The organism is Rhodoferax sp. LS1R11 (genome assembly GCF_056521395.1).
Window position 1 is genome coordinate 226263 of the sequence record NZ_JBWMAW010000001.1, and the last position, 229348, is coordinate 455610.

Below are 229348 nucleotides of genomic sequence, written 5' to 3' on the forward strand. Positions count from 1 at the left end.
TCGCCCGGATGATTTCTTCCGGGTCGCAGTCTTTGTTCAGATACCCGCTGGCACCCTGGCGCAACAGGGTGGTGGCGTAATGCTCTTCTGGAAAACCGCTCAAGATCAGCACCGGCAGATCAGGAGCCCGCGCCTTGATGGCCGCGAGTGCATCCACACCGCTGTGGTCGGGCATGGAGATGTCCATGAGGACGACATCCACCTCGCCTTTGCGCACAATATCAAGTGCATCGCGGCCGTTGGCAGCTTCCGCAACCACGACAAAGTCGATCTGGTCAGCGAAAAATTGGCGCAGACCGGCGCGAACCATCGCATGGTCGTCAACAATGGCAATTCTGATCATGAGGTGAAATCTCTGTGCATGCTGAATGATCCCACAATTTTTGATATGGGTAGAAGATGAAAATATTGGCAGTCATCAAGCACAGTCCGGGTGTTTTTGCCCTGGCGTTGGCGGCGACCCTGGCCACTTTGTTGATCAGCGAAGCCGCCTATCTCCGGTCTGCCAGCGAGCTCGATGAGTTGGATGCAAGCACCACGGCCCGCGTGAACATTCGCAACCTGTCCCGTGGCATCGTTGACGCCGAGACCGGCCAACGCGGCTATTTATTGACGGGTCGCCAGGAATACCTTCAGCCGTACAACGAAGCCGTCAAGACCATTGATCAGACCTTCCAAACGCTGGAGAACTACTACGCGGGAAAGCCTGAAAAAATGGCCATTCTTGACAAGTTGGAGCGTTTGAAAGATACCAAGATGTCGGAGATTACTCTCACGATCCAGCTATACAGGGACGGCAAGGTGGATGCGGCCAGGGAGTTGATTCTCAGCGATATCGGCAAGGAAAAGATGGAGGCGATACGTCTGCTCAGCGGTGAGTTGCTTGAGGAGGAGCGATTGAATTTTTCTGAGAATCGCAAACGTATGAACGCAACCCTCTCGATGCGGCGTACCGGCGTGGCGCTGTTCAGTGTTTTCAGTTTGCTGGCGTTGTTCATGTACATGCGACAGACCTATAAGCTGGAGAAACAGCAGGAGGAGGTCCAACGCCTGATTCAGGCCGAGCGTGACCGGCTGGAAATCGAAGTGAGACAACGCACGGCGCAGTTGTCGGAACTGACGCACCATTTGTTGACGGCGCGTGAAGACGAGCGCAGCCGGCTTGCCCGCAATTTACATGATGAGCTGGGTGCATTGCTGACCTCTGCCAAGCTGGATGCGGCCCGGATCAAGTCACGCCTGGCCGACAAGGCGCCCGAGGCCCTGGAGTTGCTTGCCCACCTGGTTGGAACGCTCAACAGTGGTATTGCCCTGGGCCGGGGCATCATCGAGAACCTGCGGCCGTCTGCATTGGGAAATCTGGGGCTGGTGGCAACGCTCGAAATTCTCACGCGCGAGTTTGCCGAGCAGTCCGGTGTTGAAGTGGACTGTGCCTTGGAGCCGGTGAAGTTGAACGCTGCGGCTGAGTTGATGGTGTACCGGCTGGTGCAGGAAGCCATCACCAACATCACCAAATATGCCCGCGCGAAGCATGTGTGGATCAGTCTGGCCACACGTGACGGCCAGGTTGAGGTCTCCGTACGCGACGACGGGGCTGGGTTTGACAGCACGGTTACGCCCAAGTCTGCCTATGGGCTTGCTGGCATGCGCTTTCGTGTGGAGGCGGAGGGGGGCACCTTGACCCTTCGGTCATCACCTGGCGCAGGCACGCTGATTCAAGCCAGGCTGCCAGAGTCCGTATTAGCGATTTCCGGCGCGGCCGTTCGTCTTTAAATTTGCGCGTCTCTTCTGTCAGTGACGTCCTACGCGGGATCACGGATTTTCCCGACATTTGTGCGCGCGTTTGACTGATCCCCGGTTTGAGCCTGCCAGCTCAAACTTGGGCCATTGCATCCACCGAGTTGCGATCAACCTAAATCCGGGCGGTCCGCCGCGAATCTCAACCAGGAGACTTGTCATGCTGCACTATGCTGTTGTATTTTTTGTTATCGCATTGATTGCTGCGCTGTTTGGTTTTGGCGGTATTGCTGCAAGCGCTGTCGAAATAGGCAAGATTTTGTTCATCGTTTTTGCCATTTTGGCTGTAGCAAGCTTCCTTTTTGGACTCATCAAAAGACGCTGAAATCCGGGTTTTTAAAACCTTGCGCGCGCACCTTTTCAACCCTGTTTTACTTCAAAGGAAATACCATGTTTTTAAAAACTTCGACTGACCAGGCCACCCATCTTGCCGAGCAGGCTGCGCAGTCAGCCGATGAGGCGATTCAGTCCACCCAGCGCGCCACCAATGAAGCATTGGACCGTTTGACGGCCACGGTTCAGGACATGCGCCACCAGGCTGTCCCCATGCTGGATCGGGCCTCTGAGCAAGTCAGTGCCTTCGCGCAGCGCGGTGTCGACAGTGTTCGCGAGACATCTCAAAATCTGCGCGACCGGGCTACCCGTGTTTCTGAAAGCACAACAAACTACATCAAGGAAGAGCCGGTCAAGTCGCTGCTGATTGCCGCGGCCACGGGTGCAGCCCTGATGGCACTGACCAGCCTGATCAGCCGTTCACGCGACCACCGCTAGGCACACGCTTCATTTGAGCCCAGCAGACCATCGCATTCTCAGAGAACGATCTCCATGATCTATCCATTCCTGCACTTGATCGCCGCCCGGCCCCAACTGTTGGTCGATCACGTTGAGGCCTATGCCGAACTCGTTTCAGACGAGATGGGTAGGGCATCGGCCGCCTGGCGAAAGCAGGCGATGCTGAATGCGGTGGCTTTGTGCTGTGTTGGCGTGGGGGTTGTTCTTGCCGGTGTGGCGCTCATGTTGTGGGCTGTGACCCCCGCCGCCAACATCCAGGCGCCTTGGGCACTGTTTGTTGCTCCATTGTTGCCGTTGATCGTCGCGATGGCGTGCCGCTTTGCGGCACAGTCCAAGGAGACGGGGCAAACTTTTGACAATGTCAGGATCCAGTTGAAGGCTGATATGGCCATGTTGCGCGAGGCGGGTCAAGCATGAGCACGGTTTTGTCACCCTCCGAGCGTCTGGCCATTTCCAGGGAAGGTTTGCGAGCCGCTCTGAAGTCCAATTCGTCATCGTCGGTTGGTGCGAAGATCCGGCCCGATGGCGCGTCTCTTCCTGCGTGGCTTGACACCCTGAAGTCAATTCCTGGCGCAGATGTCATGATCGATGCCGGGATGGCCTGGTGGGCCGAGCACCCATTTCGAACGGCCTGCCTGGTCGCCGCTGAGGCGGCAAAAACCATTGTGCAACCGATGGCAAAGCGTCATCCGTTGGGCCTGATTCTCGTTGCCGCACTGGTGGGGGGCGTGTTGGTCAAAGCCCGACCCTGGCGATGGCTCCTTACGCCCGCTTTGTTCGCCGGGTTGATGCCGCAACTGCTGTCTCGCGCCGTGGCGAAAATGCCGGTACGCTCATGGCTGGCCGTCTTGACCTCGCTGATTCAGGCGCAGCAGAAGTCGGGCAGGCCCGATGCACCGTAAAGGCCGGGCCGAACGCTGCGCCTAAAAATCTTCGGTTGATTCGACGCGAATCCACTCGCCGGTGACGGGGTGATTCAATTCAACGGAGCGAGCATGCAGTAACAGACGCTCGCTCATGGCGCACGCCCGAGCATCAGCGTAAAGCGCATCGCCAACAATCGCGTGCCCCATGGCCGCCAAGTGCACGCGCAATTGGTGTGACCGGCCGGTGACAGGTTCCAGTTCAAGTCGGCTGGTGTTGTCTGCCGCGTGTGAGATCACGCGCCAATTGGTCAGGCTTGGTTTGCCCAGCGTGTGGTCAATCATCCGCTTTGGCCGGTGGGGCCAGTCCACCATAATTGGCAGGTCAATCGTGCCCCAGGCGTCTGGCAATGACTCTACCCGGCCGTCGACTACAGCCACGTAGCGCTTGTGCACCATGCGGTTGGCAAATGCGTCGTTCAAGGTGCGCTGAACGACGGCGCCCCGCGCCAGAATCATGACGCCCGAGGTGGACATGTCAAGGCGATGAACAATCAATGCGTCCGGGTACTGCTGCTGTGCCCGGGTGCTCAGACAGTCCTGTTTGTCTTCGCCGCGACCGGGCACCGAGAGCAAGCCTGCGGGCTTGTCGAGCACCAGCATGAACTCGTCCACATAAAGAACCGCTAACTCAGTCCGGCGCATCGCCAGGCTGGAGGAGTTTTTGCAGGATTTCACACATCTCGTCCACGTCATTGGGTTTGTGTATCAAGGCACGGGCACCTTCGGCGAAAGCGCTGTGCTCGATCTCCGGCGTGACATAGCCTGACGCCAGTGCCACTGGCAGTCCGGGACGAATCAGTCGCGCTTCACGCAGCAGGTCGACGCCACAGTACCCCGGCATGTTGTAGTCTGTCACCAGCAGGTCGAAATCCATGGGGTGAGCCCGCAGTGCCTGTGCTGCCAAGCGGGGATCGGTGAAGGTACTGACCACAAAACCCCGGCGCTTGAGCGCACGATCAACCAGAAATACCAGGGCTTCATCGTCGTCAACGTACATGACGTGTTTGCCCATGCCATTGACTGCCTTGGGTTTGGGTAATTCCTGTACAACGGGTGCGGTCACCGCATCTGCGGCCGGAAAATACAGGGTGAAAACCGTCCCGTTGTCGGGCGTGCTTTGAACATCGACGGTTCCCAGGTGGGTGCGCATGATCCCATGCACGACCGCCAGACCCAGCCCGGTGCCTTGTCCCACGGGTTTGGTCGTAAAAAAAGGTTCAAAAACACGTTGCAGCGTATCAGGGTCGATGCCACTGCCCGTGTCGTGCACGGACAGCTTGACGTGTTTGCCGCGAACACCACTGCGACGTTCCACCTGAATCGCGCCACTGTTGATGTTGTGTCCCAAGTCAATGGTGATGGTGCCGCGCTGTGCCCCGATCGCATGAATGGCGTTGGTGCAGAGATTGAGCAGGGCTTGCTCCACCTGCGTGGCGTCGGCCATGACCGGCGGTGTGCCAGGGTCGATGTTGACCACCATGTCCACTGAGGGTGGCAGCGCGACCTTGAGGAGATGAACGGTTTCCTCCACCACATCAGCCAAATGAATAGGTACTCGTTTGGGAGATTCATTGCGGCTGAAGGTGAGGATTTGCCGCACCAGGTCGCGGGCACGTCGCCCCGCTTTATCAATCTCGTTGAGGCTGACAAGCGCAGGGGACATTTCACCTGCATCCTGTTTGGCAAGTTCTACATTGCCCAGAATGGCGCTGATGATGTTATTGAAATCGTGCGCGATGCCCCCGGCCATCGTACCGACGGCCTGCATCTTGTGGGATTCCCGGAGTTGGGATTCAAGGGCATTGCGATGCGCTTCAATTTTTTTTCGTGCGGTCAGGTCGCGGGCAAAAATCGTGGTGGTCTCGCCATCAGGATGGTGCTCAAAGGAGACGCTGGCCTCAATGGCAACATTTTTTCCGGAGGCTGTGACGCCGGTCATCTCGCCCAGCTGAGCGTGCGTGATCAACTGGGTGTAGCTGAGCGTTTGCGCTGCATCAGGCAGGAAGCGGGCTAGCTGGCTTCCCAGGGCCTCCGTGGCTGTGCACTGAAAAAGTGCCGCGGCAGTCGGATTGAAAATGGTGATGAAGTGGTCCTTGTCGACGCAAATGATGGCGTCAAGCGAGGAGTTGATGATGGACGCAAGCCGGTCCTGGCTGCGCTGGAGCTCTTCATTGCGTTCCTGTAGTGCGGCGGCACTGGCCTGCAACGCACGTCGCTGGGTAAGAAGCGGGCCCTGGTCAATGATGGCGCAAATAAAGTGGGCCAGTTCGTCTTGCGCATTTTCAATACGCGCAATATGCAGGTCGCCGGTAAACACGCCGCTGGAGCCGCTGGAGAAAACCACTTCGGTGGTTTCGCTGGTTCCGGTGTTCCTGGCCTGCAAAAAGGAATGGGCTACCCGGTCTACCTGTTCTGAGTGCACCAGGGGCAGCAAAAAATTCAGCGGGGAATCTTGCTCGGTGGGTCGAAAGAGGCGCAACGCCATGGCATTGCTCTCCAGAATCAGACCATTTTCGTCGACCACCATCAACGCCAGCGGAACGTTCGAAAACAGCGTAAGAAACCGCTCGGACGCACCTTCGGCTGCAACCTGGCTGTACCGCAGCGCCTTGTTTTGTATTTCCAGCTCAGCCTGGTAGTTGCGCAGGTCTTCCACCATCTGCGGCAAGGAATATCCGTCGGCGAGCATGGCTTGCCCGACGGCCCCGGCGCGTGCTGCGAGGGGCATTGCGATTTTCTTCAGGGGCGACTTTCTAAGCTTGGACAGGCTGCTCATGGCTGTAATCGTTTCCCCTGAGGTGTCTTAATCCGCAATGGATATGACGCAATGCCCTGGTATCAGCGGGTTGGTGCGTTTTTCAGCTTGCCGCGCACAGGCACAACGGTCGTGACGGTGGGGCGTACGGCGTCAGGAGACACGGGCTTGGGCGGGGAAGTGTCTTTTTTCGGCTTCTTCACCATCTTGTTGCTTTGTTGACCTTTTGCCATTTTCTTCTCCTAAGTTACATTTCCAGCCATTCGAATTGAGGCTGCAGTATTTGATTATCTACGCACGACGGCGTCGCCTGGCTCAAAATCCGCCGCGCGCAGAGGGCTATGGGCTGTGATGAAGCTGCGAAGTACATCGGCGTCTACAAAGCCGCTGTCGACCAGGCTGGGGTGTCCTGTCAATTTGGGGTAGCCGTCCCCACCAACCGCCTGAAAGTTGTTGATGGCCATGCGGTAGGTTCGCAACGGGTCGATGGGCTGTCCCTTGAGGCTGGCGCTCGTCACCGCGCCAGCCGTGATGACCAGCTGGATGCCGGAAAATTGTGCAAAGGCCCCCGAGCCCACTGACATTTTGGACACGGAATTGAGGTAATTCATGATCTCTGCACCGGTCAAGTCAACCGTGACGACGGTGTTGCCAAAGGGCTGTACCTTCAGGACGTCGCGGTAGGTGATCTTGCCGGCCTGAATGGAGTCACGCACCCCCCCTGCGTTGACCACGGCAAAGTCGGCAGCGGTGCGTTCCATCATGGCCCGGCCTACCAGGACGCCCATTGACGCCGGTTTGGCGCGCACGATGGCGCGATCGCCTTCCAGTCGCGCGTCCGTAGCCCCTATTTGCAGGCCCAGCTTTTGCTGGCCAAACTCCTGGTAAGGAGTCAGCAGCGCCAGCATGTCGGGATTTTCCGGAATTTCACTGGCGTAAGGCACGAGCTTGCTGGTGCCGTCGGCGGCCTTGACCGGGCGTTTCAGGTTCACGGGAATGAGGGCGTATTTCACCAGCTTGAACTCGCCATTGCGGTATTCAAAATCAGCGCGTCCCACGTACTTTCCCCATTCATGGGCTTGAACGATCCAGGTGCCGTTCTGGCGGTCGGGTCGACAGGCCGTGCCTGGAACATAAACGCGATCCAGCACGTTTTCGGCTTTCATGCAGGCCGGGTTTTGGGTATGCCCCCCCACCACGAGGTCAATGCCATTCACCGCCCGGGCCATTTCGACGTCACCGGCAGCCTGGGTTCCATGATTGCCATTTTCAAAATGCCCCATGTGCGTGGCCGCTATGACAATGTCTGCCTTGCCACGCAGCTCCGGCACGAGCTTGGCGGCTTCTGCAATCACGCTGCGAAACTCGATGTTCTTGACCGTCTCCGGGTTCACCATTTTGTAGGTGTCTTCGGTGGTCAACCCCATCACGCCCACCCGGACATCCCCGAGCCGGAACACCTTGTACGGTGCGAAAAGGCGCTCACCCCGTTCGTAAATGTTGGCGGACAACATGGGGAACTGGGCCAGGTCGCGTTGCATCTTGAGCACCGCCAGCGGTTTGTCAAACTCATGGTTGCCCACGGCCATGGCCTGGTAGCCCATCAGGTTCATGCCTTTGAAGTCGGGCACGGCGTCCTGCAAGTCGGACTCGGGCACCCCGGTATTCACGTCGCCACCGTCCAGCAGCAAGGTGTAGCCCCCCTGGGCCTGTACGTCGCTCCGAATCGCATCGATCACCGTTTTGCGTGCCGACATGCCGTATTCGCCATCACCGTTTTTCCAGAAACGACCGTGGTGGTCATTGGTGTGCATCACGGTGATGCTGTAGGTGGTGTCTTTTTGCGGCCCGGCGCCCGGGAAGGATGCGCATCCTGCAACGACGCAGACAGCCAATAAGACCGTGCTTGATCTGGCGAGGTTCATGGCATCTCCTGATGTACGCGGCGTGATGGACAGAAAAACAATTATGGCCGCTCCCGGGCGCGGTTGACTTCCAGTTCGGTCACCGGTGGGGCCTGGTTGCCCCAGGCATTGCGGATGTAAGTCAACAAGGCGGCCGTGTCCTTGTCGTTCATTTGAAGTACGTAGGGGGGCATGCCAAAGGGACGCGGGTTAGCCGCCGTGGCGGGGGCAAACCCGCCATACAGGACCATCTGGACCAGGTTGGAGGGGTTTGTCAACGTGACGTTGCGGTTCTGCATCAGGGGCGGGTAGGCGTTGCGCACCCCTTCGCCTTGCTTGCCGTGGCATTGGGCGCAATGGGCTTCATAAAGCTTGGAGCCGCTATCGGGTATCAGTGTCGTTTTTTCACCGGGGCGCTTCGGCGACGCCATTGGCGCTGGCGGGTTGGCGAGAGACTTCAAAAACACGCCCATGGCGCCGAGGTCACTGGTGGACAAATACTGTGTGCTGTGCTGGACGACCTCTGACATCGGACCCGTGACCGCGCCACCTGCATGCACCCCTGTTTTCAGCAGGGAGATGAAGTCTTGGGTGTTCGCATCAGTTACGCCAGCCTCGGCGCCGGACAGCAAGGACGGTGCATACCAGTTTTGCGTGGCAACCATGCCGCCTGTCAGTTCCATCGATGCTTTGTTGGCGCTCATCGCGTTGCGCGGGGTGTGGCAAGCACCGCAGTGGCCCAGTCCGCGAACCAGGTAAGCGCCGCGGTTCCATTCGGCGGTACGGGCTGTGTCGGGGCGGTAGTCAGCGGGCGAAAAATAAAGCGTGCGCCAGACAAAAAGGGCGGATTGCGTCCCAAAAGGCCAGCGCAACGCATGTGCCTGGTTGGGCTGGGCGCTGGGCGCCACAGTTTGCAGATAGGCAAAGAGTGCGTCCGAGTCGGCGCGCGTCACCTGGGTGAAGCTGGTGTAGGGGAAAGCGGGATTCAACAAGCGGCCGTCCTTGGAGCGCCCATGGTGCATGGCCTGCCAAAAATCCTGGCTGCTCCAGCGGCCAATACCCTGGGTGGCGTCTGAGGTGAGGTTGCTTGAAAACACCGGGCCAAAAGGCGTGCTGATAGCTCGACCGCCCGCAAAAGGTGTGCCGCCGCTGACGGTGTGGCAGCTCATGCAGTTGCCCGCCCTTGCAAGGTAGGCGCCTTTGCTGACCAGGTCTGAGGCAGTTGCCGATGTTTTTGAGGGCGCGGCCGGTGTGAGTGCGCTGCCGCAGCGCAGACGTTCCGTACCCGGCGCCACTGGCGGCAGAGTCGATGCCGGTTTGGTATTGGCCGGCAAGGGCTGCGATGACAGCCAGTGGGCCACGGCCACCACGTCCTGGTCCGTCATCTGCGTGGCGATATGCGCCATGCAATCGGGCGCCTGGGCGCGGCGCTGCCGGGTTTGCCAACCACCCAGCTGGGCGTTCAGGTAGTCCAGCGGCAGACCCAGCAGGCCTGGGATATGGGGTGCGACGCCCGTCAGCGCCTGGCCGTGGCACTGAATGCAGGCGGGTATTTTTTTCGCTGAATCGCCTTGCGTTACCAGCAGTCGGCCACGGTCAAGTACTGCCTTGGGCGCGGTGGTCGGCGTTGGCGTGGGGTAGGGCACCTCCAGTGCGGAAAAGTACTGGGCTATTTCCATCAGGTAAGCATCAGACAGCGGGGCCACCAAGCCTGTCATCAGCCCATAGTGGCGACGACCATCCCGGAAATTAAGCAACTGGTTATAAAGATAGCCAGCCGGCTTGCCGGCCAGTCGTGGGTAGTAGCCGTCAGGACCCGCGCGGCCTTCCTTGCCATGACAGGCCACGCAGGCCTGGGTTCTTTGGGCCATGCTGTCTTCAAACGCAATGGCGGCAGAGGCCTGGCTGACAGTAAACATTGCCAGGAGGGCGGCAATGAGGTTGAAAATGAATCGAAGCATGGCAAGCGGTTTGGCAAATGTTGGGGGCGGGGCTCGTCGTTGCTACGTTGCCCGTTGGGCTGTCATGCTACTACGCACCGCCTGTTTGGACTCTGACACGGCGCTGTCAAACCAGGCATATCGCTATAAAATAAATAGCGCACATCAATGGACGCAGTCTTGTCTGTTTTCAAACAACGCCAAGCCGGCCCGTTTTGGGCGGTTTGGCCACAATCACAGTGCCGCGCTTTTCAATTTTTCCCCGACGTCGATTCACCATGAAAACCATTCTTCCCTTGAGCCTGCTGGTCAAGCCTGACCTGAACGATCCTCAGCCACTTGTTATTTACCATGGGCACAACTGTCCGGATGGTTTTGCGGCGGCGCTTGCCGCATGGCTTTTTTATGAAGGCAAGGCCGAGTTCCTGGGCCTGGACCATGGCGTGATCAAGTCTGTGGATGACCTGCCGGCGCTGGCCGGGCGTGCGGTCTATATTCTTGATTTTTCGTTCTCACCCGAGATCATGAAGGGCATTGACGAGCGAGCGGCCAAGCTGGTCATGCTGGACCACCACAAAAGCGCTGCCGAAAAGTTGACCGGTTTTTCCTGCACTTGTGGCGTGGTGCACTTTGATATGCATAAATCGGGTTCACGGTTGGCGTGGGAGTTTTTCCTGCCCGAGCAGCCCATGCCCGATCTGGTGCGCCTGGTCGAAGACCGCGACATTTGGGTTTGGCAATATGCCGAGAGCGCAGGTTTCCTGGCCGCGCTGGACATGGAGCCCTTCGAGTTTGAGCGCTGGCAGGAAATTGCATCGTTCGATGCGGCGCATTTGGCGGCCTATGTGGACCGCGGGCGTGCCATGGACGAAAAGTTCAGCAAACTGGCCGAGGGCATTGCCGAGAGTGCCCAGCCTCTCACTTTCAATGGCGTGAGCGGACTGATGGTCAATGCACCGGGTGTTTTTCACAGCCTGGTGGGCGACATCCTGTCTAAAAAGAGCGGCACGTTTGCCTTGATGTGGAGCATCGACAAAAACGGGGGGGTCAAAGCCGGGCTGCGATCGCCACGCGATTTCAACTGTATTCCGCTGGCAGAAAGCATGCATGGCGGAGGCCACGCTCAAGCCTGTGGCTTCAAGATGAGTGCCGATCGCTTGCCCGCTTTGCTGAGCGGCACGTTTGAGGCGGGCGCGACACCGGCCTGAGCAGGACCGGGTGTCCGGTTTATTCCACCTTCACACCCTTCCAAAAAGCGACGCGACCCCGCACCATTTCGGCCTCCGGTTTGGGGTCGGGGTAGTACCAGACGGCGTCGGTATTGAGGTCGCCATCCACCACCAATGAGTAGTAGCTCGCCTGGCCCTTCCAGGCACAGCTGCTCTTGTGGTTGCTGAAGGTGATGAACTCGCGCTTGAGCGCGCTTTCCGGGAAGTAGTGATTGCCCTCGACCAGCACGGTGTCGGTGCTTTCGGCGATCAGGACGCCGTTCCAGGTGGCTTTCATGGGCTGCTTTCAGAGTGGTATCGGTTGACCATCCTAATACGGCTTGGCCTGTCCCGTGAGGCCGAGGTCTCAAAACCTATAATCAAAAGCGATGCCCGGCCCGGCGGTTTTCTGCCCCAGGCCTGGCGGTCTGCCTTTGCCAGAACCCAATTTCTCCAGAATATGAGCACACCTACTTCCACCACCCTGTCCACTGCCACGCCCGTTGCTTCTGTTGCGGATATCCGCAAGATTTTTCTGGACTTCTTTGAGTCCAAGGGACACACCGTGGTGGCCTCCAGCCCGCTGGTGCCCGGCAACGACCCGACGCTGATGTTCACCAACTCGGGCATGGTGCAGTTCAAGGATGTGTTTTTGGGCACCGACAAGCGCTCTTACGTGCGCGCCGCCTCCGTGCAAGCCTGCCTGCGCGCTGGCGGTAAACACAATGACCTGGAAAACGTGGGTTACACCGCGCGCCATCACACCTTCTTCGAGATGCTGGGCAACTGGAGCTTTGGCGACTACTTCAAGCGCGATTCGCTCAAATGGGGCTGGGAACTGCTGACGCAGGTGTACGGTTTGCCCGCCGAGAAGCTGCTGGTCACGGTCTACATTGACGACCAGGAAGCCTATGACATCTGGCACGACGAGATCGGATTGAGCGCGGACCGCATCGTGCGCATTGGCGACAACAAGGGCAAGAAATACGCCTCTGACAACTTCTGGATGATGGCCGACACCGGCCCCTGCGGTCCTTGCAGTGAAATTTTCTACGACCACGGCGACCATATCCCTGGTGGCCCTCCCGGCAGCCCGGGTGAAGACGGCGACCGTTTCATTGAAATCTGGAACCACGTGTTCATGCAGTTCGACATGCAGCCCGATGGCAGCCTGGTCAAGTTGCCCGCCCCGTGCGTGGACACCGGCATGGGCCTGGAGCGCCTGGCTGCCATCCTGCAGCACGTGCACAGCAACTACGAAATCGATATTTTTGCGGCGCTCATCAAGGCCGCCGCGCGTGAAACCGGCTGTGCTGACCTGGACAACAAGAGCCTGCGCGTGATTGCCGACCACATCCGCGCCACCGCGTTTTTGGTGAGCGACGGCGTGACGCCCAGCAATGAAGGCCGTGGCTATGTGCAGCGGCGCATCATTCGCCGTGCCATTCGCCATGGGTACAAGCTGGACAAGAAGACCCCGTTTTTCCACAAGCTGGTGCCTGACCTGGTGGCACTCATGGGCGACGCGTACCCCAAGCTCAAGTCGGACGAGAAACGCATCATTGAGGTGCTGAAAGCCGAAGAAGAGCGTTTCTTTGAAACGTTGGAGAACGGCATGCAGATTCTGGACGCAGCGCTGGAAGGCGGCGTTCAGGTGCTGCCGGGCGACGTGGCCTTCAAGCTGCACGATACCTTTGGTTTTCCGCTGGACTTGTCCGCCGATGTGTGCCGCGAACGTGGCCTGAGCGTGGACGAAGCCGGTTTTGCCGCCGCCATGGAGCAGCAAAAGGCCAAGGGCCGCGCCGCAGGCAAGTTCAAAATGGACCGCGCGTTGGAATACAGCGGCGAAGGCAATGAGTTTGTCGGCTATGACAGCCTGACGCAAGCTACTAAAGTTGTAGCGCTCTACGTAGACGGTACGCCGGCCAGCGAGCTAAAAGCCGGTCAAACCGGCGTCGTGGTGTTGGACACCACGCCGTTCTACAGCGAGAGCGGCGGCCAGGTGGGCGACGAGGGCGCGGTCTTCAACGACACCGCCCTGTTTGACGTGGGCGACACGCAAAAAATCAAGGCCGATGTGTTTGGCCACCACGGTGTGCTCCAGAGCGGTTCGCTCAAAGTGGGCGACGCGGTCACCGCCCATGTGAACGCCGCCTTGCGTGCGGCCAGCATGCGCAACCATTCGGCCACCCACCTCATGCACAAGGCGTTGCGCGAGGTGCTGGGCACCCACGTGCAGCAAAAGGGCAGTCTGGTGAACGCCGAACGCACGCGTTTTGACTTCACCCACAACGCACCCGTGACCGATGCTGAGATCCGTGAGATCGAGGCGATTGTCAACACCGAAATTCTGGCCAACGCGGCCACCCAGTCGCGCCTGATGGACATCGAGTCCGCCAAGGAAACCGGCGCCATGATGCTGTTTGGCGAAAAATACGGCGAGATTGTCCGCGTGCTCGACATCGGCAGCACCACCGAGTTGTGCGGCGGCACCCACGTGCAGCGCACGGGTGACATTGGCCTGTTCAAGATCGTGGCGGAAAGCGGCGTGGCTTCGGGTGTGCGGCGTATTGAGGCCGTCACGGGCCAGAATGCGCTGGTCTACCTGCAAGACCTGGAGGACAGCATGGCCAAAGTGGCTGGCGCACTGAAGGCCCCGGTCGTGGAAGTCAATGAGCGCCTGGTGCAGGTGCTGGACCACAGCCGTGCGCTGGAGAAGGAAATTGCCGCGCTCAAAGGCAAGCTGGCTTCCGCCCAGGGCGATGAACTGGTCACGCAGGCCGTGGAAGTGAATGGCGTCAAAGTGCTGATCGCCACGCTGGACGGCGCCGACACCAAGACCTTGCGCGACACCATGGACAAGCTCAAGGACAAGCTAAAGACCGCTGTCATCGTGCTCGGCGTGGTCGATGGCGACAAGGTGCAGATTGCTGCGGGCGTCACGCCGGACACCACCGGCAAGGTCAAGGCCGGTGAGTTGGTTAACTTTGTCGCGGCGCAAGTCGGTGGCAAGGGTGGCGGCAAGCCTGACATGGCCATGGCCGGTGGTACCGAACCCGCCAAGCTGGCGTCGGCCCTGGCCAGCGTGATGGCCTGGGTGTCGGCCAAGCTTTGAGTTGCTATTGAATTAGTAGCTACTCCCGCACGTTCCACCTGGGCTAGAGGTCGATTTGGCTTATAAAAGTGGTCGTGTGGCCGCTGCCCCGGTTGTGTTCCCGCGATAACCCAGGCGGGACAGCGGCACCTCGATCCAGCGTTCAAACACCACGGCCAGCCCCAGGCACGTGACCCAGCAGCCCAGCAAGACCAGCCAGGCCAGTCCGGCACTGTCCGGCTCAAGCCGTTCAAACAACGCATTGCCGATCATCAGAACCGGAAAATGCACCAGAAACAGGGCGTACGACGTTTGCCCCAGCACCCCGATCACGTGCGATAGCCCTGCCGGCAAGCGCGCTTCGGCCCGGGCTGGTGCCGTTTTTTGCCGCCATTGGAGCAGTCCCAGCAGCAGGGCAACCGTCAATGCCAGTGCAATGCGCTCGCGAAAATCAAAGTTCAGTGCGAGCAGCCCGACCCCAGCCAGCAGTCCGAGTAATCGTCCGGGACGACGTGCGTTACCCGCCCAGAAGGCGGCGGCGCCCATCCCGTAAGCACCAAAAAAATACAGGGCCCAGTCGTCCCAGTTCTCATCACGGTTGAAAAAGAAAAGTGATGCCAGCATCAGGCCAAGCAACATGGCTCGCTGCCAGTTGGGATGCCGACCCAGCCACAGCAGCAGCGTCATGAGGGCAAAAAGCTGAAAGTCGATGGCCACATACCAGACACCGGCAGACAGTGAGTCCTGGCCGAGCACGCCCTGCGATAGCGTGGCGTGCGCCAACACCTGACGCCAATCGGGGGCGTCGGGAATAAAGTCATCACTGAGCCATTGACGGGCCAACGCTGCACTGGCCACCGCGAGGAGCAAGGCGACCAGCAAGGGCAGGATCAGACGCTGGTAACGCTGGAGGATGACGCGCCAGGGCGAACCAACGCGAAACTCCTTTGAAGGTGCGAGGCTGCGCACAGCAAGGTAGCCGCCCAGCACCAGGAAGACCTGCACTGCCATGCGTGCGTAGTCATAAAACCAGTCAGTCAGCGCTGGGGCGGCTTCGCTCAGGGCATCGGCCAGCGGCCCATAGGTCGCGAAGTGATGCAACACAATCAACTGCGAGGCGAGCAGCTTGAAGGCGTCAATAGACTTTTGCCTTCCTGGCAGCGCGGACTTCATTGCGCCGGTAGCACCAGGTCTGCCGTGCCGGGGCGAACCCAGCGGGCAAATTCACGCGTGGTGTCGATGCAGCCACCCGCCCGGGTATACACGCCGCGCGGTTCACGGTAGCGCTCCATCACGGCCAAAATGCGTTGGCGCTCGACGGGGTTGTTCAATGAGGCTTCAACCAAAGGTGCGATGAGGGTTTCGTCGATGCGCTCATCGCCGTTCTGGTCCCGGTACAACCCGAGTCGCCAGTGGTAGATCTCCACGCATTTATGGGCCAGTGTGTAGGGTTGGTCATGCTTCCAGAAATTGCTGAACAGGCCGCCGCCCAGGTACATGACCCATGAACCCTCAAAGCCTGAGGCATCGGCAGAGGCTTCATCGGGATTGCGAAACCAGGTGCGGTCACCCGGCACGAAATATCTCGGCGGCAGGGGCTCATCCATCGATCCTTGTTCACGCAAAAAGACCTCGTGAAACTCGTTGGATGTGATCGGACGGGCGGTCCACATCGTCTGCAACTGCTGTAGCAAGGCCGGATTGTTGGTTTCCAGCTCCTGCGCGATGCCCAACAAGATAACGTACTCGGTGGCCCGATAGCAGGAGAATGAATACAGGTTGCCCGAGATGGCCGGTTGTGTGGCTTTGATCAGGGCGGTGATCAGCGGCACACCGGGCCGAATGGTGAAACCACGGTTTTCGTCATAGGTCCAGCAGTCCAGGGGCCTATCCAGCGCACACGTGTGAAAGGCCAATGTCGTTTGGCGTGCGGCCTGAACGATATTGCAGCGGATGCGAACCGCCGATGCCAGTTCATCCAGGCTGGGGAACTCAACGGCGACAGGGCCCGTCAGCAAAGCCACCGCAATCTCGCGCTTCAGGTCGGCGGGCTGATTCAGCGTGTCAAGGTGCAGCGTGTCGCAGAGTTGCAAGGTGTCATCGCCGGGCGCCCAGGCCTCGCGCTGATGGGCGTCAAGCCACAGATGCACAAAAATTCCGAAGGTGTCAGATCCGGTTTCAACGACCACATGCGGGGTCAGATCCAGTGCGTCGAGCTGCGTCAGCACGGTTTGCCGTGTCCCGTTGGCGTCGCCTGATGCAATGTTTCGAACCAGAATGCCGCGACCTGAGGGCTCGCCTGGGTTGTGCCTAAGGTTCATTGTGTTGCCTGTCTCCTGCCGGTAGCGCTTGATGTTTCGGGCCAATATACCCCAAGACAGCCGGGGTCTTTTGGACCTATTCGAGCGTGGGCGGCCGGGCCAGCAGGAAGTTTTTCTGACGGCCTGTCGTCAGTTGGTGCTCTCCGTTTGTTTCATCCTTGAGGTCGACGCCGGACAACTGCCGTTGGTGCGCCTGCGACAGCAGGTAGTGCAGCTTGAAGGCCGCTTCATCAAAGCCGAGTCCCGCAGGGCGCACATTCGAGATGCAGTTGCGGCTGGCGTCCGTCAGCCCGATGCGGGGCATCCACGTCAAGTACAGGCCCATGCTGTCGGGCGAACTCAGGCCCGGCCGCTCGCCAATGAGCACCACTACCGTTTTGGCGCCCAACAGTTCGGCGACTTCGTCGCCTACGGCAACGCGTCCTTGCTGCACGATGCACACGGGGGCGATGGACCACTGCTCTGCGGCGATTTTCGTCTGCAAAGCGCGCAGGAAGGGCAGGGCATTTTGTTCAATCGCAAGCGCCGACAGGCCGTCTGCCACCACCAGCGCCAGGTCGTAGGGTCGCGCCAGCGGGGGGGGTGCTACGGGTTTGAGTTGCGCCAGCACCTCCCGTGAAGCAGCGTCCAGTTGGCGCCCCAGGTCAGGGCGTTGCAGGTAAACAGGGCGGTCCGTCGCGGCGCTGTGCAGCGTGAGGCAGGGCGCAGGCAGGTTGGTGAAACAGGCGTCCAGCTTCTGCGCCAGCTGCGGTGCATCCAGCGCCAGATGCACGGCATCACGCGCTTGGGCGTGGGCCAGTTGAAAAGCCAGATGTGCGCTGGTGGGCAGGCTCACCCCCGCGCGGCCCAGCGCAATGCGGGCATCGGTGAACTGGCGCAGGGCTTCCCACGGGTTGGAGATCACAGGGGATGTTTGACGGGTCATGGCGTGGGCTAGAGCAGGCGCTTCAGGGCATTTTGAAATGCGGGCGGCAGCGCCGCGTGCAGCTTGAACGGAGCGTCACGGCTGAAAATTTCCATCTTCTGCAGCCACGCTTCGAACTCCGGCGCGGGGCGCAGCCCCAGCACTCGCCGCGCATACAGTACGTCGTGAAAAGACGTGGTCTGGTAGTTCAGCATGATGTCGTCCGAGCCCGGAATGCCCATCACAAAGCTGCAGCCGGCCACACCCAGCAGGGTCAGCAGCACGTCCATGTCGTTCTGGTCGGCCTCGGCGTGGTTGGTGTAGCACACGTCGCAGCCCATCGGCAGGCCCAGCAACTTGGCGCAAAAATGGTCTTCCAGTCCGGCGCGGATGATCTGTTTGCCGTCAAACAAATACTCCGGCCCGATGAAGCCGACCACGGTGTTGACCAGCAGCGGCTTGAAGTGCCGTGCCACGGCGTAGGCACGGGCCTCGCAGGTTTGCTGGTCCAGGCCGTGGTGCGCGTTGGCCGACAGGGCGCTGCCCTGGCCGGTTTCGAAATACATCACGTTGTCACCCACCGTGCCGCGCTGCAAGGACAGGGCCGCGCTGTGCGCTTCGGCCATCAGGTCCAGGCTGATGCCAAAGCTGCGGTTGGTGGCCTCGGTGCCGCCAACCGACTGGAACACCAGGTCCACCGGCGCACCACGGTTGATGGCCTCAATCGTGTTGGTCACATGGGTCAGCACGCAGGACTGGGTGGGTATCTCATATTGGCTGATGATGTCGTCCATCATCGTCACCAGTTTGATGACTTGCGGCACGTTGTCCGTGGCGGGGTTGATGCCAATCACGGCATCGCCGCTGCCGTACAACAAGCCGTCCAGCAGGCTGGCGGCAATGCCGGTGGCATCGTCCGTGGGGTGGTTGGGCTGCAGCCGGGTGGACAGGTGGCCGGGCAGACCGATGGTGTTGCGAAATTGGGTGACCACACGGCACTTTTTGGCAACCAAAATCAGGTCTTGGTTGCGCATGATCTTGCTCACGGCTGCGGCCATCTCCGGCGTGATGCCCGGGGCCAGTGCCGCCAATATGGCGTTGTCCACCTCGTCGCCCAGCAGCCAGTTGCGAAAGTCGCCCACGGTCAGGTGGCTGATGGGCGCAAACGCAGCGGCGTCGTGGCTGTCAATGATCAGGCGGGTGATCTCGTCCGTTTCATAAGGCACCAGCGCCTCGCTCAGGAAGGTGGTCAGCGGCACCTCGGCCAGCGCCATTTGCGCCGCCGCGCGCTCTTCGGCGCTGTGCGCGGCCACGCCCGCCAGCAGGTCGCCGGAGCGCGCTGGTGTGGCCTTGGCCATCAGGTCTTTCAGGTCGCAAAAACTGTAAGTCTTGTGGCCGACGGTGTGGGTGTACTGATGGCGTTGCACGGTGCGTTCAGGTCAAATCCGGCACGATAGCAGCTATTGCATCGGCGCGATGCTGGCTCGTCAACAGAAAGTAGACATAGCCCAGCACCATGAAGCCGACGAAGAGCGCAAACACCAGGGGGTTGTAATAAATCATCGTCACCATGCAGACGCAGGCGCCCGCCAGCGCAAACGCCGGAAAGTAGGGGTAGAACGGGGCGCGGAAGGGGCGCACCATGGTGGGTTCGGTGCGGCGCAACTGGAACAGGCTCAGCATGCTGATGATGTACATCAGGATAGCGCCAAACACCGCCATGGTGACGATGTTGGCGGTGAGCGTCAGCCCGCCGATCTTGATCAGTTCATCGCTGTAAATGGCGGCGATGCCCACCACGCCACCGGCCAGAATGGCACGATGGGGCGTTTTGAAGCGCGGATGCACCTTGGCGAAGTAGGCGGGCAGATAGGCTTCGCGTGACAGCGCGAAAATCTGGCGTGAGTAGCCCAGAATGATGCCGTGAAACGAGGCGACCAGCCCGAACAGGCCCAGCCACACCAGCATGTGCAGCCAGCCGCTGTTTTCGCCCACAATCATTTTCATGGCCTGGGGGAGCGGGTCGTTGATATTGGCCAGCTTGGTCCAGTCACCTGCGCCGCCCGCAAACACCATCACGCCAATGGCCAGAACCACCAGCGTCAGGATGCCGGTGATGTAGGCGATGGGAATGGAGCGCCGGGGGTCCTTGGCTTCTTCGGCGGCCATGGCCACCCCTTCAATGGCCAGAAAGAACCAGATGGCAAAGGGGATGGCGGCAAACATGCCTGGAATGGAGGCCATGCTGAAATCATCCATGCCTGACCAGCCGCCTTTGGTGAAGTTGAACATCGAGAAGCCAGGGGCCACCACGCCCATGAAGACCAGCAACTCAAAGATGGCCAGCAGTGTGACGGCCAGCTCAAAGGTGGCTGCAATCTGCACGCCCACAATGTTGAGCGTCATGAATACCAGATAGGCACCCACGGCGGCCACCTTGGGGTCCAGCGCCGGGAACTGCACGTTCAGGTAGGCGCCAATGGCCAGGGCAATGGCCGGTGGCGCAAACACAAATTCAATCAGCGTGGCCGCACCCGCCAGATAGCCGCCCGTGGGGCCAAAAGCGCGCTTGCTGTAGGCAAACGGCCCGCCCGCGTGCGGAATGGAGGTGGTCAGCTCGGTGAAGCTGAAGATGAAGGTGGTGTACATCGCCGCAATGAAAATGGACGTGATGGTGAAGCCCAGCGTGCCGGCAGATGCCCAGCCGTAGCTCCAGCCAAAGTATTCGCCGGAAATAACCAGCCCGACGGCAATACCCCACAGTTGCAGGGTGCCCAGGACCGGCTTGAGCACGTGTGTACCGTGCGAATGGGTGTTTGGATTCATCGGGATTTTCCTTTTCGGTTCAAGAACCTGATCAATGTAGTCATCCCTGTTTTTTGACGTTATCGAATTTCGGCAAAGTTTCATTCGGGGTTTTTCCTGTTGGCGAGGCATGAGTTGTGCTTAAGAATGAACTGTTATTTCATTCAACCGCAGACCCACAGCCGCAAAGCGGTGCCTTATGCCACTGACCTCTCACCACCTGCGCAACGACGGTGCCTCTGCGGCGCCCGCCGGGGTCAATTCGCACCAAATTCGAACAGTGCAAGCGTACGACGCCGATGACCACGCCCGTAACCTGACCGCGTGGGAGCAGAGTTATGACCAGATCAGTTGTGGCCCCTTTCAGGGCCGGTTGACCGAGTTGCAGCTGCCGCAGATGCAGGTTTTTCTGGAGCACACCAGCCAGGCGGTGCGCCAGTCCTGTTGCGTCTGGCCCAATGCCTTCTGGTTTGGCGTGCAGGGCGATGCCCGCAGCGAGGGCGGGCCTGGCCGGGCGCAGGCCCGCATCAATGGGCGTCAGGGTGCTGCCAGCACGATCATGGTGCGTCCTGGCAGTTGCGAGTTTGAGTTGCTGACCCCTGCTGATTACGCGGTCTACGGCATGGTGATCCAGCGCGAGGCCCTGCTGGAGGCCGCTGGCCAGATGAGGTGCCGTGTTGACTGGGCGCAACTGGCCCGTGCCGAGGTATTGCAGGTGAATGAATCCGCCCGGCAGACCTGCGTGCAAACACTGGCCCACCTGATGTCGCAAGATGAGAGCCGGGCGTCTGAGCCTGCGCGGTTGGCCAGCGTCATCCATGCCCGGCAGGCCGTGATGATGGTCCTGTTGTCCCTGCTGGACACCAGCGAGGTGGATGTCGCCGTGAGCAACAGCTTCATGCGACGCCAGCGCATGGTTGCGCGCGCGCGCGAGCATGTGCTGGAACACAGCGACCAGGCCCTGACCGTGCCCGACCTGTGTGAACGCCTGCATGTCAGCCGCCGGACCTTGCAATACTGTTTTGAGGACGTGCTGGGCATCAGCCCGATGCAGTACCTGCGCCTTATCCGGCTGAACGGCGCGCGCCGCCATTTGCGTGAACACTCCCCGACCGCACGTACCGTGCAGGATGTCGCTGCCGACTGGGGCTTCTGGCACTTCAGCCAGTTCTCCAGTGACTACCGCAAGCTGTTTGGGCAAAGCCCGTCGGAATCCCTGCGGCAGCGAACCCATTGACCCCGCTTTTAACGGTAGGCGTGGTTGCAGACCAGAAAGAAAAGAAAAAACTGGACGGGCGCGCTGACAGAGGGCGGCAGGTCAATCAGCAGTTCCCGTTTCAACATCAGACGAGCCTCGGACGCAATGGTGCCTGCCATGGCGCCATCTTCCCCGGTTTTGCCGACATCCGCGCTGGCCAGCGTGGTGTCGCCGTCCTTGAGTGAAAAGCGGATGCTGTTGACCCAGCCGCGAGTCAGATATGGTAGTTTGTCGGTTACCCTGACCGGCCGTGCCCGTGGTTCATTTAAAGGTTTCTGGTTGATATTTCAAATTGCCCTGCTGACATCCGTGCTGTTCAGCGGCCTGTCCTGGGGGCAGGCTGCAGGGACAGCGGGCGCCAGTTTCGAGCAGGCGCCGCCCGCCATCCGCGCACTGTTAGACCAGGCCCAAGGTCATGAGCGCAGCGCGGACGAGGTGGAGGGGGCGTGGCTGGCGGCCACACGCTACTGCGAGGCCGCAAGGCTGGGTAGTACGGAAGCCCAGTACCGCTTGGGCATGTTGTTCGCCTTCGGACGTGGCGTGGCGGAGAGCCGCGAGATGGCCGCTTCGCTGTTTTCTCTGGCGGCATCGCAGGGCCATGCCCAGGCGCAGGACATGCTGGAGACCATTCGCATCACCAGCACCTTGCTGCCTCCGTGTGTGCTGGACGCGGTGGCGCCAGACAAAGGCCCCCGGCTCATGCTGGCCGACACGGCGGGGGCGGGCTTGGACCGGCTGCTGGCCGGTTTGCCCAAAGACAGGCGTTGGGTGATTGACCTGGTGGGCACGCAGGCGCGCTGGAACGCCGTGGACCCGCGGCTGATCTTGAGCATCATCGCGGCTGAGTCCAATTTCCAGGTCCAGGCCACGTCACCCAAGGCGGCGATGGGTCTGATGCAACTGATTCCCGAAACCGCCGAGCGTTTCAACGTCAAGAATGCTTACAACGCGTCGCAAAATATCCGGGCCGGTTTGAGCTACGTGCGTTGGTTGCTGTCGTATTACCGGGGTGACGTCAGGCTGATGCTGGCGGCCTACAACGCGGGCGAGGGCACGGTAGACCGCTACAAGGGCATACCGCCGTACAAGGAAACGCGCCAGTACGTGCAGCGCATCATGGCGCTTTACGGACGGTCCACGCACCCCTTTGATGACAAGGCGGGCAAGGTGTCACCGGCGGCGAGCAGGCTCAACTGAAACGGATCGTTTGATTGCCGTCACCGGCACGGTGGTGACGGCAACATTACCTGCTTGCAGTTTGCGGCCTTTCGGGCGCGTGATGTCGGCCAGGGTGACCTTGTCCAGCTCGGTCAGGTAGCTTTGTAGCGCGGTTTTGAACACCTGCTTGAGCTGGCAATTGGCCGTGAGTGTGCAGGCGTTGTGATCCACGTCAAAACATTCCACCATCCTGAAATCTGTTTCCGTGTGGCGCACCACGTCGCCAATGCGGATCTCGGCCGCGGGCTTGAGCAACCGCAGGCCGCCGCCACGCCCCCGGGTGGTTTGCAGCAGCCCCTGGCGGGCCAGGTCGTTGACGATCTTCATCAAGTGGTTTTTGGAAACCGAGTGGCTCTCGGCCAGTTCAGCGATGGTGATGGGCCGCTCCGGGTTGAGGGCACAGAACATCAGGACCCGCAGGGTGTAGTCGGTGTAGTCGGTCAGTCTCATGGGCGTTCTGAAATGCGTGCGTCGAGGTTGGTTGTCAAGTCTATTGTGGTTCGGCCACAATGCTTTGGCGCTATTGCATCACAGGAGGCAAGCAAATTGAAAACATTGAACCTGGTGGGTTGTGGTCGCGTCGGGCAAACCCTGGCGCGGCGCTGGCACCTGCAAAACACCTTTGTCATTCAGGACGTGCTGACCACCTCGCTGGCCAGTGCGCACACGGCCTGTGTCTTCATTGGCGCGGGGCACGCGGTGGAAATGCTGCAGACCATGCGCCCGGCCGATCTCTGGATGATCGCTACGCCGGATGCGCAGGTGGCGCAGTCCGCCGCAGACTTGGCCCGGCATGCCAGCGCTTGGCCCCCTGCCATGGTGTTTCATGGCAGCGGGGCGCTAGGTGCTGCCCAGCTGGCGCCGCTGGCGGACTTGGGCTGGGTCACCGCCAGTGCCCATTGCATTTTGAGTTTTGCATCGGCCGCCACCGCCGTTGAGCAGTTCGTGGGAACCCCCTGCGCCCTGGAGGGGGAGGCTTCGGCGTGTGAGTTTCTGAGGGCGGCCTTCATTGACATCGGTGCGCGCTGCTTTGATGTTGCCAGCGAACAAAAGCTGCTCTACCACGCCGCTGCCGTGTTTGCGACCAACTTCTTGCCGGTTTTGCAGGCCGTGGCCGAAGACGCCTGGCGCAGCACTGGTGTGCCTGCCGACCTGATTGCGGACTTGCGGGTGTCGCTCTTGAACAATGCCGTGGCCAACATCACCCGCCTGGGGCCTGCGGGTGCCTTGACCGGCCCGGCTGCACGGGGTGACCGGGATGTGATTGCCCGCCAGGCCCAGGTTGTCAGGGCCTGGGACCCGGCCGCGGGCGCGGCCTACGAAGCCCTGAGTGTTTTGGCTTTGCGGATGCGGTCATAAGATGCATATAGAATGCATTTATTAAAAACACCTGATGCCTTGATCATCCCGCTGCCATGAAACCCACCTCATTGCCCCTTTTTGAGCAAGTCAGAGCCGCAGCTATTCCGCCCCAGGGCTGGCCGCTGTTGCGATTGGGATTTCGGCCTTTTTATATCGCTGGTGCCTTGCTGGCCGTGCTGATCGTGCCGCTGTGGGTGGCCCTGTTTCTGGGGCAGATGTCGTTCACGCCTAACGTGCCCTCGTTGTTGTGGCATGCCCACGAAATGTTGTTTGGTTTTGCCGTGGCCATCATCGTGGGCTTTCTGATGACTGCAGGCAAGGCCTGGACCGGGCTGGCCACGCCGCGCGGCCCTGCGTTGGGCGCGTTGGTTTTGTTGTGGCTGGCGGCGCGCGTGAGTTCGCTGGTCGGGCCTTATGGGGTGTACGCGGTATTGGACATGGCGCTGTTGCCGCTGGTGGCCCTGATTTTGGTGCGCTTGCTGCTGCGTGCGCGTAATCACCGCAACCTGCCTTTGGTCCTGATTCTGGTGCTGCTGGCTGGCGCCAACCTGGTGTTTCATCTGGCGGTGTCGGGCGTGCTGAACGTGTCCACCATCACGCCTTTGTACGCCGGTCTGGCGCTGATCGTGATGATTGAGTGTGTGATGGCGGGGCGGGTCATTCCGGCGTTCACCATGGCGGTTACGCCGGGCTTGAAGCTGGCGGCCACGGTCTGGGTGGAGCGGGTCACGCTGGGTGCCACCGGTCTGGGCCTGGCGCTGTGGGTGTTGGCGCCCCCGGGCGTGTGGGGCCTGCTGGTCCTCGCGCTGGCTGGTGGCTTGCACCTGCACCGTTTGCTGGGCTGGCGCCCTGCGGTGACGCGCAGTCGGCCTATTTTGTGGATTCTGCACGCGTCATACGCCTGGATCCCCGTCGGTTTGGGGTTGTTGGCGCTGAGCCAGATGGGTTGGATTCCTGTCTCGGCTGGCGTGCACGCGTTGGCGGTGGGGGCCACCGGCGGACTCATCATGGGCATGATCACCCGCACGGCGCGCGGCCACACCGGCAGGCCACTGGCAGTGTCCAAAGCCGAAGTGGCCGCTTACGGCCTGGTGATGACGGCGGCCGCCTTGCGCGTGTTGCTGCCTTTGTTGATGCCGTCGCTGTATGTGGTGTCGCTGGTTGCCGCTGCGTTGGCCTGGAGCGTGGCGTTTGCCATTTACCTGTGGCTCTTCACGCCGTGGCTGATGAGCACCCGGCTGGATGGCAAGGAAGGTTGAGGGCGTGCGCCGCGTCAGTTCTTGAACTCGGCGGCCCGCTTGCTCATGTTGGCCATCATGGCCTCCTGCAAGTCATCACTCATCAGCATGGCGGCGTTCCAGGTGGCAATGTAGTTCAGGCTGTCGGCCACCGAATGATCGCGAGCGTAGGTGATCATTTCCTTCGCCCCGCGAATCGACAGCGGCGACTTGGCCGCAATGGTGGTCGCAATCTCCAGCACCCCGGCACGCAGCGCCTCGCGCGACTCAAACACGCGGTTCACCAGTTGAATCTCGCGCGCTTCCACGGCGCCCAGTCGGCGCGCGGTGTAGGCCAGTTCACGTGCCATGCCTTCCCCAATCAGCTTGGGCAGGCGCTGCAGGGTGCCCACGTCCGCCGTCATGCCGATGTCGATTTCCTTGATGGTGAAGTAAGCGTCGCTGGAGCAGTAGCGCATGTCCGCGCAGGTGATCAGGTCAATACCTCCGCCCACGCAGCCGCCATGAATGGCGGCCAGCACAGGCTTGCGGCAACGCTCCAGGCTGGTCAGCGTGTCTTGCAAATCCAGAATCACACGGCGCAGGTTTTCACGCATGCGGCCTTCGCAGTCGTTCTGGATTTGCGGGCCAATGCCCATCATCATTTCCAGATCAATACCGGCGGTGAAGAGCTTGCCTTCGCCTTCCAGAATCGCCACACGCGCATCCGGCGTTTCGTCCACCCAGCGGAAGGCCTGGCGGATTTCCTGCCACATGACGGCATTCATCGCGTTGGCTTTTTCAGGGCGGTTCAGGCGCACGGTGGCCACGTGGTTCTCCAGGCTGACGCTGAGGGTCTGGTAAGTCATGTTGTGCTCTTTGGCCGTGGCCAGCGCGTTGGTGGTGATCGTGCTGATGGGGGCGGGCGTTGCTGCAGCCGTGGGCGATTGCAAGGCCACGGCCAGCTCAAAGCCTTGTTTGATGGCGCGCTTGGCGTCCAGCTCGGCGGCTTGGTCGGCGCCGCCAATCAGGTGCACGGTGCAGCCTGCGGCGATGAGTTCGGCTTGCAACTCGCGCTGCGGGTCTTGCCCGGCGCAGACCACGATGGTGTCGGCCGCAATGACCTTGTCCTGGTCCCCCACGGTGATGTGCAAACCGGCGTTGTCGATCTTGCGGTAGGTGACGCCCGCCAGCATCTCAACCTGGCGGTTTTTGAGCGAGGTTCGGTGAATCCAGCCGGTGGTCTTGCCCAGGCCCTCACCCACCTTGCTTGCCTTGCGTTGCAGCAACAAGACCTTGCGCGGGCTCTTCTCAAGGTGCGCCGGCATCAGGCCACCGCGCCCGGCGTAGGTCGTGTCCACACCCCACTCCGCAAAGAACTTGGCCGGGTCCTGGCTGGGGCTGGTGCCGCTGTGCAGCAGGTACTCGGCCGTGTCAAACCCAATGCCACCTGCGCCAATCAACGCCACGGTGTTGCCCACGGGGCACTTGTCGCGCAACACATCGAGGTAGCCACAGACCTTGGGATGGTTTATGCCCTCAATGGCGGGCAGACGGGGCGTCACACCCGTGGCCAGCACCACTTGGTCGAAGCCAGCAGCACGCAGTGATTGCGCGCTGACGCGGGTGTTCAGCGCCAGCTTGACGCCTGTGAGTTCAATCTGGCGGCCATAGAAGCGCAGCGTCTCGTAGAACTCTTCTTTGCCCGGCACCTGCTTGGCAATATTGAACTGCCCGCCAATCTCTGACGCGGCGTCGTACAGGGTCACGTCAAAGCCGCCCTTAGCGGCCGTGGTGGCAAAGCTCAACCCGGCCGGGCCCGCGCCCACCACCGCCATGCGGCCCTTGGACTTGGCCGGCACGATGTTGAGCAGCGTCTCGTGGCACGCGCGCGGGTTCACCAGGCAAGAGGTGATCTTGCCGCCAAAGGTGTGGTCCAGGCAGGCCTGGTTGCAGCCAATGCAGGTGTTGATCTCGTCGGCCTTGCCCTGCGCGGCCTTCTGCACAAACAGCGGGTCGGCCAGAAAAGGCCGCGCCATCGACACCATGTCGCAAAAACCGTCGGCCAGCAGTTGCTCTGCCACCTCGGGCGTGTTGATGCGGTTGGTGGCCACCAGCGGAATGCCGACCTTGCCCTTGAGCTTTTGGGTCACCCAGGCGAACGCCGCGCGCGGCACTTTGGTGGCAATGGTGGGAATTCGCGCCTCATGCCAGCCAATGCCTGTATTGATGATGGTGGCGCCTGCGGCCTCTACCGCTTGCGCCAGTTGCACCACCTCTTCAGCGGTGGAACCGCCTTCCACCAGGTCCAGCATGGATAGGCGAAAGATGATGATGAAGTTGGGGCCCACGCGCTCTCTCGTGCGGCGCACGATCTCGACCGGAAAGCGGATGCGGCTCTCATAGCTGCCGCCCCATTCGTCGTCCCGCTGGTTGGTGCGGGCGGCAATGAATTCATTGATCAGGTAGCCCTCGGAGCCCATGATTTCAACGCCGTCGTACCCCGCGTACTGCGCCAGCCCGGCGCAGCGCACAAAGTCGTCGATGGTCTGGTACACCTCGTCGGTGCTCAGGGCCTTGGGCTTCATTGGGTTGATGGGGGCTTGCAGCGCGCTGGGTGCCACCAGGTCCGAGTGGTAGGCGTAGCGGCCAAAGTGCAGGATCTGCATAGCAATCTTGCCGCCCGCCTGGTGCACGGCCTCGGTCACGGGCTTGTGTTTGTCGGCCTCGGCCTCGGTGGTCAGGCGCGCGCCACCGGGCATGGGGCGGCCGCGGTCATTGGGCGCAATGCCGCCGGTCACGATCAGGCCCACACCTCCGGCCGCGCGCTCGGCGTAGAAAGCGGCCATGCGCGCAAAACCGTCTTTCACCTCTTCCAGCCCCACGTGCATGGAGCCCATCAGCACCCGGTTGGGCAGGGTGGTAAAGCCCAGGTCGAGCGGGGCCAGGAGGTGGGGGTAGGTCGTCATGAAAAGAAAATCCTCAAAAAGCGGGGACCTCGATCATGCCAACAATGCAACCAGTTGCATAGAGGGTTTGCACCACGTAGGTTCAGGCTGCCACTGAGTGCGCCTGAAGGTTGACCTGCAGTCTTTCGCGCACTGCCCGAAAAATGGCCGCCAAGTTGTCCATGCTGGGGTTGCCCGTGGGCGACAACATCCGGTGCAAACTTTTGCTCGGTTTGGCAGTCAGCGTTGCGAGTTGCTCAAAGCCGATGGTCGCGTTGACCAGGTCACGCAGAATCAGACGAGCCGTCTCTGGTTCACCGTTGAGAAACAGTGTGGCGGCCTCGTCCAGCAACGCCTGCGCAAAAGATGAATCGTTCTGCACGCGCTGGATGACGGTTTCCTTGAAATTTCTGGTGAGTGCCATTGGTTTTACCCCTTGTGCTTGCTGGTTGATTTGGATGCTATGGCCTTTTTGCGAGCCTTGTATTCGGTCAGCAGTTCTTTGGCTCTGTCGATGTCTCGCTGCTGGCCCCGCTTAGTGCCGCCACCAAAGAGAACGATGAGGGTGTCTCCATCTTTGGCGAGGTAAATCCGATAACCGGGCCCCCAGTCAATGACGTATTCCCCCATTCCGTCGAACCACTTGATGCTTGACGTATTGCCCAACTCCATTCGAAGTTTGGCAACGGTCACCTTTGCCGCGGCCTGCGATGACAGGCCGTCAAACCATTGCTTGTAGGGGTTCGAGGCATCCTCACGTATGTACTCTTCTATTTTGATCGCCATGCTTAATGGTAACGCATATGTTACTTTCGAGTTCGCGGCGATATAGATGCCAGCACCGCAAGACGTTGTTCAGAGGGTTTGCACCACGTAGACTCAGGGCCATGTCCTTGTCCCACGCCGTGCTCACCTCTTTGTTGGAAAAATCGTCTTCGGGGTATGACCTGGCACGGCGGTTTGACAAGTCGATTGGCTACTTCTGGCACGCCACCCACCAGCAGATTTACCGTGAGTTGGCCCGCATGGAGGCCGCTGGCTGGGTCGAATCCAGCGCCGCGCTGGACGCGGGCAACACCCGCAAACGCAGCTACCGCGTGCTGCCCGCCGGACACGCCGAACTGCTGCGCTGGGCCGCCGCACCGTCCGCTCCCATGGACCTGCGCGACGAATTCACGGTGCGCCTGCGCGCTGATGCGGCCCTGGGCCCGCTGGGGCTGGAAGCCGAACTGCAACGCCGCATCGCCCAGCACCAGGAAAAACTACAAACCTACCGCGAGATCGAGACCCGCGACTTCCCGCCCGGTAAACCCCAAAGCCGCAACGCCCGCATCCAGCACATGATTTTGAAGAAGGGGATCTTGTTCGAAGAAGGCTCCATCGCTTGGGCGCTGGACATGCTGGCGGTGTTGGGGGAGGATTGAATGCTATTTAATTTATAGCTGCTCCCGCACGGTTGGCGTGGGCTAGAGGTTTATTTCATTTGAAATTTTGGTTGAGCGTGTTGTATGCGGGAAGTGTTGCCTTGTTGGCAGGGAAGGGCTTTCAGTAATTCGCGTTTTTGAAAGGTTTGAGGTAGCCAACTGCGGAATCTGATTGACTCCAACAGCACAGCGTTTGCAGTCATTCCCAAGAGGGCAGACGGGACTCAGGACGGCGTAGCACTCAGCGCCGTTCGTGTCCCCCGCCCCGCGGGCTCCTCCTTGACCTCACTGCGCTGAGCGCCACACCGTCCTGAGCCTGCAAGCGTTGCTGGCGTTCATGACCTGTTGAGTCATTGCGTATCAACATGGCTGGCTGCCGATGGCACCGGGGTGGATGGCGCAGCGAAGTCAAGGAGGCGGATCGGGCGCAGCCCGCTCCGGGGGACATGAGCGGAGCCATCCACCCCGGTGTCATCGGCCCTACACAAACCGTGCCGACAAGGTCCGCTTGCGCCGCACAGGAGCCGATCAGTCCGCGTCACTAAATAATTGCTTTTTGCAACCTAAGCGCAACACCTGATAGGGCGGCTTTATCCGCAACTCAAATCCAGCTCCCCTGTCCCAATAGCGATCCCCCAACCCCCGCCCGCCGACTAGACTGTGCGGCTACTTCTTTCCACAGGACTTTCATCATGAGCGAATTGGTTCAATACAGTCTGAATGACGGCGTGGCGACGCTGACCCTGGCCAACGGCAAGGTCAACGCGATTTCTCCTGCGGTACTTGCCGATTTCAACCACGCGCTGGACCAGGCCGAGGCGGCGGGTGCGGTGGTGATCGTCACCGGGCAGCCCGGTATCCTGAGTGGCGGTTATGACCTGAAGGTGATGACCTCGGGTCCGCAAGCGGCGCTTGACCTGGTGGCGGCGGGCTCCACACTGGCGCGGCGCATGCTGGCGCACCCGCAGCCCATCATCGTGGCCTGCTCCGGCCACGCGGTGGCCAAGGGGGCGTTCTTGTTGCTGTCGGCGGACTACCGCATTGGGGTGGAGGGCGCTTTCAGCATTGGTCTGAACGAGGTCAAGATTGGCATGACCATGCACCATGTGGGCATCGCCATCGCGCGTGACCGGTTGAGCAAGCCGGTGTTTCAGCGTGCGGTGATCAATGCCGAAATGTTCACCCCCCAAAGCGCCATTGCCGCGGGCTTTCTTGACAAGGTGGTGCCTGCCGACCAATTGCTGGCAACGGCCCATGCCGTGGCACAAGAGTTCAAGCAGCTCAACATGAAGGCCCACGCCAACACCAAGCTCAAGGTGCGCAAGGAGTTGCTGGACACGCTGGCTGCCGCCATTGAGAGCGACAGGCTGGTCAGCCTGCGCTAAGCGCCTGCCTTCGCTAGGCACCAGCCTTCGTTCAAGCGAGCGGCATCAAAGACCGGGCGCTCTCAAAGCGCCGGGCCTGCCCGCTGACCGGGTCCGTGAACTCCACGGATTTGGCCAGCAGTTGCAGCGGGTGCGCATAGTCCATCTGCCCCTCGGGTGTGAGCGTGGGGTACAAGCCGTCACCCAGAATGGGCAAGCCCAGCGCGGCCATGTGCACGCGCAACTGGTGGCGCTGCCCGGTGACCGGGCGCAAGCGGTAGCGGGCGAGCTGGCCTGACACTTCGACCACGTCCATGTGCGTCACGGCATTGGGCACGCCTGGCACCTCTTGCTGCAGCATGAAATGGCCCGCTTCCTGGATGCGGCTTTCACGGGTGAGTGGAAAAGCCACGTCCGCGCGCCAGGGCGCAACCGCCTCATAGGTTTTATGGATGTCGCGCTCCCGGAACAGTGCCGCGTAGGCTCCACGGCTGGCGGGCTGCACGGAGAACATCACCAGCCCGGCGGTGTCGCGGTCAATGCGGTGAATCGGCACCAGCGCGTCGATGCCCAGCTTGCGCTTGAGGCGCACCAGCACGGTTTCCTGCAGGTAGCCCCCCGAGGGCATCACGGGCAAAAAATGCGGCTTGTCCACCACGATCAGGTGCTCGTCCTGGAACAGGATGACCTCAAGAAACGGAATGCGCGGCTCGTGGGGCACGTCGCGGTAGTAGTACAGACGCAGGCGGCTCTGGAAAGGGCGTTCGGGCGTGACCAGCACGCCCAGCTCATCCACCACTTTGCCCTGCGCCATGCGGTCCAGCCAGACGGCTTCGGGCACGTTGGCAAAGTGGGTGGTCAAAAATGCCAGCAGGGTGGGCCAGGAACCCACCGGCAGCACCACGCAACTGGGGCCCACGCCGTCCCGGGCGGGCGGCACAACGGGCAGTGCCGCGGTCATGTCAGGGCGCGGGTGTCAGACCCGCTCAAACACCACGTCCCACACGCCATGGCCGAGCTTGATGCCGCGGTTTTCGAACTTGGTGAGCGGGCGGTAGTGGGGCTTGGCCGCGTAACCCGGCAGGTCCGCATCGCCGGGTGCCGCGGTGTTTTTCAACAGCGGCTCGGCGCTGAGCACTTCCAGAATCTGCTCGGCATAGGGCTGCCAGTCGGTGGCGCAATGCAGGTAGCCGCCTACTTTGAGGCGCGCGGCCAGCTTGGCAATGAGGGGGCTTTGGATCAGGCGGCGTTTGTTGTGTTTTTTCTTGTGCCAGGGATCGGGGAAGAAGATGTGCACGCCGTCCAGGCTGTGCAGCGGCAGCATGTGGTCAATCACCTCGACGGCGTCGTGCGCCACGATGCGGATGTTGGTCAGCTTGTGTTCGCCAATGCGCTTGAGCAAGGCGCCCACACCGGGTTCATGCACCTCGCAGCACAGGAAATTTTTCTCCGGCATGACACCGGCAATGTGGGCCGTAGCCTCGCCCATGCCAAAGCCGATTTCCAGGATGACGGGGCGGCCATTTAGATCATTTTGGCCTGTAGCCCCCGCTGCATGTGCGTAAGCAGCTACAAAATCAATAGCGCTAGCCTGGTAGGGCAGGAGGAATTTGGGGCCCAGGTCTTCAAACGCCTTGGTCTGGCCGGTGGTGGTGCGGCCTGCGCGGCGCACAAAACTCTTGATGGTTTTGGGGTAGGCCACGCCTTCAGGCATGCTGCCCCGGATGCGGAGCTTGCGCGTCTCGGACGGCAGGGCGTCGGAGTTGGGTTCGGTTGGTTTTGTATCGTTCACGGGTGGGGATTGTAGAGAGGCTGCCAGGTCTTGACCCACAGGGAGAGTGCGTCAGTCAGCTTGCCCAGGGCGGCGGGCAGGCCCAGCACGGCGGCTGCGTGGTTGAGGGCGGCCAGCGGGTTGGACGTGTCCAGGGCCTGCGCGCCGTTTTGTTTGGAGAGTTTTTCGCCGTTGGCGCCGCGCACCAGCGGTGTGTGCAGGTAGCGCGGTGTGGCGACGCCCAAGGCGTTTTGCAGCGTCATCTGGCGGGCGGTGTTGTCGGTCAGGTCTTCGCCGCGCACCACGTCGGTGATGCCCTGGGCGGCATCGTCCACCACCACGGCCAGTTGGTAGGCAAAGCAGTCGTCTGCGCGCTTGAGCACGAAGTCGCCCACGGCGGTGGGCACGTTTTGCTGTTGTGCGCCCAGGCGGCGGTCGGTCCAGTAGATGGGTTTTGATGCTATTAAATTCGTAGCTTCTCCCGCACGTTCTACCTGGGCTAGAGGCCTATTTGGCATTAAATCGGGGCATAAATCAGTTCGAAAACGCCAGGCCCGGCCTTCGCGGCCGTGAAGGCCGCTGCGGCAGGTGCCGGGGTAAATCAACTCGCCGTTGCGGGGGCGGCTGATGCCCTGTTGGATAAGCGCGGTCTCAATGTCTTTGCGGGAGCAGGCACAGGGGTAGGCCATGCCGCACGCCACCAGTTGCGCCAGTGCCTGCTGGTACAGCGCGGTGCGCTGCGATTGCCAGACCGGTGGTTCGTGGGGGTGCAGGCCGCAGGCTGCCAGTTGTTGCAGGATGACCTGGTCCATGCCGGGCAAGCAGCGCGGCGTGTCCACGTCTTCAATCCGAATGAGCCACTGGCCGCCGTGGGCCCGGGCATCCAGCCAGCTGGCCAGGGCCGCCACCAGAGAACCCGCATGCAGCGGGCCGGTGGGCGAGGGGGCAAAACGGCCCCGGTAACCTGTCATGCCACGGTTACGCCACCGTCAGCGCCAGTTCCAGACCCGAGATAAACGCGTTTTCCACCCGGTGGCCCAGGCACCAGTCGCCACACACTCCCACGCCGGTCTTGGCGTCCCACAGGTGGGACTTGCCCAGGGGTTTGACGGTTTGGGCATAGCGCCAGCGCTGCATGTCGACATAGGAAGGCTCTGCGCGGATGCCTGTTACCTCGGAAAAAGCTTTGAGCATCTTGGCCTGCACGCGCTTGGCGTCGTCTTCCAGGTGCTCCTGCGACCAGGCGGGGCTGGCCTGCACGGTCCAGCGCTCCACGATGCTGCGGCGCGGTTTGGACGACTCACGCGCCAGCCACGAAATGCGGTGGTGGGTGCTGCGCGCGGCGTTCCACTGGGGGCCGAGCGTGGTCAGGCCGGGTTGTACAGCCTGGGGGAACGCCACCATCAGCGTCCAGCACGGGGCGACCTGCACTTTGTTGATTTGCTTCACCAGCTTGTCAAACTTGGGCGACGATTTGAGCAGTTCAGCGGCCTGCACGGAAGGCAGGGCCAGCAGCACGGCGTCAAAGCCTGAAAAAACATGTTGTGCGCCACCAGGCTCCTGCGTTTGCAGTTGCCACTGGCGGGGCTGCAAGGCGTCGCGCTCAATTGCGGTGACGCGGGTTTCAAGTTCCACGCTTTGCTGCGCGGCCAGGGGGGCGGCCCATTGGGTGACCAGCGCGTTCATGCCGGGGTTGGGCACCCAGTGTGATTCGTTGGCGGGCAGGCCGGCCGCCGCCACACGGCCCAGTTCATCCAGCACGCGCACGGTGTTGGCACTCCAGGGTTTGCACAGGCCGGGCACGGTTTGCAGCGCCAGCGCAAATCGCGGATCGCGCACGGTGAAATACTGCGCGCCGTGGTCAAACGTGCCAAATGCACTGTTGCGTGTGGCCATGCGGCCACCCACGCTACGGCTTTTTTCGAACAGCGTGACCTTGTGTCCCGCCTGCACCAGGGTGCGCGCGCAGGCCACACCGGCCATGCCCGCGCCAATGATGGCAATGTTTTTTTGTACGGGCTGGGACTTGGATGTACTCATGAACGTTGTCTCCTGGTGTTGTTGTATGTGTTGCACTTTACACGCCCCGGTGGCGCTCAAGTAAAGCCGCCCGGGTTGTAGGGCTGGTCAGTTGTTGCAGCCACCACGCCAGCGCCCGGCCGGGGCTGGTGTTGGCGCGGGTGCGCCAGGCGTAGTTGATGCGGACCACCCGCTCCGGGCGGTCTGTTTTCTTGACCACCAGGCGACCCGTCTCGATGTAAGGCTGGGCCATGTATTCGGGTACAAAGCCGCTGCCCAGGCCGCGCAACTGGGCGTCCAGCTTGTCCTTCATGGTGGCCACCGTGAACACGTCTTGCCCCCCCAGCAGCCCCAGGGTCATGCCCGTGCCGCGGGTGATGGTGTCGGCCACCGCCACCGCGCGGTGCTGGCGAATGACCTCGTCCCTGAGTGGTTCCGGGGCATTGGCCAGTGGGTGGTGGGGCGCCACGGCGTAGACAAACGACATGTCGCCCAAGGGTTTGCCGTGAATGCCGGTGTTGTTGGTGGTGTCGGCCACACCCAGTGCCAGGTCGGCCTGGCCCGAGGTCAGCGCGCCCAGCGTGCCCGACAGGGTTTCGTCGCGCAGCTTGATGCGGGTGGGCGGGTTCAGGGCATAAAAACTCTCGCACAGCTCCAGCACCGTGGCTTTGGAGATGACGCCGTCGACCGCGATGGTCAGCTGCGGTTCCCAGCCGGTGGCCACGCGTTTGACGCGGTTGGCCACCGCGTCTATTTCCTCCAGCAGTCGCCCGCCCTCGCGCAGCAATTCAGCGCCCGCTTCGGTCAGGCGCGCCTGGCGCGAGCTGCGGTCGTAGAGCAGGACGTCCAGCGCGTCTTCAATCTGGCGCACCCGGTAGGTCAGGGCGCTGGGGACCAGACCCAGATCGCGGGCAGCGGCGGCAAAGCTGCCGGCCGAGGCAATGGCCTGCAGCATGGCGAGCGCATCGGGGGTCAACACATCGCGGGCAGTTTGCACGGACTTGTCCTTTTAATTCGAATTATTTGAATGATGCCATCAAACGCCATGGATGGCGAGTGCCGCCATTGGCCCCAAAATTCAGCGTAACCAAGGAGTGCTTTTTATGTTGACGGTGCGGAAATCTCAAGATCGCGGTTTTGCCGACCATGGTTGGCTGAAATCATTCCACAGTTTTTCATTTGCGGGTTACCACGACCCCCAATTCATGGGCTGGGGCAACCTGCGCGTCATCAACGAAGACAGCGTGGCTGCCGGCATGGGTTTTGGCACGCATGGCCACCGCGACATGGAGATCATCAGCTACGTGCTGTCCGGGGAACTGGCGCACAAAGACAGCATGGGCAACGTGAAAGGCATTCCGCCCGGCGACGTGCAGCGCATGAGTGCCGGCACCGGCGTGCAGCACAGCGAGTTCAACCATGCGCCCAACCAGACCACGCATTTTTTGCAAATCTGGATTCAGCCCAATGTGACGGGCATCGCCCCCAGCTATGAGCAAAAGACATTTACCGAGGCCGAGAAGCGCGGACAACTCCGCCTGGTGGCGTCCGGCGACGGCGCCGAGGGCTCGGTGTTGATTCATGCCGATGCCCGCCTGTATGCCGGTCTGCTGGACGGTGATGACAACGCCGAACTGGCTTTGGATGCGAGCCGCAAAAGCTACGTGCATTTGGTACGCGGCGACCTGATGGTCAACGGCTTGGCCCTGGCAAAGGGCGACGCCGTCTTGATTGAAGGCGAAAGCCAGCTCCGGCTGGACCACGCCCAGGACGCCGAGGTGCTGGTGTTTGACCTCAGCGCCTGATTTTTTCTAATTTTTTTCACCCCCTCAAGGAGTATTCACATGGCAAAAGTAGCAGTTGTTTTTCATTCCGGTTATGGTCACACCCTGCGCGTGGCGCAGTTCGTCAAAGACGGTGCGGATGCCCAGTTGATCACCATCGACGCCGACGGCAACATCACCGATGCGGACTGGGACGTGCTGGACGCCGCTGACGCGATCATTTTTGGATCGCCCACTTATATGGGCATGGCGTCCTGGCAGTTCAAGAAGTTTGCGGACGCCACCTCCAAGCGTTGGTTTACCGGTGCCTGGAAAGACAAAGTGGCCGGCGGTTTCACCATTTCGGCCAGCCCGAGCGGTGACAAGTTGTCCACCATCCAGTACTTCATTACCCTGGCCATGCAACAAGGCATGGTGTGGGTGGGGCAGCCTGCGATGAACGACGGCACCATCAACCGCATTGGTTCCAACTCCGGCCTGATGGCCCAGGTCGGCCCGACCAGCCCCGCCGAAGATATCCCGCAAGGCGATCTGGACACGGCCAAGGCCTATGGCCAGCGCGTTGCAGAAATCACGGCCAAACTGCGCGGCTAAAAAAAACAGCAGGTCAAGGCCTGCTGTTGTTTGACAAAAATCCCGGCTGGTCCGGGATTTTTTTATTCACGAGGGCTCCGTGCTGGTCACGGCCAGGTCCGGGCTCAAGGCCCGGCGTTCATCAAACACAAAGCAACTGCCCCGGTAGTGCGAGCCATCGGTTTCCTCAAAGTATTTGAGAATGCCGCCTTCGAGTTGGTAGACGTGCTCCAGTCCGGCTTCGCGCATCAGAATGGCGGCTTTTTCGCAGCGGATGCCGCCGGTGCAAAAACTCACCACGGTTTTGTCCTGCAGGTCGGTTTTGTGGTCCAGCAGGGCTTGGGGAAACTCGGTGAACTTGCTGATGCGCCAGTCAATGGCCCCGACAAACGTGCCGTGGTCCACCTCAAAGTCGTTGCGTGTGTCCAGGGTGACGACGGGGCGGCCATCGTCGTCATGGCCCTGGGTCAGCCAGCGCTGCACCGTTTGCGGGGCAACCGCCGGAGCTCGGCCGGTTGACGGCTGAATGGCCGGGTGGTCCATGCGGATGATTTCGCGCTTGACCTTGACGAGCATTTTCTTGAACGGCTGGTGGTCCGACCAGCTTTCTTTGGGTGACATGTCCGCGAACCGTGGGTCTTGCCAGAGCTGCGTCACAAAGCCCCGCACGTCGTCGGCTCGGCCGGCCAAAAACAGATTAATGCCTTCTTCTGCCAGCAGGATGGTGCCTTTGAGTGCCAGGCCCACGGCCCGCTCGAGCAGCAAGACGCGCAACTCCGCCGCGTCAGGCAGCGTGACAAATTTATAGGCAGAGATGTTGAGAGTTGTGTTCACAAAGGCATTTTAAGAGACAGCTCTTGCTGTTACGGCGTGGTGGGCAGCAGACAGGGCAAAATCCCACCATGCGACAAATAAAAATATGTATGCCGTTGGTCAAGCGTCAGGTGTGCCTGATTGTGTCACTGGGTTGGGCCCAACTGGCCTTTGCCCAAACCCCGGAGGGTGTGTCTGAAAAAGACTTTCTTGAAGACATGCCCATCGTTTTGTCCGTGTCGCGCCTGCCGCAGCGACTGGATGAAACCCCGGGCGCTGTCACGATTCTGGATCGCCACATGATTCGCCTCTCTGGTGCGCGCGATGTGGCTGATCTGCTGCGGCTGGTGCCCGGGTTCCAGAGCAGCATGTCGTTTGAGAACGTGGCGCCCCTGGCCAGCTACCACGGCGGGTTTGATGGTTATTCAAACCGGGTTCAGGTGCTGGTGGACGGGCGCTCCACTTTCTCCCCCTACTTCATTGGCAGCATTGGTCCTGGTTTGCAGACCATGGCGCTGGCCGATATCGAACGTATCGAGGTACTGCGAGGCTCCAATTCGGCGGCCTACGGCGCGCGGGCTTTTCTGGGTGTAATCAACATCGTCACCCGCGATACGCTGGACACGATGGGGCTGCAGGCCAGTCTGACGGGCGGTGAGATGGGTATTCGTGATGCGCAGGCGCGCATCGGCTGGGGCCAGCAAGACGCCCGTTTTCGGTTGACCGCGGACAGCCGTGGTGACGACGGACTGCAGGGCGCCAATGGCCACAATTTGATCAGCCGTGCCAACCTGCGCGCTGACTTGCGCACCGACGCCCGCACTGAAATACAGCTGCGTGCAGGGGGTTATTCCATTCATGCCGGCAAAGGTCAGGATGGCCGGGCTGACAACCCGTTGCGGGATGCGTCGTTTGATTCTGCTTACGTTCAGGCCGACTGGCGGCGTACGCTGGGTGCGGATGAGGACGTCGCTGTGAGCGTCTCCCACGCGCAGGAGTCCTACCGCGACACCTTTCCGTACTCACTGGTTCCACTGGGTCTTCCGGGCAGTGTTGACATTGATGGTTCCGGCCGTGCGAGCAATGACAACGTGTCTGTTCAGCACACGTTTCGCACAGGCCCGTCGCTGCGCGTGGTATGGGGCGGCGAATTCCGTCGTGAGAAAGTAACGTCAAAGCCCCTGTACAACACCGATGCCGCATTCGTGACGGATTTCACCCGTTTGTTTGGCAACGCGGAGTGGCGTCTGTCCCAAAGTCTGTTGCTCAATGCCGGTGCCATGGCCGAAAACAGCAATGTCGGCGGCGACAGCATTTCCCCTCGGCTGATGCTGAACTGGCACATGGCCGACGGACAAACATGGCGGGCAGGGGTGTCCAAAGCCTCTCGCCCGCCCAGTACCTACGAAAAAAGCAGCGACGTGCGTTATTTTTTTCAAGGCATTCAGATCGCCAATACAACAAAAGCCAGTGGCAACGTTGTGCCTGAAACTGTCTTGGTGCGTGAGCTGGGCTATCTGGGAGACTTTCCACGTTGGGGGCTCAACCTTGATGTCCGGGTTTTTCATGAGCAGATCGCGGGCTTCATTCGGCAACTCAATGCCAACCCCAGTGTGCCCAAGGACTACGCGAACAACGAGGATTTCCCGATTCAGGGGCTGGAATACCAGCTGAAGTTTCGGCCTTGGCGCGATGCACAGTTCATTGTCAATCAGTCTTACACAGGCATTGGCTCTGCTCAAATCAACGGGGTTGGGACGTCTCTGGCTGCGCCCAAGCTCGCCAGCACCATCACCTATCTCCAGAAGCTGCCCGGTGGCATGGATTTGAGTGTGATGCACCAGGACAGCGGAACCATGACTTTGCAAGGATCCGGTGAGGGGAGCCAGGTGGCCATGACGCGCACTGACGTGCGTCTGGCCATGCCGCTGCGCTTTGGCCGCAACCAGGGCGAACTGGCACTGGTGGTACAAAACCTGGGGGCGCCGTATGGAGACTTTGCGCCCAACTTCCAGTTCCAGCGCCGGGCTTTTGTGACCCTGCGCCTGGAAAACTGATCAGACCTGCATGCGCGTGTTGCTGCGTTCACTGATATTGGCGGTCGGGTTGGGCTTGTTTGCGGCGGCTTGTTCGTATGCAGCCGCCTCGGTCGTGCTTGTCAGCAGCGAGCGCAGTCCCGCCTATCTGGAGGCCGCAGAGGCCTTGGTCGGCGAACTGGAGCGCGGGGGCATGCAGCGCTCTGACGTGCTTCAACTCATGGCGTCTGAAGTGGCTACGGTGGGCGCACTGGCGCCCAAAATTTATGTGGCACTGGGGTCCGAGGCTGCGGATGTGCTGGCCAAAACCGAGTCCAAGTTGCCGGTGCTTTGCATTCTTTTGCCGCGCAGCAGTTTTGAGCGTGTGTTGCAAAGCAATGGCCGTAAAACATCGGCGCAGTTCTCAGCGCTTTTTCTGGATCAGCCGATCAGCCGCCAGCTGGACTTGATCCACCTGGCGTTGCCCGGCGCACAACGCTTGGGCGTCCTGTGGGGACCCGAATCGCGCTCGCAATCGGTCGCCCTGAAAGTGCTGGCCCAGGCGAGCGGGCTGGAGGTGGTTGATGCGACGGTTGGACGCGATCAACTGGCGTTTTCCAGTCTGAAGCAAGTGTTGGAAAATTCCGATGCGTTGTTGGCGGTGGCCGATCCACAGGTGTACAACAGCAGCAGTATCCAGAACATTTTGCTTGCCTCGTTTCGGGCCAGGGTGCCGCTGGTGGCGTTTTCTCCGGCCTATGCACGCGCTGGTGCCTTGCTGGCCCTGCATGTCACACCAAACCAGGTCGGACAGCAGGCGGCGGCCATTGTCCGGGGGGTGCTTCAGGGCAAAGCTTTGTCTGCCACACCGCTGTACTCCCAGGATTTCAGCATTTCCGTGAATGAGCATGTGGCGCGTTCGCTGGGGCTCAGTCTGGATGCTGAAAGCTTGCGCACGCGCTTGCGGCGTCGGGAGGGCGCACCATGAAAACAGTGGACCTGCGCACACGCATGCTGCTGGTGGCGATTCTTCCCGTGACCTTGTTGGCCGTTTTGCTGGCGGGTGTCTTTTTGGTGGCCCGTGTGGGGGATATTGACGAGGCGCACAGCCAGCGTGCCCGGTCGGTCGCCCGACAACTGGCCACGGCCAGCGAGTACGGTCTGTTTTCAGCCAACGTGAATCAATTGCAGACCATCGCGCGTGGCGCTCTGCGGGAGGCCGATGTGCGATCCATCGCGATCCTCGATGCGCGGGGCAACGTCCTCGCCAGCGCAGGCAAACCGTCTTATCAGATGTTGCCTGTGATGGAGGGACGCGAAAGCGAATCTCTCGATGCGGCGGCGCGTCTGGATCTGCTGGTGCAACCCATCACGGCGAGCCAGGTCAAGCTGGGGGATCTGTTTGAAACACCCGCCTCAACGCCAATCGTCGAGCCGCCTTTCCTGGGGCATGTGCTCATGGAATTTTCGCGCGAAGCGATGTTGCAGCGCGAACGCGACATGTTGCTGTTGGGCATTGCGATCACGCTGGGGGGACTCTTGTTTGGCGGATTCCTGGCGATGCGCCTGGGCCGTGGGGTGATTCGCCCGATTTTGCGCGTGTCGCTCATGATTGAGCGTATCGGGCGTGGTGACTTTTCGGTGCGCGGCGAGCTGTTGCGGGGCGATCCGCTGCGCGACTTGCAGGTCGGCCTGAACCAGATGGCCGAGCGGCTGGAGTCCGGGCGTGATGAGCTGGAGCAGCGAATTGCCACGGCCACACTGGCCCTGCGCCAGAAGAAGGAAGAGGCCGAGACGGCGACCTGGGCCAAATCCCGTTTTCTGGCTGCAGCCAGTCATGACTTGCGACAGCCCACGCATGCGCTGGGCATGTTTGTGGCGCGGCTGGCCCAATTGCCGCACGATGCCCAAACCCAGCATTTGATTGGTAACCTGGACGCCTCGGTTCGGGCCATGCAGGACTTGCTGGATGGCCTGCTTGACATTTCGCGGCTGGATGCCAATGCCGTGCAGGTTCAGCGGCGTCCGTTTCCGCTGGCCGAACTATTTGATCAATTGCGCAGTGGCTTGTCACTGAGCGCAGCCGAAAAAGGCGTTCGTCTGCGCGTGCGGCCAACCGACGTGTGGTTGATGAGCGACCCGGCGCTGCTTTATCGCATATTGCTCAATCTGGCGGGTAATGCCGTGCGGTACACCCGCAAAGGCAGTGTGCTGGTGGCCTGCCGCATGGTGGGTGATGGCCAGCGTGTATGCATCGAAGTGTGGGACAGCGGCATGGGCATTGCGCCAGAACACCAGCGGGCCATCTTCAAGGAGTTTTACCAGGTCGGCAACACCGAACGGGATCGCAACAAGGGCATGGGTCTGGGTCTGAGTATTGTGGACCGCACTGCGCATCTGCTGGGGCACAAGCTGCATGTGCGCTCCAAGCTGGGGGAGGGCAGCCGGTTCAGCATTGAGGTGCCGCGGGTGTCGCCCGATGCGGTTAAAGAGGTGCTCGTCCCCTTGGAGAACAGGGCCTTTGTGGACCTTGCCGGGCTGGTTGTGCTGGTGATTGAGGATGATGCGCTGGCGCGTGAAGGACTGGTCAGTTTGCTGGAGTCCTGGGGGTGCTTTGTGCACATCGCCGAATGTATCGAGGAGGCTTTATGGCATCTGCACCATGGCGTTGTCCTGGACGTGATTTTGAGCGATTACCGCTTGCGCGACGGTGAAAACGGCATTGACACCATCAGCCAGTTGCGAACTGCAGCCGGTCTGGCGATTCCGGCTGGCTTGATGAGTGGTGATACAGATACCTACTTGCAGCAGGCGGCCAGGCATGCCGAGTTGACGTTGCTGCACAAGCCGGTGCGCCCCGCCAAATTGCGCAGCCTGATTCGTCATCTGGCCACCGAGAGTGCGGCCGGCTTGCAGGCGGCGAGCCGAGAGAGCAGCCTTGAGCCCAGCCTCAAGCCGGACGGTGTGACTTGATATAGCCGTGTCGGCCCGCAGCCAGAACGGCCTGGATGCGGGTTTTGACGCCAAAAGCGCGCAACACGGCGGTCACGTGGTTCTTGGTGGTTTCATCCGCCAAATTCAGCGTCTGGCTGATTTCCTTGTTGGAGCGGCCATCCAGCAGCAAATAAAGAACCTCTTCCTGCCGCGGCGTGAACTTCGGGGATTCCAGCGCTGCTGAGGCATTCTCGTCGGACTCCAGGTCTGCCGCGCCAGCCAGCTCGGGGGGAACATACACGCCGCCCGCCAACACCAGACGCACTGCGGAAATCAATTCGTCGCTCAAGCCTGATTTGGTGAGAAAGCCGGCAGCCCCTTTTTGCAGCACCAGGCGCATGATTTTGGGGTTGACCGACCCGGAGAGCATCACGATGGGCAGTTCAGGGTGCTTTTTACCAAACACATCGAGCGCGTCCAGTCCATTCATGTCGGGCAGGTGATAGTCCAGCAACACGAGGTCCAGATCGGGGTGCTGGGCCGCCAATTCAAAGGCGCGGGAGCACTGCGGGGCATCCAGTACCTCAATCTGCTCGTCAAGCCCTTTCAGGACCTGGCGCAAGCCTTCACGCACCAGAGCATGGTCATCGACAACAAGAACTTTCAAAATCTTGACCCCGGCGCTTTCCTACAATAGAGGCTATGTTTGTTCACCTTCGACTCCACACTGAATTTTCCGTCGTTGACGGCACCAACCGTATCGATGATATCGTCAAGTCGGCCGCTTCTGATGGCCAGCCTGCCCTGGCGATCACTGACCTGAGTAATCTGTTTGGCGCGATCAAGTTTTACAAGGAAGCCCGCAAAAGAGGTGTCAAACCCCTCATTGGCTCGGAAATATGGCTCGAAGGCCTGGGCAAAGACGAAGCCGCCCTGTCCCGTCTTGTTGTTTTGGTTCAAAACAAACAGGGCTACCTGAATTTGTCGGAGTTGCTGGCGCGTGCCTGGACACAGAACGTGGGCAAGGCGCAGGCCTGCGTCAAGCTGGCGTGGCTCCAGGAGCTGAATGAAGGCTTGATCGCGCTGTCAGGCGCGCAGGCCGGCCCGGTGGGCCAGGCCTTGGTGCAGGGCGACGATGCCCGAGCTTTTGACGCGGCGCTTCAGCTGGGGGGCATTTTCCCCCACCGCTTTTACTTGGAGCTGCAACGCGCTGGCCGCACAGACGATGAAGCCCACGTCATCGCCACGGTGCAGCTGGCGGCCCGCATGAGCCTGCCGGTGGTGGCTACACACCCCATTCAGTTCACCCAGCCGGACGATTTTGAAGCCCATGAGGCTCGCGTTTGCATTGCCGATGGCGAAATTCTGGGCAACCAGCGCCGTGTGCGCAAGTTCACGCGTGAGCAGTATTTCAAGTCCAGCGCGCAGATGCAGGCGCTGTTTGCGGATGTCCCCTCGGCCATTGCCAATACGGTGGAGATTGCCAAACGCTGCAACCTGACGCTGGTCTTGGGCAAGCCCCAGTTGCCGGACTTCCCGACGCCCGAGGTCAATGGTCAGCGCATGACGCCCGAGGAGTACTTTCGTTACGCCTCGCACGAAGGATTGAAAGAGCGGCTGATTCACCTGTACCCGGATGAGGCCCAGCGCGCAAGCGAGCGGCCGCGCTATGTGGAGCGCCTGGAGTTTGAGATAAGCACCATTTTGAAAATGGGTTTCCCAGGTTACTTCCTGATCGTGGGTGACTTCATCAACTGGGCCAAGAACAACGGCTGCCCGGTCGGGCCGGGACGGGGTTCTGGTGCGGGCTCTTTGGTGGCGTATGTCATGAAGATTACCGACCTGGACCCGCTGCGCTACAACCTGCTGTTCGAGCGGTTTCTGAACCCCGAGCGGGTGTCCATGCCCGACTTTGACATCGACTTTTGCCAGACCAACCGCAATCTGGTGATTGACTACGTCAAGGACAAATACGGCAAGAACGCGGTGAGCCAGATCGTGACCTTCGGCACCATGGCCGCCCGGGCAGCCGTGCGCGACGTGGGCCGCGTGCTGGACATGAGCTACACCTTTTGCGATGGCATCAGCAAGCTCATTCCCAACAAACCGGGGGTCAGCGTCAGCCTGCAGTTGCCACCACCCGACCGCAAGAAAGACGACAAGACGGTGTACGCCACCGACGAGCCGATTCTGGCCGAACGCGAGGCCAAAGAAGAAGACGTCAAGACCCTGCTGGAACTCGCCCGCAAGCTGGAGGGCATGACCCGCAACGTGGGCATGCACGCCGGGGGCGTGCTGATTGCGCCCGGCAAGTTGACGGATTTTTGCCCGCTGTACCAGCAGCCCGGCAGTGACTCGGCCGTGAGCCAGTACGACAAGAACGACGTGGAGGCGATTGGCCTGGTGAAGTTCGACTTTTTGGGTCTGGCCACGCTCACGATTCTGGAGATTGCGCGCGAATTCATCATGAAGCGCCACAAGGGCCAGGAGAATTTCGCATTTGAGAATTTGCCGCTTGACGATGCGCGGGTTTACAAGCTGTTCTCGGACGGCAAGACCGAGGCCGTGTTCCAGTTTGAAAGCCGCGGCATGCAGGGCATGCTGAAAGACGCCAAGCCGACGCGCCTGGAAGATCTGATTGCGTTGAACGCCTTGTACCGCCCCGGTCCCATGGACCTGATCCCCAGCTTTGTGGCGCGTAAACATGGCCGCGAGGTGGTGGAGTACCCGCATCCGCTGGTGGCCAATATGCTCTCTGAGACCTACGGCATCATGGTCTACCAGGAGCAGGTGATGCAGACCGCCCAGATTCTGGGGGGCTACTCGCTCGGCGGCGCCGACATGCTGCGCCGCGCCATGGGTAAAAAAGACGCCGACGAGATGGCCAAGCACCGCCAGATCTTCCGGGACGGTGCGCTCAAGAACGACATCCAGGAGGCGCAGGCCGACGAGATTTTCGACTTGATGGAGAAGTTTGCCGGCTACGGCTTCAACAAGTCGCACGCTGCTGCCTATTCCCTGCTGGCCTACCACACGGGCTGGCTCAAGGTGCATTACACGGCCGAGTTCTTCTGCGCGAACATGACGGTGGAAATGGACGACACCGACAAGCTCAAGGTTTTGTTTGAAGATGCGCTCAAGATGGGCCTGACCTTTGAGCCGCCGGATGTGAACCGCGGAATGCCGCGTTTTGAGCCTATCTCGGACAAGATGATCCGTTATGGCCTGAGCGCCATCAAAGGCTCGGGCCAGCAGGCCATTGAGGCGATTGTGGCGGCGCGTGAAGGCCGGGGTGTGGGCCCCTCGGGCGATGTGGTCGGGCCGTTCAAGAGTCTGTTTGATTTTTGCGTGCGGGTGGACCGCAGCCGCATCAACAAGCGCACGGTGGAAGCCTTGATCAAGGCCGGTGCGTTTGACACGATCCAGCTCAACCGCGCCAGCCTGCTGGCCTCGGTGGACCGGGCGTTTGAGTTTGGTGCGGCGGCGGTGGCCAATGCCAACCAGTGCGGCCTGTTTGACATGGGTGGTGATGACGACCATGGCTCCAGCACACAGGAGCCTGATCTGGTGGAGGCGATGCCCTGGGGCATCAAGGAGCGCCTCGTTTATGAAAAAACGGCCGTCGGCTTTTACCTCTCAGGCCACTTGTTTGATGAGGTCGTGCTGGAAGTGCGGCGCTTCGCCAAACGTCAGATTGACGACCTGATCGACACCCGTGAGCCGCAGTTGCTGGCGGGCATCATCACGGATTTTCGGGTGATCAACGGCCAGCGCGGCAAGCTGGCACTGTTCAAGCTGGATGACAAAACCGGCGTCATTGAGGCCCGGGCCGATGAGGCGCTGATCAATGCCCACCGCAATCTGCTCAAGGACGATGAACTGGTGATTGTCATGGGCAAGCAACAAGTCGACCGCTTTTCAGGCGGCATGCAGTTGACGGTCACCCAAATTTGGGATCTCGACCAGGCGCGCTGCCGGTTTGGCAAATACCTGCGTGTGGCGGTCAGCTCGGATGCCGCAACCCGGGGCCCGGATGTGGCTCGCATGATCAAGGAGTACCCCGCCCAGCGCGAGGTGACGGAGCAGGGCGAGCTGGTGCGCGGTTTGGGTGTACGCCTGGCCGTGACACGCCGAAGCGAGACCGGGGCGGCTTCAGCGGACCTGCAACTGGGCGAAGACGCCAGATTCTTCCCCACCAATGAAGCGCTGGCCGGTTGGCGGGTACAGGCTGATCAGGGCAAGGCGGCTATCGTTTATGAATGAAATCAGGCTGTAGCCCAGGTGGATAGAGCGGGAGTAGCTATTAAATAGATAGCATCCTGAGGGCGCGGGCCAACAGGTGCGTCAGTCCTTGGGGCGGAAGCTGATGAGCAAGGAACTGGGCACCCGACCGTCAACGTCCCGCGGCAGGGTTTCGGTTTTTTCAATCGCTCTCAACACCGCGTCATCCCAGGCTTTGATGCCACTGGATTTGCTCAGTTTGCTGCCGACGATGGTGCCGTCAGGTGCCGCGCGAACTTCAACCTCGGCCACCGGATTGCCGGTGATGTCGTCAGAGAAAACGATGTTGGGTCTGATGCGGGCGCGAATTTTGCCTGCGTAACTGGGTGACGGTCCGGAGGATTGCTGTGCCGAGCCCTTGGATTCGGCGCCACCCGTAGCACCCGCGAGTCCCGCCATGCGTTTGAGGTTGGCGTCCCGCTGGGCTTCAATTTTTTTGGCGTCCGTTGCAGCCTTCTTCTTGTCTTCGACGGCCTGCTTGTCCTGCTCGCGTTTGTCTTGCAGGCGTTTGTCCAGAAGCCGCTTTTTCTCCAGCGCCTCTTTCTCAAGAAGTTCTTTCTCTTTCGCCTTTTCCTGGTCGAGTTTCTTCTGTTTCAGCTTGTCCAGGCGCTGTTGCTTCTCCAACTCTTGTTGCTTTTCTTTTTTCAGGCGCTGTTTTTCCTGCTTCAAGGCGATATCTGCCTCTGCTTGCAGTGGTTGGGCAACGGGTGGCGCAGGGGGTTCGGGGCGTATGACGACCGGTGGGGCCGGTTTTTCGACCGGCTCTGGTGGTACTTCAATCAGCCTGGGCGCCGCTTCCTGGGGCACGGCAGACCACAACTCGGCCTCGGCCGTGAGGTTCACCGGATCGCGCTTCCAGTTCACACCCAGGGTCAGCGCTGCCAACAAAAATGCATGGGCGACGACGGCGAGCCCCATGGCCCGGAGCATGCCCGGTGTGGGCGGCGGAGCAAACTCCAGACGATCGGCTGCGGCGTGCATGCGCTGTACCTAGTTCGCCAGTTGCACGGACAAGCCCACGCGCTGAACGCCCGCGCGTTGCAGCGCATCCATGACTTTGACCACCGTTTCGTACTTGATGTTTTTGTCAGCGCTGATGACCACGGCTGAGCTGGTGGCACCGTTTTGCGCCTTGAGCACGGCCGTGGCGATGTTCTTGAGGGTGGATGAAGTCGATTTTTCCTTGACCTTCATCTCGATGGCATCGTCCTGGCCGATGATGATCTGGATCACCTGGTCAGGCTGCTTGGCCGCTTTGCCCACACTGGGCAGATCAATCACGCTCGGCGTGATGAGCGGGGCGGTCACCATGAAGATGATCAGCAACACCAGCATCACGTCGATGAAGGGCACCATGTTGATCTCGTTGATGGTGCGTCGGCCGCGTCCGCGGCTCACCAGGGAAGGCATGGTCAAACTCCTTGGTTACCGGCCAGAGGCCGATTGCGCGCCGAGGTTGCGCTGCAGGATGTTGGTGAATTCTTCGGTAAAGGTTTCCAGCCGGATCGCGATACGGTCAATGTCCCGCGCAAACCGGTTGTAGGCCACCACGGCGGGAATCGCGGCAAACAGGCCAATGGCCGTCGATACCAAGGCTTCGGCAATGCCGGGCGCGACCGTGGCAAGCGTGACTTGTTGCAAAGAAGCCAGGCCAGTGAAGGAGTGCATGATGCCCCACACTGTGCCAAACAAGCCCACGTAAGGCGAGACCGAGCCGACAGACGCGAGAAACGACAGGTTGGTTTCCACCACGTCCATCTCACGCTGAAAGCTGGCCCGCATGGCGCGACGGGCGCCGTCCATCAAGGTGCCGGCATCTTCAATGCGGCGTTCACGCAGTTTCTGGTACTCGCGCATGCCGCTGGCGAAGATGCGTTCCATGGGGCCGGAGTCGCGGGCATTTTTGGCCGCGGCGGCAAACAGGTCGTTCAGGCTGGTGCCGGACCAGAACTCACGCTCAAACTCATCATTGAGTGCCTTCACGCGCTTGAGCGCAAACAGCTTGCGAAAGATCGCTGCCCAGCTGGACACGGAGATGACCACCAGTAACAGCATCACCAGTTGCACGACCACGCTGGCGTTCAGTACTAGGTGAAGGATTGACAGGTCTTGGTTCATTTCAAGGTTTCCAGAATTATTTGCGGGATTCTCGCCGGTTTGTAGGTCTGGGCATCGACCCAGCCAATGCGGATCGTGCCTTCGCACAGCAAGGTGCGACCGTCTTCGGCTTTCAGAAAGGCCTGCTGTTGTATTGTCATGGACGCACGCCCTGTTTCAAGAGGACGTGCTGTAACAAGAAGTTCGTCATCCAGGCGCGCTGGCTGGCGATAGCGGATCTGGGTATCGCTTACGACGAACATGCCGCCAGTGCTCTCACGCAAGGCACTTTGTTCAATGCCCAAAGAGCGCAACCATTCGGTGCGTGCCCGTTCAAAGAATTTCAGGTAGTTGGCGTAAAACACAATGCCGCCGGCATCGGTGTCTTCCCAATACACACGAACAGGCCAGGCAAAGTGGCCTACCGTGATCAAGTCGCTGTTCATGCGAGCAGTGCCTTGAGGCGTGCGATCGCTTCTTCCAACTGCGGCATGGAACTGGCCGTGGAAAAACGGATGAAGTTGTGTGTGTCGGCTGTGCCAAAGTCACGTCCTGGCGTGACCGCCACATGGGCTTTGTTCATGATCTCAAAGGACAGATCCCAGCTGTCTTTGACCCCCAGTTTTTGGCAGGCGGCGCGGCAATCAGCCCAGGCATAAAAGGCGCCGTCAGGCATCACGGGCACGGTCAAACCCAAGGCATTGAGGGCGGGAATAAAGTAGTCCCGACGCGCTTTGAACTCGGCCCGTCTGCGCTCATATTCAGCAATACTCTCATTCTCGAAGCAGGCCAATGCGGCATGCTGGGAAAGGGTGCTGGGGCAGATGAACAGGTTTTGCGCCAGGCGTTCCATGACGGGCACGATGCGCTCAGGCACCACCATCCAGCCCAGGCGCCAGCCCGTCATATTGAAATACTTGCTGAAGCTGTTAATGCTGATGATGTCGTCGTCCAGCGCCAGGGCGGTCTGGCCATATTGCTCGTCATAACTCAGGCCCAGGTAGATTTCATCCACCAGGGTGATGCCACCCTTGTTTTTGACAACTGTGTGAATGCGGCGCAATTCGTCAGGGTGAATGGAGGTGCCCGTGGGGTTGGAGGGCGATGCCAGCAAAACACCGCGGGTACGTTCAGTCCAGGCCGATTGCACTTTGTCAGCGCTTAACTGAAAGCGCTCAGCCGCGGTGGTTGGAATCAGTATGGCCTTGCCGTCCGCTGCACTCACAAAATGTCGGTTGCACGGGTAGCTGGGGTCCGGCATGAGTATTTCGTCGCCGGACTCAATCAGGGCCAGACACGCCAGTTGCAGGGCAGCAGAAGCCCCGGCGGTGACCACGATGCGGCTGGCTGGAACGCGGATATGGAACCGTTGCAGATACCAATCACTGATGCGCTCACGCAAAGCCAGCATGCCTGTGGCCTGTGTGTATTGGGTCGCACCATCACGCACTGCTTTTTGCGCAGCCTCCTGCACCAGCGGCGGAGCAGTAAAGTCGGGTTCGCCAATGTTCAGGAAGATCATGGGCGCCTCAGTATGCGCCACCTCCTGGGCCAGGCTGGATGCGGCCTTGGCCACTTCCATCACATAGAAGGGCTCAATACGTTGTGCCCGGCTGGAAATCCTCATGCGTGGGGTTTGCCCCGGTCTGCGGCCACTTCAGCAGCCCGAAGGCTGGGTGCCAGGCCGTTCAACACGGCATTGACGTATTTGTGGCCGTCTGTGCCGCCAAACTCTTTGGCCAGTTCAATGCATTCATTGAGCACAACGCGCCAGGGCACGTCCAGGCAGTGTGTGAGTTCGTATGCCCCAATCCACATCACGGCGTGTTCGACGGGCGATATTTCCTCGAACTTTCGGTCCAGCAAGGGCAGGATCATCGCGTCCAAAGTAGCTGCTTCTTCCGAGCAGCCATGCAGCAAGGCATCAAAGTGCACCGAATCAGATTTCGAGAAACCTGCCAGATCGCGTGTGAACAAGTCAATGTCGGACACGTCGTTTTTACCGACCAACTTTTGGTAGAGCGCCTGCAGCGCAAATTCGCGTGCGCGTGAACGCCCGGATTTGCTGGCCGCTTTGCGCGCACCTGTGCTGGTCACGCCAGTGCGGGACTGACGGGGAGGGCGGATGCCCGGGGCTTGGGGTTTGAGATCACTCATTAAATACTTTCCAGCAGGTTGGCCATTTCAACGGCGACGCGGGCGGCATCGCGCCCCTTATCAGTTTGTCGGGCAATTGCCTGTTCCATGTTTTCAGTGGTGAGAATGGCATTGGCGATGGGCAATTGGTATTCGAGCGACACACGGCTCACCCCGGCGCCAGACTCATTGGCGACCAGTTCAAAGTGGTAGGTTTCACCCCGAACAATGGAGCCGAGTGCAATCAGCGCGTCATATTTGAGCTTCTCGGCCATCGCCATCAGCGCGACCGGAATTTCCAGCGCGCCGGGTACCTGCACCAGATCGATGTGTTTTTCAGGAACGCCCAAGGCCAACAGTTCAGCCTTGCAGGCTAACGCTAAAGCGTTGGTGACCGGTTCGTTGAAGCGGGCCTGAACAATGCCGATGGTCAGTTTCTTGCCATTCATATGGTTGCTTGCGGAATCAACGATCCCTTTGTCTGCGCCAAACATGTGTCAATCCTTGTGTGTTTTATTGCGTGATGTAGCCGGTGATTTCCAGCCCGTAACCAGCCATGCTGGGCATGCGTCGAGGATTTCCCAGCAAATTCATCTTGTGGACCCCGCATTCGCGCAGAATCTGGGCGCCAATGCCATAGGTGCGCAGGTCCATGCGGCCGCGCTCAGGGCCATGACTGGCACGGGCTGTACCGTCAAACTGGGCCAGCAGTTGTTCACCGCTTTCGCCGCAATTGAGAAATACCACCACGCCTTTGCCCTCCGAGGCGACTCGGGCCAGGCTGGCATCAAGGCTCCAGGAGTGCATCGTGCGGCCTACCTCCAGCGCATCCAGCACTGACAAGGGTTCGTGGACACGGGCCAGCACCGTCTCATTGGGTGTCCATTGCCCTTTGACGAGCGCGAGGTGCACGCCCTGGGCGGTCTTGTCTTTGAACGCATGGGCGGTGAATTCACCGAACGCGGTGTTGAGCGGGCGCGAACCCAGCTTTTCGACCAGCGACTCCACCCGGCTGCGGTGTTCGATCAGGTCGACGATGGTTCCAATTTTCAGGCCATGCTCGGCGGCAAACAACTGCAGGTCTGGCAAGCGCGCCATCGTGCCGTCGTCTTTCATGATCTCGCAGATGACGGAGGCGGGTGAGCAACCGGCCATGGCCGCCAGATCGCAGCCGGCTTCGGTGTGGCCAGCGCGCATCAACACACCACCTTCAACGGCTTGCAGCGGGAAAATATGCCCTGGTTGCACGAGGTCGTCGGCCTGGGCATGGCTGGCTACCGCCGCCTGCACGGTACGGGCCCGGTCGGCGGCCGAGATGCCTGTCGTGACACCTTCTGCGGCTTCAATGGACACGGTGAAAGCCGTGCCTTTTTTATCGCCATTTCGAACCGTCATGGGCGGCAATTGCAAGCGCTCACAACGCTCACGGGTCAGCGTCAGGCAAATCAGGCCCCGGCCAAAACGCGCCATGAAGTTGATGGCGTCGGCCGTCACATGGTCAGCAGCCAGAACCAGGTCACCTTCATTTTCCCGGTCTTCTTCATCGACAAGAATGACCATGCGACCGGCACGCATATCGGCCACGATGTCTTCAACCGGGGAAATTGCCACAGGGGAGGGGGCGGTCATGGGAATGTCTTTCGGTAAAAATAGATAGAAATGTTTTGGGCAGGTCAGCGGTCAGACCACGAGGGTGTGCGGCAACTGCGGATTGGCGGTCAGCATGCGTTCGACGTACCGTGCGATCAGGTCAATCTCCAGATTGACCTCTGATCCGGCCTGCAGCGTGCCCAGCGCCGTGTTCTGCACGGTGTGAGGGATGATGTTGATGCTCATCTCGCACCCCTCAGCCAGGTCCTGCACGCGGTTGACGGTCAGGCTCACACCGTTGACAGTGATAGAGCCTTTGTAGACCAGGTATTTGGCAAGCGCTTTGGGTGCCAAAACGCGCAGTTCCCAGCTTTCACCCACTTGCTCAAAATAGCTCACGATGCCAATGCCGTCCACATGACCCGACACGATATGACCACCTAGCCGGTCATGTGCACGCAATGCTTTTTCGAGGTTGACAGTGCCGACCTGGGCGAATCCAGCGGTCTTGTCCAGCGATTCGGCAGACACATCCACGGTGAAATGCCGCTGAGGCAGGTCCAGGGAGGTCGCGGTCATGCAGGCGCCATTGAGCGCAATGCTGTCCCCCAGCCCCACGTCGTCAAGGTACGACGGCGGGCACTCAATCGTGAGTCGCTTGCCATGGGTTGAAGAGCTGCCTAAGGCGTGGACGGCGACGATGCGCCCCACGCCGGTGATGATTCCGGTAAACATGCCCGTATTTTCGCAGGGAAAGGGCACTGTTGCCCCTGCAGGCTGAAAACTTGTCGTCTAAAACCGGTCTCGGCCTGGAATTCGGGCCACGATGCGCAGGTCAGGCCCCAGCATGTCCGTGCTTTTGAATTTGAGGGGAACCGCCTGAGACAACGCCGTCAAAGGGCCAAAACTGGCCATGTCACAACCTTGACCCATCAGCTTGGGCGCCAGGTAGACGACAAACTCGTCCACCAAGCCCTCCCGAATCAGGGAGCCATTGAGTTTGTGACCTGCTTCCACATGCAATTCATTGATTTCGCGTGCCGCCAAATCGCGCATCATGGCAGCCAGGTCCACCTTGCCCCGTGTCTCGGCATCTGGACCGGGCAGGTAAATGACCGTGGCCCCACGTTCTTCCAATGCGGCTTTTTTTACATCATTTTGGACTGCAGCGTAGATGTACAGTGCGCGGCTAGCTATGAATATGTGAGCATCCAGCGGCGTTTCCAGTCGGCTGTCAACCACCACAAGATGAGGTTGGCGAGACGTTTCCACCAGTCGAACGTCAAGTTTGGGGTTGTCTGCCAGCACCGTGCCGATGCCGGTGAGCACCGCACACGCCCCAGCGCGCCAGGCGTGACCGTCAGCCCGCGCGGCGTCTGACGTAATCCATTGACTGGCCCCGTTGTTCAATGCCGTTTTGCCATCCAGCGACGCAGCAACTTTCATGCGCACCCAAGGCGTTTTGCGAATCATGCGGCTGAAAAAACCGATGTTGAGCTCGCGCGACGCTTCGGCGCCAGGTCCCACCACCACTTCTATGCCTGCCGCCCGCAACCGCTCGAAACCTTGACCCGCTACCAGCGGATTGGGATCGGCAATGGATGCCACAACCTTTTTGATGCCTGCCGCAATGAGGGCGTCGCAGCATGGACCTGTTTGTCCCTGGTGGGAGCAGGGTTCCAAGGTGACGTAGGCTGTGGCTCCTTCGAGCGAGTGGCCTTGTGCTTTCGCATCGCGGATCGCCATGATTTCGGCGTGGGGACCGCCGCGTTGTTGGGTGTGCCCTTTGCCGATCAAATTGCCCTCTGGGGTCACAATGACGCAACCAACTCGGGGGTTGGGATTGGAAATTCGGAGGGAATGCGTGGATAACTCTGCCGCGAGGTCGCAAAATTCTTGGTTCATATTTTCCAAGGGTGTATCTTCAACGTTGCCTTACTTGCAAAAGCAAGTTCACTAATTTGCTACGGTTGCTAAGCAATTTGTGTCCGTGATGGTTTGGGGTGTGCACACCCGTGCACGTCCAGTGGACGCTATTTTCAGACGGCGCGTTTGAGCTAGTAACGCGGTACCAGATACATCATTGCGTGCAATTTCAAATGTCCATGCACCAAAAGCACCTGTTGTAAGTTTTGAATATCCAGACGCGTCATACATGATGTAAAGGCTCGCAGCCGTTGTGTTGCCGACATTGTTGACCACTAAATAACTTGGAAGCTGCAAGGTTGAAAGAATATCGATGTCGCCGCTATTGTGTGTGCCCGAGCGATCCACATCGACGAAGACAATCCAGCCGCTGCTCCAATTGACGCCGTCGTTTGGAACCACCATGGCATAACGGCCTCGCTTCATGGCTTCACCGCGAGCAGCATTGATACCTGCAAGGAGTGTGTTCGTGACGGAGGTCAGTTCCGCATTTCGCTGAAAACTTGTGAAGCTCGGTATGGCAATCAACATCAGTATCGCGGCCAAGGCGATGGTCACCATCAACTCAATGAGGGTAAAACCTTTGCTCGTGGTCTTCATTTCCAGCAAACGGTTGTGTTGGTGCCGGTGCAGTCTTTGGTCCCCGTGCTTGTCATTCTCAGTGACCCCGCGTCTGGGTCGGGCTGAATAGGCGCTGCAACCACGCGAACACAATCGGCAATAGACAGCGTGCCACCCGCGCCGTCTGGGCAGACATCCGCTGATAAAAGGTAAGCAGCGCCAGCCAGGCCGTCACCTGAGAAGTTCTTGAAAGGTACCGTTATTGCTGTGACACCACCGCAAGCAGTGGATGGCGATGGAGCGCTTGCTGTTGATGTCCCGGTGGACGCGGTTGTGAAGCCGAGATAGCAGTTGGTTTGCGTCATATATCGCTCTTGTTGTTGCATCAAATCAGCCAATGCAGCCCGCCCCTCGGCTCTTTTTCCTTTCAAGATAGAGTTCCGGTACGACGGGTAGGCAATGGCGGCCAGAATACCAACGATTGCTATAACGATCAGGAGTTCGATCAATGAGAACCCATGCTGAGAATTTTTTTTCATGGGTTCACTTTAGATCTTGGTAGTTGTGGATCTGACGCCAGCTGAGCCTGCCGGTGATGCTTGTCACCGTAACTGTCTCACCGCTGGTTTGTCCGGTTGAAAGACCACCGGAGCCGAGTTGAATGACTTGGTTTGTCGTCGTTTTGGTCCGCCGTCCCGTGCTATCGCTGGTCGTGTAAGTCGTTGCCCCTGTCACCTCTGATACCAATGGTTCACCCATGATTCCCACCTTGGATTTAATGAACGTGCCATTGCCATTTGCAGTTTTTACGGTGTATTGGTTTCCACCACCACCGGCTGCCGAGCAACTACCGCTGGTGGTGGATGCCCCGGGAATCAAGCTGCCAAAAACAGCAGTGTCTCCAACTACGGTAGCGCTGCTGATTTGACGCTCACCCGACGTCGGAAAATCAAAATACCACCCTGAGCGTGTGGCCTCAGAATTTAGGTTGGTTGTAGCTCTTCCTAAGGTAAAGGCGGGAACAGAAATAGTGCCTGTGGAGCCAGTGGAGAAGGTAGCCGTTCCCTGCTTGAGTCGTTGACGCCCGCTCACCGCACTTTCCCGCACAGCGGGGCTTACCAAGGTGTCGCCACCGCTGCTGCCATCGTCATAAACCATGTATATGGATTGCTGAGCGGTGCTACCCTTGTCCGATGTTTCCAAATACTTACCAGTGCCAAACAGCAAGTAACTCGACTCGGGCGTTGGCCCATAGGCAATACTTGGTGCCATCGTGATCGGCTGAGCGTTTCCAGATGCATCCCGGGCTGTGTACAACGGATATGGAATGAACGGTGCAGACGAACCTCTTTGGAAAGGTGATAGTTTGTTGATCGTCCAATTGGCAATGCCAAACAAGGAAAAATCAAGTTTCCATAGGTTGCCATGCAAATCGCCTGAATAGATTTGAGTCACTTCCCTTGATGTCCCCAATGCGGCCTGAAAGTTAATCAACCCAGTCGCTTTGGTGGCGGTGAGCGAACCAGAAGTCAAATTACTTAAGTCGCCATTGACCGGTAAGGATATCTTGTAGTAGTTGGTGCCAAGTGACCAGGCTGTACCAGCGGCTTTGTTTAGGTCCAGTAAAAACAGAGCTGGATAGCCTGTACCGTAGTCGCCCGAACTATTGGCAATGGCATAGCTGTTCACGCCGCTTCCCACGACAGCAAACCATTTGTAGGTGGCTGTTGTTGCACTGTAAGCACTGGTACGAAACTTCAGTATTTGTGGGCGTCCGACAACGTTGCCCATGTCTGGATCATCATCATGGGTGAACTCCCACATCACGTTCGATGTGCTGAAAGCTGCAGGGTTGGTCACGTCTAACGCAAAGACCCCTTGTCCACCACCGCCCGTGCCTGATACCAGTACTGTTTTCCAGTCGGCAACGGTTCCGGCTGAACCAACCTGTGCTTCCGCCACCGCAGGTGTTCCATCAACAAAGCTTTGGTGCGCATTAACGTATGTCGTGTTTGTCAATGCAGCCAGTTTTGGCGCAACCCAACTGGGAATGTACGCAAATAATTCATCTCCTGTTGTGGCATTGAACGAGTGAAGCATGCCGTCATTCGAGCCTACAAAAACTGCAGGTGTGCGTGAAGCGTTAGTTGCATAGAAGCTGGCGTACGTGGCGGAGCTGATGCTCCTCGTTGGCGCACCGGAGTACACAACACCTGAGTTGATGATGTCGCCTAACAAGGTATTGCGCTTACGGAAAGGGTTACTTTCTTTTGATTTGTCCCCACGTAGGTAGTCCAGTCGGGACTGTGCCAAGCCGTCAGTTGCCGAAGTGGGGGTCGGTTTGTCCAAAGCTGTCTGCAGACTGCTTTCTATTCCAGCCCATGTAAAGGTTGCTGCGACAGGGTTTTTTGTCGCCCCCACATTGCCCACCACAATGTTGCGTGATGTGGCTGGCGTGGGCAGCAGCGACAGTCTCGTTGCCGCTGTCCAAGTGGGTGTGTTGGAAATGGCGACAACATTGGTTGAGCTCACCGTAACAGGAACCGCCAGAAGGTCGCCGCTCCAGTCGGCTGTGTCAAATGTGCCCTGGTAAATCGTATTGCCCGTTTGAACCAAATTTTTTGACTGTATGGCTCCACCCGCAATGCTTCGTGCCGTTGTTGATGCCCTTGCAAAAATATCATCGAAAGCTTTCAGTACACCTCTAGCATCGCTCTGAAGGAAATAGGTATTAGCCTCACCCGTGCGGCTTGCATTGGTGTCGGTGTCCTCCCAGACGTATTTGTCCGCAGTCGTCATATCGTCGCGATAGAAAGGGTTACCTTTGGTGTTGTACGGATTTTTGGTCAAGTTTGATGGGTCCACCTCGAAACCTCCGTACTTGGACGCCATAAAAAACTGGTTGGCGTAACGACGTGTGTTGACATTACTTTGTGCCCCGTATTCATTGACGTCAAAGGTGAACGTTTTGACGCGCAAACCGGGCCGCTGTTTGCCGGGGCCGCCTGAGGCGGTGTCTGTCCAGTTTGTACCCCGAATGTCATGGGTGTGAGCCCAATAGGCTGAGCCCATGATCTGGCTGGTTCCCGCGCCGCTGGGAACGCTACCGTTGTACCCGTTTGGATTGCCAGTTGTGCGCGATTGGCCCTGCCCATCGACGTAGGTGGTAGATTGATTCCGCTCAAAGCTTTGAACGACGCCTCGCCAAGAGCTGATGTTCGGAATATTGGCGGTGGCACTTGCAGTCGGTAGTCTGCCACCATCATGGGTGTTCACGTCTCCAATCACAACAATATTGCTTTTCAGGCAGGAATAGTCATCTGTCGTGGAGCGTCCGGCATATGGGTCCGTCCAGGTCGTAGTGACTGGAAAACCATCGTACATTGCAGCGGTGATGTTGCTAATGGCGTCCGCGCTTGGCGGCAATCCCTGTAAATAACGCAGCGCCTCGTAATGCAGTTCCCCCACTGGATCGTATATTTTGTAGAGCCCCAAAGTTCCGGTGCGACCGAATTGATTGAGGTAAGTGGTGACGCCGCTCTTGCCAAAAGTTGTATCGTTCTCCGGGTTGACAATAAATACCCCAGTTGTTTCATCCCACTCTTTCTTTGCGTTGCCTCCCGTTGGCGTGTTGTCCACACCATTGATATCAAATGTTTTACCGCCTACATACTTGATCGGTGCGCGTAGGACTCCGCCATATCGTCCACCACTGTTGTAGCTAGCGGTTTGATCCATCAGATAACCAAATGCTGCCAGGCGGAGTTGATCACTGTATTTTTGGATAGCCCCTGTGGGTTTGAAGTTGCCCATGGGATATTTTTTGCACAAACCGTAATCGCGCGAGTCTTGCAAAACACCTGCACTGTCTACATTACAAACTTGGACACGTGAGTAAAAAAATCCATCCGAGTTCAACCCTGTGGGGCCGGTTGGTGCCCATGTTCCTGCGTAGGCGACTGTGTAGCACGCTTTTCCAACGTTGGGCCAAGGATCACCAAAAACGGAGTTTGCACAGGACACCCCATTGGATGCCGGGGCGACATACCATTTATTTGTCCCTCCCGAATTGGCGCCGTACCATACTTCCTTTACGCCCGTAAAACTGCATGGATTGTTCTCAGATGCGCAATTGCTTGCCCCGCTAGGTAGTGATGATGTTTTATAGGTAATTGGGCCAATCTGGGGGGCGGAGGATCCGCCACCCAACTTGTAACTGCCCGTGTTGCCACATCCACCACCCGGTGCAGTACCAAAATAAATGCGGTTGAGTGTGTTGCCAACCCAGATGTCGCCACTGGCTGCCGTTTGCATAGCCGTAGGAACTGCGCCGTAATAGGGTTGGCCCGAAGATCCCCCACTTTGCGCTAACTGCTTTGCTGGAAAGTTAGAACTGTTCCACATGCAAATAGGGTTGCCGTCTGGAATCATCGCCCGCTGCAATATCGTCAAAGCTGGTGCCACGATTTGGCCTGAAGCATTCAATACTGGTGGCGTATCTATATACCGATCACCGCCCGTCAAAGCCAGACGAAGCATGTCAATAGCGGAATTGGATGCCCAATTCAAAAAATTTCCACTAAATGCGTTGGCGCACATCCGGCTGGTTCTTGAAGGCATTGTGGTGTCGGGTGCACTCAGCGCTATGGCTGGCCCACTGCGATCAAAGCGTTTGAAGTCGGCTGTTGTTTGTGGTGCAACTGGGGTTTCTGTTGGTGCGTTGTTGTATGTGTAGCAACTTTCAGCGTCGTAATAGCCAAGGTATCCGTCAGGTTTGAGCGAGTCGTAATTGGTATAAGTATTGTCAGTATTCGAACCACTCACGTACTGTGCCCCCACTGTAGGGTACTCAACGGACAGTGCCAGTGCCAAAGCGGGTTTGTCGCCTGTAGCCGTCGCATACAGTGGATCGGCGGACAAGGCGATGGCGGGGATGCTGGGTGCTGTACTGCCGCTGATGGCCATGAATGAAGCTGCAGCCACTACCGGAACAAGCAGCCACAAGATGCTGCGTTTGCGAAGCGCGCTTAATTTGGGATGGGCTGACAGTCGGTCAATGCTTGCTTGAATACTTGTTGTTGCCGAGGCGTTGGGCGCATTGGGGGTTTTGTTCGTTTGCATGGCATCCCTGTCGTCATTAAATTCGATAAAGCATTTGCAACACCGCTTGAATGTCTTCGCGTGGACCAAATCCCATCGCGGTCACGCGATACAAGTATGTGGGGTTGGACTTGGAGCCAACCGGGTCGGGCACCAATTCAATGATGTAGCGCGGCACCTTTGCTGGCTGCACGCCTACGCTACCCGCCGCAAACGTGCGTCCGGTAAACGTGCCAAGTGCAGTAGTCGGCGCACTCGAACTCGTCGTCGTGAAGTTGGCAGTCAACCATGCGGGCTTGCCGCTCATGGTAATGTCGCAAAGGCCGATGCTTGTACCAGACGTACCGCAACCTGCAACGAATGCGCTCACAGTTTCCCCGTCAAACAGGGTTCGGCGTGTGGATGTGGAGCCAATCATGTCGATTTCCGCGTCAATCAATGCCGCTTCGGCCGACTGCCACGCTACCTGTTGGTCGCGGTCGTTACGCGCACCACGCTCACTCATTAATGCAATCTGTGCCCCACCCACGCCTAAAAGTGAGACAACGACGAGGATCAGCATAACCATGATCAACGAGGCACCACGCTGAGTCGACACAGGTAAATTGAGGCGGGTGTGGGTACTTGTCATGGGCTCACCTGGTACTTCATAAACCTTGGTCATTGCGCAAATGCACCGTGAAGGTAACCACTTGCCGCAGTCGTCCATCGGGAGTGGGTGTGAAGACAGTGCCCGGGTCATCAGTGATGTTTGACATGGCCGATCCCACGGCTCCTGTACTGGAGTTCCTGGCTAAACCGAGAGGATAAAAGGTTTGTGAAACTCTTTCTTGTTGAGAGTTTTCGGGTCCCCGCAACACCAAGCCTATGCGGATAGAGCGTACCCGCCGCCAGTTGGCATTGGTGCCGATGGCGTCTCCCGCAACCGTCAGTTGGTCTGCGCGGAAGTAGCGATCAGGGACTGAATCGGAGATGGCAGCGGCTGACGCAGCACTGGCAGGTGGGGCAACACCTGCTGTGACACCATCAGTGCCATATAAGACCTGAAAATTTTCTACCCCTTGGACAATCGGCTGTGTCAAAAAATTCCCTGATGGGCCAATTACGCTGCACATCAGAGACGGTTCACCTCCACTCATGTCCACATGGATGACACTTATATTTCTGTCGTTGCGATCTACAGGTGGTATCAATGACGCGTTGCCCGCGCAATCGATCATTGATCCATCGGCCTTGACTGAGCCTGGGAACGTTTCTACTGTTTGGTAACGCAATATCAATACATCGCTGCCGAATCCGGTCACTCCACCCGTTCGAGGAGTGGCCGTAATTTGGCTGCTGGCGAAAAGTGCGTTATTGAACCCAAATATATTAGGCAGTGGGTTAACAGGGGCACCCGTCAGATTCAAGGTTGGCTGTGTCGCTGCGTGAATGCGGTCTTTGAAGCCGCTTTGCACGCCAAGTCGCTGAAGGAGATCGTTGACAAATCGGCCGTTGTCGCGAAGTTGTGATGATGCATCCACCGTGTTGAAGCCCTGCCGGGAGACAGTAAGTGCAGAAATAGCAGCCAATGCGATGAGCAAACTGATAACCAAGGCCACCAGCAATTCAACCAAGGTCAAACCGTACTGAGTGTTTCTTGCCAAATACCGTTTACAGATGTTCAGTGAGCGAGCTTGGGAGAGCGCTAAATCACGTGATCTCATGCTGCATTCCCTGCTGTGACGGGAAAAATGATGGATGGTATTGTTGCCCGCTCCAGCGCTGCACTTCCTGTTTGAGAACGGTTTGTTGAGCCGCGAGTCCAACCAATTTTTACCACAATCACGCCGCTTGTGCCAGCTGAACATGCCCAGCGTGGGAGGCCATTGGCGTCAAATGGCGCTTGGTCAAAACAAATGTCGACCCGTGCACCCGGTAGCTCTGCGTCAACCCTGGCAAGCCACTCCGTCATTTCGGCTCTGGCAATCTCGGTTGGATTTGCACAAGCCGCTGTCGTGCTTGCTACGCTCAGACAATAAGAAGAGGTTGCTGGTGTTAAGGGCGTGACAAATGAGCCAATATAAGGATTTGTTGCAGTTGGCAGAATGCCGATATTTTTGTTGCCACGAATCATCTCTGCGAGCTCGCGCGCAAGCACCGCAGCTGACGATTGGAGACGCGCGTCTCTGTTGGCCTGCAAAGACGCGGCCTGCATGCCCACCATGCCCAGCAGACCAAACGACAACACAACAATCGAAACCAGAACCTCAATAAGCGAGAACCCATAAGCTGCTTTTGTCTGGCGCCTCGCGAGGTAAAAATGCGTTTTACTGGCTAAAATTGACTTGGTAGATCGCATGAGCCAATCTTAAATTCAAGTCAGTCCGTCAAGCCATGCAGAAGCAACCGCTAGTCTGCTCAATACGACCCTTTGGCCGCTTGATTGGCAACGCTGGTTGAAAACGAGAGCGTCTACCGTCTCACCTCATCCACCAAAGTCTTGAATTCATCAATATCTTCAAAACTTCGATAGACGCTGGCAAAGCGCACATAAGCCACTTTGTCCAGTTTCTTGAGTTCTCGCATGACCAGTTCGCCAATGCGGGCGGAAGGCAGCTCCCGGACCCCAAGACTCAGCAGCTTTTCTTCGATGCGTTCGATGGCACTGTCTACCTGCTCGGTGCTGACGGGGCGTTTGCGCAGCGCCAGCTTCATGGAGGCGATGAGTTTGGCGCGTTCATATTCAATTCGGCGGCCATCTTTTTTGACGATGGCCGGGAAAGCGACGTCCGGTCGCTCATAGGTGGTAAAGCGCTTTTCACACGAAGCGCACTGACGCCGGCGACGGATGGAGTCCCCGTCTTCAGAAATCCGGGTCTCTACAACCTGAGTTTCGGAATGACTGCAAAACGGGCACTTCATCAATCAAGTCTTAGCGGTATACCGGGAAGCGTGCTGTCAAGGCGTTAACTTTGGCGCGCACTGCTTCGATATTGGCAGCATCCCTCGGATTGTCCAGTACGTCGGCTATCAAGTTGGCTGTCACACGGGCTTCCTCGTCCTTGAAGCCGCGGGTCGTCATGGCTGGCGTACCAATTCTCACACCGCTGGTAACCATTGGTTTTTCAGGGTCATTGGGAATGGCATTCTTGTTGATCGTCATGTGGGCTGCACCCAACACGGCTTCGGCTTCTTTTCCCGTAATGCCTTTGGCACGCAGGTCCACCAACATAACGTGGCTTTCTGTGCGGCCGCTGATGATGCGCAGCCCGCGGCCGGTCAATGTATCTGCCACGATCTGTGCATTTTTTAGCACTTGTTGCTGGTACAGTTTGAATTCAGGGGCAAGGGCTTCCTTGAATGCAACGGCTTTCGCCGCAATCACGTGCATGAGCGGTCCGCCTTGCAAGCCTGGGAAAATGGCGCTGTTGATCGCTTTTTCATGCTGCGACTTCATCAAAATAATGCCGCCACGGGGGCCGCGCAGGCTTTTGTGGGTAGTTGAGGTTACAACGTCAGCGTACGGCACGGGATTGGGGTACACGCCTGCGGCAATCAGTCCGGCATAGTGAGCCATATCCACCATGAAGATCGCGCCAACATCTTTGGCAACTTTGGCGAATCGTTCAAAGTCGATGCGCAGGCTGTAGGCTGATGCGCCTGCAATGATCAGTTTTGGTTTTGTTTCATGGGCCTTGCGTTCCATGGCTTCGTAGTCAATCTCTTCCTTGTCGTTGAGGCCGTAGCTGACAACATTGAACCATTTGCCGCTCATGTTCAGGGCCATGCCGTGAGTCAGATGACCGCCTTCGGCCAGGCTCATGCCCATGATCGTGTCGCCAGGCTTCAAAAACGCCAGGAACACGGCTTCATTGGCCGACGCACCGCAATGCGGCTGGACATTGGCTGCGTCGGCGCCAAACAGTTGTTTGACGCGATCAATTGCAAGCTGTTCAGCCACATCGACAAACTCGCAGCCGCCGTAGTAGCGCTTTCCTGGATAGCCTTCTGCGTATTTGTTGGTCAGCTGTGTGCCTTGGGCTGCCATCACGGCAGGCGAGGCGTAGTTTTCGCTTGCAATCAGTTCAATATGGTGTTCTTGGCGGGCGTTTTCGGCTTGAATGGCTGCGAAAATCTCGGGATCGGTTTGTTCGATAAGAATATGACGGTCGTACATGGCAGTCCTCAAAGACATTGGGCCTGTGGATCATTAAAAAATGAAACCAGGGCTGCCCAGGCGAACGGCTAATCACATTGACCTAGATAGGAATGCGGCACGCTTCCCCGTGGTGTCCCCACTTCAGCGTCCCAAGCCCTGAAAGCTTGGGCGCCTATCGCCAGTCGCGTGCCGTTCGAGTTTAACTGAGCAAGGTGGCTCGATACGCGATTGCTGCCAAATTTCAGGAACTGAAGACAGCCGCAACTTTTTCAGTATGGCCTTCAGTTCCGCGTTCAAGGGTTTCTTCTGGTTTGACCGGCGTTGCCGGAACTATGGGTGTGGCGGACACACGAATTGCTTGTGGTGCGGTCAGCGGTGCAACGAGCGGCACCGCACGTCCTGTCGCTACCATTTGAAGGCGTGCATGTTCAGCCATGACTTTGCCCGCGTACCCGCCGTCGTCTTCAATGTTGGCGGCACCTACATAATATTTGAGTCCACCCTCCATGGAGCCAGCGCGGCTGATGCATTCCTGCAGCACTTTGACCCCAACGCGCAGATTCGTCAGCGGATCGAAAGCGGCCAGTTTGCCGCCAAAGTTCTCGTATTTGTCACTGTGAATCTTGGTCATGACCTGCATCAGGCCTTGGGCACCCACAGGGCTCTGTGCAAATGGGTTGAAGCCCGATTCAATTGCCATGACGGCCAATATGAGAGTGGGGTCCAGCTTGGTGTGGATGCCAATGTCGTAAGCCTCGGCGACCAGGGCGCTCAAGGGTTCGGGCGCGACCCTGTATTTTTTGCTTAGCCAGTAGGCAACAGCGGCCTGTTGTTTGGGCAAGTCTTGTGGATTGCTTGCGGTGGCGCGATCGATGGCGTCAATCTCGCCATCCATGACGACTGCAGGGGCCTGACGGGTTTGCAACCAGCTGAACAACTTGACTTCGCCAATCTCGCGAAGCTCAGGGCGGGCGGTCAGTGTGATGAGGACAAAAATAACGGCCAGCCCGATCAAGGCAAAACTGTTGTGGGTGATTTCAAAGAAACCTTGGGCGATGTCGGATGCGAAAGTTCGCAGGCCCTTGGTGAATTTTGTTGACGCGGTCATAGCTCTTCCTTCGTTCGCGCGGGCTGGCGGGTTGCACTGCAAGCAGTGAGGCAACTTTCGCGGCACCTCGTTTGGGTTGGTACGCTATCAATATCCTGCGGGTTCTTTCACGTGCTGTGCAGAGATTTGAATATGCCGGGGGTCGGCAGCGATGCGGGTAATCCCTAGATTCTGTCTGGGATGGGCGGATTCTAGGGTGACTTAATATATCCAGTCAACAATAACAAATAGATTTGTTATTCTATAAATTGAATTAAGAAGCCTGTTTTTTGCACAAAAAAGCGCAAAAAAATGAGCTGATCTTGCAAAGCGGAGGTGCGTCTCTTTGCTCTTGATTCATATCGATGGTTGAATTTTTGCGCCGCCTGCCTATACTTGCTTTGCTTGTCACACGACGAGCGTACGTCGGCAGTAGCCAGTCCACACCCTCGGGTGGCAGTGATGAAGCGATCCCGGCAAAACGTGGAGGCAATCGTTTGCTTCCCTACACATTGGGACCTTACCCTCTCTAATGTGTGAAGCCATGATGGCATGGACTTCGTGTCCGCTGTCGAGCCCGATTGTTTGGCATTTGCCAGGTGACCGGGCTTTCTTTTGTCTGAGGTTTGAGCGTGGTTTTTTGGCGTCAACTTGTCTGTACAAGCTCTCTTGAAAGGCAAGGGGACCGCGATCTTTGTGGACTTTTTACGCCCATAAGCCCTTGCGCAGGCAAAATGGGACGTGCCAGTCTCATCGCAAGCCACTACTCTACGAGTCTCTTTTGACTCACAGAGCCTGTCATTCAACAGACTTTTTGCCGATGAGGCAAATAGCGGCGAAAATAGCGATTTAGCCTCGTCTTAATCCGACGGGGATCAACACCTAGTTTGTGCGACTCATGTTCCCTTTCTTTGCCCTCAATAAAACTGCTGAAGCCCCCGAAGTGATACAAATTCCAGCCAAAACAAACGAACCTCATCCGTTGGACGCGTTGACGGGGGGGGCATTTTCTGCCCATACCTCTACCGAGCGCACCACCCGAATCCGCGACTGGCTCGCCGGTTCGCCCACCTCGGACCAGATTCAGGCCGTGTTCAAGGAAATCAGTGGCAAGGACAAAGGCGCTGCCAAGCTCTTGCGTGAAAAGCTCGATGAGATCAAGCGTAGCAAAGGGCAAGAATCCATTGCGCAGGAATGGGCGGACAAAGCGCAGGCTTTGCTCGCGGTCGCCAAGCTCAATATTGCCGATGCCATGGCATGGCAACGTGACGCCGCCAAGGCTGGCGCGCCATTGAGCAAGGAGCCATTGAGCACCCTCAAAGGGCAACTCAGTGATCGGGTGAAGGTCATTGAAGACTTGCAGCATCGCGTGCAGGTGCAACGTGAAGCTGCTGTGTTGCTGGCCCAGCGCATTGAAGTGTTGTCCACGAAATCCTGGCGCGACGCGCAGGCCGTGGTTGAAGCACTGCATGCTGATGTGAATCACTGGCAGGCGCAGGCAACGTCCCTTCTGAGTGATGCGAACTGGGCGAGTGTTGAGGCCAAGTATCCGCCACTGCTGGACGCCTCCAAGGCGCAGTTGCTGGTTGTATGGGACGCTTTCAATACCGCCTTGGCGCAGGCCTCTGCGGCTGCCGCGGATGCCGCTGCTCCTTTGCCGCCGGTGCCCGTCTGGGCTGATGAATTGCGTGTGTTGCGTGGTGTGCCGATGGAGCCCGCTGCCAAGCCCAAAAAACCGCAGATTGACCCTGAAATCAAGGCCAAAGCCATAGCCACTGTGCGGAATGCGCTATCGAAAGTGGAGCAAGAGGTGGGCGAAGGTCATGGCAAGGCAAGTGCCGGAGCCGCTGCGGCCTTGCGCAATGCGCTCAAGGAGTTTGGCAAGATCATTGATGACAAGTTGGAAAACCAGGCCCATGCTGCGTTAGCTGCAGCGGGTGAATTGGAGGGGTGGCAGCGCTGGCGCGCCGATCAGTTGCGGGAAGAATTGGTGGCCAAGGCCGAAGGCTTGCTAAAGCGTCCCGAAGGCCAGGCAATGGGCGGACGCAAGATGCAGGAAAACTTGCGCGCGTTGCGTGATCAGTGGAAACAAACCGACCAGGGTGGCGTGCCCAATCACGGCCTGTGGAAACGTTTTGACGACGCCTGCAATGAAGCTCATAAAGTGGTGGAAGCCTGGTTGGAGAAGGTCAAGGCCGAGTCTGCCGAGCACCGTGCCCAGCGTGTGGCGTTGATTGAGGAAGTGACTGCCTGGGCGGCCGCCAACACGACTGCTTTGGATGATGACTGGAAAGGCTTCAGCCGCCTGCTTCATCAGTTTGGCGACCGTTGGCGCGATGGTGGCCACGTGGGTGAAAAAGCGTTTGCTGAATTGCAGCCCTTGTGGAAAGCCGCCATCAACACCGCTGCAGCGCCGCTTGAGGCTTTGCAAAAACGTAGTCTGGCGACCCGCCAGGCCATGATTGAGGAGGCCAAAGTGCTGGGTGCGCAACCCGAGTTGCGCATTGACGCCGTCAAGGCCCTGCAGCAACGTTGGCAGGCCGAGACTCATGTGGTGCCGATGGACCGTCGCCAAGAGCAAAAACTCTGGGACGCCTTTCGCAAACCGATCGACGAGGCGTTCAACCGCAAGACGGCAGAACGCGAGAAAGCGGATGCCGCCTTGGGTGAGCGTGACCGCACCGTGCTGGATGCCGCCAAGGCGCTGGAAGCTGCCAATGCTGCAGGCGACGCGCAAGGCATTCGAAATGCCATGAATGCATTGGACGCTGCCTTGCGCGGTCAAGCTCAGGCCAAAGCGGCCGTGCAGGCCGCTGAAGCAGTGGCAATTGCGGCTGTAGCCCAGGTGGAATCTGAGGATGCTGCTATCGAAAATGTAGTGGATCTACCGATTTCTGATTTTGAAGATACCGTGTTGTTGTCTCAACCGGACGCGGTAGCGGTCCCTGTTGAGGCGCCTGTGCCACCCAAAGCGGTGCCCAAACCTGTGGTTGCCGTGCGTGGTGATGACCGGCCTGGTATGAAGAAGACCGAACCCGCGCTCCCGGCACGAGGCGGCAAGTTTGGTGACCGCAAAGACGGTGGCCGTGACGGCGCCAGAGACGGCAACCGCGGCCCGCGCGATACCGGTTTCTCGGGACGCTCTGATGAGCGTGGACCACGTCGTGATAGCCGGGATGGTTCATCGGCAGGCTGGAGTGACGCTCCCCGTTTGGGCGACACCGCATTTCGAGCCCAACGCGATGCGATGGAGCACGCTCAACTGGCGCTGCGCCGGCTGGCTGCGCAGGCGCACGGCGAGGCACTCACCCAGTTGCTGGGTGCCTGGGAGCATCGCGATGCGGCTCAGGTTCCTTCAGCGCAGGACCTGGGCAACCGTGTGACCGCGGCCACCCGCAGCGCATGGACCAAAGCACTGGCTCAGGTACCTGCTGGAGACGCCAGCGTCGCCCTTTTGCGTCTCGAGATGGCGTCTGAAGTGCCCACACCCGCTGAACACCTCAATGCGCGTCGTGCATTGCAGCTGCAGTTGCTGACCAAACGCAATGATCCGGCTCCCGTGCAAACCTGGGGCCAGGACGCCGCTGCCGTGTTGGGCAGCGGGTTTGATGCCGGGGTGGCCCGCCGCCTGCAAACGGTGCTGAAGCTATTGCTCAAGCCGTAGGCGGAAGCGGGCAAAGATGGATTTTGCGAATGGTTTGCTCAAACGGCTTGAGCAACTCAATGACATCGGCGCTTCTTTATCCAAAGAGCGGGACATCACCCGCTTGCTTGAACGTATCTTGCTGGCCGCAAAAACCATCACTAACGCGGATGGGGGACGCTCTACCGCATGATGGAGGAATCTCAAACCTTGCGATTTGAGATTCTCCGGACCGATTCACTGCAGATTGCCATGGGGGGACGTCCGGGTCTACCATCAGTTTTCCTGATTTGCCGTTGGTTGACGCCGCGGGTGCCCCCAACGACTCGCTGGTGGCCGCCTATGCCGCCATTCACAGCCAGACGGTCAACATTGCCGACGCTTATATCGAGCCATGTGGACGGGTACAAACCGAGTTTCTGACGTCGGATGAGTTGGAGAATCTCACCATTCGTTCCGGTACGCTCACCCGCTGCAAATCGACGACGTTCAGTTGTAAGCGGTTTCGCGCTGTCCATCCGCGATGCAAGACTGCGGGATGTCAGGCTGTTTGGTCGACGGTAAGGCGCCGAACCGTCGCGGTGCTTCCCTCATCCCCCGACGATTGACTGATGCGCAGGACTTCAAGGCGTGGAGGTGTCGCTGCGGCGTCCCAGTCACTGAGGACAATCCGGCGCAATCCCGTTCGCGTGCCGTTTTGCATGGCATGTTCTGCGGGCTTGTGGGTGTGCCCGTGAATCAAGGTAGCCGCTTGCGCGCTGTTCAACCATTGGCAGCTTGCGGTTTCGTCCAGGTCGGCGTACGTCACATCGCTGTGTTTGCGCGTCTCGCTTTGCAGGCGCAGTGCACGGGCGATCTGCTGGCGCTCGGCCAGGGGTTTGCCGAGAAATTCCGCTTGCCACTGTGTGCTGCGCACCTGGCTGCGAAACTGCATGTAGTCCGTGTCATCCAGGCACAAAGCGTCGCCATGGGACAACAGCCAACGTTGGGCCGCAAACTCCAGAATCGTGGGGTCCGACAGCATCGTCATGCCGCAGGCTTTCGCAAATGCGGAGCCCAGCAAGAAGTCGCGATTCCCATGCATGAAAAAAACCGGCTTGCGACGCGACGTGTCTTTGATCACTTGGGCGCAGAGGGCTTCGAAGTTTTGAGGAGCAGATGACGGAGCAACGTTGCCGTCGTCGGCATACGCGAGCACGTCATCGCCCACCCACACCTCAAACAGATCACCCAGGATGAAAACCGCATCGGCCTGGGTTGTCTGCATGTAGCGCCTGAACGCATCGAAAGTGCTCATCTCACCGGTCTGCAGGTGCAGGTCGGAGATGAAATCAAGCTGGCGCCAATCCGGGGGCGCACGCAGTACCGGCGAGGGCGGGGCGGGTATCGCCCCCGGCTTCGACGGCACTGCCGGGGTCATGTCAAAGGGCCACGGCCTTTTCGATGATCACGTCAACTGCTGGCACGTCATCGTGGTGACCTTTGCGGCCAGTCTTGACGGCTTTGATTTTGTCGACCACTTCGGTGCCGCTGATCACTTTGCCAAATACCGCATAACCCCAACCCTGGGCCGAGATCGCGGTGTGGTTCAGGAAGCCGTTGTCAGCCACATTGATAAAGAACTGGGCCGTTGCCGAGTGTGGGTCACCGGTGCGGGCCATGGCCACGGTGTAGTTCAGGTTTTTGAGGCCGTTGTTGGCTTCGTTGTCGATGGCCTTATCGCCACGCTTTTCCTTCATGCCAGGTTCCATGCCGCCACCTTGCACCATGAAGCCCGGGATCACGCGATGAAAAATCGTGTTGTTGTAGTGGCCCTTGTTCACATAGCCCAAGAAGTTGGCGACCGTTTTAGGCGCTTTTTCCTGATCGAGTTCGAGTGTGATGACGCCGTAGTTGGCAATGTGGAGTTCGACTTGTGGGTTGCTCATGATTTATTTCACCAGGGTTGCAGAATTGATAAGAATGGGTGTCTTGGGAACGTCGGTCGGGAAAGGGCCGCCAGCGCCAGTGGGCGTGGTTTTGATTTTCTGGATCACATCCATGCCACTGATCACTTTACCGAACACGGTGTAGCCAAACAATTGAGGGGCATTGACCAGGTTGGCCCGGGGTGTCTTTTCGTAGACCCGACCCTGGTACTCAAATTTGGGTACGGGGTCGCCGGGCGGGATGACGATGGGATCAAGGAAACCATTGTCTTTGACGTTGATGAAAAACTGCGCAGTGGCAGATTGGGGGTCGTTGGTTCTTGCCATGGCCAGCGTTCCGATGACGTTTCTCGGCCCGCCTTTGGCCAGCGCTTCTTGTCCCTCATGCACCACGGGTGCACGGGTTTTCTTTTCGGCAAATTTGCCATCAAACCCGCCGCCCTGCACCATGAAGTTCTCGATCACTCGGTGGAAAATGGTGCCGTCGTAATGCTTGTCTTTGACGTACTGGAGGAAGTTTTCGACGGTTTTTGGCGCTTTGTCTGGGTAGACTTCGACCACAAAATCACCGGCTGAGGTGGCAAATTTGACTTGCGGAGCCACCTGGGCCAAGCTGCTGGTTGCTATCGAAATAGTAGCTACTCCCGAAATAAGGACGCGGGTTAAAGTCGAAAATGGTCTAAAAATCATCCAATGACTCCTTCAAAAAATATTTTCCACTGGTTGCCTTGCCGAACCCAGTATTGACGCTTGACAGGGCCTGTGCGGGCACCTTCGGCGACCTCACCAAAGGTAACCACCATCGTGTCTGCTGAATCCGTCCACCGCAGAAAGGAGAGGTCCTTGAGTTGAATGGAGCGCCCGCGAATTTTGTTGAGTTCGTCGCGTAAAGCGGGCGTCCATTGCGTCAACGTCTTGCCATTGCCATTGAAGTCGGCGGTGTAAAAGCCAAGCACATTGTCCACATTGCCACTGGATTTGGCGCGGTGCCATGCCGCCAAAGCAACCTCAAAAGGTTTGCCTGCCGAGCGGGCGCTACCCGGTGTGACCCAATTCAGTTGTTTGGAAATCACCACCGGCGTCGTGCGCACTTCAACCGTTCGAATGATCTGGTTGAGGTCGGGGTTGGCCAGTACCACGCAACCGTCGGTTGCCAGCGGAGGGCGTGAAAACTGACCGGGAGGCGTGCCATGCAGCCAGATCCCACTGCCGGTTTTGCCGCGTTTGGTATCCAGAATGTTGGGGTAGTTGATGGGCAACGCGCCTGAACCGTAAAAGTCTTTCAAAGACTTGGGGTCGAGGTTGCTGGTGATGAAGTACACGCCCAGCGGGGTGCGCAAGTCACCCTCGATGTTTTTCTCGATGCCCGACTTGCCGACCGAGACGTAATAGTCAGCAACCAGCGTCAGGCCCGTGGGCTTGTTTTCAAACAGGTAAAGGCGCGATCGCGAGGCGTCCACAGCAATCGCGTGTTTGTTGTTGGGCCCCAGTGTCAAAAACTCCGAGGGGATGGCGCCTTGTGGCGGTCGCTCCCGCAAGGCCTTGAGACGCATTTGCGACTCATCGCGCAACTCTCCGAGCACCGGCGCACCCGCTTTGAGCATGGCTTCTGGTACGTCACCGAGGGTGCGAACAGGCCGGGTACGGGCGGCCAACAGGTCGCCGTAGACCAGTTGGGCCAGTTGAAAGTGGGGGTAGTCGCGCACCAATGCTTCGGCTTGGGTCAGCGCTTCACGTGTTTCCGATTTGGCCACCAGCTGGTAGACGGCAATCAGGCGTGCTTCCGCTGCACCGACATCCACGCCTTTTTTTCGTGTGGCGGTTGCATGGGCCTGAGCACTGGTCTTTGGACTGACAGCCGTGGCTGCCGTTGTCGTGAGCGCAACCAAGGCGATCAGGGGTAGAACGAATAAATACCGCTTCATTGCTGCATCAGGCGAAAAGTGACGCCGCGGCGATCAGCAAAGCTGGCCGTGACCTGGTAGCCGCTATCAATTTCCAGTCGATTCCTTGGCAATTTGCCAACGATCACCCGCTTTCACCAAGTCAAGCGTTTTGCGGCTCGATACCACCAAGGCATCGGCCCGGTAATCTTGCCTGAACTTGGCGACCGCCTTGTGGCCGTTCACCGAGATCGCGAGGTTCTCCAGTTTTACGCTGATGTTGGATTTGCCATTGATGCGCTGGCGCCGCTCCTGTTCCCACGCGCTGCGGGATTGCGAGCCGGTGGGGTCGAAGTCCTTGCCGTAGGCGCTCAAATAGCCCGATACGTCTTTGCCAGACCAGGCTTTGGCCCAGGCTCGTACTGCGGCCTCCACGTCCTTGGCGGCGCTGTCGACCACCGCCGGTTTGGCAGACGCAGCAACAGGCGCTGGCACAACAGTCGGCGTGGGGGCTGCCACTGGCGCCGGAGTTGGCGTGGCCGCCACGACCGGGGGTTTAACCACTGGCGTGGCAGGCGCCGCTGGTGCAGGCGTTGTCGGCTTGGCTACCACGGCTGCCAGAACGGCTGGTGCCGCTGCGGGGGCCTGGTTCTTGATATTGGGTTGGAACAGGTCACGAATCAGCGCCAGTTTGGGCTGCACATCGGCGTTGGCGCCGTCAAGCTGCAGTGCCTTGTTGTAGGCCTGGCTGGCAAGCCGGGCGTACACATCGCCCAGGTTTTCATGCGCCGTGGCATAGCTGGGGTTGGTCCGGATCGCCATTTCAAGCGCTACGCGGGCTTTGTCAAACTGGCTTTGGCCGGCGTATAGCACGGCCAGGTTGTTGTAGGGCTCAGGCAACTCAGGGAAGTCTTCCGTGAGCTTGGTGAAGGTTGTGATGGCTTCCGCCTGCTTGCCGGAACTGCGCTGAATCACACCTTTGAGAAAGCGCATCTGCGGATCACGCGGCTTGCCTGCCAGGTAGGCGTCTGCCTTGCTCATGGCCTCCGGGAACTTGCTGGCACGAAGCAGTTGGTTGACATCACCGTACTCGTCTGCGAAGGCACTTGAGCTGATACAGGCAGCCGCCAGCATGAGCAGGCGAAGGGCATTGAAAATGGCAGAGTGGGCGTGCTTCATGTAGCTTTTGGGTTCTTGCTGGGTAAAAAATTGCCGAAGAAAGCAGGCAGGCAGGGCTTTATACTGGGTGTCATTGTAGCCGAGAGGGTGTTTTTAAGAGCCCTCTTATTACCGTTCCATTACCTCCGTGCCTGGGTCAACATCAGCTTGAACACCAAGAGGCCGCCGTCCGATACATCCATGAGTTTGCGCATTTACAACACGCTGTCGCGTGCACTGGAAACCTTGACACCACTTGAGCCCGGCCACGTGCGCATGTACGTCTGCGGCATGACCGTGTATGACCTTTGCCATCTGGGCCACGCCCGCTCCATGGTTGCTTTTGATGTGGTCCAGCGTTGGCTCAGGGCCAGTGGCCTGCGGGTCACTTATGTGCGCAATGTGACTGACATTGACGACAAAATCATCCGGCGCGCCGTGGAGAACGGGGAAACCATTCGCTCCCTGACCGACCGGATGGTGGACGCGCTGCACCAGGATGCCGATGCGCTGGGCATCGAGCGCCCCACCTTTGAGCCCCGGGCGACTGAGTTTGTGCCGCAAATGCTGGCACTCATCGGCCAGTTGACTCAAAAAGGCCTGGCCTACCAGTCTGCGGGCGGTGACGTGAACTACGCCGTTCGCAAGTTCCCTGGCTACGGCAAGCTCAGCGGCAAGTCGCTTGATGAGTTGCGCGCTGGCGAGCGTGTAGCCGTGCTCGACGGCAAGGACGATCCGCTTGATTTTGTGCTCTGGAAGACCGCCAAAGCGACCGAGCCTGAAGAAGCCAAATGGGACAGCGAATACGGCAAAGGCCGCCCTGGTTGGCACATCGAGTGCTCGGCCATGTGTGGCGAGATGCTGGGTGACACTTTTGACATCCATGGCGGCGGGGCTGATTTGCAGTTTCCCCACCATGAGAATGAAATCGCCCAGAGTGAGGGTGCCACAGGCAAACCCCTGGCCAGCGTCTGGATGCACAACGGCTTTGTGACGCGCGACAACGAAAAAATGTCCAAAAGCCTGGGCAACTTTTTCACCATTCGCGACATCCTGGCTCGCTTCGATGCGGAAACCACCCGGTTTTTCATCATCCGTGCGCATTACCGCAGCGCCTTGAACCACAGTGATGCCCACCTGGACGATGCCCGTAACTCGCTCAAGCGCCTGTACACCGCGCTGGATCTGGTGCCGCCGGTCATGGTCAGCATGGATTGGTCGCAGCCTTTTGCGCAACGATTCAAAGTGGCGATGGACGAGGACTTTGGCACGCCTGAAGCCGTCGCGGTGCTGTTTGAATTGGCGACCGAAGTCAACAAGACCCGCTCACCCGAACTGGCGGGCTTGCTCAAGGCGCTGGGTGGTTGCATTGGGTTGCTACAGGGGGATCCCAAGGATTTCTTGCAGTCCGGTGCCACATTGGACGAGTCGACCATTGCCGCCCTGATCGCTCAACGTGTGGCCGCCAAGGTGGGCAAAGATTTTGCTGAGGCCGACCGTATTCGCCAGGAACTCCTGGCCAAGGGCATTGTCCTGAAGGACTCTGCCCAAGGAACAACCTGGGAGTCTGTGTCGTGACGTTTTTTAAGTGTTTTGGCCTCTGGCCCAAGAGCAGCGTGCGATGATAGCTCCTAAAATCGTAGCGCCAGTTGTCGCTACCCCTGCTTATTGGGCGGACGCCTGCAAGCATCTGATGAAGAAAGACCGCGTGATGAAGCGGCTCATTCCCCAGTTTGGTGACGCCTGCCTGCAGACCCGGGGCGATGCTTTTGTCACGCTGGCGCGAAGCATTGTGGGGCAGCAGATTTCCGTCAAGGCCGCGCAGACGGTGTGGGACCGCTTTGCCTTGTTGCCCAAAAAAATCACCGCCGCCAACGTGCTCAAACTCAAGGTCGACGACATGCGTGCGGCTGGTTTGAGTGCCCGCAAGGTCGAGTACCTGGTCGATCTGGCGCTGCACTTTGACAATGGTGCGGTCCACGTCAAGGCGTGGGAGAGCATGGACGACGAAGCTATCATCGCTGAGCTGATTGCCATCCGCGGCATTGGCCGCTGGACGGCCGAAATGTTCCTGATCTTTCATCTGATGCGGCCGAACGTGTTGCCGCTTGACGATGTGGGTCTGATCAACGGCATCAGTCAAAGCTATTTTTCAGGTGACGTGGTGAGCCGCAGCGATGCCCGTGAGGTCGCCGCCGCCTGGGCGCCTTACTGCAGTGTGGCAACTTGGTATATTTGGCGCTCGCTTGATCCGGTGCCGGTAGAGTATTGAAATTTGGCGGGACAAGGCGCAGCGCTCTGCAGCGCCCACGCTGTCCCCAACGCTATAGGAGTCTGTATGGCTAAGAAAACATTTCTCGATTTCGAGACCCCCATTGCCGATCTTGAAAACAAAATTGAAGAACTGCGGTACGTGCAAACCGAGTCCGCCGTTGATATTTCGGCTGAAATCGACCAGTTGGCCAAGAAGAGCCAGCAGCTCACCAAAGACATCTACAGTGACCTGACGCCTTGGCAGATCACCAAGATCGCCCGCCACGCCGAACGTCCTTACACGCTGGACTACGTCAACGAGATATTCACCCATTTCGTCGAGTTGCATGGCGATCGGCATTTTTCGGATGACCTGAGCATCGTGGGCGGCCTGGCGCGCTTCAACGGCACACCGTGCATGGTCATCGGCCAGCAAAAGGGGCGTGACACGAAAGAGCGTGGGCTGCGCAACTTTGGCATGAGCAAGCCCGAGGGTTATCGCAAGGCTCTGCGGCTCATGAAAACCGCCGAAAAATTCAAACTGCCGGTCTTTACCTTTGTCGACACGCCCGGTGCGTACCCCGGCATTGATGCAGAAGAGCGTGGCCAGTCGGAGGCCATTGGCCGCAATATTTTCGAGATGGCACAGCTTGAAGTGCCCATCATCACCACCATCATCGGTGAAGGCGGCTCGGGCGGCGCCTTGGCCATCTCCATTGGTGATCAGGTGCTGATGCTCCAGTATTCGATCTATTCGGTCATCAGCCCCGAAGGCTGTGCCTCCATCCTCTGGAAAACGTCTGACAAGGCGCAGGAAGCGGCTGATGCCCTGGGTATCACGGCGCACCGACTCAAGGCGCTGGGGGTGATTGACAAGATCGTCAACGAACCCGTCGGTGGCGCCCACCGCGACCACAAGCAGATGGCGGCGTTTCTGAAGCGCGCGCTGAACGATGCGTACCGTCAGGTCAGCGATCTCAAGGTGAAAGAGTTGCTGGACCGTCGTTATGACCGTTTGCAAAGTTACGGCCGATTTACCGACACCAAGGCGGCGTCCAAGTAGCGTGTGCCAAGGCCGCCCGTGACAGCGTCGCTGGTCGGCGCCATGGCCGCCTTTTCGCCGGCCTTGCCGCTGGCGGTGGCTTTCAGCGGCGGCGCCGATTCGACCGCCTTGTTATTGGCTTGCGCCCGCAAGTGGCCAGGCCAGGTGCAGGCCATTCACATTCATCACGGCCTGCAGGCCGCCGCAGACGAATTCGAGCAGCATTGCCAACGCTTTTGCGCCCAGCTGGCGGTGCCGCTGATCGTCAAAAGAGTGGATGGCAGGCATTCGCCCGGTCAAAGCCCCGAGGATGCAGCGCGTCGCGCCCGATACAAGGCTTTTGAGGCTGTAGCCCTTGATTACCATGCAGAGTTTGCTATTAAAACTATAGCAATTGCACAGCATGCAGATGACCAGGCTGAAACGCTTTTATTGGCCCTGAGCCGTGGCAGTGGCCTGCCGGGCCTGAGCGCCATGCCCGCTACCTGGGCGCGCGAAGGCATCACCTACCACCGGCCGCTGCTGGCGGTTCGCGCTGCGGACATTCGTTCCTGGCTGGCGCAGGCGGGTGTGGGCTTCATCGAAGACCCGACCAATACCGATGAGCAGTTCACCCGCAATCGCATACGTGCACGGGTGTTGCCGGCACTTGAGGCCACATTCCCGCATTTTCGTGACACGTTCTCTCGCAGTGCTGCTCACGCGGCGCAGGCGCAATCGTTGCTGCTGGAGGTCGCTCGGGAGGATTTGGCGTCGGTGGGCCTCCCGCCGGTGATCAAACAAGTGCAGCGTTTGAGCCGGGCACGTCAGGCCAATGTTTTGAGGTACTGGCTCAACACCACGTTCAAGACGGTGCCCAGCGCTGCGCAACTTCATGAGTTGCTGGATCAGGTCGCGGCCTGCACTACGCGGGGCCACCAGATCCGCATCAAGGTGGGCGCTGGCTTTGCCGAGCGCAGGGGGGCTGTGTTGCATTGGTACAATCCCGTGGTTTTGCTCTAAAAAAATCCTTCCAATGGCACTGATCGTTCACAAATACGGCGGCACGTCGATGGGTTCTACGGAACGCATCCGCAATGTTGCCAAACGCGTCGCCAAATGGGCACGCGCCGGCCACCAAATGGTGGTCGTTCCTTCCGCCATGAGTGGCGAGACCAACCGTTTGCTCGGGCTTGCCAAGGAGTTGGCGCCTGCCAAGGCGTCGGACGCCTACAGTCGTGAACTCGACATGCTGGCCTCTACCGGCGAGCAGGCCTCCAGTGCGCTGCTGGCGATTGCCTTGCAAGCCGAGGGCATGGAGTCAGTCAGTTACGCGGGCTGGCAAGTGCCCATCCGCACCAACAGCGCCCACACCAAAGCCCGGATCGAGTCGATTGAAGACACCAAGGTCCGCGCCGGTCTCGAAGCGGGCCGTGTGGTCATCGTGACCGGTTTCCAGGGTATTGATGACCAAGGCAACATCACCACGCTGGGGCGCGGTGGTTCGGACACCTCTGCCGTCGCCGTGGCCGCTGCCATGAAGGCGGCCGAATGCCTGATTTATACCGACGTGGACGGCGTTTACACGACCGACCCGCGCGTGGTGCCCGAAGCCCGTCGCCTGCAGACCGTGAGCTTTGAGGAGATGCTGGAAATGGCCTCCATGGGCTCCAAAGTCCTGCAGATCCGCTCCGTCGAATTTGCTGGCAAATACCGGGTGCCGTTGCGCGTTTTGAGCAGTTTCACCCCCTGGGATATTGACATCAACGAGGAAGCCACCTCCGGCACTCTGATCACTTTTGAGGAAGACGAACACATGGAACAAGCTATTGTTTCCGGCATAGCATTTACCCGGGACGAAGCCAAGATATCAGTACTGGGCGTGCCGGACACCCCGGGTATTGCCTACCAAATTCTGGGTGTGATTGCCGACGCCAACATCGATGTGGACGTGATCATCCAGAACGTCAGCAAAGACGGCAAGACTGATTTCAGTTTCACGGTGACGCGCGGTGATTACGCCAAGGCGGTGGACCTGCTCAAGGAACGTGTGTTGCCCAAGCTGGGTGCGCAAGAAGTCATCGGTGATGCCAAAATCTGCAAGGTCAGTATTGTGGGCATCGGGATGCGCAGTCACGTGGGTATTGCCAGCAAGATGTTCCGTTGCCTGAGTGAAGAAGGCATCAACATCCAGATGATCTCCACCAGCGAAATCAAGACCTCGGTGGTCATTGATGAGAAATACATGGAGCTTGCCGTGCGTGCTTTGCACAAGGCATTTGACCTGGACCAGGCACCGGCCTGAAAGTGGCCTCCAAGTCGTGAGATAATATGACCAGTTAATTTTTGGAATCGTGACCGAGTGGCCGAAGGTGCTCCCCTGCTAAGGGAGTATGGGACTTAAAATTCCATCGAGAGTTCGAATCTCTCCGATTCCTCCAAAAAATGAAAAAAGCCCATGTAAATCATGGGCTTTTTTTTGTCTGCTTGTTTCGACTATCAAATTGACTATCAAAACGTTTGGCGATCAAAACTCGGTCTGTCACACTGCCTTGACCCCCATAGTGGTTTGGCAGAAACCGCTCCAAGGTAAACTTAATGGCTACCACCAACCCAAACTTATCTTCCTTCATCTGGTCCGTCGCTGACCTCCTGCGTGGTGACTACAAGCAATCCGAATACGGCAAGGTCATCCTGCCCTTCACCGTGCTGCGCCGTCTGGACTGTGTGCTGGAGCCGACCAAGGCCGCCGTGTTGGCCGAGAAAACCACCCGCGAAGCCGCTGGCCTGAATGCCGAACCTTTTTTGCTGCGCAAATCAGGCCAGTTCTTCTACAACACCTCGCCGCTGGATTTAAAGAAGCTGATGGGCGACCAGGATCACATTGGCGAAAACCTGCGCGCTTACATGCAAGCGTTCAGCCCGGCCGTGCGTGACATCTTCGAAAGCTTCGAATTTCACACCCAGATCGACAAGCTTGCTAAGTCCGGCCTGCTTTACATGGTCACCGAGAAATTCGCCACCATTGACCTGCACCCAGATGGCGTCAGCAATGCCGAAATGGGTGCCGTGTTTGAAGAGCTGATCCGCAAGTTTGCCGAACTCTCCAATGAAACCGCGGGTGAACACTTCACCCCGCGTGAAGTCATCCGCTTGATGGTCAACCTGTTGTTCATTGAAGACGATGCAGCCCTGACCAAACCCGGCGTGGTGCGCAGTCTGTACGACCCAACGGCAGGCACCGGTGGCATGTTGAGTGTGGCCGGTGAACATTTGGCCAGCCTGAACCCCGACGCCCGTCTGGTCATGTACGGTCAAGAGCTCAACCCCGAGTCTTACGCCATTTGCAAGGCCGACATGCTCATCAAGGGTCAGGACATTGCCAACATCATCTTGGGCAACACCCTGTCCAACGATGGCCTGAATGGCAAGGTGTTTGATTACAGCCTGTCCAATCCGCCGTTTGGCGTGGAGTGGAAGAAGATCGAGAAGGAAATCCGCAAGGAAGCCGAGCAACAAGGCTACAACGGCCGCTTTGGCCCCGGCCTGCCGCGTGTCAGCGACGGCTCGTTGCTGTTCTTGCTGCACCTGATCGCCAAGATGCGCCCAGCCGTGGATGGTGGCAGCCGCTTTGGCATTGTGCTCAACGGCTCACCCCTGTTCACCGGTGGCGCTGGCAGTGGCGAGAGCGAGATTCGCCGCTACGTGTTGGAAAACGATTTGGTCGAAGCCATCATTGCCCTGCCGACCGACATGTTTTACAACACCGGCATCAGCACTTATGTCTGGATCGTCAGCAACCGCAAGCCCAAGGCGCGCAAAGGCAAGGTGCAGCTGATTGATGCCAGCAGCTTCTGGCAGAAGATGCGCAAGAGCCTGGGCTCCAAGCGCAAAGAACTCAGCCCGGCCCACATCGACGACATCACCCGACTGTTTGGGAACTTTGAAGAGCTGACCCGCGACGGCGTGCCGATCAGCCGCATCTTTGCCAATGACGCCTTCGGTTACCACACCATCACCGTCGAGCGGCCCGAACGGGATGAGGCGGGTCAGGTGGTACTGGCCCTCAAAGGCAAGTCAAAAGGCAAGCCAATGCCCGACAGCAGCCTGCGAGATACCGAAAATGTGCCGCTCAGTGACGACATCGCCGCCTACTTTCAGCGTGAAGTGCTGCCCCATGCGCCCGATGCCTGGATTGACACCGAGAAAACCAAGATTGGTTATGAGATTCCGTTCAACCGCCACTTCTACGTTTTCAAGCCCCCGCGCCCGCTGGCCGAGATTGATACCGAGCTGAAAGGCGTGACCGACCGGATTTTGAGCATGATTGGGGGGCTGACGGCATGACCCAACCCCTGCAAACCCTGCCACCCGACTATGCCCAATGGCTGACCAGCCTCAAGCAGCGCATCCGGGGTTCCCGTCAGCGGGCGCTCTTGGCCGCCAACGAGGCGCAGATACGGCTTTATCACAGCATCGGGCTCGACATTCTGGAGCGCCAAAGCCAGCAAGGCTGGGGTGCCAAGGTCATTGATCGGCTGGCCCGCGACCTGCGGGCGGCCTTTGCTGAGATGAAGGGTCTGTCCGCCACCAATCTCAAGTACATGCGGTTTTTTGCGCATGAATGTCCTGATCGGCTAATTGGTCAGCAGTCTGCTGACCAATTGCCCTGGTTCCACATCGTCACCCTCATTACCAAGCTAACAGACCCGGTTTTGCGTGATTGGTATGCCCGCGCCGCCCTGGAGCAATCCTGGCCGCGTGACACGCTGGTCATTCAGATCAAAAACCAGCTGCACTTGCGCCAAGGTGCCGCCGTGACCAACTTTGACAAACGCCTGACATCCCCGCAAGCGGGTCTGGCCAGCCAGATTCTCAAAGACCCGTACCACTTTGACTTTCTGGGGTTGGGCGACGAAGCCCATGAGCGCGACATTGAAACCGCCCTGATTCGCCACGTCACCCGCTTTCTACTGGAGCTGGGGGCCGGGTTCGCTTTTGTGGGCCGCCAGTTCCGGCTGGAAGTGGCCGGGGACGAGTTCTTTATCGACCTGCTTTTTTATCACACACGCTTGAAATGTTACGTCGTGGTCGAACTCAAGGCCCATGCGTTCAAGCCCGAGCATGTGGGGCAATTGAGCTTTTACCTCAGCGCCGTGGATGCCCAAGTCAAGGCCGACGATGACAAGCCCACTATCGGCCTGCTGCTGTGCCGCACGCAGAACCGGCTGGTGGCGGAGTACGCGTTATCCGGCATCGACAAGCCGATTGGCGTGGCCGAATACCAACTGGTGCGCGCTCTGCCGGAGCCGCTGGACACCAGCCTGCCCAGCATTGAAGAGATTGAAGCCGAGTTTTCCGGCGATCTGGATCAGGAGGTGCAGTCATGAGCTTTGCGCGTTACCCCGATTACAAAGACAGCGGCGTGGAGTGGCTGGGGGAGGTGCCGGGGCATTGGGATGTGTGGAAGTTAGCTCATGCTTTTCCACTGATTGGGAGTGGCACGACGCCAAAAACTGACATCCGCAAATACTACGATGATGGTGATATTCCTTGGGTCAACACTGGAGATCTAAATGACGGTGAACTTGATAACTGTGAAAAACGAATCACTGCACATGCTTTAGCTGAACACACGTCACTAAAAATCTATCCTGCCGGATCACTGCTGATTGCGATGTATGGTGCGACGATTGGGAAGCTTGCCATGATGCGTTTCCCGGCAACTGTGAACCAAGCATGTTGTGTGTTTGCAGGCGAATCGGAAATTGTGTCCAAGTTCATGTTTTATTGGTTTCTTGGTTTTCGTCAGCAAATTCTGAGCCTCTCCACAGGTGGTGGCCAACCAAATATCAGTCAAGATATCTTGAGGTCTTTGCGTGTTGCTTGTCCAAACGATGTCGAGCAAACCAAAATCGCCGCCTTCCTCGACCGCGAGACCGCGAAGATTGATGGGCTGGTGGCGGAGCAGCGGCGGCTGATGGCGCTGCTGAAAGAAAAACGCCAGGCCGTCATCTCCCACGCGGTCACCCAAGGCCTGAATCCCAATGCCTCCATGAAGCCGTCCGGTATCGAATGGATGGGGGATGTACCGGAACATTGGGAGGTGACAAAGATCAAACGATATGTTGAGACCTTTGAACAGGGTTGGAGTCCGCAATGCGAGGGTTTCCCCGTTGAAAATGATCAGGAATGGGGTGTGCTCAAAGTAGGCTGCGTCAACGGAGGCACGTTCAGGCCCGAAGAGAACAAGAGGTTGCCGCCCGAATTGGAGCCGATATCAAGCTTGGGCATTGCGATGGGCGATTTACTGATTTCCCGAGCAAACACACGCGAATTGGTCGGTGGCGCGGCTGTCGTGAAGCAGGATCACAAGAATCTTTTGTTGTGCGACAAGCTCTACCGACTTCGCTTTCCACCAACGGTTTGCGCGCCAACGTTCATAGCACTTTACCTTGGCACTGGCATGGCACGTGGGCAAATTGAGCTTGCGGCAACCGGTGCCAGCAGCTCAATGGTCAACATTGCTCAATCCACCATATTGGAGTTGGAATTGGCTTTCCCAGAGTTTCAGGAACAACAAACCATCGTCACGTTTCTCGAAACTGAATCCGCCAAGTTCAACACCCTCACCGCCGAAGCCCAACGCGCCATCGACCTGCTGCAAGAGCGCCGCACCGCGCTGATCTCCGCCGCCGTCACTGGCCAGATTGATGTGCGGGGCGCTGTTTAGTTGCTATTATTTTAGTAGCTACTTGCGCTTATTCCACGTGGGCTAGAGGCCGATTTGACTTCAAACTCTAGGTTTTTCACGCTCAAGCACTGGCTTAACAGTGCGACTAATCGTATGATTTAGCGTCTGCTTGACCACTCTCCAGGAGCCTGCCATGTCCCACATCAGCGCCAACGACCTTAAAACCAAAGGCATTTCTGCCATTGAATTCGCCCTGAGCACCGCACCCGAGGCGATTGTGTCGGTGCGTGGCAAAGACAAGTTTGTGGTGATGAACATGGCGCAATACCACTACCTGCGTGAATGCGAGCTGGACGCCGCGCTGGCCCAGACGCGTGCTGACTTGGCCGCTGGTCGCATGGTGCAAGAGTCGCCCGAGGCCCATCTGGCGCGGCTGGACGCGATGTGAGTGTGCCCCACGCACCAGCCATGCCGTTCGCACTGGTCTTCACCGAGCAATACAACCGCCGGGCGGCACGCTTCCTGAAGCGTCACCCAGACCTGCGTCAGCAATACCTCAAAACCCTGCAAGTGCTGGAGGCCAACCCGACTCACCCGTCGCTGCGCCTGCATCCCTTGCGCGGTAAGCTGGAGGGACTGCATTCCGTGTCCATCAATCTGTCGTACCGGATCACGCTGGAGCTGCTCATTCAAGACGGGCAAATCATCCCGGTGAATGTGGGTGATCATGATGCGGTTTATTGATTGGCAGGCCATAACAAAGGGAGGACCAATGAGCCTGCACAAAGAAATCAGTTTCGAGAACGAGATCTGCCAGCACCTGTCGCAAAACGGCTGGCTCTACGCCGAGGGTGACGCAGCAGGCTATGACCGCGCCCGTGCCCTGTTCCCTGCCGACGTGCTGGCTTGGGTGCAAACCACTCAGCCCAAAGCGTGGGAGGTCTTGAGCAAAAACCATGGCAGCAAGGCCGACGACACCTTGCTCACTCGCCTGCGCGACCAACTCGACCAGCGCGGCACACTGGATGTGCTGCGCCACGGCATCGAGCTGCTGGGCCTCAAAGCCTCGCTCAAGCTGACCGAATTCAAACCGGCGCTGGCCATCAACCCTGACATTTTGACCCGCTATGGCGCCAACCGCCTGCGCGTGGTGCGTCAGGTGCGCTACTCGCTGCATTGCGAAAACAGCATCGACCTGGTGCTGTTCTTGAACGGCCTGCCGGTTGCGACGGTTGAACTCAAAACCGACTTCACCCAAAGCATTGGCGACGCCATCGACCAGTACCGCTTTGACCGCCATCCCAAGCCCAAGGGTCAAGCCGCCGAGCCGCTGTTGTCGTTCCCTTGTGGCGCCTTGATTCACTTTGCAGTGAGCAATAGCGAGGTGGCGATGGTGACACGGTTGGACGGCCCGGGTACGGTGTTTTTGCCCTTCAATCTCGGTAACGAAGGTGCTGCTGGCAACCCGGTGAACCCGGCCGGTGGTCACCGCACCGCTTACCTGTGGGAACAAGTATGGGCACGCGAAAGCTGGCTGGAGATACTGGGCCGCTACCTGATTGCGCAACGCAACAAGAAAAAACAGATGGAGCGCATCATCTTCCCGCGCTATCACCAGTTGGATGTCACGCGCAAGCTGCAACTGGCCGTGCTGGCCGACGGCCCCGGTGGCAAGTATTTGATTCAACATTCGGCTGGTTCCGGCAAGACCAATTCCATTGCCTGGACGGCGCATTTTTTGGCTGAACTGCATGACGCTCAGGCCAAGAAGGTGTTTGATACCGTGCTGGTGGTGTCAGACCGCAACGTGATTGACGCCCAGTTGCAAGAAGCCCTGTTTGACTTTCAGCGCACCACGGGCGTGGTCGCCACCATCAAAAACACCGACGGCAGCAAGAGCGCAGCTCTGGCCGAAGCCTTGTCTGGCGATAAGAAAATCGTGGTCTGCACCATCCAGACCTTTCCGTTTGCTCTGGAAGCAGTGCGCAAGCTGGCCGCCACCGAAGGCAAGCGCTTTGCCGTGATTGCCGACGAGGCGCACAGCTCACAAACCGGGGAGGCCGCCAGTAAGCTGAAAGCCGTGCTCAGCCCGGAAGAACTGAAAGAACTCAACGATGGCGGCGAAGTCAGCACCGAGGATATTCTGGCCGCCCAGATGTCATTGCGCGCTGATGAGGGGGGCATCACCTTTGTCGCCTTTACCGCTACACCCAAGAACAAGACGCTGGAACTGTTTGGCACCCGCCCGGACCCAACGCGCAAACCGGCGCCAGACAACGTACCGACGCCGTTTCACGTCTATTCCATGCGTCAGGCGATTGAAGAGAAATTCATCCTGGACGTGTTGCAGAACTACACGCCGTACAGCCTCGCCTTCAAGCTGGCCCACAACGGGCAGGAGCTGAACGAGGCCGAGGTGGAGCGCAGCGCAGCCATGAAGGGCATCATGGGCTGGGTACGGCTGCACCCGTACAACATCGCGCAGAAGGTGGAGATCGTGGTGGAGCACTTTCGCGAGTTTGTGGCGCCGCTGCTGTCCGGCAAGGCCAAAGCGATGGTGGTGGTTGGCAGTCGGCTGGAGGCCGTGCGCTGGCAGCTGGCCATTGAGCAGTACATCAAGACCCACAGCTATGCGATCGGAACGCTGGTGGCGTTTTCGGGTGAGGTCAACGACCAGCAGTCCGGCCCGGACGGTTTCACCGAAAACAGCCCGCCACTGAACCCCAAACTCAAGGGCCGAGACATCCGCGAAGCTTTTAAGGGCGACGAGTATCAAATCTTGTTGGTGGCCAACAAATTCCAAACCGGGTTTGACCAGCCACTGCTGTGTGGCATGTACGTGGACAAACGCCTTGCTGGTATCCAGGCGGTGCAGACCCTGAGCCGACTGAACCGCGCTCATCCGGGCAAAGACACCACCTACGTGTTGGATTTTGTGAACGACACAGAAGAGGTTCTGGCTGCCTTCAAGACGTACTACACCACGGCTGAGCTGTCAGCTACTACTGACCCTCATCTGGTGTTCAACCTGCGGGCGAAGCTGGATGGCGCCGGGCATTACGATGATTTTGAGGTGGACCGCGTGGTGGCAGTTGAGCTGGATCCCCGAGCCAAACAGAGTGAACTCATCAGCGCCTTGGAGCCGGTGCAAGACCGGATCATGAAGCGGTACAAAGCGGCCCAGGAGTCGTTGAGGACGGCCCAGGACAAGCAAGACAACAAAGCCACCAAAGCGGCGCAAGACGAACTGGATGCGCTCATCTTGTTCAAGGGTGACATGGGGGCGTATTTGCGCCTCTATACGTTCCTGTCGCAGATTTTTGATTACGGCAATACGGGCATTGAAAAACGCGCCATCTTTTACAAGCGGCTATTGCCTTTGCTGGAGTTTGGCCGGGAACGCGAGGGGATTGACCTCTCGAAGGTGGTTCTGACGCACCACCATCTGAAAGACCTGGGCAAGCGGACCCTGCCGCTGGGCGCGGGCGAGACACCCAAACTGGCGCCCATTACCGAAGCAGGAAGCGCAAGCGTGCAAGAGAAGCAAACCGCGTACATGACCGAACTGATTGAGGCGCTGAACGACCTGTTTGGGTCAGACACCAGTGAGCAAGATCAGCTACGGTATGTGAATGGCACGCTTCTGGGTAAGGTGGCCGATTCGCCCAAGCTGCAACAGCAAGCCAGCAACAACAGCAAGGAGCAGTTTGCCAACTCACCCGATCTGACCCATGAACTTCAAAACGCCATCATTGAGTCGTATGACGCGCACACGGCCATGAGCACGCAGGCGCTCAATTCACCAATCGTGATGCGCGGACTGCTCAATATCCTGCTCAATCATTCGGGGCTGTATGAGACGCTGCGGGCGCGGGCTGCGGTTTGAAGGTCGGATTCGATAGCAGTTGTTGTCAAGGTCCCTCTATAAATGCAAAAAATCCACCCTCGGGTGGCTTTTTCGTTGGTGCTGATGGCCTTCTAGCTTTGAGGCACTTTTATGGACCATCCCAATCGCGAACCTTGTCCGCGTCTCGCCGGTCGCGCTTGGTGGGGCGACCTTGGGTCAGGCTGAGCGCTGGCTCGGGCGCCAGGCGCCGTTGCTCGGCGGCGGCAAGGCGCAGCGCAATGGACTCCGCCATTTCTTCAAAGAGCAGCGCCGCCACCGGCGCCGGGCCGCGTTTATCACTGAGCCCCCTGACGGTGACACTGCGAATCAGCACACCGGCGCGTACCTGCACGACATCGCCCACTTTCAATTCACGGGCCGGTTTGACGGTCACGCCGTTGACATGGACGCGACCCTTGTCAATTTCTTCACTCGCCAGGCTACGGGTTTTGTAGAAGCGGGCGGCCCACAGCCATTTGTCAATTCGCAAACGTTCCATCAGGCCGCAGGGTCAGGGTGAGCCCACTTGAAAGGGCCGGAAAACAGGTTTTTTGGGCGCTATGTCGTGCATGGCGGTCAGGTTCATGATGGCGGTTATCACCTCAGGGCTGAAACCCGAGCGGATGCGGTCGACGCCGTCGCCGCCACTGAGCATCAGTGTCTGCATGTAATCCATGCAGTCCTGATGGCCCCATGACATCTGGATCATCTTGGCAATGCGGTCATGGTTGATGCTGATGATGCTGAGCTCGTGGTCAATGCGGGCGTCAAGCGGCAACTCATGCAAAGGCATGGGGCGGGTGACGAGGTCGTCAAAGTCCTGGATCAGGTCCGGAAAGCCTAAGAATTCATTTTTTGACATGGCGCCAGTGTCGTTGTCCGGTTGGGAAATAGCAATGACCCGACAGCAAAAAACGACGCGGGTCTGCACAGATAGCTGACCGGCGCTTCGTCCTGCAGATGGTCTGCCGGGCCGGTTGGGCACTTTGCGCCATGACGGCGGGGTGGGTGCCCGCCAAACAGGGGCTATCCGTTGTCCGCTGTCCCCAGCGGCAAGCGCACCGTGGCGTCCAGGCCGGTGACAAGGCCATGACCTTCACGGTTGTCCAGGCTGATGCTCCCGCCCAGTGCCTGCACAATTTCATGGCAAATCGACAGGCCCAGCCCGGAGCCTGAACGCGCCTCGCCCGCCGAGAAGGGCTGGAACAACCGTTTGCGCAAGTCACTTGAAACACCGGGCCCGCTGTCGCTGATCACCAGGGCCGCAAATCGCGCATCACAGACCAGCCGCACGCTCAACGTTCCGTTAAGGGGTGTGTGGCGAATGGCGTTGTGCAGCAGGTTGCGTGACAGCTCACGCAGCATCCAGTCATGGGTGCGCACGGGGGCTGGCGATGAGTCGATTTCAAAATCAATGTCCTTGGCGGCAATCAGGGGCGACAGGTCAATGGCCACCTCCTGCAGCACCTGCGCCCAGTCGACGTCGCGCTCGGGCGCTTGCTGTACCAATTGGGCCACCTTGGCCAGCGACAGCATCTGGTTGGCCAGCACGGTGGCTTGTTCGACGGTGTCCTTGATTTCGAGCAGCGCCTGGGTGGGCTCCACGTCGCCGCGCAGCGCCGACTGAACTTGCACTTTCAAAACGGCCAGCGGCGTGCGCAATTGGTGAGAGGCATCGCGCACAAACCGTTTTTGGTGGTCCAGCAGGTGCTGCAGGCGGTCCATGAGGTTGTTGGTGGCATCAATCAGCGGAATCAGTTCGCGCGGGGCGCCCGGTGCCTGCAGGGGCGTCAAATCATCTTCTGAACGGCCCTGCAGCTGGGCGCTCAGGCGGCGCACCGGCCGGGTGGCGCGCTGGACCACCACAATCACGACCAGCGCAATCACCGTCACCAGCGCCGCTTGTCGCCACAGCGTGTCGATCAAAATCTGGCGCGCCAGGGTGCGCCGCAGTTCCAGTGTTTCTGCCACCTGTACCACCGCCATGGCGCGGGCCCGGTTCATGGCGACGGGTTGCAGCAGCACCGCCACGCGTACCGCATCACCCCGGTAGCTGTCGTCGTAGAAATCCACCAGGGCGGCGTACGGGCCCCGGTCCGGCAGGTGGCCGCGCCAGGCGGGCAGGTCCGCGAAGCCGTCAATCAGTTCGCCCTGGATGCTGGATATGCGGTAGACCATGCGGCTGCGGTTGTCAGCCTCAAAGGCTTCCAGCGCCGCGTAGGGTACGGTGGCGCGCAGTTGGGCGGCGTTGCCTTCGCCTACTGCGTCGATGTGCTCACCGATGGACTTGGCCGAGGCGAGCAGGGTGCGGTCGTAGGCGGTGTTGACGGCGGCCAGCGCCTGGCGATAAAGACTGACCGTGTCGACCAGGATAAACAGGCCGATGGGCAGCAAAATGCCCAGAAAGAGGTAGCGGCGCAATGACAGCGCCGCCTGGCGCACCGGCAGGAGAGATGGCTGCTGAGGCCGCTCGGGCGCAGTGTCCTGCGTCACGGTGTCACCTTCAGGAGGTAACCCAGACCTCGCAGTGTCACGAGCTTGGCGCCCGTGGGGATCAGTTTTTTGCGCAGACGGTAGGCCACGACTTCAATGGCTTCGTACTGGACCTCGACCGAACCGGGAAACACCAGTTCAAACAGTTTTTCCTTGGCCACGGCGTGGCCTGGCCGTGCCAGCAGCGACTTTAAAAAGGCCAGTTCACGCGGCGTCAGCTCCAGCGGCTGAGATTGGTAGTAAACAGCGCCGCTATCTTTATCATAGCTAATGCCGCCCGTTCCGTCTGGGCTAGAGGCTGATTTGGCATTATTTTCTGGTCGGCGGCGGTGCAGGGCACGAACGCGTGCTTCCAGCTCGTCCAGGTCAAAGGGTTTGGGGAGGTAGTCGTCGGCACCCGCGTTCAGGCCCATGATCCGGTCGCCCACGGTGCCACGGGCGGTCAAGATGAGCACCGGGGTGGTGAAACCACGCCGGCGTGCTTGCGTCAGGATCTGCAGGCCGTCCAGGCCGGGCAGGCTCAGGTCGAGCAGGACCACGTCAGGCGAGGTGTCCTGCCAGCGCCCCAGCGCCGCTGAGCCGTTGTCACACACCTCGACCGACCAGCCCAGCCGGGTCAACGCCCGCAGCAGCGTTTTGTGCAGCGCGGGGTCGTCTTCAACCAGCAGCAGTTTCATGAAGGCCTCCGGCTGGCTGGCGCACGCTCAATAGCTGCCGATGTAGTCCTTCTTGCCCACTTCCACGCCGTTGTGGCGCAGGATGGCGTAGGCCGTGGTGGTGTGGAAGAAGAAGTGCGGCAGGCCGTAGTTCAGCAGGTAGGACTGGCCGCTGAAGCGCTTTTCCTTGGGCGTTCCGGCCTGGGTGACGATTTCACGAGTGGCGGCTTCGTCAAACTTGCTGACGTCAAGTCCGACCATGAAGGCCAGCACGGTGTCAATGCGGGCCTGCAAATCAGCAAAGATCTGCTCGTTGTCTTCGAGCTTGGGCACCTCGACACCGGCCAGGCGTGCGGACACGCTCTTGGCAAAGTCAGACGCCACCTGCACCTGGCGCAACAGCGGGAACATGTCGGGGAACAGACGGGCTTGCAAGAGGGCGTTGGGGTCGATCTTTTTATCGGCCGCATGGGTTTCGGCTTTGGTCAACACCGACTTGAGTCCGCCCAGCATTTGTGTGAAGACGGGGATCGAGGAGGTGTAGATGGCGTTGGTCATGTGTTCTTTCATTGAATGGGCGCAGATTTTCGCCTGAATTACTTGGCAGTCGCCAGACGCCACAGCGAAGTCACTTCACGTGACCGGGCTTCGTGCAGGGGGTCGGTCACATCGGTGGCCTTGGCGTGCAGGGGCTTGGCGTCAATGCGGCTGATGACCCGCAGGCCGTTGCTCTCGAAGGCAGCCAACAGCTCTTCGCGGGTGCGCAAACCCAGATGCTCGGCCAGGTTGGACAAGATCAGCCAGCCCTCGCCCTTGGGTGCCAGGTGGGCGGGTAGCCCCTTGAGAAAGCTCAGCAGCATGCGGCTGCCTTCGTCGTACACCGCGTGCTCCAGCGGGGAACTGGGCCGCGCGGGCAGCCACGGTGGGTTGCAGACCACCAGCGATGCCTGGCCTTCGGGAAACAGGTCAGCCTCCACAACTTGCACCTGCTGGGCCACGCCCAAGCGCTCCAGGTTGTCCCGGGCGCAGGCCAGCGCGCGCGGGTCCTGGTCGGTGGCGACTACTTTGGTCACGCCGCGGCGCACCAGCACGGCGGACAACACGCCGGTGCCGGTGCCAATGTCAAACGCCACGATGCTGTCCTGCCCGGTGGGCGGTTTGGGCAGGTGGGCGGTGGCCACCAGGTTGATGTATTCGCCACGCACGGGCGAGAACACTCCGTAGTGGGGATGAATGCGGTTGTCCGGCTCCTCACCCAAGGCCGCAATTTCGACGCCCACCCGGCGCCATTCGTGTGCGCTGGTGATGCCCGAGAGTTCGCGCAACGACGCCACGGAGTTGCCTGCCGCGGCATCTGCCGGGCCCCAGGCCTCGGTCAGGGCGGTTTTGGCATCGGGCGCCCGGCGCAAGGTAATGCTGTAGTCGGCGTTGAAAGGAATCAGCAGCATGCCCAGCATGCGGGCGCGCTGTGACTGGGCCAAGCGGTGCAGGTGAAAGGCATCCACCAGGGCGATCTCTTGTGCGGCCTTCTTGCGCTTGCGTGCGGGCACGTTGTCTGCGCGCCGGGCCAGCGCTTTGAGCAACTGCTTGGCATTTTGAAAGTCACCACGCCACAGGAGGGCTGTGCCTTCGCAGGCCAGCCGGTAGGCGGTGTCGGCGTTGGTGGTGTCGTCGGCCAGGATCACGCGCTTGGGCGGCGTGGCACCACGTTCGGAGCGCCAGAGCGCCGAGCACTCCACGCCAGCCTCGGTCCAGCGGATGACGGGCTGTGCATGGGCAGTGGTTTCTGGCGTGGCGGGGGAAGATGAATTGGACATGAACTGGGTGAACCGCAAAAATTGAATACCGAGTGTTTTAACAGATGGGCAAACGCGCCGGGGATATCCGTGTTTTCCCTAATAAGAACGGGTGCTGGCTGACAGCCGTTTGACAGCGGGCCGGGGCATCATCAATTGGTAAGTAAAACCAACAGGAGACTCTGATGCGTCGCGATACTTTCCTTAAATCCATGGCGGCCCTGGCCGTCACCGGTGGCCTGCCTTTGTCGGCCCTGGCGGCTGCCAATGTCAAGATGATGATTCCCGCCAACCCGGGCGGTGGCTGGGACGGCACAGGCCGCGCATTGGGCAAGGCCCTGCAAGACGCCAAGGTGGCGGATACGGTCACTTATGAGAACAAGGGCGGCGCCGCCGGTGCCTTGGGCCTGGCCCAGTTCGTCAACGGCAGCAAGGGTGATCCCAACGCCATGATGGTGATGGGCGCCGTCATGCTGGGTGGCATCATCACCGGCAAACCGCCGGTGTCCTTGAGCGCCGCCACACCGTTGGTGCGCCTGACCAGCGAGTACAACGTGTTTGTGCTCCCGGCCAACTCGCCCTTCAAGAGCATGAAGGAAGTGGTCGACCAACTCAAGAAAGACCCCGGCAGCATCAAGTGGGGCGGCGGTTCACGCGGCTCTACAGAGCACATTGCTGCGGCCATGATTGCCCGCGAAGTGGGTGTGGACGCCTCCAAGATCAACTACGTGGCTTTCCGGGGCGGCGGCGAGGCGACGGCGGCCATTCTGGGTGGCAACGTCACCATCGGTGGCAGTGGCTACAGCGAGTTTGCCGAGTACATTGCCGCGGGCAAGATGAAGGCCCTGGCCGTGACCTCGGGCACGCGCCTGAAGGGCGTCAATGTGCCCACGCTGAAAGAGCAGGGCATCAATGTCGAAATCGGCAACTGGCGCGGTGTGTATGGCGCGCCTGGCATCACCGCGGCGCAACGCAAGGACCTGATCGACATGCTGGTCAAGGCCACCAAGTCCAAGGCCTGGGCCGAAGCGGTCGAGAAGAACAACTGGACGCCTGCTTTGCTCACCGGCGCTGACTTCGAGAAGTTTGTGGACGACGACTTTGCGTCGCTGCGCGCCACCATGGTCAAGTCCGGCATGATTTAAGCCGTCGGACCTCCAAGTGCCGATGCATTCCAGAGCGGAAAGCATCGGCGTTTTTTCTGGTGCCTTTTGTTCCGGGCATCTCTCTCACTGTGAGGCATCCACCATGCGTCAACATTCCCCTCCCTCTATTTCAAAAACTTTCCAGACCGCGGTCAGCATGGGCGTCGTCCTGCTGGCGCTGGGCTTGGCATTTGGTGCCATGAGCATTCCGTCTGAGGCGGGTTATGCGGGCGTCGGCCCCAATTTTTTGCCCTGGCTGGTGTCGGTGGCGCTCTTCATTTGCGGCGTCATCATGCTTTACAAAGCCCGCAACGGTGGCTTTAAAAACATGGAAGAAGGTACGGGTGACAAGCCCTACTGGCCGGGCTTCATATGGATGTCGGCAGGGCTGCTGCTTAACGCCGCGCTCATCACCACCATCGGCTTTATTTTCAGTTGTACGCTGTGTTTTGCCATGGCGTCACGCGGGTTGCGCAATGCGGAGGGGCGTGCGAACCAGGGCCTGAAAACCTGGGTGACTGACCTCGGGATTGGCCTGCTGATCTCGGCGCCGGTGTATTGGATGTTTACCAAATTCCTGGCGATCAACCTGCCAGGACTCACGACCACAGGGTGGCTTTAATGGATATCTGGAACCAACTTCTTCAAGGCTTTGCCACGGCGGGCACGCCGGTTAATTTGCTCTGGGCCTTTGTCGGTTGCGCGCTGGGCACGGCCGTGGGTGTGTTGCCCGGCATCGGACCCGCCACGGCGGTGGCCATGCTGCTGCCGATCACGGCCAAGGTCGAGGCCACAGCCTCGATGATCTTCTTTGCCGGTATTTACTATGGCGCCATGTACGGGGGCTCGACCACCTCCATTTTGTTGAACACGCCGGGCGAGACGGCCAGCATGGTCACCGCCATGGAGGGCAACAAGATGGCCAAGAGTGGCCGCGCCGGTGCGGCACTGGCCACGTCGGCCATCGGCTCATTTGTGGCGGGCACCATTGCCACCGTGCTGGTCACGCTGTTCGCGCCCATCGTGGCCGAATTTGCGGTCAAGCTCGGGCCACCTGAATACTTCATGCTCATGTTGCTGGCCTTCACCACGGTCAGTGCGGTGCTGGGCCAAAGCACGGTGCGCGGGTTGACCGCCTTGTTTGTGGGCCTGGCCGCCGGTTTGGTGGGGCTGGACCAGATCACGGGGCAAGCGCGCTACACCGGGGGGGTGCCTGAACTGCTGGACGGCGTTGAGATTGTGCTGGTGGCGGTGGGCTTGTTCGCCGTGGCCGAGGCGCTGCACGCCGTGCTGTTTGAAGGCAAGGTGGTCGAGTCTGAAAACAAGATGAGCCGCGTCACCATGACCAGGAGCGACTGGCGCCGGTCCATTCCGGCCTGGCTGCGGGGCACGGCCATTGGCGCGCCGTTTGGCTGCATTCCCGCGGGCGGCACCGAGATACCCACGTTCCTGAGCTACGCGACTGAGAAAAAACTGGCCAAAGGGGAGCACAAGGCTGAGTTTGGAACAAAGGGTGCCATCGAAGGCGTGGCCGGTCCGGAGGCTGCCAACAATGCCACGGTGACTGCTGCGCTCATCCCGCTGCTGACGCTGGGTATCCCCACCTCTAACACCACGGCCATTCTGCTCGGTGCGTTTCAAAACTACGGCATCCAGCCCGGGCCACAGTTGTTCAGCAGCTCGTCCAGCCTGGTGTGGGCCTTGATCGCGTCGCTCTACATTGGCAATGTGATGTTGCTGGTGTTGAACCTGCCGCTGATTGGCATGTGGGTCAAGCTGCTCAAGGTGCCCAAGCCGCAGCTCTACGCCGGTATTTTGATTTTTGCCACCGTGGGTGCTTACGGTATGCGCCAGAGCGCGTTTGACTTGTTCCTGCTGTTTGCCATTGGCCTGCTCGGGCTGGTGATGCGCCGCTTCAACTTTCCTACCGCCCCGGTACTGGTCGGCATGATCCTGGGCCCCCTGGCCGAGGCCCAGCTGCGCAACGCCATGTCCATCGGCGAGGGCAGCGCCATGGTGTTCCTGCAACGCCCCATGTCGCTGGCCTTGCTGGTGGTGGTGCTGTCGGTGCTGATCGTGCCGCGATTGCTCAAAAAACGTGCTGAGGCGTTGGTTTGATGGGTAAATAGAATGCTATCTAATTGATAGCTGCTTGTGCACGTCACATAAGCACCTGAGGCCATTTTTGGCCCAGGTGCTTTTTTGTTGGCTGACCGGGGTCATGCAGGCAGGATTGACACATTCAGCCGTTACCATCGTCGCGCTGCCGTTGGCATGCACACATTAAAAATAATCGTTGGAAATGAAAAAAACACTTGCTCTGGCCTTGCTTGGCCTGCTCGCGGCGTGCGCTCACGCGGCAGAAAATCAAACCATCAACGGCGCCGGTTCATCCGCCGCGGCCCCTATTTACCGCAGCTGGTCTGGCGAATACCGCAAGCAAAGCGGCGTCGAGCTGACCTACGACTCCATCGGGTCGTCCGCCGGTCTCAAGAAAATTCGCGGCGGTGACACCGGTTTTGGCGCATCAGACGTGGCGCCCACGCCCGCCGAACTGCAAAAGGACGGCCTGCTGGTGTTTCCGATCGCCATCACCGGCATTTCGCCAGTCGTCAACCTGCCCAAAATCGGCGAGAAGCAGTTGCTGCTGTCGGGCTCGGTGCTCAGTCGTATTTACCTGGGTGAAGTCACCCGCTGGAACGACTCCGCCATTGCACAACTCAACCCCGAGCTGGCTTTGCCCGATCTGCCCATCAAAGTCGTAGTGCGCAGCGATGGCTCCGGCACCACCTACAACTTCTCGGACTATCTGGCCAAGGCCAGTCCGGTCTGGAAAGAAAAGCAGGGTGTCAAATCCGCGTTCGCCTGGCCTGCCGGTTTCATTGCCGCCAAAGGCAGCGAAGGCGTCGTCAAGGCCGTCAAGGAAACGTTGGGCACCATCGGGTACGTGGACTTTGGTTACGTCAAAGACAACAACCTGCGCGCGGTACAACTCAAAAACGCTCAGGGAGACAAGGTGCAGCCTTCGGTGGACGCGTTCAAGGCGGCGCTGTCCAGCAGTGACTGGGTCAGGACCGGGTCATTCACCACCACCTTGACGGACATGCCCGGCAAAGGCGCCTGGCCCATCACCATGGGCACGTTTGTGGTGGTGCCCCAAGTGACCCAGAAGCCTGAACAAACCCTGCACGCGCTGCAGTTTTTTGTCTGGGCCTTCATGAATGGCGATGCACTGGTTCAACAAAGCAACTTCGTTCGGTTGCCTGACCGCATACAGGCCCTGGCCTTCAAAACCATCGCCTCGGTCAGGGACGCGTCGGGCAAGTCCCTGCGCCTGACCTTGCAGGTGCCACGCGCTGAGGCGCCTTGATGGGCGAGGCCGGACGGTTAGCATTGACGCACATGCAACGGCCGGGAGCCTATTTTGAACAAGAGTGACAGCCAGCACGACAAGTCAGTCGCCCTGTACTGGGATTTTGAAAACCTTCACGCCAGCCTGGTCGAGGCCCGCCTGGGCGAGGGTGCCTACAACAAACCGGATGGCCGGTTCAAGGCGCAGGAACCTTTGGTGGACGTGCAGGCCATCGTGGACCTGGCGGCATCATTCGGGCCTGTGGCCATCAACCGCGCCTACTGCAACTGGCAGTATTTTGGCCGCTACCGTGATGCCTTGCTGCAAGCAGGTGTCGAACTCATCCAGCTTTTTTCTCCCGGCGCATCGGCCAAAAACGGCGCCGATATCCGCCTGTGCCTGGACGCGGTCGAAGACATTGGCCGCTTTGGCCACATCGGCACGGTCATGGTGGTGGGGGGCGACAGCGACTTCATGCCGGTGTCGCAAAAGATCAAGGCCGCAGGCCGAACCCTGGTGGGCGTGGGCGCCCGCAAAAACACCAATCGCCACTGGGCCCGGAGTTGCCACGAGTTTCGTTATTACGAAAACCTGCTGGAGCTTGCCGCGTCCTCTTCTTCTATCTCGCCTGAAGCAGCCAGCCAACCCGCCGACATGGTCCGACGCGCCATGCGCCTGTTGACGGATGCGCGAGGCGATGCCTGGGTCAGCATGGAATCCCTCTGGCACATGGTCAAACGGCTGGATTCGACGTTTGACTTCAAGGAACATGGTCACGGCAGTTTTGCTGCCTTGATCGCGGGGCTTGATGCGTTGGTGGAGATTCGGCAGGGGGAGGGTGAGCCGTTTGTCAGCTTGAAGTGAGTGGATGCGCCGCCTTGCTTGATGGCGCCATCTGAAATTTGAACTGCAGTTATGCAGCGCAAGCGGATCTTGTCGGCACGGTTTGTGTAGGGTCGATGACACCGGGGTGGATGGCTCCGCTCATGTCCCCCGGAGCGGGCTGCGCCCGATCCTCCTCCTTGACTTCGCTGCACCATCCACCCCGGTGCCATCGACAGCCAGCCATGTTGATACGCAATGACTCAACATGCAATGAACGCCAGCAACGCTTGCCGACTCAGGGCGGGGGACACGAACGGCGCTGAATGCTACGCCGTCCTGAGTCCCGCCCACCCTCTTGGGAATGACTGCAAACGCTGTGCTGTTATGCGCCAATTCGGAAATCTGGCTGACTGCTTTGGTCTAAACCGCCAACTTACGCGGCCATCGCCAAATCCACCGGCTCCGAAATCCCCGAGTCCAAAAGCGGTGTTGATTCCTGGACGGATTACGGTGCCGTACTGGACCAGACGTCAACAAACTGGTACGAATTGTTCAGATTTTTGGGTTCTTTGGTGTGTCCGTAGTGGGCTTGCCGTCGTCATCCAGATTCGTGTTCGGCATGATGGCCGGCGAACCAGCGCCTGGAGCGTCATTGACGTTGGCCTCCACCATATTCAGAAATTCATCAACTTCGTCGGTTGAGTGCTTGGATGGCTCAATGTGGGCCGTTTTCTCGCTAGTCATGGTGTTTCCTTTTGGTTTGGGGACGGGACCGTTAGCTGCTGTCAATTTCGCTTCCGTTGACCAGGGTCTTCAGATGCTGCGACAAAAAAAGCACACCGCCAATTGCCGAGCCCTGATTTGGTCAGGTTTGAGGCCGTCTGTCTGTTCGCCAGCGAACAATCAAGGCACCTGCAGCAACCTGCCTTTGTCGTTGTCCTTGCAGAAATCCGCGATGGCATCACCAGCGAATAGCGCGACCGTATCAAAGCCCTGGCGCGCGAGAACAAGGAACTGCGCCGGGCCAACGAAATCCTGAAACTTGCGAGTGCTTTTTTTGCCAAGGCTGAGCTCGACCGCCGACTCAAGTCTTGAAGGACTTTGTGGACAAGCATCGCAGCACCCACGGGGTCGAGTTGATTTGCAAGGTATTGCAGATTGCCCGGTCCGGGTATCAGCACCATGCGGCGTGCCAACGCAAACCCGAGTTGCGCTGCGCACGCGCCAAGCGGGATGACAGCTTTATGGAACTTCGCCGTCAATCCGGTGAGTATCACGTGGCGAGTTCAATGACCGGTATCGGGCTGGCATTTCCGTAGTTTGATCGTCGGCTTCGGGTCTGTGGCTGCCTGTCACTTTCGACCCAGACCAACCGCTCACTGCTTCAAAGTGACCAACCGTTTACGCTGCGTTGCCGAGGTGGATTTGACTCGGAAGCTGCCTTTCGGTTCCAGAAATGTCCTGTTGTGCCCCGGCCACAGACCTTGTGCAGTAAAAACGGACGTTACCCCCTCTCCCTGCAGCATCGCTCAGATGACTTGCACGTTCATGAATCAGTGATGACAGGTGCCAGGAATTCTTCTGTGTGACGGCGCACAGACTATTTGAAGTCCGGCGCCTAACCTCGGCGCTGAAGGTGGGCTATTCGGCACTACCTTCTGTTTAATTAACAACACAGATCATCGAATGGAGATTCATATGAACTACGAAGAACGCGACCCCTACGGCATGTACAAAGTCAACACCATCGGTGCGTCGGGGTCCGACGTGCGCCAAGGACCTGGTCCCGAACTGATGGGCGCTAACACGCTTCTCGGTAATGACGTTTACAACCAGAAAGATGAAGATCTTGGTGACATCAAAGAAATCATGCTCGATATGCGGAGTGGCAGAGTGAGTTATGCGGTGCTTTCCTATGGTGGTTTCCTGAGTATGGGCGAAAAACTTTTTGCCGTGCCGTGGAGTGCATTGACGCTTGATACGGTGAACAAGCGCTTTGTGCTGAACGTGGAAAAAGATCGTCTCGAAAATGCCCCGGGATTCGACAAGGACCAGTGGCCCAATATGGCGGACTCGTCGTGGGCGAAGAGCATCCATGATTACTACGGGACGACGCCATACGCCGACGACGTACCCCTTTAGGCGATTGCATATGAAAGGCTTTGTGCAAGATATCGAAGGTCTCGCTGTCAAAAATAGCGAGTTTCGGCGAGTGCTTTACACGGCCAAAAACTGCCAGCTGGTTGTGATGGCGTTAAGGCCCAAGGAAGAAATTGGGGCGGAAGTCCACAAGCTCGACCAGTTCTTTCGCGTGGAGGAGGGAAGCGGTGAGGCGGTTCTGGATGGCGTTAGTACGGCGATTCACGCTGGCTTCGCAGTGGTCGTCCCAGCCGGGACGAATCACAACATCATCAATACCGGCAGTGTTCCCCTGAAGCTCTACACGCTTTATGCGCCGCCGAATCATCGGGACGGCGTCGTTCACCACACCCGGGCCGATGCCGACGCCGACAACGAACACTTCGATGGCAGAACGACGGAGTAGAGCGTTGCCATGAATTGCATCCGATCTTTGCGTGACGCTGAATGCTGCACGCAAAGATCGATGGAGACCTTTGATTCCTCAACTCGCCAACGGACGGGTGCACCGTTGCGGATTCTCAATTTGGAATCTGCAGTTTCGACGCTCAATCGAAAGTCGCCAGTTTCAAATTCGAAGTTCGGGAGAAACTGAACTCAATTCACTTCCTGGCCAAGATGACAGAACGCCCAGGTGGTTTTCTGACGCAATCGATGCGCCTGTTTAGCGTTTAGCCTGCTTTTCTACACTATCTGATGTGCGCCTGGTGTCACGTACCCGGGATGACTCAAAGTCGTTGACCTTGGAACTTCCGCAGGCCGAACAAGTGTTGTATTTGCTCCGCCATCGCCACACTGAATAGACAAAGCCGGGCACCAACAAGCACAACCACAGCAGAAGCTCCAGGGAGAGTGTGCCTCGCCTGTGCATTTTTGGCGGTCCCACTGATCCGCAGTCTTTACAAAGCATGGTCATCAGAGTTCCTGTCTTTTATCGCAGAGGCATTCGCCTCTACTTTTGAGTCGGTGATATTGGAAGCAGGGACAGCAGCGGTAACCCCCAGCATTGATTTCAATCTGTCCGAAAATTTGCGCTTTCCTTCTCGGTCATGCCATGGAATGGCGTTTAGTTCGCATTGCGGCGAAAGGTCTGCAGCGTTATTGAGGGTGACCATATCTGAGCTTTTTTAACAACCGGCTTAACGCCAGTGAAGGTGCGAAAAATCAACGAGCAAGGTGGCAAGTGCGTGCTATCAAAGCAGGACATTTAATGCCCGGCCACTGACTTCCAGTGCCTGCGCAGTGTGGTTGTAGGCGATGCTTGCGTGGGTCTCGCCTTGCCTTGCATCACCAGCCTCGTGAAGCAATGCCGCTTGCCGATGGTGCTTGACAGCTTTCTCCAGCTGTACAGCAGCTTCTCGATGAAGGAACTGGGGAGTGACTATGGACTCGCGGGTATTTGATGTATCGGGGTAGGTCATGGTGTTACCTGGTTTGGTTGTCAACAAATCTTATTTATTCATCAATAACCGGTCGGTACGCCACCGAACAAACCGCCCCGTTGCCTGCAACCACATCACCCTGGTGCTGACCCAGCTGCATGACAATGTATTAAAAATTGACCTTGTTCGTAATCCGATTTCTTGAAACATGGCCTTTTTCAAGGCTTGATCGATCGGAGAAGTGCCAACCATGCATTTGTTGCGTTCAGTGTCTTGGTATCTGAGTAAGGGCGACCTCAGCCAAAGACACCAGTCAAGCCTCCGCAATCTTCTCAACAGGCAGGTTCTGTTCCAGCCACGCATCAAACGCCTCTTTCGCGGTCTTTCGCAACGCGCGGTGGAAGACCGCTTTGTCGCCTAGGTACAGGCAATGGCGTATCACTGTGTACGGGTTGAAATTGAGGTTCTCGTTGCGTTCTTCAAAGAACTGCTTGTAGCGCTTCACCAGCCCGATCTTTTGCCGCACGATGGAGTTGAACTCCGGGCGCGTGATGTCCGGCGACCAATCCTTGATCATCTCCACAAAGCTGTCAACCTTGTAGGGCTCGAAGGCGAAATCTTTGAAAAAATGATTCGCAATCTTCAGGAAGGTGAATGCGTTCAGCTCCCCTTTGACATAGCCATCCTGAGCCAACACTGGCATCTCGATGGGGGAGTCTTGCAAGGCGGTTTCATCGGGCGCGGACTGCAAGCCCGCCTCCGTCTCATCGCGAATCTGGCGAAATTCACGGTCGGCCAGCTCAAACAGCGCCGATAGCACGTTGATGCGGCGCTTGAGCGGCCCTGGGATGGACTTCTTGTATTTGATCTTGTGGTCCAGCACGCTCCAGGAGTCCTGGATGATCGTGCGCACCTGCAACTCGAACTGCTGCACCGGCAAGACCGTGTCAACCACAAGTCCGACATCGGCCGTGCTGAAGGCCAGGTCCATGTGAAGGCCTTTGTAGCCGAAAAAGTCGTCGGTCTGCTCCACCTTGGCAATCTTGTCGGTGATCTCGATCACGCCGAAGCCGGGTCGTATCAGGTCTGCGATAGGCCTGATTTCATCTTCGTACAGGCAAACGATGCGAATGCCGAGCAGATCGGTGATGTGGTCCTGGATCACAAAGACCTGGTTCTGCTCTTCCAGCGCGTTGCGGTACTTGCCGGAAAACTTGCGGATGCATTCATCCCGGTCCTTGACCCGGCCTTCAATCTTCGAGATTTGCAGCCCTGGGTGGCCCTGCAGCAGGCCCGCAATTTTCAGCTGCAGTTTGTCGCAGAGGGTCTTGAGCAAAGGCGCATGGGTCGCATGGAAGGCTTTGAATTCCAATTCTTCATGCTCGAAATCAAGTGATGCCATGGTCTGAGGCCGAAGTTAATTGAGGTGGACGTGGGGTGAAAACGGGGTGAACAGGGTAAGAAAACTCAAAAAGATTCTGCCATGCTTTTCACGCTCATTCACGACCTGACGCGCCAAAACCGCCGCCATTCTTGGTAACCTCCAAGTATGAACGCCCGCCCGAACACCCCTACCAAACCCCCGCCATTCCCCCCCGGCTCCCCCGTCGTCAACCTCGCCCTGCAGGGCGGGGGCTCGCATGGCGCGTTCACCTGGGGGGTGCTGGATGCTTTGCTGGCGGATGGGCGCCTCCATGTGGAAGGCATCAGTGGCACCAGCGCGGGCGCCATGAATGCGGTGGCCTTGGCCCATGGCCTGGCGCAGGGCTATGACAAGCCGGGCGGCGATCCGCGTGAAGCCGCGCGCGAGGCCCTGAGTAATTTCTGGAACGGCATTGTGGACATGGGTGCCCTGTCGGAAGCCCAGCGCGCGCCGTTTGACTTGCTGTTTGGTCAAGCGGGGGCCGACCACCCCATGACGGCCATGTGGACCAACGCGATGACCAACTTTTGGTCTCAGACGATGTCGCCTTACCAAAGCAATCCGTTCGACCTCAACCCTTTGCGCAACTTTCTGGTGAAACAGATCGACTTTGAGCGTCTGGCTCGGCTGGAGGCGCTGAAGGTGTTTGTGGTGGCCACGCGGGTCTCCACCGGCCAGGCTGAGGTGTTCTCCGGCAAGCGCCTCACTGCTGATGCGGTCATGGCGTCCGCCTGTCTGCCCATGGCGTTCAAGGCCGTGGAAATTGAAGGTGACCATTTTTGGGACGGCGGGTACTCGGGCAACCCGGCCATTCATCCGCTGATTTACGAGTGCAAAAGTCGTGACATCTTGCTGGTGCAGATCAACCCGATCAAGCGCGACAAACTGCCCACCACGGCGGCCGAAATCATGGACCGCGTCAACGAGGTCACTTTCAATGCCGGTCTGATTTCTGAGATGCGCGCCATTGATTTTGTGAAGCGCCTGTTGGCCGAGGGCAAGCTGGACCCCGCGCACTACAAGGATGTGCTGATGCACCGCATTGACGGGGGTGAGCCGCTGGAGGCGTTTGCGGCGTCTACCAAATCGTCCACCAGCGGCAGCCTGATTCGCACCTTGCGGGACCTGGGCCAGGCCCATGCCCGCGCGTGGCTTGACAGGCACTATGCCTCGGTGGGGGTCACGTGCACGGTCAATATCAAGCGTGATTATCTGGACGACTTGCGTGTGCCCGTGACGGCTCGCCAAGGCGGGCCAACCCCTGAAGACATGCCCGCCAACTGACAGGAGCCCCACCATGCCCATGACTTCCAACTACCTGACCTGCGTCGGTCGCGAAATCCATTACACCGACTGGTCCGCCCTCGACGCTGCCAATCCCCGCGGCACGGTGATGGCCTGGCATGGCCTGGCCCGCACCGGGCGCGACATGGACGAACTGGCGCAGTACCTGAGCGAGCGCGGTTACCGGGTGATTTGTCCTGACACGATCGGTCGGGGCCTGAGCCAGTGGAGTCCCGACCCGCAGCATGAATATGGCCTGGCGTTTTACGCGCGTCTGGCCCGCTTGCTGGTGGAGCAACTGGGCATTGAGCGGCTGCACTGGGTGGGCACGTCGATGGGCGGCGCCATTGGCACGGTGGGTGCGTCCGGATTTTTTGAGCCGGTGCTGAAGGACCGCATCAAAAGCCTGCTGCTCAACGACAACGCGCCGCAGTTGGCGCAGTCGGCCATTGAGCGCATCAAGTCTTACGCGGGCAGTCCGCCTGCGTTTGCCACGGTGGGTGAGCTTGAGGCTTTCTTCCGCCAGGTCTACAAACCCTATGGCTGGTTGAGCGATGCGCAATGGCGGCACCTGACGGAGACTTCCACCCGGCGCTTGCCCGACGGTCGCGTCACGCCCCATTACGATCCGGCCATGGTGCAGCAGTTTGTTAACTTGCCGGATGACTACCTGATCTGGCACCACTACGATGCCCTGCAGATACCGGTGCTGTGTTTGCGCGGGGCTGAGTCCGACCTGGTGCTGCGCGAGACCACGGCGGAGATGATGCGCCGCGGCCCGGGTGCCAAGGGGTTGGCGCAGGTGGTGGAGGTGGCGGGTTGCGGCCATGCACCCGCACTGAATGTGCCTGCCCAACTGGAACTCATCTACGCCTTCATTGACGGCGCCAATTGAATAGTGAATAGTGAATAGAGATTGAGAAAAAATGAAACTGAAGATGTCCGAAAACTCCTTGTTTGCTGTCTTGCTGCGCTCGCCGTGGTGGATCAGCTTTTTGTTGGTGGGGGCCATTGCCGTGGCCGCCGCAGCCCTGTTGCCCGCGGCCTATGTGCCTGTGGGCGTCATGGGCGGATTGCCTTTTTTGGTCATCGGCGTGATGGCCGCGTGGCGGCAGTGGCACGCGCCCAACCCGGCGCGCCTGGCCGAGGCGCTGGATCGGGCCCGCAACATGTCATGGCCCGATTTCTCTAACGCTTTGGAGCAGGCCTTTGTGGCACAGGGCTATGAGGTGAGCCGCCTGAAGGGTGGGGTGGCGGACTTGCAACTGGTCAAGGGTGGCAAGGTCACGCTGGTGAGTGGCAAGCGCTGGAAAGCCGCCAGCGTGGGCGTGGAGCCCTTGCGTGAACTGGCCGCGGCCAAAGAGGCGCAGGCTGCTCACCTGAGCACTTACATCGGCTTGGGCCAGCTCACCGACAACGCCCGCCGCTTTGCCCAGGAGCAGGGCGTTCATGTAATTACCGGTGATGCGCTGGCTATTTTGCTATCAAGCAAAAGCCGGTCTTAGTCAAACTTCGACTGTCACGGCGGGTGCTGGTCCTTTGTTTGATGCTTTATTTGATGCAAAATGATGTCTTTAAAGATGTAAGAGGCTCACATGCGCACCACACTCACCATCGACGACCACCTGTTTGCCAAAGCTGTATCACTGGCTGAACCGGGCATTGAAAAGTCCGAACTGATTCGAGAATGCGTGAAAGCGTTCATCCAACGACAGACCGCACGCCGCCTGGCTGCGCTGGGTGGTCAGGCGCCTGATATCGAACTGGTTCCCCGTCGGCGCGAAGACGAGATCACCCCATGAATGTGCTTGTCGACAGTTCCGTGTGGGTTGGTCACTTCAAACAGCGAAATGAACACCTGGTTGCCTTGCTTGAGGCCGACTCAGTCGTTTGCCATCCCTATATCGTGGCGGAAGTGGCCTGCGGGACGCCGTCCAACCGCAAGGCCATCATCTGCATGTTGTCCGAACTGGAGAGCGCGCCGATGGCAACGCAAGATGAACTCCTGGCCATGCTCGATACCAGGCAACTTGATGGTCGCGGCTGCGGCTTCGTTGACCTGAGCTTGCTCGCTTCAGCCCTGGTCAGTGAGAAGACCCTCATCTGGACACATGACAAAAGGTTTGAGCTCCTGGCAGTTGAGACAAAGTTGGCCTTCAGCCCGACGCTGCATTCTTGATGAATGCGCAATTTTGAATCTGGAGAAAACCGAGGGCAAAGCGGAGTCACCCGCATGCTGCGCGATGACGTGGAGCAGGTGTACCAGCAGAGTTAAAGTGTTGTTTTGCTATCAATTTAATAGCTACTACCGAACGTCCCACCTGGGCTACAGCCTGTTTTTATATAAATCCTGTCCAATCCGCCTATTGTTTGGCCCCCAGCGCCAGTGCCGCTGCACGCGAGGCTGCCAGGTCTTGCGCCGTGGGCCCCACCTGGGTGGGCCAGCCGGCCAGGTGCTGTTGGGTCACTTCGCACAGCGCCGTGATCCACTGCGGATCATCGTTCAGGCACTTGATGTAATTGAATTCCTTGCCGCCCGCGGTTAAAAAGGCGGCGCGGCCTTCCATGGCAATTTCTTCGAGCGTCTCCAGACAATCGCTGGTGAAGCCGGGGCACACCACATCCACCCGCTTGACGCCTGATTTGCCGAGCGCGATCAATGTGGGTTCGGTGTAGGGCTGTAGCCATTTGGCGCGGCCCAGGCGGGACTGGAACGTGACCTTGAACTGGTCTTTGTTCAGGCCCAATTGCTCGGCCAGCAGGCGCGCCGTCTTGAAGCATTCGCAGTGGTAGGGGTCGCCCAAATGCAGGGTGCGTTCGGGTACGCCATGAAAACTCATCACCAGCTGGTCCGGTCGGCCCTTGGTTTTCCAGGCCTGCTGGATGCTGTTGGCCAGGGCGGCAATGTAGCGGGCGTCGTCGTGGTAGTGGTTCACAAAGCGCAGTTCGGGAATGGCGCGCACCTTGCCAGCCCAGTTGTAGACCGCGTCAAACAGACTTGCCGTGGTCGTGGCGGAGTATTGGGGGTAGGCCGGCAAAATCAACACGCGGGTGGTGCCCTGCGCTTTCAGTGCATCCAGCTGCGAGGCAATGGACGTGCTGCCGTAGCGCATGGCGTAGCGCACTTGCACATCGTGCCCGCGCTGGGCCAGCCAGCCCTGCAGCAGCTTGGCCTGCTTTTCAGTCCATATTTTGAGGGGCGAGCCCTCGGGCGTCCAGACGCTGGCGTATTTGGCGGCTGACTGGGCCGGGCGAAGCCGCAGGATGATGCCGTGCAGGATGATCATCCACAGCAGACGGGGGATTTCAACCACGCGCGGGTCGCTCAGAAATTCGGCCAGAAAACGGCGTACATCGGCGGTGGTGGGGGAGTCGGGTGTGCCCAGGTTGCAAAACAACACGGCGGTGCGTGGCGCTTGGCCATGCTTGAAAGGGGGTTCTTTGGCGAAGGGGCCAGCTTTGATGGAAGTCATGCAGTATTCTCCCGCACCTATGCTGGATATTTCAAAAATCAAGGCAATAACCCTTGACCTGGACGACACCCTTTGGCCCGTCTGGCCCGCCATTGCCAAGGCCGAACAGGCCCTGGCCAGCTGGCTCGGTGAGTGCGCCCCCTTGGCCTGCGCGCTGGTGGCCGAGTCCAAAACCCGACTGGCGTTGCGCGATGAAGTGATCAGTCTGCGCCCCGAGATGGCGCACAACATGAGTTTTCAGCGGTGTGAGCTGATCCGGCTGGCCCTGCAGCGCTCGGATGAAGACACGGCGCTGGCAGAACCCGCGTTTGAGGTGTTTCTGGCGCACCGCATGAAGGTGGATTTCTATGCAGACGCCTTGCCCGCCCTGGCCTTTTTGGCAGAGCGCTTTCCGCTGGTCGCCGTGTCCAACGGCAATGCCGATGTCCAGCGGGTGGGCATTGGCGCACATTTCCAGGCTAGCGTGAGCGCCCATGTGCTGGGCGTGGGCAAGCCGGACCCCCGCATTTTTCACGCCGCAGCGGCCTCCGTCGGCGTGGCGTCAGACGCCGTGTTGCACGTGGGTGACGATGCCGCGCTGGATGTGCTGGGCGGCCTGGGCGCGGGCATGCAGACGGTGTGGCTTAACCGCGATGAGCGGGCGTGGTCGCACGACGCGAATCCCCATGTCACGGTGCAAACCCTGGACCAGTTGTGTGACCTGCTCAGGTCGGTGCCACCCCGCCCACGGGCCTGACCGCGTTCCCACGGGCGTCTGATCCCCGACTGATCAGGGCGTCCCTTCTGCCGGTGGCAGCAGCCGCAGTCGGCTGCGGGTGTTGGCCTTGATATCTTCGGTACTGAGGTGTTGCGGCAGGTAGCCGCCCGCCATGAAGGTGTCGGCCTGGTCTTTGTAGTGGTCGTTAAAAAAAACACCGCTTTGCCCCAGCGGATTGATGCCCAAGGCGTGCGCCGGGTCGGCAAAGTCGATCAGGCGCCGGGTGGACGGGCCTGTCGACACGGCCCAGGGTCCGGCGCTGATGTACCCCGAAAAGTGGTTGGGCGTTTCGCGCCCGCCGGGTGCCTCAAAAGGTCCGACATTAAACAGCCTGTCCAGGGGCTTTTGGGACGCCAGCGGGTGTTTGTGGGTCACCGTATGAGACTTGCCCCACGCCCAGTCGGCAGGGCTGGTGCCGATGGTTTTGCGCAAGTGGGCGATGGTGGCCTGCCATGCGAGTTTGATGGTGTCTTCCCGCGTTTCAATGGCCGGAGTGGTGCGGTTGTCCCACCAGGGCGAGGTGTCGTCCTGCACCAGGCGGGGCAGGGCAAATTCAAGCGCGTGGGTGCCCAGCAGGATCTGGAACTGGGTCTCGCCCATTTCATCGGCCATCGCGGCACGCGCCAGTTCGTACAAAAACTGGCTGAAGAGGGTGGGCTCCAGGCTGCTGATGGCGTGGCTGCCATCCCACTTGGCCAGGCTCAGCACCAGCGTGCGTTCCAGCGAGTCGGTGACGACCTTGTCCAGCACCGGCAGCAAGGGGTTGATGACCCGCGGACCATAGGTGTTTTGAACGTCCAGTTGCACCGCCTGGCTGTTGTTGACGTCCCATCGGACCGTGTCGTCCTGCAGGCGCCGGTCCAGTTGCTGGACCCGGTCAAACAACTGGTAGTAGCCCGGCACGGGCACGCCGCTGGTGGCCATGGGCTGGTGGTTGGCCGAGACGACGTAACCACGGGGCGGGTCTTCCTCATGCGGGTTGTCGCTGAAGCGGTAAAAACCGGTCTTGTCGGACTCGGCCGTGCTGCCATCGAGCATGAAGGTGGGGTTGACGCCGTCGGGGCGAATCGGCAGCCTGGCCGCGGCCCACCAGGCAATGTGGCCTGCGGCATTGGCCCACACCACGTTGAGGCCGGGCGCGTGGATCAGGCTGGCGGCGTGGCGGGCCTTGTCCAGCGTGTCGGCCCGGTTCAACGCGTAGAAGGCCTCGGCCACCGGGTTTTCCGTTTCCAGAAAAGCCCACCACATGGCTACCGGCGTGGTGCCCAGGCTGTTGCGAAACGCGTCGGTGATGATGGGGCCGTGCGGTGAGCGGCGCAGGTTGAGCTTGATGGACGGGGCCCCCTTGACGCGGATGGTTTCTTCGCGGCTTTCCAGGTCAACCCACTGGCCCTGGTAGGCCACCTGGTTGGGATTGTCGGGGTTGATCTTTTCGGCGATCAGGTCGATGTCGTCGTTCTGGAACAGGGTCAGCGTCCAGCCGAACTGGGTGTTGTGACCCAGCAGCGCCATCGGGTTCAGCGCCTGAAAGTGGCCATACAACTCGAAGTCGGGTGCCGAGAGGTGGGCTTCAAACCAGACCGCGGGCGCGGAGAAGCCGACGTGCGGGTCACCGGCCAGCAGCGGTTTGCCGCTGGCGGTGCGGCCACCCGAGATGGCCCAGGCGTTGCTGCCCTCAAATTGCGGCAGGCCGGCAGCGGCCAGCGCCTGTTGGCTCAGCTGGGCCAGCTGGTCCAGGGACCGCCAGTCGCGCTGCGTCAGGGCTGCCGTGGTGCTGGGTGGCAGCACCCCTTCAGGGTGCCACTCCAGGTCAAACACTTTCAGGTAGTCGGCACCGAGTTTGTCCCGCACATAGGTCAGCGTCGGCTCGGTGCGAAAGGCGGAGGCAAAGCTGTAGGCCAGGTAGCCAGACACGGCCATCGTGTCCTGTGCGGTGAACGGTCGTTTGGGAATCTTCAGCAGATCGAATTCGATCGGTGCCGGGTGGGTGTCCTGAAACTGGTTGATGCCATCCAGGTAGGCCGCCAGTGCCCGGTAGGCGGGGCCTTTTTTGTCCATGCCCGCGACCATTTTTTGGGCCTGCGCGCGAATGCCCAGAGTGCGAAACAGCCGGTCGGTGTCGGCCAGTTTGGGGCCCAGAATTTCGGCGAGTTCGCCCTGCGCCAGGCGCCGCACCATCTCCATCTGAAAGAGTCGGTCCTGCGCATGCACGTAGCCCAGCGCCCGGTACATATCGGTCTCGTTGGCGGCCCGGATGTGGGGCACACCGCGCTCGTCGTAGCGCACGGTGACGGGTTCGCTCAATTTTTCCAGCGTCAGCTTGCCTGAGCGTTGGGGTTGCTTGGTATAGAGGTACCAGGCGGCGGCTGCACCGGCGGCGGCAATCAGCAGGGCGAGCAGGATGGCGATGACCTTCAGGGCGCGTTTCATGAAGCGGAGTCCTTGTTTTTATGAATTTTTCCCCCGGGAATCATAAATCCGGCACACTTTTCAGCCGGGTGCCAGCGGCACAATTTGAGCTTTACTTTGGCGGTGGTTTTCATGGGCTTGCTTGATTCAGTGTTGGGTGCGGCAGCGGGCCAGATGCAACAACAGGGCGGTCTGACCAGCGTCTTGGGCGGCTTGCTCAACCGCTGACACTCGCTGCAGCGGCCCGTCCGCTGCGCACGGCTCCCTCCAGCGTGGCCGGGTAGGGGCCTTCCACATAGTCGCCACAGGCCACCAGCCCCGGTGCAATTTGCATCGCAGGGCGTTGCAGGCCGGGCGTGCAGGCAAACGTGGCACGCTTTTCAACCACCGTCTGAACCGCCTGCAGCTGGAGCCCCAGTTGCCTGTGGGCCTGCTGCAGAACCTGCGCTTGCAGCGTCTGCCGGTCGCCGTGGCTGGCGCTGACCACAAAGGCCAGCAGGCCGGCCGGGCCGCCGAGCTGGCCCCGGTCAAACACAAACTGGGCGGGCAGGGGGTGCTGCGGGTCATCGCTGCTGCGCAGGGTCAGCATGGGGTGGGGCAGGGTGGCGCCAGGCGCCCAGGCGTAGACCGTGGTGATGGCCTCAAACTGCAGCGCGCGTGTGACCCGCACCCATTGCCTGAAACTGTTTGCTACTAAATTTGTAGCTGCTTGCGCACTGCTGTCAAGGGCTCTGGCCGATTCTGATGCATTTGTAGCGAAGATGACGGCGTCAAACGCCTCGCCTTGCACCCGCCACCGCGAACCTTCTTGCAAGATCGATTCCACCCGCGTGCCCAGGCGCAGTTCACCCCCCCGCTGGGTGACCCAAAGCGCTGCGGCGTCAGGCAACAAGGCCGAGAGGTCTTGACGCGGCAGCAGCAGCCGCGAGCCGCCCTGTACGCCAAACAGGGCGTCTTTCATGACCCGCAAAAATACCTGTCCGCTGGCCCGGTCGGCCGGGGTGTTGAGGGCCGACACACACAGCGGTTCGATCAACTCGGCCCGCACGCGGGGGCTCATGCTGGCGCACAGCACGGCGACCGACGTCTCAGCTTCACAGCGAAAGCCCTGCAGTTGCCAGCCGGTGGCCACGCGCAGCAAGGACCACTTGTCAGCCACCGTCCAGCCGCGCGCTGCCATGATGCCCGCCAAGGCATCCAGCGGCGTTGGCCAGGCCGGAAAGCGCAGGCCCAGGCCGTCCGGGAACAGCAGCATCATGGGAACGCTGAGCAGAACAGACTCGGGCTGAAGGCCCAGTTGGTGCATCAGGCCCAGCGTCTCGGTGTAGGCGCCGATGAGGATGTGTTGGCCGTTGTCCAGCGTCACGGGCGTGCCGTCGGGCAACATGCCTGGCACGGCTCTGGCCCGCCCGCCGAGGGTGCGGGAGGCTTCGAAAATAACAGCGGTATGCCCGGCCCGAGTCGCCTCGACCGCCGCCGCCATGCCGGCCCAGCCCGCACCCACAATGGCAACTCTCATCACTTAAATATGACCCAGCGCCTGCACCTTCCACGCCAGCCACAGCTTGCGCAAGGGCGTGAGGCTGACGCGCTGGTGCAGCACCTGGAAGTTGTCGCGCTCAATCTCGGTGAGCAGGGCACGGTAGATGCTGGCCATCATCAGGCCCGGTTTCTGGGCGCGGCGGTCGGCGTCCGGCAGCAAGGCCAAGGCTTCGTCGTACAGGCCCTGCGCACGCTGCGCCTGGAACTTCATCAGTGCGGTGAAGCGGTCCGAGTACGTGCGTTTGAGAATTTCATGGGCCTTGACGTCAAACTGCTGCAACTCATTGACGGGCAGGTAAATGCGCCCGCGCAGGGCGTCTTCGCCCACGTCGCGGATGATGTTGGTGAGTTGCAGCGCCTGGCCCAGCTTGTGGGCGTAGGCGGTGGTTTGGGCCTGGGTCTGGCCGAAGATGCGGGCCGCCACTTCACCGACTTCGCCCGCCACCAGATGGCAGTAGCGCTGCAGGCCGGGGTAGTCCAGGTAGCGGGTTTGCTGCAGGTCCATCTGGCAGCCTTCGATCACGGCCTGCAGGTGGCGCTGCTCTATCTGGTAGTCGGCTACCCGCGGCATCAGCGCCTGCATCACCGGGTGGGTGGGCTGGCCCGCAAAGGACTGCGCCACTTCGGCCTGCCACCACGCCAGCTTGGTGGCTGCCACGCCGGGGTCGACCATGTCGTCCACCACGTCGTCGACCTCGCGGCAGAACGCATAAAACGCGGTGATCGCGGCGCGCCGGGGCTTGGGCAAAAACAGAAAGGCGTAGTAGAAGCTGCTGCCCGAGGCGGCGGCTTTTTGCTGGACGTAGTGCTCTGGGGTCATGGCGCTATTGTTACATCCACATGGCGCGCCAAAGCATCACGGGGACGTCCCAGCGCTTCAGTGTGGGGCGGGTGGTGAGGGTGGCAAATTTCACGGCTTCGATCTTGTCCAGGATGCGCAGGCCGCCTTGCACCACCAGGCGCAACTCCCATCCGGCACGGCCCGGCACCTGGTGCACCAGTTCAGCACCTTTTAGCATGCGGGCCCTAGCGGAATGTGCGCAGGCAGCTATCAATTTAGTAGCGGACGGAGTTTGCCGGCAAGCCAGCAAGTCGGCCTCTGCTACCCCGAAACGGGTGCAGTCGTCGTGCGGAAAATAGTAGCGACCGCGTGGAATGTCTACGCTCGGGTCTTGCCAGAAGTTGATGAGCTGCAGGGCGCTGCAGACGTCATCGCTGCGGGCCAGCGCTTGTGTGTCGGTCACACCGTACAGGTGCAGCAGCAGGCGGCCCACCGGGTTGGCGGAAAGGCGGCAGTAGTCCAGCAAATCCGCTTCGGTGGCGTAGCCAGCGCGATCACGGGTTTTTTCCGTGTCCTGGACAAAGGCGTCCAGCAAGTCATGCAGCAGCTGCGCCGGCAACTGGTGGGTTTGAATGGCGCGCTGCAGCGGGCCGAACACCTTGGCCCAACGGGTGCTGAAAGGCGCTTGCTGGCTGGCCGCCACCAGGTCCTGGCGGTAGGCCTGCAGGTCGTCCAGCCGCTGTTGCGCCGTGGCATCGCCTTCATCTGCCAGGTCGTCGGCGGTGCGGGCAAAGTGGTAGATGGCCGCGATCGGCGCGCGCAACCTGGCCGGGCACAGGAAGGACGCAACCGGAAAGTTTTCATAGTGCGCGATCGGCGCGGGTGGTGAAGGGTGTGGGTTGGAGTCGGTCGCTGAATGAGGCATGGTGGGCTGATTTTGCCTGTCCGCGTGCGCGTGTTGACAAGCCTGATCATTTATCCTAAATTACTAACCAGTTGGTCATTAGTGTCGCAATGACTGCCCTGAATCTCTCTTTTTCAAGAGTCCACCATGCCACACAAGATATTTCAAACCAGCGCAACGCTGATGGCCGCTGGGTTGTTGCTGCTTGCCTGCTCCAAGCCGGCGCCTACCGAGGCGCCCATCCGCGCTGTGAAAGTGATCACGGTGGGCGTGGACCGAATGCAGTCCAGCGCTGAATTTACGGGTGAAGTGCGAGCGCGTGTGGAGTCGCGCCTGGGCTTTCGGGTGGCAGGAAAGATCGTGCGGCGCCAGGCGGAACTGGGGCAGCGGGTCAAGGCCGGTGACGTGCTTGCCCAGTTGGACCCGCAAGACTACCAACTGGCCACCACCGCGGCGCGAGCCCAGGTGACGGCGGCGGCCACCAACCGCGATCTGGCTGCGGCCGACTTCAAGCGCTACAAAGAGTTGCGCGACCAGAATTTCATCAGTGGGGCTGAACTGGAGCGGCGCGAGGCCAGCCTCAAGGCGGCCCAGGCCCAGGTGGACCAGGCGCAAGCCCAGCTCACAGGTCAGGGCAACCAGGCCGCTTACACCAAGCTGGTGGCGGACGTGTCCGGTGTAGTGACGGCCGTGGAGGCCGAGCCGGGGCAGGTGGTCTCTGCCGGAACGCCCGTGGTACGTGTGGCACAGGACGGTCCGCGCGATGTGGTGTTTTCGGTGCCGGAAGACCGGGTGGCCTTCATCAGGGCGGGCAGCAGCGTGAACGTGCGCTTGTGGGCCAGCGCCAGCACCCTGAAAGGCGTGGTGCGTGAGGTGGCCGCCAGCGCCGACCCGGTGACCCGCACCTATGCCGTCAAAGTGGCCATGGACGCCAAAGACGTCTTGCCGCTGGGCGCCACCGTCACGGTGATGCCGCAGGCGCTTGACCGCAGCGGGGTACCGGTCATCAAGCTGCCCACCAGCGCGTTCCGCCAGGAGGGCCCATCGTCTGCCGTGTGGGTGCTTGATACCGCCAGCATGACGGTGAAGCTGCAATCCGTGACCATTGCCACCGCCGATGGCAATGAAGTGGTGGTGTCTGCCGGTCTGCAGCCCGGCATGAAAGTGGTGGCGGCGGGTGTGCATGTGCTGTCGCCGGGTCAAAAAGTGACTGTTTATAAGGAAAAAGAGGCTGTAGCCCCCGTCAATGGTTCACAAGCAGCTATTGATTTGATAGCTAATCCCGCGGTGGCACCGCTTGCCCCCGCCAGCGCTGCGACGGCGAAGTGAGGCGGCCATGAACCTTGATCGACCCAAAGAGGGCTTCAACCTCTCCAAATGGGCGCTGGACCATGCCGCGCTGACCCGGTATTTGATGATCGTGCTGATGCTGCTGGGCCTGGCAGCATACTTCCAGCTCGGTCAGGATGAAGACCCGCCGTTCACTTTTCGCGCGATGGTGGTGCGCACCTACTGGCCGGGGGCCACCGCCCAGCAAATGGCCGAGCAGGTGACCGACAAGATCGAGCGCACGCTGCAAGAGGTGCCCTACGCTGACAAGATCCGCAGTTATTCCAAGCCGGGCGAGTCGCAGATCATTTTCCAGATCAAGGATTCGAGCAAAGGCAGCGAGGTTCCCAACGTCTGGTACAGCGTGCGCAAGAAGGTGGGCGACATCCGCGGTACCTTGCCGGGCGGGGTGCAAGGTCCCTTTTTCAACGACGAATTTGGTGACGTGTACGGTGTGATCTATGCGCTGGAGACCGACGGCTTCAGCTACGCCGAACTCAAGACCCTGGCCGATGAGGCCCGCCAGCAGCTGTTGCGGGTGCCTGACGTGGCCAAGGTGGAGTTGTTTGGCGCCCAGGACGAAAAGGTGTTTGTCGAAATATCCCAGAAGCGCCTGGCTCAGCTGGGGCTGGACATGAACCAGGTGCTGGCGCAACTCGGCCAGCAAAACGCCGTGGAGTCTGCCGGTGCCGTGCAGACGCCGCTGGACGTGGTGCAGGTGCGCGTGGGCGGCCAGTTCAATGCAATAGACGACCTGCGCGCCATGCCCATCCGGGGCGGGGGCTACGGCACGGGCACCAATGCGGCGGTGAACCAGTTGCGGCTGGGTGACATTGCCGAGATCAAGCGCGGCTATGTTGATCCGCCTGCCGTCAAGGTGCGCCACCAGGGCCGCGAGGTGATTGCACTGGGCGTGTCGATGGCCAAGGGTGGCGACATCATTGCCCTGGGCAAGGCGCTGAAAAAGGCCACCGACACCCTCGAGAAGCGTTTGCCGGCGGGCGTCAATCTGGTGCAGCTGCAGGACCAGCCCAAGGCCGTGGCCAAGTCGGTCAACGAGTTCGTCAGCGTGCTGATTGAGGCTGTGGTGATTGTGCTGGCGGTGAGTTTCATTGCCCTGGGCTTTCACCGCCGGCCCGGGAATCACCCCTTGTGGAAGCGCTGGTACATCGACATGCGCCCCGGCCTGGTGGTGGGCATCACGATCCCGCTGGTGCTGGCGGTGACCTTTCTGTTCATGGACTACCTGGGCATTGGACTGCACAAAATTTCGCTGGGCTCGCTGATCATCGCGCTGGGTCTCCTGGTGGACGATGCCATCATTGCCGTGGAAATGATGGTGCGCAAGATGGAGGAGGGCTACGACAAGGTGCGCGCCGCCACGTTTGCCTATGAAGTCACGGCCATGCCCATGCTGACCGGCACCCTGATCACCGCCGCCGGGTTTTTGCCCATTGGCATGGCGCGCTCCACCGTGGGGGAATACACCTACGCCATCTTTGCCGTGACGGTGATTGCACTGGTGGTGAGCTGGCTGGTCTCGGTGTACTTTGTGCCTTACCTGGGCACCTTGTTGCTGAAGGCCAGGCCCCATGCGGCAGAAGGTGTGCACCAGGGGGAGGGCCACCAGGAGCACTTTGACACGCCGTTTTACAACGGGTTTCGCCATGCCGTGAACTGGTGTGTGCAGCACCGCTGGCTGACCATTGGCGCCACCGTGCTGACATTTGCCCTGGGCATTGTGGGCATGGGCCAAGTGCAGCAACAGTTTTTCCCGGACTCCAGCCGCCCTGAGATCATGGTGGATATCTGGTTTCCCGAGGGCACCTCGTTTGCCGCCAACGAGTCGGTGACCCGGCGCGTCGAAGCGCGGCTGATCCAGGAGGTGGGCGTCGACACGGTCAGCACTTGGGTGGGTTCCGGGGTGCCGCGGTTTTATTTGCCCCTGGACCAGGTGTTTCCACAGAGCAATGTGTCGCAGTTCATCATCGTGCCCAGGGATTTGAAGGTGCGCGAGACGCTTCGGATCAAGTTGCCCGCCTTGCTGGCCACCGAGTTCCCCGAGGTACGCGGGCGGGTGAAGTTGTTGCCCAATGGACCCCCCGTGCCATTCCCGGTGCAATTTCGTGTGGTGGGTGCAGACCCGCTGGTCCTGCGCGAGCGGGCCGACGAGGTCAAGGCTGCCCTGCGCGCCAGCCCCAACACCCGTGGCGTGAATGACAACTGGAATGAGTCCGTCAAGGTCATCCGGCTGGAGGTGGACCAGGCCAAGGCGCGCGCGCTGGGCGTGACCAGCCAGTCGATTGCGCAAGGTTCGCGCACCCTGCTGGCGGGCACCAACGTCGGGCAGTACCGTGAGGGCGACAAGCTCATCGACATCGTGCTGCGCCAGCCGCTGGATGAACGCAACACGCTGACTGATATTGGCAACGCCAACGTGCCCACGGCGTCAGGCCAATCCATCCCCCTGACCCAAATCGCCAAACCGGTCTTCAACTGGGAGCCCGGCGTGATGTGGCGCGAGAACCGCGACTACGCCATCACGGTACAAAGCGATATTGTCGAAGGCCTGCAGGGTGCCACGGTCACCAACGAGTTATTGCCGGCCTTGAAGGCGATTGAGGCCCGTTGGCACGCTGCCGGACAGACGGGCTACCGCATCGAAGTGGCCGGTGCGGTTGAAGAAAGCTCCAAGGGCTCCAGCTCCATTGTGGCGGGCGTGCCCATCATGCTGTTCATCACATTCACCTTGCTCATGCTGCAGTTGCACAGCTTCAGCCGGGCCATGCTGGTGTTTCTGACCGGCCCGATGGGCATTGCCGGTGTGGCCGGTGCCTTGTTGCTGCTCAATCGCCCATTCGGATTTGTCGCCTTGCTGGGGGTGATTGCCCTCATGGGCATGATTCAGCGCAATTCGGTGATTTTGATTGACCAGATTGAGCAGGACCGTGCCCGGGGTGTGCCCGCCTGGGATGCGATTGTGGAGTCTGCGGTGCGGCGTTTGCGGCCCATTGTGCTGACGGCCGCCGCTGCCGTGCTGGCCATGATTCCGCTGTCGCGCTCGGTATTTTGGGGCCCGATGGCGGTCGCCATCATGGGCGGCCTGGTCGTTGCGACGGTGCTGACGCTGCTGGCTTTACCCGCCATGTACGCCGCCTGGTTCAGGGTCAAGCGGGAGACTCGCGCGGCAGGTTAAAATAATAAGTTGACCTATATCCCGGGGGTGTTCTTCATGATCACCCCCTTGTTATTAGCGCGGGTGGCGAAATTGGTAGACGCACCAGGTTTAGGTCCTGACGTCCGCAAGGATGTGGGGGTTCGAGTCCCCCCCCGCGCACCACTTCTGAGAATTTGAAGGGCAGACTGCAGCCGACAGACGGCAAGCTTTGTCCTCAACTGTTTAATATTTAGGAGCATTACGATGGCTGTTACTGTTGAAACCCTGGAAAAGCTGGAACGCAAAATCACATTGACCTTGCCCGTGGGCAGCATTCAGTCTGAAGTTGCAGCACGTCTGAAAAAGATGGCTCGCACCGTCAAGATGGACGGTTTCCGTCCCGGCAAAGTGCCCATGAACGTGGTGTCACAGCGCTACGGCTACTCGGTTCACTACGAAGTGATGAACGACAAGGTCGGTGAAGCATTTGCCACCGCCGCCAACGAGGCCAAGTTGCGCGTTGCCGGCCAGCCCCGCATCACCGAGAGTGAAGCCTCTCCTGAAGGCGAAATGGCCTTTGACGCCGTGTTTGAGGTGTACCCGGAAGTCAAAATCGGTGACCTGACCACCGCTGAAGTTGAAAAACTCACCGCTGAAGTCACCGATGGCGCCATCGACAAAACCATCGACATCCTGCGCAAGCAGCGCCGTACCTTCGCCCAGCGCGCGCATGACGCCGCTGCGCAAGACACCGACCGCGTGACGGTTGACTTCGAAGGCAAGATCGACGGTGAAGTATTTGCCGGCGGCAAAGCGGAAGACTTCCAGTTCATCATTGGTGATGGCCAGATGCTCAAGGAGTTCGAAGACGCGACCCGCGGCATGAAATCCGGCGAAAGCAAGACCTTCCAGTTGGCTTTCCCCGCTGACTACCATGGCAAAGATGTGGCCGGCAAAACGGCTGACTTCATGGTCACGCTCAAGAAGGTCGAGGCCGCTCATTTGCCTGAAGTGAATGAGGTGCTGGCCAAGTCACTCGGTATTGCCGACGCCACGGTCGAGGGCCTGCGCGCTGACATCAAGAAAAACCTGGAGCGTGAAGTCAAGTTCCGCCTGTTGGCCCGCAACAAAGCGGCCGTCATGGACGCTCTGGTGTCCAAGGCCGAACTCGACCTGCCCAACACCAGCGTGCAGCAGGAAATCAGCCGTTTGCTGGAAGGCGCCCGTGCCGACCTGAAGCAGCGCGGCGTGAAGGATGCCGACAAGGCGCCGATTCCTGATGACGTGTTCCGCCCCCAGGCTGAGCGTCGTGTCCGTTTGGGTCTGGTGGTTGCTGAGTTGGTTCGTTCCAATGACCTGCAAGCCAAGACCGAGCAGATCAAATCTCACATTGAAGAGCTGGCTGCCAGCTATGAAAAGCCCGCCGACGTGATGCGCTGGTACTACAGCGACAACAACCGCCTGGCTGAAGTTGAAGCGATTGTCATTGAAAACAATGTGACCGAGTTCGTCATGTCAAAAGCCAAGGTCAGCGACAAGAGCGTGTCCTTTGACGAGTTGATGGCTCAAAACTGAGATCAAAGTCGCCTCGAGCGACTGTAAATGGGGCTTGCGCCGGGCTTGTAGTCTTGTATGCAAGCCCCATTTTCTTTGTGGTGCCTATTTTTCGGTACAGTATCTGCCTATTTGGAGTCAATATGAACGTGCGATTTGGTGCAATGGATACGCAAGCGTTGGGCATGGTGCCCATGGTGATTGAGCAATCAGGTCGTGGTGAGCGGTCTTACGACATTTATTCACGCCTGCTCAAAGAGCGCGTCATTTTTCTGGTGGGACCGGTCAACGACCAGGTCGCCAATCTGGTGGTCGCACAATTGTTGTTCCTGGAGAGCGAAAATCCTGACAAGGACATCTCGTTCTACATCAACTCCCCCGGTGGTTCGGTCAGCGCCGGCATGGCAATTTTCGACACGATGAACTTTATCAAGCCAGAAGTGTCTACTCTTTGCACAGGTATGGCGGCCAGTATGGGTGCCTTCCTTTTGGCAGCAGGTGCCAAGGGCAAACGTTTCTCCCTGCCCAATTCGAAGGTCATGATCCATCAGCCTTCGGGTGGCAGCCAAGGTCAGGCGACCGAGATCGAGATCCAGGCCCGCGAGATATTGAAGACGCGTGAGCAACTCAACAAGATCCTGGCTGAGCGCACCGGTCAGCCTTTGGAGCGCATTGCGCGTGACACAGAGCGGGATTACTACATGTCCGCTGACGAATGCAAGGAATATGGACTGATCGACAAGGTCATTTCCAAGCGGGCTTGATGGACGTCAGTCGTCTGTCACAGGCTGAGGCTTTTCTATAGAGATCACGGTGCTTTCTGTCAAAGAATGCGCCGTTTTTATTTGAGTATCATTCGGTAACATACCGGAAAAGGGCGTAGTTCACATGGCCGAAAAAAAAGGCTCCTCCAGCGAAAAAACTCTTTATTGCTCCTTTTGCGGCAAAAGCCAGCATGAGGTCAAGAAGCTGATCGCAGGCCCGTCTGTATTTGTCTGTGACGAATGCATTGATCTCTGCAACGAGATCATTCGCGACGAATTGCCGGCCACCACGGAGGCACGTGCGGCAGGAAGTGATTTGCCCACGCCGACCGAGATAAAGACCAATCTGGACAACTATGTCATTGGTCAGGAACCCGCCAAGCGCACACTTGCGGTCGCGGTTTACAACCACTACAAGCGTTTGCGGCACAAAGAGACCTCGAAAAAAGACGAGGTCGAATTGGCCAAAAGCAATATTCTGCTGATTGGCCCCACGGGCTCCGGCAAGACACTGCTGGCGCAAACCTTGGCGCGCATGTTGGATGTTCCTTTTGTGATGGCCGATGCGACCACGCTGACCGAAGCTGGTTACGTAGGCGAAGACGTTGAAAACATTGTCTTGAAGCTCCTCCAAAGCTGCAATTACGAAGTTGAACGGGCGCAGCGTGGCATTGTCTACATCGACGAAATCGACAAGATTTCCCGCAAGTCGGACAACCCGTCCATCACGCGCGACGTTTCTGGTGAAGGCGTTCAGCAGGCTTTGCTCAAACTGATTGAGGGCACCATGGCCAGCGTGCCGCCTCAAGGTGGACGCAAACACCCGAATCAGGATTTCGTTCAGGTCGACACGACCAACATCCTGTTTATCTGTGGCGGTGCGTTCTCAGGCCTTGAGAAGGTGATTGACAACCGGACAGAGTCGTCAGGCATTGGATTTGGTGCAGCGGTCAAGAGCAAAGAGCAGCGCAGTCTGACCGAGGTCTTCAAGGATGTCGAGCCGGAAGATTTGATCAAGTTTGGTCTGATTCCTGAGTTGGTTGGTCGTATGCCTGTGGTCGCCACTTTGGCTGAACTCACGGAAGATGCGCTGGTGCAGATCCTGACGGAGCCCAAAAATGCACTGGTCAAGCAGTACGCCAAGTTGCTGGCCATGGAAGGTGTTGACCTTGAAATCAGGCCATCGGCCTTGAAGGCAATTGCCAAGAAGGCGCTCGCACGCAAGACTGGCGCTCGGGGTTTGCGTTCTATTCTTGAGTTTGCTTTGCTCGACACCATGTACGAATTGCCCAATACGGCCAATGTCGACAAGGTGGTGGTTGACGAGTCGACCATTGAAGAAAACAAGCCGCCGCTGCTGGTCTATCGCGAAACCGCCAAAAAGGCTTGATTTGGCTGGTCTTTGCGGTTGTTTACTCAAATTTGAGGCGCCCGAGACCAGTCAATAATCATTTGCGGGTTGAAAATCCGCATTTCTGATCCATATTTAACAGGTAACGTAAAGGTTTCCCTATGTCTGGTCATACCCAACTGCCTGCTACCCCTCTCGATTTGCCATTGTTGCCATTGCGTGACGTGGTTGTTTTTCCGCACATGGTCATCCCGCTGTTTGTGGGCCGGCCCAAGAGCATCAAGGCCCTTGAGGCGGCCATGGAGTCCGAGCGGCGCATCATGCTGGTGGCCCAGAAGGCTGCGGCCAAAGATGATCCTCTTGTCACCGACATGTTTGACGTCGGTTGCGTCTCCACTATTCTTCAGATGCTCAAGTTGCCTGACGGTACCGTCAAGGTCCTGGTTGAAGGCCAGCAACGTGCACGCGTGAACAAGATTGAAGAAGGCGAACTGCATTTTTCTGCCAACGTCACGCCTGTGGAGGCGGTTGTTGAACCTGAAGCCAAGCCACGCGGAAAAGCCAGTGAAATTGAGGCCCTGCGTCGCGCCGTGATGCAGCAGTTTGACCAGTACGTCAAACTGAACAAAAAAATCCCTCCAGAAATCCTTACTTCGATTTCGAGCATTGACGATGCAGGCCGCCTTGCGGACACCATTGCAGCGCACTTGCCACTTAAGTTGGACAACAAGCAGGCCGTGCTGGACTTGGCTGGTGTCAAGGAACGTCTTGAGAATTTGTTTGAGCAGATCGAACGTGAAGTCGATATTCTGAACGTGGACAAAAAAATCCGTGGACGGGTCAAACGGCAGATGGAAAAAAATCAGCGCGACTTCTACTTGAATGAGCAAGTAAAAGCCATCCAGAAAGAACTGGGTGAAGGCGAAGAGGGCGCTGATATCGATGAGATCGAGAAGAAGATCAAGTCGGCCAAAATGCCAAAAGATGCCCTTAAAAAGGCGGAGGCAGAGCTCAAGAAGCTCAAGCTGATGTCTCCGATGTCAGCCGAGGCAACGGTTGTTCGCAACTACATTGATGTGTTGACCGGATTGCCTTGGGCTGGCAAGACAAAGATCAAGCACGACTTGGGCAATGCTGAAAAGGTACTTAACGAAGACCATTACGGTCTGGATAAAGTTAAAGACCGCATACTTGAATATCTTGCAGTTCAGCAACGGGTCGAGAAGGTCAAGGCGCCTATTCTGTGTCTGGTCGGCCCACCGGGCGTTGGAAAAACGTCACTGGGACAATCGATCGCGAAGGCGACAGGGCGGAAATATGTGCGCATGGCCTTGGGCGGCATGCGTGACGAAGCTGAAATCCGTGGTCATCGCCGTACCTACATTGGTGCAATGCCGGGAAAAGTGTTACAAAATTTATCGAAGGTCGGTACCCGCAACCCGCTGTTTTTACTCGACGAGATTGACAAGTTGGGAACCGACTTCCGGGGCGATCCATCCAGCGCACTGCTGGAAGTGCTTGACCCTGAGCAGAATCACAAGTTTGGTGATCATTACGTCGAAGTGGACTTCGATCTAAGTGATGTGATGTTTGTTGCAACATCCAACTCCATGAATATTCCTCCGGCGTTGCTGGATCGAATGGAAGTGATTCGCCTGGCTGGCTACACGGAAGATGAAAAGACCAGTATTGCGGTCAAATATCTCTTGCCAAAGCAGATGACCAACAATGGTGTCAAGGATGTCGAGTTGGTCGTCAGCGAGGAGGCTGTACGTGACATCGTTCGTTATTACACCCGTGAAGCGGGCGTGCGCTCATTGGAACGCGAACTTTCCAAAATTTGCCGTAAGGTGGTCAAGGGTTTGCAACTCAAGAAGATGGTGCCGCAGGTCAAAGTGACAGTCGACAACCTCAATGATTTCCTCGGTGTGCGCAAGTACAGCTATGGGCGTGCGGAACAGCAAAATCAAGTGGGTCAAGTTGTTGGTCTGGCCTGGACCGAGGTGGGGGGCGATTTGCTGACTATTGAAGCGGCCATGATGCCTGGTAAAGGTGTCATCACGCGAACAGGGTCACTTGGCGATGTCATGAAGGAGTCCGTGGAGGCCGCTCGTACCGTGGTGCGTAGCCGTTCGCGTCGATTGGGTATCAAGGATGAATTCTTTGAAAAGAAAGATATTCATATTCACGTTCCAGATGGCGCAACGCCTAAGGATGGCCCCAGTGCGGGTGCCGCAATGACTACCGCTTTCGTGTCTGCCATGACGGGCATTCCCGTTCGCGGTGATGTCGCCATGACTGGTGAGATCACCCTGCGCGGCGAAGTGACAGCGATTGGCGGTTTGAAGGAAAAGCTGCTCGCAGCCCTTCGTGGAGGCATCAAGACGGTCTTGATTCCGGAAGAGAACGCAAAGGATCTGCAGGATATTCCCGAGAACGTTAAAAACGGACTTGAGATAGTGCCAGTGAGGTGGATTGACAAGGTGCTGGAAATTGCATTGGAGAGAATGCCAACACCATTACTGGACGACGAGCCCTTGGTAGCCACTGTTGTTGCGGTTGTTCCTGCTGTTGCTCCCGCGTTGGAGGGATCGGTTAAACACTAAATGTATTTAGTGCGGGTTTCAGTTAAAGGCGCCAGAAAAATACGCTATAATTTGAGGCTTGAAACGCGGGAATAGCTCAGTTGGTAGAGCGCAACCTTGCCAAGGTTGAGGTCGAGAGTTCGAGACTCTTTTCCCGCTCCAGGTAATCTAATGCAAGCTTAGGCTTGCAGTTTTGCGGGAATAGCTCAGTTGGTAGAGCGCAACCTTGCCAAGGTTGAGGTCGAGAGTTCGAGACTCTTTTCCCGCTCCAAGTTCCAAAAAAGGGAAGCACTGCTTCCCTTTTTTTGTCAGAATAGTTGGCGCGATAGCAAATCGGTTATGCAACGGATTGCAAATCCGTCTAGCCCAGTTCGACTCTGGGTCGCGCCTCCAATATTTTTTACAGTCGTCTCGGCAAATCAGGCGGCCATGCCCGAGTGGTGGAATGGTTTACACAGCAGACTTAAAATCTGTCCTCCTCACGGAGTTGCCGGTTCGAGTCCGGCCTCGGGCACCATTCAATGATTTCAGACCGTCTCATACCCCCTCACAACCCGCGTGGCCTATAGCTACAGCGGGTTTTTTGTTGCCTCATAGGGTTTCACGGGCTAACATGACATACCGCCAAAAAAGCGGTACTTCTGGCGGTATCAACAAATACCGCCAGCCGACATACCGCCAAAGGGGCAATATGCCACTAACAGACACCTTCGTGAAGAACAGCAAACCTACCGGGGCACCCGCTGGCGATAAGCACAGGGATGGGGGCGGCATGTATTTGCTGGTGAACGCAGGGGGCAAGTACTGGCGCATGGATTACCGCTTTGCCGAAAAGCGCAAAACATTGGCATTGGGCGTGTATCCAGCCGTTTCGCTTGCCAAGGCCAGACAGCGACGCGAAAAGGCACGGGAACTGCTGGCTGACGGTATCGACCCCGGCACAGCCAAAAAGAAAGAAAAGCAAGCCACGGCAGCGGCGGCGGCAAACACCTTTGAGGCGGTGGCCCGTGACTGGTTGGTCAAAACGGCGGCAGAGCGGATCGAATCCACCCAAAACAAGCGTATTGCATGGCTTGAAAAAGATGTATTCCCTTTCATTGGCAAGATGCCGATTGCTCAAATCGGGCCGCGTGACGTGCTGGGCGCATTGCGGGTGATGGAAGGCCGGGGCGCATTGGATGCCGTGCAGCGGGTAAAACAGGTATGTGGGCAGGTATTTCGTTACGCGGTGGCCACGGGCAGCGCAGAGCGGGACGTAACGCAGGACTTAAAAGGCGCACTGACGACGGCAGCCCCCAGCCACTTTGCAGCCATCACGGAGCCAAAGCAGGCAGGGGAGTTGATGCGCTCGATATTCGACTACAGCGGGCACCCTTACACGGTGGCGGCGCTCAAACTGTCACCCCTGTTATTTGTGCGTCCCGGTGAACTGCGCAAAGCCGAATGGATCGAGATTGACCTGGACGCGGCAGAGTGGCGCATACCTGGCAGCAAAATGAAAATGAAGGTTGGCCACCTTGTCCCGTTATCCACACAAGCGGTGGAGATTCTGCGCAGCGTGCAACCGCTTACCGGGCATGGCAGGTTTGTTTTCCCCAGCCTTTTGACCGGTGAACGTCCCATGTCTGAAAACACGGTGAACACGTCTTTGCGTCGCATGGGTATTGCGAAAGAGGTTCACAGCGCCCACGGGTTCAGGGCCATGGCACGCACAATCCTAGATGAGGTGCTGGAGCAGCGGGTTGACTTGATAGAGCATCAACTAGCCCATGCGGTGAAGGATGCCAATGGGCGGGCCTACAACCGAACAGCACACCTGCCAGCACGCCGTGCCATGATGCAGATATGGGCGGACTACCTGGACAAACTGCGCATGGGTGCGGACGTGATCCAGTTCAAGGCGGTGTGAGGCAAGTCATGGAGATACAACCAATCATTGCAACACCCAAGGAATATCAGGCCGCACAGGTATACGCAGATTTGATGAGCAAATTTGGGCTCTACTTCGTGGTGTTTCGAGACACGCAGGCTAAACAAGCTGCTGAATTGGCCGCTTTAAACAAGGGCAGGAAACCGAAATAATCAGTTTTATCCATGCCTACCTCGACGGAGGGAGCACCGATGCACCCCGAGCCGCTGGCGTGGCACTTGACTCAAAAGGGGTGTTCATTGGGTGATTAATATGAAGTGATATGAAATGAACTACACTGTGCGGATAAACAGCCGACTGAATAGTTAAACGTGTTATGGCTAGGGCACCGCACCCGACCCCCAGACACAACGTAATTCTTCCCCAGTCCAATTGCTCAGGAGCGCTACAAATCAGACCACTTGCGGCAACGCAAGGGCTTTCACCAGTGGAAAGCATGAGGTCAGTGCAGAGACCTGAACGGCGAAGCGTGCAGCTTAAAAACTGCGATTGAAACGCTTGGCCGTGGCATTTTTCAACCATCGGTCAAGCCTCGAACAAGGCTTCTCCGTGAACATTACCAACCTCAAAACCTCGGTTTCACTTAGCGTCCCGGAAGTTAAGACTCCAGCCAATTACTCAAATTTCGACGCACTGCCAGACAGTGCATTCATTCGAGAGTCACAACTGGTCCAAAGCCCCAAAAGGCCATCTACACCCGCACCCCTGCCATTCAGTGCCCCGACGTTGTGGCGCAAGGTGAAGGCGGGCACGTTCCCCAAACCGATCAAACTTTCTGAGCGTGTCACGGCTTGGAATGTGGGCACCGTGCGTGCATGGATGACAGCGCAAGCCATCGCATAGGGGCTGGCCATGACCACCACCAAAACGCACGGCGTAAAGCCGGGAAAAGTCACGCCCAATGACAAAGCCGCCGGGGGCAAAACCACCACGGCGACTAGATCAGAGTTGATAACTGATTCTACTGGCGATAACGTCACGCTGACCACCACCACGACCGAAGCGCGGGTTGATTCTCGGACTGTGGCGCGTGGCTTGAAGAACAAGCACAAAGCAGTTTTGAACCTGCTTGACCGCTACGAAAACGTGTTCAAACAACACGGCCAACTGACATTTAAAAAGGAGGTTGGTGACCGCAAGCAAGGCGGCGGAAACGCTGAACGATACGCACTGCTCAATGAAGACCAAGCGTACCTACTGCTGAGTTTAAGCCGCAACTCCGAGACCGTTGTGGCGCTCAAATCCAAGTTGATTGCAGCTTTTGGCAATGCTCGCCGGGCTGCTGATATACGCCAAACCGAGTATCTGCCAAGCTTCCACCAACTGAAGGACGCGATACACGCGGTATCAGCGACCGCCTCAAACGAGGGGCTGATACACATGAATGTGAACAAGGCCGTCAACAAGGCGGCGGGTATTGAAGCCGGTCAACGTGCATCGGCGCCAATGGGGAAACAGGCGCTATTGATTGTCGCGCAAGAGATGGCAGCACGGGCCATGCAATCAGCGCAAGACCACCGCGACGGCTATCAGCGGGTGAAGCAATCCTTGCTGGCGCTGACAGCTTGCACCATGTTGGAGACGTCGCAATGAGACTCCTACAAACGGTTTTCCTGATGGCGTGGTGCGCCACCCCCTCGACTTGGCTGGCGGCGCTCCTGGCACGATTGAGGCGGGCGCAATGAGCGGGCTAGTCCTGCCGCCGTCGGTAAAGTCCATCGGCCTCTCTGCGCTTGCCGGGCGCAAGCCGCAATCACTGCTGGCGGCGGCGCAACACAACCGGCGTCACCCTGAAGGCCGGGGCTGGAGACGCAAATCAGACCCAACACAAATACACCTGAACCAGTGCCTGCTCGGGCCAGACAGCACCGAGGGCGTGGTGGCGCTACAAGAGGCAATGATGGCAAGCGTGGGCTACACACCCAAGCGAAAAGACTACTCACAAGCCTTTGAACTGCTATTCACGACGCCGGATGATTTCACGGTTGATTACTTGGCATACTTTGCGTGGTGCGTGGAGTGGACGCAAGACAACTTAGGCCGGGGCATTGTGCTCACCGCCGATACCCACTTTGACGAAGGCATCGACAAAAAAACCCCGCATCTTCACATTCTGATGGTGCCTATCATCGATGGCGAGTGGGTCGGCAACGGCTTTACATCGACAAAAACATGGCCGGAATTACAAGCCAAGTTCGGGCGCGACATTGGTCTGAAGTTCGGTTTAAAGCTACTGCCGCAACTCAAAGGCAAGGCGCTGACCGAAGCCGCAACAGCGGTCAATACGCGGCTCACTGAGCTACTCGCACCGCACCTCGACCCTGATGTACTCCAAGCCCTGTTAAAGCTGACGAGGCGCAAGCCTGCGGGCCTCGTTGGGCCTTTGGGCATAACTGGAGATCGCTGTGAAGATGGTGGCGCGGCATTCCAACGAATCGCACTGTCAGCCGGTAAAGGAGGCAAAACAGAGCGCCGGGCGAAACCATATGGGATTGGGCCAAACGCATATGGGATTGAAAGCGACCCCGAAAAAGCAATCCCATTCTTGTGTAGTGGGTTCGCCAACAAAGCACCAGACCGGCTCGATCTTCCTGATCTTGAGTTGCCAGACTTGGGCGAACTGGACAGCGCACCTCTCGACCTGCCCAATGAGCCATTGCCAGACCTGCCGGGCGACCTGCCGATGAAGTTTGCCGGGGCCGTCACCGAAGAGCCCTTTGTGGAAACGACAACGAGAGTACGGGACAGCGACCTCGACCCGGCTCGATTCCAAGACGGCGATTACTGCGCACCGCCACCACCACCGGCTCGTCTCAAGCGACAAGCTGCTGACTGCTGGGTAAATGCTGCGCTGGCGACCAGATCGGCCTACAGCGGGAGCGAAGGCCGGGCGGCGCTATGTGACCTGCGCTAGCGTCGAAAGCGCAGCCACGGGCTGATATGACGACACCACGACCCCAAAAAACTCCGCATAACTACGCAAAATGAAGATTACTTTTCTACAAATAGAGCAAGCCTTCGGGCGGGCCGTATTTGGCGAGTCAGTCCGGGCCGTGGCGCGTGACTTGGGAGTGACCGAAGGCGCTCTACGGTTTCACTTCCGAAAAGGGCCACATCCTCGCACTGTTCGGGCGCTAGCCTATGCCAAGTTTCACGCTGACCAAGCGCGTGATCGACTGGAAGATGACGAGCGGGCGGCGGTTGACCGGATAGTGTCCCGGGCGCTGGCGAACAGCTTGCCTGTAGTAAACCGTCACTTCCCGTAACGCTGAAAGGCATCAACCGGGCCGGGCAGTGTCAAGGTTCAGTCAAGGGTTTGGCGCTGGCGAGTGGTAGTTGTTCCACTCGCGCAGGGGTTTGGAGTGGTAGTTGTTCCAGTGGCTGGGCAGTTTCGACCAACACCGCCACCACCTCGACAACGGAAAAACACATACGGTTTGCATATGGTTTTAAACGCATGGCGGCATCACCTCAAGTGGTAGTTGTTCCAGTCGTCCACTAGCGGCAGACGAAATTCGCAAGGTCGCTTTTGCTTGAGCCTGGAGCTAAGGTGAACCAATTCTCTGGACTTTCTTTGATAGCGGACGGGGATTGCTCGCTGTACCCGAGTACACGCATTTGCATATTTGCGCAGTTTGTTTCTGTCAGTGTGTAGCCCACGCTGTCAACGCCAATCCGCATATTCAGTGCGCGAACAATGCTTCCGACTTTCTTCTTTTCTAGAAGGAAGTACGTTCCCTTGTCCCCAGAGACGCTACGCGGAATTGGTATCTCAGATTGCGCCGCGATGCAGCTTGAAGCAACAAAAACAGAAACAAGCAGTACGGCGACAGTTTGACTAAGCATTGGCATTTTCTCTACGGTTAAAGATTCGGGGGAATCAAGCGCGATTCGATCTCAACTGATGGGGCGAAAGCCAACCCGACTGAAATTTTTTTATATTGAAGTGCCAACGTGGACGATCATACGTGCACCACCTAACGATTTACATGGACTTGTTCTATTCATGGACTGTCGGCATCATCTAGCGTGGTAATTGTTCCACCCATACCGGAAGGCTTTAAACTGGAAAAAAGTTGTAAGGCAACAAAAGGGGGAAACATGAAAATTTTTGCTGTCACATTCGCACTATGGGCAGGCACTATTGGTTTGGCCTATGCAAAGCACCCGCAATGCGCAGGCAGTTTAGAACCTGAGAAATGTGAAAAGATGCGGGACGAACTAGAGGGCGAGACATCATCGCAAAAAAGGGAGCGACTTAAAAAGGCGACCGATGCGAAGGCGATTGCTAACAAGCTCGCCGCTGCGACTGACGCCGAAGATCGAAAAAAAGACCGCGTTTTGAAAGCACAGAAAAAGAAAGAAGGGGTTCTTATCGGCATGAGCCAGCAAGATGTTTTGGACAGCTCATGGGGGAAACCAAAACACATAAACCGCACGACAAATGCACGCGGCACTCGTGAGCAATGGGTTTATGACGGAGGCTATCTCTACTTCGAAAAAGACATGCTCACGTCAATTCAAAATTGACGATCGCTGGCGCACCGAGAAAAACGGCTCAGGATACGGTTTCTGCATTGACCTTGCCCCTGGAATCCGTATCCCATAACTGAGATCATGAGTTGGCTTGCTTGGGCTGAGCTGCAAGCCAGTTTTCTTCGAACTGCACCGGGCTGAGGTAAGCCAGCGTTGAATGCAGTCGAGTGCGGTTATACCAAAGCAGCCAGCCAATAGTCTCATCCTTGGCCTCACGCCGAGTCTTGAACCTCTGGCCGTATAACCGCTCCACCTTCAATGATCCAAACAGCGTCTCGCTACAGGCGTTGTCCCAGCAGTTGCCGCGCCGACTCATTGAACTGGTGATGCCGTACTCCTGGAGTACATCCCGGAAATCCTTGCTGGCGTACTGACTCCCGCGGTCGCTGTGGAACATCAGTGCAGCCTGCTTGCTCGGATGCCGCTTGAACCACGCCATGCGCAATGCATCGATGACGATGTCGCGCGTCATGTCGTCTCGCAACGACCAACCCACCACCTGGCGGCTGAACAGGTCAATCACCACGGCCAGAAACAGCCAGCCTTCGTCAGTCGCGATATACGTGACGTCACCCACCCAGACCTTGTCGGGCTCTGCCACCGTGAACTCCCGGTTGAGCAAGTTGGACGAGATCGGCTGATCATGGTTGCTGTCGGTGGTGACCTTGAAGCGCCGCTTTCCTTTGGCACGAATGCCGTGCAACTGCATGAGTTTTTGCACACGGTCCTTGCCCACACAGATGCCACGGGCGAGCAGTTCCTTCCAGGTGCGTGGCCAGCCGTAGCCGCCTCGGGTTTCAGTGTGGATGGCCTTGATGTGCACCAGCAATGCGTCGTCGCTCAAATGGCGACGTTGGGCAGCCCTGGCCAGCCGAGCGAAGTGCTCGTGGTACCCGGCCATGCTCACGCCCAGCACCCGGCACTGCACCGAGATCGGCCAAACGCTGCGGTGGCGCTGGATGAAGGCGTACTTCAAATCGATCCCTTTGCGAAGTACGCCGTGGCTTTTCCCAGAATGTCGCGCTCCATCTTCACCCGCGCTAATTCGGCCCGCAACCGGCTGATCTCCATCTGCTCGGCGCTGACTTTGGCCTTGCTGTCAGCCCCCTTGAGTTGGCCTTGGCGCTGTGCCTTGACCCAGTTGAACAGCGTCTGGTCGACCACTCCCAATGTCCGTGCCGCTGCCGCAATGCTTTGGCCACCCTCGACCAGTCGTACCGCTTCTTGCTTGAATTCGAGCGTGTACCGTGCTCGCGTCGTCTTTGTCATTTCCGTTCTCCTTGCTTGAATTTAAACACTCAGCAAGGGATACGTTTTTCCAGGGCAAGGTCACATTGATGCCGAGGTGTGACAGAGCCAGCGGGGTCAATTGGTAACGTCGCGGCGCATTTTGTGACGATAGGAGGGAAGTAGCAAAGTCCGGCACCATACCGGGCCGGACATCGACTGTCATATCGCTGCATACTAAATCACCCTGTGACATAAATGAGACGCTTTGATTAATGACGGTACTTTTGACGGTACTTTCCAGAACCTTGATTCAAGAATGCAGCATTCATGCGGTTTGCAGCTTGATGTTCGAGTCCGGCCTCGGCACCAAGTGATCATTTCAGACCGTTTCAGACCCCCTCACAACCCGCGTGGCTTATAGCTATAGCGGGTTTTTGTTGCTTTAATGGGTATCACGAGTTTGAACTTTCATTCAAGTAACATCTTGGTCTTTGCTAAGACGCTTCGTCATTGAACTGTTGAAGGTTCTTGCCACTGATCCCTTTGTAAAATTTCTGGATTTTCAGCATATCAGCCGAAATATCGCCAGTTGGTTGAAAAATTGGACCAATGCCACCTATTTTTTCTTTGAAGTCAAGAAAAGCCAGGGCAATTGGGACGCCAGCGCCTTGTGCAATGTAATAAAAGCCAGTTTTCCAGTGGGTGACCTTTCCTCGTGTTCCTTCGGGAGGAACCACGACTGTCAGGCGTTGAGTCCGGTTGAATGAATCAATAGTTCCCTGAACGAGATTGTTGACCTTGCTGCGGTCAACTGGGATGCCGCCCAGCCATCGCATCAACCAGCCGACTGGCCAGGGAAACAAGCTGGCTTTGCCCACCCAGTAAATTGGAAGACGCATGGCAAAACAGACCATTAAGGTGATCGGGAAGTCCCAATTGCTGGTGTGGGGTGCCGCAATGATCACGTATTTGTCGATATTTGGTTTTTCACCGCTGATGCGCCAGCCCATGATGCGCAGAGTGGAAACGGAGAACCACCGCATGAGCGTATTGACGATCGGTGTATCGAAAATGGTTGGCTGCATATCGTGTCGGTTTGGTGTCGGTTGCCGAAGGCGACTTCAATGGCTTGGCAGTTCAAGGTGAAGCCATTCCGTGCCACTGCAGGCGTGCGCCACGACAATGCCGGAGATGTCTCGGTCTAGCGCCAAAGCAAGCGCCGCCAAGGCGAGTTGCGGGCGATTATTGTGCTTGCTCAAATGGGCCGCTACAACGTGTGATAAGGTTGGATGACAAAGCGCCCGGGCAATTTCTGCGGCTTGGGGGTTAGAGAGATGTCCAAATTGCCCCCCAACACGTTTTTTAAGAAAAGGTGGGTAGCGCGATGCGGCAAGCAAATCGAGGTCGTGATTGCATTCAAGGATGAGTGCGTGACACCCGGCAAGATGTTCAAGGATGCGGGGCGTTGCGTGACCCAGGTCGGTGACAACGCCTAGTCGTGCCGGCCCAAATGAGCAAACGAGTTGGAGGGGTTCCTGGGCATCGTGAGGCACGGCAAATGGTAGAACGTGGAGATCGCCAACCTTGAAGGGAACCGCATCACTGGCGATCATTTTCAAGCCGTCGAGGTCGGGTCTTCCAATCGCCTCGTAGGTGCCTTCGCTCAGCCACAGCGGCTTGCGTCCCCTTAGTGCGAATTGCCTTGCCGAGCCAATGTGGTCGCTGTGTTCGTGTGTGATGAACACTGCATCAATCATCTCGGCTGATAGCCCGGCTTGAGTTAGGCGCAGGTCAATTTGCCTGAGACTCAGTCCACAGTCAATCAGCATGCGGCTGATTCCGCCCTCAGCATGGGCTTCCACGACAGTTGAGTTACCAGAACTGCCGCTGCCCAGCATTTTGAATCGCAGCATTCTGCGATCCGTTTACTTCAAGTCGTCAGCAATGATTTTGACAATGCGTTGAGCGTTGACACTGAGGTCGGGCTTGCCACTGGCATCCAGGACCGTGACGGTCGTTGTCTCCCCTTGGCTGGTTATTGAAATGCGATATTTCAAGGGTCCAGACGCTGCTTTTGTACCGCTGAAAAGCTTGCCAAAGAACCCGGGCTCTGCCTTGTCAGCGGAAGGTTCGACATAACGGACAAAATAGATGCCCTTGCTGCGGTCGCGATCTTCAACTGTGAAGCCGGTACGGTCAAGTGATAAACCTACCCGACGCCAAGCACGATCAAAGCCGTCGTCAATCTGTACTACGGGGATTCCGTCGACAGTCGTTGCGCGAGAAGTGTTTTTTGTGGCGCCAGCCGCCAGCATGGCTGTCGACTGCTCTTGCGACACACCGAGTTTAACCATCAGGCGGCGCAGGAATTCAGCTTCCATTTCGGGATCTGTTGGACGTGGCTGCCACACAGTTGAGTCCTTCTTGGAGCTGTCGTACACCTCAATCATGCCCCGGTGGCTGATGAAAATATCAGTGCCGCCCGCCGCATTGCGTTCCAGACGGGTGCGGTATTTATCACGCTCACCCGTCGAATACAAAGAGTCAAGCGCTTTGCCCAAGGCGTTGCGAATAAAGTCTTGGGGAAGTTTGGCCCGGTTTTCTGCCCAGTCGGTTTCCATGATTCCCAATGGCGCCTGATCCATGGCCAGCAAGAAACCATTTTCCTGCCAGAAGTCACGAACGGGCTCCCACAGCTTGTCGGCAGGACGATTGACTACCAGCCACCTCTGTGTCCCGGCTCGTTCAATGCGTACATCACCCAATTGAGCGACCGCTGTCGGGGCGGCCTGCGCTGTCGCTTGACCTGCCTGAAAGGTGGATGCTGTGACTGGGGCATCAGGCGTGGCGTAACGGGTATCGCGCGACAACTGGGTCAAATCCGGTGGCACTATCAGTGAGGGGCCTTTGGCGGCGCTCTTGTAGTTGATTTTGTCGCTTTCGAGCGCGGAGCAGGCGACGAGCGCCAACGAAACGCTCACGAGCGCCAGTCTGGAGAGTTGATTCACAAAAAGTATCCCTTTGGGTAATGGTTTCGGCCAGTTCAGGTCCATCAGACCAGACCGGTAGCGCGCAACGCGCCTTCAACGGTGGCTTCGTTGGATGGGGTCAATGGCGTCATGGGTAGCCGCATTGTTCCACCGCACAGATTCATTCTTGCCATCGCCCATTTCAGGGGGATGGGGTTGGCCTCGACAAACAGGTGCTTGTGCAGGGGCATCAGCTTGAACTGAATTTCCATGGCCCGTTTTGTGTCACCTGCCATGGCTGCAACGCAAAGTTCATGCATGAGTTTGGGGGCCAGATTAGCTGTCACGCTGACATTGCCATGCCCGCCACACAGCATGAGGGCAACGGCAGTTGGATCATCCCCGGAGTAAATCGCAAATCCTTTGGGTGCTTCCCGAATCAACCACTGCGCGCGATCAATGTTGCCGGTGGCCTCCTTGATACCCACGATGCCCGGAACTTGCGCTAAGCGAAGCACGGTTTCATGGGCCATGTCGGCTACGGACCGGCCCGGCACGTTGTACAAAATCATCGGCAGTTCCACCGCTTCGGCAATTGCCTTGAAGTGAAGGTATTGCCCCTCTTGGGTCGGCTTGTTGTAGTAGGGAACCACCTGCAACTGGCAGTCTGCGCCGACTGCCTTGGCGAACTTCGTGAGTTCAATGGCTTCTGCTGTGGAGTTGGCGCCGCACCCGGCCATGATCGGAACTCGTCCGGCAGCCTGTTCTACAGACACGCGGATGATCTCGCAATGCTCCTGCACATTGACGGTGGGCGACTCCCCTGTGGTACCTACCACGCCAACGCAGTCAGTGCCTTCCGCGATGTGCCAGTCGATCAGTTTGCGAAGGGTGGGGTAGTCCACGCTGCCATCTTCAAACATGGGAGTGACCAGCGCCACGATGCTACCGGTGATTTGGCTGATTGAGGATGTCATGTCCAAGGAGTGGTTAACTGTAAAAGAGCATTCTACCTAGAGCAGGTATCGGCGCGATGTCGGGTCCGTTACAACGGGTAAAACCGGCTTCACGGCTGCAATTCTCTGGACAAAACGCGGTGGGCTGTCAAGGAATCCCTCTTCGAAAGCGACGACGCGAAGGGTGCCAAAAGCGGATAGAAGCTCTGCAGGTTGCAACAGGAAATCGGGCCTGGAGGGTTTGCCTAAGGCTTCATTACCGATGGCAAAGGTCTCATAGATCAGAACGCCGTCCGGTGCCAGACTCTCCAGAATCTTGGGGAACAGCGGCCGCCACAGGTAGTTGGTGACAACGATCGCATCAAATGTGCGCGTCTGCATGCCTGTCGTTAATGGCCAGGGGGCATTTTCAATGTCTGCCAGCACGGCTTCGCCATACGCAGCAGCCGCCTGTACGGCATCGGGCGAGCGGTCTACACCGGTGACGGCATGCCCTCTTTCGGCGAACCATTTCATGTGGCGTCCTCCGCCACAGGCCAGGTCCAGGACTGAACCCTGGGATACCACGAGATGAGACCAGCGCTGGACCCATGCGGAAGCCGTGCCCAACCCATGCAACTCTGTGGAAATTGACGTATTCACGCTATTCATCGCTTTTCAGAAGCAGGCCCAGACCTGGTTGGCCAGTGTGACCAGGAAATCAGGGCGGGTATAGAGATAAAAAACGGCCAGCAGGACGCAACCAGCGCCCGCATACAAAAAACGCTGGTGAACCTTGTTCATGGGGTCAGGCTCCCGCTGTGACCGCGTTGCGGATGATGGATTTTTCCTTGATCGGCAGGTTGACCAGCGCTGCGAGCACGCCCAGCGCAATGGCGATGTACCACACGATGTCATAACTGCCCGTGCGGTCATACAGGTAGCCGCCCAGCCACACGCCAAGGAATGAGCCGATTTGATGGCTGAAAAACACAAAGCCGCTGAGCATCGAGAGGTGTGCCACCCCAAAAATTTGTGCCACCGCGGCATTCGTGACGGGCACTGTAGACAGCCACAACAAGCCCATGGCTGCGGAGAATGCGTACACGCTGAGGGGCGACAGGGGCACGATCAGAAACAATGAGATCACCGCTGCCCTGGCCAGGTAGATAAAAGCCAGAATATTTTTCTTCGGCAGCCTTTGCCCCAGCACACCCGCGGCATAGGTGCCAAATACGTTGAACAAGCCGATCAGCGCGAGTGCGTAGCTCGCCACTTGGGGCGATAGGCCCTTGTCTTTCAAATAGCTGGGCATGTGCACGCCAATGAAAACGACCTGAAAGCCACAAACAAAATAGCCGGCCATCAACAATTGAAAACTGGGGTACTTGAAGGCCTCCGTCAAGGCTTGAAGAATGGTTTGATCTCGGCGCAGTGGCGCGCCGCCAGAAAACCCGGGCTCCCGCAGTCCCCAGGCCAGTGGCACGATCAGCAACGAGGCGAAGCCCAGGATGACCAGGGCTTGCTGCCATCCGAAACTGCTGATCAGAAAACCTTCGGTTGGCACCATCAGAAACTGGCCAAACGAGCCTGCGGCCGCGGCGATGCCCATGGCCCAGGAGCGTTTGTCGGCGGCGATGTTGCGGCCAATCACCCCGTATACGACAGCGTAGGTAGTGCCCGCTTGCGCGAGGCCAATCAGCACGCCAGCAGACAGGGTGAACAAGCTCGGTGTGTTGGCGTGTGCCATGCCCGCCAAGCCCAGGGCATACAGCAGGGCTCCCAAAACGATTACCTTGAAAGCACCAAAACGGTCCGCGGCCATGCCGGCAAAGATGCCGGAAATGCCCCACGCGAGGTTTTGAATGGCGATGGCAAAGGCAAACGTTTCTCGCGTCCAGCCCTGGCTCTGGGTGATCGGCTGGAGCCACAGGCCAAAGCTGTGGCGGATACCCATGGAGAGCGTCACGATGGCGGCACCACACACAAGGACTCGTGTCATGGAAAGGGTTTTATTGGAATTCGGCATCCGATAAATGTAGCGAATCCGCGGCTATCTCATGGTGAGCGCATGACTTGCCACTTTTTTGGCTGTGCTTTCATACAGTTGTTTTCGGAGTCCAGACTACAATTCGCCGCTATGGCAGTCAAACCAACACCCGAATATTCAGAAGGTTCCATCCGTGTGCTCAAGGGCCTGGAGCCCGTCAAGCAGCGCCCGGGCATGTACACCCGCACCGACAACCCGCTTCATGTGATCCAGGAAGTGCTGGACAACGCCGCGGATGAGGCCTTGGCGGGGCATGGCAAAAAAATCAAGGTATTGCTTCACATCGATGGTTCGATCAGCATTGAAGACGATGGCCGGGGCATTCCATTTGGCCTTCATCCGGAAGAGAAGGCCCCCGTGATTGAACTGGTGTTCACCCAGCTTCATGCCGGTGGCAAGTTCGACAAGGGCAAGGGGGGCGCTTACAGCTTTTCAGGCGGCCTGCATGGTGTGGGCGTCAGCGTGACCAATGCCTTGGCCACCCGGCTGGAGGCTACCACCTACCGTGAAGGCATGGTGGCCAGCCTGACCTTTGCCGGTGGTGACGTCATCGAGCCACTGCAAGTGCGAAAGGCGGGGGATGGCGACCGCAAGTCAGGAACGACGGTACGCGTTTGGCCCGATGGCAAATACTTTGAAACCCTGGCTTTGCCCATGGGGCAATTGACTCATCTGCTGCGAAGCAAGGCGGTGTTGATGCCGGGTGTCACCGTGACCCTGGTGAACGAAAAAACAAAAGAAACCCAGGTCTGGATTTACAAGGGGGGCCTGCGTGACTACCTGGCGCAAACGCTGAATGGTGAGTTGGTCATTCCCATGTTTGAGGGGGAAGGTTTTGCCGATGCCCAAAGCGACAGCTTTGCCGAAGGCGAGGGCGCCTCCTGGTGCGTGGCCTTCACCGAAGACGGCCAACCGGTGCGTGAAAGCTATGTCAACCTGATTCCCACCAGCGCAGGCGGCACCCACGAAAGCGGCTTGCGTGATGGTCTGTTTACCGCCGTCAAGAGCTTCATTGAGCTGCATTCCCTGTTGCCCAAAGGCGTCAAGCTCCTGCCTGAAGATGTCTTTGCCCGGGCGAATTATGTGTTGTCTGCCAAGGTGCTGGACCCCCAGTTCCAGGGGCAGATCAAGGAGCGGCTCAACTCGCGTGACGCGGTACGGCTGGTGTCCGGCTTTGTGCGGCCGAACCTGGAACTCTGGTTGAACCAGCATGTGGAATACGGGAAAAAATTGGCTGAACTGGCCATCAAAGCGGCCCAAACCCGTCAAAAAGCCGGTCAGAAAGTTGAAAAACGCAAGGGCTCCGGCGTTGCCGTGTTGCCGGGCAAGCTGACCGATTGCGAAAGCCGTGATCTGGCGCACAACGAAGTGTTTCTGGTCGAAGGCGACTCGGCAGGCGGCAGCGCCAAGATGGGGCGAGACAAGGAAAGCCAGGCCGTTTTACCCCTGCGTGGCAAGGTCCTCAATACGTGGGAGGTCGAGCGCGACCGCCTGTTTGCCAACACTGAAATTCACGACATTTCGGTAGCCATTGGCGTTGATCCGCATGGTCCCAATGACTCGCCTGATATGAGTGGATTGCGTTACGGCAAGGTGTGCATCCTGTCAGACGCGGACGTGGACGGCTCACATATTCAGGTGCTGCTGCTCACACTTTTCTTCAGGCACTTTCCCAAGCTGATTGAAGCGGGTCATGTCTATGTGGCGCGTCCGCCCCTGTTCCGGGTCGATGCCCCGGCACGGGGCAAGAAGCCCGCGTCCAAAGCCTACGCGCTGGACGAAGGCGAATTGACCGCCATTTTGGACAAGCTGCGTAAAGAAGGTGTGCGCGAGGCGGCCTGGAGCATCAGCCGGTTCAAGGGACTGGGCGAGATGAATGCGGTGCAGTTGTGGGAAACCACCCTGAATCCCGATACCCGCCGCTTGTTGCCTGTCCAGCTCGGCAATGTCGATTTTTCTCATACCGAAGCACTGATCACCAAATTGATGGGCAAAGGGGAGGCCGCGGCCCGACGTGAGCTCATGGAGTTGCATGGCGACACGGTGGAGATTGACATTTGATGGTGGCCATGATGTCAGTATGGCTTGCGGTATTTTGTAAAATGTGCCTAAAGTCCTCGCCGATGCTGGGCTTGTTGCTATTATTTTTGCAGCAAAACGCCTTCGCGGATGTGCTGGAGCCCGAGTTCTCCGCATATCCCGGTTACCAGACCGCCAAGCATCACCTGCAGGCGGCTGCCCATGAGTTCAATATTGAATATGAGTTGCTGCACGCCGTCATTGCGAAAGAGTCCCGTTTTGATGCTTCAGCCGTTTCGCCCGGTGGGGCCGTTGGTTTGATGCAAATCATGCCCGCCACGGCCGCCAATTTTGGCGTGCGAGGGGACAAGACCACCTCCATCCGCAAAAAGCTGTCTGATCCGGGGACCAATGTCAACACGGGTAGCCGCTACCTGCGCTACCTGATGAATCTGTTTCCCGGTCAGCTTGAACTGGCTGTCGCGGCCTACAACGCCGGCGAAGGCACCGTCAGGCGGGCCGGCAACAAAATTCCGAACATCAAAACGACGCAGCAATACGTCAAAAGTGTTCTGCAGACGTATGCACAACTCAAGTCTCGCCTGCTATCAACTGACCTAACTGATGCGCCCGCGATGGCTGCCCAAGAGTTGCCAGACGGCGCCCGTGAGCGCGACAACGTGATTTCAACGGGGGCATCCATGGATATTCCATTGCCCTCAGCCAAACTTCCAGATTGAGACAGACCCGTTTCCATGAGCGACCAACCGATACTCGACTTTTCCCCCAGCACGCCACCTGAAGACGGCGGCGACTCTCCCAGCCTCGCGTCCTATGCGCAACGTGCCTACCTGGAGTACGCCCTCAGCGTGGTCAAAGGCCGTGCCTTGCCTGACGTCTGCGACGGTCAGAAGCCGGTGCAGCGACGCATTTTGTATTCCATGTCCCGCATGGGCCTGGGGTTCGGCGGGGCCAACGGCAACACCGGGGCCAAGCCGGTCAAATGCGCCCGCGTGGTGGGTGATGTGCTGGGCCGGTTTCATCCGCACGGTGACTCCTCGGTGTACGACGCCGCGGTGCGCATGGCGCAGGACTTTTCCTTGCGTTATCCGCTGATCGACGGTCAGGGCAACTTTGGCTCGCGCGACGGCGATGGCGCCGCCGCCATGCGTTATACCGAGGCGCGGTTGGCCAAGATCACCAGCTTGCTGCTGGATGAAATTGACGAAGGCACGGTTGATTTTTCGCCCAACTACGATGGCTCCACCGAAGAGCCGCGCCAGTTACCAGCCCGCTTGCCGTTTGCCTTGCTCAATGGGGCCAGCGGCATCGCCGTCGGGCTGGCGACTGAAATCCCCAGCCACAATTTGCGTGAAATAGCGGATGCCTGCGTGGCGCTGATCAAGAACCCGAAGCTCACGCATGAAGAACTGCTCGCCCTGATTCCGGGGCCAGACTATCCGGGCGGCGGCCAGATCACCAGCACGGCCGGTGACATTGCCGAGGTCTATCGCACCGGGCGCGGCTCGCTGAAAGTGCGCGCCCGCTGGAAAATTGAAGAGTTGGCACGGGGTCAATGGCAACTGGTGGTCACCGAGTTGCCGCCGGGCGTCAGCACCCAGCGGGTACTGGAAGAAATTGAAGAGCTGACCAATCCCAAAATCAAGGCGGGCAAAAAGGCCTTGTCGATCGAACAAAACCAGCTCAAGGCCACCGTCTTGTCCGTGCTGGATGTGGTGCGCGACGAGTCCAGCAAAGACGCCGCCGTGCGCCTGGTCTGCGAACCCAAAACCAGTCGCATTCAGCAGCAGGAACTAATCACCACGCTGCTGGCCCACACCAGTCTGGAAACCTCGTCCCCCATCAACCTCACCATGGTGGGGCTGGATGGCCGGCCAACGCAAAAGTCACTGCGTCAAATGCTGTCCGAGTGGATTGACTTCCGCCAGATCACGGTCGAGCGGCGCTCCCGGCACCGCCTCAACAAAGTGTTGGACCGCATCCATATTTTGGAAGGCCGGCAGCTGGTGCTGCTCAATATTGACGAAGTGATTGCCATCATTCGCCAGTCCGACGACCCCAAAGTGGCGCTCATGGCGCGCTTTGACCTGTCCGAGCGGCAGGCTGAAGACATTCTTGAAATCCGCCTGCGCCAGTTGGCCCGGCTGGAAGCCATCAAGATCGAGCAGGAACTTGCCGCGCTGCGCACGGAGCAAAAAGGCCTGGAAGAGATTCTGGGCAACCCCGCCGCCTTGCGCCGCCTGATGATCAAGGAGATCGAGCTTGACGCCAAAACCTTTGCCGACCCGCGCCGCACGCTGATTCAGGCCGAGAAAAAGGCGGTGCTGGAGGTCAAGGTGCTGGACGAACCCGTCACCGTGGTCGTCAGCGAAAAGGGCTGGGTGCGCGCGCGCACCGGTCACGGGCATGAGCCGACAAGCTTTGCCTTCAAGGCCGGTGACGGCCTGTACGGCACGTTTGAGTGTCGTACCGTGGACACGCTGCTGGCCTTTGGCAACAACGGGCGCATTTATTCTGTGGCCGTTTCATTGCTGCCGGGGGCCCGGGGTGATGGTCAGCCCATCACCACCTTGCTGGAGCTCGAAGCGGGTACACAGTTGGCGTATTACTACGCAGGCCCTGCCAGCGCCACTTTGCTGCTGAGCAGTTCCGGTGGTTATGGTTTCATGGCCTCGGTCGACAGCATGACCTCACGCCTCAAGGCGGGCAAGGCCTTCGTCACCTGCAACGAGGGGGAGACTTTGTGCAAGCCCTCGGTGGTGGCGGGCGGCTCTGGTGCGGTGCCGGTGGTGCCAGCGACCCATGTGGCCTGCGCCTCCACGGGCGGGCGAATTTTGACCTTTGAGATCAAGGACCTCAAGTCCATGACCAACGGGGGCCGCGGTCTGATGCTGATCAACCTGGAAGCAAAAGACACCCTGGCGGGTGCTGCGGCTTACACGCGTAGCGTGAAGATCGAAGGCATGGGCCGGGGCGGCAAAGCGCGTGATGAAACGCTGGAGATTCGCAGCCTTAACAATGCCCGTTCGGCGCGCGGCCTCAAAGGCAAGGCCGCCGACCTCGGCTTCAAACCCGCATCCCTCACCCGGGTTGAGTAAGGCACCCGGCTGATTCAGTCGATGCGGATGATTTTTTCCGCCGTCTCGCGAATCAGTTGGAGCGTGGCTTGCTGGGTGAGGGTGGTGGGGCGCAGCGAGCTGGTGGCCACTGACACTTTGGTGCGCAGGGGTGGTTCATGGATCGTGCGCACCGAAAAAGCCGATGGCCGGACCGAGTTGGCCACCGCATGGCGCGACAGCACGGCGCATCCTGCCCCGTCAGCGACCAAGTCCAGGATGGCCGAGACACCGTCAATCTCCAGCGCAATTTTCAGGCGGCAGCCAATGTTGGCCATTTCCGACTCCACATGCATGCGGATCGCGTTGGGTCGGCTGGGAATGACCAGCGGCAGCTCCGAGACGGCTTTCAAGGAGATGGGGCCCGGTGCCGGGTCTTCCTGCAGGCCGGGCGGGCGGGCCTGCACCAGCAACAGGTCTTCTTCCAGCAGCGGCGTGATGTCAACTTCCGTGCTGGGCGGGGTGTTGTAAAGCACGGCAATGTCCAGCCGCCCGTTCACCAATGACTCTTGCATGGCCACGGACAGGCCTTCGCTGATGGACAGGGTAGCGTCCGGCATCTGCAGGCGAAACGCCCGGATCAGCGGCACGGTCAATATGCGCGCCAGACTGGTCGGCAGGCCCACCGCCACGCGGCCGGCCAGCGACCCGCGCACGCGCCCGAGTTCTTCCCGCGCGCGTTCGACCTGATGCAAAATGCCGCGGCCGTGCGCCAGCAGCAGTTTGCCCGCCTCGGTCGGGACGGCGCCGCGGCCATTGCGCGTCAGCAGGTTTTGGCGCAACTCCACTTCCAGCAGGCGGACCTGGCGGCTGAGCGCAGGCTGTGCAATGTCCAGCGCGATGGAGGCGCGGGTGAAACTGCCTAGTTCGGCCACGCGGACAAAGTATTCCAGTTGTTTGAGGTCCATGAGGCGCCTTCTTTGAATAGCTAGGTGTTAATTATGCCAATGTGTGATAGCTGATAGTTGCATCATTCTCTTAACAAATGGGGTCGTGAGCGCCAGAATACGACCCATGAATTCTGCTGCGTCCCATTCCTCTACCCTGTCCACCATCTCCGCCACGCCCGTGAGTCTGCGCGGCATCTCGTCCATGGCGACCCGCCAATTGCTGGCCCAGCTGGCATCGGCGTTGACACAGCGCACGGGCTGGCGCCTTGACATGGAGTCGGTGGGCGGGGTGGATGCGGCCCGGCGTGTTCAGGCGGGTGAAGCCTTCGATGTGGTGTTTTTGGCCTCCGACGCCATCGATAAACTGATAGCTTCAGGCCACATCGACGCCAAGAGCAAGCGCGATCTGGCGCACTCGGGCGTGGCGGTTGCCGTGCGCGCGGGCATGCCCCAGCCCGACATCAGCTCGGAAGACGCTGTGCGCCAGGCGGTTCTGGCCGCGCCCAGCCTGAGTTACTCCACCGGGCCCAGTGGCGTGGCCCTGATGAAATTGTTTGAGCGCTGGGGTATTGCCGACGCTGTTCAGGCGCGTCTCGTGGTGCCGCCTCCCGGTGTGCCGGTCGGTGCGCTGATCGCGCGGGGCGAGGTGGCGCTGGGCTTTCAGCAACTCAGCGAACTGATTCACGTCGAAGGCATTGCGGTGGTGGGGCCCTTGCCATCGGCGATCCAGATCACCACGACTTTTTCTGCCGGCTGCTGCACGACCTCTGCGCAGGCCGGCGCCGTTCGTGCTTTGCTCGATTTCATGAGCGGGCCCGACGCGGCGGATGCCAAACGACAGCAGGGCATGGAGCCCGCTTGAGCTTGCCACCGCTGTGACACACAACACCACGACAACACCAGGAGACTCACCATGATCATTGACTGCCACGGCCACTACACCACGGCCCCCAAATCGCTGGAAAACTGGCGCAACCAGCAAATTGCCGGCATCAAGGACCCGGCCATGATGCCCAAAGTGGCTGACCTCAAAATCAGCGACGACGAGCTGATCGAGACCATTGAGCAAAACCAGCTGCGCCTGATGAAAGAGCGGGGCAGTGACCTCACCATCTTCTCGCCGCGCGCCAGCTTCATGGCGCACCACATTGGCGACTTCAATGTCTCCAGCACCTGGGCGGCCATCTGCAATGAGCTGTGCTACCGCGTGGCCCAGTTGTTTCCCGACAACTTTGTGCCCGCCGCCATGCTGCCGCAAAGCCCCGGCGTGGACCCCGCCACCTGCATTCCCGAGCTGGAAAAATGCGTCAAGGAATACGGCAACGTCGGCATCAACCTGAACCCCGATCCGAGCGGCGGCCACTGGACCTCGCCCCCGCTGAGCGACAAGGCCTGGTACCCCATCTACGAGAAGATGGTGGAGTACGACATTCCCGCCATGATTCACGTCAGCACCAGCTGCAACAGCTGCTTCCACACCACTGGCGCCCATTACCTGAACGCCGACACCACGGCCTTCATGCAGTGCCTGACCAGTGACTTGTTCAAGGAATTCCCCACGCTGCGCTTTCTGATTCCGCACGGCGGCGGCGCGGTGCCTTACCACTGGGGCCGTTTCCGTGGCCTGGCGCAAGAGCTGAAAAAACCGCTGCTGAGCGAGCACCTGCTGAACAACATTTACTTTGACACCTGCGTGTACCACCAGCCCGGTATTGACTTGCTCAACACCGTGATCCCGGTGAAAAACGTGCTGTTTGCCAGCGAGATGATTGGCGCGGTGCGCGGTATCGACCCCGAAACCGGCCACTACTACGATGACACCAAACGCTACATCGAAGCGTCAAAAATTCTGAGCGATGCCGACCGCTACGAGATTTATGAAGGCAACGCGCGCCGCGTGTTCCCGCGTCTGGACGCCTTCCTCAAAGCCAAAAACCAATAATTCAAGGAGATAAACCATGACACTACCCATGAACCAACTGGGCATCGTCAAGCGCAACATCGTGCGCGCTGACAAAGCCGCTGTCGAGCGCCTGTCCAAACTCGGCGTGGCCACCATCCACGAAGCCATGGGCCGCGTCGGCCTGATGAAGCCCTACATGCGCCCCGTGTACAACGGCGCCAAAATCTGCGGCACGGCGGTGACCGTGTTGCTGCAACCCGGCGACAACTGGATGATGCACGTGGCCGCCGAGCAGTTGCAACCCGGTGACGTGGCCGTGGCCGCTTGCACCACCGACAACGAAGACGGTTTCTTTGGTGACCTGCTGGCCACCAGCTTTCAGGCGCGCGGCGCCAAGGGCCTGATCATCGACGGCGGCGTGCGCGATGTGGCCGACCTCGAGAAGATGGGCTTCCCCGTGTTTAGCAAGGCCATCAATTCCAAGGGCACGATCAAGGCCACGCTGGGCTCGGTCAACATCCAGGTTGTTTGCGCCGGTGCCATCGTCAACCCCGGCGACGTGGTGATTGCCGATGTGGACGGCGTGGTCGTGGTGCCTGCCGCTTTGGCGACGCAGGTGGCCGATGCGGCTGAAAAGCGTGAGAGCTTCGAAGGTGACAAGCGGGCCGTGTTTGCCTCGGGCGTGCTGGGTCTGGACTACTACAAGATGCGTGAAGGCCTGGAGAAGGCGGGGTTGCGCTACGTGGACTGAGCGTAAGCGCCTGGACGGCAAAGCGTTCTGTTTCGTGTCCCCCGGCCTGTGGCCTCCTCCTTGACCTACACAGAACGCTTTACCGCCCAGGCTTTTGGCTTTTTGGTAAAACAGCCTCTAGCCGACGTAGATACTGCGTAAGCAGCTATTTAATTGATAGCAAATAAAAGGAATCGCATGGAATTCACTAAAACCCCGGGCTGGCTGGACTGGTACACCGGCCCCAGTAAACCCCGCTTCAAACTGCCCGCAGGCGCTGTGGACGCGCATTGCCACGTCTTTGGCCCCGGGGACCAGTTTCCCTACGCCCCCGAGCGCAAGTACACCCCGTGTGATGCGTCCAAAGAACAGTTGTTCGCCCTGCGCGACCACCTGGGGTTTGAGAAAAACGTGATCGTGCAGGCCACCTGCCACGGCTCCGACAACCGTGCGCTGGTCGATGCCCTCAACGCATCGAACGGCAAGGCCAAGGGCGTGGCCACCGTCAACCGCAACGTGACCGATGCGGAGTTGCAAGCCATGCACGCCGCCGGTGTGCGCGGCACGCGTTTCAACTTTGTCAAACGCCTGGCCGACTTCACCCCGCGTGAGGTGCTGCTGGAGATTGCCAACCGTATCGCGCCCCTGGGCTGGCATGTGGTGATTTACTTTGAGGCGGTTGACCTGCCTGAGCTGTATGACTTCTTCACCGCGCTGCCCACCACCGTGGTGGTGGACCACATGGGCCGCCCCGATGTGAGCAAACCCGTGGACGGTCCCGAGTTCGAGCTGTTCGTGAAGATGATGCGCGAGCACCCGAACATCTGGAGCAAGGTGAGCTGCCCTGAGCGTCTGTCGGTCAGCGGCCCCAAAGCCCTGAACGGCGAACAAAATGCCTACGCCGATGTGGTGCCGTTTGCCAAACGCCTGGTGGACGAGTTCCCCGACCGCGTGCTGTGGGGCACCGACTGGCCACACCCCAACCTCAAAGACCACATGCCTGACGATGGCCTGCTGGTCGATTTCATCCCGCACATTGCGCCCACGCCCGAGCTGCAACAAAAGCTGCTCGTGGACAACCCCAACCGGCTGTACTGGAGCTAACCATGTCACTCGACAAACCTTACCTGGACGTGCCCGGCACCACCATTTTTGATGCCGAGCAATCGCGCAAGGGCTACCACTTGAACCAGTTCTGCATGTCGCTCATGAAGGCCGCCAACCGCGAGCGCTTCAAGGCCGACGAGGTGGCCTACCTCAATGAGTGGCCGATGACCGAAGAGCAGAAGCAGGCCGTGCTGGCCCGCGACCTCAACCGCTGCATTGCCGCAGGCGGCAACATTTATTTCCTCGCCAAAATCGGCGCGACCGACGGCAAGAGCTTCCAGCAAATGGCGGGCAGCATGACTGGCATGACCGAAGAGGAATACCGCAACATGATGATCAGTGGAGGCCGCTCGGCCAACGGCAACCGTGTTGTCGGTGAAGACGGCGACGCGCAGGCCCACCGCCAACCCCAAGGCCAGGCTGGCAACAAAGAAAGCAACTGACATGGCAAAAATAACCGCCTCCGTTTTCACCTCCCACGTGCCCGCCATCGGCGCGGCCATTGACCTGGGCAAGACCACCGAGCCGTACTGGCAGCCGCTGTTTGCGGGCTACGAGTACTCCAAGCAGTGGATGAAGGACAACAAGCCGGACGTCATCATCCTGGTCTTCAACGACCACGCCACGGCCTTCAGCCTGGACATGATTCCCACCTTTGCCATTGGCACGGCGGAGTCCTACCAACCCGCGGACGAAGGCTGGGGTCCGCGCCCCGTGCCCGTGGTGCAAGGCCACCCGGAGCTGGCCGCGCACATTGCGCAGTCGGTCATCCAGCAAGACTTTGACCTGACCATCGTCAACAAGATGGACGTGGACCATGGCCTGACCGTGCCCTTGTCCCTCATGTGCGGCCAGCCCCCAGCGGACGATTTCCACTGGCCCTGCCCGGTGATTCCGTTTGCCGTCAATGTGGTGCAGTACCCCGTGCCGAGTGGCCAGCGTTGCTTCAACCTGGGCAAGGCCATTCGCAAGGCGGTGGACAGTTTTGACAAAGACCTGAATGTGCAGATCTGGGGCACGGGCGGTATGAGCCACCAGTTGCAGGGTCCACGTGCGGGCCTGATCAACAAGGAGTTCGACAACGTCTTTCTGGACAAGCTGATTGCCGACCCCGCTGCCGCGGCGGCCATCCCCCACATCGACTACGTGCGTGAAGCTGGCTCCGAGGGCATTGAACTCGTCATGTGGCTGATTGCCCGTGGCGCCATGGACGATGTCAACGGGGGTGAGGCGCCCCGGCTGAAGCACCGCTTCTACCATGTCCCCGCATCCAACACGGCCGTCGGCCACGTCATTCTGGAGAACGTTTAAATGAGAAAAACCATCAAAGTCGCCCTCGCTGGCGCTGGCGCCTTCGGCATCAAACACCTGGACGGCATCAAGAACATTGACGGCGTTGAAGTCGTCTCCCTGATCAGCCGCGACCTGGAAAAAACCCGTGAAACTGCTGCCCTGTATGGCATCGGCCATGTCGCCACCGATCTGGCTGACAGCCTGGCCCTGCCCGAGGTGGACGCCGTCATTCTGTGTACGCCCACCCAGATGCACGCCGAGCAAAGTATTGCCTGCATGAAAGCCGGCAAACACGTGCAGGTGGAGATTCCGTTGGCCGACACCCTGCGGGGCGCCCTTGAAGTGGCCGCCATTCAGGAGCAGACTGGCCTGGTGGCGATGTGCGGCCACACCCGCCGCTTCAACCCCAGCCACCAGTACGTGCACAAAGAGATCACGGCAGGCCGGTTCAACATCCAGCAAATGGATGTGCAAACCTACTTCTTCCGCCGTACCAACATGAACGCGCTGGGCCAGGCACGCAGCTGGACCGACCACCTGCTGTGGCACCACGCAGCCCACACGGTGGACCTGTTTGCCTACCAGTGCGGCAGCCCCATCGTCAAGGCCAACGCCGTGCAGGGCCCGATTCACCCCACGCTGGGGATTGCGATGGACATGTCCATCCAGCTCCAGGCGGCCAACGGAGCGATCTGCACCTTGTCGCTTTCGTTTAACAACGACGGCCCCCTGGGTACCTTCTTCCGCTACATCGGCGACACGGCCACTTACCTGGCGCGTTACGACGACCTGTTCACCGGCAAGGACGAGAAGATCGACGTGAGCCAGGTGGATGTGTCCATGAACGGCATTGAACTGCAAGACCGCGAGTTCTTCGCCGCCATCCGCGAAGGCCGCCAGCCCAACAGCAGCGTGGCCAGCGTGCTGCCCTGCTACCAGGTGTTGCATGATTTGGAGCAGCAACTCAACGCGGGTTAATAGAATCACCCATCGCCCATTGGGGTCAGTAAATTGGGGTTGGATCACTCGTCGCACTGCGGCGATGTGCTCTGACCCCGATTTGCGTTCTAACCGGAGAAAAAATATGCAAACACGACATCTTGGCGAATTCAAAGTCTCGTCCATTGGCCTGGGCTGCATGAACCTGAGCCACGCTTACGGCGCGCCCGTATCGGCAGAGCAGGGCGAGCGCGTGCTCCTGAGTGCGCTGGACGCGGGCGTCACCCTGTTCGACACCGCGGCCCTCTACGGCTTTGGCGCCAACGAAACCCTGGTCGGCAAGGTCATGAAACCGCACCGCCAGAAATTCACCCTGGCCAGCAAGTGCGGCATGCAGGGCGTGGACCTGAACGGTGACGGCAAACCCGTGCGCGTGATCGACGGCCGCCCCGAGACCATCCGCAAGACCTGCGAGGACAGCTTGCGCCGCCTGCAGACGGATGTGATTGACCTGTATTACCTGCACCGCTGGGACAAAAAAATACCGATCGAGGACAGCGTGGGCGCCCTGAGCGACCTGGTGCGCAAAGGCTACATCCGCAGCATTGGCCTGTCCGAAGTGTCCGCCGCCACCTTGCGCAAGGCCCACGCCGTGCACCCCATTGCGGCACTGCAGACCGAGTACTCGCTGTGGACGCGCAACCCCGAGATTGCCGTGCTGCAGGCCTGCAAGGCATTGGGCGTGGCCTTTGTCGCCTTCAGCCCGGTGGGCCGGGGCTTTCTGTGCGGCCCGATGGACGTGGCCGCGCTGGACGCCAAAGACATTCGCCGCAGCATGCCGCGCTTCACGCCCGAGAACTACGCCGCCAACCTGCAGTTGCTGGCGTCCTTGAAAGCCGTGGCGCGTGAGGTGGGTTGCAGCCCGTCGCAGCTGGCCATCGCCTGGCTGCTGCACAAGGACGACAACATCATCCCCATTCCCGGCACCACCAGCGTGGCGCATCTGGCGGAAGACCTGGACGCGGCGCAGGTGTCGCTCAGCCCGGCCACCATCGCCAGGCTGGATGGTTTGTTTCACCCCGATGCCGTGCAGGGCTCCCGCTACAACGCGCAGGGCAACAGCGAAGTGGATACGGAAACTTTTTGAGCGAAACCTTCTGAGCCGGGTGTGTATTGAGTCTGCTATAAATTTAATAGCTGCTTGCGCACGTCCTACCTGGGCTAGCGGCCTGTTTTATATAAATTCATGATGAAACCCACCTTGCTTTTGTTGCCCGGCCTGATGTGTGACGCGGCCGTGTGGGCGCCCCAAGTGCAGGCGCTCTCCGACCGCGCTAACTGCGTCGTGCCCGATTACGGCCTGCGCGACACCCTCACCGCCATGGCCGAGCACGTGCTGGCCACGGCACCTGCCCAGCGCTTCGCCCTGGCCGGGCACTCCATGGGCGGGCGTGTGGCGCTGGAGGTGCTGCGGTTGGCACCGCAGCGCGTGCAGCGCCTGGCCTTGCTGGACACCGGCACCCATCCGCTGCCCGCAGGCAAGGATGGCGAACGCGAGCGGGCAGGGCGCCTGGCGCTGTTGTCGCAGGCGCGCCGCCAAGGCATGCGCACCATGGGCAGCCAGTGGGCGCGCCCCATGGTGCATGCCGACCAGCGCGATGCGCCTTTGTTTCAGTCGATTCTGGACATGCTGGAGCGCAGCAGCGCCGACCAGTTTGCCGCGCAAATCAAGGCCTTGCTCACCCGGCCTGATGCAGGCGGTCTGCTGCCCACCATCACCTGCCCCACGCTGGTGCTGTGCGGCCGTGACGACGCCTGGAGCCCACCAGCCCAGCACGAACGCATGCAAGCCGCCATTCCCCATGCTGCGCTGTGCGTGATCGAGCAATGCGGCCACATGAGCACGCTGGAGCAGCCGCAAGCGGTCAACGACGCCTTTGCCGCGTGGCTGGCGCGCTGAGAGGCGGGGCGCTGCGGGCGTATGGCGCGATCCTTGCGACTGGCAAGCCATGCGAAAAAATGCCGAGAGAGGAATGATGGATGTGGGATGACTGGCGCCAGTTCTGGCGACACGGCTGGAAGCAGGACGCTTTTTCGCGCGGGCTGCGTTCCCTGGTCGCACTGGCCAGCGTGACGCTGGGCGGCTGGTGGCTGGACCAGACGCAGGCCGTCATCCCGCTGCTGTTGGGCGTGATTGCCGGGGCGCTGGCAGAAACCGATGACAGCTGGCGCGGGCAACTCAAAGCTCAACTCATCACCCTGCTGTGTTTTGCCGCGATGGCGCTGGCCATCAAAACCAGCCTGCCGTACCCCGGCTGGCTGATGGCGGTGCTGGGGCTCTCGGCCTTTGCCCTGACGCTGCTGGGGGCGCTGGGCGAGCGCTACCGCGCCATGGCGTTTGCCACGCTGATTCTGGCCATCTACACGGCGCTTGCGGCCCAGCCGCAGCCCGGCCATGCCTCGGCGCCGTGGTCGGTGTCCCTGTTGCTGGCCGGTGCGGCGTGGTACGGGCTGATTGCGGTGCTGTGGGCCGCCGCCCTGCCCATGCTCACCGTGCGCCAAAAAATGGCCGCCTTGTACGAGGTGCTGGGCGTGTACCTGCAGCTCAAGTCCCGCCTGCTGGAGCCTGTGCGCGGCATTGACCTGGAGCGCAGGCGACTGTCGCTCGCGCTGCACAACGGGCGCGTGGTCGAGGCGCTGAACGCGGTCAAGGACAGTCTGTTCATCCGCCTCGGGCCGGGCCCGTCGCCTGCGTGGCTGCGCGAGGCGCTGCAGATTTATTTTGTGGCGCAAGACGTGCACGAACGAGTCACGTCCTCGCATGACCAGTACGACGTGCTGGCCAACGCTTTCTTCCACAGCGATGTGCTGTACCGCTGCCAGCGCGTGCTTGACCTGCTGGGGCAGGACTGCCTGACGCTGGCGCGCGTCATCCAGCAGCGCGGCGCCACGGTGCAGGACGGCGTGACCGCACGCGCCCTCGATGACCTGAAGGCCTCGCTGCGCCACATCGAAACACGGGCGCCCCAGGAGGCGGCCCCCACGCTGGGCGCGGGCCCGCTGCGTTCCCTGCGGGCGCTGGCTGCCAACCTGAGCGGTCTGGCGCAGGTGCTGGGCACAGTGCTGGACCCGCTCAACGGGCCGTTGCCCACCGATACCAGCTTGCTCGACCGCAACCCGCGTTCGGTGGCCGAGGGCTGGCAGCGCCTGCGCGCGCAGTGGCACCTGGCATCGCCCCTCATGCGCCATGCGCTGCGCATGAGCCTGGCGCTGATGGTGGGCTACGGCGTCATGCTGGCCACGGGCGACCACTACGGGCTCTGGATTTTGCTGACCATCATATTTGTGTGCCAGCCCAAGTACGGCGCCACGCTCAAGCGTTTGGCGCAGCGCATCAGCGGCACGGTGTTGGGCCTGGTGGTGGGCTGGGTGTTGCTGCGATTGTTCCCTGACGTGCTCGCGCAATCGGCCTTCACGGTGGTGGCGGGCGTGGTGTTTTTTGCCACGCGCCAGTCGCAGTACACGCTGGCCACGGCGGCCATCACCTCGCTGGTGCTGCTGTCGTTCAACCAGGTGGGCGACGGCTTTGGCCTGATCGTGCCGCGCCTGTATGACACGCTCTTGGGCAGCCTGATCGCCGGGCTGGCCGTGTGGCTGGTGCTGCCCAGCTGGCAGTCGCGCCAGCTGCACCGCGTGGCAGCGCAGGCGGTGCGGGCCCAGGCCCAGTACCTGCGCGAGATCATGGCCCAGTACCGGTCCGGCAAGCAGGACCACCTGGCCTACCGGCTGGCCCGGCGCGATGCGCACAACGCCGATGCGGCCCTGTCCGGCGCCTTGTCGGCGGTGTTTCAGGAGCCGTTTTATGTGCGCCGCCATGCCGGGGCGGGCACGCGTTTTCTGGTGCTGTCGCACACGTTTCTGAACTACCTCTCGGCGCTGGGCGCGCACCGCGATACGCAGCAACTCGTTCTGCCGGATGAGGCCTCGGCACACGCCGCGTCGTACTTACTGATCACGCTGGACGCCCTGGCCTTGGCGCTGGACGAACGCCGCACCTTGGGCGCGGCCAACCGCCCGCAGGACGCCGAACGGCTCAAGACGCTGGCGTCCACACTGAACGGTGAAGCGGTGTCGGAGGGGTGCCGTGTGCTGCAGGCACAGCTGGTCTTGTGCCTGCGTTTGTTGCCCGATCTGTGTGAGCAGGCCGCAGAACTGGTGTCCCGCGCGCCATCTGCCCCTGTTTTTACAGCGCCTGAGTCGCTATTGAAAACATAGCTTCTCCCGCACGTCCTGTATGGGCTACAGGCCGATTTACCTTAAATTTACTGGCTTCTCCACGTGTGCGCCCCTTGTTTAACGCACAGATGGCACCACATCGCTGGGGTATTTCAACAACAACCTTTTCCAAAGGCACAACGCATGTTCAACGGATCAATCAAGCAGCGCATCGGCAAGTGGGTGGTGGTCGCCGCCATGGTGGGCTCCGGTCTGGCCATGGCCCAGTCAGAACCCACGCTCAAGCAGGTGTATGACACGGCCCAGGCGGGGCAGCTGGACAAGGCCCAGGTGATGATGCAGCAGGTGCTGGTGGCCCACCCCGGCAGCGCCAAGGCGCACTTTGTGCAGGCCGAGCTGTCGGCCCGCCAGGGCAAGCTGAGCCAAGCGCGTGATTCTTTGGCCACCGCCGAGAAGCTCGCCCCCGGCCTGCCATTTGCCAAGTCCGAGGCCGTGATGGCCCTGCGCAACCAGCTCAGCGCCAAAACCGGCGCATCAGCGAACAGCGCGCCGGTCAACAACGCCCAAAGCAGCCGTTCGTTGTCCACGTCGCCCGCGTATTCGGCACCCGTGAGCCCAGCATCGTCATTCCCCTGGGGCCTGGCCTTGGCCGCGGGCGGTGCTGCCATTGCTTTCTTCATTTTCAAGTCACGTAAAAAGACGGCGCAGGCGGGCATGCCGCAAGGGGCCTACGCTCAAGCTGGTTCCAGCCCAGGTGCTTATGGCACAGGCAACACCGGTGGCATGCCGGGCGGCCTCAATGGTCCTCAAGGCTTTGGCATGGGCAACAACGGCGGCGCCGGTACCATGGCCCCGCCCTACGGCCAGCCCGGCCACGGCCAACAACCTGGTTATGGGCAAGCGTATGGCCAGCCTGCAGGCAGCGGCATGGGCGGACGGGTCATGGGCGGTCTCGCCACGGGCCTGGCGGTCGGCGCTGGGGTGATGGCCGCACAAGCCATCGGCAAAAGCCTCATGGGCAACGAGAGCCACCCGGCACAAGGCGACCACCTGGCCAACAACAACAGCCAGGAGTCGCTGGCCAGCAACCCCGACATGGGCGGCCAGAACTTCGGTATGGCCGACAACGGCTCCTGGGACGATGGCGACGCGCTCGCCAGCGGCGGTGACATGAGCGGCGACTGGGATTCCTGAGCCCCGTGCCTGGTGCTGGCAAATAGCACTGTCGGTTCGCGCCACCGGTTCATCAAGTGTCACAAATGGAGCCGTTCGGACTGTCTAAAAGTCGTTTAGTAATCGACGAGTTGTAACTTTTCATTTCTAGTATTCAAGCACTACAGAAGCATTTTCGTTTCTGTACCTTGATACTGGAGTGAGATCACATGGCGCTACGCACTGGTTTTTTCGATGCCCGCGGCTTTCGCAAGCATGCGCTGGCATTGATCGCAGGCCTGGCTTGCACGGCAGGTTCAGCCGCTTTTGCCGCCACTGATCTCTACATCTCCGAATACGTGGAAGGCAGCAGCAACAACAAGGCGGTTGAGTTCTTCAACGGCACTGCATCGCCTATTGTTCTGGCGGCCGGTGGCTACAAACTGCAGATGTATTTCAACGGTGGCACGACCGCCAGCCTGACCATCAATCTCACGGGTACTGTGCCTGCCGGGGGCACCTTTGTGCTGGCGCAAGCCAGTGCGTCCGCGGCGATTCTGGCCAAGGCCAACCAAACCAATGCGTCAAGCTGGTTTAACGGCGACGACGCCCTGGTGCTGGTCAAAGGCACTGCGGTGGTCGATTCGATTGGACAAATTGGCGTGGACCCCGGCACCGAGTGGGGCACCCTGTTGGCCAGTACGGCAGACAACACCTTGCGCCGCAAGTCGTCCGTGACGGGCGGCGATACCAATCCTTTTGACGCTTTTGACCCCGCCCTGGAATGGGACGGGTTTGCAGTCGATAGTTTTGCTGACCTGGGTGCCTACACAGGCAGTACTGGCGCGGGTGTTGATGTGGCGCCCTTTGTGGCGAGTATCGTGCCTGCCAATGCGGCGACTGAGGTGGCTGTCAATGCCAACGTAACCGTTAATTTCTCCGAGCCTGTCAATGCCAGCGGTACGTGGTACGCGCTGAGCTGTTCGAGCAGCGGCACGAAAGCGGTGCTGGTCAATACCGGTGCCACGAGTTTCACACTGGACCCGCTCAACGATTTTGTGCCCGGCGAGTCATGCTCCCTGAGCATTAACGCGGCCAGCGTGACCGATCAGAATGGCATCCCAACCGCCATGGCAGCCAATTACAGCGCGACCTTCTCCGTGGCTGCAGGCGCCACGGGCTGCGACGCCCCCTTCACCGGGGCCTACGCCATTCAGGGCAGCGGTGCGGCCAGCCCGTTGAGCGGTGTGGTCACGACGCAGGGCGTGGTCGTGGGGGATTTTCAGGGTCCGTCCCCAGCACTGCGCGGCTTTTATCTGCAGGACATGGCAGGTGACAACGACCCGGCCACGTCGGATGCTGTGTTTGTTTTTAACGGTGGCAACACCAACGTCCAGCTGGGCCAGATCGTGCGGGTCACGGGCACGGTGGGCGAGTTCCAGAACCAGACCCAGTTGAGCGCCAGCAACATTCTGCAGTGCGGCACCGGCAGTGTGGCCCCGGTGGATGTCATGTTGCCCATGGCGTCTGCAACTGACTTTGAGCGTTATGAAGGCATGCTGGTGCGCTTGCCGCAAACCTTGTATGTCACCGAGCAGTTCCAGCTGGGCCGGTTTGGTCAAGTGGTGCTCTCGGCCGATGCCCGTCAGTCACAGCCCACCAATGTGGTGGCGCCCGGTGCACCCGCGCTGGCCTTGCAGGCCCAGAACGACCTGAGCCGAATCATTCTTGACGACACAAGCAACAGCCAAAATCCTGACCCGATTATGTTTGGCGGCAACGGGCAGCCCTTGACCGCCACCAACACCCTGCGGGGCGGCGACACGGCCACAGGCATCGTTGGGGTGATGACTTACACCTGGAGTGGCAATGCCGCCAGCGGCAACGACTGGCGCGTGCGCCCCGTGAATGCCTTGGCAGCGAGCATGCCCACATTCACGTCGGCCAATCCCCGTCCGGATGGGGTTCCCAATGTTGGTGGCACGCTGCGCGTGGTGGGTATGAATGTGTTGAACTATTTCAACACCTTCAGCGGATGCACCGGCGGTGTGGGTGGTGCGGCCATGGACTGCCGCGGTGCCGATAACGCGGCCGAGTTCACCCGCCAGAAAGCCAAGACCGTGGCCGCCATGGTGACGATGGATGCCGATATTTATGGCTTGAGCGAATTGCAAAACAACGGCTACGGCACAAGCAGCGCCATTCGCAATCTGCTCGATGCATTGAACGCCGCGACCGCGCCAGGCACCTATGCCTTCGTGGACGTGGATGCCCGCACCGGTCAGACCAATGCGATGGGCACCGATGCCATCAAGGTGGGGTTCATCTACCGCACGGCCAAAGTCGCGCTGGCGGGAACCACGGGTGCGCTCAACAGCGTTGCCTTCCAGAATGGGGGCGACAGCGCCCCGCGCAGTCGTCCGGCTCTGGCGCAGGCGTTTCAGCAATTGGGGGGCGCCGGTGACGGCGAGCGATTCATTGCCGTGGTGAATCACCTCAAGAGCAAGGGCAGCGCGTGCGACGTGCCGGATGCCGGCGACGGTCAAGCCAACTGCAACGGTGTGCGTGTCAACGCAGTCAACGCGTTGCGCAGCTGGCTGGCGACCAATCCCACGGGCACGGGAGACCCCGATGTTCTCGTGATTGGTGACCTGAACTCCTACGCCAAGGAAGACCCGATCATGGCGTTCACCAACAACAGCTGGATCAACCTGATCGAAGCCCACCGCGGTGCCAATGCCTACAGCTATGTGTTTGACGGCCAGTGGGGTTACCTGGACCACGCGCTTGCCACGCCATCACTGGCAGCGCAGGTGACTGATGTGGGCGACTGGCATGTCAATGCGGACGAGCCCAGCATTCTTGACTACAACACCGACTTCAAGTCGGCTGGGCAAGTCAGCAGCCTCTACGCGGCTGATTCGTACCGTTACTCGGACCACGATCCCGTCATCGTGGGTTTGAACCTGGTGCCTGCCGGTACCTGCACGAACCCCGACCTGTCACCGGTTGTGATGCTGGGCAACACCAACAGCGGCGTGGTCAACCGTGTGATCGACAAAGGCTGCACCCTTGACGACCTGCTTCTGGACGAGCAGGTGTGGAGCAGTCAGTCCGCTTTCCTGTCGCATGTCTCCAAGGTCAGTTTTGACCTGCTTGGCAAGAGAAAGATCACGGCGGCAGAGCGCAGCAAGCTGATGGCAGCGGCCCAAGCCTCCGGCGTGGGTGTGACAGCGGCCCCTTGAGTGCACTGCATCTGACATCAAACCGAGAAAAATTCAATGAACACACACATCAAACCCTTGCTGACAGCCCTGGTGCTGGCGGGTCTTGGCAGCGTCGCCCAAGCGGCTTACTTTGAACGCGTGGACTACGTCGCAGCGGGTGGTTACAGCGCCGCGACCAACGGCCTGCCCGTTGACAGCGCCGCTGTTGATACATCCCCTGCCTCGGGCACCGTCTCGCTCTCGGGTAGCAGCCAGTTCACCCAGTCCTGGGGCAACGGTAGCCTCACACATGGCTACGCGGCAGACGCCGCGCTGAGCTTTACCGCTGCCAGCACCCACCTGTCGATGAACCTCAGTCAATCGCTGACGGCCAACGCCTCCGGTGCGCTGAGCGTTGCCAGCCACCAGCAGGATGCATTTCTTGACCTCTCATCGGTCAACCTCAAAATTGTGGGCCAGGCCGGTGAAGCCAGCGGCTCCACGGTACAGGTCAGCTTTGCAGGTGCTGCCAATGCGCTCTACAACCTTGACAGCGCGGTCTCTGGCGGTTACCTCGGCCTGGGCATGTCCGTGTCACGCGGCACCAATGTGGTGGGTGAATATTTTTGGGACGTGCAACAAAGCGGTCTCCAGTCGGTGAACTTCAGCTTTGCCGGCACGGTGGGTGAACAACTCACCTTCAGCAGTTTCATGCTCACCGGTGCCCTGCTTGAAAACGCCAGTTTTGTGCCGTCCAACACGCCATATGCATTGGTTGATGCCGGTGCCAGCCTGAACGGCAACTTCACCATAGCTGCTGTGCCCGAACCCGAGACCTACGCCATGCTGCTCGCTGGCTTGGGACTGGTGGGCGTTGCCCGCCGCCGCCATATTCCCGTCCCCAAGTCGGCATCGTCCGGCACCCTTTAACTCCAGAAAGATGTCATGAAAAAACAATTGTTGACTGGCGCCATCGTCGCCCTTGCTGCTCTCAATGCCAGCGCCCTGACCACGGGTGATCTGGCCTTTACTTCCTTCAATGCCGACGAAGACGGCATGTCCCTCGTCACGTTTGTGGACCTGGCCGCCAACTCCAAGATCTACTTCACGGACAACGAATGGGACGGCCTCGCCTTCAACGCCGGCGAGAGCTACTCATCCTGGACCTCCGGTGCCTCGACGATCAGCGCCGGCACAGTGATTCGTTTCAACAAAATCGACAACGCCACCTTGCTGGGCGCATCAGTGGGTACCTTTCAGCGTGAAGCTGTGAGTGGCAGCACCAACTACGGCCTGAGCCAGACATCAGACACCATCTACGCCTACACGGGTACCTCGGCTACGGCCCCAACCAGTTTTCTGGCCGTGGTCAGCAGTGGCACGCTGGGTACTGCCGCAGACGGTTATTTGACCAATACCGGCCTGTCGATTGGTGCTGGCGCGATTCAACTGAGCAACAGTTCAGACTTCGCCCAATACAACGGCGCGCGCGCAGGTCAGGTGAGCTTCGCGGGCTACAAGACGATGGTCAGCACCGTGGCCAACTGGCAGGACCTGGGTGATGGATCGTTCGCCGCCACCGTGCCCAACACCACCGCCTTCACCATCAGCGCCGTTCCAGAGCCAGAGAGCTACGCGATGCTGCTGGCCGGACTGGGCCTGATGGGCACCATTGCACGTCGTCGCAAAAGCAAAGCGGCTTGAACCGGTCGTCGGTTTGACGGCCTGACCTGAGCCGAAACAAACCGATACCGTGCAGACACAAAGCCTTTACGTTATGAAGGCAGCATGACAGTCTTCTTTAATTCCTTTTGGAAGTTGAAAAACTGTCATGAAAATCTGGATCAAACGCACCTGTATTGGGCTCTTTAGCGCCGTCATTTTGGCCGGTGGCCTTATCGCCTGCGGCCACCGGCCCCCAGGCTTTGGCGACAACGTGAGTGCGGACCAAAGCGCCCAGCACCGCAGCAAGATGGTGGAGCGTGTGAGCGGCAAGCTCGACCTCAATGCCGAGCAGAAGCAGCGCCTCACCGTGCTGGCCGACAAGCTGCATGCGCAGCGCGTGGCCCTCATGGGGCAGACGACCAACCCCCGCGCCGAGATGAGTGCGCTGGTGGCGGGCGACAAGTTCGACAAAACCCGCGCGCAGGCCCTGGTCACCGAAAAAACCACGGCCCTGCAAAGCAGGAGCCCCGAGGTGATTGCGGCCCTGGCAGACTTTTACGACAGCCTCAACCCCGCGCAACAGCAAAAAGTGCGCGACTTCATGGCGCACCGTGGCGGCTGGTTCAAACGCGGCTAAACCTGCCTGAGCCACCCGGCCAGGTGGTCGTTGCCTCCTTGCCGGTTCAATGCCCCATGCCGCCACAATGGCGGTCATGAACAATGACCTTCAAACCCTCACCCAGGCCCTGCGCGACTTTGCCGACGCACGCGACTGGGCGCAGTTTCATTCACCCAAAAACCTGGCCTCGGCCCTGAGCGTGGAGGCTGCCGAATTGCTGGAGCACTTTCAGTGGCTGACCGAAGAACAAAGCCGTTCGCTTGACGCGCCCAAGCAAGCTGAAGTGGCGGCCGAGGCAGCTGATGTGCTGCTCTATTTGCTGCAGCTGTGCGACAAGCTCGGCATTGATCTGGCCGAGGCCGCACGGCTCAAGATGCTCGTCAACGGCGAGAAGTACCCGGTGGAGAAGGCGCGTGGGTCGAGTGCGAAGTCTGCTACTAAATAAATAGCTGCTCCCGCAAGTAGTACCTGGGCTACAGGCTGATTTCTTATATGAAATCGGTTAGCCAGCCACGCAGGCAGACGGCGGGCTTGATAACGTCAAGCTCCTTGAAATTCCGCCCTTCAACCAGATGGGCACGCACTTTCAACTCATCCAGCCCTTCGGCACCAAAGCCGGATTCGAGCAGGACGTCGCCTGAAACTGGTTTATGCGCATAATATGCGCATCCGTTATCAACAGGAGTTCAACATGCAAGTCGCATCCAGTGCCGCTGCTGCCAGCATGCGCAAACGCGCCGTCAACCTGACCTTGAACGAAGGTCTGGTCGCACAGGCCAAGACCTACACCAGCAACCTCTCTGCCACCATGGAGGAGTTGCTTGCCGCCTACGTGGCCCAGCAACAGCAAACCCGCCTGACACGCCAGCAGCAGGCCGATGCCGCTGCAACCGACTGGAACGCCATGCACGCGGCGGTGGGTTCATTTGCCGACGAGCACTCCACTTTGTAATGGCGCAGTTCGACGTACACCGCAATAAAGGGCCGTTGAAGGAATCCATCCCATTCGTGGTGGTGGTGCAGTCATCGTTGTTTGATCGCTATCGCAGGCGCATGGTGGTGCCGCTGGTGCGTCGCAGTGCGCTGCCCGGCCAGACGGCTACCGCTGGTTCGCGTATGAACCCGGTGTTTGAAGTGGACGGCATTCCCGTCGTGCTGCACCCGCTTGATATGGTTTCTGTCGCCGTGGACCAGTTGGGGGAGCATGTTGCGTCCCTGGCTGACTTTGGCCAAGCCATTGCCGACGCCCTGGACGAGCTCCTTACCCGCACCTGGGGTTGAAAAGCCCTTTACGTACCCATAACAACAATTGCATGTCAGCCAGAAATACAGTTAAGGCAACGATGATTAAGCCCTAAGCCAAGGCCGCTGCACTGCGCGACCAGCTCAAGGCTATTTTGCTCGAGACATTGTTGCGATGAGCACAAGTAAAAAAGCACTGGTGCCGCAGGCTTTCAAAAGTGACACCACTGGTGTCACAAATGCATCGCAGCGCCGGCCCGTTTTCAAAGACTGGGACGTTCGCAGAGAACAGTGGCAACTCGCAGACATCCGAACCGGCTTGCAAGAAGCTGATCGCGGTGAGTTTGCTTCGGCAGAAGAACTGCGTGCGGTGTACGCCAAATATGGACATTGAAACAAAGCGGAAGAGTTCCAATGCATGGGCGATCGTGGCAATAGTCTCACCGCTGGCGCGACAAATCCAGATTCTCCAAAGTTTTCGTTTTGATGTATAGTTTTATACATCAATTACGCTGGAGTGAGTCATGCACCGTACCCAAATTTACCTGCAGGATGCCCTCTACGAGAGCCTGAAAGTGCGCTCTCGTAGCGTGGGTGTGAGCATTTCCGAACTCATTCGCCGCACGCTGGAAAAAGACATTCAAAAAGACCCCGTAGCCGATGCACGCGCCTACTTTGAGCGACTGAAACCCCTTGAGAGCTTCGCGGGAGTGGACTCTGACGACTATGTGCGCGCCATCCGCAGCAAAAGCCGAATTTTGCGAACGGGTGATGACGCATGACGCCCGAGCGTCTGGTGCTGGACACCAACATCGTGATCGACCTGCTCAAAAAGGTGCCTGCAGTGGTTGATCGCTTTCTGGCGTTGCTGGAGGCCCAAACCCAGTTCTTGATCTGCCCCATGGTTGTCGCCGAGGTTTATGCCGGGGCCTTCAAGCGTGAATACAAAGACGTTGAAGCACTGTTTGATTTGTGCCACCGCATCGACATGGATATCGAAACGGGGCGCATCGCAGGCTTGTATGCCAACCAATTTTCCAAGGCGTTCTCGGGCATCTCGCTGGAAGACTACGTGCTCGCCGCAACGGCACGCACGCACCGCTGCCCGCTGTGGACGCACAACCGCAAGCACTACCCCATGGATGATATTGAATTGTTTGCTACATGAACGCCACCCAATTACTGGAACACTTTGACCGTTTGACCGTTTGACCGTTTGACCGTTTGACCGTTTTGCCGAAGCGCCGAATGCGGTGAACTTTTGCCTGGCCCATCCCCCCGACGCTGGCAAGCCCCAGATACTCACCCCACACAAATCAATAGCCCAATAGCCCGCTAAGGGCAACCACAAGGAGCCTCACGCCATGATCGAAAAACCGGTGCCATTTTCTGAGGTGACGGCTGCCCTGTTGCAGCAAGAGGTGGACAGTGGAACCGCTGCGGCGATGGCCGCGCTGCAGTTGGGCACCGCGCAGATGATGTACCCGTCAAGTGACGCGGTGCTTGAAGACTTTCGTTCGGATACCGAGTTGGCGTGGCCCCATGTTTTGGACGCTCGTGAGGCGCTCATTGATGGGTTTGACATTCGCCTGGCAGATGAAATGGCCGCCTACTTGTCTGAAGCGAAAGGCACCAGAAAGATCGATTCCGGCAAATCAAATCGAAACCGGGTCAGAAGGCTTTATCACAAGCAACCCGGCAAAGCGCAATTGCTCGACGATTTCAATGGCTGGCTTTTTGGGGCAGACGAAGTGCGGGCGAGGCAGGCCGCCATGGCGCTGAGTCTGGTCAACCTCAGTCACGAGAACCCCTTGATACAAGTTTCTGCGGCGGTCGCGGCACTGACCTTCACTAAAAATCCTTTGCGCGTGGGGCAAGCGGTTGGTGTGCTCCATCGGGCGCTTTCCTTGGCGGCTGATGGTGGCCTGATTTTGGAATTGGCCTCCATGGGCTTGAATCGCGCTGGGCTGGATGTCCCGGATGGGCTGCCCATGCGCTTTGGCGCGTCGTCGGGCGGCGGCGCAAACCGCGCGGCCACGCCAGTCAACACCCAAGCCAGCACCGCCACTACGGCGCTGCTGGTGCACGGCACCCTCTTTCAGTGGCATAACAAGGCGATGCAGGAATGGTGGCGGCCCCAATTGGGCGATTTGCACCAGTACCTGAAGAACGGCACGCGCTCCAGTTTGTATGCCAACGGCGATTTTTATCGCTGGTCAGGTGGGTTCAATGACTATGCGCGGGAAGAGGCCGCCGAGAAGTTGGTGGACTGGTTGCATCAACGCAGCATCCTGCTCCCCGATGTGGTGGCCCATAGCCATGGCTGCAATGTGGCGATGCTGGCGAGTCACACCAGCCCCCTCAATTCGCTGGTGATGTTGAGCTGCCCAGTCCACTGGAATGCTTATCGGCCAGGCCAGTGCGCCAAAATGACGTCTGTTCGCGTCAAGTGGGATCTGGTCATCATGGCGGATCGTGGCGCCCAAAGATTCCCCAGTAGTTCGGGCATCACCGAGCATGTGCTGCCGTTCTGGTTCATTGGCCACCAGGCCACACGGGAGCCCACTACCTGGAAGGCGCGAAACTTGGATAGCCTCATTTGAGGCCTTGGTGTCAGTTGCGCCGTGCTCTGAATTTGCTATTGATTTAGTAGCTGTTACCGCACGTTCTACCTGCGCTAGCGGCCTATTTCTTATAAAGTCTTATCGTCTGCTCGAAAACCCGTCTCATTAGAAAGAATTTCACATGGCTGCACGACACAGTTACTTGTTTCATATCTTGAGATTCCTGCACGATAGTCCTGAAGCGCAAGATGTCGAGCGTGTTTTCCGCCATTTGGAGCAGGCCCGCCAGAGTCTGGAGCGTGAGGAAACCTTTAATTTGCACGTCCCTTCAGTGCTTACGTTGAAAAGCGTTTTAGGTAGCCTGGCTGAAATTGGCGTTTTACGCGCTGGGCAAAATTTGCGCGCGGACCCCACCTGGACCCTCGCGACGCCGCGGGTGGAGGGCGGTCGTGGAAATGATGAGGGCGCAGGGGGTGGGGATCGCGGTGGCGGTGGCAGGGATGGCCCCGGCGATGGCGATCAGGAGGGGCCGGGCGGCGGTGGCCTGGCCGAAGTGTTGTCGCATCCGGTTCTTTTTTGCCTGCCCGACGACGCGCAGGACTTGCTGGTGCTTGAGGCGCTGGGCCCATGGGCCGGACCGGACGGTCAGGACGAAGGGAGCTTGATGTGATCAAGGTCTCCGCCCTCCCTTTGCTGGCCTACAAGGTGGGCCCCAATTTGTTCGACTTGTCGAGCCAGATGTACCACGTCAGCATGCGTGACCAGATGCACCGCGCCGTGGCGCTTGCCGAGGCGCTGGTTGCCGGGGATCAGTTCAAGGTCTGCAATCAGGTTTTGATCGTGGGTGCTGGCGTGGCCGGTGTATCGGCAGGCATTGTGCTCGCCCGCCATGGCGTGGACGTGCAGATCATTGACACCTCAGACAAGGCGCCGTTTGCCTTACAACGTGGCGTGTTCAACCGCTATGTCGGGCCCTACATGTACGAGTGGCCGCTGGATGTGCATGCGTCTCAAAAGATGCCCCCCCCGCCCGGGGTCAGCGTGCTGGCGGCCTGGGACAACAAGAAGGAGCCACCGTTGCCGTTTGGGTTTGCTGTCCCTGTCGAGCCACCAGCCCTGGTGGTCGGTTGGGACGATGCGTTGCAGGACAGCCTGAAGAACCTTGGCTCTCATTTACGGCTGCAAATTGGTATCAAGCGCGATCGCACCAACGACGCTATCAAGGCCTGGCTGGTTGAACAGAGGCGGGCATTTCAAGCGGGCAAAGAGTATGAAAGGGTGGATGTGGCAATTGAGGGGGGTACGCCCTGGCAAAACAGCCAGTCGCTTCATCGGCCCCTTCAACCGCGCTTTGTCATTCTGGCGGGCGGGCTTGGCACGGAAAATACACAAATCAAAGGCGCCTTCAGCGGCCATGTAGTACCGGGGCTGCCGTTTTGGGCCAGTGACCGAATGCTGGAGCACCAATGCGGATTTACCTTCAAACCCCGGATTGTCGTTTTGGGCGGTGGCGATGGTGCCTTGCAGGACACGCTGCGGGCGTTGACGCGGCACATTCACCCGGTCGATACCTGGCACAAACTTTTGTCCCATGACCGGCAAGGGGTGCTGGCCAAGAGTCTGCCGCGAATCATTTCCCTGGAAGCCCAGCATGCGCAGATGTCGATCTGGGCGAACAACGACGCATTGCGCGCCAGCGCCCAGGAAACGCTCGACAAAGCTTATGCGGCGGTGGCACAGGAGCTGTCCCTGGACAGCGCGCTGGCCTATGCAGCGATTGACATGCTGCGAGACGACGTGGAAAGCGTGCGCCTATGCATCAAGGAGTCGTATTTTTCGAAGTCCTATTCGCTCAACCGGTTCATGGTCCATTATTTTGCGCAATGCATTGAAAGACATGGCGACAGTGGCGTGGCCGGATGGTTCGAGATTTCCCGAAACTGCGAACTGGTGGACATACCGGTGTTGGGGCCACCGAGAACGCTTCGTTTTAGCGATGGCAATGACCGCGTAGCCGATCTTGTTGTGGTGCGGTTTGGTGTAGATACCTCGCAATTGCCTGGTCAGACGCTGGGCCTGAGCAAGCAGGATACGCAGAACCGGCAGGAACTTGCTGCGGTTCCTCTGCCGCTGTACTTTCCTCCTTCAAAGTAGGTAGCGTGCTTGTACACAGTTTGAAATTGCTAAACCCACCTAGAATTCTTCTCATGCACCCCGCCATCGCCCAACACAGCTCCGGTATTTCGGCAATTTGCCAGCGTTACCGCATCAGCCGGTTGGATGTGTTTGGTTCTGCGGCGCGGGCTGACGACTTCAATCCTGCCAGCAGCGATGCTGATTTTTTGGTGGAGTTCGCTCCAGATGCTCACGCTGGTTTGAATGAGTTTTTTGGCGCCAAGGCCGCGCTTGAAAAACTGTTGGGGCGCGGCGTCGATCTGGTTGAGCCCGGCGCTGTGCGAAATCCTTATGTGCTGGCCAGCATCAACCGCAGCCGGGAAGCCGTCTATGCAGCGTGACCCACGTGCTTTCTTGTGGGATGCGCGCGAGTCGGCCTTGGCGATTCAGAGCTTCGTCAACGGCATGGATGCTGCAGCGTATGCGGGCAACGCCATGGCGCAGTCTGCTGTCGAACGCAAGTTTGAAATCATCGGTGAAGCGCTCAACCAATTGGCCAAACTGGATGCCACGCTGGCAACGCGCATTCCAGACCTGCCGCAGATCGTGGCCTTTCGCAATCAGTTGATTCATGGTTATGCAACTGTGAACGTCAGCACGGTGTGGAACGTGGTCCAAATTTCGCTTCCCCCGCTGATTCTCCATGTGCAGGCCGTTTTGGACGAGTTGGGCGAAGCGTAAGTTCAGCTGGTGTGCACGTAGTGGCTGATGAATTGCTATGCATTTAATAGCTACTCCCGCACGTCCCACCTAGGCTGCAGCCCCGTTTTCCATATAAACCTCATCAACCCATGCAAACCCTCCCCATCCGCCTCACCCCCGGTCAGGACCTGCGCCGGACCATTGAAGCGGCGGTGCGGGGTCAAAACTGCCGCGCCGCATTTGTGCTGTCCGGCATTGGCAGTCTGGTTGACGCGCAACTTCGTTTTGCCGGTGTGGACCAGCCGCAGCATCTGACTGGCGCGACGGAAATCCTGACCTTGTCGGGCACCGTGGCGTTCAACGAGGCGCGCAGCCACTCGCACCTGCACATGGCGCTGTCCACGGCCACGGGCGCGGTGGTTGGCGGGCATGTGGCTTATGGCTGCACCGTGCGCACCACGGCGGAGGTCTTGCTGGCTTTGCTGCCTGAGTGGGATTTCACGCGGGAGCCGGACGCGCTGACGGGGTTTGCCGAGCTGGTGATTCGGCCGGGCGCAGGTCTGCGCTGACCACGGCTTCGAGCTGCCCGCGCAGCCAGCGGTGCGCCGGGTCGTGTTGGTGGCGCAGGTGCCAGATCATGTACATGGGCATCGTGGGGCAGGGCACCGGCACCGGGGCGCAGCCCAGGTCGCGCAGCAGGTGCACGCGCAGCAGGCCGGGTGCGGTGGCCAGCAGCCGGGTGCCGCGAATGAATGGCGGCAGGCCGGCAAAGCCGGGCACCATCACCGCAAAGCGCCGTGGCACGCCGCGCTCGGCCAGCCATTGGTCCAGGTCCAGCGAGCGTTTGGGCTCGTACACCACAGTGACGTGTTCGGCGGCCAAGTAGTCGGCCTCGGTGTGCGGCGCCTCGCGTTGTGCGGGGTCGTAAAACACGCGGTAGTCGTCTTCAAACAGGCGCTTTTGCAGGATGTCGGTGCCATCCGGCGGGCGCGGGCTGATGACGAGCTGGCAGTGTTCGTGGCGCAGCATTTCCAGGCTGGGAATGCTTGATGGAATGATGCGCAGCGCCACCCCCGGGGCCTGCGCGCGCAGCCGGGCCATGAGGGCGGGCAGCAGCACGTCGCGCTGGAAATCATTGGCGGCGATGGTGAAGGTGGTTTGCCAGCGCGCCGGGTCAAACTCGCCCGACATGGCAAAGCGCTCCAGCGTGGCCAGCAGCTCGCGGGCCTGCACCGCCAGGGCTTCGGCCCGCGCCGTGGCCACAATGCCGCGCCCGCTTTTGACAAACAGCGGGTCGCCGGTGATGGCGCGCAGCTTGTCCAGCAGGTGGCTCACGGCCGATTGCGTCACGCCCAGGCGCAGCGCCGCGCCGGTGATCGACCCGGTTTCCACCACCGCCACCAGCAGCTTCAAGAGGCGGCCATCCAAGTCTGAATAATCGAATTTGCTCATGGGTTGCATCTTGATTGATGCCTTTATCTTTGGCAATGGAGGTTCAATACTCGCGGTTGACCTTGATCAACAACAGGAGACAAATCGTGGCTTCATCCCAAATATTGCCCCCCATTCCCGGCACCACGCCTTTTGATGGCGAGCAGGCCAAAAAGGGTTATGCGCTCAACAAGATGTGTTTTTCGTTCAACTCGGCCGAGAACCGCGCCGCGTTCAAGCAGGACGAAGAGGCCTACATGCGCCAGTTTGAATTGACCGAGCCGCAAGCTGCCGCCATTCGCGCCCGCAACGTGCTGCAGCTCATCGCTGCCGGCGGCAACGCCTATTACCTGGCCAAGTTTGCGGGCATTTTTGGCCTGGACATGCAGGACATTGGCGCGCAACAAACTGGGATGAGCAAAGACGAATTCAAGGCCAAGCTCGTGGCCGCAGGCCAATAACGAACACACTCAGGAGAACCCACATGGCACAACTCATCGGCTGCATCGGCACCTCGCACATTCCTGCCATCGGCAACGCCATTCACAAGGGCGTGCAGCAAGACCCGTACTGGAAACCTTTTTTTGACGGCTACCCACCGGTGCAAAAGTGGCTGGGTGAAAAGAAGCCGGACGTGGTGGTGATTTTTTACAACGACCACGGCCTCAATTTCTTCCTCGACAAGATGCCCACCTTCGCCGTGGGTGCTGCACCGCAATACAGCAACGCGGATGAGGGCTGGGGCATTCCCACGTCGCCCTCGTTCAAGGGCGAGCTGGACCTGTCGTGGCAGATCATCAACACGCTGGTGGAGAAAGAGTTCGACATCGTCACCTGCCAGGAAATGCTGGTGGACCACGCCTGCACACTGCCTTTGAAGCTGCTATGGCCTGAAGGCGAATGCCCCGTGACCATCGTACCCGTGTGCATCAACACCGTGCAGTTTCCGCTGCCCAAAGCCAGCCGCGTGTACGCCATGGGCAAGGCCGTGGGCGAGGCGATTGCGGCCTGGGACAGCAGCAAGACGGTGGCGGTGATTGGTTCCGGCGGCCTGTCGCACCAGTTGGATGGCGAACGCGCCGGTCACATCAACAAGGAATTTGACCTGCAGTTCATGGAGAGCTTGGTAAGCAACCCCGAGTGGGCCACGCAGTTCAGTATTCATGAACTGGTGGAGAAAACCGGCACGCAAGGCGTGGAGCTGTTGATGTGGCTGGCCATGCGCGCGTCCCTGAGCGCAGGCCAAGGAGCAGGCGTGCGCAAGGTGCACAGCAATTACCACATCCCGATTTCCAACACGGCGACCGGGCTGCTGGCGCTGGAAAAAGTGGACTGAGTTCGCAGAACTGACGCTACCAAAAAAATAGCGCCTCACGCCCTGTTATCCAGGGCCTGAGGCGCTTTTTATTGTGAAGCTAGCGGTGGTGTTTACAGGTTGTCTGTAAAGCTGCGCAGCTTGTCTGAACGCGAAGGATGCTTGAGCTTGCGCAAGGCCTTGGCTTCGATCTGGCGGATGCGCTCACGCGTCACGTCAAACTGCTTGCCCACTTCTTCCAGCGTGTGGTCGGAAGTCATTTCGATACCAAAGCGCATGCGCAGCACCTTGGCTTCGCGTGGGGTGAGGCTGTCCAGAATGTCCTTGACGACATCGCGCAGGCCAGCCTGCATCGCCGCTTCCATGGGGGCGGTGTTGGCACCGTCTTCAATGAAGTCGCCCAGGTGGCTGTCGTCATCGTCACCGATCGGTGTTTCCATGGAGATCGGCTCTTTGGCAATCTTCATGATCTTGCGGATCTTGTCTTCCGGAATCTCCATGCGCTCGGCCAGCACGCTGGCGTCGGGCTCAAAGCCAAACTCCTGCAGGTGCTGACGGCTGATGCGGTTCATCTTGTTGATGGTTTCGATCATGTGCACGGGGATACGAATCGTGCGCGCCTGGTCCGCGATCGAACGCGTGATCGCCTGGCGAATCCACCACGTGGCGTAGGTCGAGAACTTGTAGCCGCGACGGTATTCAAACTTGTCCACCGCCTTCATCAAGCCGATGTTGCCCTCCTGGATCAGGTCCAGGAACTGCAGGCCACGGTTGGTGTATTTCTTGGCAATCGAGATCACCAAACGCAAGTTGGCCTCGATCATTTCCTTCTTGGCCGCGCGCGAAGAGTACTCGCCCGAGTTCATGCGTTTGTTGATGTCCTTGAGCTGATCAAGCGGCACTACCACCTTGGATTGCAGGTCGGTGAGCTTTTGCTGCAGGTCTTGCACCGGCGGGATGTTGCGAGCCATGATCGTGCTCCAGGGCTTGCCTGCTGCCGCTTGTTTCTCGATCCATTTCAGATTGAGCAACTGGCTGGCTACCTTGTTGCCATTCTTGTCGCGGCCGCTGAAATCAGCGATAAAGTGCTCTTGCGGGTAGCCGCATTTGTCCACAATGATGCGGCGCAGTTCGCGTTCTTTTTTGCGAACGTCATCCACCTGCGAACGCACCATGTCGCACAATTTTTCAATGGCTTTGGCGGTAAAGCGGATCGACATCAACTCTTCAGACAAGGCCTTTTGGGTCTTGACGTAGGTCGGCGTGCCGTAACCTTCCTTGTCATAGGTTTTGTGGATCTTCTCGAACAGCTCACGCATCTTGTCGAAGCGGATGAGGGCTTCACGCTTGAGTTCTTCCAGCTTTTTTGTCAACGCTTTGGAGCCGCCTTTGCCGTCGTCATCATCGGCCGCGTCGAACTCGTCAAAGTCTTCCTCGGCCACGTAATCGTCAGCTTCGTTGGGGTTGGAGAAGCCGTCCACGATGGTCGTGATGACGACCTTGTTTTCGCGGATGTCTTCGCCCAGGCGCAAGACTTCAGCGATGGTGGCGGGAGAAGCCGAGATGGCCTCCATCATCGCCATCAGGCCGCCTTCAATGCGTTTGGCAATCTCGATTTCGCCTTCACGGGTCAGCAACTCGACCGTACCCATTTCGCGCATGTACATGCGCACGGGATCGGTGGTGCGGCCAAACTCGCTGTCCACGGTCGACAGAGCCGCTTCGGCTTCTTCCTCGGCTTCTTCTTCCGTGGCGGCGGTGGAAACGTTGTTGTTCAGCAGCAGCGTTTCGGCATCCGGCGTTTGTTCGTAAACGGCCACGCCCATGTCGTTGAGCATCGAGATCACGACCTCAAGCGTTTCGGCATCGACCAGTTTGTCGGGCAGGTGATCGGAAATTTCGCCGTGCGTCAGGTAGCCGCGGGTTTTGCCGAGCTTGATCAGGGCTTTGAGGCGCAAGCGGCGCTTGGCCATGTCTTCTTCGGACAGGACGGTTTCGTCCAGTCCAAATTCCTTCATCAGCGCGCGCTCTTTGGCCTTGCTGATTTTCATGCGCAAAGGTTTGACCTTTTCGCCTGCTGCGACCACCGGTTCTTCGCCTACCAAGTCGGCTTCAATGTCGGACATGTCCATGTCGTCGCCGCCACCGGCTTCAGCTGCTGCTTTGGGCTTGCGGCCCCGCTTGGCGCCTGTTTTGGCGGGCGCATCTGATTCCGCAGCTGCTGCTTTGGGTGGGCGCCCCGGCTTCTTCTTGACGGGCTGGCTCGCCTTGAGGAGCGCGTCGGCCGCTTCCTGCAATTGAAGGGGGGACATTCTGACGGGAGTCTTGGATGCGGGCACTGGTTCGACTTTCTTCACGGGCTTTTCGGGAACGGTCTTCGCCGCCACTTTCACCGCCGCCTTGACGGAGGTGGTCTTGGCAGCCGTTTTGGCGGCTACCTGGGTGGCAGGCTTTGCAGCGGGCTGGACAGGCTTCTTGGACTTTTGAACGGGCATGTAAAAACCTCAGAACTTCAAAGACAACAGAGACAGAATGGACAGGCGCCTAAAAAGACCGGCGCAGTTTTATGTGACAGAGGATCAAATCCTCACTGGCAAGATGTGGGGGCGAACATTTGGAGTGCAACCCTTGCGGTTAGGTAGCCGGTCGTGAACGTCGTCATCGTGTGGCTGGGCCCGGAGGTGTTGCTGTCGCTCTTGCCGAAAACAACCTTGGATTATACCCCGGGTTGCCAGAAATACCATTTTCCTAGCCTGACGTCACTTGTAGGAACGGCTTTTTCTCTCAAGCCGACACGGTCATTCTGTTTGCAAAAGAGCCGACTGGATTGCTCGCCGACGTGTGTAGAACTCTCTATAACGTTGCAGGGCAGTCGGATCTGCTTTGGCGTTTTGCAGCGCCTCGGTCTCTTGGACAATCAGCTGGTCGATCAGCATGCGATTGAGCAAATCTCGCAGTTCAGCAGCAGACTCTCCCGCTTCCCCGGTTTCATCGGCCTCCGCCAGCCCGTGATCGGCCATGAGTTTGAGGGCAAGTTCTTCGCCTTCATGGTCTCGCAGGCCTTCGCGCAGGGCAATCCAGGTCTGCGGGCCGTGTTCGTGCAACTGGCTTTCGAGCCAGACAAACAGCGGGCCGTGAGGCGGCGGTAGCTCGCACAGCATGGTGTGGTCTTCCGCGGTCAGGGCGTCCAGTGCCGCCATGTCGCCCAGCAAAATCCGTGCGGCATGGTCCGCCCGGCTGGCGGGGGCTGAGCGTCCGCCGAGGCGGGGGCGTGGTGTGAATTTTTTACGAGGTTTATCGCCGTAGCCCCCGTATTCACTGCGGGAGTCGCTATCTTTTGAATAGCGTTTGGGTTTGTCGCTTTTTTCACCCGCCGGCTTGGGGTTCCAGACGTCTCCCAGTTCACGGTTGGACAGCTGCACCAGATCGGCGATCTCGCTCAGCAATTGCAGTTTGAGCGCGCCTTCGGGTAGCTGGGTCCACAAAGGCTTGGCATTGCTGGCCATGTGCGCGCGACCCTCGGCCGTGTTCAGGTCGCAGCCTTCACGCGCGGCATCGATCAAAAAGCGGCTCAGCGGCACCGCTTCGCTCACATAGCGGGCAAACGCCTCTTTGCCATGCTCCCGGATGAAACTGTCGGGGTCATGTTCCGACGGTAGAAACAGGAATTTGACGCTGCGTACATCGGTGGCGTAGGGCAGGGCGCCATCCAGCGCCTTGCGGGCGGCGCGTCGTCCCGCGGCGTCGCCATCAAAACTGAAGACGACCGAGTCCGTAAAACGGAACAACTTTTGCACATGGTCTGCCGTGCAAGCGGTGCCCAGAGTGGCCACTGTATTGGGGAAACCGAGCTGAGCCAGAGCCACCACATCCATGTAACCCTCGGTGACCAGCGCGTAGCCGAGGTCGCGCAGCGCATTGCGGGCTTCGAACAGACCGTACAGCTCGCGGCCTTTGCTGAACACCGGGGTTTCTGGCGAGTTGAGGTACTTGGGCTTGTCATCCCCCAGCACCCGCCCACCAAAGCCAATACATTCGCCCTTGATGTTGCGGATGGGAAACATCACCCGGTCGCGAAACCGGTCGTAGCGTTTTTCTTCTCCCGAGTCATCGTCCACGTTCAAAATGACCAACCCGCTCTCCACCAGCAGTGGCTCGTCGTAGTTCGGGAAGACACTGGCCAGGCTGCGCCAGCCTTCCGGCGCGTAGCCCAGGCCAAATTGTTTGGCAATTTCACCCGACAGGCCACGGCCTTTGAAATAGTCGATGGCTCTGGGCGACTCTCTTAAATTTCGCTTGTAAGCGTCGGCCGCTTTTTCGAGCACGTCGCTCAGGGTGTGCTGCTTTTCCCGCTGCTCGATGGCGCGGGCCCGGTCCTGCGGGCTGGCGTCGTCTTCCGGCACCTGCATGCCGTATTGCTGGGCCAGGTCTTTGACCGCCTCCACAAAGGTCATGCCGGCGTGGTCCATCAAAAAGCTGATGGCATTACCGTTCTTGCCGCAGCCAAAGCAGTGGTAGAACTGCTTGATCGGGCTGACTGAAAACGAAGGCGATTTTTCCCCGTGAAACGGGCACAGGCCCATGAAGTTGGCTCCGCCTTTTTTGAGCTGCACGTAGCGGCCCACGATCTCCACGACGTCGGCGCGTGCGATGAGTTCCTGAATGAATGTTTGGGGAATGGACACGGGCGCTATTGTGGCTCAGTCCCCCCTATCCAGCAGGATGGTTGGCGCAATCAGCGTGCTTGAACCAGGATGTACCCGCGGTTTTCCACCGTATCAAAGGTGCGCATGCCTTTGATGAGTGTGGCGGTGGGCATCCAGACCCACCCCTCACTGGATGGATTGACGTCCAGCACAAGAAAAGAGTCCGACTCCGCGTCGTAAGCCCCAAGCGGCGAGATATGCCCGCCACCCGTTTGCCCTACGTCTGCCCGTCTGTAGGTGACGATGGCGTAGTCACCTGCATGCTTGAGGTTTTCCGCCAACTCGGTGCGAATCTCGTCGTCGGGCTTTTTGTCGTCAACGACAGCAAGCCGCGTAATGAGATCATGTGCTCTGAGCAGTTCATCCAGCTGGCGGACCTGGTATCCAAAGTCCTTGATCTGTTTTCCGTTGAGGGTGACGGGCGCTCCGAAAACCTGCGAACGGGGTTTTTGCCCCTTGCTGATCACGTTATCCTGGGTGAAACGCGGCACTGTTGGATCAAAACCGTCCGGAAGGTACTGAAAGTCCTCTGTCTGTAAGCGGCTGCGCTCCCTGGGCAGATCACGACTGCGGCCACATAAAGCGTTCAGCACAATGGCGACAGTGGTCGGGCCGCAGAAGGCTGCATTGAATTGTGCTTCAAACTGATTTGCAAGTGCAGGGAAGTCTGCCTTCGCAACTGCCCGAGCGAGTCGTACCATGCCCTCATCGGAGTTAAACGCCACAAGGCCTTGCAGCACGAGGCTCGGTGACGCCTTGTCTTGCGCCAGCGTCTGTGACGCAAATGACGTAGCCAGAAAGGCGGCCAGGACGACACGTGTGAGCAGTGACATGGTTCTCTCCGGGACGTTCCCATGATTATGGGGTCATCACCTGTTTCTTGCTGGATCAGGTCAAGCTGAGCCAGCTCGGGCCGCAAATTTGCGGCCCGAAAGATCGCTTACCGAGGTGCCAGGCGAATCGCGCCGTCCAGACGAATCACTTCACCGTTCAACATGTCGTTCTCAAAAATATGCTGAGCCAGTTTGGCGTAGTCTTGTGGTGTACCCAGACGGGAGGGGAAGGGAACGCTGGCGGCCAATGAGTCCTGCACTTCCTGGGGCATGCCAAACATCATGGGGGTCCCGAAGATGCCGGGCGCGATGGTCATGTTGCGAATACCGTTGCGGGCCAGGTCACGGGCGATGGGGAGCGTCATGCCGACAATGCCGCCTTTGGAGGCGCTGTAAGCAGCTTGTCCGATTTGTCCATCGTAGGCCGCCACCGATGCGGTGGAAATCATCACGCCGCGCTCGCCGGTGGATTCAGGTTCGTTCTTGCACATGGCATCGGCAGCCAGGCGAATCATGTTAAAGCTGCCTACCAAGTTGACGGTGATGCACTTGGTGAATACGCCCAAAGAATGTGAGCCGTTTTTGCCTACGGTTTTTTCGGCTGGCGCAATGCCCGCGCAGTTGACCAGGCCCATGAGTTTGCCCATGGACACGGCTTGGGCTACAACGGCTTGACCATCGGCTTCCTGGCTCACGTCACATTTAACAAAAGCGCCCCCAATTTCCTTGGCGACCGCTTCACCTTTTTCAACCTGCATGTCAGCAATGACGACTTTGCCGCCTTTGGCTGCCAGCATGCGAGCCGTGCCTTCGCCCAAACCTGACGCGCCACCTGTGACGATAAATACCTTGCCTGCGATTTCCATGTGAAGCTCCCTAAAAAAGCAATTGACGTTAACGTAAACGTCAATTATGGCGTATTCATTTCTTCTGGTTACTTACGTTAAATGCAAAAATTTTTCAGGGTGCCCCGAGAGGGTGAATATCGCTGCTATAATTTTGGCTTCGGATAGTATTTAGGCGCATAGCTCAGCTGGTTAGAGCACCACCTTGACATGGTGGGGGTCGTTGGTTCGAGTCCAATTGCGCCTACCAAAATTCTCATTTGTTCGGCACTCAAGCTCAGGGTAATCCTTTAGGCTTTGGGGTGGGGCACTCCATAAAATGTGTTGCGGTGCAACACATTTTATTGATCTTTGGTAGAAGCCAGAGGAGTCCACATGCAAGACAAGAAAACCGCTGATGAAAAAGTCACTCAGCGCGTTATTAAAAAATACCCCAATCGTCGGCTCTACGATACGGACACGTCGAGTTACATCACGTTGTCTGAAGTCAAGCAATTGGTCATGGACAGTGAGCATTTTGCCGTGCTCGATGCTAAAACAGGCGAAGATCTGACTCGCAGCATTCTTCTTCAAATTATTCTTGAGGAAGAGACCAATGGCTCGCCCATGTTCACGGCGCCCGTGCTGGCCAATGTGATCCGTTTTTACGGTCACGCCATGCAAGGGTTTGTGGGCGGTTACCTGGAGAAAAACATCCAGTCCCTGATGGAAGTTCAGACCAAATTTGCGGAGCAGTCCAAAGGGCTGACGCCAGAAATGTGGACGCAGTTCATGGCCATGCAGGCGCCCGTACTGCAAGGCATGTTGGGTGGAAATCTGGAGCAGTCCACCAACCTGTTTAAAAAAATGCAGGAACAGATGCAAAAACAAACCGGCCAGATGCTGGGCGCTTTTGGAATCAAAAGCTGACCAGAGCGAAGGCCGGAACAACCAAAAAATTATGAGCGAAGTTATTACACCAACCAACAGCCGTCCCAAGGTCGGCTTCGTTAGCCTCGGATGTGCTAAGGCGTTAACTGATTCTGAGTTAATCCTCACACAATTGAATGCAGAGGGTTATCAAACTTCAAAAACATTTCAGGGTGCCGATCTGGTGATCGTCAACACTTGTGGCTTCATTGATGATGCAGTCAAGGAAAGCCTGGACACCATCGGTGAGGCGCTGGCTGAAAACGGCAAGGTGATTGTGACCGGATGCCTGGGTGCCAAATCAGCTGACGGTGGTGGCAATCTCGTGCGAAAAATGCATCCCAGTGTCCTGGCGGTGACGGGTCCACAAGCAACGCAAGAGGTGATGGATGCCGTGCATGCCAATCTGCCCAAGCCGCATGATCCATTTATTGATCTTGTGCCCAACACGTTTGGCGTTGCAGGTGTCAAGCTCACGCCGCGGCACTATGCTTACATCAAGATCAGCGAAGGTTGCAACCATCGTTGCACGTTCTGCATCATTCCCTCCATGCGGGGTGACCTGGTGTCCCGCCCGATTGGCGATGTGCTCAATGAGGCGCGAGCCTTGTTTGAAGGCGGTGTCAAAGAGTTGCTGGTGATCAGCCAGGACACTTCTGCCTACGGTGTTGATGTCAAATACCGAACCGGTTTCTGGGATGGCAAGCCCATCAAGACGCGCATGCTTGATTTGGTTCAGGCCCTGGGTGATATGGCGGAACCCTACGGTGGTTGGGTACGATTGCACTATGTATATCCTTATCCCAGTGTGGACGAAGTCATTCCATTGATGGCCACAGGAAAGGTGCTCCCTTACCTTGATGTCCCGTTCCAGCATAGTCATCCTGATGTGCTCAAGCGCATGAAGCGGCCGGCCAGCGGTGAACGCAATCTGGAGCGCATTCAGCGTTGGCGCGAAGCCTGTCCGGACATCGTGGTGCGCAGTACTTTTATTGCTGGTTTTCCCGGTGAGACTGAAGAGGAGTTTTCGCATCTCCTGGATTTCATGCGTGAGGCCAAGATTGATCGTGCAGGTTGCTTTGCCTATAGCGCCGTGGAAGGCGCTACGGCAAACGATATTCCAGGAATGCTGCCGCTTGAGCTGCGTGAAGAACGGCGTGCTCGTTTCATGGAGGTCGCTGAGGCGGTGTCCGCGGCCAAGTTGCATCAACGCATCGGTGCCACCATGCAAATTCTGGTGGATTCAGCGCCAGGCATGGGTAAAAAAGGTGGCATTGGTCGCTCCTATGCCGATGCACCTGAAATTGATGGTGTCGTCAAATTGTTGCCGCCTGAAAAAATCAGCAAAACATTGAAGGTGGGTGAATTTACCAAGGCCCGTATCGTGGGTGCACAGGGTCACGATCTCGTGGCCCAGCCGTTTTAAATTTATCAGTTTGAATTATTTCCCGACAACAAAAAAGCCGCTGGGAGATCAGCGGCTTTTTTTGTCAAAAAAATACCGGGAGTCTTCAGAAAAGACTCCCGGTTTCATTTATATTGGTGCCCAGGAAGGGACTCGAACCCCCACGAAGTTACTCGCTAGTACCTGAAACTAGTGCGTCTACCAATTCCGCCACCTGGGCATTTCAGGAAAGAAAGGTATTGTATCAAGAATATTAGCCAAACCAGCGGCTTGCTGGATGAAGTTGAAGGAATCGTTCAAGGTCATCGTGATGGACATGGGTTTGTAACCCGTGACGACGGTGAATCCGACATCTATTTGCCCCCCAACGAAATGCGTGCCGTGTTGCACAAAGACCGGGTGATGGTCCGCATTGTTCGCAGTGATCGCAAAGGTCGACCAGAAGGTCGGGTGGTTGAAATCATTGAGCGGCCCAAGCAGCCCATCATCGGGCGCCTGCTGTTGGAGAGTGGCATCTGGATCGTGGTCCCAGAGGACAAACGATATGGACAAGACGTGTTGATTCCGAAGACAGGAACGGGCTCCGCCAAGCCGGGGCAGGTCGTCGTTGTTGAATTGACGGAGGCGCCTTCGTTGTATGGGCAGCCGGTGGGGCGGGTCAAGGAAGTGTTGGGTGAGGTTGATGATCCGGGGATGGAAATCGAGATTGCCGTTCGTAAATACAGCGTGCCCCACGAATTTTCTGATGCCTGTATTGCATTGGCTCGCACCTTGCCCGAAAAAGTGCGGCCACAGGATAAAAAACACCGGGTTGATTTGACGGATGTTTCGCTGGTCACCATCGACGGCGAAGACGCACGTGATTTTGATGATGCTGTTTATTGTGAACCCGCCAAAATTGGCAAGGGCAAGTCCGCAGTCAAGGGATGGCGCTTGCTGGTGGCGATTGCCGATGTGAGTCACTACGTGGAAAACGGGTCGGCCATCGACATTGATGCGTACGATCGCGCGACCAGCGTGTATTTTCCGCGCCGTGTCATACCGATGCTGCCTGAAAAATTATCGAATGGGCTGTGCTCACTGAACCCGGAAGTCGAACGCCTGTGCATGGTGTGTGACATGTTGGTGACGGAAAACGGGGAAGTCTCTGCCTATCAGTTTTACCCTGCGGTGATGTGGAGCCATGCCCGGTTCACTTACACCGAAGTGGCCGCCATTCTTGCCAACACACGAGGCCCTGAAGCACTCAAGCGCAAGGAGCGTGTGACGGATTTGATGAATCTGCATGATGTTTACCAAGCCTTGCTGAAATCACGGGTGCGCCGGGGTGCGGTCGACTTTGAAACGGTCGAGACTCAAATTGTTTGTGATGAAAGCGGACGCATCGAGAAAATCGTACCGCGGACCCGCAATGATGCTCACAAGCTGATTGAAGAGGCCATGCTGGCGGCCAATGTGTGCAGTGCTGACTTTATTGCGCATAGCAAACACGCAGGGCTGTTTCGGGTGCACGAAGGACCGACGCCCGAGAAAATCGAGATTCTTCGAAATTACCTTAAAGTGACGGGCTTGGGTCTCACCATCAGCGACAACCCCGCACCCGGTGAATTTCAAACCATTGCGGCGGCCACCAAGGACCGCCCTGATGCGCAACAAATTCACTCCATGTTGCTGCGATCCATGCAGCAGGCCATTTACACGCCGCTGAACAATGGTCATTTTGGCCTGGCGTTTGATGCCTACACCCACTTCACCAGTCCGATTCGACGCTACCCGGATTTGTTGGTGCACCGCGTGATCAAGGCCATTCTGGCCAAGACCAAGTACCAGCTGCCGGTCTTGCCGACACCGGGCGAGGCCCACGCCAAGCTTTCGCGACGGCTCGAAAAGGGCTTGGCGTCACGGGTTGCCGAACCAGGGCAAAAGCCCAAGAAGCAAAGCCCTGAAACCCAAGCCTGGCAGGCAGCCGGCATGCATTGCAGTGCCAATGAGCGTCGTGCAGATGAGGCCAGCCGTGATGTGGAAGCCTGGCTCAAATGCAAATACATGCACGAGCACCTGGGCGAAGAATATGGCGGAGTGGTCAGCTCTGTCACCAGCTTCGGCATCTTTGTGACGCTTGACGCCATGTTTGTCGAAGGTCTGGTACACATCACCGAATTGGGCGGCGAGTACTACCGCTTTGACGAGGCGCGGCAGGAGTTGCGTGGCGAGCGCTCAGGCATGCGGTATGCCATTGGTTCCCGGGTTCGCGTGCAGGTCAGCCGGGTTGATCTTGACGGACGCAGAATTGACTTCCGGCTGGTTCATGAAGGTCAGGAACTTGCGCCGCGTGCCTTGAAGGACAAAGGGTCGTTGCGGGACGGAGATGTTCGGCTGGACAAGGACGTTGACTCCGGTCGAACTTCAACTAAGCGGCCGTCAAGAAAAATGTCCGAGCCCTTGGCTCGTGCACCCCGGCCCGCAGGTCCTGCCGGAAAAACTGTTGGCAGACCGGCTGCGACCAAGAACAAGGACAAAGGCAAGAAGCCACGTCGTCGGTCTTGATTACATCGTTTCACATCATAAATAAGCAAAGAGATATGACCTTAATTTCTAAAGTTGCCATCGTGACTGGCGCTGGATCAGGCATTGGCAAGGCCACTGCGTTGGCTTTGTTGAAGGACGGTTACAAAGTCGTTCTGGCAGGTCGGCGTCCCGGCCCCTTGGCGGACGTTGTCACGCTCAGTGGCGTACCGGAGCGTGCGCTGGCTGTGCCCACCGATGTGTCGGACCCGGACTCTGTCAAAGCTCTATTTGAGGCAGCAGTGCAGGCTTTTGGGCGGGTTGACCTTGTGTTCAACAATGCAGGTGTCAGTGCACCGGGTATTCCGCTTGAGGACTTGACTCTGGCCCAATGGAAGAATGTGGTGGATACCAACCTCACGGGTATGTTTTTGTGTCTTCAGCAGGCGTTTCTAGTGATGAAGGCGCAGACACCGCGGGGTGGGCGCATCATCAACAACGGCTCTATCTCCGCGACCACGCCGCGTCCCAACTCTATTGCCTACACATCAACCAAACACGCGGTCAAAGGCTTGACCAAATCTGCCTCACTAGACGGCCGAAAGTACGATATAGCGGTGGGCCAGATTGACATCGGAAATGCCTCGACAGAGATGGCGCAGCGCATGGCCACCGGCATCCTGCAGGCGAATGGTGAGATTGCCATTGAGCCGCTGATGGATGTCGGTATCGTCGGTCAGTCAGTGGTGTATATGGCCAGTTTGCCTTTAGAGGCGAATGTCATGTTTCACACCGTCATGGCCACCAAGATGCCGTTTGCCGGCCGAGGTTAGTCCGAAACGGGGACGTTCGCCGCTGAACGGCATCTTCAGGTTCGTCGGTCCAGCCGGATGAAGGCAAACAGCTGCATCCCGCCGGATTTTTCGAAATCAATGATCTTGCCAATCATGCGTTCGTCGAGTACGTGATCGGTCGATAGCATGAGCAGGCCACTGGGCGTGATGAGATCACGCGATAGCACCATGCCAACTTCTAAATTGCGGGCCTCCACCGACATTTCTCCCGTGCGCTTCTGTTCCGCTTCTTCCCGCGCAACGCCGCCCAGCGTCTCCAGGAAGGCTGCGACCACCTCGGGGTCATAGCGTTTGCCACTGCTTTGCACAATCACTGTTTTGGCTTCATCCGGACTGAAGCAGCGCTGCGCCAAAGTGCCAATCTGGAGGTTGTCGTAGTCACTGGCCAGCGCCAGGATGCGCGCACCCATCGGAATGCCCTGTTCGCGCAGGCGCTCCGGAAAGCCTGCTCCATCGAAGCGCTCCAGTTGCGACCCAATGATTTCTGCCGCTCCCCGCAGGTCTTGCAGCGGCAATAGCAAGTGCTCGGCGCGCTCCGTGTGTTTGCGATAGGCGTCCAGTTGACGGGTTGACATCATGGGAATCGGCGTCGTCAGTAGCTCGTCTGCAAAACCAACTTTCCCAATGTCGTGAAGCAAACCTGCCACGAAAATTTCCTGCGCCTGTTTGTTGTCGAGTTGCAGCTTCAAGGCAATGCGGCGGCACAGATCCGCCACGCGGCGCGAGTGGCCCGCGAGGTTGCCACCGCGCATTTCGATCAGCGTGGAGAACACCTTGATCGATGTGATGAAGCTGTTCTTGAGCCTGTCGTTGGCACCCTGCAGCGCATCATTGGCCACGCGAAGTTCTGCTGTGCGTGCTTCTACTTTCTCCTCCAGGCTGGCGTTGAGCGCCTTGAGTTCTTCGTTCTGGCGAGCAGTCAGGGTTTCAAGCCGTTGTCTTTCTTTTTCCAGTGCTTGGCGTTCAAGTGCCTGGCGTACGATCAGCACAATGTCATGGTCATCCCAGGGCTTGGTGATGTAGCGGTAGATTTCACCTCGGTTGATGGCCTCAATGATGGAGTTGATGTCGGCGTAACCTGTCAGCAACAGGCGTACTGTGTCGGGCCAGCGCTCTCGTACGTGTTCCAGAAAGCGGGCACCGTCCATTTCAGGCATGCGCATGTCCGAAATCACAAGGTCGATCGGCTCTGCCTCCAGTAGGGCCAACCCGGCGCTGCCACTTTCAGCCGTACGAACCTGATACCCCTTGGTTCGAAACAAGCGTCGCAATGACGACAAAATATTGGGCTCGTCGTCCACGCACAAGATCGTAGGTAACTTATGGCTCGCCGAGTCGGCCGATAGGGTGGCTTCAGTCATATTGACTGACCTCCGTTTGCCAATGTGCCGGCCGACTGCTTGACCGGCAGCGTCACGCGGAATGTGGTGCCGTTGCCCATCTCGGTTGCCACCTCAAGACTGCCGTGGTGCTTCTGGACAATACCGTAGGACAGTGAAAGCCCGAGCCCTGTGCCTTTGCCAACAGGCTTCGTGGTGTAAAAAGGATCAAAGATGCGGGGGAGTACGTCTTTGGGAATACCGCTCCCGGTGTCCGCTACTTCAATCCAGATTTTGTCGCCTTCGGCGCCGGTGCGCACCGTGATCGTGCCGCGCTCAGTACCCATGGCATGGGCGGCGTTGACTACCAGGTTCATCACCACCTGATTGATTTGCGATGGCATGCACTGAATTTCTGGCAGGTCGCCATAGGCCTTCACCACGTCGGCCTTGTACTTCAACTCGTTATTGACCACATTCAGCGTGGAGTCGATGCCATGGTTGATGTTTGCAAATTGCCAATCCGGGTTGGTGTCAACGTGGGAAAAATCCTTGAGATCCTGCACAATTTTCCGTACCCGCACAATCCCTTCTTTGGATTCGTGCATCAGGGTCGGAATATCTTCTTTCAGGAAATCCATCTCGATCTCATTGCGCAAGGCCTTGAGTTCTGAGGTGGTCTGTGCGTTGCCGTGGGATGGTTCGGCGGCTTCGTAAGCCGCGAGCATCTGGAACAGGTCCGCCAAGTACTTTTCGAGCGTGCCAAAGTTGGAAAAAATATAACCTATAGGGTTGTTGATTTCATGAGCAACGCCCGCTGCCAATTGCCCGATGGATGCCAGCTTTTCAGATTGCACCAAATGTTCCTGCGCGGTCGACAGCTTTGCATTCAGGCTGTATAGCTCGGCATTGCGGTCCATGAGTTCTCGTTCAGCCGCTTCTCGTCGAAGTACATCCTCCCTGAGCGTGTGGTTGACCTCTGCCAGTTGCGCTGTTCGTTGCTCCACGATCAGTTCTATTTCAGTCTGTGATTTCAGTAGCGCTGCTTCCGCGACTTTTCTCTCTGTGATGTCCTGTAACGTTTCGATGGCGCCAATCACCTCGCCTTGCGGGTTGCGCAGCGGCGCTGCCGTAAAGAAGAGCCATCGTCCCATCAACCCGATATGGGGGAAGAATCCTTCGGCCTCATAGGCGTCGGGAATAGCCAGCGAGCTTCTGTACCGGTTTTGGTACAGGTCATCAATCAACTCTTTGATGGAGCCATCCACGATGAGATCGGCCATCACGGGCCTTTCATGGCCATAAAAAATGCGCCCCAAACCTTTTTTGCCGATGACTTCGGTGGCGGCGATGCCCAGGGTGGTTGCACACGCTTTGTTGAAGTGGGTCACCACATGGTCTGAATTGATCACGAAGGTCGGGACCGGGCTGGCGTCAAAAAAGCCATCAAGGCTGACTACATCAAAATGGTGCTTGCTGATTTCGGCAGGGAGACTGGCATGAATCAAGGAAGATTCTCCTTCAGGTGGTCAAGAGTAGACTGGCGCTTGCAAACTGTTTCTCTGCATTTTTAAAAACAAGCATCAGCTTGTTATCGTCCAGACCGAGCTGTTGCCACAGGCCGGATGGAACGGGGGGTACCAGATCGTTCTCATCCATGGACAGATCGAGCGCATGTGCGATGGTGTCGGCGGCCAGAATGAGCATTTGCAGGGGTGGTGCGCTGGGTATCGGCTTTTCGTGGTGGCTGGCTATGGCCTGCTGAATGGTCTCGGGAAACTTCCAGTGGCGAGTCAGCAATTGGCCAACGAGTGCATGGTCAATGCCCAGCACGGCACGTTCGGCGTCCAACACGCTGCAGTCATATTGCGCCCGGTAGGCCATGGCGGCTTCGAAATTGGGTTGAAATTGAGTAACCAGCACCAAGCGGCCAATGTCATGTATCAGGCCTGCAACGTATGCATTCTCCGGGTTCAGATGCAAGAGCGGTGCGAGCTCTCTCGCGCAGACCGCGGCAGCGATGGAATGCCGCCAAAAAGGTGTTGCATTGAAGCTGCTTCCTGCACCACGGGAAAAGGTACCCATCAATGCGGTCGTGGTTGCGATGCTTCGCACGGTTCTGAACCCGAGAATGGCAATGGCTTCCTGGATCGTCGTGACCTGGTTTGTCATGCCATAAAAAGAGGAGTTGGCGAGACGCAAGGTACGCGCTGTCAGGGCCTGGTCCTGGGTAATTTTTTTCGCTAGTTCATCGATATCTACATCTTCCTGACTCAGGCTTGCCAGTAACTCCATCACCACGGTTGGCAAAGATGGGAGGTTATGAATGCGTTGCAAAACTTCGCCCATGGCAATGTTGATCATGATAGTTTCACACCCCAATGGCGAGCCATCAGATGCATCAGGTAGAGACCATCCTCACTCTCACCCATGTGCCGAAACAGGCGCTCCAAACGGACTTTCCGATGGTGAAGGACTGCGGGATCCTGCATTGGGCTCTCTGGCGATGGAAGACCGTCAGCCAATATCCAAACATATGCAATGTCGCGGCGGTGCAGGGCCGCAATACTGGCACGATTCAGCTCGGTGTTGCGACCCATCAGGACCTGGCCCTTGGTGTCCAGCACTTCGCGTGCCAGCACCATGCCTGCTCTTGTCTGTGCCAACGAAAGTTGTTGCTCTACGACGGTCATGAATTCGGATCGATCCTGGTCAATGTCAAAAGCTTGCCCCGAGACTGCGAGTTAACCCCCATGGTGTTCCACTGGACAATGTAGGCGTGGTGGTCGATTATTATCTTGAAAGGTACGCCTTCATCAATGTCGGCCATGGCTGAATGCAGCGCAGGGAGACCGTAGATCAGTTCAACCCCTAACAGCGGGCTGGCGCTGGCAAATAGTTGCTCTGCAGCGGCGTTGACAAAAACCATCAACCCTTCGTCATCCACGCCAATGACTGGCAAAGGTATGTGCTGCAAGGCTTCGCGCGCGATAGCCAGGCTGGTCTCATCCCGCTGAATCTGGTGGCGCGTATTTTGCAACACATGCCCCAGCTGGCGGTTGGCCGCCATCAACTCCTGGTTCGTTGTGCGAATCTTGATATCGAGCTGGCGATTCTCTTCCAGCAACTCTTTGTACTCAAACGCCTTCTTGATATGCTCGCGCAGCAGCTCATCGTCCCAAGGCTTGGTCAAAAAACGGTAAATCGCCCCTTCGTTGATGGCATCCGTGACCGACTGTAATTCGGTGTAGCCCGAGAGCACGATGCGAATGGTATCGGGGTAATTGATCTTGGCAGCCCGCAGAAACTCGACCCCTGTCATGCCTGGCATGCGCTGGTCGGAGATGATGATGTCCACCTTGTTTTTGGAGAGGACGTCGAGTCCCTCAGCCCCGCTGCCTGCGGTAAGGATGACATGTCCGTCGCGACGGAACAAGCGCTTGAGCGAGGACACGATATGCGGCTCATCGTCGACCAGCAACAGCGTGCGCTGCGGCTTTTGCAGACGAAGCAAGTGCGCTGGCAACTGGCGCCCCTCGGTAAACAACTCCTCAATGGCCAGGGCCGAAACCGGTTTGGAGAAAAAGTAGCCCTGAATCTCGTCACACACGCTGGTGCGCATAATCTCGCATTGCGCTTCGGTTTCCACCCCCTCGGCAATTACTTTCAGACCCAAGCCGTGAGCCATGGAAACAATCACCTTCACAATAACGTTGTCGCTCTGGCTGGTGGTGATGTCTCGCACAAATGACTGGTCAATCTTGACCTTGTCAAAAGGAAAGCGTTTGAGGTAGCTCAGCGACGAGTAACCCGTACCAAAGTCATCCAGCGACAGCTTCAGGCCCATGTCCTTGAGATCGCGCAGCATCGCCTCACTGCGCGGCACATCGTCCATCAGTGCACCCTCTGTTACTTCCAGATAAACCATGGTAGGGTCGACCTGAAATTCGGTCAGCGTGTTCCTGACCTGGGCTAGCAAATCGGCATCGCGAAACTGCAGGGGAGAGACATTGATAGCAACATGAGGCACTTTAATGCTTTTGTCCAACCAGTTGCGGATATCTCGACAGGTCTGACGCAGTACCCACTCGCCAATGTCCTTGATGAGGCCGGACTCCTCGGCCAGTGGAATGAACTGGGTGGGAGATACGGTGCCCAGCTTGGGGTGATGCCATCGCAGCAAGGCTTCCAGTCCGCTGATTTGTCCGCTTTGCAGGTCTACCAGCGGCTGGTAGACCAGTTGCAACTGGTCCTTCGCGGCGGCGGTGCGCAGGGCCTTGGTCATCTGGTCTCGCGCCTGCACCTGCTGGTACATGTCATCGGTGTAGAAGGCAAATGCGTTGCGGCCATTGACCTGGGCACGGTGAACGGCAATTTCAACCGACTTGAACAAGGTATCGAAGTCTTTTCCGTGTGCCGGATAGGTCGCTATGCCGATGGATGCCGTCAAGGTCAACTCTTGGTCTGCAGTGCGGAAAGGCTCGGCCAGTTTTCTCAGTAGAACCGATGCCAGGTGGGCCGCTCCGACCGCTGACGTATCGGCCAGCACCAGGACAAATTCCTTGCCTCCCAGGCGTGCCACGGTATCCTGGGCCCGAACGGTATCGCTCAGCCGTTTGGCGATTTCGACCAGCAAGTCGTCTGCACTGTGATGCCCCAAGGTCTCATTGAGATTTTTGAAGTGATCAATGCTGAGCATCATCATCGACGCGGGTTCATGCGCTCGTTGTGCCAGTGCGAGCGTGTGGGCGGTGCGGTCCTCCAGCAGGGTTCGGTTTGGCAAGCCGGTCAGAACATCGTAGTGCGACATCCACTGAATTCGGCTCTCAGTCGCCTTGGCGTCGCTCAAATCACTGAAATTTCCAATGTAATGCGAGACTTGTGCGTCTGCATCGTTCATGGCTGTGATCGACAGCCATTCGGGGTATACCGTGCCGTCCTTGCGTCGATTCCAGATTTCACCTGCCCATTGACCCTTGTCACGGATGTCTGACCACATGCCAGCATAAAAATCCGGGCCTTGCCGGTCTGAGGAAATGATGCGTGGATTCTGGCCCAGAACCTCTGCTTCGGCATAGCCCGTGATTTCTGTGAAAGCGCGATTCACCATGATGATGTTGCCTTGGGCATCCGTGATCGTGATGCCCTCCTTGCTGTGCGCGAAGACCTGGGCAGCCAGCTGGAGCTGGGTTTGTTGAGCTTTCAAGTCCGTCATGTCCCGCCATGCCATCACACCACCGGTGACTTGTCCTTGCTCGTCCTTGATGGGGGCCGCATTACACAGTATCGGAATGCGTTTGCCAGATGCGTTGCCGAAGACCCACTCTTCGTCCTCAACCAGCTCACCTTTTCGGGTTGCCCGGGTCAGCGGTAAATCGTCGTTTTTGGCTGGGGTAACGCCATCAGCACAATAAATTTCCCATGTTTCTGCGTGTTCACTGACTGGGGTGCCTTCAAGAACTTCTTTGGCCTTGTTAACCAGTTCGCGGCCATAACGGCTGACCATGCGGATGGTCGCATCCGGGGCGTTGGCAATCGTGATGCCTTCGGGCACATGTTCCATCAGGGCATGGAGAATGCGTTCGGCTTCCTGCGCCTGCTGCAAAGCCTTGTTGAGTTGTGCTTCGGTCCGCTTGCGCTCCGTGATATTGGTATGCGTGATGACGATGGACCCATTGCCGGCGCTGCCCATTGGCGTCACGCTCATGCTGAACCAGCGCTCCTCTTGGGGTGAATGGCAGGGGTATTCAAGGCTGAAGTTGGCCAAGCTGCCGTCAAGGACCGCTCGTATACCCATTCCCGCATCGCCTGCTTCGTCCATCGGAAAGCCGCTGCGCGGTTGGCAAACGGACAGGTAATTGGTGCCGACTTCGCAGCCTTGTGCAGGGGTACCGGCCATCGTGCCGTTTTCAATTGCAAATCGCCGCCAGGGCTCGTTGGTGGCCAGAATCAGGCCGTCCCGGTCGAGCACGACGATTTCGGCCGCAACCGAATTCAAGATGGCTTGCTTGAAGGCCTCGCTACCCTGCAATTCGCTCTCACGTTGGGCCAGCGTTTCAATCAGATGGTTGAAGCTACCAATCAATGCGCCAATTTCGTCTTTTCGGGCAATCGGCAATGGCCGCAGTGGCCCATGGGACGTCGAGAGCTTGGCCAGTGTTTCAATCGCGCCCAGCATGGGTGACAGCTGGCGCCTGAGCATCCACCAAGTCAGGCCGCCCGCCAACAGCGTCAGGATGAGCGTCGCCATGAGCATGCGCCATTGCATGACACGAATAGGTGCAAAGGCTTCTGAGGTGGGTAGTGCAATGGCCATGAACCAGCCCGCGACCGGGATTCTTTTGGCTGCTGCCAGCTCCTCTTCACCACGAAAATTGACCAGTACGCCGTAGCCTTCGTACCCTCCCACAAACCGGTCATTCAGGGGGTTGACTCCCGCAGCGGGCAGTGGTCGCATGACGCGGCTCTGGTCTGAGCTGGTGATGAACAGCTTGTGCTGGGGGGCCGCCAGCAAATAGGTGCCTGATGTTCCGAAGTTGCTGTTGGTTACCTTGTCCAGAAAGTTGGGCAGGCCCATGTTGGTGACGCCGGTGAGTGCCCCGATGACTTTGCCCTGCGGGTCCCGAATGGGCACCGTCATGCCAAATATCGGCGCCATCAGTGTGGTGCCCATCACCGGCCGACCAATGGTTGATTTGCCATCCTGGAGTGCCGCCACAACGGTGTCAGCTGCCATATCGGTCATACCGACCCGCACGGGCATGACCGGAATTTCGGCAGCAGTCCCACTATTGAGCCGATAGGCCAGGACACCATCATTGAACAGTGCCCGCAAAACAGGGCGTTGCGCCAGGAGTAACTGCAGGGACGCCGCATCGCTCAACACCGTCGGTGAGATGCCCTCAGCGACTGATTGGAGAGCGTTGAGGCGGTTCTCCAGCTCCTCGTTGATCTCCTTGGCGATGAACGAAACCGTCGAATACTGTTGCTCACCGAGCACCCGCTCCATGTCCGCTCGCAGCATGTGGCTGCCATAAAACGTCAACGACCAAAGCCCCAGAACAAATATGGCTAGCGTGAAAAGTGTTACCCGGGTCTTGAGTGATCGACATTGAGAGAAGTGAAAGTTCATGCAGCGTCAACGTCGGTATTGGTATCAACAGGAAAAATTAATGGGGTTGATAAGTGGCGAATTGAGAATAGCATTGTGCGACGGAACGCCGGGTAGAGGCCGTGTCATCATGGCACATGGACCCTGGGCATCAAGCCCTTAAATAAGCTGTTTATGCAGGCCTTTCATGGCGACTGCTTTTTCAGGTTGCTGCCGCAGCTTGTAGCAGCCAAGAATCAAAAATTTATAAAGAAAGTGCCTGTAGCCCTCGTCTGGTATGCGGGAGTAGCTACTAAATTTATAGCGTTTTATGCCGTGCTGGCCAGCGTGGCCAGTTGAGCGGCCACCAGGGGGCGCCCGGCGGGCCATTGATCTGCGGTGCGGCCATGCAGGTACACCGCGTGGCACGCCGCCTGGAATGTTTCCTGCCCGCCGGCCAGTCGCGCCCCCACCATGCCTGCCAGTACGTCACCGGTGCCGGCGGTGGCCAACCTGGCATTGCCCGTGGAATTGACGACGGACGTCTCACCGGGTGCAGCGATCACGGTGCCGGAGCCTTTGAGTACCACGGTGCAGCCAAAACGTTGGGCCAACTGGTGGGTGGCCGAGAGGCGGTCAGCTTGCACATGGCTGGCGCTGACGCCCAGCAGACGGGCGGCTTCCAGAGGGTGGGGTGTCAGCACGGTCGAGGCATGGGCTGTGGCGCGTGCGGTCAAGAGCGTCTGAAGCTCGGGGACGAGCGCGATGGCGTTGAGGGCATCTGCATCCAGAACCAGTTGGGCTGCGGTGGACAAGACCCGGGCAAGCACAGGGCGCACGGCTTCGCCACCCCCGCAGCCGCAGACCACCGTCAGGGTCGAAAAATCCAGCGTGTCAAGGTGCCTGAACATGAGTTCTGGCCGAGCGGTATCAACGGTCATGGCACCGTTGTCGAGCAGCGCTGCAAAGACCCGCCCTGCACCGGCATGCAGAGCTGCCGACGCGGCCAGCAGCGCTGCACCGGTCATGCCCGGTGCTCCGCCCACCACGGCTACATCGCCATAGCTGCCTTTGTGTGAGGCGTGTGCCCTCGCGGCCAGCGTCGGTGTGCCTGCCAGCCAGGCGCAGGGGGAGGCAGCTTCATTGATCAAGGCATCAGAGCCGACGCCCAGGTCATCCAGCCAGACCTTTCCCGCCGCGTCACGACCGTGGGCTGTGAACAAGCCAGGCTTGAGTGTGAGCAGGCTCAAGGTGTGTTGTGCGATGACGCCATTCGAAGCCAGCACACCCGTGTCGGCCTGCAGGCCGGTGGGCAGATCGATTGACAGCACCGTGGAAGAGCCTGCCTTGATGCGGGCAATCCACTCTGCCATGCGGCCTTCAGGTGCGCGTGAACTGGCCCCGACGCCCAGCAACGCATCGATACAAAAGTCGAAATCGTGAGGCGGTCCGTCGGTAAAGGTCACGCCGGCCTGACGGGCCCGCAGGTAAGACACGGCCGCATCCGGTGGTGCCTTGTCAGGGCTTCCCAGCCAGGTGACTATCGGCTGCTTTCCCCAGCGCTGCAAGTGCATGGCGGCTTCCAGCCCGTCGCCGCCATTGTTGCCGGGGCCGCATGCGATCCAGATACGCCGGGCGTGGGGTGCCAGTGCGAGCGAGAGTTGTGCAACCGCCAGCCCGGCGCGTTGCATCAGGGTATGGGGTGGCAGGGCGGCCTGGGCTGCATGTTCAATGCGGCGCGTTGCGTCAACCCCGTACAAAGGCTGGCGAGAGCGGGCATCAATTTTCAGCATGGGTCAGAACTCGTAGGTTTCGCCTTCGCGCGCCAGGCGGTATTCGGGGCCACCAGTTTGCGGCGGGTGGTCGGCCAGTATCTGGGTGAACACGGCTTCCAATGCGTCGTCACTGCGTGTGGGTTCATGGTGCGTGCAAAACAGCATTTTGGCGCCAGCATCCTTGGCGTACTGAATGCTGGAGTTGAACGTGCCATGGCCCCAGCCTTTTTTGGCTGGATATTCCTGCTGGGTGTACGAGCAGTCGGCGATCAGGACATCCACGCCCCGCATGCCATTGAGAATGCTCCGGGCCTTTTCGTCAACGAAGGTCTGGTATTCGGCATAGCCGTCCTCACCGGGCTCATAGATGTTGTAAGGGGGTTCGTGATCGCCGGTAAAAAACACCGATTTGCCGTTGGCTTCAATGCGGTAGCCAAAGTCAATGACGGGGTGGTCCATCAGGTAGGGCGTGACGGTGGCCGAGCCGATCTGGATGCTTTGTTCCGGGACGAGTGTGACGTATTCAATGCGTGCCTTCATCTCGGCTTCACGCACCGGGAAATAGCTGTACTGCAGTTGCACGGCCATGACCTGCTCCACTCCTTTGCCTGACACCGGGTCAAACGCCCCATGCAGGCGCAAGGTGTTGCCGGGAATGAAGTTGGGGATAAAAAAGGGCAGGCCTTGAATGTGGTCCCAGTGGGAATGGCTGATCAGCACATTGGCTGTGACTGGCAGCTCCGCCAGGAGTGTTTGGGACAGCGGAAAGATGCCGGTGCCCGCATCGATGATGATCAACTCGTTGTTGTCGGTGCGAATTTCAATACAGGTGGTGTTGCCCCCGTAGCGCACTGTTTTGGGCCCGGGAGACGCGATGGAACCGCGGACTCCCCAAAATCTGACTTTCATGACGTGCCCTCAAACTTTCGAAAATATTTTGGCTTCTTCAAACAGGGGCGTCAAGTCTCCCAACGACGCGATCACCTCATCCAGGGTACCGCCCAGGCGCTTGGCAATGGCTGGCGGCAATTCTTCTATGCGGGGGTTGCCGCCAAAGCCAAACGCCAGCTTTTTGCTGATCTGGTTGGCCGCAAACACACAGGCAATCATGTCCGTGTCCTTCAAATCGTCACCATACTGGTGGCGAATGGTCTCAATCAGGTTGGGTGCAAAGCGCCATTTTTCGACCAGCATGGCGCCCACCACGGCATGGTCAATGCCGATGACTTCCCGCAAGGCCAGAAACAGCGAGGTTTCATTCCACTGACTGAACTCCAGCGCTTTCTGGAATTCGGCGGGCATGAACTGGGCAAACACCACTTTGCCAAAGTCGTGCAACAGGCCGGCAATGAAGCAGTCCATGGGGTCCGCGTCGTCCACCCGCAATGCCAGTTGCTTCGCAATGCTGGCGGTGGCCAGGGAGTGAAGAAGGTACTGCTGGCCGTCAAACCCGGCGGCATTGTCTTTGGGCAGCATGCCAATGGCCGCAATGCTCAAGGCCAGGTTCTTGATGGTGTTGAAGCCCAGGTACACCACGGCATGGTTGATCGACGTGATTTGCTTGGGCAGGCTGTAGTAAGCCGAGTTCACGACTTTCAGAATCTTGACGGTGACCACCGGGTCTTTGTCAATGACTTGCACCAGGTCCTTGGGCGAGCAGTTGACATCTCGCGTCAGCTCCAGGATTTTTTGGACACTTTTCGGAAACGCAGGCATGCCGTCTACCGCTGCGGCCAGTTTGAGGGAAAGTTCAGGACTCATAAGGTGAATTGTCTTTCAGCCAAGCATTGTGTCACCACACACGGCGTCAACGGGATCCGTGTCAAGCACGAAGTCGCCCGACATCCAGGCCGGAGACATCCAGGTCCGGTTGACGGCCGCCCACCATGTCGGCCAACGCTCTGGCCGAGCCGCAACTCAGTGCCCAACCACTGGAGCCATGCCCCAAATTGAGCCAAAGCCCCGCCATGCCACTGGGCCCCACGATGGGAGGGCCGTCCGGCAGCATGGGGCACGTGCCCTTCCATTCCTGGACGCCGCTTGACAGGTTGGCCGCGCCTGGAAACCAGTCATGCAATACTTTGTAAAGGGTTTGCAGGGCGCCCGCCCGCTTTTTGTCATGCGATCCACCCAATTCAGCACCGCCCGCTACCCGAACCCGGTTGCCCAGGCGAGAGATGGCGACCTTGAAGCGTTCGTCCAGGACGGCGCTGCGGGGCGCGTTGAGGGGTTCCCGAATGGTGGCGCTTACGGAGTAGCCATGCACAGCGGCCAACGGAATGTTCAGGCCGATGGGGGCCAACAAGCGGGCCGAGTCCAGGCCGGCACACATCACAGCGGCGTCAAAGTGGCGCGGCTCGGGTTCACCCGCGATACCAACCGCGATACCGCGGGTGGCGGTGACGTGGGTGACGGTGGTGTTGAACGCAAAGTGGACGCCCAACCGCTGGGCTTCATTTTTCAGCATCAGGGCGAACTGGCGGCAGTTGCCCACTTCGTCTTCAGGCAGATAAATGGCGCCAAAAAATCGGGTATCGGGGTTCAGCGCCAGTTCAATTTTGCGGGCGGCATCGGCATCGATCTCCTTGAAATCCACGCCCGCTTCGCGCAGCACCGTCAAGCCGGGCTGCACGCCTTTGCTGTCTTTTTCTGATCGCAGCAGCACCATGTAGCCGTCACTGCGCTCGTATTCCAGTTTCAGGTCGGTGGTGATGTGGTGCAGCCGCTCCCGGCTGTAAAACGCCAGCTTTTGAAGATGGGCGCGGTTGACGAGGTAGGTGTCGAGTTTGCAGGCACGGTACCACCGCCACATCCAGGACAACTCGCGCCTGGAGAGCGGTAGCCCTATTTTGACCGCCGTATGCCGGCTGAACAAGTGCTGAACTACTTTGGCCGGCATGCCCGGCGCGGCCCAGGGGGTAACGTAGCCGGGTGCCACGATGCCGGCATTGGCAAAACTGGCTTCCTCTGCGGCGGCTCCCCGCCGCTCCATGACCGTCACCTCGTGCCCGTCGCAGGCCAATTCGTAGGCCGTGGTGATGCCAATGATCCCGGCACCAATGACTGCAATCTTCATGAATCCCTTTTTTATGCCTTTTTGGCCTCTAGCCCACGTGGAACGTGCGCAAGCAGCTATTAATTTTGTAGTAGTTGTTCGATTTGCAAGGCAATGCTGAGCACCGTATCGTCCCGCATGGCGCCCGCCCAGATCATCAGACCCACGGGTAACTCGTCAGGCAGGTGGCAGGGGATGGACACAGCGCAGCCGTCCAGCATATTGACGACACTGGTGTTTCGCAGCAGCAATGCATTGACGCGGAAAAAAGCGTCATCCCTTTCCGCTCCCGGCGCCACATCGGCAAGAGGAGGGGCAACCATGGGGACGGTGGGCGACAAGACTGCGTCATAGCCCTGCAGAGCCCTGTCCATGCTCTTAATCCAGCGGCACCGGTCACCCAGCAACTCGATGTAATCACAGGCGCTCATTGTCTCACCCCGCTGGATCCGGGCCAGTACCCGCGGATCGTAGGTTTTCCCTTTGGCTTCAATCAGGCGCCGGTGCCAGGCGTAACTCTCGGCCGCCGAAAAACCTCCGGTCGACTGAATGGATTGAAGCGTGTTGAGTTCGGCCAGCGTGAGTTCGTCGATATGGGCGCCTGCAGCGCGCAGCGTGTTGAGCGTGCGACTCCAGGCCCGGCTCACCGTTTCGTCGAGTTCGTCAAGCATGAGGGTGTTGGCCACCGCGAGGCGGTAGGCCGACAGCGGTGCGGCGCTGCGGGTGACTTGGCGCGCTGCCAGTATCTCGTGGGCGAGCACGGCATCGCGCACAGTGCGGGTGAGCGCGCAAACGGTATCCATGGTGCTGGACAGCGGGATGGCTCCGTCGGTGGGCACCAGCCGGGCGGTATTTTTGAAACCCACAATGCCGTTCAATGCCGCAGGAATGCGGATGGAGCCTCCCGTGTCCGAGCCCAACCCGATATAAGCCGCACCCGTGGCAACCGAGACCGCAGCGCCCGACGACGACCCGCCGGGAATCAGGGGAATATTGCCGGAGCAGGCGTTGACTGGGGTTCCGAAGTGCTGATTGATGCCGACACCTGAAAAAGCAAACTCCACCATGTTGGTGCGCCCCATCAGGGCCGCGCCGGCACGCCGCAGGCGGGCAACGGCAGGGCTGTCATGCGCCGCCATTTTTGCGTCGCCCAGAGCGAGCGAGCCGGCTCGGGTGGCCTGTCCCGCCACATCAAACAGGTCCTTCACCGAGACTGCCAGACCTGCCAGCGGGGTTTCGCCTATGTCCGGGCTATTCGCCACCGTGCGGGCTTCATCAAATGAGGTTTGCAGGAAAACATGGTTGCAACGTTCCGCTGCCGCGGCCTCGATGGCAACTTCAGCTTGCTCGGCCGGGTGGGCCTGGCCACTGCGTATCTGACGGCGTGTGGTGTGTAGGTCTGAAAGCATGGGTGGTTGGGTGCTATACTCTTTGGGTTTTGCTGGGTAGTCAAATGGCTCTCTGGCAGACAAATCAGCAAACCAGTTTCATCAAGGTGTTGCAGTTTTGTAAGGCGTACCTGAATGGCCTTCATGAGCTGCAAAAACGAACTGGATTTTAGACCTAACCTTTGGAGTTAAACATGTCAGTTACCATGCGCGAAATGCTGGAAGCCGGTGTCCATTTCGGCCACCAAACCCGCTTCTGGAACCCCAAGATGGCGCCGTTCATTTTCGGCCATCGCAACAAGATTCACATTATCAACCTGGAAAAATCGCTGCCGATGTTCCAGGATGCGGCCAAGTTTGCCCGTCAAATTTCTGCCAAGCGCGGCACCGTGCTGATGGTGGGTACGAAGCGCCAGGCTCGCGAGACGGTGGCTGAAGAAGCGCAGCGCGCTGGTGTTCCGTATGTTGACCAGCGTTGGCTCGGCGGCATGTTGACCAATTTCAAAACGGTCAAGACGTCGATCAAACGCCTCAAGGACATGAAGATCCAGCAAGAAGCTGGTCTGGACAGCCTGAGCAAAAAAGAGCAGTTGATGTTTGCCCGCGAACTCGCCAAGCTTGAGCGTGACATCGGTGGCATCCAGGATATGACTGTCTTGCCAGATGCTATTTTCGTGATTGATGTGGGCTTCCACAAGATTGCCATTGCTGAAGCCAAGAAGCTTGGTATACCTTTGATCGCTGTGGTTGATACCAACCACTCGCCAGAAGGCATTGACTACGTGATCCCTGGTAACGATGACTCCTCCAAGGCTGTCATTTTGTATGCCCGCGGTATTGCTGATGCCATCATTGAAGGCCGTGCCAATATGGCTGACGATGTCGTCAAGGCCATGGTGGCTGAGAGCGCTGATGAATTTGTTGAAGTGGACGAGGCATCTGCCTGAGTCGTCTTCGACCCCAAAGAAGGGGGGCATTAGTGCCCCTTTTTTTTAGCCCCTTTTTAAATATTTGAACTGAATACGGAGAATCAAGATGGCTGCAATTACCGCAAGCATGGTCGCTGAACTGCGCGGCAAAACCGATGCCCCCATGATGGAGTGCAAGCGTGCGCTCACTGAAGCTGAAGGCGATATGATCAAAGCTGAAGAGTTGTTGCGTGTCAAGCTGGGAAGCAAGGCTGGCAAGGCCGCAGGTCGTATCACGGCTGAAGGCGTTGTGACCAGTTTCATCGAAGGTAACGTTGGTGCGTTGTTGGAAGTTAACTGCGAAACTGACTTTGTTACCAAAAACGACAGCTTTTTGGCCCTCGCGAATGCTGCTGCCGAGTTGATCGCAAAAAACAACCCTGCTGACATCGAAGCGTTGGGTGCCTTGGCCTATGCCCAGGATGGCTTCGGTCCGACGCTGGAAGATGTGCGCAAAGGTCTGATTGGCAAGATTGGCGAGAACATGAGCTTTCGCCGTTTCAAACGCTTTGGATCGGCTGGTAAGGTTGCTTCTTATTTGCACGGCACCCGCATTGGTGTGGTTGTTGAATTTGAAGGCGATGACGCAGCGGCCAAAGATGTGGCGATGCACGTTGCCGCCATGAAGCCGGTTGCCTTGTCCAGCGCCGATGTGCCTGCCGAGTTGGTGGCGCGTGAACGTTCCGTGGCTGCTGCCAAGGCGGCTGAAGATGCAGCGGTTGCCACTGCTGCAGGCAAGCCTGTTCAATCCGAAGAAATCGTTACCAAGCGTATCGAAGGCGGTGTGCAGAAGTACCTCAAGGAAGTCTCCTTGTTCAACCAGTCGTTTGTCAAGAACGACAAGCAAACTGTCGAGCAAATGTTGAAGGCCGCCGGTACCACTGTCACTGGTTTCACGTTGTACGTGGTTGGCGAAGGCATCGAGAAAAAGGTCGATGACTTCGCAGCAGAAGTAGCAGCTCAAATTGCTGCTGCCAAGCAGGGTTGATTTTTTAGCCGGTTTACCAGGGCCGGTTGTTTTCACATCCTGATTCAAGTCGACACGATTGGTTTGAATTTGGAGTTTCCACGCTAATTTTCATCACATCAAGGAGTTCACCATGACCATCGCCTCACCAGCCTACAAGCGTATTTTGCTCAAGCTGTCAGGTGAGGCCTTGATGGGTGACGACCAGTTCGGCATCAATCGTGACACCATCGTGCGCATGGTTGATGAAGTTGCCGAGGTGACTCGCCTGGGTGTGGAAGTTGCTGTTGTCATTGGCGGCGGTAATATTTTTCGCGGCGTCGCGGGTGGATCGGTCGGTATGGACCGGGCTACTGCTGACTACATGGGCATGCTGGCTACCGTTATGAATGCTCTGGCACTCGGTGATGCCATGAACAAGGCGGGTCTGACGGCTCGCGTCATGTCGGCTATTGCAATTGAGCAGGTGGTGGAGCCTTACGTTCGTCCCAAGGCGTTGCAGTACCTGGAAGAAGGCAAAGTCGTTATTTTTGCCGCAGGTACCGGGAACCCGTTCTTCACGACTGATACGGCGGCTGCGTTGCGCGGTGCTGAAATTGGTGCCCAGATCGTTTTGAAGGCCACCAAGGTCGACGGCGTATACACCGCCGACCCGAAGAAAGACCCACTGGCCACTCGTTACGAAAAGCTTTCGTTTGACGAGGCGATGTCGCAAAACCTCGGCATCATGGACGCCACTGCGTTTGCCTTGTGTCGCGATCAAAAACTTCCCATCAAGGTGTTCTCCATCTTTAAGCACGGAGCCCTCAAGCGCGTCGTGATGGGTGAGAATGAAGGTACTCTGGTCTATGCCTGATCATGTCAAAATCGCACCGTCAAACAGTGCTCTTTGAGCTGCCTCGTTAGGAGAAAAAATGCCAATCTCAGAAATTAAAAATACGGTTGAAGTCAAAATGGATCAGTCCATTGCGGCCTTCAAAAACAACCTCACAAAGATTCGTACCGGACGCGCCAACCCCGCCTTGCTGGATTCGGTACAAGTGGACTATTACGGTTCCATGGTGCCTATCAGCCAGGTTGCCAATGTGGCCCTACTCGATTCCCGCACCATCACGGTTCAGCCGTGGGAAAAAGGAATGGGCGCCAAGATTGAGAAAGCTATTCGCGACAGCGATTTGGGCCTCAATCCATCTTCCATGGGCGATCTGATTCGCGTTCCAATGCCCGCCATGTCCGAGGAGCGCCGCAAGGAACTGACGAAGCTGGTTCGCAACGAAGGTGAAAGCGCAAAGGTGGCCGTGCGCAATTTGCGTCGCGATGCAAATGAGGCTGTCAAGAAAGCAGTTAAAGACAAGCTGGCTTCCGAAGACGACCAAAAGCGTTCTGAGTCAGACATTCAGAAAACGACTGATCGTCATATCGCTGCCATTGATCAGCTGATCGCGGCAAAAGAGCAGGACCTGATGGCTGTCTGAGTGTCATTTGCCGTGCGTCTGGTTCGAACCGAAACACGGCATTTGGCTCACCTTATGTTCCCGGTGTGCGCTTGTGTGCACCCGGGCAACTCGTTGCATCGCAACTTTCTGTCAGCAGTTTGAGGGCAATCAAATGCTAAAACAGCGCGTTATCACTGCCATTGTCCTGCTGCTCATCTTGTTGCCAGCACTTTTTTATCCATCTTTCGCGCCGTTTTGTGCCATTGCATTGGTCTTGATTGCTGCCGGTGCCTGGGAGTGGGCACGTCTGAATGGCCTGGGCAAGCAGGCTTCTATCTGGTTTGGCTTCGGGTGTTTCGCCACTTGTGTAGTGGCTTGGTGGATTGGCGTGCTTGAGCAATCGTTTCGATTTCTGTGGATTCTCACCGGGTCAGCGTGGGTTTTGGTGGGTGCCTGGGTGTTACGCAGTGGTGTTTCTGGGTGGTCTGGGCATTCCCGTTTTGTCCGATTGGTCGCCGGGTTTCTTGCGCTCTGCCTGGCTTGGTTGGCCGTCGCACAGGCCCGCGTGGTCGGCATCAATTTTCTGTTGTCCATTCTTGTGCTTGTCTGGGTTGCGGATATCTTTGCGTACTTTGCTGGCCGGGCGTTTGGTGGACGTTTCAGTACCAGCAAACTTGCCCCGAGCATCAGTCCAGGCAAAAGCTGGGAAGGCGTTTGGGGTGGTATGGCTGGCGTCGTTGCGCTGGCGTTCTTGTGGCGCTGGGCTGACGCCAGCGGGGCCCAGGTGGTACCCAGTTTGTTCAGTCAGCTCGGCACCCGAAGCGGCTGGCTTCTGTTGGTGGCTGCGGTGTTCATGGCCGCCATGAGTGTGGTCGGTGACTTGTTTGAATCGCTTGTTAAACGCAGTGCCGGTGTCAAGGACAGCAGCGGCCTTCTTCCTGGTCACGGTGGTGTGCTGGATCGGGTCGATGCCCTATTGCCCACATTGCCTTTGGCCATGATGCTCTACTCGGTGGTGAAACCCTGATGAATGAATTGACTGAAAACGTGAAGCAGCGCATAGCTATTTTGGGCTCGACGGGCTCTATCGGCGTCAGTACGCTGAATGTGATTGCGCGTCACGCTGATCGCTTTGAGGTGTTTGCCCTGAGTGCCTCAACCCGCGTGGATTTGATGCTGCAGCAGTGCGTCCAATTCAAACCCGTGTTTGCGGTGATGGCCAGTGAGTCTCATGGACTTTTGCTGGAGCAGAAATGCCGGGCGCTTGGTCTGGAAACACGAGTTCTTTGGGGCGAAGATGCTATAACGATGGTGGCATCTCATGAGCTGGTGGATTCAGTCATGGCTGCGATTGTGGGGGCAGCTGGGCTGGCATCGTGTCTGGGTGCGGCTCGCGCAGGCAAACGATTGTTGTTGGCCAACAAGGAAGCGCTGGTGGTCGGAGGCGACTTTTTTATGCAGGCGGTTGTGCAGGGTGGCGCCAAATTGCTGCCGATCGACAGTGAGCACTCAGCTGTTTTTCAGTCTTTGCCGGACGATGCTGCTTCGTGGCAAAGCCAGATCGACAAGATCATTCTGACGGCATCAGGTGGGCCGTTCCGGCAGCGTGATCCGCAGACGTTGCGCGATGTCACGCCCGAGCAGGCATGTGCCCATCCCAACTGGGTGATGGGACGCAAGATATCGGTGGACTCTGCCACCATGATGAACAAGGCGCTGGAAGTCATTGAGGCACGCTATCTGTTTGATGTGATGCCAGAGCAAATTGAGGTGGTCATTCACCCTCAAAGTGTCATTCATTCAATGGTTCAGTACAAAGACAATTCAGTGGTGGCCCAACTGGGGACGCCAGACATGAAGGTCCCGATCGCCTATGGTTTGTCATGGCCCCATCGCATGGTGTCAGGTGCGGCGGCGCTGGATTTCAGGGCAATGGCGGACATGACTTTTGAGGCATTGGATTCCAACGGTCATGCAGAGCGCTTTCCCGGCTTGAAGCTCGCCTGGTCAGTCCTGAGGGCGCCACCGGGCTCCACGGCGGTGTTGAATGCAGCCAACGAAGTCGCAGTTGCTGCGTTTCTCGACAGGAGGATCCGCTTCGATCAAATTCATGTGGTGAATCTGGAAACACTGGCGTCGGTCGTGACCGGTGGTCCGCAGTCACTTGAAGATTTGCTGGCCTTGGACACCTTGTCCAGACGCTCCGCCGATCAAGTGGTCGGGCGAATTGGTGTTTAAAAAAATATCGCTGAAGCTCGCATGTTGACTCTGGTTGCTTTTGTCCTCGCCTTGGGTCTTTTGATCGCGGTGCATGAATACGGGCATTACCGTATGGCCCTGGCGTGTGGTGTCAAAGTTCTTCGGTTTTCCATCGGTTTTGGTAAAACGCTGGTGCGCTGGCAGCCTCAAGGCTCTCATACCGAGTTTGTCATTGGCGCATTCCCGTTAGGTGGTTTTGTAAAAATGCTGGACGAGCGCGAAGCGCCGGTGACAGCCTCCGAGCGTCATTTGGCATTCAACACCCAGCCACTGCGTTCTCGGGTGGCCATTGTGGCTGCCGGCCCTATGGCCAATCTATTGCTTGCGGTCGTTTTGTATTCCCTTGTGAACTGGAGTGGCGTGCAACAGGCTGCACCCATTTTGGCAAGTCCAGAACTGGGGTCAATGGCGGAGCGTGCCGGGCTGGTGGGTGGCGAACGGGTTCAGCGCGCTGCTTTTGATGGTGAAGAGTTCCAGGATGTTCAGTCATTTGAAGACCTGCGGTGGTTTTTGACCCGAGGTGCTTTGGAGCATCGGGATGTGCGACTGTCAGTTGCCGGTCTTTCCGGCAAGACCAGCAACGAAATATTGTTGAAGTTGGGTGATATGGAGGCCAGTGAGGCCAATGCCGAACTGTTTCGAAAGATCGGGCTGACGGGCCCTTACACCCGGCCTGTGATGGGTGAACTGGTTAGGGGCGCAGCGGCGGACAAGGCTGGCCTGCGCGAAGGCGACCTGGTGCGCCAGGTTGGATCAATCCCGATTGTGGACGGTCAGCAACTGCGACAGCTGATTCGGACGTCGGTGATCAACGGGACGGCGAAATCCGCCATCTGGAAGGTTGATCGTTCTGGAGTACCTCTGGATTTGAGGGTTGAGCCTGAGGCGAAACAGGATGGGACGATGGTCGTCGGCAAGATTGGTGCCTATGTGGGCACCATGCCCGAGTTGGTTGATGTCAGGTACGGTCTTCTGGACGGCCTGTGGCGTGGTGTCGTTCGCACCTGGGATGTCTCCGCATTGACGTTGCGGATGATGGGGAAAATGGTCGTGGGTGAGGCATCTTTGAAAAATCTCAGCGGACCATTGACCATTGCAGACTATGCCGGTAAATCCGCAGGTTTGGGCTTGACGCAGTACCTGCTATTTTTGGCCTTGATCAGTGTGAGCCTGGGGGTTTTGAACCTGCTTCCACTGCCCGTTCTCGATGGCGGGCACCTGATGTATTATCTTTGGGAAGGCATTACGGGTAAACCCGTATCTGATGTTTGGATGGAACGCATGCAGCGCATTGGCGCTGCCTTCCTGATGCTCATGATGTCGATTGCCCTGTTCAACGACATCATCCGCTTATTTGGCTAAATACCCGGTGTTAATTTACAACGCCGGATTGACTTCTTAAACTAAAAATGCAATTTAAACGTTTCCATCTGCGCGCTGTGGCTGCCGTGGTTTCACTGGCTTTTGCAAGCAGTGCAGCCTGGGCTGTTGATCCCTTCACCGTGCGGGACATTCGAGTCGAAGGTTTGCAGCGCGTGGAGCCTGGGACCATCTTCGTGTCACTGCCTGTGCGCGTTGGCGATGTCTATAACGACGAAAAGGGCTCTGCCGCCATCCGCACGCTGTTTGGCCTTGGCTTGTTCAAGGACGTGCGAATTGAAGTCAGTGGTGATGTGCTGATCGTCGTGGTTGAGGAACGTCCCACTGTGGCTGATGTTGAATTTGTCGGCACCAAAGAGTTTGACAAGGAAGTTCTGAAAAAGGCCTTGCGCGATGTTGGGCTGGCGGACGGTCGCCCGTTTGACAAGGCTCAACTGGACCGCGCCGAGCAGGAACTCAAACGCCAGTACATCAACCGCAGTCTCTACGCGGCTGACGTCGTTACAACGGTAACGCCCATTGAACGCAATCGCGTTAACCTGACCTTCACGGTGGTGGAGGGCGATCCTGCCAAGATCAGCGAGATACGGGTGGTTGGCAACAAGGTTTTTGATGAGTCGAAGTTGCGCGGCTTGTTTGATCTGGACACCGGGGGCTGGCTGAGCTGGTATACCAAATCAGATCGTTATTCACGTGCCAAACTCAATGCGGACATTGAGACCTTGCGTTCTTATTATTTGACGCGGGGTTACCTGGAGTTCAAGGTTGAGTCGACACAAGTCGCGATCTTGCCTAACAAAACGGACATCGCCATCACCATCAATATTTCTGAAGGCGAGCGGTTTGTTGTGAGTGGTGTCAAACTGGAAGGAAACTTCCTGGGTAAAGAGGACGAGTTCAAGTCGCTTGTAACCATCCGCCCTGGCCAAGCCTATAACGCCGATGAGGTGGCCAAAACTACCAAGGCGTTCACAGACTATTTTGGTAACTTCGGTTTTGCATTTGCACGTGTGGAAGCCCGCCCTGAGATTGACCGTACCAACAACCGGGTTGCCCTTGTTTTACAGGCGGATCCTTCGCGCCGTGCTTACGTCCGAAAAATCAACGTTGCCGGAAACAACCGTACGCGGGATGTCGTCGTGCGACGTGAATTCCGACAGTTTGAGGCATCGTGGTACGACGGTGACAAAATCAAGTTGTCACGTGACCGGGTGGATCGTTTGGGTTATTTCAGTGATGTGGGTATCGAAACTCAGGAAGTACCCGGTTCTCCTGATCAGGTAGACCTGACTATCAATGTCGTTGAAAAGCCGACTGGTAGCCTGAGTCTGGGGGCCGGCTTCTCCAGTGGTGACGGCCTTGGTCTGTCGTTTGGCCTCAAGCAGGAGAATGCTTTTGGTTCGGGCAATTCACTGGGCGTTCAAATCAACACCAGTAAGATCAACCGTGTGGTTGTGTTCAATACGACAGACCCCTACTTCACGCCCGACGGGGTATCCCGCACGATTGATGTGTATCACAAGACCACCAGTCCGTATCAGGACCAAAATTACTACCAGTTGGTGACTTCGGGCGGAAGTTTGCGTTTCGGTGTGCCTTTCACCGAGACCGATACGGTTTACTTTGGCGCCGGCCTGGAGGCCACCACCATCGTGCCAGGAACCTCCTTGCCAACCTCTTACCAGTCTTATGCCAATCAGTTTGGTTATGACAGTACGGCCGTGCCTTTGACCATTGGTTGGTCACGGGACCGTCGTGACAGCGCGCTGGCACCCAACTCGGGCCGTTATCAACGTGCCAATGCCGAGTGGTCGCCCGCCGGTGATGCGCGCTACATCAGGGCAACGTATCAGTACCAGGAATTTATTCCAATCAACAAGCAATACACTTTTGCCTTCAATGGCGAATTGGGATGGGGCTTGGCGTCCGGTGGCCGTCCTTACCCCGTGTTCAAGAATTTCTATGGCGGGGGTCTCGGATCGGTTCGCGGCTTCGAGCAGGGCAGCTTGGGGCCACAGGACGTGAGTGGTACCTCGATTGGCGGAACTCGCAAGATCAATTTGAATGCTGAAATCCTGACCCCCTTCCCGGGTGCTGGCAATGACAGAACCTTGCGGATGTACGGCTTTGTCGACGTGGGCAGTGTGGGAGGTCCCGATGAGGGATTGGCTGCCAATGCCAATGCCAATAGCCTTCGGGCTTCAGCCGGTGTTGGTGTGAGCTGGATCTCGCCAGTGGGTCCATTGCGTTTGGCGATTGCCCGACCGCTCAAGAAATTTGATGGCGATAAAATACAAACCATGCAATTCCAGATCGGAACATCCTTCTAATGAACTACTTTCTACGTCGATGCTGTACCGGTATTTTGCTGGGTGGGGCGCTCCTGTCCGCGCAGGTTCAGGCGCAAGAATTCCGAATCGGGTTTGTCAGTACCGACCGGATTTTCAAAGAAGCCAGTACCGCCAAGGCCGCACAGGTCAAGCTTGAGCAGGAGTTTTCCAAGCGCGAGAAAGAGCTCGTCGACTTGGGCGCAGCACTGAAGACCATGGCAGACAAATTTGAGCGCGAGGCACCCACTTTGTCTGAAGGTCAGCGGGCAACCCGCCAAAAACAGTTGGTGGATCAGGACCGTGAATTTCAGCGCAAGCGCCGGGAGTTTCAGGAAGATCTGAATGCCCGAAAAAATGAAGAATTGCAGCAAGTGCTGGAGCGGGCCAACAAGGTCGTCAAGCAGGTGGCTGAGGCCGAGAAGTATGATCTGGTGTTGCAGGAAGCGGTGTATGTCAATCCTAAGCATGACATCACGGACAAAGTGATCAAGCTATTGAACTCTGGCAACGCCAAGTAATTGTGATCAAGGCAAGTGACGTGTGACGCTACGACTAGGTTCGATTGTTGAAGTACTCGGTGGAGAGTTACATGGCGACGCCGAGATCGGTATTGAGGGCTTGGCGCCTTTGGAGTCTGCTGGCGCCGATCAGATAAGTTTTCTCAGCCATCCCAAATACAAAAACCAATTGGCCGCCTCCAAGGCTGCCTGTGTGATTGTCAGCCCCCAGATGCAAGCGGATGCCTTGAGTCGTGGTGCCTGCATCGTGTCGGACCAGCCTTACCTGTACTTTGCCCGCTTGACCCAGTTGTGGAAGCAAACCCTCGCCCGACCCCTGCGTTCTATGGTCCATCCCAGTGCAGTGATCGACAGCGAGGCTATCGTTCATCCACAGGCGCGCATTGGACCGTTGTGCGTCATTGAAAGAGGTGCACGCATAGGCGCTGACACCGAACTCAAATCTAGGGTGAGCATTGGCGAGAACTGTGTGATTGGTGAGCGCTGTGTGTTGCACCCGGGTGTTGTCATTGGTGCGGATGGCTTTGGCTTCGCGCCCAATGCGGGCGCTTGGGAGAAGATTGAGCAACTGGGTGCGGTGCACATCGGCAACGACGTTGAAATTGGCGCCAACACCTGTATTGACAGGGGGGCGCTGAGCGATACGGTCATCGAAGATGGCGTGAAGCTTGATAACCTGATTCAAATCGGCCACAACGTGCGGGTTGGCCAGCACACCGCCATGGCGGGGTGTGTGGGGGTGGCTGGCAGTGCCACCATCGGGGCGCATTGCACGATTGGTGGCGGTGCAATTGTCCTCGGACACCTCTCGCTGGCCGACGGTGTCAACATCTCGGCAGCCACGGTGGTGACCCGCTCCATCCGCCAGCCGGGCCACTACACCGGCATGTTTCCGATTGACGAGAATGCGGCCTGGGAAAAAAATGCCGCTTCGCTAAAACAGCTGCACAGTTTGCGTGACCGCATCCGGGCACTTGAAGATAAATTAAAAACATTGGAACAACCATGATGGACATTCACCAAATTCTCAAGCAGTTGCCGCATCGCTACCCCTTCCTGCTGGTGGACCGGGTGCTGGAGATCGACAAGGGTAAAAGCATCAAGGCTCTGAAAAACGTCACGATGAATGAGCCGTTTTTCCAGGGACATTTTCCTCACCGCCCCGTCATGCCAGGTGTGTTGATGCTTGAAGCACTGGCCCAGGCGGCGGCCCTGTTGGCATTTGACGCGTTGGGCACGTCGCCGAGCGATGACATGGTGTATTACTTTGCCGGCATTGATGGCGCCCGATTCAAGCGCCCCGTGGAGCCGGGTGATCAGCTTATCCTTGACGTGGAGTTGTTGCGTATGAAGGCGGGCATTTTCAAGTTCAAGGCGCGTGCCTCGGTCGGTGGGGAACTGGCTGTGGAAGCCGAGTTGACCTGCGCCATGCGCGCGATCACCTGAGGGGGCGGTGTGACAGCGATTCATGCCACGGCCATTGTCGATCCCGGCGCAGAGCTTGACAGCTCGGTCACCGTAGGTCCCTACACCGTGATTGGCCCCCATGTGAAGGTGGGAGCTGGCACAACGATCGGGCCCCACAGCGTGCTCGAAGGGCACACGACGATTGGGCGTGACAACCGCATTTTTCAGTTCACTTCTCTGGGCGCGATTCCGCAGGACAAGAAGTACGCGGGTGAGCCCTGTGAGCTCATCATTGGTGACCGAAACGTCATCCGCGAGTTTTGCACCTTCAATATCGGCTCCCCGGGTGACACGGGTGTGACTCGGGTAGGTGATGACAATTGGCTGATGGCCTACGTGCATCTGGCGCACGATTGCGTCGTGGGTAGTAACACCATTTTTGCCAATAATTCTCAACTGGCCGGGCATGTGCATGTGGGGGACTGGGCGATTCTGGGCGGCTTCACGGTCGTTCATCAGTTTGTGAAAATTGGCGCCCACAGCATGACGGCCATGTGCACGCTGTTGTTCGCCGACCTGCCGCCTTTTGTCATGTGCCAGGGGCAGCCGGCTCAAGCCCGGTCCATGAACTATGAAGGTTTGCGTCGACGTGGCTTCTCGGCGGAGCGCGTCTCAACCGTCAAAGCCATGCACAAGGCTTTGTACCGAGATGACCTGACCCTGGTTGCTGCCCGCGAGCGCATCGCCATTTTTGCTGAAAACAGCCCTGAGTCGGCGCCAGATGTTCGCATGATGCTCTCCTTTTTAGAGCAAGCTTCGCCACAGCGTGGCATTGTGCGCTGACGGTGCAGAAGCCCTTGGGTGTTGTGATGCAGGGCGCGCAAAAACCGCTTGAGGTCGCCATGGTGGCCGGAGAAACGTCGGGCGATTTGCTCGCGGGCTTGCTGCTGGATGGCTTGCACGAGCGCTGGCCTGCCTTGACCGCTGCAGGCATTGGCGGCCCGAACATGGCCAAACGTGGATTCACCGCGTGGTGGCCACATGACAAGTTGTCGGTGCACGGGTACAGCTGGGAGGTCTTGCGTCGTTACCGCGAGATCGTGGGTATACGCAATCAGCTGAAAGCGCGTTTGATAGAACAGCGCCCCGATGTCTTCATTGGCGTGGATGCGCCCGATTTCAATCTTGATCTGGAAGCGGCCTTGAAGCGCCAGGGTATCAAAACCGTGCATTTCGTATCGCCTTCCGTCTGGGCCTGGCGAGCGGAGCGGGTTGAGAAAATCCGCGCCAGTGTGGACCACGTGCTGTGCATCTTTCCCTTTGAGCCGGCTTTGCTGGCCAGCCATGGTATTGCTGCCACCTACGTGGGACACCCCCTGGCCAATGTGATTCCCATGGTGCCCGACAAAGCGGGTGCACGAGCCCAACTGGGTTTGTCCGATTCGGACCGCGTGGTGGCCTTGCTGCCAGGCAGCCGAAAATCCGAGGTCAAGCACTTGGCTTTGAGGTTCTTTCAGGCTGCAGCCCTTATCCATCAAGCGCAGCCAGCTATTAAATTCATAGTACCTGCGGTTCCCTTACTGAAGGCCGAGATTGAGCAGGCCGCAGGCGCCAGCGGCATGTCTGGGCAGCTTCAAATCATGGAGGGACAGTCACACGCCGCGCTGGCCGCCTGTGATGTGACGCTGATCGCCAGTGGCACCGCCACGCTGGAGGCCGCCCTTTTTAAGCGGCCCATGGTGATTGCGTATCACATGAGCTGGATGTCCTGGCAGATCATGCGGCGCAAAAAACTGCAGCCCTGGGTGGGATTGCCTAATATTCTTTGCCAGGATTTTGTGGTGCCGGAGTTCCTGCAGGATGCTGCAACGCCCGCAGCGCTGGCCAAGGCTGTGTTGGCTTGGCTCGACATGCAGAGCAGTGCGCACGAAAAGTTGGACGCATTGCAAGAAAAATTCACCATGTTGCACATTGAGTTGCAGCGTGATACCCCTCGACTAGCCGCCCATGCGATCCAGCAAGTACTCCAGGCCTGAACAAGCCACCGCCCAGCAATCCGCGCTGATTTGGGATATCCCTGGCCTAGTGGCCGGTGTGGATGAGGCCGGCCGTGGTCCGCTGGCGGGTCCAGTCGTTGCGGCGGCCGTGATTCTGGATGATTTGCAGCCCATCAAAGGGCTGGCTGACTCGAAGGTGCTCACGGCCTTGCGCCGGGAAAAACTGTTTGATGAGATTCGGGCCAAAGCCCTGTGTTGCTCCATTGCCCAAGCCAGCGTCGAAGAAATTGACCGCCTCAATATCCTTCAGGCCACTCTGCTTGCCATGCGCCGTGCGGTGGAAGGGCTGCGCCTCAAGCCCGGCAAGGTCCTGGTGGATGGCAACCGCTTGCCGGTACTCGACGTGCTGGCTGAAGCCATCGTGAAAGGGGACGCCACGGTGCCTGCTATCTCGGCCGCTTCCATTCTGGCCAAGGTGTACCGCGACCGCTGGTGCGCGGAATATGACCGGCAATTTCCCCAATACGGTTTTGCCAAACACAAGGGGTACGGCACGGCCGAGCATCTGGCCGCCCTGCGCGCGCATGGTGCCTGCCCTGAGCACCGCACCACATTTCGTCCCGTGACCGAGGTTTTGCGATGACCAGTCCCCAAGTTCAGCACATCACGTCGAAAGACAATGTATTTCTCAAAGACTTGCGCCGTCTGTCGCAAGACAGCACGGCCTACCGCAAACAGGGGCGCTACTGGGCTGAAGGTGATCATCTTTGCCGGGCGGCCCTGGTGCGGGGAGCGAAGCCCTCCCTGGGAGTTTTTAAAGAGTCATTTTGGCCTCTAGCCCCCGCTGAGTGGGCGAAGGCTGCTACTAAAAACATAGTCATCTCAGACCTGCTCTTTTCCGAAATCAGCGGGCTGGAATCGCCTGCCAGCATGGGGTTTGTCTTTGATCTGCCGCAAATGGTCGCCTTGCAGCCGGGCGTGGCCTCGGTCATTCTGGACCGCGTGCAAGATGCGGGCAATGTGGGCTCGATTTTGCGCAGCGCGTCGGCGTTTGGATTCAGGCAGATCATCGCCCTCAAGGGTACTGCGGCGCTGTGGAGTCCGAAGGTGCTGCGTGCGGGTATGGGCGCCCATTGGGGTTTGCAGCTGGTTGAAGGTGTGGCTTTGTCTGACTTGGATGGGTTGGCCCTGCCGGTCATCGTGACCAGTTCACACCGGGGATCATTTTTGCATCAGGCGCTACAAAATAAAGAGCTGCCCACGCCTTGTGCATGGGCGCTGGGGCACGAAGGGCAGGGGGTCAGTGCCGAGTTGGAAGCCCTGGCCCAGCTACATGTTCGCATCGCGCAGCCGGGTGGCGAAGAGTCGCTCAATGTGGCTGCTGCCGCTGCGATCTGTCTGCACGCCAGTGCCACGTCTGCGCTGTAGAGAGAAGCGGTGAGGGTATCCCCTCGGTTATAATAGGAGGCTTCACCGCACCCCGTACGCCCTGAGCCCTCCCAAGCCAATTCCCTTATAAAAGCAAGCCAAGAATTGTATCTTGAGCGCGTTTGGGCGTACCCGAAAACCCCATCCGGAGAACCCAGTGCTTTTGTCTTTACAGGGAACATTCCCCCCCGCCATTCTGGCGCTCGCAGACGGCACGGTGTTTGTAGGAAATTCCATTGGAGCCACCGGCTCCACGGTTGGCGAGGTAGTGTTCAACACTGCCATGACCGGCTACCAGGAAATCCTCACAGACCCGAGCTATTGCCAGCAAATCGTCACGCTGACCTACCCGCATATCGGTAACTACGGCATCAATACCCAAGATGTGGAAGCTGCCAAGGTTCATGCCGCAGGTTTGATCATCAAGGATGTGCCGTTGGTGGCCTCCAACTTCCGCGCCGACATGACCTTGCCGCAGTACCTGGTGCAGCAAAATACGGTGGCGATCGCCAATCTGGATACGCGACAGTTGACCCGTCATTTGCGGACCCAAGGCGCCCAAAATGGCTGCATTCTGGCTTTGCCCTTGGGCGAAGCCATCACGCAGGCGGCCATCGACCAGGCTGTGGCGCTAGCGAAAGCGGCCCCGGGTATGGCCGGTGCTGATCTCGCCAAAGTGGTCACGACGTCCACTTCGTACGAGTGGACTCAGACTGAGTGGCAACTCTTCAATCCGCAGCTGCAAGGCAAGCCGGGTTATGGTGTGCAGGCACAGCCACGGTTTCATGTGGTCGCCTATGACTTTGGTGTCAAGTTCAACATTCTTCGCATGCTCGCTGAGCGCGGCTGCCGCGTTACGGTCGTTCCCGCGCAGACGAGCGCCGCCGAGGTGCTTGAGCACCAGCCCGACGGTATTTTCCTGAGCAATGGCCCCGGCGACCCCCAGCCTTGCGACTATGCGATTGCCGCCGTCGCCGAATTGATCGAGACTGGCATACCCACTTTCGGTATTTGCCTGGGTCATCAGATCATGGCGTTGGCCAGTGGTGCCAAGACCTTCAAGATGAAGTTCGGCCACCATGGCGCGAATCATCCGGTGAAAGATCTCGACACCGGTCGCGTCAGCATCACCAGCCAGAACCATGGTTTTGCGGTGGATGAAAAGACGCTGCCTGCCAACCTGCGTGCGACCCACGTCAGCCTGTTTGACGGTACGCTGCAGGGCATGGCCCGCACCGACAAGCCCGCGTTTTGTTTCCAGGGTCACCCGGAAGCGTCACCCGGCCCTCACGATATTGCCTATTTGTTTGACCGCTTCACCGTGTTGATGGAGAAGGCTCAGGAGAAGAAGAATGCCTAAGCGCACCGACCTTAAATCCATTCTCATCATCGGCGCAGGTCCGATCATCATTGGTCAGGCGTGCGAGTTCGACTACTCTGGCGTCCAAGCCTGCAAGGCGCTGCGTGAAGAAGGCTACAAAGTCATTCTGATCAACAGCAACCCGGCCACGATCATGACCGACCCGGACACGGCCGATGTGACTTACATCGAGCCCATTACGTGGCAAACAGTCGAGAAGATCATTGCCAAAGAGCGTCCCGACGCCATACTTCCGACCATGGGCGGCCAGACAGCGCTGAATTGCGCGCTGGATTTGTGGCATCACGGCGTGCTGGAGAAGTACAACGTTGAACTGATTGGCGCCACACCAGAAGCGATCGACAAGGCGGAAGACCGCCTGAAGTTCAAGGATGCGATGACCAAGATTGGCCTGGGTTCGGCCCGGTCCGGCATCGCCCATTCCATGGAAGAGGCCTGGGTCGTTCAGAAGACGCTGGGCTTTCCCACCGTGATCCGTCCCAGCTTCACGCTGGGCGGCACGGGGGGCGGCATTGCCTACAACTCGGAAGAGTTCGAAGTCATCTGCAAGCGTGGCCTCGAAGCCTCGCCCACCACTGAGCTGTTGATTGAAGAATCACTCCTCGGCTGGAAAGAATATGAGATGGAAGTGGTTCGCGACAAGGCGGACAACTGCATCATCATTTGCTCCATTGAAAACCTGGACCCGATGGGCGTGCATACCGGTGACTCCATCACGGTGGCCCCTGCGCAAACGCTGACCGACAAGGAATACCAGATTCTGCGTAACGCGTCGTTGGCCGTGTTGCGTGAAATTGGTGTGGACACCGGTGGCTCCAACGTGCAGTTCTCCATCAATCCGGTCGACGGCCGCATGGTGGTGATCGAGATGAATCCGCGGGTGTCGCGTTCATCGGCCCTGGCGTCCAAGGCGACCGGCTTTCCGATTGCCAAAGTGGCTGCCAAACTGGCTGTGGGTTACACGCTCGATGAATTGCGCAATGACATCACGGGTGGCGCAACACCTGCCAGTTTCGAGCCCAGTATTGACTATGTGGTCACCAAGATTCCCCGTTTTGCGTTTGAGAAGTTCCCGACTGCAGACAGCCGTTTGACGACCCAGATGAAATCGGTTGGCGAGGTGATGGCCATTGGGCGCACCTTCCAGGAGTCCTTCCAGAAAGCGCTGCGCGGACTGGAAGTCGGTGTGGACGGTATGAACGAGAAGACCCAAGACCGTGAAGTGCTCGAGAAAGAACTGGGTGAACCTGGTCCCGAGCGTATCTGGTACGTGGGTGATGCCTTTGCGGCTGGCTGGAGCGTGGATGAAGTGTTTGCGCTGACCAAGATCGACCCCTGGTTTTTGGTTCAGATCGAGCAGATCGTCAAGATTGAGCTGGAACTGGAAACCACGACGCTGGAAGCGATTGACGCGACAACTTTGCGCGCGCTCAAGCAAAAAGGTTTTTCAGACCGTCGCCTGGCCAAGCAACTTAAAACCACCGACACCGCCATTCGCGAAAAACGCCGTGCTTTGGGTATCCGGCCGGTTTACAAGCGGGTTGATACCTGTGCTGCCGAGTTTGCGACCAATACCGCCTACCTGTATTCGACTTACGAATCCGAAAACAGTGAGTGTGAGGCTGCGCCCACGGATAAGAAAAAAATCATGGTGCTGGGTGGTGGGCCCAACCGCATCGGTCAGGGTATCGAGTTTGATTATTGCTGCGTGCATGCAGCTCTTGCGATGCGGGAAGACGGTTACGAAACCATCATGGTCAACTGCAACCCCGAGACCGTATCAACGGATTACGACACTTCGGACCGCCTGTATTTCGAACCCCTCACGCTCGAAGACGTGCTCGAAATCGTGGACAAGGAAAAACCGTATGGCGTGATTGTCCAGTACGGTGGGCAGACGCCGCTCAAGTTGGCGCTGGATCTGGAGGCCAATGGCGTGCCCATCATCGGTACCTCGCCGGACATGATTGATGCAGCGGAAGACCGTGAGCGTTTTCAGAAGTTGCTGCACGAGTTGGGCTTGCGCCAGCCACCCAACGCGACGGCCCGTACTGAGCCGGAAGCATTGGAAAAGGCAGCCGCTTTGGGTTATCCGCTAGTGGTTCGCCCCAGCTACGTGCTGGGTGGACGCGCGATGGAGATCGTGCATGAGCAACGCGACCTGGAGCGCTACATGCGCGAAGCCGTGAAAGTCAGCCATGACTCTCCCGTGCTGCTGGACCGCTTCCTGAACGATGCGATCGAATGCGATGTGGATTGCATCCGTGATGCTGGCTCTGCGACCGAAGAAGGCGGTACCTTCATTGGCGGTGTGATGGAGCACATTGAGCAAGCCGGCGTTCACAGTGGCGACTCGGCCTGTTCACTGCCGCCCTACAGCCTGAGCGTGGAAACGGTGGCCGAGATCAAGCGACAGACTGCCGCCATGGCCAAGGCCCTGAACGTGGTGGGACTCATGAACGTGCAGTTTGCCATTCAGAACATTGACGGTAAAGACGTCATTTATGTGCTGGAAGTCAACCCGCGTGCGTCGCGTACGGTGCCTTTTGTGAGCAAGGCCACCGGCATCCAGCTGGCCAAGGTCGCTGCACGCTGCATGGTGGGGCAATCATTGGCTTCTCAAGGCATTGGTCGTGAAGTCACGCCGCCTTACTTCAGCGTCAAGGAGGCGGTGTTTCCCTTTGTCAAGTTCCCTGGTGTGGACACCATTCTCGGCCCCGAGATGAAGTCAACCGGGGAAGTGATGGGGGTTGGCAAAACTTTTGGTGAAGCCTTTGTGAAGTCGCAAATGGGGGCTGGTACCAAGCTGCCACGCGCTGGCAAGGTTTTTCTGACCGTCAAAAACAACGACAAACCGCGGGCTATTGAAGTGGCACGCGCCTTGGCGACCATGGGCTTTACTGTCCTGGCGACCAAAGGAACGGCTGCCGCCATGAATGCCGCAGGTGTGCAGTGTGCGATTGTGAATAAGGTGACCGAAGGCCGCCCGCATATCGTGGACATGATCAAGAACAATGAAATTGCCTTGGTGATCAACACGGTGGAAGAGCGTCGCAACGCCATTGCCGATTCACGTCAGATCCGCACATCCGCGTTGCTGGCGCGTGTCACAACGTTCACAACCATTGCTGGTGCCGAAGCTGCTGTGCAGGGCATGCGCCACATGGATCACCTGGACGTGATTTCCGTGCAGGAAATGCATGCGCAACTGACTGCCGTTTGATTTTGTTTGGACAATGACGGCATAATCGCGGCAACTTCATACCGCCGACCGGCAACGGTCGGCGGTTTCCTTTTGTGTAACACCTTTTAATTCAACGGAGCAGTACGTGGCTACCATTCCCATTACCAAGCGCGGCGCAGAAATGCTCAAGGCCGAGCTGCACAAACTCAAGACGGTTGATCGCCCCTGGGTCATTAATGCCATCGCTGAGGCGCGTGCCCAGGGTGACTTGAGCGAAAACGCCGAATACGAAGCAGCCAAAGACCGGCAAGGCTTCATTGAAGGACGTATTCAAGAGATTGATGGCAAGCTGTCTGTGTGCCAAATCATAGATCCTGCTGAGCTGGATGCTGGTGGGCGTGTCGTATTTGGCGCAACGGTGAAGCTTGAAGACGAGGATTCGGGTGATGTTGTGACCTATCAAATCGTGGGTGAAGACGAAGCGGACATCAAGCTGGGGCTGGTCAACATTGGCAGTCCTATTGCCCGCGCCCTGATTGGTCGCTCGGAGGGGGACACCGCAGAAGTCAAGGCGCCGGGCGGCATCAAACATTATGAAGTGGTAGCGGTCAGCTACGTCTGATTTGATGTCACGCCTGCCTGCCTGGGTAGCCGCTCTGTGGTGGGCCAGCCTTACTACCCTGGGGTTTCTGGTCGTGCCTTTGTTATTTGTGCATTTGCCTACACCCGCAATGGCGGGCAGCATGGCCGCCAAACTGTTTTCGGCTCAAACCTGGGTGTCGGTCGTCTGTGGCTTGTTCCTGCTCATGCAGGCAAGCGTGAAAAGGCCATCAGCCCATGATGGCCGTGCGCAGGCAGCTATGATTTTCATAGTGTCTGGCATGTTGTTGGCTTTGTTGGTTGAATTTGCCGTGGCGCCGCGCATTGTTTTGCGGGAAAACTTGCGCTTGTGGCACACCGTGGGCAGCGTGATGTATCTGCTGCAATGGCTGTGTGCTGCGGCGGCATTCTGGAAATGGATGCCGCCGCGCCAGACGGATCAGTTCTGACTTTGCTTCTTGATGCTGATCTGTTTGGGCTTGGCGCGTTTGACCTGGCCGCCAGCGGTCAGACGCTGGTTACCCAGAACGCGCAACGTTTTGACTTCAGGGCGTTGACCCGCTTGTTTGCTGTACTTCAGTACTTTGAAGTCACGTGGGCCTGGCATGCGGTTTTCATCCACCACTTTTTCGCGCTCTGGCATGGGGCGCCACAAAACGAGAAGTTTTCCAATGTGCTGAATCGGCGCGGCGCTGAGTTCTTCAGCCAGGGTTTGAAACATGGCTTCGCGAGCGGCGCGGTCATCAGAAAACACACGGATTTTGATCAACCCGTGAGCGTTCAAGGCAGCGTCTGCCTCTTTCTTGACGGCGTCGGTGAGGCCATCGCCACCGACCATGACCACGGGGTCCAGGTGGTGTGCGTCGGCGCGGTGTTCTTTGCGTTGAGCAGGGGTCAATTGAATTTGAGACATACCGGTATTATCGGTTACGAAGGTAAAAATGAAAACCCAAACTAAAAGCAGCAAGGTCAACCGGGCGTGGATCAATGATCACGTCAATGACACTTACGTCAAATTGGCCAAGCTCGAAGGCTATCGCGCCCGGGCCGCCTATAAGCTCAAGGAAATCGACGAAACCCTGAATTTGATCAAACCAGGCCAACTGGTGGTTGATCTGGGGTCAACGCCAGGCGCCTGGAGTCAGTATGTGAGGCGCAAAATGTCGCCCAAAACAGCCACAAGCGGTGGCGCGGCTGTCGGGAAACTCAATGGCACCATCATCGCGCTGGATCTCTTGCCAATGGAGCCTGTAGAGGGTGTGATCTTCCTACAGGGGGATTTCCGCGAGGCTGATGTATTGCAACGCTTGACAGATGAGTTGAAAGGCCGCCAGGCCGACGTGGTGGTGTCCGACATGGCTCCGAATTTGTCTGGCATTGCTTCTGCGGACGATGCGCGCATTGAAAACCTGGTCGAATTAGCGATTGAATTCGCTCAGAACCACATGAAACCGCAGGGTGCTTTGGTAGTCAAGGTGTTCCACGGCGGGGCGTATGAACCCTTGGTCAAACGGTTCAAGGAGACGTTTGTTGCTGTCAAGCGGATCAAGCCCAAAGCCTCTCGTGACAAGTCATCTGAAACCTTCCTGGTCGGTATGGGTTTGAAGTCGACCTGATTTCCATGCCACGTCTGGGGTTCAATCCCTGTGATTCCCAAGCAGGCCATCTTGAAACGCCTAAAATGACACCCAATTATGTTCAGTCTTCTAACCTGCTTCCCTATTGGAGCTTCGCTTGAATAATCAGTGGTTCTCGAAAATTGCCGTCTGGCTCGTTATCGCCATGGTGCTCTTTACTGTTTTCAAGCAGTTCGACACCCGGGGGACCGTGGGTGCCGGATACCTTGGTTACTCCGACTTCCTTGAGGAAGTGCGTGGCAAGCGTATCAAGAGTGCCATCATCCAGGAGGGGCAGGGCGGTACCGAAATCATCGCGGTGACCAACGACGACCGCAAGGTTCGGACAACGGCAACCTACCTCGACCGCGGCCTAGTGGGTGATTTGATTGCCAATAACGTCAAGTTTGACGTTAAGCCCCGTGAAGAAGGCTCTTTGCTTATGACGTTGCTGGTCAGCTGGGGCCCAATGCTTCTTTTGATCGGCGTTTGGGTTTATTTCATGCGTCAAATGCAGGGTGGCGGCAAAGGCGGGGCCTTCAGTTTCGGCAAGAGCAAGGCTCGCATGCTTGATGAAAACACCAATCAGATCACCTTTGCCGACGTGGCCGGGTGTGACGAGGCCAAGGAAGAAGTGAAAGAGGTCGTCGACTTCCTGAAAGATCCCGCCAAATTCCAGAAGCTGGGCGGTCGTATCCCTCGTGGTTTGTTGCTGGTCGGCCCTCCCGGTACCGGCAAGACTTTGCTGGCCAAAGGCATTGCTGGCGAAGCCAAAGTACCGTTCTTCTCGATTTCCGGTTCGGATTTTGTCGAGATGTTTGTCGGTGTCGGTGCGGCCCGTGTGCGCGACATGTTCGACAACGCCAAGAAAAATGCACCTTGCATCATTTTCATTGACGAGATTGACGCCGTGGGTCGCCAGCGGGGTGCCGGTGTTGGCGGTGGCAATGATGAGCGTGAACAAACACTCAACCAGATGCTGGTGGAGATGGATGGTTTTGAGACCAATGTGGGCGTGATTGTGGTCGCTGCCACCAACCGCCCGGACATTCTTGATGCCGCCTTGCTGCGTCCTGGCCGTTTTGACCGCCAGGTCTATGTGACGCTGCCAGACATTCGCGGCCGCGAACAGATTCTGAATGTTCACATGCGCAAAGTGCCTTTGGGTCAAGACGTCAATGCTGGCGTGATCGCCCGTGGCACTCCGGGTATGTCTGGTGCTGATCTGGCCAACCTGTGTAATGAGGCGGCCTTGATGGCTGCACGGCGCAATGCGCGCACGGTTGAAATGCAGGACTTTGAGAAAGCCAAAGACAAGATTCTGATGGGGCCTGAGCGCAAAAGCATGGTCATGCCCGAAGAGGAGCGTCGCAACACGGCCTACCATGAGTCTGGCCATGCCTTGATTGGCAAGATGTTGTCCAAGTGCGACCCGGTTCACAAAGTGACGATCATTCCCCGTGGCCGCGCCTTGGGTGTGACGATGAGCCTGCCTGCCCAGGATCGCTACAGTTACGACAGTGAATACATGTTGCACCAGATCAGTATGTTGTTTGGTGGCCGAATTGCCGAAGAAGTGTTCATGAACCAGATGACCACAGGTGCCAGCAACGACTTTGAGCGTGCAACGCATATTGCCCGTGACATGGTGACCCGCTACGGTATGACAGATGCCCTGGGGCCCATGGTTTATGCCGAGAACGAGGGTGAAGTGTTTCTGGGTCGCTCCGTGACCAAGACCACCAACATGAGCGAGCAGACCATGCAAAAGGTGGACTCTGAAGTTCGTCGCATCATCGACCAGCAGTACAGTCTGGCGCGCAAGCTGATTGAAGATAACAAAGACAAGATGCACGCCATGGCCAAGGCTTTGCTGGAGTGGGAAACCATTGACAGTGATCAGCTGGATGACATCATGGCAGGCAAAGAGCCACGTCCTCCGAAGGACTGGACGCCTCGCATGCCGCCCTCCGGGGGGGACAACGGCAGCGGTGGTGCACCCGCCGTCAAGCCTGATGCAGCGCCTGCGGTGGCCTAGGAGGCGGATCTAATTGACAAAACGGGGCTGTTGACAGCCCCGTTTTTTTTGCTCAATCGGGTTCATTCTTTTTGCTGGTCACGATTTCTTCTGTTCTTCAAGCGCCCATGTCCACCCTGAGTTGGAAAACGACCCGATTTGAAATTGATTTGACGACGCCCAAGGTGATGGGGATCGTCAATGTCACGCCTGATTCTTTTTCAGACGGTGGTCAACATGCGTCTGTCGCTTCGGCGCTGCAGCATTGCGACAAGCTGTTGCGCGACGGTGCTGACATCCTGGACATTGGCGGCGAGTCGACCCGGCCCGGTGCGCCACCTGTGTCACTGGATGTCGAGTTGGCGCGTGTGCTGCCGGTGTTGCGCGAGGCTGTCAAACTGGGCGTGCCCGTTTCTGTGGACACCTACAAGCCTGCCGTGATGCAGGCTGTGCTCGATCTTGGCGCCGACATCATCAACGACATCTGGGCCTTGCGCTGGCGTGAACCCAGTGCGGCCGGGGGTGTTACCTCTTTCAACGGAATGCAGGTGGTGTCCCTGCACCGTAGTTGTGGTGTTTGTCTGATGCACATGCATCGCGAGCCCATGTCAATGCAAGTCGCTCCAATGGACGGTGATGTGGTGGCTCAGGTGCTATTATTTTTGAAGCATTCTGCGCAGGCTCTGCGAGGGCTGGGGGTCGAAAAGGCCCGAATTGCGATTGACCCCGGCATTGGTTTTGGGAAAACCGTGGCGCAGAACTTTTCGCTACTGGCGCGGCAGGCCGAACTGGTGGCCTGTGGCTACCCGCTGGTGGCAGGATGGTCCCGAAAATCCTCTTTGGCATCCGTGTGCGGCACCGTGGGCCAAGTGGCTTCCGGCGGCGATGTGCATGAGCGCATGGTGCCCAGCGTGGCGGCCGCTTTGCTGGCTGTTGAACGAGGTGCTGGCATCGTTCGCGTGCATGACGTACGTGAAACGGTGCAGGCATTGAAAGTATTGAGTGCTATAAAATAGATAGCAGTAAGTTAATTTCATTCACGGGGAAATCAGAAAAATGAGCAGAAAGTATTTTGGAACAGACGGCATTCGTGGGACAGTGGGCCAGTCGCCCATCACCCCTGACTTTGTTTTGCGTCTCGCCCACGCGGTGGGTCGGGTTTTGAAAAAGACCGAAGCGCGGCCTACGGTGCTGATTGGCAAGGACACCCGAATCTCTGGCTACATGCTGGAAAGTGCGCTGGAGAGCGGCTTCAATTCGGCTGGTGTTGACGTGGTGCTGCTGGGGCCCTTGCCAACGCCTGGCGTGGCCTACCTCACTCGGGCCCAGCGAGCATCGCTGGGGGTTGTCATCAGCGCCAGTCACAACGCGTTTGCCGACAACGGCATCAAGTTTTTCAGCGCCCAGGGCACCAAACTGCCCGATGCCTGGGAGTTGGCCGTCGAAGCAGCGCTGGAGGAGCCGCCGGTGTGGGCCGATTCCGCCAATTTGGGCAAGACGCGCCGCCTGGACGATGCGGCAGGCCGTTACATTGAGTTTTGCAAGAGCACCTTTGCCAACGACCTGACCCTCAAGGGCGTGAAAATTGTGGTGGATGGCGCGCATGGTGCGGCTTATCAGGTGGCGCCCAAGGTGTTCCATGAACTCGGTGCCGAGGTTATTTCCATTGGCTGTGCGCCTGATGGCTTGAACATCAACCACGAAGTGGGTGCCACGCATCCCGAGGCGCTGGTTGCGGCCGTCAAGGCCCATGGCGCGCACTATGGCGTCGCTTTGGATGGTGATGCGGACCGGCTGCAGCTGGTGGACGCGCAAGGCCGATTGTTCAATGGCGACGAGATTCTGTACCTGATGGTCAAAGAGCGCTTGTTGCGGGGAGGCAAATCCACCGCCAAGCGCGCGGATGAAGCCGTTCCTGGCGTGGTGGGCACGCTCATGACCAACATGGCGGTGGAGTTGGCCCTGAAGGACAAAGGGGTTGAATTGGTGCGTGCCAAGGTGGGTGACCGCTATGTGCTGGAAGAGTTGGAAAAGCGTGGCTGGCTGCTTGGCGGGGAGGGCTCGGGTCACTTGCTGGTCCTGGACAAACACACCACCGGTGATGGCCTTATTTCCGCGTTGCAGGTGCTGCAAGCCTGCATGCGCAGTGGGCAAACGCTGGCAGAGCTGCTGGCGGACGTGACCCTCTTTCCTCAAGTGCTCCTCAATGTCCGCCTGAAGCCTGGCCAGGACTGGAAAGCCAGTCCACGTCTGGACGAGGCCACGCAAGCTGTTGAAAAGGAACTGGGCGCGACGGGCCGTGTCCTGATCCGGGCCAGCGGTACAGAACCCTTGGTGCGGGTAATGGTCGAGGCGCGCGACCCCGTGCAGGCGCAGGCCTGTGCCCAGCGTATTGCCGATACCCTGTTGGTTTGAACTGGGGGGACAGATGACAATTTTGACTTTCCCTGAGACCCCCTGGCTGCAGGTCTGCCGGGCTGACTATGCCAATCCCGTTCATGCGGCGGCGCTGGTGGACCTGCTTGACGCCTACGCCCAAGACCCAATGGGCGGTGGTGAAGCCCTGAGCCCATTTGCCCGGGAGCACCTGGTGGCCTCACTCGCCGCGCGGCCCCAGGCGTTCAGCGTGCTGGCGTTTGATCTGCGTGGCGCCGACGACCAGGGCATGGGTGCCTGTCCGGTGGGCCTGGTGAACTGCATCGAAGGCTTTTCGACCTTTGCCTGCCAGCCCCTGGTGAATGTGCATGATGTAGCCGTGTTGTCGGGTTACCGAGGACAACGCGTGGCTGAAAAAATGCTGGCATTGGCCGAAAAGGTCGCCCGGGCGCGTGGTGCCTGCAAGCTGACCCTGGAGGTGCTGTCCGGCAACCCGGGGGCGATCAAGCTGTATCACCGTGTCGGGTTTGCCAACTACCAGTTGGACCCCGCCATGGGGCACGCGCAGTTTTTGCAGAAGTGGCTCAGCTAGCCGTGTGAGCCGTGTGACGCGTGCCAGATCAAATGCCCGCCGGCCTTGTCTGAAAGTCCGGCGCGTGTGGTTTTGATGGGGGCGTCGTTAAGCCTGGATCTCGTGACATCAATGGATTGGTTGCTATTTTATTGATAGCTTCTCACGCATGATTGACGGTCGCTACAGCCTGTTTTTATATAAATTTCGCCTCTGGGATTCACCACATCCGCGATAGCCGGACCTAGGAAGAGGCCGGGCAGGGCCTGAGCTTGTAGGCGCCGGATGGGCGCAACAAAAATCTTGCAGGACTCCTAAAATCACTTGCATGGACTGGCTTCGAAAACTCCCCGGATTTCAGCGCACGCCGTATGGGTTTGAATGGCGGTTGCTGCGCCTGATGCCCACTGTGTGCCTCGCGGGCACGCTCTTGCCTGCGGTGATGGCCTTTGCAGCCCGCTTCCTGATCACCGGGAAGACGGCCGCTGAACTGGCCCGGCACATTCAACTGTTTGACTTTGTGATGATCGGGCTGGTCATTTTCATCTGGACGCTGGTGCTGACCGTGAGCATTGGCTGTGTCATTGTGTGGCTCATGAAGGGCCCGGCCTACGTGGCCGATGGCTTTGAGGTGTCGCACAGCGATGCCCCCAAGCGCTGACAGCCCCTTCGGCCATCGCAGCGCGTGCGAGTTGCCCGAACCCGTGCATGGCCTCGGGCTGCGCCTTGCGAAAGGGCGCCAGGTTGTCGTTGATGTTCTGAATGAGGGTTGGGTGATCAAAGGTGGTCATGTTTGTCTCTCTCCATTTGTTTGGAGTCCACCAGTCTGGACAATTCTGTAAAGCCAATGGGCGGGCGCGTCAGCCATGGCAGGATGAAGGTGCGTTGGGCCAGTCCGTCGGCCATGCGGGCCATCTGCTTGCGTTCACCTGCCAAACGCGCTGCCAGCAGCGGGTCGGTGGTACCGGCCGCGAGCACGCTCTTGTTGAGCACCCAGGCGTAGGGCTCGATCTTGGCGCGACGCAGGTCTTCTTGCAGGGCGGCGGCTTGCGACACCGGTGTGGCCTCCGGCAACGTGACCAAAATAATCCGGGTGTAGCTGGCGTCCTGCAGCCGCATCAGCGGGGTGACGATGCGGCTGTTGCCGTGTCCTTCAAACTCCCGCACCATTTGCCGGTGGTAAGCGCCTGTGGCGTCCATCAGCAACAGTGAATGCCCGGTGGGCGCGGTGTCCAGCACCACAAAGGCGCTGCGCGCCTCGCTGACGATGCGCGAGAAGGCGTGGAACACGGCGACCTCTTCGGTGCAGGGTGAGCGCAGGTCTTCCAGCAAAAGCGCTTGCTCCTGCGCATCCAGTCCGGGGGACTTGGCCGCCATGATCTTGTCCACATAGCGCTGCGTCTCGACTTGGGGGTCAATGCGGTCGACGCGCAGCCCGGTCACCTCACCATTGAGGGTTTCGGCTACGTGGGCGGCGGGGTCGGTGGTGCTCAGGTGCACGGTTTTACCGCGCTGCACCAGCCCCAGTGCCAGTGCGGCGGCGATGGTGGTTTTGCCGACGCCGCCTTTGCCCATGACCATGATCAGTCCGTGGCCAGCGGTGGCCAGCTCATCGGCCAGTTCGTCCAGACCGTGGATCGGCTCGCCTATGGGTGGAGCGCCTGGTTGGGGCGCGGCAAGGGGGGCAACGGCAGTCGACAGCAGGGCGCGCAATGCGGGCAGGCCGACGGTGTCAAACGGCCGCAAAGGCACCTGGTCCTGCGGCAAGGCACGCAAGGCCTCGGGCATGGTGAGCAGTGCTTGCTGCTCCAGGCCTTCGATGGCGCAGGCGACGGCGTCATCGGTGTTGCTGGCGTGAAAAACGCCGTTGATGGCCAGACGCTGGTTGTTCAGACCCAACTCGTGCAATTCTGCAGAGGTGCGGGCGGCCTCGGCCATGGCGCCGTGGTCGGCTCGGGTCACCAGCACCACCGTGGTTTGAGCGGGGTCGCTCAAGGCGTCCAGCGCGGCCTTGAAGCGCACCTCTTGCATCTTCAGGCCCGAGTGGGGGCCCAGGCAGGAGGCGCCGCGGTCGTTGCCCGCCAAAAAACCGCTCCAGGCTTTGGGCAGGCTGAGAAGGCGCAGTGTGTGGCCCGTGGGCGCCGTGTCAAAAACGAGGTGGTCGTAGGGTGACGCACCATCCGACAAGAGTGACGCGAACTCGTCGAAGGACGCAATCTCCGTGGTGCAGGCCCCGGACAACTGTTCACGCACCGTGGCGCGTTCGTCGTCATTCGCGTCAAGCCCCATCTGCGCCAGAACCCGTTGCCGGTACGACTCGGCCGCCGTGTCGGGGTCAATGTTCAGGACAGAGAGTCCTGGCGCACCGGGCACCGGTGTGGGCGTGTTGCGAAGCGTGATGCCCAGCATTTCATCCAGGTTGGACGCTGCATCCGTGCTCACCAGCAATACCCGCTTGCCTGCGTCGGCCAGGGTCAGCGCGGTGGCCGTGGAGAGTGACGTTTTGCCAACACCGCCTTTGCCCGTGAAAAAAAGATGGCGCGTGGGGTTGTTCAAAAATCCCGCAGGCATGGGTGGGTCGCCAGATCCTGAAGCAGTGAGGTTCATCGTGACGCCTCTGGTTTGAATTTGCCAATGCCGACAGGCATGTGGTCTTCCACCATTAGAGCGAACGGACCCCGTTTGCCGCTTGATTTACATCAAAAAACAAGCTCAATGAATCAACTCAATGCGCACAAAGACGAGGTCGAACACAATGCCGACGGCAAACGCGCGGTTGAAATTGGCCGGGGCATGGCTGTGGTCGTGTCCTGCGCTCATTGTTTTTTAACTCTCCAACCCACGCAGGGCCTGACTCAGTTGATCTGCCAGTTCAGCCCAGTCCGAGTCCTGAAGCAAGGCTTCACGCAGGAAGGTGGCCTGCGCAGGTGTCCAAAAGGGCGCCTCGGCCAGCTTGATGTCGCCCGCCAGCGGACGGTGCGTGTCCAGAAATTGCCCAATGCCTGGTTCATCAGAGGGCAGGCCCAACTGGGCAAAAAGGTCATGGAAGCGGTGAATGGGTGTGTTCATGTCAGTCCTTCAAGCATGTCGGGTGCCAGGGCGATGCCCTGAGTGCCACCTGTGCCAAATGTGACCATACCGCGATTGAGCTGGCCTTGCTGCACAGGGTGGATTGAATTTATATAAAAACGGCCTGTAGCCCAGGCAGAACGTGCGCAGGCAGCTATCGAAAATATAGCAATCCAACACCGGTATCTCTTGCTTCACAGGCTCTTCTGGTTGACGCGTTGGGAGAGTTCCTCGGCGCTTTCCTTGCGCTCGCTGTAGCGGTCCACCAGGTAGGGGCCGATGTCGCGGGTGAGCAGGGTGAACTTCACCAGTTCTTCCATCACGTCCACCACCCGGTCGTAATAAGCGGAGGGTTTCATGCGGCCCGCTTCGTCAAATTCCAGAAACGCCTTGGCCACCGAGGATTGATTGGGGATGGTGAGCATGCGCATCCAGCGGCCCAGCACCCGCAACTGGTTGACGGCATTGAACGACTGCGAGCCGCCGCACACCTGTATGACGGCCAGCGTTTTGCCCTGCGTCGGGCGCACGGCGCCTTGCGCGAGGGGAATCCAGTCAATCTGCGTTTTCATGATGCCGGTCATGGCCCCGTGGCGCTCGGGCGAGGTCCACACCATGCCTTCGCTCCATTGGGCCAGGGCGCGCAGTTCCTGCACCTTGGGGTGGGTGTCGGGTGCATCGTCGGCCAGGGGCAAGCCGTGGGGGTCAAAGGTGCGCGTCTCGGCGCCCATCGCGGTCAACAGGCGGGCCGCTTCTTCGCTCAGCAGGCGGCTGAACGAGCGCTCGCGCAGCGAGCCATACAGCAGCAGGATGCGTGGCGCATGAGCGGCGGGCGTGACAGGGTGCAGCCGGTCTTGCGTCGGCACATCAAACAGCGTGTGGCTGACGTTGGGAAGGTCATCGGCCTGCAACACGGGCTCCCTGGGCATCGACGACGCGTTCGCCGTCTTCCTTGGTGAACGCGCCTTGTTGCGGCGCAGGCAAGATGTCCAGCACCGCCTCGGACGGGCGGCACAGCCTTGTGCCCAGCGGCGTGATGACGATGGGCCGGTTCATCAGGATCGGGTGGGCCACCATGGCGTCGATCAGCGCCTCATCGCTCAGGGCCGGGTTGTCCAGTTGCAGTTCGTCGTACAGCGTGCCCTTGGCGCGCAACACGTCGCGCACGGGGACTTTCATTTGCGCGATCAGCGCCAGGAGTTTGTCGCGCCCGGGCGGCGTCTTGAGGTACTCAATGACCTCCGGCTCCAGGCCGGCATTGCGCATGAGGGCGAGCACGTTGCGCGAGGTGCCGCAGGCGGGGTTGTGATAGATGGTGATGGGGTTCATGTTTTGCTCTCGGAGATGCCGCGTTCGTACCAGGGTTTGGATTGATTGACCACGCGCACCACCAGCAACATCACAGGCACTTCAATCAGCACCCCCACGACCGTGGCCAGCGCAGCGCCAGAATGGAAGCCGAACAGGCTGATGGCGGCGGCCACGGCCAATTCAAAAAAGTTGGAGGCGCCAATCAGCGCGGAGGGGCAGGCAATGCTGTGCTTCTCACCCACGGCCCGGTTCAGCCAGTACGCCAGGCCAGAGTTGAAAACCACCTGGATCAAAATGGGCAC

General features: G+C 58.6%; 212 protein-coding genes, 8 tRNA genes, 2 pseudogenes, 1 riboswitch and 1 other annotated feature (2 of these 224 only partly in view). Of the genes and pseudogenes, 127 read left to right on the top strand and 95 right to left on the bottom strand.

The features are described 5' to 3' along the window. Positions 1 to 343: the 5' portion of a response regulator gene (locus tag AC097N_RS01090; RefSeq protein WP_479578882.1), read on the bottom strand. It extends 293 nt beyond the left edge of the window; only the first 343 of its 636 coding nucleotides appear in the window; it begins with the start codon at positions 341 to 343; its stop codon lies beyond the left edge, outside the window. A 56-nt stretch (positions 344 to 399) separates the two neighbouring features. On the opposite strand from AC097N_RS01090, the gene AC097N_RS01095 reads away from it, so the two are divergent. The 5 genes from AC097N_RS01095 to AC097N_RS01115 all read left to right on the top strand — a co-directional run bounded on the left by AC097N_RS01095 (position 400) and on the right by AC097N_RS01115 (position 3491). Continuing rightward, entirely contained in the window at positions 400 to 1773 is a 1374-nt protein-coding gene (locus AC097N_RS01095; RefSeq protein ID WP_479578883.1) for a CHASE3 domain-containing protein, read from the top strand. Between the two features lie 184 nt (positions 1774 to 1957). Continuing rightward, positions 1958 to 2122, top strand: a complete 165-nt coding sequence (locus tag AC097N_RS01100) for a DUF1328 domain-containing protein (RefSeq protein ID WP_479578884.1) — start codon at positions 1958 to 1960, stop codon at positions 2120 to 2122. A gap of 65 nt (positions 2123 to 2187) precedes the next feature. Continuing rightward, the gene (locus AC097N_RS01105) at positions 2188 to 2568 is read left to right on the top strand and encodes a hypothetical protein (RefSeq protein ID WP_479578885.1); all 381 of its coding nucleotides are present in this window, start codon (positions 2188 to 2190) and stop codon (positions 2566 to 2568) included. Positions 2569 to 2622: 54 nt separating this feature from the next. Beyond that, entirely contained in the window at positions 2623 to 3006 is a 384-nt protein-coding gene (locus tag AC097N_RS01110; RefSeq protein WP_479578886.1) for a hypothetical protein, read from the top strand. After that, positions 3003 to 3491: a hypothetical protein gene (locus AC097N_RS01115; RefSeq protein ID WP_479578887.1), complete on the top strand. Its 489-nt coding sequence runs from the start codon at positions 3003 to 3005 to the stop codon at positions 3489 to 3491. The genes AC097N_RS01110 and AC097N_RS01115 overlap by 4 nt, the downstream gene beginning before the upstream one ends. A 21-nt stretch (positions 3492 to 3512) precedes the next feature. Here AC097N_RS01115 and AC097N_RS01120 read toward each other — a convergent pair whose 3' ends face one another. The 5 genes from AC097N_RS01120 to AC097N_RS01140 all read right to left on the bottom strand — a co-directional run bounded on the left by AC097N_RS01120 (position 3513) and on the right by AC097N_RS01140 (position 10135). Continuing rightward, on the bottom strand, positions 3513 to 4157 hold the full coding sequence (locus AC097N_RS01120) for an RluA family pseudouridine synthase (RefSeq protein ID WP_479579187.1): 645 nt from the start codon (positions 4155 to 4157) through the stop codon (positions 3513 to 3515). Next, the gene (locus AC097N_RS01125) at positions 4144 to 6243 is read right to left on the bottom strand and encodes a PAS domain-containing hybrid sensor histidine kinase/response regulator (protein WP_479578888.1); all 2100 of its coding nucleotides are present in this window, start codon (positions 6241 to 6243) and stop codon (positions 4144 to 4146) included. Before AC097N_RS01125 ends, AC097N_RS01120 begins: the two co-directional genes overlap by 14 nt. Before the next feature lie 110 nt (positions 6244 to 6353). Next, entirely contained in the window at positions 6354 to 6503 is a 150-nt protein-coding gene (locus AC097N_RS01130; RefSeq protein ID WP_296443703.1) for a hypothetical protein, read from the bottom strand. 54 nt (positions 6504 to 6557) lie between these two features. Continuing rightward, on the bottom strand, positions 6558 to 8195 hold the full coding sequence (gene ushA / locus AC097N_RS01135; protein WP_479578889.1) for a bifunctional UDP-sugar hydrolase/5'-nucleotidase UshA: 1638 nt from the start codon (positions 8193 to 8195) through the stop codon (positions 6558 to 6560). 41 nt (positions 8196 to 8236) lie between these two features. After that, positions 8237 to 10135: a c-type cytochrome gene (locus AC097N_RS01140; protein WP_479578890.1), complete on the bottom strand. Its 1899-nt coding sequence runs from the start codon at positions 10133 to 10135 to the stop codon at positions 8237 to 8239. 257 nt (positions 10136 to 10392) lie between these two features. Between AC097N_RS01140 and AC097N_RS01145 the strand changes: the two genes are divergently transcribed. After that, positions 10393 to 11322, top strand: coding sequence for a DHH family phosphoesterase (locus AC097N_RS01145; RefSeq protein WP_479578891.1), 930 nt, complete (start codon positions 10393 to 10395; stop codon positions 11320 to 11322). 19 nt (positions 11323 to 11341) lie between these two features. On the opposite strand, the gene AC097N_RS01150 is transcribed toward AC097N_RS01145, so the two are convergent. Next, the gene (locus tag AC097N_RS01150) at positions 11342 to 11620 is read right to left on the bottom strand and encodes a DUF427 domain-containing protein (RefSeq protein WP_479578892.1); all 279 of its coding nucleotides are present in this window, start codon (positions 11618 to 11620) and stop codon (positions 11342 to 11344) included. A 162-nt stretch (positions 11621 to 11782) separates the two neighbouring features. Between AC097N_RS01150 and alaS the strand changes: the two genes are divergently transcribed. After that, entirely contained in the window at positions 11783 to 14437 is a 2655-nt protein-coding gene (alaS, locus tag AC097N_RS01155) for an alanine--tRNA ligase (RefSeq protein ID WP_479578893.1), read from the top strand. 60 nt (positions 14438 to 14497) lie between these two features. Here the strand turns inward: alaS and AC097N_RS01160 are convergent, their stop codons facing one another. From AC097N_RS01160 to eat, 5 genes are all read right to left on the bottom strand, one after another. Next, the gene (locus tag AC097N_RS01160; protein WP_479578894.1) at positions 14498 to 15589 is read right to left on the bottom strand and encodes an acyltransferase family protein; all 1092 of its coding nucleotides are present in this window, start codon (positions 15587 to 15589) and stop codon (positions 14498 to 14500) included. Further along, positions 15586 to 16737, bottom strand: coding sequence for a hypothetical protein (locus tag AC097N_RS01165; protein WP_479578895.1), 1152 nt, complete (start codon positions 16735 to 16737; stop codon positions 15586 to 15588). The genes AC097N_RS01160 and AC097N_RS01165 overlap by 4 nt, the downstream gene beginning before the upstream one ends. A 76-nt stretch (positions 16738 to 16813) precedes the next feature. After that, complete coding sequence (gene eutC / locus AC097N_RS01170; protein WP_479578896.1) at positions 16814 to 17662, bottom strand: ethanolamine ammonia-lyase subunit EutC; 849 nt, start codon at positions 17660 to 17662, stop codon at positions 16814 to 16816. An 8-nt stretch (positions 17663 to 17670) separates the two neighbouring features. Further along, the gene (locus AC097N_RS01175; RefSeq protein WP_479578897.1) at positions 17671 to 19068 is read right to left on the bottom strand and encodes an ethanolamine ammonia-lyase subunit EutB; all 1398 of its coding nucleotides are present in this window, start codon (positions 19066 to 19068) and stop codon (positions 17671 to 17673) included. A 7-nt stretch (positions 19069 to 19075) separates the two neighbouring features. Then, positions 19076 to 20467, bottom strand: coding sequence for an ethanolamine permease (eat, locus tag AC097N_RS01180; RefSeq protein WP_479578898.1), 1392 nt, complete (start codon positions 20465 to 20467; stop codon positions 19076 to 19078). A gap of 178 nt (positions 20468 to 20645) precedes the next feature. Between eat and AC097N_RS01185 the strand changes: the two genes are divergently transcribed. After that, complete coding sequence (locus AC097N_RS01185; protein WP_479578899.1) at positions 20646 to 21683, top strand: helix-turn-helix domain-containing protein; 1038 nt, start codon at positions 20646 to 20648, stop codon at positions 21681 to 21683. Positions 21684 to 21691: 8 nt separating this feature from the next. Here the strand turns inward: AC097N_RS01185 and AC097N_RS01190 are convergent, their stop codons facing one another. After that, entirely contained in the window at positions 21692 to 21823 is a 132-nt protein-coding gene (locus AC097N_RS01190; RefSeq protein WP_479578900.1) for a hypothetical protein, read from the bottom strand. Here AC097N_RS01190 and AC097N_RS01195 point away from each other — a divergent pair. Next, the gene (locus AC097N_RS01195) at positions 21822 to 22901 is read left to right on the top strand and encodes a lytic transglycosylase domain-containing protein (protein ID WP_479578901.1); all 1080 of its coding nucleotides are present in this window, start codon (positions 21822 to 21824) and stop codon (positions 22899 to 22901) included. The two genes, AC097N_RS01190 and AC097N_RS01195, sit on opposite strands and share 2 nt — an antisense overlap. Here AC097N_RS01195 and AC097N_RS01200 read toward each other — a convergent pair. Beyond that, a complete protein-coding gene (locus AC097N_RS01200; RefSeq protein ID WP_479578902.1) occupies positions 22875 to 23372 on the bottom strand; it encodes an RrF2 family transcriptional regulator in 498 nt (165 codons plus the stop codon). The two genes, AC097N_RS01195 and AC097N_RS01200, sit on opposite strands and share 27 nt — an antisense overlap. Before the next feature lie 96 nt (positions 23373 to 23468). On the opposite strand from AC097N_RS01200, the gene AC097N_RS01205 reads away from it, so the two are divergent. After that, entirely contained in the window at positions 23469 to 24281 is an 813-nt protein-coding gene (locus AC097N_RS01205) for a Rossmann-like and DUF2520 domain-containing protein (RefSeq protein WP_479578903.1), read from the top strand. Between the two features lie 56 nt (positions 24282 to 24337). Further along, the gene (locus tag AC097N_RS01210; protein ID WP_479578904.1) at positions 24338 to 25543 is read left to right on the top strand and encodes an NnrS family protein; all 1206 of its coding nucleotides are present in this window, start codon (positions 24338 to 24340) and stop codon (positions 25541 to 25543) included. Between the two features lie 14 nt (positions 25544 to 25557). Here AC097N_RS01210 and AC097N_RS01215 read toward each other — a convergent pair whose 3' ends face one another. From AC097N_RS01215 to AC097N_RS01230, 4 genes and pseudogenes are all read right to left on the bottom strand, one after another. Continuing rightward, a complete protein-coding gene (locus AC097N_RS01215) occupies positions 25558 to 26370 on the bottom strand; it encodes a crotonase/enoyl-CoA hydratase family protein (RefSeq protein WP_479579188.1) in 813 nt (270 codons plus the stop codon). Between the two features lie 81 nt (positions 26371 to 26451). After that, a pseudogene (locus tag AC097N_RS01220) lies at positions 26452 to 28470 on the bottom strand (oxidoreductase); the annotation flags it as partial. 82 nt (positions 28471 to 28552) lie between these two features. Next, positions 28553 to 28873, bottom strand: coding sequence for a helix-turn-helix domain-containing transcriptional regulator (locus AC097N_RS01225; RefSeq protein WP_479578905.1), 321 nt, complete (start codon positions 28871 to 28873; stop codon positions 28553 to 28555). Positions 28874 to 28878: 5 nt separating this feature from the next. Beyond that, positions 28879 to 29235, bottom strand: coding sequence for a type II toxin-antitoxin system RelE/ParE family toxin (locus AC097N_RS01230; RefSeq protein ID WP_479578906.1), 357 nt, complete (start codon positions 29233 to 29235; stop codon positions 28879 to 28881). A 101-nt stretch (positions 29236 to 29336) separates the two neighbouring features. Between AC097N_RS01230 and AC097N_RS01235 the strand changes: the two genes are divergently transcribed. Together AC097N_RS01235 and AC097N_RS01240 are read left to right on the top strand one after the other, a co-directional pair. Beyond that, on the top strand, positions 29337 to 29873 hold the full coding sequence (locus AC097N_RS01235) for a PadR family transcriptional regulator (protein ID WP_479578907.1): 537 nt from the start codon (positions 29337 to 29339) through the stop codon (positions 29871 to 29873). 692 nt (positions 29874 to 30565) lie between these two features. After that, entirely contained in the window at positions 30566 to 31258 is a 693-nt protein-coding gene (locus tag AC097N_RS01240; protein WP_479578908.1) for a crotonase/enoyl-CoA hydratase family protein, read from the top strand. 31 nt (positions 31259 to 31289) lie between these two features. Here the strand turns inward: AC097N_RS01240 and AC097N_RS01245 are convergent, their stop codons facing one another. The 5 genes from AC097N_RS01245 to AC097N_RS01265 all read right to left on the bottom strand — a co-directional run bounded on the left by AC097N_RS01245 (position 31290) and on the right by AC097N_RS01265 (position 36024). After that, on the bottom strand, positions 31290 to 32198 hold the full coding sequence (locus AC097N_RS01245; RefSeq protein ID WP_479578909.1) for a pseudouridine synthase: 909 nt from the start codon (positions 32196 to 32198) through the stop codon (positions 31290 to 31292). A gap of 15 nt (positions 32199 to 32213) precedes the next feature. Further along, a complete protein-coding gene (trmB, locus tag AC097N_RS01250) occupies positions 32214 to 32951 on the bottom strand; it encodes a tRNA (guanosine(46)-N7)-methyltransferase TrmB (protein WP_479579189.1) in 738 nt (245 codons plus the stop codon). Between the two features lie 74 nt (positions 32952 to 33025). After that, positions 33026 to 33979, bottom strand: coding sequence for a tRNA glutamyl-Q(34) synthetase GluQRS (gluQRS, locus tag AC097N_RS01255; protein WP_479578910.1), 954 nt, complete (start codon positions 33977 to 33979; stop codon positions 33026 to 33028). 7 nt (positions 33980 to 33986) lie between these two features. Next, on the bottom strand, positions 33987 to 35048 hold the full coding sequence (locus tag AC097N_RS01260; protein ID WP_479578911.1) for an NAD(P)/FAD-dependent oxidoreductase: 1062 nt from the start codon (positions 35046 to 35048) through the stop codon (positions 33987 to 33989). 37 nt (positions 35049 to 35085) lie between these two features. Next, complete coding sequence (locus AC097N_RS01265; RefSeq protein ID WP_479578912.1) at positions 35086 to 36024, bottom strand: LysR family transcriptional regulator; 939 nt, start codon at positions 36022 to 36024, stop codon at positions 35086 to 35088. A 106-nt stretch (positions 36025 to 36130) separates the two neighbouring features. Between AC097N_RS01265 and AC097N_RS01270 the strand changes: the two genes are divergently transcribed. Together AC097N_RS01270 and AC097N_RS01275 are read left to right on the top strand one after the other, a co-directional pair. Beyond that, a complete protein-coding gene (locus AC097N_RS01270) occupies positions 36131 to 36832 on the top strand; it encodes a pirin family protein (protein ID WP_479578913.1) in 702 nt (233 codons plus the stop codon). 39 nt (positions 36833 to 36871) lie between these two features. Further along, positions 36872 to 37405 (top strand): flavodoxin family protein, encoded by a 534-nt coding sequence (locus tag AC097N_RS01275; protein WP_479578914.1) that lies wholly within the window; start codon positions 36872 to 36874, stop codon positions 37403 to 37405. A 66-nt stretch (positions 37406 to 37471) separates the two neighbouring features. On the opposite strand, the gene AC097N_RS01280 is transcribed toward AC097N_RS01275, so the two are convergent. After that, positions 37472 to 38218, bottom strand: coding sequence for a sulfurtransferase (locus AC097N_RS01280; protein WP_479578915.1), 747 nt, complete (start codon positions 38216 to 38218; stop codon positions 37472 to 37474). 68 nt (positions 38219 to 38286) lie between these two features. Between AC097N_RS01280 and AC097N_RS01285 the strand changes: the two genes are divergently transcribed. The 3 genes from AC097N_RS01285 to AC097N_RS01295 are packed head-to-tail and all read left to right on the top strand — an operon-like array spanning position 38287 to position 43185. Beyond that, the gene (locus AC097N_RS01285) at positions 38287 to 40254 is read left to right on the top strand and encodes a TonB-dependent receptor plug domain-containing protein (RefSeq protein ID WP_479578916.1); all 1968 of its coding nucleotides are present in this window, start codon (positions 38287 to 38289) and stop codon (positions 40252 to 40254) included. 10 nt (positions 40255 to 40264) lie between these two features. Further along, a complete protein-coding gene (locus AC097N_RS01290; RefSeq protein WP_479578917.1) occupies positions 40265 to 41200 on the top strand; it encodes an ABC transporter substrate-binding protein in 936 nt (311 codons plus the stop codon). Beyond that, positions 41197 to 43185: a hybrid sensor histidine kinase/response regulator gene (locus AC097N_RS01295; RefSeq protein ID WP_479578918.1), complete on the top strand. Its 1989-nt coding sequence runs from the start codon at positions 41197 to 41199 to the stop codon at positions 43183 to 43185. Before AC097N_RS01290 ends, AC097N_RS01295 begins: the two co-directional genes overlap by 4 nt. Here AC097N_RS01295 and AC097N_RS01300 read toward each other — a convergent pair. Continuing rightward, the gene (locus AC097N_RS01300) at positions 43163 to 43813 is read right to left on the bottom strand and encodes a response regulator (RefSeq protein ID WP_479578919.1); all 651 of its coding nucleotides are present in this window, start codon (positions 43811 to 43813) and stop codon (positions 43163 to 43165) included. The two genes, AC097N_RS01295 and AC097N_RS01300, sit on opposite strands and share 23 nt — an antisense overlap. 35 nt (positions 43814 to 43848) lie before the next feature. Here AC097N_RS01300 and dnaE point away from each other — a divergent pair, with 35 nt between their 5' ends. Then, positions 43849 to 47409, top strand: a complete 3561-nt coding sequence (gene dnaE, locus AC097N_RS01305; protein WP_479578920.1) for a DNA polymerase III subunit alpha — start codon at positions 43849 to 43851, stop codon at positions 47407 to 47409. An 81-nt stretch (positions 47410 to 47490) separates the two neighbouring features. Here the strand turns inward: dnaE and tolA are convergent, their stop codons facing one another. From tolA to AC097N_RS01400, 19 genes are all read right to left on the bottom strand, one after another. Next, complete coding sequence (gene tolA, locus AC097N_RS01310) at positions 47491 to 48408, bottom strand: cell envelope integrity protein TolA (RefSeq protein WP_479578921.1); 918 nt, start codon at positions 48406 to 48408, stop codon at positions 47491 to 47493. Positions 48409 to 48417: 9 nt separating this feature from the next. After that, positions 48418 to 48837, bottom strand: a complete 420-nt coding sequence (locus tag AC097N_RS01315) for a biopolymer transporter ExbD (RefSeq protein ID WP_479578922.1) — start codon at positions 48835 to 48837, stop codon at positions 48418 to 48420. A 15-nt stretch (positions 48838 to 48852) separates the two neighbouring features. Then, positions 48853 to 49545: a protein TolQ gene (tolQ, locus tag AC097N_RS01320; RefSeq protein WP_479578923.1), complete on the bottom strand. Its 693-nt coding sequence runs from the start codon at positions 49543 to 49545 to the stop codon at positions 48853 to 48855. Continuing rightward, positions 49542 to 49970, bottom strand: coding sequence for a tol-pal system-associated acyl-CoA thioesterase (gene ybgC, locus AC097N_RS01325; RefSeq protein ID WP_479578924.1), 429 nt, complete (start codon positions 49968 to 49970; stop codon positions 49542 to 49544). The genes tolQ and ybgC overlap by 4 nt, the downstream gene beginning before the upstream one ends. Beyond that, positions 49967 to 51151: a pyridoxal phosphate-dependent aminotransferase gene (locus tag AC097N_RS01330; RefSeq protein ID WP_479578925.1), complete on the bottom strand. Its 1185-nt coding sequence runs from the start codon at positions 51149 to 51151 to the stop codon at positions 49967 to 49969. Before AC097N_RS01330 ends, ybgC begins: the two co-directional genes overlap by 4 nt. After that, positions 51148 to 51681 carry a transcription antitermination factor NusB gene (gene nusB, locus AC097N_RS01335; RefSeq protein ID WP_479578926.1) on the bottom strand — a complete coding sequence of 178 codons (534 nt, stop codon included), beginning with the start codon at positions 51679 to 51681 and terminating at the stop codon, positions 51148 to 51150. The genes AC097N_RS01330 and nusB overlap by 4 nt, the downstream gene beginning before the upstream one ends. Next, entirely contained in the window at positions 51681 to 52154 is a 474-nt protein-coding gene (ribH, locus tag AC097N_RS01340) for a 6,7-dimethyl-8-ribityllumazine synthase (protein ID WP_479578927.1), read from the bottom strand. Before ribH ends, nusB begins: the two co-directional genes overlap by 1 nt. Before the next feature lie 19 nt (positions 52155 to 52173). After that, entirely contained in the window at positions 52174 to 53289 is a 1116-nt protein-coding gene (ribBA, locus tag AC097N_RS01345; protein ID WP_479578928.1) for a bifunctional 3,4-dihydroxy-2-butanone-4-phosphate synthase/GTP cyclohydrolase II, read from the bottom strand. A gap of 51 nt (positions 53290 to 53340) precedes the next feature. Then, complete coding sequence (locus tag AC097N_RS01350) at positions 53341 to 53985, bottom strand: riboflavin synthase (protein ID WP_479578929.1); 645 nt, start codon at positions 53983 to 53985, stop codon at positions 53341 to 53343. 57 nt (positions 53986 to 54042) lie between these two features. Next, on the bottom strand, positions 54043 to 55155 hold the full coding sequence (gene ribD / locus AC097N_RS01355) for a bifunctional diaminohydroxyphosphoribosylaminopyrimidine deaminase/5-amino-6-(5-phosphoribosylamino)uracil reductase RibD (protein ID WP_479578930.1): 1113 nt from the start codon (positions 55153 to 55155) through the stop codon (positions 54043 to 54045). Positions 55156 to 55206: 51 nt separating this feature from the next. Beyond that, positions 55207 to 55776, bottom strand: a complete 570-nt coding sequence (locus AC097N_RS01360) for a GspH/FimT family pseudopilin (RefSeq protein WP_479578931.1) — start codon at positions 55774 to 55776, stop codon at positions 55207 to 55209. After that, positions 55773 to 56276 carry a type IV pilin protein gene (locus tag AC097N_RS01365; RefSeq protein ID WP_479578932.1) on the bottom strand — a complete coding sequence of 168 codons (504 nt, stop codon included), beginning with the start codon at positions 56274 to 56276 and terminating at the stop codon, positions 55773 to 55775. The genes AC097N_RS01360 and AC097N_RS01365 overlap by 4 nt, the downstream gene beginning before the upstream one ends. A gap of 4 nt (positions 56277 to 56280) precedes the next feature. After that, positions 56281 to 60858 carry a pilus assembly protein gene (locus AC097N_RS01370; protein WP_479578933.1) on the bottom strand — a complete coding sequence of 1526 codons (4578 nt, stop codon included), beginning with the start codon at positions 60856 to 60858 and terminating at the stop codon, positions 56281 to 56283. Between the two features lie 16 nt (positions 60859 to 60874). Next, complete coding sequence (locus tag AC097N_RS01375) at positions 60875 to 61501, bottom strand: pilus assembly PilX family protein (RefSeq protein WP_479578934.1); 627 nt, start codon at positions 61499 to 61501, stop codon at positions 60875 to 60877. Next, positions 61485 to 62543, bottom strand: coding sequence for a PilW family protein (locus AC097N_RS01380; protein WP_479578935.1), 1059 nt, complete (start codon positions 62541 to 62543; stop codon positions 61485 to 61487). Before AC097N_RS01380 ends, AC097N_RS01375 begins: the two co-directional genes overlap by 17 nt. Then, positions 62540 to 63178 (bottom strand): type IV pilus modification protein PilV, encoded by a 639-nt coding sequence (pilV, locus tag AC097N_RS01385; protein ID WP_479578936.1) that lies wholly within the window; start codon positions 63176 to 63178, stop codon positions 62540 to 62542. Before pilV ends, AC097N_RS01380 begins: the two co-directional genes overlap by 4 nt. Positions 63179 to 63291: 113 nt before the next feature. Further along, positions 63292 to 63741: a transcriptional regulator NrdR gene (gene nrdR / locus AC097N_RS01390; protein WP_479578937.1), complete on the bottom strand. Its 450-nt coding sequence runs from the start codon at positions 63739 to 63741 to the stop codon at positions 63292 to 63294. Between the two features lie 10 nt (positions 63742 to 63751). Beyond that, positions 63752 to 64996 carry a serine hydroxymethyltransferase gene (gene glyA, locus AC097N_RS01395; RefSeq protein ID WP_479578938.1) on the bottom strand — a complete coding sequence of 415 codons (1245 nt, stop codon included), beginning with the start codon at positions 64994 to 64996 and terminating at the stop codon, positions 63752 to 63754. A 47-nt stretch (positions 64997 to 65043) separates the two neighbouring features. After that, a riboswitch (ZMP/ZTP riboswitch) is annotated at positions 65044 to 65174 on the bottom strand. A gap of 45 nt (positions 65175 to 65219) precedes the next feature. Next, positions 65220 to 66086, bottom strand: coding sequence for a transglycosylase SLT domain-containing protein (locus AC097N_RS01400; RefSeq protein ID WP_479578939.1), 867 nt, complete (start codon positions 66084 to 66086; stop codon positions 65220 to 65222). An 877-nt stretch (positions 66087 to 66963) separates the two neighbouring features. Here AC097N_RS01400 and AC097N_RS01405 point away from each other — a divergent pair. Further along, a complete protein-coding gene (locus AC097N_RS01405; RefSeq protein ID WP_479578940.1) occupies positions 66964 to 69729 on the top strand; it encodes a DUF349 domain-containing protein in 2766 nt (921 codons plus the stop codon). Between the two features lie 16 nt (positions 69730 to 69745). Beyond that, entirely contained in the window at positions 69746 to 69901 is a 156-nt protein-coding gene (locus AC097N_RS01410; protein ID WP_479578941.1) for a hypothetical protein, read from the top strand. A 348-nt stretch (positions 69902 to 70249) separates the two neighbouring features. Here the strand turns inward: AC097N_RS01410 and AC097N_RS01415 are convergent, their stop codons facing one another. The 5 genes from AC097N_RS01415 to AC097N_RS01435 form a co-directional block, all read right to left on the bottom strand. Further along, entirely contained in the window at positions 70250 to 71128 is an 879-nt protein-coding gene (locus AC097N_RS01415; RefSeq protein WP_479578942.1) for a UDP-2,3-diacylglucosamine diphosphatase, read from the bottom strand. 1 nt (position 71129) lies between these two features. Beyond that, a complete protein-coding gene (locus AC097N_RS01420) occupies positions 71130 to 71636 on the bottom strand; it encodes a peptidylprolyl isomerase (RefSeq protein ID WP_479578943.1) in 507 nt (168 codons plus the stop codon). A 3-nt stretch (positions 71637 to 71639) separates the two neighbouring features. After that, positions 71640 to 72326, bottom strand: coding sequence for a peptidylprolyl isomerase (locus tag AC097N_RS01425; RefSeq protein ID WP_479578944.1), 687 nt, complete (start codon positions 72324 to 72326; stop codon positions 71640 to 71642). Next, positions 72323 to 73561, bottom strand: a complete 1239-nt coding sequence (locus tag AC097N_RS01430; RefSeq protein WP_479578945.1) for a L,D-transpeptidase family protein — start codon at positions 73559 to 73561, stop codon at positions 72323 to 72325. The genes AC097N_RS01425 and AC097N_RS01430 overlap by 4 nt, the downstream gene beginning before the upstream one ends. Before the next feature lie 66 nt (positions 73562 to 73627). Further along, positions 73628 to 74698: a L,D-transpeptidase Cds6 family protein gene (locus AC097N_RS01435; protein ID WP_479578946.1), complete on the bottom strand. Its 1071-nt coding sequence runs from the start codon at positions 74696 to 74698 to the stop codon at positions 73628 to 73630. Positions 74699 to 74878: 180 nt separating this feature from the next. Between AC097N_RS01435 and cysS the strand changes: the two genes are divergently transcribed. The 12 genes from cysS to AC097N_RS01495 all read left to right on the top strand — a co-directional run bounded on the left by cysS (position 74879) and on the right by AC097N_RS01495 (position 88531). Beyond that, a complete protein-coding gene (gene cysS / locus AC097N_RS01440; protein ID WP_479578947.1) occupies positions 74879 to 76255 on the top strand; it encodes a cysteine--tRNA ligase in 1377 nt (458 codons plus the stop codon). A 43-nt stretch (positions 76256 to 76298) separates the two neighbouring features. Then, entirely contained in the window at positions 76299 to 76949 is a 651-nt protein-coding gene (locus AC097N_RS01445) for a DNA-3-methyladenine glycosylase family protein (protein WP_479578948.1), read from the top strand. A gap of 66 nt (positions 76950 to 77015) precedes the next feature. Then, entirely contained in the window at positions 77016 to 77993 is a 978-nt protein-coding gene (locus AC097N_RS01450; protein ID WP_479578949.1) for an acetyl-CoA carboxylase carboxyltransferase subunit alpha, read from the top strand. 18 nt (positions 77994 to 78011) lie between these two features. After that, positions 78012 to 78974: a tRNA lysidine(34) synthetase TilS gene (gene tilS, locus AC097N_RS01455; protein ID WP_479578950.1), complete on the top strand. Its 963-nt coding sequence runs from the start codon at positions 78012 to 78014 to the stop codon at positions 78972 to 78974. Between the two features lie 13 nt (positions 78975 to 78987). Continuing rightward, entirely contained in the window at positions 78988 to 80256 is a 1269-nt protein-coding gene (locus AC097N_RS01460) for an aspartate kinase (RefSeq protein WP_479578951.1), read from the top strand. 43 nt (positions 80257 to 80299) lie between these two features. Further along, a tRNA-Ser gene (locus AC097N_RS01465) sits at positions 80300 to 80392 on the top strand. Positions 80393 to 80549: 157 nt separating this feature from the next. After that, positions 80550 to 82298 carry a type I restriction-modification system subunit M gene (locus tag AC097N_RS01470; RefSeq protein WP_479578952.1) on the top strand — a complete coding sequence of 583 codons (1749 nt, stop codon included), beginning with the start codon at positions 80550 to 80552 and terminating at the stop codon, positions 82296 to 82298. Beyond that, positions 82295 to 83341, top strand: coding sequence for a PDDEXK nuclease domain-containing protein (locus AC097N_RS01475; RefSeq protein WP_479578953.1), 1047 nt, complete (start codon positions 82295 to 82297; stop codon positions 83339 to 83341). The genes AC097N_RS01470 and AC097N_RS01475 overlap by 4 nt, the downstream gene beginning before the upstream one ends. After that, complete coding sequence (locus AC097N_RS01480; protein ID WP_479578954.1) at positions 83338 to 84684, top strand: restriction endonuclease subunit S; 1347 nt, start codon at positions 83338 to 83340, stop codon at positions 84682 to 84684. The genes AC097N_RS01475 and AC097N_RS01480 overlap by 4 nt, the downstream gene beginning before the upstream one ends. A gap of 154 nt (positions 84685 to 84838) precedes the next feature. Further along, positions 84839 to 85093, top strand: a complete 255-nt coding sequence (locus tag AC097N_RS01485; protein ID WP_479578955.1) for a hypothetical protein — start codon at positions 84839 to 84841, stop codon at positions 85091 to 85093. After that, on the top strand, positions 85090 to 85389 hold the full coding sequence (locus AC097N_RS01490) for a type II toxin-antitoxin system RelE/ParE family toxin (RefSeq protein WP_479578956.1): 300 nt from the start codon (positions 85090 to 85092) through the stop codon (positions 85387 to 85389). The genes AC097N_RS01485 and AC097N_RS01490 overlap by 4 nt, the downstream gene beginning before the upstream one ends. A gap of 28 nt (positions 85390 to 85417) precedes the next feature. Beyond that, positions 85418 to 88531, top strand: coding sequence for a type I restriction endonuclease subunit R (locus AC097N_RS01495; RefSeq protein ID WP_479578957.1), 3114 nt, complete (start codon positions 85418 to 85420; stop codon positions 88529 to 88531). Positions 88532 to 88640: 109 nt separating this feature from the next. Here AC097N_RS01495 and AC097N_RS01500 read toward each other — a convergent pair whose 3' ends face one another. The 6 genes from AC097N_RS01500 to AC097N_RS01525 all read right to left on the bottom strand — a co-directional run bounded on the left by AC097N_RS01500 (position 88641) and on the right by AC097N_RS01525 (position 93497). Then, complete coding sequence (locus AC097N_RS01500) at positions 88641 to 89030, bottom strand: RNA-binding S4 domain-containing protein (protein ID WP_479578958.1); 390 nt, start codon at positions 89028 to 89030, stop codon at positions 88641 to 88643. 12 nt (positions 89031 to 89042) lie between these two features. Beyond that, the gene (locus tag AC097N_RS01505) at positions 89043 to 89393 is read right to left on the bottom strand and encodes a hypothetical protein (RefSeq protein ID WP_479578959.1); all 351 of its coding nucleotides are present in this window, start codon (positions 89391 to 89393) and stop codon (positions 89043 to 89045) included. A 164-nt stretch (positions 89394 to 89557) separates the two neighbouring features. Beyond that, on the bottom strand, positions 89558 to 90958 hold the full coding sequence (locus AC097N_RS01510; protein WP_479579190.1) for a sensor histidine kinase: 1401 nt from the start codon (positions 90956 to 90958) through the stop codon (positions 89558 to 89560). Positions 90959 to 91020: 62 nt separating this feature from the next. Beyond that, entirely contained in the window at positions 91021 to 91701 is a 681-nt protein-coding gene (locus AC097N_RS01515; protein ID WP_479578960.1) for a response regulator, read from the bottom strand. A 27-nt stretch (positions 91702 to 91728) separates the two neighbouring features. Then, on the bottom strand, positions 91729 to 92238 hold the full coding sequence (locus AC097N_RS01520) for a DUF1993 domain-containing protein (RefSeq protein ID WP_479578961.1): 510 nt from the start codon (positions 92236 to 92238) through the stop codon (positions 91729 to 91731). A 38-nt stretch (positions 92239 to 92276) separates the two neighbouring features. Next, the gene (locus AC097N_RS01525) at positions 92277 to 93497 is read right to left on the bottom strand and encodes a methyltransferase (protein WP_479578962.1); all 1221 of its coding nucleotides are present in this window, start codon (positions 93495 to 93497) and stop codon (positions 92277 to 92279) included. Between the two features lie 164 nt (positions 93498 to 93661). Between AC097N_RS01525 and AC097N_RS01530 the strand changes: the two genes are divergently transcribed. The 5 genes from AC097N_RS01530 to AC097N_RS01550 all read left to right on the top strand — a co-directional run bounded on the left by AC097N_RS01530 (position 93662) and on the right by AC097N_RS01550 (position 98837). After that, the gene (locus tag AC097N_RS01530) at positions 93662 to 94621 is read left to right on the top strand and encodes a Bug family tripartite tricarboxylate transporter substrate binding protein (protein ID WP_479578963.1); all 960 of its coding nucleotides are present in this window, start codon (positions 93662 to 93664) and stop codon (positions 94619 to 94621) included. 103 nt (positions 94622 to 94724) lie between these two features. Continuing rightward, positions 94725 to 95243: a tripartite tricarboxylate transporter TctB family protein gene (locus AC097N_RS01535; RefSeq protein ID WP_479578964.1), complete on the top strand. Its 519-nt coding sequence runs from the start codon at positions 94725 to 94727 to the stop codon at positions 95241 to 95243. Then, the gene (locus tag AC097N_RS01540) at positions 95243 to 96739 is read left to right on the top strand and encodes a tripartite tricarboxylate transporter permease (RefSeq protein ID WP_479578965.1); all 1497 of its coding nucleotides are present in this window, start codon (positions 95243 to 95245) and stop codon (positions 96737 to 96739) included. The genes AC097N_RS01535 and AC097N_RS01540 overlap by 1 nt, the downstream gene beginning before the upstream one ends. 184 nt (positions 96740 to 96923) lie before the next feature. Continuing rightward, positions 96924 to 97991 (top strand): phosphate ABC transporter substrate-binding protein PstS, encoded by a 1068-nt coding sequence (gene pstS / locus AC097N_RS01545; RefSeq protein ID WP_479578966.1) that lies wholly within the window; start codon positions 96924 to 96926, stop codon positions 97989 to 97991. A 54-nt stretch (positions 97992 to 98045) separates the two neighbouring features. Continuing rightward, positions 98046 to 98837 (top strand): NYN domain-containing protein, encoded by a 792-nt coding sequence (locus AC097N_RS01550; protein WP_479578967.1) that lies wholly within the window; start codon positions 98046 to 98048, stop codon positions 98835 to 98837. 513 nt (positions 98838 to 99350) lie between these two features. Here AC097N_RS01550 and AC097N_RS01555 read toward each other — a convergent pair. Next, on the bottom strand, positions 99351 to 99542 hold the full coding sequence (locus AC097N_RS01555) for a hypothetical protein (RefSeq protein WP_479578968.1): 192 nt from the start codon (positions 99540 to 99542) through the stop codon (positions 99351 to 99353). A 204-nt stretch (positions 99543 to 99746) separates the two neighbouring features. Here AC097N_RS01555 and AC097N_RS01560 point away from each other — a divergent pair. The 3 genes and pseudogenes from AC097N_RS01560 to AC097N_RS01570 all read left to right on the top strand — a co-directional run. Next, a pseudogene (locus AC097N_RS01560) lies at positions 99747 to 100045 on the top strand (IS3 family transposase); the annotation flags it as partial. Continuing rightward, positions 99848 to 99964, top strand: a sequence feature (AL1L pseudoknot). Its footprint overlaps the pseudogene before it by 117 nt. A 451-nt stretch (positions 100046 to 100496) precedes the next feature. Continuing rightward, a complete protein-coding gene (locus AC097N_RS01565) occupies positions 100497 to 100940 on the top strand; it encodes a PRC-barrel domain-containing protein (RefSeq protein WP_479578969.1) in 444 nt (147 codons plus the stop codon). 10 nt (positions 100941 to 100950) lie between these two features. Further along, the gene (locus AC097N_RS01570) at positions 100951 to 101343 is read left to right on the top strand and encodes a cupin domain-containing protein (RefSeq protein ID WP_479578970.1); all 393 of its coding nucleotides are present in this window, start codon (positions 100951 to 100953) and stop codon (positions 101341 to 101343) included. A gap of 493 nt (positions 101344 to 101836) precedes the next feature. Here the strand turns inward: AC097N_RS01570 and AC097N_RS01575 are convergent, their stop codons facing one another. The 3 genes from AC097N_RS01575 to AC097N_RS01585 form a co-directional block, all read right to left on the bottom strand. Continuing rightward, positions 101837 to 102052 carry a hypothetical protein gene (locus AC097N_RS01575; RefSeq protein ID WP_479578971.1) on the bottom strand — a complete coding sequence of 72 codons (216 nt, stop codon included), beginning with the start codon at positions 102050 to 102052 and terminating at the stop codon, positions 101837 to 101839. Between the two features lie 78 nt (positions 102053 to 102130). Next, the gene (locus tag AC097N_RS01580) at positions 102131 to 102358 is read right to left on the bottom strand and encodes a hypothetical protein (protein WP_479578972.1); all 228 of its coding nucleotides are present in this window, start codon (positions 102356 to 102358) and stop codon (positions 102131 to 102133) included. Between the two features lie 274 nt (positions 102359 to 102632). Next, complete coding sequence (locus tag AC097N_RS01585) at positions 102633 to 103721, bottom strand: GTP pyrophosphokinase (RefSeq protein WP_479578973.1); 1089 nt, start codon at positions 103719 to 103721, stop codon at positions 102633 to 102635. Between the two features lie 147 nt (positions 103722 to 103868). On the opposite strand from AC097N_RS01585, the gene AC097N_RS01590 reads away from it, so the two are divergent. From AC097N_RS01590 to AC097N_RS01610, 5 genes are all read left to right on the top strand, one after another. Continuing rightward, the gene (locus tag AC097N_RS01590; RefSeq protein ID WP_479578974.1) at positions 103869 to 105026 is read left to right on the top strand and encodes a patatin-like phospholipase family protein; all 1158 of its coding nucleotides are present in this window, start codon (positions 103869 to 103871) and stop codon (positions 105024 to 105026) included. 13 nt (positions 105027 to 105039) lie between these two features. Next, positions 105040 to 105921 (top strand): alpha/beta fold hydrolase, encoded by an 882-nt coding sequence (locus AC097N_RS01595; protein WP_479578975.1) that lies wholly within the window; start codon positions 105040 to 105042, stop codon positions 105919 to 105921. A 31-nt stretch (positions 105922 to 105952) separates the two neighbouring features. Beyond that, complete coding sequence (locus tag AC097N_RS01600; RefSeq protein WP_479578976.1) at positions 105953 to 106531, top strand: restriction endonuclease; 579 nt, start codon at positions 105953 to 105955, stop codon at positions 106529 to 106531. 90 nt (positions 106532 to 106621) lie between these two features. Next, the gene (locus tag AC097N_RS01605; RefSeq protein WP_479578977.1) at positions 106622 to 106828 is read left to right on the top strand and encodes a type II toxin-antitoxin system VapB family antitoxin; all 207 of its coding nucleotides are present in this window, start codon (positions 106622 to 106624) and stop codon (positions 106826 to 106828) included. Further along, complete coding sequence (locus tag AC097N_RS01610) at positions 106825 to 107205, top strand: type II toxin-antitoxin system VapC family toxin (protein ID WP_479578978.1); 381 nt, start codon at positions 106825 to 106827, stop codon at positions 107203 to 107205. Before AC097N_RS01605 ends, AC097N_RS01610 begins: the two co-directional genes overlap by 4 nt. A 184-nt stretch (positions 107206 to 107389) precedes the next feature. Here the strand turns inward: AC097N_RS01610 and hemH are convergent, their stop codons facing one another. Then, positions 107390 to 108499 (bottom strand): ferrochelatase, encoded by a 1110-nt coding sequence (gene hemH / locus AC097N_RS01615; RefSeq protein ID WP_479578979.1) that lies wholly within the window; start codon positions 108497 to 108499, stop codon positions 107390 to 107392. Between hemH and AC097N_RS01620 the strand changes: the two genes are divergently transcribed. Then, on the top strand, positions 108498 to 109235 hold the full coding sequence (locus tag AC097N_RS01620) for an HAD family hydrolase (RefSeq protein WP_479578980.1): 738 nt from the start codon (positions 108498 to 108500) through the stop codon (positions 109233 to 109235). The genes hemH and AC097N_RS01620 overlap by 2 nt on opposite strands. A 33-nt stretch (positions 109236 to 109268) precedes the next feature. On the opposite strand, the gene AC097N_RS01625 is transcribed toward AC097N_RS01620, so the two are convergent. Continuing rightward, positions 109269 to 111686, bottom strand: a complete 2418-nt coding sequence (locus AC097N_RS01625) for a penicillin acylase family protein (protein WP_479578981.1) — start codon at positions 111684 to 111686, stop codon at positions 109269 to 109271. A gap of 84 nt (positions 111687 to 111770) precedes the next feature. Here AC097N_RS01625 and AC097N_RS01630 point away from each other — a divergent pair, with 84 nt between their 5' ends. Beyond that, positions 111771 to 111893: a hypothetical protein gene (locus tag AC097N_RS01630; RefSeq protein WP_479578982.1), complete on the top strand. Its 123-nt coding sequence runs from the start codon at positions 111771 to 111773 to the stop codon at positions 111891 to 111893. Here the strand turns inward: AC097N_RS01630 and hpnE are convergent. Genes hpnE through hpnC form a run of 3 tightly spaced genes read right to left on the bottom strand, consistent with a single transcriptional unit; the run spans position 111883 to position 114913 of the window. Beyond that, positions 111883 to 113184, bottom strand: coding sequence for a hydroxysqualene dehydroxylase HpnE (gene hpnE, locus AC097N_RS01635; protein WP_479578983.1), 1302 nt, complete (start codon positions 113182 to 113184; stop codon positions 111883 to 111885). The genes AC097N_RS01630 and hpnE overlap by 11 nt on opposite strands. A 3-nt stretch (positions 113185 to 113187) precedes the next feature. Then, positions 113188 to 114027, bottom strand: coding sequence for a presqualene diphosphate synthase HpnD (hpnD, locus tag AC097N_RS01640; protein ID WP_479578984.1), 840 nt, complete (start codon positions 114025 to 114027; stop codon positions 113188 to 113190). Between the two features lie 10 nt (positions 114028 to 114037). Then, positions 114038 to 114913: a squalene synthase HpnC gene (gene hpnC, locus AC097N_RS01645; protein WP_479578985.1), complete on the bottom strand. Its 876-nt coding sequence runs from the start codon at positions 114911 to 114913 to the stop codon at positions 114038 to 114040. 126 nt (positions 114914 to 115039) lie between these two features. On the opposite strand from hpnC, the gene AC097N_RS01650 reads away from it, so the two are divergent. From AC097N_RS01650 to AC097N_RS01725, 16 genes are all read left to right on the top strand, one after another. Next, the gene (locus AC097N_RS01650) at positions 115040 to 116221 is read left to right on the top strand and encodes an efflux RND transporter periplasmic adaptor subunit (RefSeq protein WP_479578986.1); all 1182 of its coding nucleotides are present in this window, start codon (positions 115040 to 115042) and stop codon (positions 116219 to 116221) included. Positions 116222 to 116228: 7 nt separating this feature from the next. After that, the gene (locus AC097N_RS01655) at positions 116229 to 119417 is read left to right on the top strand and encodes an efflux RND transporter permease subunit (protein ID WP_479578987.1); all 3189 of its coding nucleotides are present in this window, start codon (positions 116229 to 116231) and stop codon (positions 119415 to 119417) included. Positions 119418 to 119474: 57 nt separating this feature from the next. Further along, positions 119475 to 119561, top strand: a tRNA-Leu gene (locus tag AC097N_RS01660). Between the two features lie 81 nt (positions 119562 to 119642). Next, positions 119643 to 120953 carry a trigger factor gene (gene tig / locus AC097N_RS01665; protein WP_479578988.1) on the top strand — a complete coding sequence of 437 codons (1311 nt, stop codon included), beginning with the start codon at positions 119643 to 119645 and terminating at the stop codon, positions 120951 to 120953. Between the two features lie 122 nt (positions 120954 to 121075). Beyond that, positions 121076 to 121696, top strand: coding sequence for an ATP-dependent Clp endopeptidase proteolytic subunit ClpP (gene clpP, locus AC097N_RS01670; RefSeq protein WP_479578989.1), 621 nt, complete (start codon positions 121076 to 121078; stop codon positions 121694 to 121696). A gap of 124 nt (positions 121697 to 121820) precedes the next feature. Next, positions 121821 to 123086: an ATP-dependent Clp protease ATP-binding subunit ClpX gene (clpX, locus tag AC097N_RS01675; protein WP_479578990.1), complete on the top strand. Its 1266-nt coding sequence runs from the start codon at positions 121821 to 121823 to the stop codon at positions 123084 to 123086. 122 nt (positions 123087 to 123208) lie between these two features. Continuing rightward, positions 123209 to 125653, top strand: a complete 2445-nt coding sequence (gene lon / locus AC097N_RS01680; protein WP_479578991.1) for an endopeptidase La — start codon at positions 123209 to 123211, stop codon at positions 125651 to 125653. A gap of 65 nt (positions 125654 to 125718) precedes the next feature. Further along, positions 125719 to 125794 (top strand) — tRNA-Gly (locus AC097N_RS01685). Positions 125795 to 125827: 33 nt separating this feature from the next. Next, positions 125828 to 125903, top strand: a tRNA-Gly gene (locus AC097N_RS01690). A gap of 48 nt (positions 125904 to 125951) precedes the next feature. Then, positions 125952 to 126025: transfer RNA gene (locus AC097N_RS01695), tRNA-Cys, on the top strand. A 38-nt stretch (positions 126026 to 126063) separates the two neighbouring features. Further along, positions 126064 to 126149, top strand: a tRNA-Leu gene (locus AC097N_RS01700). A gap of 174 nt (positions 126150 to 126323) precedes the next feature. Then, positions 126324 to 127541, top strand: a complete 1218-nt coding sequence (locus AC097N_RS01705) for a tyrosine-type recombinase/integrase (protein WP_479578992.1) — start codon at positions 126324 to 126326, stop codon at positions 127539 to 127541. Positions 127542 to 128111: 570 nt separating this feature from the next. Continuing rightward, positions 128112 to 128405 carry a helix-turn-helix transcriptional regulator gene (locus tag AC097N_RS01710; RefSeq protein ID WP_479578993.1) on the top strand — a complete coding sequence of 98 codons (294 nt, stop codon included), beginning with the start codon at positions 128112 to 128114 and terminating at the stop codon, positions 128403 to 128405. Positions 128406 to 128414: 9 nt separating this feature from the next. After that, on the top strand, positions 128415 to 129155 hold the full coding sequence (locus tag AC097N_RS01715) for a Rha family transcriptional regulator (protein WP_479578994.1): 741 nt from the start codon (positions 128415 to 128417) through the stop codon (positions 129153 to 129155). 31 nt (positions 129156 to 129186) lie between these two features. Beyond that, positions 129187 to 130476, top strand: coding sequence for a plasmid recombination protein (locus AC097N_RS01720; protein WP_479578995.1), 1290 nt, complete (start codon positions 129187 to 129189; stop codon positions 130474 to 130476). 1187 nt (positions 130477 to 131663) lie between these two features. Then, positions 131664 to 132092 (top strand): hypothetical protein, encoded by a 429-nt coding sequence (locus AC097N_RS01725; RefSeq protein WP_479578996.1) that lies wholly within the window; start codon positions 131664 to 131666, stop codon positions 132090 to 132092. Positions 132093 to 132177: 85 nt separating this feature from the next. On the opposite strand, the gene AC097N_RS01730 is transcribed toward AC097N_RS01725, so the two are convergent. The 8 genes from AC097N_RS01730 to AC097N_RS01765 form a co-directional block, all read right to left on the bottom strand. Further along, positions 132178 to 133367 (bottom strand): IS3 family transposase gene (locus AC097N_RS01730; RefSeq protein WP_479578997.1). Its coding sequence is split into 2 segments (ribosomal slippage): positions 132178 to 133109 and positions 133109 to 133367, totalling 1191 coding nucleotides; the frame shifts between segments, so codons are not numbered across the junction. A gap of 455 nt (positions 133368 to 133822) precedes the next feature. Beyond that, a complete protein-coding gene (locus AC097N_RS01735; RefSeq protein ID WP_479578998.1) occupies positions 133823 to 134413 on the bottom strand; it encodes a lysophospholipid acyltransferase family protein in 591 nt (196 codons plus the stop codon). Positions 134414 to 134449: 36 nt separating this feature from the next. Then, on the bottom strand, positions 134450 to 135241 hold the full coding sequence (locus tag AC097N_RS01740; protein ID WP_479578999.1) for an MBL fold metallo-hydrolase: 792 nt from the start codon (positions 135239 to 135241) through the stop codon (positions 134450 to 134452). 12 nt (positions 135242 to 135253) lie between these two features. Continuing rightward, positions 135254 to 136381, bottom strand: coding sequence for an outer membrane protein assembly factor BamC (gene bamC, locus AC097N_RS01745; protein ID WP_479579000.1), 1128 nt, complete (start codon positions 136379 to 136381; stop codon positions 135254 to 135256). Continuing rightward, positions 136381 to 137274 carry a 4-hydroxy-tetrahydrodipicolinate synthase gene (gene dapA, locus AC097N_RS01750; protein WP_479579001.1) on the bottom strand — a complete coding sequence of 298 codons (894 nt, stop codon included), beginning with the start codon at positions 137272 to 137274 and terminating at the stop codon, positions 136381 to 136383. Before dapA ends, bamC begins: the two co-directional genes overlap by 1 nt. A gap of 36 nt (positions 137275 to 137310) precedes the next feature. Then, on the bottom strand, positions 137311 to 137904 hold the full coding sequence (locus AC097N_RS01755) for a class I SAM-dependent methyltransferase (RefSeq protein ID WP_479579002.1): 594 nt from the start codon (positions 137902 to 137904) through the stop codon (positions 137311 to 137313). Between the two features lie 6 nt (positions 137905 to 137910). Next, the gene (locus AC097N_RS01760) at positions 137911 to 138036 is read right to left on the bottom strand and encodes a hypothetical protein (protein ID WP_479579003.1); all 126 of its coding nucleotides are present in this window, start codon (positions 138034 to 138036) and stop codon (positions 137911 to 137913) included. Positions 138037 to 138040: 4 nt separating this feature from the next. Beyond that, complete coding sequence (locus AC097N_RS01765) at positions 138041 to 139234, bottom strand: MFS transporter (protein ID WP_479579004.1); 1194 nt, start codon at positions 139232 to 139234, stop codon at positions 138041 to 138043. 138 nt (positions 139235 to 139372) lie between these two features. On the opposite strand from AC097N_RS01765, the gene AC097N_RS01770 reads away from it, so the two are divergent. Genes AC097N_RS01770 through parC form a run of 3 tightly spaced genes read left to right on the top strand, consistent with a single transcriptional unit; the run spans position 139373 to position 144420 of the window. Then, the gene (locus AC097N_RS01770; protein WP_479579005.1) at positions 139373 to 141343 is read left to right on the top strand and encodes a DNA topoisomerase IV subunit B; all 1971 of its coding nucleotides are present in this window, start codon (positions 139373 to 139375) and stop codon (positions 141341 to 141343) included. A 41-nt stretch (positions 141344 to 141384) separates the two neighbouring features. Then, positions 141385 to 142041 carry a lytic transglycosylase domain-containing protein gene (locus tag AC097N_RS01775; RefSeq protein ID WP_479579006.1) on the top strand — a complete coding sequence of 219 codons (657 nt, stop codon included), beginning with the start codon at positions 141385 to 141387 and terminating at the stop codon, positions 142039 to 142041. A 15-nt stretch (positions 142042 to 142056) separates the two neighbouring features. After that, positions 142057 to 144420 carry a DNA topoisomerase IV subunit A gene (gene parC, locus AC097N_RS01780; RefSeq protein WP_479579007.1) on the top strand — a complete coding sequence of 788 codons (2364 nt, stop codon included), beginning with the start codon at positions 142057 to 142059 and terminating at the stop codon, positions 144418 to 144420. A gap of 14 nt (positions 144421 to 144434) precedes the next feature. Here parC and AC097N_RS01785 read toward each other — a convergent pair whose 3' ends face one another. Further along, complete coding sequence (locus AC097N_RS01785) at positions 144435 to 145346, bottom strand: LysR substrate-binding domain-containing protein (RefSeq protein WP_479579008.1); 912 nt, start codon at positions 145344 to 145346, stop codon at positions 144435 to 144437. A gap of 184 nt (positions 145347 to 145530) precedes the next feature. On the opposite strand from AC097N_RS01785, the gene AC097N_RS01790 reads away from it, so the two are divergent. The 27 genes from AC097N_RS01790 to AC097N_RS01920 all read left to right on the top strand — a co-directional run bounded on the left by AC097N_RS01790 (position 145531) and on the right by AC097N_RS01920 (position 169370). Next, the gene (locus AC097N_RS01790; RefSeq protein WP_479579191.1) at positions 145531 to 146190 is read left to right on the top strand and encodes a substrate-binding domain-containing protein; all 660 of its coding nucleotides are present in this window, start codon (positions 145531 to 145533) and stop codon (positions 146188 to 146190) included. Between the two features lie 51 nt (positions 146191 to 146241). Beyond that, the gene (locus AC097N_RS01795; RefSeq protein ID WP_479579009.1) at positions 146242 to 147270 is read left to right on the top strand and encodes an amidohydrolase family protein; all 1029 of its coding nucleotides are present in this window, start codon (positions 146242 to 146244) and stop codon (positions 147268 to 147270) included. A 16-nt stretch (positions 147271 to 147286) separates the two neighbouring features. Beyond that, the gene (gene ligK, locus AC097N_RS01800; protein ID WP_479579010.1) at positions 147287 to 147982 is read left to right on the top strand and encodes a 4-carboxy-4-hydroxy-2-oxoadipate aldolase/oxaloacetate decarboxylase; all 696 of its coding nucleotides are present in this window, start codon (positions 147287 to 147289) and stop codon (positions 147980 to 147982) included. A 177-nt stretch (positions 147983 to 148159) separates the two neighbouring features. After that, positions 148160 to 149065 (top strand): amidohydrolase family protein, encoded by a 906-nt coding sequence (locus AC097N_RS01805; protein WP_479579011.1) that lies wholly within the window; start codon positions 148160 to 148162, stop codon positions 149063 to 149065. A 2-nt stretch (positions 149066 to 149067) separates the two neighbouring features. Then, entirely contained in the window at positions 149068 to 149511 is a 444-nt protein-coding gene (gene ligA, locus AC097N_RS01810) for a protocatechuate 4,5-dioxygenase subunit alpha (protein ID WP_479579012.1), read from the top strand. 1 nt (position 149512) lies between these two features. Next, positions 149513 to 150379, top strand: coding sequence for a class III extradiol dioxygenase subunit beta (locus tag AC097N_RS01815; protein ID WP_479579013.1), 867 nt, complete (start codon positions 149513 to 149515; stop codon positions 150377 to 150379). Then, positions 150380 to 151339 (top strand): Gfo/Idh/MocA family oxidoreductase, encoded by a 960-nt coding sequence (locus AC097N_RS01820; protein WP_479579014.1) that lies wholly within the window; start codon positions 150380 to 150382, stop codon positions 151337 to 151339. A gap of 106 nt (positions 151340 to 151445) precedes the next feature. Further along, on the top strand, positions 151446 to 152447 hold the full coding sequence (locus AC097N_RS01825) for an aldo/keto reductase (RefSeq protein ID WP_479579015.1): 1002 nt from the start codon (positions 151446 to 151448) through the stop codon (positions 152445 to 152447). A 99-nt stretch (positions 152448 to 152546) separates the two neighbouring features. Then, positions 152547 to 153260: an alpha/beta fold hydrolase gene (locus tag AC097N_RS01830; protein ID WP_479579016.1), complete on the top strand. Its 714-nt coding sequence runs from the start codon at positions 152547 to 152549 to the stop codon at positions 153258 to 153260. 80 nt (positions 153261 to 153340) lie between these two features. Further along, positions 153341 to 155575 carry a YccS family putative transporter gene (yccS, locus tag AC097N_RS01835; RefSeq protein ID WP_479579017.1) on the top strand — a complete coding sequence of 745 codons (2235 nt, stop codon included), beginning with the start codon at positions 153341 to 153343 and terminating at the stop codon, positions 155573 to 155575. Positions 155576 to 155719: 144 nt separating this feature from the next. After that, positions 155720 to 156730, top strand: a complete 1011-nt coding sequence (locus AC097N_RS01840) for a hypothetical protein (RefSeq protein WP_479579018.1) — start codon at positions 155720 to 155722, stop codon at positions 156728 to 156730. Between the two features lie 188 nt (positions 156731 to 156918). Beyond that, positions 156919 to 159933: an ExeM/NucH family extracellular endonuclease gene (locus tag AC097N_RS01845; RefSeq protein ID WP_479579019.1), complete on the top strand. Its 3015-nt coding sequence runs from the start codon at positions 156919 to 156921 to the stop codon at positions 159931 to 159933. 36 nt (positions 159934 to 159969) lie between these two features. Continuing rightward, positions 159970 to 160824: a PEP-CTERM sorting domain-containing protein gene (locus AC097N_RS01850; RefSeq protein ID WP_479579020.1), complete on the top strand. Its 855-nt coding sequence runs from the start codon at positions 159970 to 159972 to the stop codon at positions 160822 to 160824. A 15-nt stretch (positions 160825 to 160839) separates the two neighbouring features. Continuing rightward, positions 160840 to 161598: a PEP-CTERM sorting domain-containing protein gene (locus AC097N_RS01855; protein ID WP_479579021.1), complete on the top strand. Its 759-nt coding sequence runs from the start codon at positions 160840 to 160842 to the stop codon at positions 161596 to 161598. Positions 161599 to 161725: 127 nt separating this feature from the next. Beyond that, entirely contained in the window at positions 161726 to 162196 is a 471-nt protein-coding gene (locus tag AC097N_RS01860; RefSeq protein WP_479579022.1) for a Spy/CpxP family protein refolding chaperone, read from the top strand. A gap of 76 nt (positions 162197 to 162272) precedes the next feature. Beyond that, positions 162273 to 162623, top strand: coding sequence for a nucleotide pyrophosphohydrolase (locus AC097N_RS01865; protein WP_479579023.1), 351 nt, complete (start codon positions 162273 to 162275; stop codon positions 162621 to 162623). 246 nt (positions 162624 to 162869) lie between these two features. After that, positions 162870 to 163130: a type II toxin-antitoxin system CcdA family antitoxin gene (locus AC097N_RS01870; RefSeq protein WP_479579024.1), complete on the top strand. Its 261-nt coding sequence runs from the start codon at positions 162870 to 162872 to the stop codon at positions 163128 to 163130. Continuing rightward, positions 163130 to 163459, top strand: coding sequence for a CcdB family protein (locus tag AC097N_RS01875; protein WP_479579025.1), 330 nt, complete (start codon positions 163130 to 163132; stop codon positions 163457 to 163459). The genes AC097N_RS01870 and AC097N_RS01875 overlap by 1 nt, the downstream gene beginning before the upstream one ends. A 136-nt stretch (positions 163460 to 163595) precedes the next feature. Beyond that, complete coding sequence (locus tag AC097N_RS01880) at positions 163596 to 163814, top strand: hypothetical protein (protein ID WP_479579026.1); 219 nt, start codon at positions 163596 to 163598, stop codon at positions 163812 to 163814. 130 nt (positions 163815 to 163944) lie between these two features. Then, a complete protein-coding gene (locus AC097N_RS01885) occupies positions 163945 to 164202 on the top strand; it encodes a ribbon-helix-helix domain-containing protein (RefSeq protein ID WP_479579027.1) in 258 nt (85 codons plus the stop codon). Next, positions 164199 to 164588: a PIN domain-containing protein gene (locus AC097N_RS01890; protein ID WP_479579028.1), complete on the top strand. Its 390-nt coding sequence runs from the start codon at positions 164199 to 164201 to the stop codon at positions 164586 to 164588. The genes AC097N_RS01885 and AC097N_RS01890 overlap by 4 nt, the downstream gene beginning before the upstream one ends. A 196-nt stretch (positions 164589 to 164784) precedes the next feature. Then, entirely contained in the window at positions 164785 to 166023 is a 1239-nt protein-coding gene (locus AC097N_RS01895) for a hypothetical protein (RefSeq protein ID WP_479579029.1), read from the top strand. Between the two features lie 142 nt (positions 166024 to 166165). Beyond that, complete coding sequence (locus AC097N_RS01900; protein WP_479579030.1) at positions 166166 to 166654, top strand: hypothetical protein; 489 nt, start codon at positions 166166 to 166168, stop codon at positions 166652 to 166654. After that, positions 166651 to 168138 carry an FAD-dependent monooxygenase gene (locus AC097N_RS01905; RefSeq protein WP_479579031.1) on the top strand — a complete coding sequence of 496 codons (1488 nt, stop codon included), beginning with the start codon at positions 166651 to 166653 and terminating at the stop codon, positions 168136 to 168138. The genes AC097N_RS01900 and AC097N_RS01905 overlap by 4 nt, the downstream gene beginning before the upstream one ends. A gap of 53 nt (positions 168139 to 168191) precedes the next feature. Beyond that, positions 168192 to 168500, top strand: coding sequence for a nucleotidyltransferase family protein (locus AC097N_RS01910; protein ID WP_479579032.1), 309 nt, complete (start codon positions 168192 to 168194; stop codon positions 168498 to 168500). Continuing rightward, complete coding sequence (locus AC097N_RS01915) at positions 168490 to 168840, top strand: HepT-like ribonuclease domain-containing protein (protein WP_479579033.1); 351 nt, start codon at positions 168490 to 168492, stop codon at positions 168838 to 168840. Before AC097N_RS01910 ends, AC097N_RS01915 begins: the two co-directional genes overlap by 11 nt. A gap of 110 nt (positions 168841 to 168950) precedes the next feature. Then, positions 168951 to 169370 carry a PPC domain-containing DNA-binding protein gene (locus AC097N_RS01920; RefSeq protein WP_479579034.1) on the top strand — a complete coding sequence of 140 codons (420 nt, stop codon included), beginning with the start codon at positions 168951 to 168953 and terminating at the stop codon, positions 169368 to 169370. On the opposite strand, the gene AC097N_RS01925 is transcribed toward AC097N_RS01920, so the two are convergent. Next, positions 169300 to 170262: a LysR family transcriptional regulator gene (locus AC097N_RS01925; protein WP_479579035.1), complete on the bottom strand. Its 963-nt coding sequence runs from the start codon at positions 170260 to 170262 to the stop codon at positions 169300 to 169302. The two genes, AC097N_RS01920 and AC097N_RS01925, sit on opposite strands and share 71 nt — an antisense overlap. A gap of 77 nt (positions 170263 to 170339) precedes the next feature. On the opposite strand from AC097N_RS01925, the gene AC097N_RS01930 reads away from it, so the two are divergent. Together AC097N_RS01930 and AC097N_RS01935 are read left to right on the top strand one after the other, a co-directional pair. Beyond that, a complete protein-coding gene (locus AC097N_RS01930; RefSeq protein WP_479579036.1) occupies positions 170340 to 170693 on the top strand; it encodes a protocatechuate 4,5-dioxygenase subunit alpha in 354 nt (117 codons plus the stop codon). 23 nt (positions 170694 to 170716) lie between these two features. Further along, positions 170717 to 171568 (top strand): class III extradiol dioxygenase family protein, encoded by an 852-nt coding sequence (locus AC097N_RS01935; RefSeq protein WP_479579037.1) that lies wholly within the window; start codon positions 170717 to 170719, stop codon positions 171566 to 171568. Positions 171569 to 171660: 92 nt separating this feature from the next. On the opposite strand, the gene rpoD is transcribed toward AC097N_RS01935, so the two are convergent. The 4 genes from rpoD to AC097N_RS01955 form a co-directional block, all read right to left on the bottom strand. Beyond that, positions 171661 to 174042, bottom strand: coding sequence for an RNA polymerase sigma factor RpoD (rpoD, locus tag AC097N_RS01940; protein WP_479579038.1), 2382 nt, complete (start codon positions 174040 to 174042; stop codon positions 171661 to 171663). A 303-nt stretch (positions 174043 to 174345) separates the two neighbouring features. Continuing rightward, the gene (gene dnaG / locus AC097N_RS01945) at positions 174346 to 176232 is read right to left on the bottom strand and encodes a DNA primase (RefSeq protein WP_479579039.1); all 1887 of its coding nucleotides are present in this window, start codon (positions 176230 to 176232) and stop codon (positions 174346 to 174348) included. A gap of 50 nt (positions 176233 to 176282) precedes the next feature. After that, positions 176283 to 177086 (bottom strand): phytochelatin synthase family protein, encoded by an 804-nt coding sequence (locus tag AC097N_RS01950; RefSeq protein WP_479579040.1) that lies wholly within the window; start codon positions 177084 to 177086, stop codon positions 176283 to 176285. A 107-nt stretch (positions 177087 to 177193) separates the two neighbouring features. Beyond that, positions 177194 to 177952 (bottom strand): 3-hydroxyacyl-CoA dehydrogenase, encoded by a 759-nt coding sequence (locus tag AC097N_RS01955; protein WP_479579041.1) that lies wholly within the window; start codon positions 177950 to 177952, stop codon positions 177194 to 177196. Positions 177953 to 178104: 152 nt separating this feature from the next. Between AC097N_RS01955 and AC097N_RS01960 the strand changes: the two genes are divergently transcribed. The 3 genes from AC097N_RS01960 (at position 178105) to rimO (ending at position 180266) form a co-directional block, all read left to right on the top strand. Beyond that, positions 178105 to 178181: transfer RNA gene (locus AC097N_RS01960), tRNA-Val, on the top strand. Positions 178182 to 178306: 125 nt separating this feature from the next. After that, positions 178307 to 178840, top strand: a complete 534-nt coding sequence (gene phaR / locus AC097N_RS01965) for a polyhydroxyalkanoate synthesis repressor PhaR (RefSeq protein ID WP_479579042.1) — start codon at positions 178307 to 178309, stop codon at positions 178838 to 178840. Positions 178841 to 178871: 31 nt separating this feature from the next. After that, positions 178872 to 180266 (top strand): 30S ribosomal protein S12 methylthiotransferase RimO, encoded by a 1395-nt coding sequence (gene rimO, locus AC097N_RS01970; protein WP_479579192.1) that lies wholly within the window; start codon positions 178872 to 178874, stop codon positions 180264 to 180266. 114 nt (positions 180267 to 180380) lie between these two features. Here rimO and AC097N_RS01975 read toward each other — a convergent pair. Continuing rightward, positions 180381 to 180465: transfer RNA gene (locus AC097N_RS01975), tRNA-Leu, on the bottom strand. Positions 180466 to 180515: 50 nt separating this feature from the next. On the opposite strand from AC097N_RS01975, the gene rnr reads away from it, so the two are divergent. Both rnr and AC097N_RS01985 read left to right on the top strand, forming a co-directional pair. Then, positions 180516 to 182792 carry a ribonuclease R gene (gene rnr, locus AC097N_RS01980; protein WP_479579043.1) on the top strand — a complete coding sequence of 759 codons (2277 nt, stop codon included), beginning with the start codon at positions 180516 to 180518 and terminating at the stop codon, positions 182790 to 182792. A 35-nt stretch (positions 182793 to 182827) separates the two neighbouring features. After that, on the top strand, positions 182828 to 183583 hold the full coding sequence (locus AC097N_RS01985; protein WP_479579044.1) for an SDR family oxidoreductase: 756 nt from the start codon (positions 182828 to 182830) through the stop codon (positions 183581 to 183583). Positions 183584 to 183618: 35 nt separating this feature from the next. Here AC097N_RS01985 and nosR read toward each other — a convergent pair whose 3' ends face one another. Genes nosR through AC097N_RS02010 form a run of 5 tightly spaced genes read right to left on the bottom strand, consistent with a single transcriptional unit; the run spans position 183619 to position 191947 of the window. After that, the gene (gene nosR, locus AC097N_RS01990) at positions 183619 to 184965 is read right to left on the bottom strand and encodes a response regulator c-di-GMP phosphodiesterase, NosR family (RefSeq protein ID WP_479579045.1); all 1347 of its coding nucleotides are present in this window, start codon (positions 184963 to 184965) and stop codon (positions 183619 to 183621) included. Then, on the bottom strand, positions 184962 to 186431 hold the full coding sequence (locus tag AC097N_RS01995; RefSeq protein WP_479579046.1) for an ATP-binding protein: 1470 nt from the start codon (positions 186429 to 186431) through the stop codon (positions 184962 to 184964). Before AC097N_RS01995 ends, nosR begins: the two co-directional genes overlap by 4 nt. A gap of 13 nt (positions 186432 to 186444) precedes the next feature. Continuing rightward, positions 186445 to 187287 (bottom strand): HDOD domain-containing protein, encoded by an 843-nt coding sequence (locus AC097N_RS02000; protein WP_479579047.1) that lies wholly within the window; start codon positions 187285 to 187287, stop codon positions 186445 to 186447. Further along, complete coding sequence (locus tag AC097N_RS02005) at positions 187284 to 187616, bottom strand: hypothetical protein (protein WP_479579048.1); 333 nt, start codon at positions 187614 to 187616, stop codon at positions 187284 to 187286. Before AC097N_RS02005 ends, AC097N_RS02000 begins: the two co-directional genes overlap by 4 nt. Then, positions 187613 to 191947, bottom strand: a complete 4335-nt coding sequence (locus AC097N_RS02010; RefSeq protein WP_479579049.1) for an EAL domain-containing protein — start codon at positions 191945 to 191947, stop codon at positions 187613 to 187615. Before AC097N_RS02010 ends, AC097N_RS02005 begins: the two co-directional genes overlap by 4 nt. A gap of 261 nt (positions 191948 to 192208) precedes the next feature. Here AC097N_RS02010 and AC097N_RS02015 point away from each other — a divergent pair, with 261 nt between their 5' ends. Then, positions 192209 to 192373, top strand: coding sequence for a hypothetical protein (locus tag AC097N_RS02015; protein ID WP_479579050.1), 165 nt, complete (start codon positions 192209 to 192211; stop codon positions 192371 to 192373). Here the strand turns inward: AC097N_RS02015 and AC097N_RS02020 are convergent. The 5 genes from AC097N_RS02020 to AC097N_RS02040 all read right to left on the bottom strand — a co-directional run bounded on the left by AC097N_RS02020 (position 192343) and on the right by AC097N_RS02040 (position 198252). Continuing rightward, positions 192343 to 193806 (bottom strand): NAD(P)H-hydrate dehydratase, encoded by a 1464-nt coding sequence (locus AC097N_RS02020; protein WP_479579051.1) that lies wholly within the window; start codon positions 193804 to 193806, stop codon positions 192343 to 192345. The two genes, AC097N_RS02015 and AC097N_RS02020, sit on opposite strands and share 31 nt — an antisense overlap. Before the next feature lie 3 nt (positions 193807 to 193809). Beyond that, positions 193810 to 194697 (bottom strand): MBL fold metallo-hydrolase, encoded by an 888-nt coding sequence (locus AC097N_RS02025; RefSeq protein ID WP_479579052.1) that lies wholly within the window; start codon positions 194695 to 194697, stop codon positions 193810 to 193812. A gap of 9 nt (positions 194698 to 194706) precedes the next feature. Continuing rightward, positions 194707 to 195549, bottom strand: a complete 843-nt coding sequence (locus tag AC097N_RS02030; protein WP_479579053.1) for an HDOD domain-containing protein — start codon at positions 195547 to 195549, stop codon at positions 194707 to 194709. Positions 195550 to 195610: 61 nt separating this feature from the next. Next, a complete protein-coding gene (locus AC097N_RS02035) occupies positions 195611 to 196864 on the bottom strand; it encodes a D-amino acid dehydrogenase (RefSeq protein ID WP_479579054.1) in 1254 nt (417 codons plus the stop codon). A 59-nt stretch (positions 196865 to 196923) separates the two neighbouring features. Continuing rightward, positions 196924 to 198252, bottom strand: coding sequence for an amidase (locus AC097N_RS02040; RefSeq protein ID WP_479579055.1), 1329 nt, complete (start codon positions 198250 to 198252; stop codon positions 196924 to 196926). A 173-nt stretch (positions 198253 to 198425) separates the two neighbouring features. Between AC097N_RS02040 and rpsB the strand changes: the two genes are divergently transcribed. The 19 genes from rpsB (at position 198426) to AC097N_RS02135 (ending at position 218535) form a co-directional block, all read left to right on the top strand. Then, positions 198426 to 199178: a 30S ribosomal protein S2 gene (gene rpsB / locus AC097N_RS02045; protein WP_479579056.1), complete on the top strand. Its 753-nt coding sequence runs from the start codon at positions 198426 to 198428 to the stop codon at positions 199176 to 199178. An 88-nt stretch (positions 199179 to 199266) separates the two neighbouring features. Beyond that, positions 199267 to 200187, top strand: coding sequence for a translation elongation factor Ts (gene tsf / locus AC097N_RS02050; RefSeq protein ID WP_479579057.1), 921 nt, complete (start codon positions 199267 to 199269; stop codon positions 200185 to 200187). Positions 200188 to 200299: 112 nt separating this feature from the next. Further along, complete coding sequence (gene pyrH / locus AC097N_RS02055; protein WP_479579058.1) at positions 200300 to 201022, top strand: UMP kinase; 723 nt, start codon at positions 200300 to 200302, stop codon at positions 201020 to 201022. Between the two features lie 58 nt (positions 201023 to 201080). Next, a complete protein-coding gene (gene frr, locus AC097N_RS02060; protein WP_479579059.1) occupies positions 201081 to 201641 on the top strand; it encodes a ribosome recycling factor in 561 nt (186 codons plus the stop codon). A gap of 133 nt (positions 201642 to 201774) precedes the next feature. Continuing rightward, positions 201775 to 202629 (top strand): phosphatidate cytidylyltransferase, encoded by an 855-nt coding sequence (locus tag AC097N_RS02065; RefSeq protein WP_479579060.1) that lies wholly within the window; start codon positions 201775 to 201777, stop codon positions 202627 to 202629. After that, positions 202629 to 203840 carry a 1-deoxy-D-xylulose-5-phosphate reductoisomerase gene (gene dxr / locus AC097N_RS02070; RefSeq protein ID WP_479579061.1) on the top strand — a complete coding sequence of 404 codons (1212 nt, stop codon included), beginning with the start codon at positions 202629 to 202631 and terminating at the stop codon, positions 203838 to 203840. Before AC097N_RS02065 ends, dxr begins: the two co-directional genes overlap by 1 nt. 21 nt (positions 203841 to 203861) lie before the next feature. Next, on the top strand, positions 203862 to 205223 hold the full coding sequence (gene rseP, locus AC097N_RS02075) for an RIP metalloprotease RseP (RefSeq protein ID WP_479579062.1): 1362 nt from the start codon (positions 203862 to 203864) through the stop codon (positions 205221 to 205223). A 47-nt stretch (positions 205224 to 205270) separates the two neighbouring features. After that, entirely contained in the window at positions 205271 to 207571 is a 2301-nt protein-coding gene (gene bamA / locus AC097N_RS02080) for an outer membrane protein assembly factor BamA (protein WP_479579063.1), read from the top strand. Then, the gene (locus tag AC097N_RS02085; protein ID WP_479579064.1) at positions 207571 to 208089 is read left to right on the top strand and encodes an OmpH/Skp family outer membrane protein; all 519 of its coding nucleotides are present in this window, start codon (positions 207571 to 207573) and stop codon (positions 208087 to 208089) included. Before bamA ends, AC097N_RS02085 begins: the two co-directional genes overlap by 1 nt. 22 nt (positions 208090 to 208111) lie before the next feature. Continuing rightward, positions 208112 to 209098: a UDP-3-O-(3-hydroxymyristoyl)glucosamine N-acyltransferase gene (gene lpxD / locus AC097N_RS02090; RefSeq protein ID WP_479579065.1), complete on the top strand. Its 987-nt coding sequence runs from the start codon at positions 208112 to 208114 to the stop codon at positions 209096 to 209098. Further along, the gene (gene fabZ, locus AC097N_RS02095) at positions 209095 to 209535 is read left to right on the top strand and encodes a 3-hydroxyacyl-ACP dehydratase FabZ (RefSeq protein WP_479579066.1); all 441 of its coding nucleotides are present in this window, start codon (positions 209095 to 209097) and stop codon (positions 209533 to 209535) included. The genes lpxD and fabZ overlap by 4 nt, the downstream gene beginning before the upstream one ends. Positions 209536 to 209544: 9 nt before the next feature. After that, positions 209545 to 210339, top strand: a complete 795-nt coding sequence (gene lpxA, locus AC097N_RS02100) for an acyl-ACP--UDP-N-acetylglucosamine O-acyltransferase (protein WP_479579067.1) — start codon at positions 209545 to 209547, stop codon at positions 210337 to 210339. A gap of 59 nt (positions 210340 to 210398) precedes the next feature. Further along, the gene (gene lpxB / locus AC097N_RS02105) at positions 210399 to 211532 is read left to right on the top strand and encodes a lipid-A-disaccharide synthase (protein WP_479579193.1); all 1134 of its coding nucleotides are present in this window, start codon (positions 210399 to 210401) and stop codon (positions 211530 to 211532) included. After that, positions 211504 to 212136 carry a ribonuclease HII gene (gene rnhB / locus AC097N_RS02110; RefSeq protein ID WP_479579068.1) on the top strand — a complete coding sequence of 211 codons (633 nt, stop codon included), beginning with the start codon at positions 211504 to 211506 and terminating at the stop codon, positions 212134 to 212136. The genes lpxB and rnhB overlap by 29 nt, the downstream gene beginning before the upstream one ends. Then, positions 212133 to 212921 (top strand): TrmH family RNA methyltransferase, encoded by a 789-nt coding sequence (locus AC097N_RS02115; RefSeq protein ID WP_479579069.1) that lies wholly within the window; start codon positions 212133 to 212135, stop codon positions 212919 to 212921. The genes rnhB and AC097N_RS02115 overlap by 4 nt, the downstream gene beginning before the upstream one ends. A 157-nt stretch (positions 212922 to 213078) precedes the next feature. Beyond that, positions 213079 to 214281 carry a glutamine-hydrolyzing carbamoyl-phosphate synthase small subunit gene (gene carA, locus AC097N_RS02120; protein WP_479579070.1) on the top strand — a complete coding sequence of 401 codons (1203 nt, stop codon included), beginning with the start codon at positions 213079 to 213081 and terminating at the stop codon, positions 214279 to 214281. Beyond that, complete coding sequence (carB, locus tag AC097N_RS02125) at positions 214274 to 217525, top strand: carbamoyl-phosphate synthase large subunit (protein WP_479579071.1); 3252 nt, start codon at positions 214274 to 214276, stop codon at positions 217523 to 217525. The genes carA and carB overlap by 8 nt, the downstream gene beginning before the upstream one ends. Positions 217526 to 217631: 106 nt before the next feature. After that, positions 217632 to 218108 (top strand): transcription elongation factor GreA, encoded by a 477-nt coding sequence (greA, locus tag AC097N_RS02130; RefSeq protein WP_479579072.1) that lies wholly within the window; start codon positions 217632 to 217634, stop codon positions 218106 to 218108. Between the two features lies 1 nt (position 218109). Continuing rightward, entirely contained in the window at positions 218110 to 218535 is a 426-nt protein-coding gene (locus AC097N_RS02135) for a DUF4149 domain-containing protein (RefSeq protein WP_479579073.1), read from the top strand. Here the strand turns inward: AC097N_RS02135 and AC097N_RS02140 are convergent. Continuing rightward, positions 218526 to 218999, bottom strand: coding sequence for a YhbY family RNA-binding protein (locus tag AC097N_RS02140; protein ID WP_479579074.1), 474 nt, complete (start codon positions 218997 to 218999; stop codon positions 218526 to 218528). The two genes, AC097N_RS02135 and AC097N_RS02140, sit on opposite strands and share 10 nt — an antisense overlap. A gap of 28 nt (positions 219000 to 219027) precedes the next feature. Between AC097N_RS02140 and AC097N_RS02145 the strand changes: the two genes are divergently transcribed. The 6 genes from AC097N_RS02145 (at position 219028) to AC097N_RS02170 (ending at position 225327) form a co-directional block, all read left to right on the top strand. Continuing rightward, entirely contained in the window at positions 219028 to 219702 is a 675-nt protein-coding gene (locus AC097N_RS02145) for an RlmE family RNA methyltransferase (protein ID WP_479579075.1), read from the top strand. Between the two features lie 118 nt (positions 219703 to 219820). Continuing rightward, positions 219821 to 221740: an ATP-dependent zinc metalloprotease FtsH gene (gene ftsH / locus AC097N_RS02150; RefSeq protein WP_479579076.1), complete on the top strand. Its 1920-nt coding sequence runs from the start codon at positions 219821 to 219823 to the stop codon at positions 221738 to 221740. 116 nt (positions 221741 to 221856) lie between these two features. Next, positions 221857 to 222735 (top strand): dihydropteroate synthase, encoded by an 879-nt coding sequence (gene folP, locus AC097N_RS02155; protein ID WP_479579194.1) that lies wholly within the window; start codon positions 221857 to 221859, stop codon positions 222733 to 222735. Positions 222736 to 222775: 40 nt separating this feature from the next. Then, entirely contained in the window at positions 222776 to 224134 is a 1359-nt protein-coding gene (glmM, locus tag AC097N_RS02160; RefSeq protein ID WP_479579077.1) for a phosphoglucosamine mutase, read from the top strand. A 13-nt stretch (positions 224135 to 224147) separates the two neighbouring features. Then, positions 224148 to 224687, top strand: coding sequence for a GNAT family N-acetyltransferase (locus AC097N_RS02165; RefSeq protein ID WP_479579078.1), 540 nt, complete (start codon positions 224148 to 224150; stop codon positions 224685 to 224687). 307 nt (positions 224688 to 224994) lie between these two features. Beyond that, positions 224995 to 225327 (top strand): hypothetical protein, encoded by a 333-nt coding sequence (locus AC097N_RS02170; protein ID WP_479579079.1) that lies wholly within the window; start codon positions 224995 to 224997, stop codon positions 225325 to 225327. 116 nt (positions 225328 to 225443) lie between these two features. Here AC097N_RS02170 and arsA read toward each other — a convergent pair whose 3' ends face one another. From arsA to arsB, 5 genes are all read right to left on the bottom strand, one after another. Beyond that, positions 225444 to 227237, bottom strand: a complete 1794-nt coding sequence (gene arsA / locus AC097N_RS02175; protein ID WP_479579195.1) for an arsenical pump-driving ATPase — start codon at positions 227235 to 227237, stop codon at positions 225444 to 225446. Between the two features lie 255 nt (positions 227238 to 227492). Next, positions 227493 to 227735: a DUF2789 domain-containing protein gene (locus AC097N_RS02180; protein WP_479579080.1), complete on the bottom strand. Its 243-nt coding sequence runs from the start codon at positions 227733 to 227735 to the stop codon at positions 227493 to 227495. A 194-nt stretch (positions 227736 to 227929) separates the two neighbouring features. After that, positions 227930 to 228664 carry an arsenical resistance protein ArsH gene (gene arsH, locus AC097N_RS02185; RefSeq protein WP_479579081.1) on the bottom strand — a complete coding sequence of 245 codons (735 nt, stop codon included), beginning with the start codon at positions 228662 to 228664 and terminating at the stop codon, positions 227930 to 227932. After that, complete coding sequence (gene arsC / locus AC097N_RS02190; protein ID WP_479579082.1) at positions 228633 to 229064, bottom strand: arsenate reductase (glutaredoxin); 432 nt, start codon at positions 229062 to 229064, stop codon at positions 228633 to 228635. The genes arsH and arsC overlap by 32 nt, the downstream gene beginning before the upstream one ends. Further along, positions 229061 to 229348 carry the 3' portion of an ACR3 family arsenite efflux transporter gene (gene arsB, locus AC097N_RS02195; RefSeq protein ID WP_479579083.1) on the bottom strand. 798 nt of this gene lie beyond the right edge of the window, so 288 of the gene's 1086 nt are visible here — the last part of the coding sequence; its start codon lies off the right edge, out of view; the stop codon is at positions 229061 to 229063. Before arsB ends, arsC begins: the two co-directional genes overlap by 4 nt.

Coding starts and splice junctions, on each gene's coding strand:
- AC097N_RS01095 (WP_479578883.1), top strand. CDS start 400: ATGAAAATATTGGCAGTCATCAAGCACAGTCCGGGTGTTTTTGCCCTG.
- AC097N_RS01100 (WP_479578884.1), top strand. CDS start 1,958: ATGCTGCACTATGCTGTTGTATTTTTTGTTATCGCATTGATTGCTGCG.
- AC097N_RS01105 (WP_479578885.1), top strand. CDS start 2,188: ATGTTTTTAAAAACTTCGACTGACCAGGCCACCCATCTTGCCGAGCAG.
- AC097N_RS01110 (WP_479578886.1), top strand. CDS start 2,623: ATGATCTATCCATTCCTGCACTTGATCGCCGCCCGGCCCCAACTGTTG.
- AC097N_RS01115 (WP_479578887.1), top strand. CDS start 3,003: ATGAGCACGGTTTTGTCACCCTCCGAGCGTCTGGCCATTTCCAGGGAA.
- AC097N_RS01120 (WP_479579187.1), bottom strand. CDS start 4,157: ATGCGCCGGACTGAGTTAGCGGTTCTTTATGTGGACGAGTTCATGCTG.
- AC097N_RS01125 (WP_479578888.1), bottom strand. CDS start 6,243: ATGCCCCTCGCAGCACGCGCCGGGGCCGTCGGGCAAGCCATGCTCGCC.
- AC097N_RS01130 (WP_296443703.1), bottom strand. CDS start 6,503: ATGGCAAAAGGTCAACAAAGCAACAAGATGGTGAAGAAGCCGAAAAAA.
- ushA (WP_479578889.1), bottom strand. CDS start 8,195: ATGAACCTCGCCAGATCAAGCACGGTCTTATTGGCTGTCTGCGTCGTT.
- AC097N_RS01140 (WP_479578890.1), bottom strand. CDS start 10,135: ATGCTTCGATTCATTTTCAACCTCATTGCCGCCCTCCTGGCAATGTTT.
- AC097N_RS01145 (WP_479578891.1), top strand. CDS start 10,393: ATGAAAACCATTCTTCCCTTGAGCCTGCTGGTCAAGCCTGACCTGAAC.
- AC097N_RS01150 (WP_479578892.1), bottom strand. CDS start 11,620: ATGAAAGCCACCTGGAACGGCGTCCTGATCGCCGAAAGCACCGACACC.
- alaS (WP_479578893.1), top strand. CDS start 11,783: ATGAGCACACCTACTTCCACCACCCTGTCCACTGCCACGCCCGTTGCT.
- AC097N_RS01160 (WP_479578894.1), bottom strand. CDS start 15,589: ATGAAGTCCGCGCTGCCAGGAAGGCAAAAGTCTATTGACGCCTTCAAG.
- AC097N_RS01165 (WP_479578895.1), bottom strand. CDS start 16,737: ATGAACCTTAGGCACAACCCAGGCGAGCCCTCAGGTCGCGGCATTCTG.
- eutC (WP_479578896.1), bottom strand. CDS start 17,662: ATGACCCGTCAAACATCCCCTGTGATCTCCAACCCGTGGGAAGCCCTG.
- eat (WP_479578898.1), bottom strand. CDS start 20,467: ATGAATCCAAACACCCATTCGCACGGTACACACGTGCTCAAGCCGGTC.
- AC097N_RS01185 (WP_479578899.1), top strand. CDS start 20,646: ATGCCACTGACCTCTCACCACCTGCGCAACGACGGTGCCTCTGCGGCG.
- AC097N_RS01195 (WP_479578901.1), top strand. CDS start 21,822: ATGGCGCCATCTTCCCCGGTTTTGCCGACATCCGCGCTGGCCAGCGTG.
- AC097N_RS01190 (WP_479578900.1), bottom strand. CDS start 21,823: ATGGCAGGCACCATTGCGTCCGAGGCTCGTCTGATGTTGAAACGGGAA.
- AC097N_RS01200 (WP_479578902.1), bottom strand. CDS start 23,372: ATGAGACTGACCGACTACACCGACTACACCCTGCGGGTCCTGATGTTC.
- AC097N_RS01210 (WP_479578904.1), top strand. CDS start 24,338: ATGAAACCCACCTCATTGCCCCTTTTTGAGCAAGTCAGAGCCGCAGCT.
- AC097N_RS01215 (WP_479579188.1), bottom strand. CDS start 26,370: ATGACTTACCAGACCCTCAGCGTCAGCCTGGAGAACCACGTGGCCACC.
- AC097N_RS01225 (WP_479578905.1), bottom strand. CDS start 28,873: ATGGCACTCACCAGAAATTTCAAGGAAACCGTCATCCAGCGCGTGCAG.
- AC097N_RS01230 (WP_479578906.1), bottom strand. CDS start 29,235: ATGGCGATCAAAATAGAAGAGTACATACGTGAGGATGCCTCGAACCCC.
- AC097N_RS01235 (WP_479578907.1), top strand. CDS start 29,337: ATGTCCTTGTCCCACGCCGTGCTCACCTCTTTGTTGGAAAAATCGTCT.
- AC097N_RS01240 (WP_479578908.1), top strand. CDS start 30,566: ATGAGCGAATTGGTTCAATACAGTCTGAATGACGGCGTGGCGACGCTG.
- AC097N_RS01245 (WP_479578909.1), bottom strand. CDS start 32,198: ATGACCGCGGCACTGCCCGTTGTGCCGCCCGCCCGGGACGGCGTGGGC.
- trmB (WP_479579189.1), bottom strand. CDS start 32,951: ATGCCTGAAGGCGTGGCCTACCCCAAAACCATCAAGAGTTTTGTGCGC.
- gluQRS (WP_479578910.1), bottom strand. CDS start 33,979: ATGACAGGTTACCGGGGCCGTTTTGCCCCCTCGCCCACCGGCCCGCTG.
- AC097N_RS01260 (WP_479578911.1), bottom strand. CDS start 35,048: ATGAGTACATCCAAGTCCCAGCCCGTACAAAAAAACATTGCCATCATT.
- AC097N_RS01270 (WP_479578913.1), top strand. CDS start 36,131: ATGTTGACGGTGCGGAAATCTCAAGATCGCGGTTTTGCCGACCATGGT.
- AC097N_RS01275 (WP_479578914.1), top strand. CDS start 36,872: ATGGCAAAAGTAGCAGTTGTTTTTCATTCCGGTTATGGTCACACCCTG.
- AC097N_RS01285 (WP_479578916.1), top strand. CDS start 38,287: ATGCGACAAATAAAAATATGTATGCCGTTGGTCAAGCGTCAGGTGTGC.
- AC097N_RS01290 (WP_479578917.1), top strand. CDS start 40,265: ATGCGCGTGTTGCTGCGTTCACTGATATTGGCGGTCGGGTTGGGCTTG.
- AC097N_RS01295 (WP_479578918.1), top strand. CDS start 41,197: ATGAAAACAGTGGACCTGCGCACACGCATGCTGCTGGTGGCGATTCTT.
- dnaE (WP_479578920.1), top strand. CDS start 43,849: ATGTTTGTTCACCTTCGACTCCACACTGAATTTTCCGTCGTTGACGGC.
- tolA (WP_479578921.1), bottom strand. CDS start 48,408: ATGCACGCCGCAGCCGATCGTCTGGAGTTTGCTCCGCCGCCCACACCG.
- AC097N_RS01315 (WP_479578922.1), bottom strand. CDS start 48,837: ATGCCTTCCCTGGTGAGCCGCGGACGCGGCCGACGCACCATCAACGAG.
- tolQ (WP_479578923.1), bottom strand. CDS start 49,545: ATGAACCAAGACCTGTCAATCCTTCACCTAGTACTGAACGCCAGCGTG.
- ybgC (WP_479578924.1), bottom strand. CDS start 49,970: ATGAACAGCGACTTGATCACGGTAGGCCACTTTGCCTGGCCTGTTCGT.
- AC097N_RS01330 (WP_479578925.1), bottom strand. CDS start 51,151: ATGAGGATTTCCAGCCGGGCACAACGTATTGAGCCCTTCTATGTGATG.
- nusB (WP_479578926.1), bottom strand. CDS start 51,681: ATGAGTGATCTCAAACCCCAAGCCCCGGGCATCCGCCCTCCCCGTCAG.
- ribH (WP_479578927.1), bottom strand. CDS start 52,154: ATGTTTGGCGCAGACAAAGGGATCGTTGATTCCGCAAGCAACCATATG.
- ribBA (WP_479578928.1), bottom strand. CDS start 53,289: ATGACCGCCCCCTCCCCTGTGGCAATTTCCCCGGTTGAAGACATCGTG.
- AC097N_RS01350 (WP_479578929.1), bottom strand. CDS start 53,985: ATGTTTACCGGAATCATCACCGGCGTGGGGCGCATCGTCGCCGTCCAC.
- ribD (WP_479578930.1), bottom strand. CDS start 55,155: ATGAACCAAGAATTTTGCGACCTCGCGGCAGAGTTATCCACGCATTCC.
- AC097N_RS01360 (WP_479578931.1), bottom strand. CDS start 55,776: ATGAAGACCACGAGCAAAGGTTTTACCCTCATTGAGTTGATGGTGACC.
- AC097N_RS01365 (WP_479578932.1), bottom strand. CDS start 56,276: ATGAAAAAAAATTCTCAGCATGGGTTCTCATTGATCGAACTCCTGATC.
- AC097N_RS01370 (WP_479578933.1), bottom strand. CDS start 60,858: ATGCAAACGAACAAAACCCCCAATGCGCCCAACGCCTCGGCAACAACA.
- AC097N_RS01375 (WP_479578934.1), bottom strand. CDS start 61,501: ATGACCAAGGTTTATGAAGTACCAGGTGAGCCCATGACAAGTACCCAC.
- AC097N_RS01380 (WP_479578935.1), bottom strand. CDS start 62,543: ATGAGATCACGTGATTTAGCGCTCTCCCAAGCTCGCTCACTGAACATC.
- pilV (WP_479578936.1), bottom strand. CDS start 63,178: ATGCGATCTACCAAGTCAATTTTAGCCAGTAAAACGCATTTTTACCTC.
- nrdR (WP_479578937.1), bottom strand. CDS start 63,741: ATGAAGTGCCCGTTTTGCAGTCATTCCGAAACTCAGGTTGTAGAGACC.
- glyA (WP_479578938.1), bottom strand. CDS start 64,996: ATGTACGACCGTCATATTCTTATCGAACAAACCGATCCCGAGATTTTC.
- AC097N_RS01400 (WP_479578939.1), bottom strand. CDS start 66,086: ATGACCGCGTCAACAAAATTCACCAAGGGCCTGCGAACTTTCGCATCC.
- AC097N_RS01405 (WP_479578940.1), top strand. CDS start 66,964: ATGTTCCCTTTCTTTGCCCTCAATAAAACTGCTGAAGCCCCCGAAGTG.
- AC097N_RS01410 (WP_479578941.1), top strand. CDS start 69,746: ATGGATTTTGCGAATGGTTTGCTCAAACGGCTTGAGCAACTCAATGAC.
- AC097N_RS01415 (WP_479578942.1), bottom strand. CDS start 71,128: ATGACCCCGGCAGTGCCGTCGAAGCCGGGGGCGATACCCGCCCCGCCC.
- AC097N_RS01420 (WP_479578943.1), bottom strand. CDS start 71,636: ATGAGCAACCCACAAGTCGAACTCCACATTGCCAACTACGGCGTCATC.
- AC097N_RS01425 (WP_479578944.1), bottom strand. CDS start 72,326: ATGATTTTTAGACCATTTTCGACTTTAACCCGCGTCCTTATTTCGGGA.
- AC097N_RS01430 (WP_479578945.1), bottom strand. CDS start 73,561: ATGAAGCGGTATTTATTCGTTCTACCCCTGATCGCCTTGGTTGCGCTC.
- AC097N_RS01435 (WP_479578946.1), bottom strand. CDS start 74,698: ATGAAGCACGCCCACTCTGCCATTTTCAATGCCCTTCGCCTGCTCATG.
- cysS (WP_479578947.1), top strand. CDS start 74,879: ATGAGTTTGCGCATTTACAACACGCTGTCGCGTGCACTGGAAACCTTG.
- AC097N_RS01445 (WP_479578948.1), top strand. CDS start 76,299: ATGATAGCTCCTAAAATCGTAGCGCCAGTTGTCGCTACCCCTGCTTAT.
- AC097N_RS01450 (WP_479578949.1), top strand. CDS start 77,016: ATGGCTAAGAAAACATTTCTCGATTTCGAGACCCCCATTGCCGATCTT.
- AC097N_RS01460 (WP_479578951.1), top strand. CDS start 78,988: ATGGCACTGATCGTTCACAAATACGGCGGCACGTCGATGGGTTCTACG.
- AC097N_RS01470 (WP_479578952.1), top strand. CDS start 80,550: ATGGCTACCACCAACCCAAACTTATCTTCCTTCATCTGGTCCGTCGCT.
- AC097N_RS01475 (WP_479578953.1), top strand. CDS start 82,295: ATGACCCAACCCCTGCAAACCCTGCCACCCGACTATGCCCAATGGCTG.
- AC097N_RS01480 (WP_479578954.1), top strand. CDS start 83,338: ATGAGCTTTGCGCGTTACCCCGATTACAAAGACAGCGGCGTGGAGTGG.
- AC097N_RS01485 (WP_479578955.1), top strand. CDS start 84,839: ATGTCCCACATCAGCGCCAACGACCTTAAAACCAAAGGCATTTCTGCC.
- AC097N_RS01495 (WP_479578957.1), top strand. CDS start 85,418: ATGAGCCTGCACAAAGAAATCAGTTTCGAGAACGAGATCTGCCAGCAC.
- AC097N_RS01500 (WP_479578958.1), bottom strand. CDS start 89,030: ATGGAACGTTTGCGAATTGACAAATGGCTGTGGGCCGCCCGCTTCTAC.
- AC097N_RS01505 (WP_479578959.1), bottom strand. CDS start 89,393: ATGTCAAAAAATGAATTCTTAGGCTTTCCGGACCTGATCCAGGACTTT.
- AC097N_RS01515 (WP_479578960.1), bottom strand. CDS start 91,701: ATGAAACTGCTGCTGGTTGAAGACGACCCCGCGCTGCACAAAACGCTG.
- AC097N_RS01520 (WP_479578961.1), bottom strand. CDS start 92,238: ATGACCAACGCCATCTACACCTCCTCGATCCCCGTCTTCACACAAATG.
- AC097N_RS01525 (WP_479578962.1), bottom strand. CDS start 93,497: ATGTCCAATTCATCTTCCCCCGCCACGCCAGAAACCACTGCCCATGCA.
- AC097N_RS01530 (WP_479578963.1), top strand. CDS start 93,662: ATGCGTCGCGATACTTTCCTTAAATCCATGGCGGCCCTGGCCGTCACC.
- AC097N_RS01535 (WP_479578964.1), top strand. CDS start 94,725: ATGCGTCAACATTCCCCTCCCTCTATTTCAAAAACTTTCCAGACCGCG.
- AC097N_RS01540 (WP_479578965.1), top strand. CDS start 95,243: ATGGATATCTGGAACCAACTTCTTCAAGGCTTTGCCACGGCGGGCACG.
- pstS (WP_479578966.1), top strand. CDS start 96,924: ATGAAAAAAACACTTGCTCTGGCCTTGCTTGGCCTGCTCGCGGCGTGC.
- AC097N_RS01555 (WP_479578968.1), bottom strand. CDS start 99,542: ATGACTAGCGAGAAAACGGCCCACATTGAGCCATCCAAGCACTCAACC.
- AC097N_RS01565 (WP_479578969.1), top strand. CDS start 100,497: ATGAACTACGAAGAACGCGACCCCTACGGCATGTACAAAGTCAACACC.
- AC097N_RS01570 (WP_479578970.1), top strand. CDS start 100,951: ATGAAAGGCTTTGTGCAAGATATCGAAGGTCTCGCTGTCAAAAATAGC.
- AC097N_RS01575 (WP_479578971.1), bottom strand. CDS start 102,052: ATGGTCACCCTCAATAACGCTGCAGACCTTTCGCCGCAATGCGAACTA.
- AC097N_RS01580 (WP_479578972.1), bottom strand. CDS start 102,358: ATGACCTACCCCGATACATCAAATACCCGCGAGTCCATAGTCACTCCC.
- AC097N_RS01585 (WP_479578973.1), bottom strand. CDS start 103,721: ATGGCATCACTTGATTTCGAGCATGAAGAATTGGAATTCAAAGCCTTC.
- AC097N_RS01590 (WP_479578974.1), top strand. CDS start 103,869: ATGAACGCCCGCCCGAACACCCCTACCAAACCCCCGCCATTCCCCCCC.
- AC097N_RS01595 (WP_479578975.1), top strand. CDS start 105,040: ATGCCCATGACTTCCAACTACCTGACCTGCGTCGGTCGCGAAATCCAT.
- AC097N_RS01600 (WP_479578976.1), top strand. CDS start 105,953: ATGAAACTGAAGATGTCCGAAAACTCCTTGTTTGCTGTCTTGCTGCGC.
- AC097N_RS01605 (WP_479578977.1), top strand. CDS start 106,622: ATGCGCACCACACTCACCATCGACGACCACCTGTTTGCCAAAGCTGTA.
- AC097N_RS01610 (WP_479578978.1), top strand. CDS start 106,825: ATGAATGTGCTTGTCGACAGTTCCGTGTGGGTTGGTCACTTCAAACAG.
- AC097N_RS01620 (WP_479578980.1), top strand. CDS start 108,498: ATGCAGTATTCTCCCGCACCTATGCTGGATATTTCAAAAATCAAGGCA.
- hemH (WP_479578979.1), bottom strand. CDS start 108,499: ATGACTTCCATCAAAGCTGGCCCCTTCGCCAAAGAACCCCCTTTCAAG.
- AC097N_RS01625 (WP_479578981.1), bottom strand. CDS start 111,686: ATGAAACGCGCCCTGAAGGTCATCGCCATCCTGCTCGCCCTGCTGATT.
- hpnE (WP_479578983.1), bottom strand. CDS start 113,184: ATGAGAGTTGCCATTGTGGGTGCGGGCTGGGCCGGCATGGCGGCGGCG.
- hpnD (WP_479578984.1), bottom strand. CDS start 114,027: ATGACCCCAGAGCACTACGTCCAGCAAAAAGCCGCCGCCTCGGGCAGC.
- hpnC (WP_479578985.1), bottom strand. CDS start 114,913: ATGCCTCATTCAGCGACCGACTCCAACCCACACCCTTCACCACCCGCG.
- AC097N_RS01650 (WP_479578986.1), top strand. CDS start 115,040: ATGCCACACAAGATATTTCAAACCAGCGCAACGCTGATGGCCGCTGGG.
- AC097N_RS01655 (WP_479578987.1), top strand. CDS start 116,229: ATGAACCTTGATCGACCCAAAGAGGGCTTCAACCTCTCCAAATGGGCG.
- tig (WP_479578988.1), top strand. CDS start 119,643: ATGGCTGTTACTGTTGAAACCCTGGAAAAGCTGGAACGCAAAATCACA.
- clpP (WP_479578989.1), top strand. CDS start 121,076: ATGAACGTGCGATTTGGTGCAATGGATACGCAAGCGTTGGGCATGGTG.
- clpX (WP_479578990.1), top strand. CDS start 121,821: ATGGCCGAAAAAAAAGGCTCCTCCAGCGAAAAAACTCTTTATTGCTCC.
- lon (WP_479578991.1), top strand. CDS start 123,209: ATGTCTGGTCATACCCAACTGCCTGCTACCCCTCTCGATTTGCCATTG.
- AC097N_RS01705 (WP_479578992.1), top strand. CDS start 126,324: ATGCCACTAACAGACACCTTCGTGAAGAACAGCAAACCTACCGGGGCA.
- AC097N_RS01715 (WP_479578994.1), top strand. CDS start 128,415: ATGACCACCACCAAAACGCACGGCGTAAAGCCGGGAAAAGTCACGCCC.
- AC097N_RS01725 (WP_479578996.1), top strand. CDS start 131,664: ATGAAAATTTTTGCTGTCACATTCGCACTATGGGCAGGCACTATTGGT.
- AC097N_RS01735 (WP_479578998.1), bottom strand. CDS start 134,413: ATGCAGCCAACCATTTTCGATACACCGATCGTCAATACGCTCATGCGG.
- AC097N_RS01740 (WP_479578999.1), bottom strand. CDS start 135,241: ATGCTGCGATTCAAAATGCTGGGCAGCGGCAGTTCTGGTAACTCAACT.
- bamC (WP_479579000.1), bottom strand. CDS start 136,381: ATGGACCTGAACTGGCCGAAACCATTACCCAAAGGGATACTTTTTGTG.
- dapA (WP_479579001.1), bottom strand. CDS start 137,274: ATGACATCCTCAATCAGCCAAATCACCGGTAGCATCGTGGCGCTGGTC.
- AC097N_RS01755 (WP_479579002.1), bottom strand. CDS start 137,904: ATGAATAGCGTGAATACGTCAATTTCCACAGAGTTGCATGGGTTGGGC.
- AC097N_RS01760 (WP_479579003.1), bottom strand. CDS start 138,036: ATGAACAAGGTTCACCAGCGTTTTTTGTATGCGGGCGCTGGTTGCGTC.
- AC097N_RS01765 (WP_479579004.1), bottom strand. CDS start 139,234: ATGACACGAGTCCTTGTGTGTGGTGCCGCCATCGTGACGCTCTCCATG.
- AC097N_RS01770 (WP_479579005.1), top strand. CDS start 139,373: ATGGCAGTCAAACCAACACCCGAATATTCAGAAGGTTCCATCCGTGTG.
- AC097N_RS01775 (WP_479579006.1), top strand. CDS start 141,385: ATGTGCCTAAAGTCCTCGCCGATGCTGGGCTTGTTGCTATTATTTTTG.
- parC (WP_479579007.1), top strand. CDS start 142,057: ATGAGCGACCAACCGATACTCGACTTTTCCCCCAGCACGCCACCTGAA.
- AC097N_RS01785 (WP_479579008.1), bottom strand. CDS start 145,346: ATGGACCTCAAACAACTGGAATACTTTGTCCGCGTGGCCGAACTAGGC.
- AC097N_RS01790 (WP_479579191.1), top strand. CDS start 145,531: ATGGCGACCCGCCAATTGCTGGCCCAGCTGGCATCGGCGTTGACACAG.
- AC097N_RS01795 (WP_479579009.1), top strand. CDS start 146,242: ATGATCATTGACTGCCACGGCCACTACACCACGGCCCCCAAATCGCTG.
- ligK (WP_479579010.1), top strand. CDS start 147,287: ATGACACTACCCATGAACCAACTGGGCATCGTCAAGCGCAACATCGTG.
- AC097N_RS01805 (WP_479579011.1), top strand. CDS start 148,160: ATGGAATTCACTAAAACCCCGGGCTGGCTGGACTGGTACACCGGCCCC.
- ligA (WP_479579012.1), top strand. CDS start 149,068: ATGTCACTCGACAAACCTTACCTGGACGTGCCCGGCACCACCATTTTT.
- AC097N_RS01815 (WP_479579013.1), top strand. CDS start 149,513: ATGGCAAAAATAACCGCCTCCGTTTTCACCTCCCACGTGCCCGCCATC.
- AC097N_RS01820 (WP_479579014.1), top strand. CDS start 150,380: ATGAGAAAAACCATCAAAGTCGCCCTCGCTGGCGCTGGCGCCTTCGGC.
- AC097N_RS01825 (WP_479579015.1), top strand. CDS start 151,446: ATGCAAACACGACATCTTGGCGAATTCAAAGTCTCGTCCATTGGCCTG.
- AC097N_RS01830 (WP_479579016.1), top strand. CDS start 152,547: ATGATGAAACCCACCTTGCTTTTGTTGCCCGGCCTGATGTGTGACGCG.
- yccS (WP_479579017.1), top strand. CDS start 153,341: ATGTGGGATGACTGGCGCCAGTTCTGGCGACACGGCTGGAAGCAGGAC.
- AC097N_RS01840 (WP_479579018.1), top strand. CDS start 155,720: ATGTTCAACGGATCAATCAAGCAGCGCATCGGCAAGTGGGTGGTGGTC.
- AC097N_RS01845 (WP_479579019.1), top strand. CDS start 156,919: ATGGCGCTACGCACTGGTTTTTTCGATGCCCGCGGCTTTCGCAAGCAT.
- AC097N_RS01850 (WP_479579020.1), top strand. CDS start 159,970: ATGAACACACACATCAAACCCTTGCTGACAGCCCTGGTGCTGGCGGGT.
- AC097N_RS01855 (WP_479579021.1), top strand. CDS start 160,840: ATGAAAAAACAATTGTTGACTGGCGCCATCGTCGCCCTTGCTGCTCTC.
- AC097N_RS01860 (WP_479579022.1), top strand. CDS start 161,726: ATGAAAATCTGGATCAAACGCACCTGTATTGGGCTCTTTAGCGCCGTC.
- AC097N_RS01865 (WP_479579023.1), top strand. CDS start 162,273: ATGAACAATGACCTTCAAACCCTCACCCAGGCCCTGCGCGACTTTGCC.
- AC097N_RS01870 (WP_479579024.1), top strand. CDS start 162,870: ATGCAAGTCGCATCCAGTGCCGCTGCTGCCAGCATGCGCAAACGCGCC.
- AC097N_RS01875 (WP_479579025.1), top strand. CDS start 163,130: ATGGCGCAGTTCGACGTACACCGCAATAAAGGGCCGTTGAAGGAATCC.
- AC097N_RS01880 (WP_479579026.1), top strand. CDS start 163,596: ATGAGCACAAGTAAAAAAGCACTGGTGCCGCAGGCTTTCAAAAGTGAC.
- AC097N_RS01885 (WP_479579027.1), top strand. CDS start 163,945: ATGCACCGTACCCAAATTTACCTGCAGGATGCCCTCTACGAGAGCCTG.
- AC097N_RS01890 (WP_479579028.1), top strand. CDS start 164,199: ATGACGCCCGAGCGTCTGGTGCTGGACACCAACATCGTGATCGACCTG.
- AC097N_RS01895 (WP_479579029.1), top strand. CDS start 164,785: ATGATCGAAAAACCGGTGCCATTTTCTGAGGTGACGGCTGCCCTGTTG.
- AC097N_RS01900 (WP_479579030.1), top strand. CDS start 166,166: ATGGCTGCACGACACAGTTACTTGTTTCATATCTTGAGATTCCTGCAC.
- AC097N_RS01910 (WP_479579032.1), top strand. CDS start 168,192: ATGCACCCCGCCATCGCCCAACACAGCTCCGGTATTTCGGCAATTTGC.
- AC097N_RS01915 (WP_479579033.1), top strand. CDS start 168,490: ATGCAGCGTGACCCACGTGCTTTCTTGTGGGATGCGCGCGAGTCGGCC.
- AC097N_RS01920 (WP_479579034.1), top strand. CDS start 168,951: ATGCAAACCCTCCCCATCCGCCTCACCCCCGGTCAGGACCTGCGCCGG.
- AC097N_RS01925 (WP_479579035.1), bottom strand. CDS start 170,262: ATGCAACCCATGAGCAAATTCGATTATTCAGACTTGGATGGCCGCCTC.
- AC097N_RS01935 (WP_479579037.1), top strand. CDS start 170,717: ATGGCACAACTCATCGGCTGCATCGGCACCTCGCACATTCCTGCCATC.
- rpoD (WP_479579038.1), bottom strand. CDS start 174,042: ATGCCCGTTCAAAAGTCCAAGAAGCCTGTCCAGCCCGCTGCAAAGCCT.
- AC097N_RS01950 (WP_479579040.1), bottom strand. CDS start 177,086: ATGTCACTGCTCACACGTGTCGTCCTGGCCGCCTTTCTGGCTACGTCA.
- AC097N_RS01955 (WP_479579041.1), bottom strand. CDS start 177,952: ATGGAAATCGCAGGCAAGGTATTTATCGTCACAGGTGGCGCGTCAGGT.
- phaR (WP_479579042.1), top strand. CDS start 178,307: ATGCAAGACAAGAAAACCGCTGATGAAAAAGTCACTCAGCGCGTTATT.
- rimO (WP_479579192.1), top strand. CDS start 178,872: ATGAGCGAAGTTATTACACCAACCAACAGCCGTCCCAAGGTCGGCTTC.
- AC097N_RS01985 (WP_479579044.1), top strand. CDS start 182,828: ATGACCTTAATTTCTAAAGTTGCCATCGTGACTGGCGCTGGATCAGGC.
- nosR (WP_479579045.1), bottom strand. CDS start 184,965: ATGACTGAAGCCACCCTATCGGCCGACTCGGCGAGCCATAAGTTACCT.
- AC097N_RS02000 (WP_479579047.1), bottom strand. CDS start 187,287: ATGATCAACATTGCCATGGGCGAAGTTTTGCAACGCATTCATAACCTC.
- AC097N_RS02005 (WP_479579048.1), bottom strand. CDS start 187,616: ATGACCGTCGTAGAGCAACAACTTTCGTTGGCACAGACAAGAGCAGGC.
- AC097N_RS02010 (WP_479579049.1), bottom strand. CDS start 191,947: ATGCTGCGAGCGGACATGGAGCGGGTGCTCGGTGAGCAACAGTATTCG.
- AC097N_RS02015 (WP_479579050.1), top strand. CDS start 192,209: ATGCAGGCCTTTCATGGCGACTGCTTTTTCAGGTTGCTGCCGCAGCTT.
- AC097N_RS02020 (WP_479579051.1), bottom strand. CDS start 193,806: ATGCTGAAAATTGATGCCCGCTCTCGCCAGCCTTTGTACGGGGTTGAC.
- AC097N_RS02025 (WP_479579052.1), bottom strand. CDS start 194,697: ATGAAAGTCAGATTTTGGGGAGTCCGCGGTTCCATCGCGTCTCCCGGG.
- AC097N_RS02030 (WP_479579053.1), bottom strand. CDS start 195,549: ATGAGTCCTGAACTTTCCCTCAAACTGGCCGCAGCGGTAGACGGCATG.
- AC097N_RS02035 (WP_479579054.1), bottom strand. CDS start 196,864: ATGAAGATTGCAGTCATTGGTGCCGGGATCATTGGCATCACCACGGCC.
- AC097N_RS02040 (WP_479579055.1), bottom strand. CDS start 198,252: ATGCTTTCAGACCTACACACCACACGCCGTCAGATACGCAGTGGCCAG.
- rpsB (WP_479579056.1), top strand. CDS start 198,426: ATGTCAGTTACCATGCGCGAAATGCTGGAAGCCGGTGTCCATTTCGGC.
- tsf (WP_479579057.1), top strand. CDS start 199,267: ATGGCTGCAATTACCGCAAGCATGGTCGCTGAACTGCGCGGCAAAACC.
- pyrH (WP_479579058.1), top strand. CDS start 200,300: ATGACCATCGCCTCACCAGCCTACAAGCGTATTTTGCTCAAGCTGTCA.
- frr (WP_479579059.1), top strand. CDS start 201,081: ATGCCAATCTCAGAAATTAAAAATACGGTTGAAGTCAAAATGGATCAG.
- AC097N_RS02065 (WP_479579060.1), top strand. CDS start 201,775: ATGCTAAAACAGCGCGTTATCACTGCCATTGTCCTGCTGCTCATCTTG.
- dxr (WP_479579061.1), top strand. CDS start 202,629: ATGAATGAATTGACTGAAAACGTGAAGCAGCGCATAGCTATTTTGGGC.
- rseP (WP_479579062.1), top strand. CDS start 203,862: ATGTTGACTCTGGTTGCTTTTGTCCTCGCCTTGGGTCTTTTGATCGCG.
- bamA (WP_479579063.1), top strand. CDS start 205,271: ATGCAATTTAAACGTTTCCATCTGCGCGCTGTGGCTGCCGTGGTTTCA.
- AC097N_RS02085 (WP_479579064.1), top strand. CDS start 207,571: ATGAACTACTTTCTACGTCGATGCTGTACCGGTATTTTGCTGGGTGGG.
- fabZ (WP_479579066.1), top strand. CDS start 209,095: ATGATGGACATTCACCAAATTCTCAAGCAGTTGCCGCATCGCTACCCC.
- lpxB (WP_479579193.1), top strand. CDS start 210,399: ATGGTGGCCGGAGAAACGTCGGGCGATTTGCTCGCGGGCTTGCTGCTG.
- rnhB (WP_479579068.1), top strand. CDS start 211,504: ATGCGATCCAGCAAGTACTCCAGGCCTGAACAAGCCACCGCCCAGCAA.
- AC097N_RS02115 (WP_479579069.1), top strand. CDS start 212,133: ATGACCAGTCCCCAAGTTCAGCACATCACGTCGAAAGACAATGTATTT.
- carB (WP_479579071.1), top strand. CDS start 214,274: ATGCCTAAGCGCACCGACCTTAAATCCATTCTCATCATCGGCGCAGGT.
- AC097N_RS02140 (WP_479579074.1), bottom strand. CDS start 218,999: ATGTCTCAAATTCAATTGACCCCTGCTCAACGCAAAGAACACCGCGCC.
- AC097N_RS02145 (WP_479579075.1), top strand. CDS start 219,028: ATGAAAACCCAAACTAAAAGCAGCAAGGTCAACCGGGCGTGGATCAAT.
- glmM (WP_479579077.1), top strand. CDS start 222,776: ATGAGCAGAAAGTATTTTGGAACAGACGGCATTCGTGGGACAGTGGGC.
- AC097N_RS02165 (WP_479579078.1), top strand. CDS start 224,148: ATGACAATTTTGACTTTCCCTGAGACCCCCTGGCTGCAGGTCTGCCGG.
- AC097N_RS02170 (WP_479579079.1), top strand. CDS start 224,995: ATGGACTGGCTTCGAAAACTCCCCGGATTTCAGCGCACGCCGTATGGG.
- arsA (WP_479579195.1), bottom strand. CDS start 227,237: ATGCCTGCGGGATTTTTGAACAACCCCACGCGCCATCTTTTTTTCACG.
- AC097N_RS02180 (WP_479579080.1), bottom strand. CDS start 227,735: ATGAACACACCCATTCACCGCTTCCATGACCTTTTTGCCCAGTTGGGC.
- arsH (WP_479579081.1), bottom strand. CDS start 228,664: ATGCCCAGGGAGCCCGTGTTGCAGGCCGATGACCTTCCCAACGTCAGC.
- arsC (WP_479579082.1), bottom strand. CDS start 229,064: ATGAACCCCATCACCATCTATCACAACCCCGCCTGCGGCACCTCGCGC.